The organism is Arthrobacter oryzae (genome assembly GCF_030812315.1).
Classification (GTDB): Bacteria; Actinomycetota; Actinomycetes; order Actinomycetales; family Micrococcaceae; genus Arthrobacter; species Arthrobacter oryzae_B.
The window spans coordinates 56498-287183 of sequence record NZ_JAUSSM010000004.1; the positions used below are offsets into that span (position 1 = coordinate 56498).

Genomic DNA, 230686 nt, shown 5'->3' on the forward strand with positions numbered 1-230686 from the left:
CGTTCCGCGCCCTTCGTGTACTTGGGCAGCTCATTCGTGTCTCGGGGCGTCACCTCATGGCGATCTTCGGTCTTCATGCATCCACTATACCGTTCTGTATACTAGTTAGCATGAGTAAACAGAACGGTATACCTCAGCGCATTATCCTGATCGGAGCTTCCGTCGCGTTCGTTCTCAGTTGGAGTTCCGGTTTTCTCGTAGCCAAGATCGGCACCGCCGGCGCCCCGGCGCTCACGGTCGTCTTCTGGCGATTCCTCATTGTCGTGGTGATCCTGGCACTCGCCTTCGCCGGAACCGCCCTCCGAGTCAACTTCATCCGTCGTCGGCCGGACGGCATCGGTTCGAAAAACCGTCCGGGGACACCCTCCCGCGGCTCAGTCCTTCCCCGCGCGGACCTGCCAGCCTGGTGCGACATCCGCCCCCATCTCGTCATCGGCTTCTTCGCCCAATTCGGCTACGTCATCCCTATCTACCTGGCCATCGCCGCCGGCGTCTCATCCGGGACCACCGCGCTCATCGATGCCATCCAGCCCCTTGTCGTCGCCACCCTCGTCGGCCCGCTCCTCGGGCTCCGCGTGCGTGCCCTCCAATGGCTCGGACTCGTGTTCGGCGCCGGTGGCGTCGCCTTGATCGTGGCTTCGGACGCGTCCGCGGCCGCGTCTCCAGGCCCCGCCTATCTGCTCCCGCTCGTCGCCCTCGCGAGCCTTGTCACGGCCACATTCCTGGAACGCCGCACCTCGGCATGCCTCGGCGTCTTTGCCACCCTGTCCACACATGCCGCCGTCACTCTCGTCGCGGTCGCCCTGCTGGCGTTCCTCGCCGGAGCCCTGGTCCCGCCGGCCACTGCTGACTTCTGGATCTCCACCCTGGTGATCGCGATCGTTCCCACCCTCTTCGCCTACGGCCTGTACTGGTTCCTCCTCCGCCGGATCGGCATCACCAGGCTCAATGCCCTCCTCTTCCTGGTCGCCCCGACCACCGCCGTCGCCGGGGCTTTCCTGTTCGCGGAACCGTTCACTCCCGCCACCCTTGCCGGTTTGATCCTGGGGTCCGCCGCCGTCGCCCTGGTCTTGTGGCCCGGGCGTTCCTCGACGCATTCCCCCCGCGGTTCTTCCTCAGGTACGGTGGACGCTGATTTCCGGGCAGGCGAAGCGCCCCTTCACCAGCGCCAGGAAGAGGCGACGCCGCACTCGTTCTAGCACTCTGATCCCGCGCCACACTGACAGCCAGACGAAATGTTCGTTTAACAGCACGACGTAACAGCGTCTAGGTGGCTGCGGTCGGTGGAAAAGCGACCTATGACTAGCCGTTGAGACTGCTGGCCGTGACTTCGAATTCTTCCACGTCCACGATCTGCGTCTTTTCCTCTTCGCTGGTGTCCTTGCGGATCCTGTTTGCTTCCTCCCGGCTTGCGGCCATCGCTTCCTCGCTATCCCACAGCGTGATGGCGATAGCCTTGTCCGTTTCCTTCCCGTTCAAGTAGTAGACTCCCTTGCATCCTGGAATCTGGAGCACCCTGCTGACGATGTCTTCCGAAGGAGCGTCTGAGAGCGTCTCGGGGCCGGTTTTGAACGTGCTGACTCTAGCGAACATCGATTTTCCTCCGTAGCCACTGTTGGAACCGCCAGCCGGCTCCGTTGCGACACAGGGAACCAGTCCGTGCGGCAGGAACGCGTGTTGCCAGGCGGCACCTTCTCCCGGGTGGCTTGTTCCTTCCATCAGTAGGAACCGGTCAGCGTCCAAAAGCAAGACCCCAGGCAATCCCCAAAGCCCAAGCCCGAAGCCACCGCCGCCTCACTCCTACCTGCCGTCCAGGATCGGGCTGTACGCGGTGAATCGTTCCTGAGCCGCGCGGACTTCCCGCCGATCATGGCGATGTCCTCCCACCGCATCAGGAATGATCCGCGGTGCCGCCACCTGAGCATCCGGGCCAGCGGCCATGGCTGGCTGACGCCGGTCCGTTCGTAGCCGAGGAACGACGAAACGCTGTGCGGGCTGACCACCAGCCCCAGCAGGGCTGCTGCGGTGCGCCGTCCACCACGAACCGAGCGTCGGCCACCTGGCCCAGCCGGACGCCGTCGCTGTCGTATACGGGCGCGCCCAGGAGGTCGCCGAGGATCATGCCGGCCTGCCGCCGTTTCCGGGTAGGGTCCGCTCAGTCGTACCCGACGTCCAGGCTGTCTGAATCAGGGCGTGGGCAGCGCTACCCCGCGGCCCTTCTGGAACGGGCTGCCTCCTGCCCGTTCCGGCCATATGTCGAAAACCGGCAGGGCCTCACCCCCACACGATGCGGTTTCTGTGGTCAGCTGCCCCTTAACCAGCGGGCGCGTATCAAGGTCCGCCATGTAGATGAAGCCCCATTCGTTGAGAATGACCGCTTTGTTGGCCAGCGTGGTGCCAAAGTAGGAGACGTGGCCTTCCGCGTCAACCATCAGAGGCGTGACCTTCGCGGTGAACCCCGCCGGCCAGCGCAGGTAGACCTTTTTGGTGCTGTTCTCAAAGGTGAAGCAGGCCTCGGACGGAGAAACGTAGCCGCGCACCTGACCGTCCCTGGCACCCTCTGCAGCCTGGGTGCCCCAGACGGTGTTCGGCGCGGATGCAGCCCAGGAACCGCCGGGGTGGGTGGCCACGGGCACGTCCCCAACCGGCGCCACGTTGATGCGGGACTGCAGGTCTTCACCAATCTCCACCGGTTCATCAGTGACGGGATCCACGGTGGCCGCCGTCCTGATGTTCTGGATCTGCAGCAGCGAATGGGGCGCCTCCATCAGATGCAGCCCGCCATCGGCGTCCTTGGCGAAGAACCCAAGGTAGGTGAAGGGCGCTTCCTCCTGGCTGTCCCGCCAATGGAGCGAACCGTTGATCGCGCGCTCTGCTGACGCACGTCAACAGCGGTTTCGCCCGGGGTCAGGTCGCCCTTCAGCACCTGCCGCACGTTGACGGGTTCGACGCCGAGCCCTGCCCCGAGGTTCCGGGCAGCATTGGGCAGTGCCTCCAGCACAAGCACTTCATCTGCCGAGACGAAGAGGCTGTGGAACGGCCCGGCGGGAGGGGTTGGCTCCGGAGTGGTGGTGGCAGCCGGCGAGGGTGGAGGGACCGTTTCGGTGGCGGCCGGTGTTTCCACCGGGGCCGCCTGCAGGAAGCTGGCGGTGAGGACGGCTGCGGCAACGGCGGCTGCCGCCAGGAAGGCTCCGGCCGCCCGCCAACGCTTTGCGGGGGGCCTTCTCTGACTTTCAGCGTCGCCGGGGAAGATGTGGGTCACGTCGGATTCCAGGAACGCCAGGCTTCGGGAGCGGCTGCGGGCCAGCTCGCCATCGGTGACGTCCGCTGCGGGGTCAGCGGAGAGGATGCGCTGCTCGTCGGCAGCGGAAAGGTCCTTCATCGTACGTACTCCCCTGACTCTCGTTCAGTCTGAAGCAGGCGGCCGAGTGCTTTGCGGACCCGGTGGAGGCGCATCCTGATGGCTGTGGCGGTGGTGTTGAGCAGGTCTGACAGCTCGCTGGAGCTGAATCCGTCCCAGTACGTGAGTAACAGGACCTCCCGCTCATCGGGCTTGAGCCGGGCCAGCGCGTCACGGACGGAACCGTCGGCGTCGAGGGCCTGCTCGGGTTCGTTCCAGCTGGAGCGAACCGAGCTGCTCGGTTCGTTCCAGCTGGAGCGACAGCATGAGATTGGCCGACCGGGCGGCGGACCTCAGGTGGTTGCGCAGAACGTTCTGTGCCACCCCGAAGAGGAACATGGCTGAGAGTTCCTCCCCCGCGCCTGACTTCTCCCAGGCGATCCGGAAGACTTCCGCGCAGAGATCCTCAGCGGTGGCGGGGCTCTCCGTGCGGCGGCGGAAGTAGCGGTAGATGCGGTCGTGGCAGGCCGCGTGGGCCGCCATGAACCGCTTTTGTCTGTCCCGTTCCACGCGCTCCCCCACATGCGTTCCAAGCTCATACCCGGTTAATGTCCGGCAGCCCGGCAAGTGTAACGGTGGTCCGGGATTTCCTCGCCCCGGAGCCAGTTGTGCCGCCTCGGTCACGCAAAACTGGCCTGACTGCTACGGCCTTGAATCCGATCGGCTATACGAGGACCCCGACGCGGTCCTTTCCAGCAGGCCGAAGTCCACCAGGTGGAGCGACACCGCCCGCGCCGCCTAAGTGGGGGAAGTGCTGGGGAACTTCGACAAGTTGCTCCACATCCACCACGAGGGCGAGGACGAGCTCATGTACCCGCAACTGGCGGAGCAGGCCCCGGCGTGCGCTTTGCACGTGGAACAGATGCTTGAGCAGCACCGACAGGTCACACGTCGGCTGGAGGTCATCGAGCCGCTTCGCCTGCGCTGGATGGAGACGGCTGACGCGGAGGCAGGCCAGGAACTGGCCGGGCTCTATGCGGATTTATCGGCGGTCCTCAACGTGCACCTGCGGCGGGAGGTCACTGAGGTGATGCCCGCCGTCGACCGCGTGGTGACCCAGCAGGAACTGAAGAAAGCCGCGGAGCACGGCAGCAGCCAGGTCAGCAACAAGTTCCTGGTGGGCTACCTCGGGATGGTGCTGGCCACGAATCCGCCCGCGGACCGGAAGGAACTGTTCAAGGAGATCCCCGCACCGGTCCGCCTCGCCTACCGCCTCATCGGGCGCAGGATGTACCGGAAACAGTATTCGACGCTCTTCCCGGGGCGACCGATACCCGAGACGCTGTAGTCGCCACCGTTGGCGAGCTCAACTTCCGGATGCTGGCGGTGGACCGGCATCTCATGGCGGCGGCGGGACGCGGTGGTCCGCGGTGTGGACAAAGCCCGCCCCTGCCCGGCATAGGGACCACCCTGTAATGCACGACGGCGGCACGCGCCGATAGTGCGCTGCCCGCCACTGCACCGGAAATTTTTGGCGAACAAATCCATCCGTCATGCGATGGCGCCCGAATAGCTGGCATAACCCCTTGGGTTGGCATTCAAAACGGGCCGACCGAGGACCACATCGCATTCAGGAGATCACCATGGCAACACACACCAGCACCGGCATCGCGGCCCGCAGCAACGTCCAGAAGGCATCGTTGGCTGTGGGTGCCGTGTTCCTACTGGTCGGGGTCCTGGGCTTCGTCCCGGGCATCACGGCCAACTTCGACCAGCTGCACCTCGCCGGCCACCACTCCGAGGCCATGCTGCTGGGCCTTTTCCAGGTCTCGGCCCTGCACAACATCGTCCACCTGCTGTTCGGCGCGGCCGGCGTCGTCCTGGCCAAGACCGCCGGCGGCGCCCGCTCGTTCCTGCTCTACGGCGGCATCATCTATCTGGTTCTGTTCGTCTATGGCCTGGTGGTTCCCCAGGATTCAGCCGGGAACTTCGTGCCGCTGAACGGCTTCGACAACGGCCTGCACCTGCTGCTCGGCGTCGGCATGGTGGCCTTGGCATTGGTCCTCACCAAGGGTCGCGCTAAGGCACGGGCTTAGTCAGTCCGCCGCGGTAGACCCAGCAACACGCAAAAGGGCCATGGCCCCGATCGCAGCTTCGGCTGTTATCGGGGCCATTGCCTTTCCAGCTCTAACGCGTGCCAGGCGCTTAGCTCTCGCCTCAGGCGCGGTCCACCGGCAGCCACAACTCCGTGGTTGCGGTGCTGAAGTCGGCGGCGCGGTCGCGAATGGCCATGACCGACGGGCCGGGTCGAAGCCGCCAGTCTGAAAACGACAGGGTGGCGCGAAGGCCGATCGTGCGACCGGCTACCGCCGCTTCCGTCCGAGCCCAAGCAGTGCCATGGCACCGGACAGCGCAAGCCCCGAAGCTATCAGCGGGGTGGTCTCCCGGTCTGGGTGCCGGAATGACTCCCGCGTGATCCGCTCCCACGAGATGCCCAGGATGTAGAGGGCACCCAGCAAGCCGACCGCCCGCCTCACCCACGTCCGCGGCCTGGCAATCAGCAGAGCGGTCCCTGCCGCATGGACGGCCAGCGTATGCCACGGCGCTGACAGCCCGCTGCCCATGGCCCACATGTCGCGCGCCACGTCTTCGGGCTTGCCCCGGCCAATGGGCGCTTCGTAAGGGATCCCGTCGCGGATGGCCTTTCGCGCCCCGATCAGCTGGAGTATCAGCTCTGCCAGCGAGACTGCCGCCAGGACTTTCATGATTGATCCTTCCAAGGGCACGGCCGGGACGAAGAGCGTACCGCCACCCGAGGAAACTGGGCAATGGTTTCCCACTGACGACGGCGGCACGCACGCAGGTGCGCGCACCGTCGTCGTCGTCGCCGTTCCCTCAGATCAACGACGCCGTACTCATCCGTGGTGTTCGGACCAGAACGCCAGGACGCGCTCGGGGCCCATCGGCCCCTTTGGATTGGCTGCCTGACGTGCACCGATCGCAACTGCAGCGGCTCGCCCAGAGAAGCGATGCCGCCGTTGCACCGTAAGGCCGGAGCATGTTTAGCAAACGGCTACTTACCTCGTCATCAGGCACGTTCCACCGGCAGCCACAAACTCGGTGGTTGCGGTGCTGAGGCTTTGGACATAAACCGATTACCAATAGTGGGTTCGTCCAACAGCGCATTATGCAACTGTTATCAGCTTGGCGACCCAGCAATGCTTGACGCTGCGTTGGCTGCCACGTCTTCGAGGCCACTCAGGAGATCCCGCAAACCGGGCTCTTCGAGGGGGAAGTGGCCGCAACCACGCAAGAGTTGGCTGGTGGTGGGGCCGTGCAACGTCCGCAGAGTGCCCTCGCTGAGCTCCACCGGGGTCCACTTGTCGAGCTCAGGGTGCATGAGGTGGACTGGGAAGAGTGCTGTGCGGGCTTCGGAATGTGAATGCTGCATATAGCTGGCGAGGAACCCAAGGGGAACCCATCCACCGCCTCCACGTGCATCTTTCGCGCAGAGCCGCCCCAGGCTGGGGTCGCGTCCCATGCTCCTGAGATCGGCAACCCAGGTGACCTTAACGGGGAACCTGGCGATCGGCCCGCGGACCAGCTTGAGCAGTGGCATGAAAACCAGTGCGAAAGAGCCGAAGCGAGTCATCGCTGCGCGGGCGGAGCTCTCGCGTGGGTCGAGCAGGCAGGTAGCAACCACGGCCCCGACGCGGCGTGAACGAGCCGCTGCCTCCACCGTGAGCAAACCACCGATGCTGGCCCCGAGGAGGATGACAGGACGGCCGTCGTCTTCAGCTGAAATGAGATCGACCAGTAAGTCGACCCAGTCCTCGTAGGTCACCGTTCCGCGTGATGTTGTCATCGTCCGGCCGTAGAGAGGCAAGTCCACGGCAGTCAGATCGACGCCCGGCCTGCCAAGAGGGACGCAACAGGCCAGAGCGCCGCCGCATGTGCTCCCGCGCCGTGGACCACGAGTATCCGAACCGGGGCCTTGGCGTCCGTAGCCGGAGGAGGTGGACCCGATGATTCCTCCAGGGCCACCACTCCGAGGCTGGGGGCACAAGCGGCTTCCTTCGGGAAGGGGGCAAGAACCTCGCGTAGTCCTCCAGAGTGATCTCCGCCGGTTGACGAGGCAGCATCGGGTTCGCCTTTCCTCGGTCCCCAGCAGTTCACGTTTTACACGGTCTCGGGATCCGCCAACTCGCGTCTTCGTATATCTTGTGTGCCTCAAGATTTCGTTTGCGATGAGGGATTATCCGAGGCTCTCGAACACTAGAGTTGCCTGGATGCGGTCACCGCCGCCGATCATTCCCTTGCTCCCCACTACTCGCGGTGGTGATGGTGTGGAGTCGGTAGCCTTTCGCAGCCTGATCGTTTGATGACCTTCTCCAAAGCGGTCAGGTTGCCCGAACCGGTTCCCCACAGTTTCTCTTTGAGGATTACTTGTAGGACGACATACTGCAGGGCACGACTTCCTTCCGTTGCTGGCCAATTGGGAGCAATGCTACTCGATGCGGCAGGACGCTCCTCCGGGGCGCGAGCCGGCGTCTCGAGGGTTCCGACGATGCGCTGTGTCAACGCCAAGCGGCGTGCGTCATTCCGGTTCCCGGGTCTGCCGACTCGGCACAAACGCCCGCACGACGGCATTAATGGGTGCGAGCACGTCTGCCTCCGGGTCTACAGTTACCCGGTGGATGATCATGCCGTCGCCCACTGCGGTGATGGCAGTCGCCGCTGCCACGGGATCAGTCGCTCCGAGGCGCTCTGTTGTGGTTTCGACGAAGGACCGGAAGAACGTGCGTCCGGCGAGCAGGGGGCGGCGGACGTCTTCGTTGTGTGTGCCTTCGAGGAAGAGGACATACCGGGCAATGGTCCGGGTCCGGGATGCTGTGGTGGCGGATTCAACGGCGTGTGCCAGCAGGGCGACGAAGGCGTCAACGTCAGCCGGCGGGCTTGGCGGGCTGACCAGTTCAGCCAGGTCCAGTTCCGCAAGCCTCTCGACCACCCCGGTCAGGAGCGCGGCACGGGTGCGGAAATAGTTCGACGTCGAACCCTTCGGAACCCCGGCCACCATATCGACCCTGAGATGTGTGAGAGCCTTCAGGCCCTGCGTGCCAAGCAGCTCTACGGCAGCATCCAGAATCCGCGCACGAGTGGACATGTTCCCTACTATAAAGGTAGTGACGATTCCACTACATAAGTAGTACCCTATTTCCATGGCAAGCGTAGCTGTCATCCTGCCGCCCATAGCGCTCCTTCGTGAAGCGCCACGCACTTCCCGCGGGGTCATAGCCTGCCCGTCCGGCTAGATCCCGCGGCGCATACCGGCGTCCTCGCTACGCCGGACAAAAACCAAAAATGGACCCGGGCCCACTCAGGAACACGGTGCCGAGCGCCGGCGTAGGACAGTGGCTGATCCGCCGCCTGGCACAGCTTCGTGGCATGCTCCCGGAGGGGAGTGGGGCGAGGTCCCGCCTGATTCTGAAATGGAGGTCACCCAAATGACCGACTTCTTCACCATGCATCCCGGTGAAACCGCAGCTCCTGTGCCACCGGGACCGGTCCTCTCTGCAGGCTCGACTGGCATTCGGCGGGTTCACCGCTTCCTCCTCTGGGCATACGGGGAGGCGCCCGACTTGGTGCGTTCTGCCGCGCCCGGAGACACTTCCCGCGCCGCTTACGTGGGGGAAGTGCTCGGGAACTTCGACAAGGTGCTCCTGATCCATCAGGAAGGCCAGGACCTGTTTATGTACCCGCAGCTGGCCGAGCGGGCACCGGCAAGTGCGTCACACGTAGAGCAGATGCTTGACCACCACAAGCGAATTCGGCAACTCATCCAGGGTATCGAGCCCGTCCGTAAGCGTTGGATGCAGACTGCGGACGCAGAGAACCGGGAAGTACTCGCAAAGGGCTACGAAGGTGTGCAGGCTGTTCTCAAAGAGCATCTGCGCCGCGAGGTCACCGAGGTGATGCCCGCCGTTGACCGGGTCATCACGGAGGAGGAACTGAAAGCGATGGTGCAGCACGGGGTTAGGCAGCACGACAAGAAGTTCCTCGTCACCTACCTCGGCATGGTTCTGGCCACGAACCCGCCCGAAGATCGACGGGAGATATTTTCTGAGGAGATTCCTGCCCCAGCCCGTCTCGGCTACCGTCTCATCGGGCGCAGGATGTACCGCAAGCAATACGCCACCCTCTTCCCCGGACGCGCGATTCCCGAAACGCTTTAGGCTCGACGGCGGGCCGCCGGGGTTGGGTGCAGCAGTGTCGGCTGCGCCCACCTGGCCCTGCAGCTTAAGGCCCGGAGGGAAGGCTAGAGACTCCCGTGTGCGAACTGCAGGACAGCCACCACACCCGCTGACCCGGGCTGCCGGTGGTTGGGACTGTCGGTAGTTGAGACTGCGGCGGTTGCTGACCGACGATTCGAGCACCGGCCGGCACCTTCTGGTGCTGACCGACGCCCGCGGCGAGATCCTGTGGCGGGTGGGCAGCCCGGACCTGCTGCGGCGGGCGGACCGGCTGCCGAAGGGGCGGACCGGTCCGAGGCCGGCATCCGCACCAACGCCATCAGCCAGGCTCTGGTCACCGGCGCGCCGGTGCAGCTGTTCTCCGCCGAGCACCGGTTCCGGACCCACCACGAGTGGGCCTGCACGGATGCGCCCATCACCGACCCCGTGACCAGCATGCTGCTGGGCGTGCTCGACGTGGCGGGACCGCTGGACATCCTCAGCGCGGACACACTGCGGATGGTACGGTGCGCGGTCCGGGTGGCGGAGTCGCTGCTGGGAATGCCCGTCGGCGGTGCTTCCTTGCGTGCCTCTTCTTCCGTGCGTGCGTCACGGCGGGATGGGCGCCGGCCGGTTGCGGCCGTCGAGCGGCCGGAGTTGCTGGGCGACAGGCCAGCCGCGGTGTTTGCTGACGGGAGCCGGGCGCCGCTAACGCTTCGCCGTGCGGAGATCCTAGCGCTGCTGGATTCCCGCGCCCAGGACCGGACGGCCGAGGAGCTGGCATATGAGCTCTACGGCGATGCGGGCACGACCGCGGCCATCGGCACCGAGATGTTCCGGGCCCGCTCCATGCTGGGCGATGCCGTGGAGTCGAACCCTTATCGGTTTCTCGCCGGTCTGGCTGGGTGTTCGGATTCGGGGCGGGTGCTGCGGCCGCTGCGCGAACCGCCGGCGTCTGAGCCTGTCACCGCAACAAACACTCACACGAAGCGCTCCCTCACTCCCTGCAGGCTTTTTCGGTAACGCTCTCTCATTCGGCCGCAAGTTGCACCGCGGTCCCACAGGATGTGAGAGAGGGTCCGGGGGAAAGGTGCAGAAAGTGAGAGAGGGTCCGGGGGGAACGGTGCCACAAGTGAGAGAGCGTTGTGGTTAGAGGGAGGCGCCTCCGCAGATGACGTAATTCTGCCCGGTGATGGACTTTCCGTGGGGCCCCAGCAGGAACGCGGCCAGCGCGGCCACATCCTCGGGGGCCACCAGCGCGCCCAAGGCGGGCATCCGCACCGGGGTGGCTGCCCGGCCGGGGTCGTTCAGCATCGGGGTATCCGTCGGGCCCGGGGACAGCACGTTGACGGTGATCCCCCGCGGCGCGAGTTCCTGCGCCCACGTGCGTCCCAGCCCCATCAAGGCGGCTTTGGTGGCGGCGTAGTGGCTCTTGCCCGGGGACCCGGTGGAGGTGCGGCTGCCCAGCAGCAGCACCCTCCCGCCGTCGGGCATTGACGGCACCAGGGCGTTGGCCAGCACGCTGGCGGCTGCGACGTGAACAGAAAACATCCCCGCCAAAGCTGAAGGATCAAGGGCCCCCAGCGCCGCGGTGCGCTGGAACCCGGCGGCGTGGACCAGCGCATTGGCCGGGCGCAGTCCCGCCACCGACTCGGCGAGCGACTCCGGCTCGGCGAGGTCCGCCTGCAGCCACTCGAACTTCCCGTCCAGCGAGGTTGAGCTCCGGCTCAGCCCGGTCACGGCCCACCCGTCGGCCAGCAGCCGGCGGGCGATCGCGTTGCCGATGCCCGAGCTGCAGCCCGTTACCACCGCATGCTGCTCAGCCGGCATTGGCGCGGCTCGCTTCGGCTTCCCCCGGGGTCTCGGTGCCTTCGTACGCCCACTGCGGGTCCACCCGGACAAACTTGATGGCCTGCCGGAAGTACGTGTACGCGATATTCAGGGAACCGTCCGGGCCCTGGTGGATGGACGGGTAGGAGTACTCGCGGTTAAGCCCGTCGCGGGAGTTGTTGGACAGGCAGTACCCGTCCCCAACGTCCAGGTTCCGGCGGATCGGCCACGAACGGCCCGAATCCTCGGAAATCGCCAGGGTCATGGGAGATCGCGGCGTCCCCCAGAACGCCCGGCGAGCGCCGTCGTCGGACGGAGAAGCAGCGCCGGGAACCGGCTCGGCGAGCTGGCCCTGCTCCTCGGCCAGGCCGTCGTCGTCGATCTCGTCGTAGAGGGACAGCCTGCGCTCGGTGTTTTCCTCGGCCCGGCTGTGGTTGTACACCAGGGCCAGGCGGCCGTCGGCGAGCGCGGTGAACTGAATGGAGGAGTTGTTGTTGGGCAGCTCGGTGGGGACCGGTTCACTCCAGGTGGTGCCGTCGTCCGTGGACCGGGATTCGTAGATCGAGTCGGCCCAGCGGCTGCGGAACAGGGCCAGCAACCCACCGTCGGCCACCGGCTGGATGTTCATGTGGACGCAGCCCAGGCTCCCCGGCAGCACACGCTCGGTCCAGGTGGCGCCGGCGTCGTCGGAGATCATCACGGCACTGTCGTCGCTGTTGCCCACCCACTTTTCCCCCGGCGTGGTGATGCAGCGGAAGATCGGCACGATCAGACGGCCCGACGGCAGCACCACCGGGAGCTGGCGGACGAACACGCCGCCGGTTTCATTCGCGGGGAACAGCGTTTCCACCTCGCCCCAGGTGCGGCCGCTGTCCGTGGACGTACGACGGCGGACCTCGGCGGTGTCCTGGTTGCCCGCCTTCTGCGCGGTGTACAGCAGCCACAACGCGCCGTTTGGCGCCGCGAACAGGATCGGGTTCTGCTCGGAGCGGGCAGGGTCGTCGGAGAGCTGCTGCGGTTCGGACCACTGGCTGCTGCCGGCGTCCAGGGCGGAGAACCAGATGGAGATGTCCGGCACGCCTTCCTGGGTGCCGCCGAACCAGACGCAGCCCAGCCGGCCGTCCGGCAGGGTGAGGAGGTTGGCGGCGTGGCTCTGCACGGTGGGCGCCGGGAGGTAGGCGAAGTCCGCGCCGTCCGCCCGCTTCACCGCCCCGTCCGGCGTGATGGTGCTGTAGGCGTTGCTGATGGTGTTCTGCATGGTTCAGCTCTCCTTGGTTCCGGCATCGGAGCGGGCGGCGTCGAGGTGGGCGGCGTCGAGGTGGGATTTCGCGATCTGTTCCAGGTGGGTGAGGTCCGAGGCGATGGTGGCGAAGGTGTAGCCCTGGGCCAGCCGGCGCGCGGCCACCTCCCCGGCGGGGGTGTGGATGCCGGCGGCGATGCCCGCGGAGGCTGCGGCTTCGGCAATGGTCTCCAGCGCGGCGTTGAATTCAGTTTCGACGGCGGGGTCCCCCGGGAATGCCCCGCCCACGGCGATGGCCAGGTCCGACGGTCCCACGTAGATGCCGTCCAGGCCCGGAGTGGCGCAGATTTCCTTCACGTTGGCCAGGCCGTCGGGCGTCTCGATCATGGCAAACACCAGGGTAGTGGCGTTGGCATCGGCGGGCACCGGCCCGATCCGCAGGGCCGAGCGCATGGGCCCGTACGAGCGGCCGCCCATGGGCGGGTACTTGGCGGCGGCAACCGCGGCGGCGGCGTCCCCGGCCGTGTTGACCAGCGGAACGATGACGCCCACGGCGCCGGCGTCCAGCGCCTTGCCGATGGCCGTCAGGTTGTTGTCCTCCACCCGGACCATGCCGACGGCGGTGTGCCCGGCGTCGATGGCCATGAGCCCGTTCAGCACGCCCGAGTAGCCGAGCAGTCCGTGCTGGGCGTCCAGGGCCACGTAGTCATAACCCAGCCGGCTGATGCGTTCGGTGGCCACGGGCGCGTCCAGCACGGCCCAGTAGCCCACCGCCTGTTCCCGGGCGCGGATCTTGCGGGCAAATTCGAGGGCCAGTTCGGATGTCATAGGAATCTTCTACCTTCAGTCAGGGTCTGTGGTCAGCGGTTGTAGGCGGGCATGGGGCCGCGGAGTCCGGCGCCCACGGCGTCGCAGGCTTCCACGACGGCGGCGGGCAGCGGCCCGTTGGCGACGGCGGCGATGTTGGCGCGGAGCTGTTCCACCTTGGAGCCGCCCAGCAGCATGGAGCCCACGCCGTCCCGGTAGGCCAGCCAGCGCAGCGACAGCTCGGCCAGCGTGATGCCAAGCTCCTGCGCAATAAGGGAGAGTTCATTTATGGCCTCGAACAGCTGCCGGTCCCAGTAGCGCGAGGTGTACATGGCGGCGAGCTTGGAGTCGCCGTAGCGGCCCTCGGTGGGCTTGGCGTCGAAGCTGTGCTTTCCGGTGAGCAGCCCGCCGCCCAGCGGGTTATAGACCATGGTGTGGACGTTGTGGGTGGCGGCGAATTCGAGGTATTCCTCCTCCACCCGGCGTGCCACCAGGTTGTACAGCTGCTGTGCGACGACGGGCTGCGGCGCCCCGACTTCACGCGCTACGTGGATGACGTCGGCGATCTGCCAGGCGGCGAAGTTGGAGACGCCCAGGGCGCCGATCTTACCTTCGGCGAACAGCTCGGCCACCGTCTTCAACGTGGAGTGCAGGGGCGTGGCGCGGTCCGGCTGGTGGAGGTAGAAGAGGTCGATGCTGTCCACCCCGAGCCGTCGGAGGCTCCCCTCCACGCTGGCACGAAGACCCGCCGGGGACAGCGGCGAGTTGTCGCCGTGGTCCGGGTGCGGCATGCCGGCCTTGGAGGCGAGGATGACGTCGCCGCGCCGTCCCTTGAGGAGGCGGGAGAGTATTTCCTCGGTGGTTCCCCCGACGTAAGCGTTGGCGGTGTCGATGGTGGTGATGCCGGCGTCGAGCGCTTCCTCCACCATCCGCCCCGCGGTGGCCTCGTCGACCGTGTCGCCGAACGTCATGGTCCCCAGGACCAGCCGGGAGATGGGAAGTTTGAGGCCGTCCACCTGGGCGCCTTTGGGCTGCTTGCTCATGCGTTGATTCCTTGCGGTTGCAGTATTTGTAAGTGAAAGGGCTAGCTTGCCTGGGCTCAGTTCGATTGCCCGCTGAGCGCCAGGGAGCGGACCAGGTGCCGCGGCTTCAGGCCCGTCATGGTGGAGGGGTCCAGCGCTGCGCGGCGGAGTTTCCGGGTGTAGTCCTCCTTGGGGGCGGTCAGGACGGACGCGGTGGAGCCGTGTTCAACCAGCTTGCCGCGCTGCATCACCATGACGCTATCGCTGATTTCCTGCACCACGCCAAGGTTGTGCGAGATGAACACGTACGTGATTCCCGTTTCATCCTGGATGGATTTGAGCAGCCGCAGCACCTGCGCCTGTACGGACACGTCCAGCGCGCTGGTGGCTTCGTCGCAGACCAGCAGTTCGGGCTTGGACGCCAGGGCCCGGGCAATGCCGATGCGCTGGCGCTGGCCGCCGGAGAACTCGGACGGGTGCTTGTCCAGGGACGCAACGGGCAGGCCCACCTGGTCGATCAGCTCGGCAGCCGCCTTGTGCCGCTCCGCCTTGGACCGGACACCCTGCAGCTTCAGCGGCTCGGCCACGATCTCCTGCGCCGTCATGTGCGGGTCCAGGGAACCGTACGGGTCCTGGAACACCATCTGGAACTTGGAGCGCAGCGGCCGGAGCTTCGCCTCGCTCATGGCCGCGATGTCCGTTCCGTCCAGGTCGATGCGCCCGCTGGTGGGGGTGACCAGCCGCATCAGCGCTTTGGCGATGGTGGACTTTCCGCAGCCGGATTCACCCACGACGGCGATCGTCTTGCCTTTGTCCACGGAAAAGGACACGTCGTCAACGGCCCGGAAAGTGCCGCCCGGCACGTGGTAATCCACCACGAGGTTTTCAACGGCGAGGAACGGCTTAGTCATGGCTTGCTCCGGTCTGGGTCAGGGCGGAATCGGTGGCTGGGTCAGTGGTGATCTCGGACGCGTGGGCACCGGGTGCACCCCGGGATTCGCCGGTGGAGGCAGTGGGAGTTTCGTCCCAGGGACCCAGGACGGGCACGGCTGCTAGCAGGGCCCGGGTGTATTCGGTGGCGGGATGGTCCACGATCTGCTGGACGTCGCCGGACTCCACGAACCGGCCGTCCTTCATCACGTGGATGCGGTCCGAGATCAGCCGGGCCACGCCGAGGTCGTGCGTGATCATGAGGATGCCGATGCCGCGCTGCTCCTGCAGTTCCAGGAGCAGGTCCAGGATGCCGCCCTGCACCGTGACGTCCAGTGCCGAGGTGGGTTCGTCCGCCACCAGCAGCTGGGGTTCGCTGGCCAGGGCGATGGCGATCAGCACGCGCTGCAGCATGCCGCCGGAGAGCTGGTGCGGGTACTTCTTCAGCTGCTTCTCCGGGGTGGGGATGTGCACCTGCTCCAGCAGCCGGATGGCCCGGGCCTGGACGGCGTCTTTGTCCTTGGCGGACGCTGCGCCGGCGATCCGGATGGCCTCGAAGAGCTGGCGCCCGATCGAGTGGACCGGGCTGAGCGCCGTCATGGGGTCCTGCGGGATCAGCGCCAGGGTCTTGCCGCGCACCTTGTCGATGGCCTTGGGGTCGGCGGTGACGTCCACGCCGTCGATCAGCACCGTGCCGGAAAGCACCGCCAGGTCCTCGGGCAGCAGGCGGAGGATGCCCATCGCCGTCGTGGATTTACCGGAACCGGACTCACCGATGATGGTGACGGTCTCGCCCCGGTGGATGCTGAAGCTGACGGAGTCAACGGCCCGGATGATGCCGGCGTCGGTGATCAGTTCCACCTGGAAGTCGCGGACCTCAAGGAGCGGCTGTTCCCGGTGGCCGGTGGTCTGGGGTTGTGCAGTCATGTCAGGCATCCTTCTTCTTGCGGCGGGGACGGTCGCGCAGGCCGTCGCCCAGCAGGTTCACGCCCACCACCATGAGCACGATCACCAGGCCGGGCAGGGTGACCATCCACCAGGACGTGGTGATGTAGTCCTGGCCGTCGGAGATGATGCGGCCCCAGGTGGCGAAGGGTCGCTGCGGGCCGGCGCCGAGGAAGCTGAGCGCGCTTTCCAGCAGCACGGCCTGGGCCAGCAGGAGCAGCACCACCAGCGTTGCCTGCTTGATGACGTTGGGGATGATGTGCTGGATCAGGATCTGGATCCGGTGCAGGCCCAGGATGCGGGCCGCGGAGACGTAGGGCTTTTCGCGTTCCACCAGCACCATGGAGCGGGTGAGGCGGGCTACTTCGGGCCATTGGGCGATGGCGATCACGAAGGTGATCACCGGGATGGAGGGTCCGAAGAGGGCCACCACCAGCAGCAGCATCATGAGCAGCGGCAGGGACATCTGCGCTTCGAGGAGGCGGGAGATGATGGTGTCCACCCAGCCGCCGAAGTAGCCGGCGGCTGCGCCGAGGATGATGCCGATGGCACCGGAGACCAGGACTGCCAGAACACCGATGGTCAGCGAGACCTGGCCGCCGTGCAGCACCCGGGAGAGGAGGTCGCGGCCCAGCTGGTCGGTGCCGAACAGGTGGCCGTCAGTGAACGGCGGCAGGCGCCGGGCGGCGAGGTCCTGGAAGTTGGCGTCAGGCAGCGGCAGCACCTGGGCCAGGATGATCGGGATGATCACCAGCAGGGTGCAGACGGTGCCCACGATCAGCTTCCACTTGGCGGCCTTCCGACGGCGGGTGGCGCCGGCTGTGGCAATGTCCGCTTTGGTGACGGCGCTGGGGCTCGGCTGCCGGGTTGGCGTTGCGGTGTCGCTGAGGCTCATGCTGTTGCCGCCTTTCCAAGACGAACGCGGGGATCAAGTAGCGGGTAGGCGAGGTCGATGAGCAGCTGGACACCCACTGCCAGCAGCGCGGTGAGGAGGACCGTTGCCTGGATGAGGGGGTAGTCGCGGGTTTCCAGTGCCCGCACAATCAGGGAGCCGACGCCCGGCCAGGCGAACACCACTTCCACCACCACCACGCCGTTGAGCATGGCGGCGAACCGGGTGCCGAGGGCGGTGAACACCGGGATGGCCGAGTTGCCCATGGCGTAGCGCCAGGTCAGCACCGAGTTCCGGACGCCGCGGGAACGGGCCACCGTCAGGTACGGGGCTGCGAAGTTGGCGGTCATTTCCCGCCGGACCATCCGGGAGATCAGAGCGATCTGCAGGATTGCGATGGTGATGGTGGGCAGCACCAGACCGCCCCAGGTGGCGAACCCGGAGGCCGGGAAGATCGGTATCAAAACGGCGAAACCCGTGAGGAGCATGATGCCGGTCCAGAAATCGGGCATGGACTGCCCGGCGATGGTCAGCACGTTCACGCCGAGTTCCTTGCCCGTGTCCGGGCGGCGGGACATCCACACGCCCAGCGGGATGGCCACCACGGCGGTAAGCAGGATGGCGGCCGTGGCGAGGGTCAGCGTGTACGGCATCCGCTCGGCCACCACCTGCATGGCCGGGGCCTGGAACGAATAGGACGTTCCAAGGTTGCCGGTGAACAGCTGCTGCAGGAAGATCCAGTACTGCTCCAGCACCGGCCGGTCCAGGCCGAACTGTTCCCGGACGGCGGCCAGCTGTTCGTTGGTGGCCAGCGGGCCGGCGTAGGAGACGGCGGGATCGCCCGGGGCCATGCGGATCAGGATGAACACGGTGGACACCGTGAGGAACACGGTCAGCAGGCCCTGTCCGAGGCGCTTCAGGATGTAGTTCGTCATGGCTCAGGCCTCCAGCCGGACATCAACGAGGGGGTAGGAGTTGGTGGGTGCCAGGCTGATGCCGGACACCCGCTCCCGGTGGGCGAGGACGGACTTGGGCACGAACGCCCAGGCGCAGGGCCAGGTGTCCCAGACCGCCTGCTGGGCATCTTCCAGCAGTTCCTGCCGGCGGACCGGATCCGCCTCGGTGGATGCGGCCTGGATCTTGGCGGTGACCTCCGGGATGACGTAGCCCTGGTAGGTATCGCGGGTCTGTTCCTTCTCCGGCGTGCCGGAGTACATGCCCTGCAGCATGGTGATGGCCAGGCCGGTGGGGCTGGGGTAGCCGTTGCCCAGCAGGTCCCAGTCCCCCTGTTTGCCCTGGCGCCAGGCCAGGATGTTGCCGCCGGGTTCGAACTGCTGCAGCTCGGCCTTCACTCCGATGGCGCCGAACATTTCCACCAGGGCCTCCATCACGGAGGTGTCGGACGCGAACTCGCCCGTTTCCCAGATGATCTTCAGGGTAAGGTCCTTGACGCCCAGCTCGGCCAGGGTGGCCTTGGCCTTCTCCGGATCGTAGGTGTAGGTGCCGGTCTTGTGGTAGCCGGTGAGGCTGGAGGGTGTGACGCCTTCGGCCTGGGAGACGGAGTCCACCAGGACGTCCCGCACCAGGGACTCACCGTCGATGGCCATGCTGAGCGCCTGGCGCACCCGGGGATCGGCCAGGGGGTGGCCGGCAGGCTTGCGGAAGTTGTAGAAAATCTGGTTCAGCCGGAGGCTGGAGGCTTCTTCAAGCACGACGCCGGGAAGTCCCGCGAGCTGTTCGCGGGAGTCGGGCGTGATGGAGTCGATGACGTCCACCTCGCCGCTGCGCAGCGCGATGACGCGGCTGGATTCCTCGGGGAGGAACCGGACCTCCACGTTGTCCACCTGGGGTGCGGGGCCCCAGTAGTTCGGGTTGCGCTCAAGGCTGTAGGTGCCGGCGCCGCGGTTGAACTTGGTGACCACGTACGGGCCGGTGCCCAGGCCTTCCTGCAGTTCCTCCGGCTTGTTCTGCGCGGCCGGGGTAATCAGGATCATGCTCATCAGCGAGTCCAGGATGGGGACGGGCTTTTTGGACACCATCCGGAAAGTGCGGTCATCCACGGGCACCACCGTGGGGAATTCGGGGAAGAAGCCTGCCACGAAGGAACCCTGCACCTGCTGGTACATCTTCAGGGCAGTGGCCACGTCCTCCACCTGGACCGGGCTGCCGTCTGAGTAGCGGATGCCTTCACGGAGCCGGACGGTCCACTCGGTGGGACCGGTCATCTCGAAGCGGTCCGCGAGGACCAGCACGGGCGCGGTTTCGGGGCCGATGGCGGTGAGGCCCTGGCGGACGGCTCGCTGCACGGTGACGGCTGCGTCGAACTGGTTGAGCTTGTTGTCCAGGCTGACCAGTGACCGGTTGAGGGCCAGGGTCAGGGTGCTGGGTCCCGGCAGGCCGGTGGGGCCAGCGCAGCCGGCGAGGCCACCTGTGCCCAGCAGAAACCCGGCCGCGGCGCCGAACTGCAGCAGGCGGCGGCGGGACATCTCACTTCCTTGAGGAAGAACGGTCATCGTTGACCTCTCGGTTTGAACGGGGACGGCCTGCCGGTTTGGCTGCGCCGAATGTTGTCTCCATCACTTTGCCATCAATGCGCGAATTGCGCAACCCTACTAGCGCGATTCGCGCAACCGTGTCATGATGTTGGAAAGCATCCCGCTCTATATGGACTTCAAAACCCCATATAAAACGACAAACCCCATATAGAACTTCAGCCGACTATCGATCGAGAGGAGCAACGTGGCTTCCGTGTATGTGCAGGCCGACGATTTCTCCGGCGCCGCCGAAGTCGGCTACTGCTTTGTGGAGCATGGGCTGTCCGCGCAGGTCCTGCTTGGAACGAGCAATAGTGCAACCTACGACGGCGACGCCTCCTCACCGGGGCACGTCACCGACGTTGTGGTTACGGATACCCATTCACGCGGACTTCCCGAAGCCGTTGCCGAGTCGCTGGTGACTGAGGCCTTCTCCAGCCCTGTGGCTGCGGGTGCGCAGGTTTTCTTCAAGAAGGTCGACTCGCTGTGGCGCGGGAACGTCCGCGCCGAACTTGCCGCGCTGACCGGGCTGGGCTTCCACGCCGTTGTTGCCGGGGCACTCCCCCAGCTGCAGCGTTCGGTCCGGAACGGGCAGCCGTTCGTTGCCGGGACCCCGTTGGCGCAGACGGATCTCTGGCACGCCGAACTGGCTGCGGCGCCTGCCGACATTCCTACGCTCCTCCGGCCGGAGGACCCGGCCTCGGTGCGGAACCTGGACCTGGCCGAGGTCCGGTCCGGCTCGCTCACCGCGAAGCTCGCCGGGCTGCTGCAATCCGAGCAGCCCGCGCTGGTGGTGGCTGACGGCGAGACCGTCCAGGACCTGGAAAAAGTGGTGGACGCCCTGTTGGATCTTGGCTTCACGGCCGGCGGCCGCCGCGTAGTTCTGGTGGGTACCGGCGGAACGGCTGATGTGCTTGCGCAGCGGCTCGCCGCAGAACCTGCGCGAAATGCGCAATCCGGGGCACAGATTGAAGTGGCCACTGCGGAACCGCAGAAGGCCCCCAGACCGGTGCTCGCCGTTGTCGGCTCTGCCTCCGGAGCGGCACAGGCGCAACTGGCACAGCTGGAAGCGCAGGGCTTCACGGTGGTCCGGCTGCACCCGCTCTACGCCGGCGCCACCGGAGCCTACGAACCGCAGCTCGACGAGGTCCGGCAGTCGCTGGCAGCCGGCACCAACGTGGCCGTCACCCTCGCCGCCGGAAAAGTGAACCCGGCGCGCGCCGCCGGCATCGTCCAGGCGCTGTCCCGCTTCGCCGCGGAGGCAGCAAAAGACTCAGACGCGGACCTCATCCTCACCGGCGGTGAGACGGCCCGGGAAGTCCTGGACGCCGTCGGCCTCCAGAGACTGGTGCCGCTCGCGGCCGTGCAGCACGGGGCGGTGCTGAGCCGCGCCGGTGACGGAACCCTGGTGGGCACCAAGCCCGGCAGCTTCGGCGATGACCTGGCCCTCCTACAGCTTTACGACATGATCCGGGAGCGCCGCGGCCAGTCCGCGCACGCTCCCGCCAACACCCTTCCCAGCAAGACTTCCGAAAGATCTGGAGCAGAAATGACAACCGCCGCAACGAGCAAGACCGAGCAGAACGCCCTCCCCTACGTGGCCGTCACCATGGGCGACGGCGCCGGGGTGGGGCCGGAAGTGGTGGTGGCCGCCGTCCTGGATCCGCAGAGCAATGCCGAGTGCCGGCCCGTGGTGATCGGCGATGCGCTGCGCCTGCGCCAGGCCGCTGAGGTGCTGGGCATCGAGGCGGACATCCAGGTGATCGAGAACGTGGAGGATGCGGTGTTCACGCCGGGCCGGGTGAACGTGATCGACCTGGCGCTGCTGCCGGAGGACCTCCCGTGGGGGAAGCTCTCCCCCGTGGCCGGCCATGCCGCGTACGAGTACATCCGGGTGGCCAGCGAGCTGGCCATGGCCGGGAGGGTGCAGGCCATCTGCACCGCGCCGCTGAACAAGGAGGCGCTGCACGCCGCCGGGCACATCTTCCCCGGACACACCGAGCTGCTGGCGCAGCTGACGGGCACGGAGGAGGTGTCCATGATGCTCTCCACGCCCAAGATCCGGGTGATCCACGTGACCACGCACATCGGGCTGATGGACGCCATCCGCAAGATCAACCCGGACCTGGTGGAGCGCACCATCCGCCGCGGGCATGAGGCCTTGGTCCGTGCGGGCATCCCCAATCCGAAGATCGGCGTCTGCGCCATCAACCCGCACGCGGGTGAGAACGGGCTGTTCGGCCAGGGCGAGGAAGCCGAAAAGATCGAACCGGGTGTGAAGGCCGCGCAGGCTGCCGGCATCGACGTCACGGGCCCGCTGCCGGCGGACACGCTGTTCTTCCTGGCCGGCCGCGGCGATTACGACCTGGTGGTGGCCATGTACCACGACCAGGGGCACGGTCCGGTGAAGGTGCTGGGCATCGAGGCCGGCGTCAACATCACGGTGGGCCTGCCGGTGATCCGGACATCAGTGGACCACGGCACCGCCTTTGACATCGCCGGTAAGGCGATCGCGGACCCGCGCAGCATGGTGGAGGCGCTGCACCAGGCGGCGGAGATGGCCACCCGGCCTTCCGTGGCCGTGTAGCAGCACTGATTTATTGGGGGCCGGAACTAGCATGGTAACCACGCCCACGCGAAGGAGACCGGGAATGCTGAGCGCAAATGCCAGGCGCGAGGAGATCTACCACCTCGCCGTCACCACCGGCCTGGCCTCCGTGGAGGAACTTTCCGCCCGGTTCGAGGTGACGGCCTCCACCATCCGCCGCGACCTGGCGCTCCTGAACGGGCAGGGCCGGCTGGCCCGCACCTATGGCGGCGCCATGGCCCTGGGTGCCCACCCGGAGGCGTCGCTGCGGCAGCGCACCGGCGAGGCGTTCGAGCAGAAGCACGCCATCGCCCGCTGGGCGGCGTCCGTGATCCGGCCCGGGGAAAACATCCTGCTCGACGCCGGCTCGACCGTGGGTGCGTTGGCCCACGAGCTGCGCGGCTTCGAAAAGCTGTCCGTGACCACGCCGGGCATCAACACCATGCAGGAGCTCGCCGAATCGGAGGGCATCGAGGTGGACTGCCTGGGCGGCCGGCTGCGGAGCCTGAGCCAGAGCTTCGTGGGCCCCCTTGCCGAGGCAGCCCTGGAGCGGATGAGCTTTGACCGCGTGTTCCTGGGCGCCGACGCCGTCACCGCCGAGGACGGCATCTGCGAGGCCGACCACGCCCAGACCCGGCTCAAGGAACTCATGGCCCGGCGGGGGCGCGAGGTGTACGTGCTGGCGGACTCGTCGAAGCTTGGCCTGCGGCCGTTCCACGCGTGGGCGCGGCTTGCATTGCCTTGGACTTTGGTGACGGACGACGGCGCGGATGCGGGGCAGGTGCGGAAGTTTAGGGACGCGGGGGTACAGGTTGAGGTGGCTTCGGTCAGTCGTTGAGTCGTGGTGAAAACGTCACCACGCCGTCCCGGGCCAGCGTCGCACCGATGGGGATGCCGCCTTCGGCCAGGCTCTTCTGGGCGGCCTGATAGGCGGCTTCGAATGCCGGGTGTGCCGTGCGGTCCAGCTCCGGCGCGGCGGATTCGCGCTGCTCGTGGGTTATGGCGTCATTGTTGCACGCGCTTACGTCAAAGATCCCGGAGCACCGGACGCCTGGAGAACCTGCTGCAGACCGGTGACGGGGATGTCCGGAAACTCTGCGCGCGCAGGGCCAAACTCGAAAGAAGCGGCCCCCGATTCCTCCCAGACACCGGCCCCCGCCACCCGGGCAAGGAACGGTGAAAACGGCCTGGCCGCCAAGGACAACAGCCGCACGGCGGCTGCCGGAACCCGCTGAACCGATCCATGGCCGGCCCGGGCAAACAGAGCCTCGGCCACCTCATTTGCCGTGAGCGTCTGCGAGCCCCATTCGATGACGCGGTTCCGCAGCACGAGGTCGCGGAGGGCACGGACCACGACGGCGGCCGTGTCCTGGACCGAGGTATAGGTCACCGGGGCGGACCCCGAGCCGAACACGGGCACCTTGCCCTTCGCCTCAAGCGGCGTCCCCATGATCTCAAGCCGCTGTTCCAGGAGCGCCCCGATCCGGACAATCGTCCAGTCCATGCCGGACGAGCGGACAGCGTCCTCGGCGGCGGCCTTACAGCGCAGGTAATCAATGGGCCCGTCCGGGGCGGCGCCGTGCATGGACATCATCACCACGTGCCGGACTCCGGCCGCGGCCGCCGCACGGACCAACCGGATGGCCCCATCGCGGTCAACCTCGCGTGGACTGGAGTCCTTGATCCCAAACCCCGAGGCCGCGAACACCACCTCAGTGCAGCCCGCCACCGCTTTTCGGCAGTCAGCTTCGGAGGCGAGGTCCCCGTGGAGCAGTTCGACGCCGTCGCCCATCTTTTGCGGGAACGGCTGGGACTTGCCGCGGGCCATGATGCGGACCTTGTGCCCGGCGGCAACAAGCAGGGAATCCACGGCGCGGCCCAAGCGGCCCGTACCGCCGACCACCAGGATCATGACCGGTCACCTCCCGCTGCCCCATGGACTGCCTCCCGGACGGCTTCGTTCACGTCGCCGGAGTCCTGGTCCACGGGTTCAAGGTAGAACTGGGCCGCGGCGATTTTGTCGTCGCGGAGGGTGAAGATGGCCACCCCTGCGGCCCGCTGCACGGATCCGTCCGGCCGGGTGCCGCGGTTGCTCCATTCCATCCAGAGTTTGCCGTCCGCTCCGGTGGCCGCGTCGTGGACGGTGAGGGTGAGGTCCGGCATGCCGGCAAAGAGCGCCGTCCAGTTCTTCCGGACCTGGGCGGAGCCGGTGAAGCTGCGGGCCGGGTGGACGGGAGTGGTGTTCCGGTAGTCATCTGCGAACTGCGACACCATGGCCTCAAGGTCGTGGCGGGCGGCCGCGGCCAGCATGCGCCGGACCGGGCTTTCTGGGACGCGCTCGATTCCCGAAGCGTCCATGATCTGCTCCTTAGGTTCAGTCGCGGGAGGCGGAGAGGCTGGTACGCTGAATTTGATACAGTCAGCTGTATTTAACTGACACAAGGAGTTTAAGCCCGATGGGACCCGCGGTCAACGGTGTGCCACCCCGCTCCCGCAGCTACGACGCCCGGCGCCGGCAGGAGGCCGCCGAGGAGTCCAGGAAGCGGGTGCTGGCCCAATCCCGGGCGCTGTTCCTGGCCCACGGGTACGGCCGGACCACCATTGCCGCCATCGCCCACGCCGCCGGCGTCTCCAAGGAGTCCGTGTACAAGGGGTTCGGCGGAAAGCCGGGGCTGGTGCGGGCCATCTACGAGCAGAGCCTGCTGGGCGCCGGCGGGCCGCCGGCGGAAGAGCGCTCGGACCGCGCGCAGGCCACGGTCACCGATCCCAGCGAGCTCATGGAGCAGTTCGGTCGGTTCATATCCGAGGTGAGCCCCCTGGGCTCCCCCGTCTACCTCCTCATCCGGGACGCCGCGGCGAGCGGGGACCAGGACATGGCCGCGCTCCTTCGTGACGTGGACGACGAGCGGTACCAGCGCATGCTGCACAACGCGCGGCAGGTGCTCGGAAGGGGATTCCTGCGGCCGGGCCTGACGGCGGAGGAGGTGGCCGACGTCTTCTTCATGAGCACCTCGGCCGAGCTCTACGAGACCCTGGTCCTCAAGCGCGGCTGGAGCGCGGAGCGCTTCGGGAGGTTCATGGCCAGGACCTTGGCGGCCAGCCTCCTGCCGGACGGCTGAAGCAGGCAGGGAGGAAGGCCGACGGCGGCGGCCCCGCCAGGCGCAGAAATTCCGGACACGGAGGTCCGGGCCGGGGTGGTTGCCGTTTCCGGCCTAGTCCCGCTGGGTACGCTACTTCTACAACGAGTGAAAACCCTCAACGAAATGGACGGATTCCCATGCACGCCGTGCTCGAATACACCTACGCGGACGACTACCTTCAGACCCGCGAGCAATACCGCTCAGACCACCTCAGGTTGGGCTGGGAAGCCGTGGAACGGGGCGAGCTCCTGCTGGGCGGAGCCGTTGGTGACGGCCCCTTCACCGGGTTGCTGATCTTCACCGGCGACAACGCGCTCGAGGCCGCAAGGGCCTTTGCAGCCGCCGATCCCTACGTCACCGGCGGCGTGGTGAATTCATGGACCGCCCGCCCCTGGACAACGGTGCTAGGAGAAGAGGCGGCCACACCCGTTCGCCCCTGAGACCAGGCTGGGAGGCCTCCCGCCTGCCGGGATATGCAAAAGCCGTGCACGGAGAGTCAAGTAACCAGTAGCACGGCAATTTAGTGTTGTGATCCAAAGCACCTTTAGGAACTGGGATTATGGATAACACAGCTGACCTTCTTCTGATCAACGGCGTCATCGACACCCTGCACGACGAACGCCCCCGCGTCACGTCACTTGCCGTGAAGGCCGGGAAGGTCCACGCCGTCGGATCATTGGCCGAGGCTGCGGCGGGACCGGGCACTGAGATCATAGACCTCGGCGGCGCCTACGCAATGCCCGGGCTGCTTGACGTCCACAACCACCACATACTGGCAGGGCAGATGGACTTGTTTGAACTCAACGAGGTGCCCACCCAATCGCTCGATGATCTCCTCACCGCCGTCGCGGAGTATTCAGGGAGCCTGGGCCCCGACGAGTGGGTGGTCGGCGGTAGCTGGGGTTCCGGTCTCCTGGCCGAACTCAACTCCGTGGAAACGCTCGCCCGTTTTGATGCCGCAACCGGCGGACGGCCCGCCATCCTGAAAGACGACAGCAAGCACAACAGGTGGGTGAATTCACGGGGCCTGGAGCTGGCAGGGATCGGCAAGCACACTCCGGATCCCGAGGGTGGCCAGATCATGCGGGATGCTACGGGGCGTGCCACCGGTGTCCTCATCGAGGCAGGAGGTGTCCTGGTAGAACAGACGCTGGCGCGGTTGCAGCCACGGTCCACCCAGGACCTGGCCCGGGCCGCAGCACGCGGCATCGACATTCTGCACTCCTACGGCGTTACGGGCTTCCAGGATGCGGCCTCCTCCCTCCAGCTGCTGCAGGCCCTGAAAGAGCTCGACGACTCCGGTGAACTCGCTGCCTGGGTGGTGACGTCCATGCAGGCCAATGATTTCATTTTCGGCACCACGCCGCTCGGCGAGGGCATCATCGCCCACCGCGAGGAGTCGCGGTCGGAGCACCACCGGCCGGACTTCATCAAGATCTTCCTTGACGGGGTGCCTCCGGCAGGGACTGCGGCGTTCATCGAACCCTATTTGCCGGATGCCGGCTTCCCGGAGTGCCACTGCGGCGGCACCACCATGCCTGCAGCGGAGCTGGAGCGCTGGCTGATGGGCACGGCGGAGCGTGGTATTTCCGCCAAGATCCACTGCACGGGCGACGCGTCCGTCCGGGTAGTGCTCGACACCGTGGCCAAGGTCCGCGCAGCCGGACACACCACGCCGAAGTACCACATCGCCCACGGCCAGTTCGTCCAGGAACAGGACATCCCCCGGTTTGCCGAACTCGATGTCACCGCCGACATCTCCCCGTCGTTGTGGTTCCCGGGCGTCATCTCCGAAGCCATTGCCACGGTGCTACCGGCGGAAAGAGCGTCGAAGATGCAGCCCAACCGCTCCCTGCTGGACGTCGGGGCCCGTGTGGCCGGCGGCTCGGACTGGCCGGTCAGCGTGTCGCCCAACTCGTGGGAAGGGATTTACGGCTTGGTAACCCGGCAGGATCCCACAGGAGAATTCCCTGGCACGCTCTGGCCCGAACAGGCCATTTCACTCCCGGAAGCCATCCGGGTTTACACCACCAACTCGGCCCAGGCGATGGGCCTGGATGATGTCACCGGCTCCCTGGCCCCGGGAAAGTCGGCGGATTTCATCGTCCTGAGTGCTAATCCATACGAGATCGATACCGAACAAATCGCGCACATCACAACCCGCCAGACCTGGTTCGCTGGCCGCAAGGTCTTCGATGCAGGATCAGCGGACGCCACAGCGACTCCGGCTGAAGGACGCCCAACGCAGCGCGCCTGACGGCTTCCGCATAACCCCCTGCTCCTTACGTGCCTTGCAGGGGCGCACCACCCCTATTTCCCGCCGACGGCGGCCTTCGCCGTTTCGTCCTGCCCGAAAGACAAAACCATGGCCACTACCGCACACGCTGCTCCGGCAGGTGTCTCCTCAGACAAGGGGACGTACACCTATATCGCTGTTTTCAGCGCAGTCCTTTACACCGTCCTGCTGATTGCCCCTGTCATCGCAGGCAAACTTGTCGAGCAGTTCGGCCTGACACCGGTCCAGGTGGGGACGCTCTTTTCCCTTGAGCTCGGCGCCTTCAGCCTGGCCACCGTACCGGCCTATCTTTGGCTCCGGCGGATGAACCTGAGGACGGCGAGCTATATCTTCACCGCGGTGGTCATCGCCGGCAACGTGGTCTCCGGCTTTGTGGACGATTTCGGCCTGTTGATGGTCGCCCGGGTGGTGACCAGCCTCGCGGCCGGCTCCATCACCGTGATCATCCTGACCCTGAGCGGCAAAACCGCCAACCCCAGCAGGGCCTTCGGAATATTCGTCGTTTTCCAGCTGGCCATGGGAGCACTGATTCTGGCAGTCTTCCCCTCCCTGTTCGCAGGAGCGCCAGTTTCAGCGATCTACTGGACACTCGCCGGACTTGCAGTGCTGTGCCTCCTGGTGGTCAACCGCATCGACGGGGAAGTGCTGCGGACCGCCGCCGCACCCGTCCCAGGGCATGCTGCGAACCGCGTCCCGGTGTTCAAAGCGGCCGCGGGAATGGCCGCGGTGCTCCTGTTCTACATCGCGCTCAGCGGTGTTTGGTCGTTCATTGCCCAGATCTCGGCGGCCTCGGGAATCGACCTTTCCGCCAGCAGCCTGGTCCTATCCCTCGCTACCGTCGGCGGCATCCTGTCCGCCCTTGTTGCCACCGCACTTGGTGAGACGCCGCGCCGGAAGCTTTACCTGGCGGCGGGTTACGCAGGCATGGCCCTTAGCATCGTGCTTCTTTTCGGTTCACCGGCCCTGATCCAATTCGCCGTCGCGGCCGTGATCTTCAAGTTCGCCTGGACCTTCATCCTGCCGTACCTGCTGTCCACTTTGTCCTCGCTTTCCAGCGGGGCACACCTGATGAACACCACCAACCTGATGATCGGCACCGGGTTCTCCATCGGTCCGATTGTCAGCGGGGCATTGATCCAGTCAGGCGATGGTTCGTTCACGGGCATGCTCGTCTTCGCCCTCGCCGGCGTGCTGGCGTCGTGCGCCCTCGTCCTGATGGCCCAGCGCCGCTAGTCCCCGAGGGGCGGGCCGGAGCGCCCTGGGGCACTGCGTCGAGGGGCCTTGCAATCAGGCCGACCTAACCCTTCGCCAGCGTGAAGATCCCGTACCGCATCGCACCGGTGCGGTAGGCCAGAATCAGGCGGGGAATGCCCAGAAACGAGTTGCGGTTGCGTGCACCAATAGCCAGTCGGCGCATCTCGCTGTCGACGAGCAAGGCCTTCACGAGCCGGCGAGCGCAGATTGGCCAGGTGCGGGCGACGCGGCGGCTGACGTCCTCGTAGCCGGTGACCGTAAAGCCGGCCTGCCTTGCCATCTCCTCATAGTCCTCGCGCGTGCCCATCGAGGGCAGGCGCCCTTCGCGGCAGATCGGCTCGAGCAGGTGGCGGACTTTCCACCCGCTGGCGCCGGTCTCGGCGAGCCACGCGCAGATGACGAAGCGGCCGCCGGGCGCCAGCACGCGGTGCGCCTCGGCGAAGAACCTGGGCTTGTCCACCATGTGCTCGCTCGACTCGATGGCCCAGGCGGCATCGGCCGAGGCATCGGCCAGCCCGTTGTCGAGCCAGTCGCGGACCTGGATGTCCACGCCTGGTACGGGATGCCCGGCTGCATAGTTGGCCTGCTCGGCCGAAAGGGTGAAGCCGGTGACGCTGACCCCGCGCGTCACAGCGAGCCGCCGTGCGGTGGAGCCGTAGCCGCAGCCGATGTCGGCGCACGCCTGGCCGGGCAGAAGGCCCAGCCTGTCGCCGACTGTGTCCACGAGCGTCTCGACGGCTTCGCCGGGTGTCTCGCGGCCCGTCGTCCACAGCCCGTGATGGACATGGTCGCCCCACACAAGACGGTATATGGGATCGAGTTCGTCGTAGTGATCTGCGACCGCCACGGCGTTCTGGGAAATTTCGGGGACGATCACGGCACGACCCTACATCGGCGCTCCACAGCGAAGGAAGAGGAAGGACGACGACGGCACTTGCATAACTGCGTCTTCCCCTCTTGGCGTGCGCCCGCCAGCAGCCCTACGGAAGCTCAACCACCGCCGCTTCAACCCGCCGGCCGTCAGCGGGTGTTGCGCCGCACGTAGATCCTGGCGCTGCTGGATTCGCTGACCCAGGGGTGTTCCGCTGAGGAACTGGCGTATGAGCTGCACGGTGATGCGGGCATCGCGGCATCCATCCGGACCGAAATGTTCAGGGTGCGCTCCTGTTGGGCCCTGCCGTGGCGTCGAACCCTTAGCGTCTTGTTGAGGGGCTCGCCGGGTGTTCCGATGCCGGGCGCGTGCTACCGCTGCTTCGCGTCTAAGACTTAATCTCTGAAGCGGCCTAACTACCGCGGCTTTGCCATCGGCTTTCGCAACTTCATCGCCACTTCAAGCTGAAACGCGCCGACTCAGGCCCCCGACTGCACCCTCGACGGAAGTAGTCCCAAATAGAAGTAAGGGGTAAGTAAAAAAGCGATTGACTTAAGTAAATAGATACTCAATACTTATTCCATAAGGAGGTAATCACCTCCGATGACAGAAGGAGAATACGATGCCCGACATCACTGTTCCAGTCCCTGACGACCGGACTGCAGAGTTCTACCAGTTCTTCGGACTTTGGCTTGCAGGATCTCTGACCCTCTCCGATGGAGGTTCTCAGAGTCTCCCAGAGGCTTCCGGAGACTCGGGAAAGCGCCGGAACTGGACTGGCTCGGACGATGACCGGGAGGACGCTAGGAACCTCTGGTCCAAGATGACCAGCCGCGCGAAAGGCTTCTACAACCTCCTGATCGACGCCCCGGGAACCAAGTTCACGGGGAATCAGATCGCGAAGGAACTGAGCATCTCCAACGGTGCGAATGGCGTCGCCGGTGTGCTCGCCTGGCCGGGTCGGTACTGCCTTAACATGAACCGTAACCTTCCCCAGCATTGGAAGGACGGCGAGGTTGGTGCTCCGTCCGTTTACTGGATGGACGCTGACGTCGCGGCGCTGTTTGCAGCCGTGCGGTCGGACCTCGACGGCTGAGGCTGGCTAATCACGCTGTTGCCTCTCCGATAATACTGAAGTCGGCAAGACCAACCACATCGCCAAGACCCGGCGAATTCAGCCCAGGCCACACCCCTGATTGAAGCCGCTAATCTTGGTGGACGATCTACTGACATTACGGAGAAAACTATGTCTGCAAAACTGGACAAGGCGGCTGCCTTGCTGAAGAACGGCGGAGCCAAGGCCAAAGCCAGTGGCGCAAAGCTGCACTCGCTCGCCACGGATCCAGAAATGCAGGCAAAAGTAAGAAATTTTGCCGGCGAAGGCATGCGGGTATACAGGGCAGTTACGAGTCCAGAAGCCAAGCAAGCGTACCGACAGGCAGCGCAATTCCTTGACAAAGCCCGGAGGAAAAGTCCCCGACGCTAGCCGGCAGGCGCCTTGCTTGGCATGCGAGGAAGCATGGGCGCAGCAGCAGTTGTCTAACTAGAGATTCGGGCAGGCGCCTCCACGTTCATTTACCCTCAGACTCTTTGGCCGCCGCGCAGGACTTCCAAGCGTTTTGCTGAGCCACCTTGTGACAGAATGCCGATGTGATCGAATCATCTAAGGAAATCGGAATCCATGTCTCCGGAGGCGCAGCTGTCGTCGCAGGAGACCCCGATCTGATCGGAGCCCTCCTCGCCCGCTTGGACGTAGACGTAACGCAGATACAGTCGGCCGGCAGGGGAACTCTAGACCTAGTCGCTCAAGCCTCCGGGCTCGGGGCGGTCTTGACCTCGATGGACGGAAGCTGGGTGCAACTCACACCCGAGTCGCATCAACGTCTCCTTGAGTTAGCGGAATTCAATCTTCCTCAGGGCGACGTGTTCAGCGGGGTGCTCCGCGGAGCGAAGGGTCAAATCGATTCTTTTGCGCAGTTCACATCCGGCGGAATGAACCCGCTTATGATGTCCAACCTGGCGACACTGACCGCGACAATGGCACTTCGCAGCGCTGTCGCGCAGCTTGAGGAGCTGGCACAGGCCATGGACGTGAAACTGGATCGCCTCCTTGACGACAATAGGGCCCGGGCCCTAGGCGATGTTCAGGGCCTCGCTCAGGTACTCCTTCGCGCATTCGAGTTGTACGAGGAGACCGGCAAGATCACTGACACTGCGTGGTCTCAAGTCGCAGGCCATGCCACGGCACTTGCACAGGCCAGTTCGCACGCCTTGGCACAGATCGAGCTTCTGACACGATCCCTGGATGTTCGTTCCCTTGCTGAGAAGGCCACCGCGGCTGAGGCAATTGCCAGCAAAGAACTGCGTTCATGGCTTGTTATTCTGGCCGCGTGCCAAGCGAACCAGCAGCGCCTCGAAACGCTTGAGCTGGTTCATTTGCGTCAACGTGATCCAGAAGCTGTCGAGGCACATGCCACGTCAATCCAAGGATCCGTTGCCAGACGAGAGGAAGCAGCGGCAAGCCGCTTGCAGTCGTTGCAGGATGCGTTGACGTCCGCGGCCAACATCAGCGATTTTAATCGTGTTCGAAGCCCCCAGAAGAGTCGTTCACTTCTGGACTCCGCTGAAACCGCTGTCCGCCTCATCGGCCTGTTCGCACAAATATACGGGTTGGAAGGGCTGCTTGAAGGAAAGGTGGAACGCGAGACCTGGCGCAAATCGCTCTCCGATTTCGCCAAGACATCAACAACGGCCGTTTCGTCCGTCGCCAAGGCAGTCCCCGTTGGGATCGCAAAGGTGGGCGGTGATGCGGTGATCCGTGCAGCGAGCCAAATCGAATCGAAGCGATCGCCGAGGGAAACTACGCCCGAACTTTCTGAGAAAAAGTCGGAAGAGAGCACTGCAGAGAGTTCCCTCTGAGGCGGGCTCGTCCTACTTTGGCCTGAATGCAGGCATTTGCGGTTGGACGGCATTGTAAGAGCTACATACGGACCGGGCCGTCGGACTGAAGCGGGCCCTCACTCAAAGCGGCCCGGTCCGTGGCGAAGCCGCTACATCTAAGGAACCCCGGCTGCCAATTCCGCCGCGGCCAAGGCCTGAGAAAACCTGTCCACCGCGAGCTTGTATTCCACCGGATTACCCGTGGTTCTCTCGTGGTCGGCTGCGCGCATGGCCCGGACCATGGCCGCGGTTGTCGGGAGGGAAGTGTCGGACATCGCGGGGTAATCGAACTGCAACTGCGGATCAACCTCGTAGGTGAGCCACCGCCGCTTCAGCAGTGCGTGACGGTCAACGGTTCTCCCGTGTTCCTTCACATCCGCCAGGGAAAGCTGCGCCAGCGGCGCGGCGTCCATGCCTGTGGCCAAGGACACCGTCCTGACTGCCTCACGCTGGCGGCCAAGAGCTTCTTCAGTCCCCAGCGCCAAAGGGGTGACACCCTTCTGAACGAACTCGACGTTGAACTGGTAGGCACGGATCTCCGCCGGCGTCATGAAGTCCAGATCCCCGGGAGATTTCCTCGCCAGCTCTCTGAAACCGTATGGGCTCGCCACGCTGCTCCGAGGGACCGGGTAGAAGTACTTTCCGCCGACAAACCCGCCAACGGATGCAACCCAGAACAGCCAGTCAGGAGAATCCACGGACACTGCCCCAAAGGCTGCACCCAGCGTGCACGCTATATGGCCACGTGTCAGGAGGATCTTCGTGCGGCCAAGCCGGTAAACACGGCGGGGACGATCCAGTTGCTTCTCGTGGAATGCCTTGAGCCTGACAGTCCAATCACTGGCGTTGCTCACCAGTCACGCTCCTCAGTCATGATGACGGCGACACTGCCGTCCGTGCGGACGCCGGCGAAATGCTGCTGCTCGGCCTGGCCGCGCACAACCCGAACACCGGTGTAGGACATGAGCGGTCCCGCTCCCCTCACCAAAGATACCTTTCGGCGGGGCGGACTCGTCTCCCCTGGGGTTTAGTGACGGACGACAGCGTCGCGGCGGGTCACGTGCAGACGTTTCGTGACGCCGGGGTTGAGGTGGCAGAGACCGCCGTCGGCGCTCACGTCCGGCAGTAAGCTCAACCGCTCCTCACGGCACCGCAGATCTATGAGTCCTCTCCGGAACAGCACGTGAAGCGCTCGGCTCGCATGTGATGGCCAGGTCGTTGGCCGTCACGGACTGCACTGGCCTATCGCGTGGCAGCCGGTCACCCGTGAGTGTTTGATGTCTGACTTGAACGATCTATTGCGACGTGTCGTCCGGAAAGGTGACCTCATATCCGAGCGAACCAAACAGGCCTGTCAGTGTGGCCCTAGTATTCTTGGCAGCTCTGTCCTTCAGCTCGGACTGCTCCGCAGCCGTGGCCATTTGGGTTTCAGCGAGCTGATAGAGCTTCGCCTGCTGCGGCGCCTCGAATACATCCACAATGCGGTCGGCCAGGCCACGTTCTTGGCTGTATTCACGGGATTGGTCATGGTCGATATTGGGCTTGTCGAGTTGCGGCTCGGGAAGCCGCAACTCTACCGCCTTGCCGTCCGGGGACAGCGTCAGGTCCTGCTCGGTCAAGCCTGTGAGATCGACAAATGCATTTACGGTGCCAACCGCGACAAACAGCGTCCGCCGTCCAGCGATGAAATCGGGAATACCCCCAACATTTTCTTCGTCTTCGATAACCAGCTCAAAGGTGCCGACCACGGAGTGGAGCTGGCTCATGTCCTTGACCGACTTCAGAAGAACGGTCTGGCTACTGCTGGCCTGGCTAAAGGGGTTATACCCCATCATGTTGGTTGCGACGAGCGCAACCAACGCCACGACCACCACTATCCAAGCGACGCGCCCTAAGAATTTTGGTGCGGACATCGGACCCCTTTTGCCTTGAAACGGCTTGGGTTCCGTTCCTGTCAGTTTGCGTGTCCGGCGGGTGCCGGTGTGCTAATTCAGCTCTAGTGTAGCGGGAGCGCTCGACTCGGCTGGCGCATCCGCACACCGAGTTCGCAGCCCTTTCTCCAGCTTCGGGTGGACATCGAACCTCCCGCGCCCGCAACAGAGTGTCAGATTCACGTGACCCGATCTCGAACCTCGGAGATGACTGCTTTCTCGAGCGAGTTGACGGTACCATCCACAGCGGCCACCCGATTGGCCACGCCGAGGATATCGCCTAACTAACGTTGCTCGGCGTCCATCCGAGCCCCGCCGCGAGCAACGTCGTGTAGCGATTCAACAACATCGCGAGAGGAATGCCTACGAGGGGGATACCAATCTTGATGACGTTGATTTGCAAGAGGTACCTTCCCACGACCGGAAGCCCTTCCCGCAGCCAAGACCCTCTGGAATAGAAACGCTTGATTACAGGCAGCATGATGGCCGGGACAGCCGTGACCACGCCCTCACTCACGCACAAATGCCCCGCTCTTGATCGTGAAAGCCACCCGAATGAGCTTCCACATGTCATCGGCGTCCGATGGGTCGAGTGGCATCCGGTACAGGACCGGTACGTCGCAGGCGAGGCGTAGCTGCAGCCGGGTAATGAACACGACGTCCAGCATGACAGTGGCGACGACGGGCGGGACAGTGGCCGGGCTTGCACCGGTCATGCACGAATCAGATTGAAGGATCGGAGCGGATGGTCCCTCGCAGGTTCGCCGGGACGATGGGCACATGGAGGCTCAATAGCTTCCACCCAACTCCGAGCTGCGTTCGCTCGACCTCATTTGCGATGAAGCGGAGCCTGAGACCGCTCTTATGGAGATCTTCGAGTTTGCGGACTTCGTCCGCGTCGTATTTCTTGCCGTGCCGGGGACAGCCGGCGTCATCTTCGATATCCCCCGAAGGGGACAACAGCAATCGAATAAGCCGAATGGCTACTTCTCGTTGATCTATCTGCATCTCTGCGGCAATCCCGGGTATGTCGCGTCCCCACTCATAGTGATCCAGAAGCTGCACCTGCTCACTCCGAGTCCATCGGCGCTCAGTTCCGGCATATGGGTCGAGGAGTCTGGCGTCAGAGTTATTGGTCGAGGTTCTCGTCACGATAGCCGGGGCGCTCGGGCTTGTTGGACCTTCCGAGGAACGCGGCGGCACTAAAGGTTCCGGCTTGTCCAACGGCCGCTGAGGCGCGAGAAAGTCGACGGCCTTAGGAGCCTCGACGCTTGTTGACCGTGCCGTCGGCACAGTCCTTGGCGTCGATACTGGGCGGGGCGTGGCTGGCGAGGGCTGCGCTCTTCCCAGCCGTTGGACATCCTCTGGGGCGGCTCGTTGAGCCGTAGATACCTTCTGCTCTCGCCCGCGACCAAAGAGCCAACCGGCCAAACATGCCAAGGCAACGGCTAGCAGAGGTTGCTGAAAGGCAATACTGAACGCAATCCAGGCAATTACAACGCCGGACACCCGCCAGCCCATCGTCTTCTACTTTCGTCCACGGTGAGAAAGCCAGTGCGGCTTCCTTGAGCTACCCGGCAAGGTGCACCAGCTCACCACGTAATTCCAGACGGTCTGTGTCCACACCGTACTGAAGGCCTTCGTTCAGCCGCGCGGTGACGCCAGCCGTCAACCGTTTACCTCCGAAGACCCGAATAGTGTCCCTATGCAGCTCGTCCACTGCGATGCCGCCGGACAGCCGGACAATTTCAACCATGGCGTTGCGGATCTCCACGACGCTGACATATTCGGGCTTGCGCACCACGTCGGGCCCGTTGGGCCGGAACTCTTCCCACGCAGCTCTGTCGATTGTCGCGTCCCAGACGAAACCGTCCGCGTCCCGCTGATGCGCGTTCCGGTCGAGCAGTCGAAGTACCGAGTTCATCCGCTGCGCATTCACCTTGTTGAGATTGAAGGCGGCGCAGGTGAGCTTTGCGAGACGATCAACATGGACTGGCCCTTCGGCCTCGACAATGGACTCCATGGCCTCCCGAACGGCAGCAACCGCTCTACGGGACTGCAGGTTGTCCAACACGTCGATCGTTCCGAAGTTTTCGATCGCCCAGGGCTTGTAGCCTGCTCTAGAAACTTCCGCAGCCACATCATCCTGCTGCCGGAGCCCCTGTGCCGCCTTCAGAAGCAGTCCTTCGCTAACCGGCCTGTAGTCGACGGCGGACCGTTCAGAATTCGACGGAACCGGGACGACCGGAGCCTCTTCAGTCGAACGTACGTCGTCCCCACCAGCCTCAGACCCGAATGCGTTGCTAGTCGAGCTGTCGGCTGCCTTAGTAAAGGCCGCCTCCAGCTTGTCCAGCACGGCCTCCCGGTCGCTGATCCACGCTGGCAACCACACCCGCTCAACAGCGGGCCAGCGCATCATCCGTGTCAGTACATCGCCGGGAAGCCCGTCGCGGTCTCCGGCCGTTCGCCGCGCCGCCCAGGCAGGGCTGTCCAGCAGAACTGCCATGAACTGGCGGCCAGGCGCGTCCTGTGTCGCAACACTGATATCCACTTTGAAATCCGACAATCCAACGTCGGTGGCCACCACAAAGCCACGGTCCCTCAGTGCGTCCGCGATCTCTTCCCGGTGCAGGTCCACCGCAGGGCTCCGGCGTCCGTCATAAGGCAAGGCTCCCGTCCCCTGCTCGGCCAGATCAAGATAGGAACGCAGGTGCTTGATACCAACGGAACTCGTCTCCTCGGCCCGCAGCTCTGAAGGGCTGAAACTGGAGAACACAATGACCTGCCGGCGTGCACGTGTCACGGCCACGTTGAGTCGGCGCTCTCCCCCGGCACGGTTCAGCGGTCCGAAGTTCAGCGGAAGGTAGCCCTTGTCGTTCTTGCTGAAGCCCGTCGAGAAGAGGATGACGTCGCGCTCGTCGCCTTGGACATTTTCCAGGTTTTTGACGAACAGTCCCTCGGGATCTTCATCGAGAGCTTTGATAATCCCTGCGTCGTCCGTGTCGCGGAGCAGGCCCTCAATCAACGCCCGCTGCTGCAGGTTGAACGTGACTACGCCAACCGACGGCGATTCGCTAGCACCGTTGAAATGCTTCCGCACTTCCTCCACAACGGCGGCCGCCTCCACAGGGTTAGTCCGAAGCACTTTGGAGGGACCTGAGCGATGGAACTGGCCGTTGACCCGCACGAAGTTCACGCCGTGACCATGGAGCCCCGGGTTGGGAGCCCCATGCGACGGGCCAGGGAACGAGGAGAGCTTGCTGTCGTAGTACTGCTGATTACTGAACGCGATCAGGGATTCATCCTGGCTGCGATAGTGCCAGGAGAGCCACTGCCGCGGGACCCTGGCCTCGACGCATTCGGAGAGAATCGATTCCATATCTTCGACGGCGGTAATCCCGCTCTCCACATCATCCAAGGAATCGCTGGACGATTCCGCAAACGACGTAGGCGGCATCTGCTTGCTGTCGCCAACCACTACCACTGACGCGCCGCGCCCCATGGCACCGACGGCATCTGCCACACGGATCTGGGAGGCCTCGTCGAAGACCACGATGTCGAAGAGATCCGATCGCGCCGGGAAGAACCGCGCCACCGAATCAGGGCTGACGAGCGTGCAAGGCATGATCTGTGTGATCAGGTCCGCATAGCCTTCCATCAGCTTGCGGACGGTGAGACCACCGCGCTGTCTGGTCAGCTGGCGCTGCAGCTCCCCCATGCGGCCGGACGTCGAGGACGAGGAGACGCGTCGGGAATTTACGACGCCGGCTGCCAGGTTGCGCTTCAGGAGGTCACGTACCAGCGTGGCTCGCGTCGTGAAACGGTCGATAGTGCGTTCGTGGGAACTCGCGTCGAAATCCTGCAGTCCGGTTGCCAGCTTCCGTTCTTCAAGTGAGCTCTCGGCGAGTCCGCGCTCAAAGGCCGTTGCCGCGTCGTCGGCTTCGAGTTCGCCATTGAGGATCGACGTGCGGACGTCAGGGAGGCCGACGGAGCTCAGCGGTTCCACGTGGCGCAGCAGCTCAAGCCACCGGTCCAGGCTGCGGGATCCTGTGGCGTCGAGGGCACGTGCACCACGAGTACTCGCCCAGACTTCCAGGAATGGAGTGGCTCCTGTCCACCGCTCCAGCTCCGTAGCGTCCACAGCCGGAATTTCGGTGAGCGCATCCCACGAAGCGGCCAGCTCGTACAGCCACGCGATCACGTTTTCATGGACCGGTCGGCCGCTTTCGAGGAACGCACGCAGTAGGGTCTGAAACGGAGCCTCGTTGCCAAAGCTAGGCTGGACCGCCTGCGCCGCCCACCGCAACCAGCCGAGCCTGCGGTTGAGCGCCTCCTTGGCAGACTCAGTCAGAGGGTTCCAGCCCTCCGGGACAGCCACCCCGGGGATGCCCTGTGCCTCGGTTTGGAGACCCCGGATCTGATGCTGCGTGTTTGCGAGATTCTGCAGCAGCGGTACCAGCTCCTTGGGCCGGATCTCGGCACCCGGGTGCATGACGGCGTCGAGCTCTGCGGCCACCGCAAGCAGCCTTTTCTTGCGCCCGAAGAAGCCGCTGGCCGCGGCCTGATCGGCGCGTCCGAGAATCTCCGGCAGAGGCAGATCCATGGCTTCCGGCCGGACTTTGTCTAAACCGGGATGATTCACAGCGGCGAACGCTGCCACCAAGTTTTCAAGGTGCTGCGCCCCGGCTGACCACTGACCGGACCTAACGTCGTCCAGTGTCCCAACCGGGACACTGCGGTCTTCAAGGAGGGGAGCAAGGACGCGAAGCTCCGAGGAGGACGTCGCCGACGCCGCAACTGAAAGCAAGTCATCAACTGAACGGACGGCGTCGAGCGCTGCATCGATGCGAAGGCCTGCATCCGTAATCCGAAGGGCGTCAACCCCACCCAATGCAGTCGCAACGAAGCGCCACGGGTGGTTCTTGGCAGGACGGGCCCGGTCGGTGAATTCGGGCAGCTCACGGAGCAGCGCACGCACCGGCTCGAGGACGGTGCCATTGGCCGTGGACGTGAACTGCGTAGTCAGCGGGAGCACTGGGTCGCTGGGTTCGAAAGTCAGGGCTTTGGTGCGGGCGCTGTAGAGCGACAGTTGGGCGCCGTTCTCCTCGTGGAGGTGGCCGGCGTAGCGGACGAGTCCCCTGCGTGCAGCCGCCAGGTCCGTGGAGGCAGTGTCCAGCCGCTGCTGATCAGAACTGAGGCTGAGTTCCAGCGCATGCTTGATCTGGGCACGGACCATGGCCGGTTTGCTTCCCTTGTCGTGCAGGTCAAGGGAGAAGGGCCCCATGCCCACCTCTTCGAGACGCTTCTGGACGACATCAAGTGCTGCCCGTTTTTCAGCAACGAAGAGGACTCGTTTGCCTTCGACGATGGCTCGCGTCAGCAGGTTGGTGATGGTCTGGGACTTGCCTGTTCCTGGAGGTCCCTCCAGCACAAACGTCTGGCCCGCGACGGCGGAGGCGACGGCCTGCAGCTGGGATGAGTCCGCGGGGATCGGGCATGTCGCGGCAAGGGCGTCGAGGTCAGGCTCCTCAGCTGCTTTCAAGGGATCCTGAAAGAGCTCGGTAGGGCTGCTGATGAGGTGGTGAACGAGACGGTTTTTCCCGAACTGCTCCCAGCTCTCGTCCAGGTCTTTCCAGAGCCGGAACTTTGCGAACTGCAGCATGGACAGATCAGCTGTGTTCTCCACCCGGAAAGCGAGGCCCTTGGCGGAGACGGCTTCCCTGACGGCATGGAAGGCGGCGTCGAGGTCAATACCGGAACCGTCTTCTGCCGGTTCGGACAGCCCGGGAATCTTGAGCCCGTGCGCTTGGGACAGCTTCTCCAGCAGGCAGTAATTCGGCGTTGACTGACCCGTCTCGTCAAGGGTAACCCGATAGAGGCCCTGCCTGCCGGCGGAGGTCAGGTTTACGGGTACCAGCACCAGCGGCGAGCGCAGTGTGCGGCCATCGAGTTCCCAGAGGAGGCTGCCGAGGGCCAGGTAAAGGTTGTTGGCACCGGTCTCCTCCAGCTGGGTTTTGGCTTTGTACGCCAGGCCACGCATTTTGGAGTTGTAAGCGTCCTCGGATACCTCGGCGAAGACTGCCTTCTTTGAACTCAGCAGGCCAATCAGCTCGTCCTGAGGAAGGTCCCTGCCGAAGCGGATACCCCGTTCTTGGTGGATGGCGCTCAACTGGTTCGACGGAAGCAGGCTGATGGGGGTGCCGTTGTTCACGAGATCTTCAAACGAGCCGATCCACGTACTGGGAACAGCCAGCGGGAAGCGGGCCGTGTCCGTGAAGTTGATCAGCCGGTTGCGGAGGCTGAGATCCAGGAGCGCATTCTTCCATTGGGTAATCCGCGGAGGGATGCTCGTCGTAGAGCTGCCGGCCGCCGCTCCTCGTCCATGTTTTTCGGGCGCTATGGGCGCTAGTTTCGCTTCCGGCACGTAGTTGGTAACTACAGGTGACCCGGACTCGTTGGTGGTCCGCGCGGGTAGAGGGTAGATGCCGTCCAATCGCGCACGCCGGACGTCGGTGACGGCTTGGATTTTCTCATGACCCGTTTCGATGTACTCGGCTTCAAGGCTGCTCCGCAGCAGTGCCGGCGTGATCGGGTGGCTGCCGCTGAGCATCGTGGTCTCGACCAAGCCAATGAAGCCGCGCTGGACGAGGCTCACGAGTTCAAGGACGTCCTCTGATGCTGCCGTCGGCAACGTCATGTCTTCGCGCCAGTATCCGAGGAAGGCGTGACCGTCCACGACCCATAGGACCGGAGCGATTCCGCAGAACTCCAGCGCTGCCGCCATCACCACGGTGGTGTCGAGACAGGTGCCTAAACGGCCTTCAAGAACTTGGGCCGGTGTGCGCACCTGCTGGCCTTGCAAGCCCCAGCTGGCGGGCGGCATGCTGTATCGGATGTCGCGGTTGCTGGCTGCCTTGGCCAAAGCGAAGACGATCTCGTCCACGCGCTCTGGGCCTTCTGTGTAGCCGTCCAGGCTGCTCCTGCCGGTGGTTCCTAGGACGTCGGCCGCTTCGGAGACAAGTTGAGCTATCGCCGGGTGATGTGGCTGGACGAAGGCTGCCAAGAATTCATAGGAGACGAGTCCTTTGCCTGTGATCCAGAGCTGGGCAGGGAGGAGTTGCAGGCTCGCTTCGGCCTTGCCGATACCGGCGGCTTCCGCACCGGCGGCCGCGGACTCGATCGTCACCAGTACGCGCCCTGGCCGTTTCTCGTTGAGCTCGTACATGGTCGTTGCGGACACGTGCACGTCGACGTCGTCTAGGACCATGGCCTGGCCTGCCGCAAGATCGACATATTGCTGGAAGTCTTCTGAAATCTTTCCCGCGCTGGAATGGACCTCCACGCGGACGACGGCGCCGCGGATCTCAACACCCGGGTTGGTGATCTTGATCTGCCGCACGAACTTGAAGCCGTTGTGCACCATGGCATAGCTCAGTGACTCCGCTGCCGTGATCTCGACGCTCACCGCATGCTGCAGGAGTTTGTGGTTTTCTGCGTCAGGTTGGCCGATAGGCTGACCAGCTTCGCTTCCAACGGTCGCCTCTGTGGCTTCGGGGACTAAGATGACTTCTCCGCGCATCTTGAATTCGTCTAGGAGAACGATAATTTCTTGTGCTGCGCCGGTTAGTTCCAAGTGCTTGGCTAGCCGCCCAGCAGTATCTAGCGCGCGGTAGGCGTCTGCGTCGTCGAATGCCTCGTTATGGGCCCAGAGATTACGGGTCTGGCGGAGCTCGGACGCGTAGCTCCGAGCGTCGTAAGCGAGGTTGAAAGGGTAACCAAGAGATCCCAAGGATTCCGTCATGACGCGTAGTTGCGCGCTCAGATCCGTCGGCGAGTAAGCTGTCGCTGTTCGGCCGGCGCTGGCGTCTTTGTGCTCCAGCAGCTTGGGCCAGGCGATGCCCTTTGCAACCTCCTCCAGTACTGAAGCGATGTACGTGCCCAGACTGGTTGCCAAGATGTCCAGAGCGCGGCCGACGTACTCGCGGTTGGAAAGCCCCATCGTGTTCCCCTCAATACGCGCCAGGCAGAGTGACAGCTGACTCAGTTCAGATTAGTGGGTATTGAAGGCATTTCCGCCTCCGAGCGACTACCCACACCCATCAGCGGCGTCGCGAGGCGATGCCCCTCCGCTCAGTACCTCGCGGTTTCCAGGTGCTCCCCAAGATAGCCGACATAAACACGCCCATTTGAGGCGACGTTGTCGTAGATATACATTCTTGGGGCGCCAGCTCGTCCATTCAAAAGTGCCACATGAGCCGTCATGATGAGCTGACCGCTGGGATGCACATCCGCTGGGACGACTACAGTCCGCTGAGCCAACATCCTCGAGTTGTTCAGCACAGTTTCGCTCTCGGTCGGGCGGAAGCCCAAAAGCCTGCGGCGGCCGGTGTGACCGCCATCGTTGATATAGCTGTAAATGCCACCCCCGCTCCAGCTGCCATCTAACGTCAACGCGGCGTAGTCCTGCAGCGACGCCAGCGCGTCCCAGGCTTTGTGTACGGCGACAGTCATATTGGGGTGATCGTCCAAAGACCGGGCGGTTTCAGCATCACCCAAAAAGCACAGTTGGCCGAATTCGTGTACACGGTCGACGAGGTCATCGAAGCTGTCGGGGTAGACGGTTCTCTCATCATCTCCTAAGGGCGCATATGCATCAGAAACGGCTTTGAGGCCTATCAGTCTGCGGCGAAGGGCCTCAACAGTGTCTTGTGACTCATCTGCCCGGGAAGCGACCTCTGCCGTCTCCATCTCCATCAGTTCGATGGTCTCTTTGAGATCATCGAGTTGGGTCATTAGCCCAATAGCCTCCTCGAGCGCATCGAGGGCTTCCTTTTTCTGCCGTTCGAGTTCCGCTGCTAAGCGCTCGTTAAGCTTCAGCGCGCGTTCGATGTCGCGCTCTCCAGCGACGGACTCCGTTTCAGCCTTGAGATCTTCAATTCTCTGAAGCGGCTGATGGCGCTGGGACCGAAGCAGTCCATAGTCCACGTCTCGCAAAATGGTCGGAAGACGTAGCTCAGCCAGCCGCCTGACCTCCGCAGCGCGAAGCATCCGGGCAATCCTCTTGAGCGGAGTCTCTCTGATCTTGCGGGCACTCAAAACACGGTGCCGGAAAGCGTCGGACGGCGTACCAAGCTTTGCCGCAGGCTGAAAAGTCCTGAGGCTGCCTGCGCCAATGGACAAGCCCGCACCGACAAGTGCGTTAAACTCCGTGAGGCGCTCCGGGTCCACAACATATGCGGTGGCCATGCCTTCGATGCCGCGAGTCATGCCGGCGACTATCTTGACCCACTGATCGGTCGCGAGCCCTTGCGGTGGCGAAGAGACCAAGCACGAGCCAATCCTTTGGTCATCGGCGAGAATCCCGGCCAGCTCCTGGACATGATTCGACGTTCGAATGACCAGAGGGTCCGTAAACGGGTGGGCCGCACCATCGTTAATCTCAAACGCTGCGATTAGCGCCTTCATGACACGCGGCGTGCCGGATTCTTGAGCTTCGGAGATTTCTTCGCCGAGCCGGTTGGTGTAGCGCAGCAGGGGTGCGTCTATGTCCACCCAGATGCGTGCCTGATCCCGCCCTTGAACGACGGTGATGGAGGTTACAGCAATCCGCTCAGGCCGGCGTTCCCCGCTGAACCAGTTGGGTTCATCCCAGTGTTCGCGTAACTGCCAGCGCCGGCTGGCTACGACGGCGTTGGACCAATCGATCCGCGAGACTTCCTGGCCTTCATTGATCGATGTCCCAGGCTGGACAGGAGGCGCCAGCCGCTTGCTCTCGAGCCAGACGGCGACGACCTTATCAACGTCATCAATCAGGGACGACGACGGGGAAACGCTCAGGATCGAACGGTAGGAGATGGGCATCTTGCTTCCTCAGCTAATTATCGGTGTTGCTTAATCTGTACATACTTCATCATCTTGTGTAATTTTTTGCAGCGTTTCTCGCATCCCTTGACGAAAATTCGAGAGGCATCCCACCGTCGCGTGTGGTCAGTGGTCAGAGGACGCAAGCCCGCACTGAGCATGCGCCAGAACCTTAGCCTCGGTCGCTATGAAGTCGCTACACCTTCAACCAGGCCCACCTGCCGCACGAGTGGGGTAGGACGCCGGGAGCACCACTGAGTTAGCTGGACGCTTGTCTAGCCCTTTCATCGCTCTCGATTGAGCGGCTGCGATCCTTTTTGCGCACTGAATCAACAAGCCCCCGTCTCCGCGTGCAAACATCACGACGAGCGTGTGGCCTGCCTGTAGCGGGAAGATGAGAGGCATTCTTCCGGCGTTGGGGGCTGCGCCGCGGCATCCTTCCTGATGGCACCTCTACGCACATAGTGCATTTCCAGCCTTCTCTTTTTGAGGCCTTGGTGGCTGCCCCCTGTTCATACGAACGTCCGCTGAGTCGTGAAAGTTGTCGGCGTTGGGGGATCTTAAGGAGTGCCCGCTCCGGTGCATCAAGCCTGCTCCTGAATCCGCTGTTAGTCGGTCATCTTGCCGCGCTGCGTGCTGTCTCCTCCCAAGGGCTAGAGGCTGCTACGGTAAGGACAAATATGTAGCAACGATAGAAAGAACGTGACAAGCGGCGTGACGGAACAGCTTTTTTCCATTCTCCGGGTTGGTGGAACCGTCACCGGCCTCGCTGGTCCGGCTCCTGTGAAGATACTTTCCGTTGACCGGCTCACTGACGACTCCGCGGCCGTTGCCTACCGGAATCAAGACGGCGGTCTCGCGGAAAGGATCGTTTTCGCCGACACGATTCCGCACGTCAAGACCGTACAGCCGGGTGGAGCCTTCACCTTCGACGCTTCACCGGGCGCGTTCCTCCTGGCCGCGGAAGCACGGCGAATGAAGCTAGCGCATTTGTTCGACCCACTCGCCGCCCTCGGTACCTCGAACGTAGACCCGTTGCCACACCAGTTGCGTGCTGTGTACGGCGAGATGCTGCTCCGTCAGCCCCTGCGTTATGTCCTCGCTGACGACCCCGGCGCGGGCAAGACCGTCATGGCCGGCCTCCTCATCAAGGAACTGCTCCTGCGGGGCGATGCCGCGAATGTCATGGTCATCTCGCCTGGCGTCCTCGTGGACCAGTGGGACGAGGAAATGCGGGAGAAGTTTGGGCTTGAGTTCGAGATGCTCACCCGCGACAAGATCCTCCACGAAGGGAACCCGTTCGCCCGGGGTGGCCTGTGGCTGGCTCGGCTCGACATGGTCGCCCGAAACAGCGAAGGCATCCTTGACAAGGCGTGCAACGTCGACTGGGACCTCATCATCGTCGATGAGGCCCACAAGTTGTCCGCGTCCGTTTTCGGGGCCGAGGTCAAGAAGACCAAGCGCTACCAGATGGGCGAGGAGATAGGGAAGCACACGCGCAACCTCCTCCTGATGACAGCTACCCCGCACTCTGGCAAGGAAGAGCAGTTCCAGTTGTTCATGGCACTGCTTGACTCGGACAGGTTCGAAGGTGTCGCCCGCGAAGGCGCCCGCAAAGTGGACGTTTCCGACCTCATGCGTCGCCTCGTGAAGGAAGAACTCCTTACCTTCGATGGCACCCGCCTGTTCCCTGAACGGTTCGCCTACACCGTCCAGTACGAATTGAGCCAGCATGAGAAGGACCTCTACGCGGCGGTCACCGACTACGTACGCGATCAAATGAACCTCGCTGACCGCATGTCCGGCGACAAGAGCAGGAAGGTCGCCGTCGGGTTCGCCCTCACGACGCTGCAGCGACGCCTCGCCTCGTCGCCGGCCGCGATCCACCGGTCGCTAGAACGTCGCAGGAAGCGCCTGGAAAGCGAACTGCACGAGGCGCGCATCCTGGCGTCAGCGATCAGCGACTACGTTGACGTCCCTGAGGACGAAGACGACCTCGAAGACCTCACCGACGCCGAACGAGAAGCACTCGAAGACCGGGCAGTTTCCGGTGCTACAGCGGCCCGCAACCCTGAGGAACTGGACGCCGAAATTGGCATCCTAGACCGGCTGCTCGTGAAGTCGCTCGCGGTGCGCACCAGCCCCACGTATGCAAAATGGGATGCCCTGCGCGACACTCTCGACGACGCCGACGAGATGCGCGACTCCACTGGCGCACGCCGCAAGGTCATCATCTTCACTGAACACAAGGACACCCTGAACGACCTCGTGGAGCGGCTCACCCAGCATCTGGGTCGCGAGGACGCAGTCATCACCATCCACGGTGGCACGAAGCGCGAAGACCGTAAGAAGGCGAAAGAGACGTTCGAGCAGGACGAAAAGTGCGTTTTCCTCGTCGCCACCGACGCCGCCGGGGAAGGTGTAAACCTCCACAAGAACGCCCACCTGCTCATCAACTACGACCTGCCGTGGAACCCCAACCGAATCGAGCAACGGTTCGGGCGGATCCACCGCATCGGCCAGCCAAATGTCTGTCACATGTGGTCCATCCTTGCAAAGGACACCCGCGAAGGCGACGTGTATACCCGACTCCTGGAGAAATTGGACGAGCAGCGCGCCGCACTCGGCGGGCGTGTCTACGACGTACTGGGCCAACTGTTCGAAGGCAACAGCCTGCGCGACCTGATGATCAAAGCCATCAGGGAAGGCGACCGACCCGAACGACACAAGTACCTCACGGAGATCGTTGACTCGAAGGTCGGCGAAGGTATCGGAGAACTTCTCGAAGCGAACCAACTCGTCCCCTCACACCTCGACGACAGCGAAGTAGACGAAGTGCGCATGCAAATGGAGAGGGCTGAAGCCGCACGTCTCCAGCCGCACCACGTCGAAGCGTTCTTCCACAAGGCCTTCCGCGACCTCGGTGGGAGCCTACGTATCCGCGAGAATCATCGCTTTGAGATCAAGAAGGTTCCCGCCGACATCAAGGAACACGACCGGGTCACCGGATTCGGCGTACCCGTCGTTGACACGTACCACCGCATCACGTTCGACCCAAAGTTCGTGCGCACCCCAGGTAACAACCCCATCGCCACCCTCATGCACCCCGGACATCCTCTTATGTCCGCGACAATGGGCGTTATCACGGACCGCCATCACGATGCCCTTCGACGTGGGGCCATACTGGTGGACCGTGCTGACATGGCCATCGATCCATACGTCATCTGCCTCATCGAACACGATGTGACTGACGGCAGGGCCGGACGCGATGGACAGCCCCAGATCATCTCCAGGCGCGCTCAGTACGTTCGCGCAAACCGGGACGGCGCCATCACCGCGCTCACCCAGAGCCCTATCCCGAACCTTGATGCAGTCTCCTACGACGAGCTCACCGCTGCCCAAGTGATCCTGAACGAGGAGTGGTGCCGAGCCGTCGACCTCGACATACGCGTAGCTCGGCATGCCTCCGTCACGGTGGCCCGCGACCACGCGGACACGGTCACAGCTCGGACCCTCGAACGGGTCACAAAGACCGAACGGCTCGTCCGTGAACGCCTCACCAAAGAGGTCAACTACTGGGACCAGCGCGCGTTTGATCTCGGTGAACAGGAACGAGCCGGAAAGAACACCCGCCTCCCCGCCTCCCAGTTGCGCCAGCGCGCCGAAGCGCTTTCCCGACGGCTCGACCGGCGGCTCAAGGAACTGGAAAAGGAACGGGACATATCTGCCCGCCCTCCACGGGTCACCGGCGCGTGCTTGGTCATCACCCAAGGCTGGCTTGACGCCTTAACCGATCCCGAAGGCGCAGCCGTCCGCGCGAGGGAAACCGCGCGCATCGAACGGCTCGCTGTCGACGCGGTGCTCCGGGTCGAGAAGGCGCTCAAACACCGCGCCAAAGAAATGGCCCACAACAATCCCGGCTACGACGTCGAAACCGAAACCCCAGCCGGACTCGACTTCATTGAGGTCAAAGGACGCGTCGAAGGTGGAGATACCTTCGTATTGACACGCCAGGAAGCCGTCACCGCCCTAAACAAAGGGGAACGCAGCGTGCTTGCACTGGTGCGGGTCCACGCCGATAACAGAACCACCGTCAGATATCTACGCCAGCCGATAACCACGCCAATAGACCCTAGAGCAGCCCGGGTCGACTTCGATTGGGACCCGTTCTGGAAAGACGCCACCGAGATGGAGCAGCAGTGACCGCCACCAACCGCAAGCGCAAGCTAATCGAAGTCGCCCTTCCGCTGGAAGAGATCAACGCCGCCTGCAAAGCCGACAAGGACCGCAAGACCGGCACCATCCGCAACCTCCATAAGTGGTTCGCCCCCATGCCGCTTCCTGCGTGGCGCGCCCTCCTGTTCGCAGCATTGGTCGATGACCCGGTCGATGACAACAAGCGGGTATACCTACTCGACGTAATCAAGCGACTGGTGGCGAACGGTGCCGATCTTCCCGACCGCGATGCGCTCGAAGAGGCACAGGAGATCCTTGGAAAACAATTCCCGGGTGGGCTGCCTGTTGTCATGGACCCATTCTGCGGTGGGGGATCGACGCTCGTTGAAGGTCAACGGCTTGGGATGTCCACGTATGGTTCAGATCTAAATCCCGTACCTGTACTCATTACACGAACGCTCACCGAGCTCCTCCCCGGATTGCATGATGGTGAGCCGCTTCACCCGGAATCGGCTAGTGAGGGTCGACTTTCATTTGCGATGACTCACAACGACGTCAGCAACAACTTTCAGGGCCTAAAGCAAGACGTTTCCTACTACGCTCACCAAATCGAGAAGCAGGTGAGGCGTCGGTTAGCTGGACTCTACCCTGAACATGAAGGAGAGGTCCCGATTGCCTGGATATGGGCCAGAACGGCCGCATGCCCGAATCCAACCTGCGGCATTCAAACTGTGCTGACTGCTTCATGGTGGCTGTCGAAGAAGCGGGGAGATCCTGTCTGGGTCGACTATTCGATTGAGGACGGCGAAGTAAAGCTGCACGTTGTCTCAGGCCAGGCAGAAGGTGAGCCTCCAAGTTCGCCCAAAGTTCGCAATGGAGTTTTTGAATGCCTTTCATGTCGGTCCGTCCTCGAAGCAACGTATATCCGTAAGGAAGGTCGGGCCAAGCGTCTTGGCGTACGGATGATCGCCGTCATCGCAGAAGGATCACGGGGCCGAATCCATCGTGACCCCACGAGCGCTGAAATCGCAGCGGCAGAGAACTGCAACCTCGGTGACGAAATGCGCATTTCACCACCGCTGGTGGGACGAGCAACTACGAATTTGGCTCTTTATGGACTCGAAACATGGGACCAACTCCACACCGATCGGCAGCTGCTCACGCTTTCGACGTTTGCGGACCTAGTAGCGGATACACACGCGGCAGTAATTTCGGACGGAGGATCCCGGGAGTGGGCCGATGCGGTCGTCACCATCCTGGGGCTTGCAGTCGGTCGGTTGGCGATGAGCAATTCAAGTCAGTCTCGGCTGACCGTCAGAAATGATGGAACAACAACACGTTTCAATGCAGCCTTTGGCCGCAACGATCTTCCAATGACATGGGATTTTCCGGAAATGAATCCGCTGGGTCCCTCTGGAACTTGGTTGGGATCTCTACCAACAGTCCTCGAAGCCCTGGCGTTTGCGCCCACGGGGACGGGTGTGGTGCGACGAGCTGACGCTAGAGTCACGCGGGCACCTAAACCCGGACTTGTCGCGACAGATCCGCCATACTTTGAGGCGATTGGCTACGCAGACTTGTCAGACTACTTCTACATTTGGCACCGTCGCGCCCTGGGAAAAGTTCATCCGGATTTGTACGCAACGATGGCCACGCCCAAATCTGGCGAACTGACGGCAATCCACCTTCACCACGGAAACGATAGGGAGGCGGCACGCCGTTACTTCATCGACGGTTTTACGGAGACCTTCCGCAATCTCCAGGGCTCGCTAGCAGACGATCTCCCGATGCTCGTTGTCTATGCGTCTAAGGAGCAGAAGGGTGGGAAGGATGAGGAAACCCGCTGGTCGTCCATTCTGACCGCAATGGTGGACGCAGATCTCGAAATTACGGGCACCTGGCCAATCCATGGCACCGGATCGACCCGAATGAACGGTCAAGGAACCAACGCGGTTGCTTCGTACATCGTGATGGTCTGCCGTCCCCGTCTGGCGGCGGCATCGTCGTGCAGTCTCTCTGAGTTCAACCGCGCTCTTCGCCATGAACTGGGAGGAGCCGTGAGAGATCTACAGGCAGCATCGATTCTGCCGGTCGACCTCGCACAGGCAGCGATGGGGCCGGGCATGCAGATCTACTCCCGCTATCGCGCCGTACTGGACCAGTCGGGACAGCGAGTTCCGGTGGAGCACGCCCTCCGCCTCATTAATGCAGCTCGTGAGGCTGTGCTCGATGAGCAGGAAGGCGAATTGGACCCAGAATCGCGGTTTGCCGTCCGCTGGTGGGAAGCCTATGGCTGGAATCCCTCCGTCTTCGACGACGCCGCCAAGACCGCTCGGCCCCTGGGCATCAGCGTGGACGATGTTGCTCGCGCTCAAGTGGTTACGAGCAAGGGCAACAAGGTCCAACTTCTGGGCTCGGGAGACCTCGACCAGAAGTGGGTCCCGTCTGCCGACATCCGTCCTACTGCGTGGGAGGCGGTACACCACCTCGCACACCGGTTGATTGACCGGGGTGGCGAATTGGAGGCGGCGCGGCTGATGGCGGCGCTCGGTAACTTACAGGACCCTGCAATGGCCCTGGTGTATCGCCTACATGATATTGCTGCCAAGAAGGGTCGTGCGGGAGATCAGGAGCGCTACAACGCATTGATCAACTCCTGGGCTGAACTGGTAAAGCTGAGTGCCGACAATTCGACGATGACTGAGGGGCTGTTCTGAGATGGCATTGACGAACAAGGAAAGCGTAGGACGTGTCCTTGATCTGGTGGCGGTTGGCCTCGGTCCGTGGATGGTCAAGCGGCTGGAGGCCAAATACGGGTCAGATTGGGCGGATCAGGTAGTCCGGTTAGCCGGCGTGGCGCCGCGCGGAGACGCGCGCGACATCACAGACGTTTCCTATCTGTTTTGGGTGTTTGACAAGCAGTGGCACGGTCTCTTCAAGGAGCACCTAAGTTTCGAGGACAAGCGGGCAGTGTCGGCCCTGTGGGATGCACGCAACGAGTGGGCGCACAATCCGAAGGTCTCGTCCGAACGCATGGAACGCGTCCTTATGGATGGCGAGCATCTGCTGCGGTCTATCGGCGCTGTTGTACAGGCCGACGCTGCGGATGAGATGCGCCGTGACTTCCGCCGTGTCATGTTCGAAGAGGACCAAAAGCGGCTGCAGCGCGCCACCGAGAAGTCGTTGTCCGTGCAGGTCGACTCTACCGGCCTTCCGGCATGGCGTGACGTGGTCGAACCTCACGACGATGTGGCTCGTGGGTCGTTCCAGTTGGCTCAGTTCGCTGCCGACCTCCGACAGGTCCACCAAGGAGTTGCCGGACCGGAATACGGTGACCCCACCGAGTTCTTTGGGCGCACCTACCTGACGCGTGGCCTTCGGTACCTGTTGGAGCAGGCGGTTCAGCGCCTCAACGGTGTCGGCGGCGAGCCGGTCGTCGACCTGATGACGACGTTCGGTGGCGGCAAGACCCACTCACTGCTGGCGGTCTACCATGCCGCATCGGGAACATCTGCGGACAAGTTGCCCGGCATGCGCGAGATCCTCGACGGCCTCGGGCTCACGGAACTGCCGGCTAAGGTCAACCGTGCGGTCCTCGTCGGCAATGACCTGTCCGTGCTCGGCTCCACAAAGCCGGACGGCACCGTCGTGAACACGATGTGGGGTGAACTCGCCTGGCAGTTGGGCGGACCCCAGGGTTTCGCCATGGTTGCCCGTTACGACGCGAAGTCCGCACCACCACCGACCACCGAACTCGCTGCCCTGCTGGAGAAGTACAGTCCCTGTATCATCCTCATCGACGAGTGGGTCGCTTACCTGCGGCAGTTGTGGTCGCGCGATGAGACAACTCCCGCTGGCACGTTCGACACGCACATGACATTCGTCCAGTCCCTCACCGAAGCAACCAAGGCCGTCAAGAACGCCCTGCTGGTCGTGTCGCTGCCGGCTTCCGACGTGGTGCGCGACATGAACATGGCAGAAGCACCCATCGAGAACGAACACGAAATCGGTGGCACAGCCGGCCTCGAAGCGCTCCGCCACCTCCGGTCGGTCATCCACCGCCTGGAAACGGCATGGCAACCCGCGTCGGTTGAGGAGGCCTTCGAGATCGTGCGGCGACGCATCTTCAAGCCCTTCGGTAGCCATGAATCAGCCAACCGTGACTTGGTGGTCGGGAAGTTCTTGGAGCACTACCAGAAGCACGCCGCCGACCTGCCCAACGAAGTCATGCAGCCCAGCTACCGATCGTCTATGAAGGCCGCATACCCGATTCACCCCGAGTTGTTCGACCGGCTCTACCAGGACTGGTCCACGCTGGAACGGTTCCAGCGCACCCGTGGTGTCCTGCGACTCATGGCCACCGTCGTACACGCGCTGTGGACCAGCGGCGACAGGGCACCGCTCATCCTTCCGGCCTCCATCCCCTTGGACAACCAGAAGGTGTTCGAGGAGATCACTAACCACCTTGACGACACGTGGAAGCCGATAGTGGACGCCGACATCTCCGGTGACTCTTCAGCGGCGTCAACCATCGACAACGAGATCAAGATTCTCGGCAGGTCGATGGCCGCGAAACGCGCCGCCCGCTGTGTGTTCCTCGGCACCGCTCCGATGGCGAACCGTCGTGAGCGTGACGGTTCCGTGTCCACGATTCGTGGCCTAGAACAGAAGCGAGTCGTACTCGCCTCCACTTACCCGGGCGACAACCCCTCCCATGTCGCAGATGCGCTGCGACGGTTGGGCGACCAGGGCAAGTACATGAACCGCGATCAGGACCGGTACTGGCTCAGCCTTCAGCAAACGGTCTCGCAGATCGTCCAGGAACGCGCCGACGCCTACCACGACGAGCAGGTCTTCGATGAACTCGCCGCGACGGTTCGCAGTGAGACCGACAAGGGCCTGTTCGAAAGGGTCCATCGGTTCCCGCCCAGCAGCATCGACGTTGAAGACGTCCCCTCCATCGGATTGGTCGTCTTCGGCCCCGACCGAGCGTTTTCGAGGAAGGCCAAGTCCACTGCCGAAGCCGCCGCGCGGGAGTTCTTGAACAAGCGGGGCACGAACGCCCGTATCCACAAGAACAGTCTTGTGTTCCTCGCCCCCGAGGTCGACCGGACCGATCTCCTGGTCAACGCGGTCCGTAACCGAATGGCCTGGGAGTACATCCTCGAAAACAAGGACTCCCTCAACCTCGACCAACACAACATCAAGCTGGCGACGTCGCGCGTCAAACAGGCCGTTCAGAACGTCTCTGACTCGATCCGCGAAGCCTACAAGTGGATTCTTGTGCCACACCAAGCACCAGGTTCCGCGGACATCGAACTTGAAGCGATCCTGATGAATGGCGATGGCACCTTGGCCTCACGCGTCACGAAGAAAGCAGACGCAGGTGAGTTCGTCGTCCGTAATTACTCAGCCGCCCTCCTGCGAATGGAGATAAACCGGCTGAACTTATGGAAGGACAGGGCGCACGTTCCTGTCGATGTGACGACCGGGTACTTCACCCAGTATGTGTACATGCCTAAGGTCACCACCCCTAGGGTTGTTATGGAAGCGATTAGGCGGCTCGACGAGGTGCTCCACATCGACATCGACGGGTTCGCCTATGCAGAGGCCTATGAGAATGACCGCTACGTCGGCCTCACCTTGACAGCGCCATTCGAAGTTCGGCCCAGCGGTCTCATCGTCGATCCGCTCGTCGCACGCGAACAGATCACCAAGGACGAGGCCGCCGCTCAAGAAGCCACCGCCACCAGCGGCAGCTCAGCAACGGCGGCCTCCTCAGGTGGAGGCTTGTCCAGCAGCACCGCGACCAGTAGCAACGCTGGGAAGGGCACGAGCACCGCCGGCGGAACCACCGGCACCCCAACGCCGACTAAAACGGTCACCAGATTCCACGCTACCAAGGAACTTACCTCAGCCCGCGTAGTCCGCGACGCGAGCCAGATCTATGAAGAAATCATTTCCCACTTCGTCAGCGCCGGAGTAAGCGTCAAAGTCACCATCGACGTTGAGTCCGACCAGTTGGATAAACTCTCCAATGACCAGCGGTCAGCTATTCGTGAAAACCTCAAGACACTTGGGTTCCGCGACGACGACTGGTCGATGGATTAAACAGAAGTGGGCCCTCGTCCAGATAACGTTACGAGGGCCTACCACTGGGTAGGCTCAGGGAACTGTCCGCTTGTCTTCAAACTAGGAAGGATGCCAGCTTATTGTCATCAGAACCAAGGTTGACTGACAGAGCAAGACGACACGACGCCGCCCCAAATGAGGAATGGGTCCTCATGTACCGAAAAGGTCTCCCTTCCACGGACATCGCCAGGCTCGTGGGAGTACCGCACAGCACCCTGCGCTACCATCTCCTTGTTGCCAAGTCAATGAACCCGGAGCTTGCCGATGAACACCGGGCAAACGTCCGGCGCCGCGTCTCCCCGCGCTCCCTACGACTCATGGAGGCGCTGATCGCCAGGATCAAGGACACAGGCCGATACCCATCGTCCAAGGATCCGGACCACAAGGGACGCAGCCTTTTCGTGTGGCTGAACCGTCGGCGGATGGAGGACGCCGCGGGTACCCTTCACGTCGAAATCCGCGAGGGGCTTGACGCAGCCCTCCCCGGCTGGCGTGGAACCCGAAGGGTGGTCGCTGACGAAGCCCTCTGGCAGAAGAACTTGGCAGAGCTGGCTACCTACCGTGCCGGCGGAAACGACTGGCCGCGAAGGAGAAACGCCGGCAACGAAGAGGAACGTAAGCTCGGCGCCTGGCTTTCCAAACAACGGCGCCACAGAATCCGCGAAACGCTGGACTCTGCCCGGTCCAAAGCCCTCGACGAAAAAGTCCCCGGCTGGACGCAGCGACGGAAACGAAGCCCGCCGAAAGTTTGATTTTTTGAACCTTGACAGCCTTTCCAATTTTTTTCAGCCGCAGCCCGTGGTTGCTCAGTAGCGCTCAGATCGAAGCGGAACTCAAGGTGCTGCTGTCACTCTGCGTCCGCTGGAGCACCGGGCCGGAATTAGAGCAGGTCAGGATTGTGCCGTTGGCACGCGTCCTAAACAAAGAATTTGCTCAATATGACGTCGCCTCGCTGGCAGTACTCTACTTGTGCCATATGGTGCACGTGGGGGGACAATTCGTGGTCGCGAAGGGCCCTCCGACGCCAATCGTTCGCCAACCAAACAGAAGCGAGTCCAGGCTCCCTATGGCTTCCCTCATCTCCTGGCTCGACGCGTCAACCGAGGAAAACTCGAAGATGCGCGAACTCGTCAAGCTCTTCGGCACGCCGGAAACGACGGACGACCTTGGCATGGGCCAGCTCCGCGACGCGATCAGCAACAGCCTGTTCCCTGGTACATCCGTCCTGCACCTCGGCGCGCGCTATATGCTCCTGGTCCCATGGGCCTACCTCACTGCGCAACGCGGCACCAGCCGTCCAGACGATCTGCGGAAGCGGTCCGAGGAATCAGAACGGCAGCTCATCGGCCGGCTGAAGGAGCTAGGCGAAGACAGCTACATCGGACGCGATGCCGGCCGGAACGTGCGACAGCTTCCCTCGGCGGCATACTGGTCGGCGCTTCGCCGCTACGGGATCGTGAACCCCGAGACAGACCGTTCCGCCGTCGCCCAGCTCATGTGCGCAGACACTCCTACCCCCGAGGAAGGCGAGAACGCCTACCACATCTGGAACCAGAGCCTCCCGAAGCCGCCGGAAGGCTTCCCGCAGTCCGAAGAAAACGGGCTGGCGTTGTCCCACGACGAGGCGCGCTGGCTCCAGGAGCGCATCCTCACCACCTGCCCGGGAACGATGCTGGCGCACGTTGTCGGGTCCGAGGCCAGCCCCGAGCGCAGGCTCTGGGCTCCCTGGCTGGACCCGGCCTGCCGCAGCGCGGAGGGCGACCCTGCGCAGTGGCTCAAAGATGCGGAATCGTTCTCCTTCATCCACAACGGCGCCACCATCCTGTACCAACACCTCGTCGCCGAGCTTTCCAGAGAGACATTTACCTCCAGCGGTGACACCCTCGAGCCAACGGAGAAGCTCCTGAAAGCGTGGGAGGACCAGCGCGGCAGCAAACGCGACCTTCTCGCCGGCTGGGACGTGGACGATTACCTCAGCCGTGCCAAAGTACTGAACCACAGCATCAACAACAACACCGCCGACTTCGCGCGGGCCATGCTGGCAGCGGCATTGAGCCCAAGCAAACTGATCGACAACACAGACTTCCGTGCCGCCGTCGAAATCCGGGAGAAGCTGATGAAGAAGTCCAACTCGCGGTTCCGCAACGAACGCCGGCTCCGTGCCTGGCAACCGCCAACGCAGGTCGCGTCCCTGTCCTTCCGCTGGGCACAGGTCCGCAGGAACGTCCTGGACATCCACGCAGGACTCGCACTGGAAGGTCAGTCACATGCTTGAGGCAGCAAACAGGCAGGCACTCACCCAGCAGCTGCGCCCGCCGGCCGGATTCCGGCTCGCCCATGCCGTCGGCACCACGTTCACACTCGACATGACCAGCGCGCTGTCGGTTCCGCTGAGCTTCGTGGCCGGCTCCGGTGAGGAATTCACCAATCCGGTCGCGGTCCTCAGCGCCCTCCACAAGGTCTCCGACCGTGTGGACATCTTCTGCCAGGCCGGCCACATCAAGGCACCCTCGGACGCCTCCGATCTGCTCGCGCTGCTGGAACCGATGGTCCACCAGGTCAGCGTCAGGCGCGGGCTGTTCCACCCCAAGGTCTGGCTCCTTGAATTCGAGAACGACACCGAGCGCCGCTACCGCTTCCTGTGCAGCAGCCGCAACCTCACTACCGACGCCAGCTGGGACCTCCTCGTCCGGCTGGACGGCGAACCCGTGCAGGGCGCAGAAGATGCCGGCCCGGACAGCGGGCCCCTGGCGCGCTTCATCGAGAGGCTCCCTGACCTCTGTACCGTAAAGCCCGACGCCGAGAGGTCGGCCAGGGTGCACGGCCTCGCCTCGCGTCTGGCGGACGTCCGCTGGGACCTTCCTGAGGACATCCAGCGCCTGGCCTTCCGGCCGATGGGCATGGGCGACGAGTTTGAACAGGGCTCGATCGTGGCTCACCTTCGGGACCCGGAGAACTTCGTCGCGCTCAACAACAAGACCGGAGACGCCGCCTTCCTTGGCCGGGAGAAGCTGGTCATCTCGCCTTTCCTCGATGACAAGCTGATCGGCCGGTTGCAGGACAGGTGGACGGAAAACCTCTACGTCTACTCGCGAGGCGACCAACTGGACCTCCTAAACGAGACAATAGTGGCCGATACCCGTACGTCGTTCAAAGCCTTTGACGAGCTCGGTATCCCCGAGTCGGCCGACTCAGGAATGAGCGATACGGACGAATCCGGGATTCAACGCGTCGCCGACGACCTGACCGGACTGCACGCCAAGGCCTACTTCTGCGACTACGACCACTTCACCTACGCCCTCCTTGGGTCAGCCAACGCCACCGAAGCAGGGTTCACTAAGAACGTGGAGTTCCTGCTGGAAATGCGCGGAGCCAAGAAGCGCCTCGGGGTGCAGCGCATCAGGGAGAGCCTGAAGGACGTTCCCTTCGCGGTCTATGACGGCACCGGCGGCCAAGACCGAACCAAAGAGGATGAGGCTGCCTTCCGGCTGGAGAATGCCCTGCGGGACGCTGCCGCACAGCGATTCCTCCTCGACGCCGTCCCCGACGACGGAGTCAAGAACACGTTCACGGTGACCGTCTCGCATGACTGGTCGCCGAAGCCCGAGTTCGCTGCAAAGCTGCGGCTCCTCTCGCTCCCCCAGCCGAGCGCCGTCGTCGAGTCTTCCGGCGGTCAGCACGAACATGCCTTCCATGCCATACCGCTCGCAGACGTGACCCCGTACCTGGTGCTGACGCTGGAGGACCCGGCAGCCGGGCTGTCCAAGAGTACTGTGATCCAGGGCAGCCTCCGCACCGATCCTGCCGGCCGGCTGGACGAGATCATTGCCCGCCAGCTGGACGATCCGGAGAAGCTCCGTCGGTTTCTCCTGCTGTTCCTCACTCCGGAGGATGCGCTGCCCGGGTCCGGAACCGGCACTGGTTGGTTCGCCGGTTCCGGGTTCGGCGACGGCTCCGCCGCCGGACTATATGAGGCGATGGTGGGCGCCATGGCCGGTCCGGACGCCAGCTCAGTGTTCCCGGACCTGAAAGTAGTGATGGACCGGCTGCTCGGCCTTCGCGGCGATGATCCGGAGATTCAGCAGCTGCACGCACTGTGGACAGCAGCCACCGAGGCACTCGACATGGGGGAACTTCATGGGATTTGACGCAACGTCCGCGCTGGAGGGCCTACGGGGCTTTCAGCGCCGGACCGTGGACCACGTCTTCAAGCGCCTCTATCTGGATGATCAGCCGGCGGATCGTTTCCTCGTCGCGGATGAGACCGGGCTGGGCAAGAGCATGGTGGCTCGCGGCGTCATTGCGAAAGCGATTGAGCGGCTCGACCAGCGGAACTCCGGCGTTGACCGGATCGACGTGGTTTACGTCTGCTCGAATGCAGACCTGGCCAAGCAGAACCTCGGCCGGCTGAACGTCACGGGCCAGAAGGACATTATCGAGTCCGGCCGGCTGACACTGCTGCCCACGGAGCTGGACAAGCTCAACGCCAAGGCAGCGCCGGGCACCCGGAAGCGCGTCAACTTTATTTCGCTGACTCCGGGGACGTCGTTCAATGTTGGAGGGGCCACCGGCCAGGCGAAAGAGCGAGCCGTGCTCTTCCGCATCCTCACGCAGCTTGGCGTCATCGACGACGAGCAGCGTCCCGACGCCATCGAACTGCTCCGCGCGGGCGCCTCCCCCCAGCGTTTTGAGCGCCGCGTCCAGTACATGCATGAGCAGTTCCCAAACGGCTTCGCCGTTCCTGTGCGGAACCGGTTCCGCACGCTGGCCCATCAAAGCGGTAACTTGCCGGCGTTTCGCAAGGCCCTGCGCGAAGCTGTCCGCGACGGAGCAGACTCGGTCCGGCCACGCATGAGCGTCCTCATCGGCGGGCTGCGGGGAGACCTCGCTCAGGCGGGTTTGGATTGCCTGGAACCTGACCTCATCATCCTGGATGAGTTCCAGCGCTTCCGGGATCTGCTGTACTCCCCCGGGACGGTGCCCGACGACGAGGACCCCGCAGCAGAGCTCGCCCGGCAGTTCCTGAACTACAAAGGCGCCAAGCTCATTCTGCTCTCAGCTACGCCATACAAGGCGCACACCGGAGCGAATGAGACCGACGGCGACGACCACGCCGCAGACTTCCGGCAGCTGCTGCGCTTCCTCAGCAGCGAGCGTCCCGGGTATATGGAAGACCTGGAAGCTGATCTGGATGACCGCCGGACGCAGCTGCTCAAGCAGGTTCCCGATGACGCGCTGACGCACCGCATCGAGGACGGGCTGAAGCTGTTCATGAGCCGCACGGAGCGGCCGCAGCTCGGCGAGGACGACATGCTGATCAAGATCCCGATGCTGCCCACGGATGTCAGAGCCGGGGACCTTACCAGTTACCGGTCCCTGTCCGCTCTGTTCCGCGCCGCCCGCACGGGCAACCCGATGGAGTACTGGAAGTCCGTGCCGATGTTCGCTCACTTCCTCACCGACTACAAGGTGGGGAGGATGCTGGACGGCCGCATCCACTGCGACCGCGAAGCCGTGGACCCGGTGCTTCCGGCACTGTCCACGATCGACGCCGAAGCGTACCGCCGCTACGGCGCCGTGGAGACCGACAACGCCAAGTTCCGGGCCGTTCGGGACCACACTGTGGGGCAGGGCTGGTGGAAGCTGTTGTGGATGCCGCCGTCGCTCCCCTACGTGGAGCCTTCCGGGGCATTCGCAGAAGTGGGACAGAACGTCACTAAGCAGCTGGTCTTCTCGGCATGGAACGCTGCCCCGACGGCGATCACCACGATGCTCTCCTACGAAGCCGAGCGGCAGATTATGGAAGGCTCTGCGCTCCACGGTGAGAACTCGGCAGAGGCCCGCAAGCGCTTCCGTGGCCGCTTGAGGTTCCGTGTCCGTGACGGTGAACCTCAGGCCATGTCTACCTTGGCACTGTTCATCCCCCACGCAGCCCTGGCCCTTGCGGGCGATCCTTTGCAGAGCGCGTCCATGAGTGGTTCCGTGGTCCCTGCCGATGTTGTGCGGGATGCCGCGGCCACGACGGGCAACACTATGGTGGGCGGTACCGCCGTCGACCCTGCAAGCCGTCTCGGCGCGTGGGCTTCCTATTTCGCAGTTCCCGGCGCTCTGCCGGCAGAGTGGAAGAACGATGCCAAGCTGGCGACGCGAGAGCTGCGGCAGCTGGACGAGTTCACCCAGCAGCAAGGCAAGGCCACCGAAGGCGGGGAGGCTGATCAGGAAGGCGGCGCCGAGGCCGGGCTCTACCTTGCCCACATTGAGCGCATGTTGGAGGCATCCGGCGGTGCGCCTGCCGGCTGGGAAGACGGAATGGAAGACTTGGCCGTCAATTCCCCGGCCAACTGCCTCTACTGCGCCTTGCTGCGCGTGGTTCCGGAGGAGTTCAATGGTGCTGAGCTGTGGAAGGCTGCGGTGTTCGCGTCCACCGGCCTGCGCACGCTGTTCAACCGGCTCGACGCCACCGAGCTGCTGGACAAGCTCTATCCCGAAGGAGATTACTGGCAGAAAGTCCTTCGCTACTGCGAGGCCGGGAACCTGCAGGCTGTCCTGGACGAGTATGTGTTCCAGCTCCGCAGCCAGCAGGCACCCGGGGAGATCACGAACGAGCAGCTGTGGGCGCTGGCAGACGACATCCGCCGCTCGCTGTCCCTGAAGCCTGCGCAGATGCTCGCCAAGTACCCCGATGGGTCCCACGAGGACCTCCGAATGGGCGTCCGCTTCGCCGTCCGGTACAGCAACGCCAAAACGGACGACGGCGACAGCAACCGTATGCCCGACGTCCGCAGGGCCTTCAACAGCCCGTTCTGGCCGTTCGTTCTGGCCTCGACGTCCGTGGGCCAGGAGGGCATCGACTTTCACTGGTGGGCGCACTCGGTCATCCACTGGAACGTGCCGGGCAACCCCGTCGATTTTGAGCAGCGAGAGGGTCGGGTGCACCGGTATCTCGGGCATGCGGTGCGGAAGAACGTAGCTGAAGCCCATGGTGCTGCGGTGATGAAGCCTGGGGTGACGGATCCGTGGGGGACGCTGTTCTCGGTTGCCGCCTCTGAGATCGCTGCACGGCCAGAGGATTCCAGCACGGAGTTCGCCCCGCACTGGATTCACCCGGGAGAGCACAAGATCGAGCGGCGACTACTGGACCATCCGCTGAGCCGCGATGTGCCGAGGACGAAGCACATGCTGGCTGGGCTGGCGAAGTACAGGCTGACATTGGGTCAGGCTCGGCAGGACGATTTGTTGCGGTTGATCAAGGATGGCGCGGAGATCAGGCCGTTGAATTTGCGGCCCTAGAAAGTCGCAACTTCCGTTCGGGAAGAAACCCTAATCATTCAGGACTAGAAACAGAGGAAAGATGCCCGAGGACGCTTACGGATATTGGGATTCCGGTCCGGCGCGAGGCGGCGGCAGCGGATATCTGAGCACCCTCACTGCAACGAACGAGCAGCTGCGCAAGTTGACCGACGTGTTGCATAACGTCGGCATCATCCGCGAAGACGAAAAATTGCTTACGATCTCGGCACTTCTTGGGCGTGAGATAAACAATATGCGATGCATCCATCATGACGAGGCTGAAGAACTGCTTCAACAGTTCGGGGTAGTTTGAAATTGCTGGCGGCTCGAAGTGTTTCCCACAGACTGCGCCTAAGGGGATACCGCCCACAAACTTATTGATCACGTGAATCTCGGGAACGAGAGTCTTTGCAAGCTGCTCGCAAGCCGCACGAACTAAAGTCGACGGCCGAGACCGTGAAGTGGGACCTGGGCAATGAAATGGTTCAGGTGCCGTGCAGTAAGCCGGTTGGAACGGAGAGGCTATTGTCGGAGCGACACTCGTCCGTGGCAGACCCATCAATGTCGGTGCCATTCGATAGCCTTTCTCGAAACACAGCATTTGCACAATGGGGGGACAATGAGCGCGCTCGACGAAGAGCAGCAGGCGGCACTGCGGAAGTTCAAGCAAGACGTGTTGGGAGTAAGGCCGGACATATCGGAACGGCCGGTTGTACGACGGGAGCCTGTGGCCCAAGTCCGAAATGTCAGCCGGTCCCGGAGTAGTGGATCCCAGCGACCTCTTGGTCCTGGAACGAATAGCCCAGCTGTTCTGCTTAGCGATATCGCCCAAGAGACCGGGCTGAAGGTTCAGGACCTCATTCGCGAGTCGCGTCGAGCCGGGATCCAACTCAATTCAAAGCCGAGACAGACACCGTTGTTCCCGGAAGAGGCAGACCATCTCCGACGGTTCGCTGCGGGTCCTGCAAAACCGCAGCTACTGACCGGCGCGACTTATAGGCCCGACCCAGGAGGCCGCATAAGCCGTAAGGTTTATGACCGTCTAGAGCCGGACTATCTGGCCAGCCTCTTGGCTTCTGGTTTCCTGCCGAGCCGGCGCGATGTCAATCGGTTTCCAAGCCGCTCGTGGCCCGGGATAATTCGACACCATCGACGGGTTGAGGTTCTCGTGTCGGAACAAGCACCGGCACCAGGTGCAATAGCGCAAGAGTATGAAAGTGCTGCCAGCGCACGACCCAAATCCGACCTCGCACAGACGACGGCTCAGGTTGCTCGGCAGGAGATACCGATTGCACGCACTTCGGCGTTATCCAACCCGTTGGCGGCTGAGATCAAACGCCAAATCGACGCGCGTCGGCATAGGCGAGAAATCGACCCTGAGTCCAAACCAGAACCGGCAGGCATCCAGGTCGTCGCGCCACGCATAGACCCTCGACCAACGGAAATAGGCCCCGGCAGCCCAGCCTTGGAGGAACTGCAGCTGACGCTTAGCGGATTCGCACCGAAGGATCACCCCGTCTTGTTTAGCAGCCTTGCTGCGGCACTAGAGCTGGACGAACGCAATGTCAGGTCGTTGGCTGCCACGGATCCACGTAGCCTCACAGAGCCACCCCTCCGAAACCTGATCAGTCTTATTTGCCAGGGAAAGTTCGGTCTATTCGCTTACCACGAGGTCAGCAATACTCTCCGATCCGCAGCTCGGAGGAACAGTCCGAACGTGTCTTCGATTGCAATGAAGAATGCCCTCACGAACCTGCGTCCTATGTACACCGGCGTCCTGACCGACGCCGGCAAGAGCCGCTTCATTTTCTGGCATGTCGAGCAGGACGGAACCCAGCTGGCGGTCGTGACCTTCGGTGCCATGTCGGATTGGGTCCGAGGAATGTACCACGGCCAGTACGTCCCACTGCGCGGACGACTGATCACGGTGTCACGCCATGTGAATTTGACCGCGATGGATCGAGAAGACGCCCAGTTCATGGTTGAAGCCGCTCTCAAGCTCCGAAAGGGTATTCACATTCGCCATAGTGCTCCCTTGGCTCCCGAACCACGTGGTCGCAACTACGTTTACGGTGCCACGAGCGAACCCCGACGTGGTCTCAAGTACAAACCGCACAGCGACTGGTTGATTCCTGTGGTCGTAGAGGACGGCCTTGCCACCGCAGGTTTGGAAGAAGGTTTCTTCTCAAACTACGGTGGCAAGATCGCCCACGAAGTTCGTCCATTCATGCGCCGTGCTCCGGGAACATCGTGGAACGCTCCGAAGACAGTCGCTGTCAGCGCCCACACGCGCGGTGGCTACGCCGTCGGTGACATCGGTTATATGCCTACGGTGACGATCATGCGGGAGATGAACGCCCCCTAGGACTACTGCGCCACGGCAGCGGCCGTGGCATACACGTCAGCCGGCATCGGCCGGTGCAACTTCCAGGTAATCGCAATCGGCTTCTCCCCCGCGTGCTGCACGTAGTCAACCTGTCCCAGGCACGTGTACGGAACGGTCAGGCCCGTCTCGTCGTCCGCCGTATCCCTAGTGAAGATCAAGATCTTCGAACCATGCGAAGCCCGGTCTAGGTACCGGCGTCCAGTCGGGCTCCCCGGCGAGGTCGCGTTCTGCGACTCCCAGTGGAACAGTTCTGGGCTGATGGCGTAGTCCTTGTACATTGTGGTCGCCGAGTGCTTCTTGTCATCCTTGTTGAGGGTGACAAAGAAGGCATCGGTGGATGTTGCCGAACACCAGGCCACGCCCTCACGGTGCTGCACGTTTTTACCGAGCTCCAGCGAGCCGTATTGCAGCGCCGCCAAGACCTCTTCACGCCGGTATGTCGCGTGCGAAAGCAGTGGAACCTGCTGCAGCCCCGCTCCGAGCCCCTTCGCGGCGTGCTTGGACGCGGCCACTCCCAGCTTCACGATCTGGCGGATCTCGCTGCACACAAACTGGTAGCCGCGCAGGTAGTCCAGTCCGGCGTCGTACGATTTGAACCCGCCGCCGTCATCCCAGAGCGTATAAAACAGCATCCGGGCGAACGTCTGCTCGCGCATTCCGAGCTCCGCGTAGCGGGGCGCAGCGGGGCCAACCAACATCGAGTACGCCTCGGCGCGTTCCGGATCGTCCACGTGGATGAGCGCTGCCATGCGGCCGAGGAGCTTCTTCTCGTCGGCATCCGAGAGCTCCTGGATCCTCCCGCTGAGGGCCGCCTCCAACGGGGATAACCTCTCGATCAGCCCCGCCTGTCGAAGGTAACCCGTCCAGGAATCCCTGGTCGAACGGTAGATCGACTTCACGTCGTTCCCGGAGTGCTCCAGATACGCCTCCAGCTCGGTCTCCGCATACGAGGCAATGTCCCGGACCAGCTGGGCCTGGTTAAACCGGAGCTGTGCCTTGATGTTGTCCAGCACCACCTTCTGCGCCACCCGGTCCAGCACGATCTGCGAACCAGACGGCAGGTATGGGAACTCGTCCTCGACGGCCCTCTCCAGCTCCTTGCGCCCGTAGCCGGTCAACGCGCGGTAGCGCAGATCGAAGCGGAACTCACGCCGTTGCTGGCCAATGAAGTCCATGACCGTCAGCACGGCCTTACCCTCGGCACGGCGCAGGCCACGTCCCAGCTGCTGGAGGAAGATCGTGGCGCTCTGCGTGGGCCTGAGCAGCAGGATTGTGTCCACCTGCGGCAGGTCCAGGCCTTCGTTGAAGAGGTCGACGGCGAAGATGCAGTTGATCTCCCGCCGACGGAGGCGCTCCAGCGCCGCTGCACGGGTGGCGTCGTCGGTGCTGCCGTCGACGGCAACGGAGGCGATGCCGGCGCGGTTGAACACTTCGGCCATGTAGTGGGCGTGCTGGACCGAGACGCAGAAGCCGATGGCCCGCATCTGGTCCGTGCTCGTGGCTTTGTCGCGGAGTTCGCGGATCACCTTGGCGGCGCGGGCGTCGTTGCCGGTGTAGAGGTTGTTCAGCTGCGCGGTGTCGTAGTTGCCGCGCTTCCATTCCACCTGGCTCAGGTCGACGTCGTCCGAGACGCCGAAGTAGTGGAAGGGCACCAGCAAGTCGGCGTCCAGGGCATCCCAGAGCCGCAGTTCGCTGGCGGTTCGGCCGTCAAAGAACTGTTTGGCGACGTCGACGCCGTCGCCGCGTTCCGGTGTCGCGGTCAGTCCAAGGAGCTGCTGCGGCTGCAAGTGGTCGAGCAGGCGCCGGTAGGTGGGCGCCATGGCGTGGTCCGAAAGATCGTGCCGGACCGTCAGAAGCAGACATGAAAAATTTCCGCACCTCCATGCTGTCGGTCCCACATGTCCTGCCTTTCCTCCGGTCGAAGAAAATGCTTGACTTCCTACATTTGGGATATATAGTCGATATATGTTCGACAAATTGCCAGGAAATGATGTCTAACGAATCGCGCAACGAAAGGTTCAGACGCCTCGGGGCAACACGGGGCGACAGACTGATTCGCGAAATTTCCTTGTTAGGGAATTTAGCGAACCGAAAGAACTACGAGTACACCCCGGAAGAGGTGGACGCACTTTTTCGCCCCATCGAGGCCGAACTCAAAGAGGTGAGGGCGCTCTTCGATCCCGCCAGTCCTTCCAGTAGAAAGGTGTCGTTTGAATGAATAATGCGAATTTTGGATTTTACTTTGAGAGGTCCGGAAGAAGCGCATCGCAGGGCGCAGTCTCCCCGGCCGAGCAGTTCTTCGAAGGTTCCCTCGCGGAGTCCTCGCTCGTGCGGGAGACAGCGCAGAACTCTATTGATGCCCGCGTCGGACTAGGTCCCGTCACTATGGTGTTCGAGCTGGCGGAGATGGCGACTGAGCTCATTCCGGGGATAACCCGACTGCGTACGCACTTGGAGCAGGTTGAGCGTCAGACGAGGGGGACCCAGGGACACGAGGCCATGGCCACGGCGCTCCGGACCTCACAGCAGGAGATGATTTCCGTATTAAGGATCAGCGACTACGGAACCAAGGGGTTGACGGGCTCCGAATCAATGCACGATCCGACTTCACCCCTGAGCGCCCTGACGAGGGGGGCGGGAATCTCCGCGGACGACGGCACCCGTGGCGGGTCCTTCGGTATCGGATCCGCCGTCGGCCCCATGGCCTCGAATATGAGCACCGTCCTATACACCTCGTTGCCCATCGAGGAAGAAGAGACGGTCCTCGCCGGCTACAGCTGCCTTGCCAGCCACCGCGACGCGGACGATGTATGGCGTGGCGGAGATGGCTTTTACACCGACCTGACCGATGAGACGGATTTCCGCTACCTGCGCAACCCGCAAGCCCTTGGACCTTTCCCCATGCGCACCGAGCCGGGCACGGACGTTTTCATCCTCGGATACCGGAAATCGGGAGCGGACCCGGATCTGCAGCACATCAAGGTCGCGTTCATGCGTAACTTTCTGATGGCGATTGACCGTGGAGGACTGATCGTCAAGGGGCTCACGCCCACGCATACCTGGGAGCTGGATCAGGTCAGCTTGGAAAAGTACGTTGTCGAGGACGCGGAGGCTCAGGCCTTCTACCGCGCCATTAAGGACCCCGAACCGATCCGGCATACCAGCAAGCGGCTCGGCAAGTTGGCTCTCTACATCAACATCGACGACGACAGCCTTGAAAAGACCCTGCACACCATAACCATGCGGAAACCGTTGATGAGAATCGACATCTTTCGCCACACCTCCATTCCGGTCAAGTATGCGGCCGTCTTGGAGTGCTCGGATGACCACGGAAACAAGCTACTGCGCACCTTGGAGCCCCCGCAGCATCACAAGTGGGATCCTGGCCGAGCTGCCTATGGTGAGTCGTTGCTGCGTGAACTCAAGAACTTCGTCCGAGACGGTCTCAAGAGCAGAGTCAAACAGCAAATCGGCGACCAGGTCGTCATCAAGGGACTGGCCCGGTACTTGCCCACCGAGTTGTTCGAGGAAAAGTCCGGGACTCTGCGCAGCGCCGGAACACCGCAGGACGGTCCCGGCACTGACCAAGAGTCAAGCACCGTGCAGGGCTCGGACGGCGAACTGACACAGGTCGCAACGCGAGAGCGTCAGACAGTCCGTGTCGGTGTACGGACTTCGGCCGGCGCCGAAGGCACCTCCCCCACGGATAAGGGCAAGGATCAAGGCGGTGAAGGCACCCGGAATAAGAAAGGGGGCACTCTGTCCGCGGACGGCGAGCAGGGAAAAGGCGCCGGACGGATCACGGCGGGAGAGGTGCGCTTCCGCAGCTGGTCAGATGCCACGACCGGCGACTTGTGCCTGGCGATAACGCCTCTGGAGGACGTCGCCGGCGACCTCGAACTTGTGCCCCTTGGGCCTGGAGGCAGCATGGAGGACGACTACATGCTGCCCATTTCCGAAGGCGTGCTGACCATTGGAGGCGCCAGCGAGCCCTTGAAGCATCAGGGCAACGTCCTATCGCAGCTGCAGCTGAAGGCCGGCATTACTTCTCACGTCCGGCTCAAGCTCTCATCAAATCACCGCTACCGTCTGGGGGTTAAGTGAATACATTTACGAAGAGGGGCTCCTACCCGCATCCGGTGCTCGACGCATCGGACGACGTGGGTTCCTCCATTGAAGTTGTCAACGTCACTATCGCGCCGAGCGTGGATGATGTGGAGATCAAGTTTCAAGTGCGGATGAGCGATCCGGACATCCAGTCGCTCATGGATGACGGCACCGCCCGGTATAGTTTCCGCTGGACCTGCAGCTCCACCATCGCCAGCGGTGAGCTCAGCGCCTCGGTCCACCAGCAGCATGTCGACGGCAGCACATACATCGGATGGATCGATCAGCAGGACATCCGCGGCACAGTTAAGGTTGAAATCAGGATCATTGCGACCAGCCAAGTCGATCCATACAGCCTCCAAAACCAACACGGTGACTATGCGGGCGCATCCTTCAGCATCCTCCCGGGAGATGTACTCGCCGACGGTGGCTTTTTCGAATTCGAGCCGGAGAAGCGCTACGATCCGCTCTCGCCACCAGTAGGGTCATGCTTCCGATTTATCGCGGACCCGAAGCTCAAGAAGGGCCTGAAGGTTAAATTCTTTGACGACGAACATGTGCTCGTGGCCTTCCCCGAAAAGACGCTTCCCGGGTTTGGCCTGCTACAGGGGCGGCCGGACCTGCAGATCAGTCTCGTAGTCCTGCCTGCGCTCATGCAGACGATTTCCTTCATCAAGGAGAACTTGGCGGCTGAGAGCGAGGGGGAAGACCTTTCCGGCAAGAAATGGTACACGGCGGTGAACCGGCTTGTGCAAGAGTCAGGATCCTATGAGGACAATTCTTTTGAACTGGCACAAAAAATTCTGGGCCATCCGTTGGATGCCTCACTGATGAAACCATTCGACGGCTTGGGGGACGAATGATGGAAAACAACCATGCCCGCGCACTGACCAACCAGGCGGTGTTCGAGCTCAAGTCCGCTCTCGAAGTCGCTCAGACGCCGGACGATTTTCTGGCTGATGCTGACATCATCATCGGCAGGCCAGAGAACCAGCTGGAACTTCACCTGAACTTGGGAGTTCCGGACTCTTTAGATGCCGGATCGAAAGGAAGCACCGGACGTGATGTTGAAAACGCCCCTGTAGTTTACGACTACCTTGGCGTCCTCGATCGGGCCAACGCATCCGACCGGCGGCTCTGGACGTATCTTGCGTTCTCTACGTACCGGGACTACATGGAGAAACGATGGCCCCTCACTGAGGTGAGGAACTGGAAAGGCCGCGTGCAAGACCGCTGGCTGATGCTAAATTCCTCTCGCGACCCGCTCGTCAGGCACGGTATCTCCCGGCTGTGGTGGGTGGCGGCTATGACGTATGACCCGAAGCTGCAATACCCACTCTCCAAAGCTGTCGGGGATCCCTTCGCTTACACTCGAGAGGCCTTTCGGAACGAGGACCGCATTAATTCCCTGTTTCACAGAGAAGCCGGGGCCTTTCCCGACGTGGTCAGGTGCGTTCTTGAACATGCCTCTCAAGGAGGCGGGTACGCGACTGACAAACACGTCGCCGCGCTGATGATGGAGCTAACGCTGGTCTACGGGTACCGCGACCTCGGTTTCTTGGACCACAGCGCCCTCAGCGCTCTCGTCATCGAATCAGCTCCCGCTGTGAAGGATGCAGGATGAAATAGCCGTAGTGCGCCTCCACTCCGAGCTGATGAGCAAATTGTCAGCCGGGCCTGGTATCCTGGAGTTCGGATATCAAGGGGTGCATGTGTTTCCAGTTATTGATCTCTTCGCCGGGCCCGGAGGCCTGAATGAAGGATTCTCAAGCGTCAGAGACGAGCAAGGCGGCTTCGTCTTCAATACGTTGGCATCTTTTGAGATGGATACCCTTGCGTGCCAAACGCTCAGGTTACGAGCGACGTACAGGGAGCTCGTCCGATCAGGCGCAGATCTGCAACCTTACTTCGACTACATCAAGGGCAAGAAGTCGTGGCACTCCGTTCTCACAGGTGATTTTAGAGAGGCGTATCTAGCTGCGAAAGCTCACGTCTACCAGGTGGAGCTTGGAGAGGTCAACCGCCCTGAGGTGGACACCTTCATAGAAAAGCAGCTCGGCCCGGAGAGTGAGCGAGGACATTGGGCACTCATCGGCGGGCCCCCGTGCCAGGCGTATTCCCTAGCCGGGCGGTCCCGTAGGACTGGAGATCATTCGTTCGCTTCAGACCACAAGCACTTCCTCTACCGTGAGTATCTCCACATCCTAGGAAAGTTCAAGCCGACGATTTTTGTTATGGAGAACGTCAAGGGGCTTCTCTCGTCGAAAAATGGCGACAGCAGCATGTTCCAAACGATCTTGGGTGACCTCAAACGTCTCCCCAGTGGTGTGAGCTACGAAATCCGTTCACTAGTAGTGGACGCTGAACCACAAGACTTGAACCCGTCCGATTTCATCATCCGCTCAGAAGAATACGGAGTGCCGCAGAAGAGGCACCGCGTGATTCTGCTCGGGGTTCGAAGTGATGTCGCCGCCAATATTCCTCGACGGATTATCGAGAAGGCTGACGGGGCAGTCACGGTCCGGGCAGCCGTCCAGACGATGCCCAGCATTCGAGCACAGACTTCCGGCAGGAAGCCGAAGATCGATCAAGACTGGGTCTCGGTCCAAGCTGAGGCACTAAGCCAGATACGCGGCATAGACGTAGCGTCGAAGCCGGAACCGGTAAAGGCCGGCGTGCTGGCAGTAGATGCGTACGAATCCTGGGTGCTGGATGACAGGCTAACGCTACCGGTGCAGCACGAGCCCCGCGCACACATGGTTTCGGATCTTGCGCGGTATCGCGTGATGGCGGAGCTGGCAGAACGCTTGGGAAAGAGCCCGAAGTACACCGACCTGCCGGCGACTCTCCATCCCGAACACAGGAACGTCGGCAGAGCGGGGACTCCTTTCACGGACCGCTTTAGAGTGCAGGTTTGGGACGCACCAGCCACGACGGTGGTTTCACACATTTCCAAAGACGGGCACTACTACATTCACCCGGATCCGGAGCAGACGCGCAGCTTCACGGTACGCGAAGCCGCACGCCTTCAGTCCTTCCCCGACAATTACTTCTTCGAAGGTGCCAGGACGCAGCAATTTCACCAAGTGGGGAACGCCGTCCCACCACTGCTTTCTAAGCAGATCGGCGACGTTGTTGCCGACATGCTGGCAGCTCTCAGGGACTAAACGTTCGGAATCCCTTTGCATTTGCGGAGGAGACAAGGTTGAGCAGCCTGGCGGACTGCCGCTCGGTCGGCAGTCCTGACTTCCTGCCCGTCACAAGGTCGAGAATACTTAGGTCCGTGGGGCTGGCGACGCCGTTTCCCAGCGAGAATTCGCGCAGCTCCAGCCAGTGCTCCCTGGGTATTTCAAAGACACGAGTCTGTTGGTTGATTCCGTTGTCGATCTTCTGCGTTTCCTTCCCAGTCCGTCCCCTTTGCGCCACAGTGGCCGGGTCAGCAAGCCCCGCGAGGAAAGCTTCAGGAAGCCGGATCGGTACCGCGCGGACCAGGTCCCAGCAGGCGGCCTTTTTGGCCCATTCGGTAACGTTTTGTGTCGGCCGATGTTCACTCGTCAGTGCAGCTTGCACGGACTGAGCAATTTCAACAGCCACGTCCAAGATGTTCTGGGGGGCTGCTTGAGAACGCCAAATCAAGTCGAAGTCCATCAAACGGCCACGCCCTTGAGTCTCAACAAGGCTTGCCATTTTTGCCACCGTGTAGGTAACGATATTGGCAAGGTAGGCGCGGTCCCGCTGATACCACTCGGTATTCCTCACAGCCGAATGGATACCCGAGAACAGAATTGCCTTGCCAATCGCGTCTTTGAAATAGATCTCATTGATCGAGGATTCGTCTTTATCCCATGCCTTTGCCACCATTTCCGCAAAAGCAACAAAGTTCTTCTGGGCACCTGCGCTGACGATGTGAGGGCGCTGCTCCCACGACATTATGAATTTGGCCAAAGCCGGTTTGTCGAACTTCTGGTGCTTTGGATAGAGCTTGTCGAATCGTGAAGCTTCAGCTCTAGGCAGCTTATTCTTCTCATTCTCGTACTGACCGCGTGTCCGCTCGTAGTACCACTTTGTGTTGTAGGTGGCGCCCGCGACGGTCGGGGCCAGCACCCGTCGTGACAGCTCCTCGATGCGGACGTGATAGGGGCTGTTCGAAAAGAAGTCCGCTGCGCTTACGGCGTTTTGGCTATTGGCGAACCTTGAGATGCTGGGCACGAGTTCGCTGGCCACGGCGGGCGCTACAACAACCAGCTTCATGGGGACAAAGACATTCTGCAGAACGGCCTTATCTTTTGCCTCCTTGTCAACGAAGAACAACGACGCCGTTGTCTGTCCGCCGTTGACGATCTGGAGGTCCTCAATAGTCAGGATGGTTGACTTCTCACCATCCGTCTGCACCGAGGTGGCCGTCGCGGTGACTCCGTTGTTGAAGGCCATGAAATTTTGGGGAGCAGAGTAGATAGTCTCACGGATGCCCTTATTGACCTTGCCCCTGTTGGTCAAGTAGGAGCGCACGTTGCTCTCCAGGAGCCGGCTGCCATAGCGTCCGTAGAGTCCTGCGAGTACGTTTCCAGGCACGGATGCCAGGTAGGTCGCAAACTCCGGGGTTGACTCGACCTTCAGCGCGGGGAGGCCTGCCTCCTGCCACTCTCGTAGGTCGATCTGCAACGCTTCCCGGCCGCTCTGCGATTCATGGAGTTGATGCAGTCGGCCAACGTCCCAGAGCTGGTAATCGACGGGGATGCCGTTCAGTGCCTCGCTTGGAAGCTCACGCAGCCGGTTGCTCAGCTGCCCATCCGTCAAGAGATAGAGACGGTACCGTGAGACATTGCTCCCGCGATTGCGGAGGTCGTACGCGAGCTGATAAGCCGGCGAGCTCTCCTCCCGGCCCTCCAAGAAACTTCCGTCGAGCGAATCGGCCAGAAAATACTGAAGTGCTTTCAGAGCGCCTTTGGCGTCCGTGGAGGAAACGACTTGAATTTCAGGCGAGCCGACATAGATCGTCGCGACTAGCGCAACACTGTTATCGGCATTGTCGAGGTCGTAGCCGTTTACCTTCAGCCTGCGCCGCCGCGTCCCCGTCCCGTCAAAGTCAAGGGTGACAACATCGTCAAACTCTCCGGCTTCTGTGAGCAACTCCGCGCAATGTCGCGCGAACGCCGTAGCCGTAAACTCACCGTCGGCGTCGGCCAAGGACCCGACCGAAGCTAGCAAGTTCTCGTGGTAGCTCTGAACGTTCACTTTAGATGACCCCGTAATTCTTCATTCGGCTGAGTGCCATATCTGCATCGATTGCGAATTGATCGAGCGCTGTTAGCTCCAGGCGGTACTTCACCCCGGCCACTCCTGTCGCTAGGTCTCGGGGAGTGATGCGGGGGAAATCGTCGGAGACGATGTAGTAGTCATAACTGCGGCTGCTGAAGTACATCCGACCGTAGACCTCATCGTTTGGGTCAAACCCCAGCTCATCCAGTGCACTGTCAAACGCTTCAAGATCTCCGTCGTCAAGAGCGACGGAGTCCTTCGCGAGGACGACCTTGTCGCCGAGCGACGTGAACCCAGGAAGGGGCTTCGCGCTATCGGCAACCTCAACCGTCACAAGAACAATATTGTCGCCGTCGAGCTGATATTCAGAAGCGATCCTCAACGCGTGAGTGCTGGCATGCCGACTCTTCACTTCATAGTGAACATCAACGAACTGGAAGTCTTGGTCGGATCCATAAGGTCCCTGCCAGCCTTCAACGACCACAGAGGAGCCGACAGTTGGCCCAAGGACGTCGAATCCGAATTCCAACTCTGCAAACAGGCCCCTGCACTCCTCCATGCTCAGCACTCGTTTTTTCGAGGCTTGGAAGAGCTGGCGCCACTCCGCAAAGCACTCCATGGCCGTGGAAAGCCCGGCGCTTTCAGTTGCGGCCTCGGAAACCTTTTCGTGCACATGACCACACAGCTGCATGAAGACTTCGCTGAACTTGGCGTCCTCCAAAGTGAGTAGAAGTATCCACGTCCCGTCGTGCTCGCGCTCCGCCCGAACGATAGATACTGCATCAGATAGTTGCGGAAAGCCTGGCGGTTGGCGGGTGATCAGGCCGAAGCTCAATCGACCGACTTCGTCCGCGCCATAAACCATCCGCGTAGCCAGCATTGGGTCGAGCTCCCGGAGAGTGACCAGTCCCGCGCGGACTTCTTCGTTCCAGCGCTCCGATGTCCATGTCGAAGCTGTCACGATAGCTCCTCGTAGTCCGCCATCCAGTACTTTTGGGCCACTCTATTCAGAACGTACTTGACCCGGCCGTTCTTGCTGTTGTACTCAGAATCCGAGGTGGGCAGGGCAATCTTGAGGGCGATGAAGGCAGAGCTAGGTTCCCTCGCCGCCTTGGATAGCTCCTCCATCAGATCGGAGATCTCCGGTGTGACAGCTAGGTTTTCGGCGGCATATACGCCCTCACCGCTTGCTTCGACGGCATAGATCATAAGCTGGGGGCGCGGGAGATGTCTGTAAACCGCACGCTCCGGAACGGTGCTGGCAGACTCTGAACCAGATTCCTCGGACGTTTCGGCTTTCTTGTTATCTGAATAGGCAGAAGTAATATTTGCTTCCAAATCGGGATCCAAGACTTTACGCAGATCGTCGCTTCCGGCGAGCCTGGTTTTCTTTCCGCTCACCCAGAGCGATGACCCGGTCAAAGTACCGTCCTTGGCCGTCAGATGCCGAAGCATCAAAGCGCGGCCAACTTTGAAAACTGGTTTTCCAGGCACGAGGTCGGCCAAGCTTGGCAACTCAGTGTCTCCCTTCTTCTTTGGGCCGTTCATGAAGGTCACGTCCCATGTTTGGAACTGCTCCCCAGGGCTAGCCCGGACCATCCTTTCCAGCCCGCTTCCAGTGAAGAAGATGTCGTCGTCAGCTGCCTTGTAGCGGTGCAACAAGTCCGCGACGAGCCCCTTCGAGACGTTTCTGAAGCGTGTATAGCCGCGGACGGTTTCGTCGGTTGAGCAGCCGGCAGCCAGTGCAGCTTTTGCCAGATCCTGAGCGGCCACGAAGTTCACCGCTTGGACTGTCGGGTCTGCCGACAGTTTTCGAGTCTCCAAGTTCCGGCCGAGAAGGTTGACCTCCTTCTCGTACTGAACGGTGTGCTTCATTTTGTTCCTGGCCGTGATGAGCAGTGATTCCGGGTGTTGCTGAACCGCCAGGCCAAAATCGCGCGGAGTCATATTGTTCCGGTGCATGTGTGCGAGGTCGTCCCGAAGTTCTTGGATCGCTCCACCCACGAACCGATAATCCGCTGCAGACTTTTCGCTGATCCACAACCTACATACATCTTGGAAACCGTCACGGTAGCCAAACCATCGCGCCATCTGCATCATGGTGTCGGCAGCGCCCACGCTGCGGTGGAAGTAGCTGACGAGCAGGCCGTCCAGCGTAAGTCCTCGACTGAGCAGGTCACCGCCGACGGCGATCTGCCTCGTGGGAACCTCCTCGCGATAGTCCTCGTCCTCCGCCTTGTCCACACTTGAGTTGTAGACCTTGACTCGGACATCGGCGACGGACTTGTGAAGCTCGCCAAGAATCGCGGTCCAAGCCGGACCCGTTGAAACGAACTGCTTCTCGAACGTGGATTTCAGCTCGTCGAGGACGGCGTTACTTTTCCCCTCAGCGTAGGGGAGCGCGTGGAGTTCGATAGCTGATTTGTACCGGTACAGCTCCTCGGTCAACAGGTCTCCGACAACATCCTGAACATTAGTAAAACGAGATACGTTGACCAACATTGACCGCTTGGATGGCGCCTTAACCCGAAGATCCAAGATTGCATTTGCAAGGAGGTAGCTCCTGATTGCTTCCTTCAGGCTCTCCGGGAGGGGACCAACCGGTTGGGCTTTTCGGTGTTTCACCGGGATCCATTGCTGAGCGTCGGTGAGGTACTGCACCGACTGCGGACGGTCCTCTTCGTCGGTACCAAATGTTGCCCGTATTCCAACGTAGTTGTTCGGGGCCTCGAGCGGATAGATGTAGTCCTCAGGGAAGAGGTCGTCCACGGCTTCACCGTCGACTTCGACGCTTCCGGAGGCTTCGTAATCAATGAAGATGTTGGCGAAAGGCGTCGCCGTAATTGCCACGTAGGATGACCGTGTAAAGCTCGACAAGATCTTTCGGATTGAACCGTTGATCGCGGTTGGGTCCTCCGCCTCATTCGTGTTCACCGACGCATAGTCTGATTCATCGTCGAGCAGCAGGATGGGAAGGTCTATGTTTCCGTTGCTGCCTGCTTTGCCCCGCGCCCAACCGTTGACCGCGTCCAGGACAAACTTGTTCTTCTTTAGAACGAACACAAGTGGTCCTGACGACTGCGACGGAAGAGGAACGTCAATCCCGTTCTTCGTGGCCTGCAAGTAATCCATGAGGACTGTGGTCAGGCTGGTGGCGTTGGCGACTTCTTGGTCAATCTTCCCAACACCGATATGCACGTCCTTGAGGACCGCCCCTTTCGGCATGCCGACCCGGCGCGTATCCCGGCCAATAAAACCCTCGTCCACTCGCTCGTGGGTTTGACGCCTGAGGTACTCGGTGTTACCTGAGAGAATAACAATAAGCCTGTACCCAGCATCCGCCGCCTTATTGATCAGTGCTAGGTAATTCTGCGTCTTGCCGGACTGCACGTCACCGATGATCAGGCCCCGCCGGTTCCAGCGGCCTGGCTTTTGCGGGTTGCCGGCGAGGTCCAAAACGTCATCCGTAAACTTGTCGAGCCGATCTAGAACGCGTCCCGAACGCCCCTGCTTCGACAGCATCTTCCGGTATGCGCGCCACCGGCGCCAGTTGATCTCAGACTTGAGGTCTTTGAGCCAAGGTTCGTGGTCCTGCTTCGTTACGGGGCCACCCCCGGGCCCCTCAATGTCCGCGCTGACGGCCGCCAACACGTGCCGGATAAGCTGTTCCAGCTCGTCATCGCTGGCATTGATTGGCATAATCGGTGCGAACGTGGCGAAAGCGGCTCTCACGTCCGTTTCATTGAGTCCAATACGCGTTTCGCCCGTTTCAGGGTCGGTAAGGTAGCCAAGAACGGCCCCTTCAAGCACGGACAATGGAAACATCACTGTGGGAATAGTCATCAGATCTTTGTCGCATTCTCAAGGATTCCGCGTGCGTGCGGATGGTTATTGAAAGGCTCGGAATTAAGCATCGAGTCAACAAACAACTCCGGGCCAAGATTGCCATTTAGCGATTGCCACAGGGATTCCGCCAATAGGGTCAATTCATCGTCCTCCGCCGTTTGTGGGGAGTGAACTGCATCCTGCCCGAGCCGGTTGTAAACATCTTCCACTGGAAAAGATTGCTCCAGCATTGTGATCAGGGTCGCCAACAAGGCTGAGTCATTTGATCGCATGCCCGCCGCAAGCGCAACGACCGCTGGGTGGTTTCGATTTATTTCATAGCGGAACGATGTCCGGTCATCAACTACGTCCCACAAGTGGCTGACCGGTCCCCCGCCCGCTCGACGTCCCCTGTATTCGTGAACGCGACGACTAGGTCCGACAATGTTGTCTGCAACTTGGCGCAGCCGGTTTCTAATGGCAGGCGGAGGGACGGCTTGGGCCTTCTTGATGTCCAAAGCCCACAAGTGATCCAGAGTATTCGGGATGTCCACCCGCACGCGCGCCAGTTTTCCGAGCTCCTGTTTTGGAGCAATCCGGAACCATGTGCCCCAGATAACGAGCCGCTTTTCCCGGTAAATGTAAAACCCTTGGCTGTCCCTCAGCGACCCATCGACCTGGGCCTTCTGCCTGTCTGCGCTGCTAAGTTTATTTAGATGCGGAAGGGTGAAGGGCCGAAGCTCGATGACTTCTCCCTCGACGAATATCTTCTCGACTGGACCAGGCTGAGTCGCTTTGTGGTTCTGCAGGAGTGGGTCGGCGCCTTCAATTTCGCGATAATTGATCGCGATATCAAACTTGCCGCCGTGCTCGCCCGCCAAGTACCGGTGGAATACAAGCCCCAAGTGCTTACGCACGCGCACCATGTTCTCGTCGAGCCCACTCCCCAAGTTTCCGGTCGTGGCTTCCAGCTGGTCGAGCTTGCGCCACAGAACCAACGTCCCAGTCGAGTGCTTTTCCAGTTCCGAGAACTCTGGAAGAGTACGGCATTCGTCTTCTGAAAGCCGTAGCAGGCTCCAAGTGCCGGTTTGTATCAAGTAGTCCAGATCCCACCGGTAGCCGTGGAGCTCACCCTCTTTTTTTGATATGACAGTCAAATCGCGGCACTGCGAAATGGACGCCGTCTTCAGGCCCAGCCCAAACCGTCCCAGGTCGTTCGCTGCTCTGCCTGACAGCGAACTCTTTCCTGCCAGCCGCATTGCGTTCTGAGCCTCGGACGAAGTCATACCCGCGCCATCGTCAATGATGGCAACGTAGCTGTCCCCCTCGCCATGGTAGAGAAGATCAACGCGAGATGCGCCTGCCGTTATCGAGTTGTCAATCAAATCCGCGATGGCGGTTTCGAGGGTATAGCCCACGGCCCGCATCGACTCCATGAGGTGCGGATCGGGCACCATGGTTATCGCTTCAGTCAATCTTTCCCCCACATCCATCCACCTGCCAAGATCGCTCGATGGTGAGATAACAATAACCGCAGGGAGCGACATTTCTCGGCGGCACGATGCCAAGTGTCGCCAACGCGCGCTTGCCACGGGCTGGCGCCTCGGCGGCTCTTCGGCCGCCAGAGTCTCTTTTCCGCGGGTGAACGTCGTAGCTGGCGAGTTGCATCTGATAAACAGAATCCATGACCAACCCGCACGTGTACGTTGCAATGGCCGACATCCTGAATCTCAGATGCGATGCGTGGCTACTGCCAACTGACTCAAGCCTTCATATCGAGCAGCATTGGCTGACGGCGCATCCCAACCTGCGCAGATTGGCAACTGCGTCTGCTTCCAGGGAGTTCCGAGACGGACGAACGTTAGCAGAGCCGATTTCCCCTTGGGATTCGGCCGAACCCCTGCCCATTATGACGGCCGTCCCCGACGATGGCAGGTGGGGGCATTCCGCAGTCGCCGATCGGCTCGAGGCGTTCGTGCGCAGTGCTGTGTCTGCTCTTCCAGATCCAGATGACAGGCCGTACCGGCTCCTGGCCTTGCCATTTTTCGGTACAGCCGGAGGAGGAGCCGGGGACCACCTCGGCGCTGCGCTGCGCGCGATTCTCGACGCCTGCAATGAACTCTCTTCCCGCTACGGCGTCGACATAGTCCTGGTGCTTCGAGACAGAGCTGCCTTTGCCCTGGCCCAAAAGCTGCGCCGCGAAGCCTCCGATTCCTCGATTTGGCCCTCCCTCAGTGATCAACTGCATGAAAGGGCCAAGCACCTTGGTGGCATAGCCAGGGCTGGCCACTTGGTCCCCTTCCTGGGCGCCGGCGTCAGCGTCAGCGCTGGAGCACCGAGCTGGAAACAACTCCTCGATAAGTTGAGGACTGGCGTCCGTCTGGAGGCAGCTGAAGAGGCCGCATTCGACGGCATTGGTGTACTGGACCAAGCCGGCGTGCTCGAGCAGCTTTATTCAGATCAGTGTGGCTCGGGAAGTGCCTTCGGCGAGGCCGTAGCTGAGGCTGTAGATCTTCCCCGCTACGGGCTGGCGCCAGCATTGCTTGCCACCCTGCCCTCTGTTGGCGCCATCACACTCAACTACGACAAACTTTTCGAAACTGCCTGCAGTGACGCGCAGAGGCCGCGAACCGTCTTGCCGGAGAATGTTCCCGCCGTCGGCAACAGCTGGTTGCTAAAGCTGCACGGATCAGTCAGCCAGCCTGGAAGCATCGTGCTCACCCGCGATGACTATCTTGGCTACAACAGCAACAGAGATGCCCTGTCTGCCTTGGTCAAAGCCCACCTACTCACGCATCATCTGCTATTTGTTGGCTTCGGCCTCGCCGACGATCATTTCCACGAAATCGTCCACGACGTCAGGCGTGCGCTGCCGGCCGAGGTCTCCAAGAAGCACCAGATGGGCACAGTGCTGTCACTCTTTCACGAGCCGCTTCAGAAACTCGTCTGGGAAGGGAAGCTAGAAATCCTGCCGATGGCGGGGAACCCTCCTGCACCAGGTTCCGGGGAGGAGGACACGCAGGCCGCTGTGGCTGCGGCCGGAAGGGAACTCGAAATCTTCCTCGACATGATGATGGCCTACGCGACGGACAGTCACTCCTATCTGCTGGCTCCCGCATACACTCGCGGACTCTCCAGGGAGGAAAACCAACTCCGACAGCAGCTTTTGACACTCGCGAAACAATCTAGGTCTGAGGCTACCGCCGAGGTATGGGAGGTACTCCACACAGCGCTCCTGACGTTGGGCTACAGCCCAGGCAACGACTACGAACGGAATGAAGTGCTGTGAAAATTGATGTTCGGGTCCTGACACAGGTCGCCGAGTACCTCGGCAATTACGTCTATCTCCTGATTGACCCACGCACAATGGCGCCCTTCTACGTGGGCAAGGGAACAGGAACCCGACTTGCAGCTCACGGGCTTGAGGCGGAGACCCTCTCTGCCAGCGACGATGAGACGCCGGTGGAGCGATCGCGAAAGATCGCGGTCATCCACGACATTCGAAGCGCGGGACTGGAGCCAGAGGTGTGGATTCTTCGGCATGGCATGGGAAGCGAATACACCCACGTCGAAGCCGCCGCCATCGATCTCCTGTCGTCGTTCCTGACTCAATCGAGCCCACGCATGACACCGCTTTCTCATCTCGCTGCGCTGACGAATGAACGCCGAGAGTCGGCCCGTGGCCATGGCATCGAAACGTTGTCCAACATTGTCGCTGAGTTCGGAGCTCCCGACCTTCAGCCGAACATTCCCCAGATTCTTCTCATTACGCTCAAACCGTGGGTGGAACTTGAAGAAGTCTCGCCGGGCGGTACGGTACGTAGTGGATACGGATTCCGTACGGAATGGCTCAACTCGACTGACCGGGCAGCCTATGCAAATGAACTGGGCGATTCCGTCCGTTGCTGGTGGAAGCTGAGCCAGTCCAGGGTCGAAGAGCACGGCATTGACCATGTCGTGGCGGTCCACCGAGGGGTCACCCGCGGTCTTTTCCGCATCATTCCGGACAGCTGGGAGCACGATGCCGGCTCCGGCCGGCGAGGATTTATGGTCGATCCTGTCTTAGAAGGTCCGCTGTTCGACCAAGTAATTGGCAAGTACGGCTACCGTACGCCGCCGAAAAAACGTGGAGATATCAGCACGCTCAATTACTGGCCGCGACCCGTATGACCAGTCCTCAGTCATCGGGTTCACGCCAGAAATCCCAATTAAACCACGGCCCTACCCCTGCATTGCGACACCGTTTTGGTCTTCTCCCACTAGGGAAGGATGCTGCCGAATACGTCTCCTATCATGGCCGACAGTTTGCGTGAATGGGCGTTATACCGTTCCAGCAAATTTACTGTCCCCGTTGTCATCACGACATCTCCATTTGGAAGGAACGTTGCCACGGATTCACCGCCGCAAAGCAACTCCCAGACTGACCCGTTGGAAACACTTTCGACTGCAGTGATGTCCCATCGCATCTTTTCACCCGCGACGAGAGCAAGGATTTGGGCTAATACGCGGTAGACAATTGTTCGCTCGGTCGTGGGGCTAGACCCGCTCTTGACGGACAACCCGAGGTTCTTTTCGATCGCCCGGATCAACTCTCGCTTGTCGTGCGCCTCGACTAAGTCGATTGCCTCTCGGACGCTTCCTTCCACTCCGGCAGTTCCTACCCGGGAGATCCGGATTGCCGGTCCTGACGAGCTCACCAACCGCAATTCACCGCCAGTGTCCGGTCCGTCACCGTGCAAAACGTAACTCGGGTGCCGACGGCAGATCTCACTGGCCAGCCAGAAGGCTGAAGCAGTTTTGTGAATCGATGGCTTGACGTGATCCGTCGCCTTGGCCGGAACGCTCTTGCTTGGGCGGAGGGTTGCTGCGCTAGCCTGACTAAACCCCAAGAGGTGAACTTCATGCGACCCCGAATACCATCTTCCCGTCTGAGACGACCGACGATATGTGCCTAGCAACCCAACGGGCCGGGCGATGACGGTTACGGACACGTCTGGGCTGATTCCCCCAGGAAACTCTCGGCCGTCCAATTGCGTCAGAGTCCGGTACCATCCCTGAAATTGGTCCAGAATCACAACGAATTCGGGAGAGTCATTATCGGGGTGCCGTTCAAACATCCGCCAAGATCCGAGTTCAGGAGATTCAACCGAAAAGAACTGCCGCCAAAAATGGTCGCACATATGGAGGGATCGAGCCCCTTCAAGAACACTTGCACGATACGACTTAGAAATTATCTGTGCCGCCGGTTGACTGGAGCACTCCAATCGCAAAGTGTCGTCGTTGCCTTGCATCCAATCTGACTGCGAGAAATAGATAAGCGCATCGAGTCCCCATCTGCTCGCAATCAAGGCCAACTCAGGGGTCGATGTGGGCATTCCGAGGAGAATCCATCGAGCGATTCCGAGTGCAGGGTCTTTCCATCCGAGCGGACCAAGCGCCACATGCGGCAACGAGGACCAGTAACGGTGACGCTCGTTGAACTCCGATGAGGGGTCAAGCGGCGGCATGGACCAGGCCGAGTCCCAACCATTTATTGTTTGGAACGCTGCTCCAAGCCCAGAGGGACCATGGATGTAATAGTCACCAACTAGCTTCGGGTCATGGGCTTTCCACAATTCACTCTGCTCCACGAAATTTGGAGCCATTGCAGCGCGCGATTCTTCTACGGCTACAGAATCATTGAGCTCCTGGAGGAATTGATCCATGCTGTGCCAAGCTCGTTCGATCGTTCTCGCGATGCTTGAGGACATCGGTTCGTCGGCACACTCGCCTTGGGAATAGAAATTGAGAACAGCGAGGCTGACGTGAGGCGGTGCACTTCCCGCGGAGGACCTATTTATGATGTCTGCACACTCCGCCGCGGCGCGTCGAGCGTCCACTGAAAGGGTGCCCTTTAACACGGACGGGAGCCGCAGCCCTGCCTCATTTAGCTGGTCCTGCAGAATGCGGGCTGATGGCATTCCTTCCGCGCCGCACCCGCCGGTCAGATTCCCAGAAATCAGCGTCCATTCGACCAATGAGCTCTGAACGGCACTGACGCCATTTGGTACGACCAACGACAATATTGCTGCCGATTCCAAGACCAAGAGGTTTTCATCGACGCACTTCAGTGAGTTCCAAATTTGATCAAACATGCACCGACAGTACAGCTATCGACTGCGACGATTCGTCGAAGCCATGCATGACGGTCATAACAACCACCATCCGGTTGAGAGCCTTACTGCGACGAGCCATGACCTCCCCGCACCCACAACCGCGAGGGCCTCCCACGCGCCCCGTCCGACATCTGCCCGGTTGCCACCAGCTTCGGCTCCATGAACCGCCGGAACGTGTCCCGCATCAGCGTCTGCCCAGCCACCGCCTCATGCAGCTCCCTCAGATCCTTCAACGTGAAGGGCTCATCCAGCAGCGTCCCAGGATCCGGCGCCTCGGCATAAGCGGCCCGCAGCCACTCCACCGCCTTAGCCACGATGTCCGCGTGCCCATAGGGCAGTCCGGCGATCAGCTCCGGTTCCCCGGTCACGGAAGACAGCCTGACGCCGTCGGACTTCAATGCCTCCTCCAGAGCCGCCAGCGGCACCACGTCCACGTGCGCCACTGACAACACCCAGCCGCGGTCATCGCGCCCCGGTTCGTCAAACACCTGCAGCTGGCGCGGCACCCGCCCGGAGATCCCTGCCTTCTCCCGCAGGCAGCGCAGCACCGCATCCGCCAGGGTCTCACGTTCACGGAGGAACGTTCCCGGCAGGGCCCACTTTCCGTGCTGATGGTCCTCCGCACGGCGCACCAGCAGCACGCACACGCCCCTCTCCGCAACGGTCAGCACCGCCGTATCCACCGCCACCGACGGCCGCGGGTAGTCCAGCAGGGACGGGGCAGCGCTGTTCCTAGAATCCTTCACACCACTATTTATCGCAGTATTGCGCTAAAGACGCAAGCGGTGCATACTTAGATCAATTAGCGCAGAAATGCATTAAATCAACCGGAGGTCACCATGAAAGTCCCGCAGCTCCACGTCGGCGCCGGCAGCCGGCTCGGCCCCCTGAGCATCTTCCCCGTCTGGACCTCAGGCTCCGGCAGCCTCGGCATCAGCACCGGCACCCACGCCGACGTCGCCGTCACCGAACTCGCCAGCGGCGCCCAGGTGGCCCGCCTCACCGTCACCAACAACGGCACCCACCCCGCGCTGCTGCTGGAAGGCGAGCTCCTCGAAGGCGGACAGCAGCACCGGACCTGCGCCCGCGACGTCGTCCTCGGCCCGGGCGAGACCCGCGACATCGACACCTTCTGCGTCGAAGCCGGCCGCTGGGAAGCCGGCCAAACCACCCACCGCCGGCAGGCCCGGCGCGCCCCGCTCAACGTCTGGTCCGAGCTGGCCAACGGCCCCGGCGGGCAGCGCGGCGGCAACCGCCAGGGCCGCATCTGGGAGCGGGTCGGCCGCTTCGACAACGCCCGGGGCGCCTCCGTGACCAGCTCCCTGCTCGACCACATGGACCGGTTCAAGGACGACAAGGAGGAACGGAACCGCTACAGCGCCGCGGAGGCACCGCAACCGCTGGAGGGTCAGCGCGGCGTGGTGATCGGGCTCGGCCAGCAGCCGCTGCTCCTGGAGGTCTTCGGCACCAGCACGCTCTTCCTCCGCCACTACCGCCAGCTGATCGAGGCCGCGCTGCTGGACCTCGAGCTCCTGCCACCCCAGGCGCTGGCATCCGGCCCGATGCCCGGCCAGCGCGCCCGCGACTTGGCCGCCCACGTCCAGGCGATGGACTTCGGAACGTTCGACGACGGCACCGCGGCCGTGGAGGTCCGTGACCACGGCGCACTCCGCAGCCGCAATATCGCCCGTGCCGCCGGAGCGGTCACCGCCTCCGGCATCGCCGTCGCGCTCCCCCAGCGCCGCCCCCAGCTGGCGCACCTGACCGGCTGGAACACCCAACACCCCCTGATGGAGATGGCATGAAACTGAACCCCCTGCAGAATGACCGCGCCGCCGGCGTCCTCGTCGCCCTGGCCGCGGGCGACGCCCTCGGAGCTGGCTACGAGTTCGGCCCGCCGCTGCCGGACGGCGCTGACGTCATCATGAAGGGCGGCGGCCCGTTCGGGTTCGCGCCGGCCGAGTGGACCGACGACACGTCAATGGCCGTCCCGATCGCCCAGGCGCTGCTGACGTCCGCCTCCGGCGACGGATCCTCCTCCCCCGCTGCGCTGACCATGGTAGTCCGGGCATGGACGTCCTGGGCTACGGAAGCCAAAGACGTCGGGGCGCAGACCAGCTCCGTCATCGCGGCTGCCCGCCGGCTGGCTGCCGCTGCCGGACGGAGCAAGGTCCACGCGGCCGACTTCAGCGCCGCCGCCGCGGACTTCCACGCCCGCACCGGCCGCAGCGCCGGCAACGGCTCGCTGATGCGCACGGCCCCGCTGGCCCTCGCGTACCTGGACCGGGAGCCGGGCGAACTCATGGCTGCCGCCGGCGTGATGAGCGCGCTGACCCACGCCGACCCCGACGCGCAGGAGGCCTGCGGCCTTTGGTGCGTTGCGATCCGCAACGCGGTGCTCACCGGGCGGCTCGACTTCCGGGCGGGTCTGACGCTGCTGCCCGCCGAGCGTGCTTCGGTGTGGCTGGAGCGGATCGAGACGGCCGAGCGTTCCCGTCCCCGCGACTTCACCCGCAACGGCTGGGTGGTCGAGGCGTTCCAGGGCGCGTGGAGCGCCATCCACTATGCGGGCCTGTCGGCGTCCGGCCCCGCCCGACTGCGGGCGGCCTTGGAGGAGGCCGTGCGCGGCGGCCGGGACACCGACACGGTGGCCGCGATCGCCGGCGGACTGGTTGGCGCCGCCTACGGCTACACCGCGGTGCCGTTCGAATGGCGGCGGCGCCTGCACGGCTGGCCCTGTATGCGTACTCGCGACCTGATGACCCTCGGCATGGAGCTGGGCCGCGGCGAGGGCCGCCGGTCCACGTCCTGGCCGCGCGCCGGGCGCCACGACTACAGCATGTGGAGCCGCACCGATGCGCTGGTCCAGCACCCGCACGACGACGGCGTGTGGCTGGGCGGCGTCGGTTCACTCGGGCGGGTGGCCGAGTTGGGGATCGACGCTGTGGTGTCGTTGTGCCGGCTGGGGACTCTGGATGTTCCTGCTGTGGCAGCGGAAGACCACGCCACGTTCTGGGTGGTTGATTCTCATGTAGTGGGTGACAACGCTCATGCCGGGTTCGTGTTGCGGGAGGCGGCGGCCGCCGTCGAACGTTTCCGATCGGAAGGCAAGACCGTGCTGCTGCACTGCGTGCGGGCGGAGTCCCGGACGCCGACGGTGGCCGCGCTTTATGGGGCTTCGGTTGCCGGGGTGTCTCCGTTGGAGGCGCTGGAGGATGTGCGGCGGGTGCTGCCTAACGCGCGGCCAAATCGTCTCTTCATGCAGGTGCTAGCAGAAGCCGTAACCACTACCGATCCGGCGGCCGGCGGTGCCACGCGCGCAGGTGCCCAATAATGTCCGAGGCTGCTGATAGGAATATGCCATGACAACAACTCCTGAACTCAGCCGGGAGCAGCGTGACGCTGCGATGGTTGAGCGCTACGCCGACGGTGAGACGCTGGACGCTATCGGCCAGAGCTTCGGCATTACCCGTGAGCGGGTCCGGCAGATTATCGCCAAGGTGGGCGGCACGAACGCCGAGGAATCCCGGAAGAACCGGATGGCGGCACGAGAAGCGGCTACAAGGGCCGCTCATGAAGCCTTCCTTGCTGAGTACGGGGACCTCGCGCACGAGATGGCCAAACGCGGCGTGACCCGGCCCGATGCCGTGCTGAAACTTCAGGCACTGTACCCGGCGATCGACGTCGATCTGGCCGAGGAAGCTCTGAAGGGTTCGCCCATTCTCTTCTCCAAGGCACAGGTAGACGACATCTTCTCCCAGGAGGCGTTGGCTGCCGGGATCTGGTTCCTGCTGGGATCCGACCGGAGTCTTGCGCCTGACCGTGAGTGGGCGGCGGTGAATTTGGACATGTCCCTCATGAGTGAGCTGCGGGCGGCCTTGGAATCCGCCGAAGCGTCGCCCGATGACGTGGCAACCATCCTGGGCGTGATTGGTGCCGCCCGGAAGCATGTAGTGGAAAACCCGTCGGCCAGCATCCCCGGCGCCCGCTACCAGGCGCTCCGCGACGAGCTTGTCGGGGCTCTTGGCTTGGTGTCCCGGCAGGGAGCTTTCCCCTGGCCGCCTACCCGGCAAACCGTGATGAAGCGGTTTGGCGGCTGGAACGAGGCATTGGAAGCGATGGGAATCGGGACCACAAAGCAGGGGCGCTCAAAAGGACTGCTGAAATTCACCCGGGAAGATTACGACGACACTGTGCGTGATTACTGCTTCCACGCGTCGGCAGCGGAAACGAAGGCAACTTATTCGGGCTACGACCATTGGGTTAAGCAGGAAATAGCCGCCGGCCGCGAAAGGCCGTCCGGAGCTTCGGTCCGGAACATCTACGGCACTTGGGCGGATGCCCTGCGTTCGGTACAGGAGTAGGCGCGGATATGGGGGACGCAATGGGCGAACAATCGGGGACGCTAGGGATCAGAATGCCGCCCGCCTACATGCTTGAGCCGGAGGCAATAATAGAGTCCTACCGCAGGGGTGATCCGCTTCAGGCAATAGCGGAGAATTTCCAGGGCACCGTAGACGATATCTGTCAGGTGCTCGTCGCGGGGTCCGAGTCCGGTGACGAGCTTAGCCGGTACCGGTCAGTTCGGCGAAGGACTCAGGCAACCATGGACGCGATGTGGGCTAACCGGGAACTGATTACCAGGTTGAACGACTCGGGCATTGAGCCCTCCAAGATACCGGTGATTCTCGACGCCCTCGGAATCAGTATCGATGTTCAGGCGGCAGCTGAACTTTTGCATCTTCCAGGCATTCCCTGTGAGGAGCCCGGTCTGGAGAATCCTCCGCAGCGACTCGGTGATAAATTGAGCCTGCTCTACGTGATCGGGAAGCATCACGGAATCGCACCGGACTATCCATTGGCTTTGGGAAAGATGTCGCTTGAGGCTGTCGGCGAGCTGCGCGAGCTATTTCACCCAACTGTCCCCTACCGCCACGCGGCGGAAGCTCTGGCGGTTATCGAGGCCACGGCACTGGCTATCCGAACGGGAAGGATCACTACCTTGTCCTGTGCTGCCTATGAAGGCGCGGCGGAGGAAGCCCGCCGCACCTTGGGGCATGTCACCCGCGAAAGGAGTAACCCGTGGCCGGTACCGGCGCCCCAGCTCATTCGGCGGTATGGTCAGGGGTATTGGGAGGACGCTCTGAGTTCCCTGGGCTTGAAGTTACTCTCCGCCAGCCAAAGATTAAGCGAAAACGACTATTTCCAAGCTCTCGACGACTTCACCGAAGAGTGCATCGACGCCGAGTATCCGATGGACATCAACGTTTACGACCGTTGGGTTTTTGCTGAGACGTCGATCCACCAGGATCGCCCCTCCGCTATGGAGTTAATTGCGCACTACGGCAGCTGGGAAGAAGCGATCGGAAATGTACTGCCACAGGGACAAGAATCCGACGAAGAGCCGGACACCCACCATTTCCACTGGGGCTTTCCATTTGGATTTGAGGATGAAAGCCTGGCCATCAATGACGCGAATTCCCAACGTGAGGATGAGGAGTGGCACCAAGCAGGCGAACTCATCGGTCAACTCTTGACAAAGATGCCGTGGAACAGCTTTCTCCGCGTCGAATACGACGGGAATGAGGAGATCACGACTCGGCCCTACGCGCAGGCGACGCCGAGCGCCGACGGTGTGTGGTGCGAAATTGTGTCTGAGCAATACCTGCCCGCAGCTGAGTGGCCCATCAACAGGCGCTATTTTGCGAACAATGACTGGGCAGCGCCGAACAACGACGCGCCTAACTGGTGGAAGGCGAGGGTGCCGTTGACCGAGGCCGGCCATCAGGTTGTGCTTGGGCTCAGACTCGGTCGGGGTTGCCGGGACGCACACAGACTCCGCTGGAGCACAGGTGAGTTTCCCTCCGGCCCAGGCCCGGACGGCGGCGTGACGATAGACCGAGCGCTGGAGGGCGAAGTCCAAACGTTGCGCAATGCGAGCTGACCTCGAAGAAAACCGGCGAACCATCGCCGGGCCGACTATTACACCTCGGCCTTCTCGAGCGTCACGGCAGGAAGGCCAGGTGCCGGAAAAAACAACGGCGCCTCATCGGAACTGGGAACAGGAGCGGACGGGGCGAGCTGTAGCTGTGCGGCCCTGTTCCACAGCGCTCGATGGGCAGAAATTGCTGCCAATGCACCTGTACTGCCGACGACCAGGGTGACGTTAGTTTGACTGGCGGTCTTAGCAAGGAAATCGATCAAGGTTTCCACCGCCATGGCTGCCTCCACAACTTCCGGCGGGTTTGTACTGTCTCCGGTGAGGGCATCAAGGTCGTCAATGAAGATCGCCAGGGGAATTGCCAAGTCGACCGGTATTCGTACATCTCTTACATCCGTGGTGTTCAACGTGCGGCAGGCATCGATGCGAGGAAACACCCGATCGCACACGAGCCGCAGGAGTTCACGCGCCTGCACCACTCCGGTAGCGAGCCTTCCTCGGTGGTGTCGCCAATTGGCACTGAGAGCGGAATCTGGGACCGCCGTAGCAACCCAAGTATGCACTCCAGACTCCTGCGCAACCTGAGCCATTCCTGCAATTACTCGTGATCTGGCGGACTGTGAACCGCCGCAAACCACCAGGTTTTGTGCCCAGGCTGTCGAGAAGTTGGCGCCTTCAATCCCGATCGGCAGCTCCAAAAGCCCCTCTTCCAAGGATCTGCCATCCGGGCCTATAAAGGGGCTGAAATAGGTTGACTGGGATCCCACAGGGCTTTCATAAATGGCCGTTCCCTCAGGAATGACTGCATCCTGCAGGTCACCGAGGAGGTATTGACCGCTATTCGTCTGGTCGCGACTGCCGAACTGAATGCGATGGGCACCATTCGGTCCGCCCACCAAAAGCTTGTCTACATCCAAGTCGCGGCCGGCCAGCACCAAGGACGCTCCCCCTCGTGGGGGTCGAGCGATTAGCCGGTCGAGCTTTTCGGCAAGCAGTGATGAGTATTGATGGGCCTCAGCATGGAGAAACTCAGCGCCGTTGACGATGACCGTTGTACCTCGCGGATCCTCATGCATCCCCCCAAAGATTTCCCCGACCTTCATACAGGCTTCCCCCATCGATCTGGAAAGTGTTCTCATGCCTTCCAGCATCCAGCTGTAGTCACCTTCGACGAGGTCGATGACGTGTGTCGCACTCGTACGGCAAAACTGACTGACGAGCTCGTCGAGGTACGTCTTCCCTCTCGTAACTGGCCCACCCCCGCGGATCAGTAGAACACCTCCGACTGCTGGCCAACGTCCAGCCGCATCGCCGAGGTGGAGAGGACGGCCGTCAGGCAGCGTCCCGAGCACTATCGGACGGTCATTCATGGGGAGGGCTCCGATCGGTGGTGAGGACTGGAAGAAAGTGTATTGCCAGGAACCGACACTGTGTCACAACGTTTGTCAGACCCGTTATTCACGATGTTTCCGCGGCCTCGCGAAGATCCCTCGGATTGCTCTGAGAGGAACCAAAATGGCAGATGGGTATGAAGTCTTTGATACCGGGCACAACAAACTGTTCTTTCAGCACCACCGGTTGAATGCAAAACAAGTCGAACAAGTCATGGCCGGGCTTCGTTCGCTCCATTTGAGTGGTGCCGAGGAGGCAAGAATGGTGCTTTTGAAGGCATGCGGCCGACGCGACACGCTGGTTACGGAATTGTATGAGCTTCACAAAGTGCTGGCCTTCATTGCCCGAGAAAAGCGCCGTTGACTACTTGCAGGGCGCTGACCTCATGGGTCGAACAAAGCCCCTGTTCTTGTCGCATCGACCAGACAGACAGCAAGTCGCCCGCCGAGCTTGTGCGTCAGGCCATCGAAACGAAGGCGGAGGTGCCGCCTCGCTGGCCCCGGCCTTCCTGCAGCGGATCCTCCACAAGCTGGGCGTAAACCTGGACATCGGCGTCGTACCTGCCACCACCTCCAAGGAGGACGAAGGAGCCCTGGACTGCCTCACGGAGCGCCTGTCCGTCCTGCTGCAGGCAACTCGCTTACTCCACCGAACCCGCTTCGCCGGTGGGGTATCCGCTTAAGGCGCCCGAACCCTTTCAGACGACATCGGATCCGTAATTCCGGGATGTGCTTCGGGCCTCTGGGGAAGCACCAGTCCAGGACACTTTTGGAGCCGAGAAACAGTCAATCGAATAATGGCGGTCCGCGCTGATACAAATATGATCTGAAACAACTTCTGAACTCCGTGGGAATCAATACCACGCTGCGGTGTCCAGAGCTTAGGAACCGTGCGCGTTCAAATGTGCAGCAGTGGAAAGATTGATACCCCGTGATGGAATTGCTCAGCGGAGCCAGCGTAGGCACGTTCAAGAATCTTGTTTGGATCATTGCTGCCGTGATCGGCCTACTGTTCCTCGTTGGAAGCCGCGTTTCCGCTCCGCTGAAAATTGCAGCGAGGGTGGTCACCGCCCTGACGGCGGGCACGGCGGCTTTTGCCGCAGCCAACCTTGCGGTGGTCTTTTACATCCTTGCCCACCTTATGGATCCGCGCTGGTCTGTCGGGAGGGACGCAACGGTTGAGAGCCCTGAAGTGTCTGCGGGACCGTTCTTCCAGCCAATAACCGACACGCTGAATGACATCCTGGACGGCCTGACGGGCAGCGTTAACAACGTCATCGCACTGAAGAACGCCTTCCTCACCATGCCGGACTTTATTGTCGCCGCGGGCTGGGCGTCCTTTGTGCTGGTGGGTCTCGCGATCGCGAATCGCATCCTTTCCTCGATTATCGAAAAGGACCAAATGAGGCAGATCGACCGGAATACGCGGGATCTGGCTGACATTCGTGTTCAATTCGGGCTGGCCCCCTTCCAGGACACCAAGGTCGGGGCACGATGAGGTGCATACCGGAGGAGCCGGAGTTCGGCGAGGGACAGCTGGCGGAAAAGGCCGTCTGGGACGCACTGAAGAGAAGCCTTCCGGACGACGTTGTCCTGGCCCACTCCGTGCACATCCGCGACGGCCGGAATGAATACGAGATAGATCTGCTCGTCCTCTGGCCCGGAGTTGGCATGGCGGCCATCGAAGTCAAAGGCGGCCAAGTCAGCATCGCCGGCGGACAGTGGTATCAGTCGGACCGCAGCAACAAACGCAAGATACAGAGCCCGGTGGCGCAGTCACAAAGCTCACTTCATGCTCTCAAGAGCTGGCTCGAGAATCAGCTCGGTTCACGCCTGAGCAGCCGCTGCGTCTACATGGTCAGCATGCCGTACACGGAGGTGCCCAACGATTGGGCCATGGCTGGCTGCCCCCGCTCACTCATCCTGGGCCAGACCGACAGCCAGGCCCCCGCCGAGCTTGTCCGCCGGGCGATAGAAAACGAAGGTGGCGGGGCCTCCCCGCTGGCTCCGGCCTTCCTTGAGCGAATCGTCCGCAAGCTGAGCGGAAACCTGGACGCCGCCGTCGGGCATTCCGGCAATCCGCAGGAGGATGAAGACGCCCAGGACCACCTCACCGAGCGCCAGGCCGTCCTGCTGCAAGCAACCCGGTCACTCCCCCGGATCCGGTTCACCGGCGGTGCCGGCAGCGGGAAGACCTGGCTGGCCGTGGAGAAGGCCCGCCTGCTCAGCAGGCAGGGCAAACGCGTCGGCCTCTTCTGCTACAACAAGGGGCTCGGGCAGTATCTGCAGGACCGTGTTTCCGCCTGGCGGCAGGCCAAGCCCGTGTTCACCGGCGAGTTCCACGAATACGTGCGCGGGCTGGGGGTTCCGGACGGATCAGGGCAGGATTATTTCGATGTGGAGATGCCCCGCCTGCTGAAGGAACTGGCGGCAACCATGGAGCCGCACGAGCGGCTGGATGCCGTCGTCGTCGACGAAGCCCAGGACTTCGCCCCGCTGTGGTGGGACGCGCTGCTCGCCTGCACGAAGGACCCCGACGGCGGCGAGGTTTACGCCTTCATGGACGACCGCCAGGACGTCTACCGCCGGTGGGGCGGCGCGACGGCGGATCTCACCTCCGGCCCTATGGCCACCTTCGTGCCCATCCACATTGATGAGAACCTCCGCAACACCCGCAAAATTGCCGAAACGTTCAGACCCTTTGCCGGCGAGCACTTCACTCCCCGCGGCAGCACGGGATTGCCGGTCCGGGTGGTGGATTGCCCCACCGACGAGGCCCTCAGCCTCGCGGACGACTGCATAGAGGCCCTCATCGCCGAAGGCTGGGCCAACAACCAGATTGCCCTCCTGACCACCAAGGAGCGGCACCCGGTGCATCTGGACTTCTACGAGCGAGGTGCCACGGAAGACTACTGGCGCGAATTCCACGCGGGCGAAGCAGAGTTCTACGGCCACGTCCTGGGCTTCAAGGGGCTGGAACGGTCCGTGGTGGTGCTGTGCGTCAACGGCTTCAAGGACATGGACCGTGCTGCCGAGCAGCTCTACGTCGGGTTGTCCCGGGCACGGAGCCTTCTGGTCGTTGTTGGTGATTCGGGGTTGCTGGAGGAAGCCGGCGGCCGGGAGCTGAAGGTGGCGTTGTCACGGACGCAGGCGTGGAATCCGGTGCTGCAAGAGCATTAGGTGATGGTGCTCACGTTAATTGTCAGAGCCACCGCATAGTCTGCAGTCACTAGATTCAGAACCGTCCAATGGGGGATGAAATGCCAGAACTGGTCGACGCCGGGACAAGCCCGGTCATGTCGCTTCCGCAGGTGCCGGCCCAGGCTGCGCCCGCGTCAGTGCCGGCTTCTTATGACTACGCCTTTCTGTATGCGTGGCAGCAGGAGGCATTGAAGGCGTGGCACGGGAATGCCCGCCGCGGCGTAGTGGAAGCTGTCACCGGTTCCGGCAAGACACGCGTCGGCATCGCCGCCGCGTTCGAGGCAGTCCGCCAAGGCATCAAGGTACTCATCCTCGTGCCGACGGCCGAACTCCAGCGCCAATGGCTGGCGTCACTGCAGCGCGACCTGCCGAAAGCACGGCTCGGAGCACTCGGCGACGGCCGGCTCGACTCCCTCGACCACGTCGACATCCTAGTGGCGATTGTCCATTCGGCGTCCAACCGCGAGACCCTTCGCAGCCACAAGGCCGGCCTGATCATCGCTGACGAGTGCCACCGCTACGCCGCACCGATGTTCACCGGCGCACTGCAGGAAGGGTACGCCTGGCGTCTCGGGCTGACGGCTACTTACGAAAGGTCCGACGGTGAGCACGAGAACCTCCTGACGCCCTACTTCGGTGGAGTCATCTACTCGCTCTGGTATAACCGTGCTTTGAAGGATGAGGTCATCGCGCCGTTCGACATCGCGCTGGTCGGGGTTGACCTGACGCCCTCCGAACAGGTCAACTACGAGGAATTTTCCAACACGATGTCCGACGCGGCCCGAAACCTGGAGTCCTACGCCGGAATCCCCCGGAAGCCCTTTCACCAGTTCATCGCCGCGGTGGCCACCCTCGCGGGGTCGGATTCACCGAGCAGGGAGGCAACGATTGCCCGCAAGTACATGCGGGCAATGTCATCGCGGCTCGCCCTCCTGGCCGAGGCAAAGACCAAGTATCACGCTCTCGCGGCTCTGAAGCAGACGGTTGATGAGTCCCACGGCACCCTCGTCTTCACCCAGACCCAGGAGTCCGCCCGCCGGGCACAGGAGCTGTACACAGCCATGGGCTCCAAGGCCTCGGCGCTGTTCAGCGGGATGGCTAAGGACGACCGCAAGCAGGGCATGGAGGATTTCCGCAGCGGCGCCTCCCAGATACTTGCGGCGCCCCGGCTCCTCGATGAAGGCATCGACGTTCCGGAAGCCGACCTCGGAATCATCGTGGCGGCCAACCGGAGCCAGCGCCAGATGGTGCAGCGGCTTGGCCGAGTCATCCGCAAGAAGGCGGACGGCCGCGCCGGACGGCTCGTGGTCCTCTACTCCACCGGCACCGTTGAGGACCCCAACGTCCAGGGCGAGGATTTCCTCGGCAAGGTGCTGCCGTTCGCGCGCAACGTAGAGTTCTTCGACATCAAGACCGACCTGGACCGGCTGCAGGAGTTCCTCCTCAGCGAGGCAGATGTTGAGGACCTGCTGGGTGGCGAGGGCGTACCTGTGCCCCCGGGTTCGGGAGAGACCGGAGCGCCGTCCGGGGACGATGTCCCAACTGGTCCGGGGGATCAGGCTGACGAGGATATTCTGCATGCCCCGGAACCGGACGTCTTCATGCCGGCGTCCGGCGGGGACGAACTGGACGACACCGAGCCCACGCACTTTGATCTGGAAGATCCGGACTGGCCGGAAGAACTTGCCGGTCTGGAAGGCTTCAGCGAGGACGCCGTGCAGGACTACCTGCGTCGAGCAGGCCGCGCTGACCTTCTGACGGCGGAGCAGGAAGTGGAGCTCGCTCAGGAGATTGAAGCCGGCCTGTACGCTTCGCACCTTCTGGCGGACGGTGCTCCCCGCGGCCGTCGGGAATCCCGGGAACTCCGCGAGATGGCACTCTTGGGTGACCGCGCAGCCCACGCACTTCTCGAGGCAAACCTTCGGCTCGTGGTGTCCATCGCCAAGCGTTACATGAACCAGGGCATGGATTTCCTGGACCTGATTCAGGAGGGCAACATCGGCCTTCACCGGGCGGTGTGCAAGTTCGATTACACCCTCGGCTACAAGTTTTCGACGTATGCGACCTGGTGGATTCGCCAAGCCGTCACGCGGGGCCTGGCCGATCAAGGGCGCATGATCCGACTGCCTGTTCACATGGTGGAGCAGGTGCAAAAAGTCCTGGCCGCTCAGCGCGGAGCGGCTGTGCAGGGAATTACGCCGACGTATGCGGAGCTCGGACAGCTCACTAGCCAGTCAGCAGACAAGGTGGAGTATCTCCTGAGTCTTGACCGGCCGGCTCATTCTCTGGACTATTTGGTTCCCGACGGCAAGGGCGGACTGGAGCCGCTGGCAGACCAGCTAGTGGACCCGATGGATGTGGACGTCGTGGACCGCATTGAGAAGCAACAGCTTAAGGCCCAGCTCTACGCAATACTTGACACGCTCGCCGAGCGGGAAGTAGCGGTCATTGCGATGCGTTTCGGGCTCAAAGACGGCGAAGAAAAGACGCTGGATGCGATTGGAAGGGTCTACGGCGTCACCCGCGAACGTATCCGCCAGATCGAATCCAAGACGATGAAGAAGCTGCGTCATCCCTCGAGGTCTCAGGTACTGAGGGAATACCTGTCCCTTCGCGACCACAGCGAGGGCAGCGTGGCCGGGAACGATGGCGCCGAGTCGGGCTCAGACTGATGTCGGTGCCCAGGAAGCCAGCGTGGTCAGCCAAGAATACAGCAAAAGTGGACAACTATAAGGAGTTCATCGGACGCCTCGATGCCGCCAGCGCCAAACTCATGGTGCGACGCAACGGCCTGGACAAAACCTTTGAGATCCTGACTCTGCTGTTTCGGCAGAACAACACCGGCCTTCAGCTTTGGGAGGACCGGCTCAGCCGCTGTGCGGGCCTCTTGGCGGACTTTGCCGGGCGCCCCGAGCGAGAGGCTGCCGTAATGGAGCTCCACGAGATTGCGCTGAAGATGGAACCTCTCTTCAGGAACCGCACACAGCGGGTCGGCAACCGGTTAGCTGTGGTCCGCACCCGCCGCGACGAGATCAACAAATCCCTGGCCGGCCTCGAGAAGAGCAAAATGAAGCTGACGTCGTCGCGGATGCTCACGCAGGAGCGCGAAAACCTCAGCAGGGCGATCGGAGAACTTGCAGGGACGGCGGACGCAGCTGCAGTGGCAACCCCGGACCCGAGTCTGCGCAACGACCTCCAGGATGCACGGCACGCAATCATCTTGGCCGAGGCCTTACTCGAAGCGAAACGAGAGCAATGATGCCTAATGCCCAGCCGGAGCGGCGCGACATCAGCAGCTTCACCTCCGACCAGTGGAGCGGCCGGCCGGCTCAGGACGGCGGAAACATGTTCATCGGCTTCGCCCTGATCGGTGCGGTGCTGTGCCTCATCCTCATGATCTTCTTGCCCGGACTCAGAAGTTTCGGAGCATTGACTCTGTTTACCGCCGTCTTCGCCATCGTATTCACGGCTCTGTCCATCAAGGGAAAAGCCTCCGCCGAACGAAAATTCCTGGACGGCATCACCGCAAGAGTGAACGACATAGTCGTGGGGCTGACGGGAAATACTTCTCACCGGCTATCGTCTCAACAGTTCAGGGCACTTATCGAAAACGGCAAGCCCCTCCCGCTGCTCGTCAACGGTGTTCCCGGGCTGGAGCTCCAGGCAATCGGTGAGCAACCGCCAGTGCCGGCCCGGAATCCAGTGGTGAAGCGTGCGGACAACGTGGTCCGGACAACGCGCGTCGTCGTCACCGTCACGCCTCCTGATTACGGAATAACCAGCTTCGACCGTCTGCTTGCAGCCGCCGCAGAGGCAGGCAGGGACAGCGGCGCGGCACCGTCGTAGCAGTTTTGTCGGTACCCGTTGCTATGTTGTGTGAAATGTCAGGATGAGGGGGACAGCATGACCTGCAGTACTTTTCCGTCGGTGAGCGATGCTCTTGCCGAGCTTGCAGTAGTGATCAGCCGGGCCCAAACCGCGAATCCGCTCGCTCCTGTCACCGTTTTGGTCCCGTCCCATGCTTCCGGGCGGGACGTGACCCGTTTCCTAGGCAGGAGTCTCAACGAGGGTGCAGGAAGTGCGGGCATCAAGGCACTCACGCTGAAGGATCTGGCAACTGAACTCATCGCCGACGACAACGCAATTGATGGAAAACGCCCGCTCCAGCCGGTCGTCAGACTTGGAGCCGTCAGCAAGATCTTGTTTGACAATCCAGGTCTCTTCAAAGACGTTGCCGAACAGCCCGCCACAGCCCGCGCCATCGCCAAGACGGCGGAGCTGCTGGACGCCGTACCTAACCCGTCCGACCCAGCACTCCCAGAGCTCACGCATGAAGTGCTTCGGGTCCACTGGAAGGCTAAGGAAGCGCTGGGCTCGCATTGGTACACAGACCATGAAGCCTTCACTCTCGCTGGCCGCAAACTTGGAACCACAGCGGCGATGCGACGGCTTGGCACCGTCATAGGCTTCATGCTGGGCACAGAAATGCGTCCCTTCGAGTCTTCCTTCAGAAGGAACCTCGAAGAGGCCGGAATGCTAGGCATCACTGCGTCAACTACCGGGGATGACCGCACAACCCTCATGACGGCCTCCGACGCTGACGACGAAGTCCGCGCCGTCGTCCGCCTTGTCGTCGAGAGGCTGGCCGCAGGCACACCCGGCCACCGTATCGGGATATTCCACTCAGCCTCAGAGCCGTACGCCTCTTTGTTGACCCAGCGCCTCGAGCAGACGGGTATTACCTTCGTCGGTCCGGCGGCCCACCGTCTCGCGGACTCGCCGCTCGCGCGCGGCCTCCTTCAACTGCTTAAACTCGACCCGCAGGATCCGGACATGCGGGCCGTCCTGAACATCCATGCCGAAGGAACATTCGTCTGGCAGGGAGGGAAGCTACCCAGCAGCGCCGTCTGCGAAAGGCTTCATGCCAGTCCCCCGGCCGAAGACGACGCCGGTAAAGGCACCGGTGAAAAGGGATCCACCACCCGGGCCACTCAACGGGAGCAGCTCGGAACGTTGCGAGCTTTTGTGGCAGAACTTGCGGCCCGGCTTGGTCAGATCCACACTTCTGGGACCTGGGGCGAGGCGTCAGCCGGGCTAGTCCTACTCCTTGAAAGCTTCATGGGCCCCCGAACAACCACCGAACGGCCAGAAAAGGCTGCTGCCCGTGAAGCCTTGATTCAGGCCGCCTTGGAGCTCCGGCACCTCGACCGCGTCGGACCGCCACCTCACCCTTCGCTCGTCCGGAGTGCAATAGAAGACGCTATAGCCTCGCAAGGCGGCTGGACCGGGAAAAGCGGCACCGGCGTCGTCATCGGCAGCTACGCAGACGCCATAGCCAGGGACGTGGACTACCTGTTCCTGCTTGGCGCGGCGGAAGGGCTGGCGCCGGCAAGGATCAGGGAGAACCCCCTTCTTCCGGACAGCGTCCGGGCCATTCTTGGCGGCAACTTGCCCACTGTGGAGCAGCGTGCAGAAGCCAGCAGGGAACAGTTCTTCGCTGCCCTCGCTGCCGGATCCGAGCGGATTATCACCAGCCCTCGAGGCGATCTGCGCGGATCTGGCAGTTACCAGATTTCCCGGTGGATCACCGCGAAGCCTAATGTACAACTTCAGTCTTTCGCCCATGGCATCGAGAACGGCGCCCCGACATCGGCCGCGCTCCCGCCGACTGCCCAGGAGTGGAGGATGCGCCACATTCTCACAGCTGCTGACCGCGCAGCGGCGTTTAGCGAAGATGCTTCGTTGCAGCGCGCACTCGCCGCCACCCGGGACCGGCGCGATGGCATTTTCTCCAGGTTCAACGGCAACCTCGGCGCCCACGCCGGAACCATCGTTGACTCCGGCAAGGCGTTGTCCCCGACCCGTCTCGAGGACTGGGTGACAAGTCCGTTCAGCTACTTCCTGAAGCATGTTCTTAAGGTGAGCATTTTGGAGGACGTCGAACTGGAGGTTCAGATTTCGCCACAGCAGCGGGGCATCCTCGTTCACCAGGTGCTGGAAGACTACGTCCGCAGCATCACACAAGAAGGGCTTCCGCCATCCTCGAGCCGCCTCAGGGAAATGGCCGACACCGCCTTTGCGGAATTCGCCAACCCGGCGTGGCTCAGTCACGTCTGGGAACGTAACCAGGCCATGATCCGCCAAGACCTGGAGCGGGTCTTGGCTGAGGATGATGCAAGGTCCGCCGAAGGCTGGAGCTACCTCGCGGAAGAGGCCAGCTTCGGGCCGGAGGACACCGACAGCTATCCGCCGGTCGAGCTGACCCTTAACGATGGCACTGTGGTCCGGTTCCGGGGAAAGGTGGACCGGATCGACTGGAATGTCGACGGCACCGTCAAGGTCATCGATTACAAGACTGGCAAGGCCGACAAATTCAAGCCGCTCAGAAACCATCCCACCGCAGAGGGCACCCGGTACCAGCTTCCGGTCTACGGCCTGTTTGCACGGACGCTCGAGGACCCTCAGTCGCCTGTCGCGGCCGAGTACTGGTTCATCTCCAAGGCCGGCGACTTCGCCAAAATCGGCTACGACGTGACTGACGACGTCATTGAGCAGCTGCGCACGGACGCGGGCCTCATCATGTCGGCACTGCGGAACGGGATATTTCCCCCTCGGCCCGAGTCTGACCGCTATGTCAACTTCACCACCATGATGGGGGCCCAGGAGCTTGGCCAGCAGTGGCTAAAGCTTCAAAACGCCCACGAACTTCAGCCCTATGCCCAGCTTCTGAAGGCGGAGAAATGAAAACCGAAGTCCTGGAACTCGTAGACCAGACCGACCGCACGCTGATCGAGCAAGAGCTCGAAGCTAATATTTTCGTCGAAGCGGGCGCGGGCAGCGGCAAGACTCACGAACTTGTGGAGCGCATCTGCGCAATGGTGGACGCCGGAGTGGAACTGAAGAGCGTCGCCGCCATCACCTTCACGGAGAAAGCGGCGGGTGAGCTGCGGGAACGGGTCCGCCGGCAGCTGAACGAAGCAAGCCCCACGGAGCTGCGCCGGCGGGCACTGGACCAGCTGGACACTGCTCCCATCGGCACCATCCACTCTTTTGCGGCGCGGATCATCAGCGAACACCCGATAGAGGCCGGGGTTCCGCCCCTGATCACAGTGGTGGACGAGCTGCGGTCCCAGATTGCGTTCACACGACGATGGGAAGCGGCCCGGCAGAAACTCTTCACCGACCCGTCCATCGACGACGCCCTCCGCATCCTCCTCGCCGTCGGCGTTTCCTTGGACCACCTGCAGAACGTGGCGGCCGACCTGGACGCCAACTGGGACCGGTTGGAGAGCCACCCTCCCCGGAAGCGCCATATCCCCGCGGTGAACCTGGGCCCGCTCCTGCGCCAGACTTCCGAAGTCCTCGCACACGCTGACCACTGCACGGACCCCGCCGACAAGCTACTCACCGCATTCGAACACATCAAGAGCTGGCACGGCCGCCTGGCCGAGGCCGAAACCGGCGAGCTCGGCCTCGTCCTAGAGCTCCTGCATTCTGTTCCGCAGAAGGGCCTCAGCGGCGGACAAAAAGGCAACTGGTCCGTCAACGTCGCCGACGTAAGGAGCTCCTGCAAGGACCTGGCCGAACAGGCGACAGCCCTGCGCAACAGCTTCGTCCAACCTGCCGTCGAAACGGTCACGGCCGCCATGGCTGAAGTACTCGTTCAGGCTGCACGCGAACGCCAGCACAGCGGTGAACTCGAGTATCATGACCTCCTCATCCATGCCCGCGACCTCCTCGTCGGCGATGACAAACAAGCCGTCCATGCGGCCCTCCACAATCGCTACCGCTGCATCATGCTGGACGAGTTCCAGGACACGGACCCGATCCAGGCCGAGCTGGCAACCCGGATTACAGCCGAAGAAGTCTGCGGACCCGATGGCTGGGAGCAGCTAAGCATCCCTCCGGGCCGGCTGTTCACCGTCGGCGATCCGAAGCAGTCCATCTACCGTTTCCGCCGGGCCGACATCGCCACCTACTTGGGTGCCCAGCAGCGCTTCTCCGACGACCAAAATTCGAAAATCGCGTCGCTCCAGACCAACTTCCGGTCAACCGGAAGCCTCCTCGAGTGGATCAATGCCACGTTCGGGCAGCTCATTACGCCGAGCGGCACCATTCAGCCTGAGTACCGCCCGCTGACGCCCGATCCCCTGCGCCCGGAGTGGAGCGACGAACACGGCCCGGCTGTCTCAGTCATCGGCCGCGCGGGCGCTCAGCCCAGCGAATCGGGAAAGGTCTCCGCTGACGACATGCGCCGGCAGGAGGCAGCCGATGTTGCTGCCGCGATTAGAATCGCGACCGGCACCGCAGGGTTGCCGGCCTGGCAAAAACAAAGCAAACGGTCCGGCGGTTTCGACTCCTCCCCGATTCAGCTGAAGGACATTTGCGTCCTGATCCCCACCCGCACGTCCCTTGCCGCCCTGGAGGATGCGCTGGACGACGCCGGCATTGAGTACCGGGCCGAAGCATCGTCCCTGGTCTACTCGACACAGGAGGTCACCGACCTGCTGCTCGCGTTGCGGGCAATCGCAAATACGGCGGACGAAGCTGCGCTTGTGCTGACCCTTCGGTCGGCGGTGTTCGGCTGCGGCGATGATGAACTGTTCGAATGGAAGCAGGCCGGAGGCCGATGGAACATCTTCTCCCCCGCGCCGGACGCGGCCAACGACTCACCCGTCGCGCACTCCCTTCAGTACCTTGCGGCCCTGTGCCGTGACATCGAGGTGCTGACGCCCGCTGAACTTATGGAACGGCTTGTTACCGACCGGCGCATGCTGGAGGCGGCAATTGACGCCCCCCGCTACCGCGACGTCTGGCGCAGGCTCCGCTTCGTCATAGACCAGGCCCGGGCTTGGACGGAAGCCACGCATGGCGGCCTGCGCGACTACCTCGTGTGGGCCGGCGTGCAGCAGGAGGAGAATTCGCGGGTCAAGGAAGCTGTGGTGCCTGAAACCGACGTCCAGGCCGTACGGATCATGACCATCCATGCCTCCAAGGGCCTGGAATTCCCCATGGTGATTCTGGCCGGCACCGGATCAGGCCCTAACAACCAGAAGGCCGCAGCTCTTTGGGATCAAAGCGCACAACTCCAAGTGCACTTCATTAGTGACATCCGGTCGGCTGGATATGGCACGGCGGAGGAAGTCGAGAAGCAGTTCGACGACGCCGAGCGCCGCCGCCTGCTCTACGTCGCCTGCACGCGTGCGGAAAGCCACCTCGTGGTCTCCCACTACGTGAACGCCAAGAACAGCCTGGGCCAGTTCCTCAAGGATGCAGCCGAGGCAAGTTCAGCACCGGATCTGGAAATTCCGGAGGACATGCCAGGACAGGCGAAAGTAACCCGAGACGTCCGGCCAGTAGAAACGTTCTCCGCCTGGCAGCAGGAACGCGAGACGTGGCATAGGGCCTCCGCAATGGCGTCGTCCACTTCTGTCACCGCGATTGCAAAGGGCACGGAAAACGGACTGGCAGGAATAGAAACGGATGGGGCAGCACGGTTTGTGAGCCTGGAAGAGGCCGGAAAGATGCCGTCGTTCGCTGAGCCTGGCGGGGAGCATGGCACGGACTTCGGCACCGCCCTGCACCGGCTGTTGGAACTGAGCGACCTGCAGGAGACCGAGAACTTCGGTTCGCTGGCCGGGAGTATCGGCGGCGCAGCCGGCCTCGAAGATCCCGCCGGCCTCGCAGACCGGGCCCGCTCAGCCCTGAGGAGCACGCCTGTTCAGCGCGCGGCTGGCAGGGAGCATTGGCTGGAGCTGCCCGTTGTCACGTCCGTCGACGGCATGACATTGGAGGGCATCATCGACCTGATGTACCGCGAGGACAATGGGACGTTCGTGATCGCCGATTTCAAGACAGACATCAGCGTCACGCAGGAGAGGTTGAGCTCATACTGGCGCCAGCTTTCTACCTACGCCCGCATGGTGGAGCGCATCACGGGACAGACTGTAAGCGAACTCGTGTTGATTTTCTGCCGGGCAGGGGAAGCCGAGGTCCTGCGTCAGTCTCGGCAGAGTAAAGCCGACGACGACTTATAGATTGCCGGGTGCCGTCTACCACCAGCGGTGCCGGCACTCGGCACTCTGGCAAGCCCACTTCGGCAAGCCCCACTCAACGTGGCCAGTCGCGGGATAGATACGCTGTTCATCCATCATGACGCAACCAGCAAATTCCGCCTTCGGGTTTTGCTCGACTGTGTCACGCATGACCATGCCGTAGATGATGCGCCAGGATTCGTGCCCGCAAATCGGGCAACTTCTTGTCGCAGTAGCTTTCCTTGTCTTTCCTGATTCAGCCATACCGACAAAGTAGCCGCCACCGCGGACAATTCAGACAATTACAAAAAGTTCTCAGCGCTGAGCGCTTTTTGTAAAAAGAGCTTCCCTTAGGCCGTCAGCAGCTCAGTGGCGTATTTGTTCAGCGGCACTCCGTGATTGGCGGCCTCAATCGCCAGCCTCCGGTGAAGCTCGGGGGGTACCCGGAGGTTAAGCCTGCCGCTAAACGTTTGGGTCGCTATTGGTTGCGGCACGGGTTCGCCGGACTGTTTAAGTTCCTTGATGACATCGGAAACCAATCGTTCAACACCGCGGAGAGCCTCGAACTGATCCTCGTCCAGCCACGACAGCGAAGGGAACTCAAAAACAGTGGCAACGAACTCCTGGTCCTCCGGCGACCACTGCACCGAGTATCGGTACTGCGCAACCGGGGATGGAACAGTTGCTTTTCGAGTGGACATCTACTTCTCCTTACTGCGATCGATAGCGGCTATGGCTTGCTTCACCTGGTACGGCTTGGCCTTGCCATGCTTGTTCTGCAGATTGATTCTGGGATCCCCGGCCCAGGGCATCCTGAATACTGCATTGTGGCTCCCAGAACCTGACCTAGGTTCGCCAAAATAGTGAGTGCAAAGTTTGAGCATGTCGCTGTAGGAGACGTTCTCAGGTGAGTTTCTAGCTTGCTTTTCGATCTTGTCGATGCTTGCCACACAACCCATGGTGCCACTTTTGGCACCAGATTTTCAAGGTGCCCTTGGCCGATTGGTGGATGATGCCCGCGCCGCCTCCCATAGGGCTGACGGCAGTTACTTACAGCCGCCTTTGCCGGAACATCGGGAACAGCCCCCGCACCCGTGACACCGTCTCAAGAGAGACATCCACCGCCCGCACTCCAGGCTCCAGTCCGAGATCGGCTTCCACAACTCCCATAGGATCAACCAGCACGCTCCGCCCCACCGAGACCGGCGGAGCCTGGCACACCCCTGCCACATAAACGCTGTTCTCGATGGCGCGCGCCGCGTTCAGCGCCAGCCACTGCTCGGTCTTGTGGGTGCCCGGCACCCACGACGAGCAGACCAGCAGCACCTGGGCGCCGGCGTCGGCCAGTGACCTGGCCAGCTCCGGGAACCGCAGGTCGTAGCAGGTCATCAGGCCGAAGCGCGCTCCCCCGTGCTCGAACACCACCGGGCTGGTCGACGGACCCGGCTTGATGAACGTCGACTCCCCGAAGCCCTGCGCGTCGAAGAGGTGGATCTTCCGGTAGACGGCCAGCCGGTCGCCGTCGGGCCCGAATGCCACCAACGTGTTGTAGGCCTTGCCCGACTCCTCCGAGGTTTCCACCACGCCCGCCACCAGCGCGATGCCGTGGCGGCGGGCGATACCGGCGAGTTCCTGGCAGACGGGACCGTCCAACGGCTCGGCCATCTCCGGGAATGTGGCGTCCACCTTCTTCTTCTCATAGGTGGCGTACTCCGGGAAGGCGACCAGCGTGGCGCCGTCGAGCGCGGCCTCGGCGGCGAACCGGTCGATCGCGGCGAGGTTGGCCTGGATGTCGGTGCCCGACTCCAGCTGCCCGAGCGCTATCCTCACAGTTGTTCCTTCCCTTCCGTCAGCCCTGCCCGGGTCAGGCCCCGGCCCGAGACACCGGCTCAGGCGGCCGCCTCAACCGTCGCCTTTTCCGTCGCCGTCATTTCCGGCGGCGCCGCCTTGAAACCGCGCGTGATCAGGGCCAGGACCACCACGCCCAGCACCAGCCAGGACACTCCCAGCGTAATCGCGTTGCTGTCCAGCTGGGAGAGCAGGTAGGCGCAGATGATGGCCCCCACCACCGGGACCACCACGTAGGACACGGGGTTCAGCTGGTGCCCCGCACGGCGCTGGCGAACGTAGTGGAACACCACCGATGCATTGACCAGGGTGAAGGCGGTGAAGGCGCCGAAGTTGATGAACGAGGTGGAGGTGGCCACATCCAGGAAGATCGCGATCAGTCCGATGATGCCGGTGACGATCAGGTTCACCACCGGGGTGTGGAACTTGGCGCTGAGCCGGCCGAACACCGCCTTGGGCAAGACCGAGTCCCGGCCCATCGCGTACAGCAGGCGGGAGGCGCTGGCCTGCGCCGCGAGGCCGGAGGCGAACTGCGCCACCACCAGTCCGGCGAGGAACACGGCCCCGAACAGCTGCCCGCCGATCTGCAGGGCGATGGAGCTGGCCGCGGAGGCCGAGTCCTCGAACACTCCGCCCGGGTGGACCAGCTGAGTCACGTAGGACACGGCCACGAAGATGCCGCCGCCGATCAGGGCGATGAGCATGATGGCGCGGGGCATGTTCTTGCGCGGGTTGATGGTCTCCTCGGTGAGGGTGGTGACGGCGTCGAACCCCAGGAACGAGTAGGCGGCAATGGCGGCGCCGGCGGAGATGGTGGCGAGGCTGGAGGTGTCGTTGAAGAACGGCTGGGTGCTGGCCAGGCCGCCGGCGCCGGAGGTGGACACCACGTTGCCGATGGAGAGCACCACAAAGAACACGATGACCAGCAGCTGGAATGCCATCAGCACGTAGTTGGCCTTGTCCGCCACCTTGATGCCCAGGATGTTCAGCAGTGTGGTGATGAGGATGAAGCCCACGATCCAGAGTCCGATGGGAATCCCGGGGAACTGTGCCGTCAGGTAGGAGCCGCCGATGAGCCAGATGACCATGGGCAGGAAGAGGTAGTCCAGCAGGATGGCCCAGCCCACCAGGAACCCCACCCTTGGATCGATGGACCGGCGGACGTAGGTGTAGGCGGAACCGGCCACGGGGTACGCGATGGCCATCCGGCCATAGCTGTGGGCCGTGAACAGCATGGCGACCATGGCCACCAGGTAGGCGGCCGGCGATGCCCCGCCGGTGGTTTCGGCGATGATGCCGAAGATCCCCAGGACGATCAGCGGGGTCAGGTACGCCAGGCCGAACAGGACCAGGCTGGGCAGTTTCAGCGTGCGGGTGAGCGTGGGTGAAGTTGTCACGGGTGGTTCCTTAGGCGTTGAAGGACTGGGGAGCCCAGGTGGCGGGGCTGATCCGGCCCTGGTACACGGGCAGTTCGACGGTGTCCTCGCCGTCGCGGAACTGGGACCAGGGGCGGTTGAGGTTCTCGGTGCCGTGCGTACGGACGTGCTCGACGGCGGCGAGGTCCAGTTCCGCGGTGAGCAGCACCGGCGCGGCGTCGGGGGCCTCGGCGAGGGTGTTTCCCTCCGGGTCCACGATGATGCTCAGGCCCTTGCCGGTGGGACCGGCGCAGTTGACGCTGACCACAAAGACCTGGTTCACGATGGCGTTGGCCTTGGCGAGCACCAGCTCCTGCCGGCGGTCCGGCGTCGTGGTTTTCACGACGTTGAGGATGACTTCGGCGCCCATCCAGGCGAGCTGGCGGGAGACCTCCGGGAACCACGCGTCGTAGCAGATGTTCAGGCCTACCCTGCCGACGCCGGCCAGGTCCACGGTGGTGAACCGGTCGCCGGGGTCGTAGGGCTCGAACGGGCGCCAGGGGAAGACCTTGCGGTAGTAGCCGGCCAGTTCTCCCTGCGGGGACAGGACCAGCTGCGTGTTGAACAGCTGCCCTTCCGGGCCGCGCTCGCAGACGCTGCCCGGGACCAGCCAGATGCCAAGGTCCGCGGCGAGCTGCTGAAGCTCCTTGACCCGGGGGCCGTCCAGAGGCTCCGCGGAAGCCTGCAGCATTTCGGTGCGCTGCTGGTCCGGCTCGGCGTCCGCGAACAGATGCAGCTCGGGGAAGACCACCAGTTTGCTGTGCGGCTGGACGGCGAGGGTGGCTTTGACCTCGTCCGCGAAGGCCGAGACGGGTTCACCGATGAGCCGCGGCCGGGCCTGGGCCGCGATGAGGGGAAGGATGCGTTGCATGGTGTTCTCCACGTTGGGGATGTGATCTGAGCTATATTAGATCAGAATGATCCAATTATGGGAAGGGGTGGGTTTGGGCCGTAAAGTAGCGGATATGACCCGTCAGTTGGAGGACACCGCCGACTCATCACCCATCGGCGCCGCCAGGCTGGCCGGAATCGACCGGCGCAGCGCCATTGATGCCGTGCGGCTGCGGATCGGCATGGCGATTTCGCTGGGGCTGCTGAAACCGGGCGAGCGTCTGCCCGACCAGGAGGATGTGGCCCTGGGCCTGTCGGTCAGCCCGATCACTGCCCGCCGCGCGCTCGCGAGCCTGGCGGAGCAGGGCGTGGTGGTACGACGCCGCGGCCGGGCCGGCGGAACCTTCGTGGCGGACGAGCCTCCGCGGGACGTGCTGGCCGAACTCGTGGCTTCGCCAGCGGAGTCGCAGGCTGTGAACCGCCTGGTGGACCGGAGGCTGCTGTTCGAATGCGCGGTGACGCACTACGCGACGCTCAACGCCACGGCGGAGCAGCTTGATGAGCTCGACCGGCTGACCCGCGACATGGCAGAGTCCGCGGACTGGTCGGACTACCACCAGGCAGACGAGCAGTTCCACCAACTGGTGGGCACCGCATCAGGGATGGGCACCGCCGTCGAGATTTACCACGAGGCGCTGGCCGAGCTCTACGAGTACTTCATCCCCTACCCCATCGAACTGCTGCACAAGTCGAACTGCGACCACGTGGCCCTGGTGGCGGCGCTGCGTGCTGGCGATGTCCAGGAGGCGGTGGAGGTCTCGCGGAAGCACGTGGACGTGCTGCACCGGACGATGTTTATGGGTCTGACGGAGGGTGGGTTAGACCGCTAGGAATGTGCATATTAGGCACTATTACCTGGCCATACGCGGCATGTCGTTTTTAGAGGTCGTGGGGACAAATTTCAGTGCCCGCCAGCTCAGGCCTTCCCTGTCCGTATGAGCGGTCGTCGTCGCTGCCGGCCCAGACCACACCGCCTCCGGGGCAGGGCGTCACATCGAACGCCCGGCCATCACGCTGCGCCCGCAGGTGGCGCCCGTCATCCTCGACCACTTCCCAGCCTGCTGCCGGCAGCGCTGCCCGATAGTGCTGCAACACATCGACGTCTTCCGGGAGCACAAACCAGCGGGTACAGCCGGCGACGCCACTCATGCCGCCGCCACCCTTAAAGTGGCCGATGTGCTCGATGGAATCGAACACCTGCTGGGACTCACGGTCTGCGGAGGCCATGGGCTCGTCGGTGCCCTCGGTCACGCATTGCGGAGCGGAAACAAATTGTTTCTCCATCTTCTGACCCAGCGCCGCAGGGGTGACCGCGAACATCCCGATCAGCATGAGGACCGGGATTGCCACGGCCGTCAGCCGCATCCACCGTCTTGTCGAGAGCATGAAACCGATCAGCGCAACCACCACGACCAGACCGAGCGCCAATCCGGAGGGACCAGACGTCAACCCCCACGTGAACCCCTCGAACGCCGTATCGGTGACACCGCCGTACATTGCCATGAAACCGTAATGGACCAGCACAGCCAGCAGAGCCAGTCCTGCCCCAATGACGAGCAGCACCGCGGCAGAGACGGCTCGGCCAGTCACGGGCATGGCTCATTGTAGGCCCGCTTCGCCACATGTCAACAGGGAAGGTGCCGACTACTTTAGTTGCGGGTCAGCCGGCCTGCTACACGTTCTAAGTGTCGGCCGATGTCGATTGCGGCCCGGTCCTCGAGATAGGCGCGAAGACCTGAAAGCCTGCCGGCAGACCGGCCGAGTGCGCTCCGGTCCGGCAGCCTTCAGTTTCCTCTGAGCAACGCAATGATCTCGTCGTGAAGCCTTTGGTCGGCGGGTCCGAGGCCGTCAAGGACGTCCTGGATACTCAGGGTCGACTGACGGACCTCCTTGACGCTGGACAGCGTAAGGAACAACCGCGAATAGTCCGCCTGGCCAGATTCGACCGTTCGGGTCCAGCTCGGATCCCGTTCGTTGGCAAACCACGCGGACGGCCCGAACTTGAGTTGGAGCCTCGACTGGCCCGAGTCGTTCGATTCTTCTTCCACGTCGATGTTGACGGTCCACTGGTATATCCCCGCCAATCTCGCGTCGATTCGGCGCACAAACCCCTCGCGCCGAGTCGCGTTGAGTTGGCGTCTGAGCGGTCCTTCGCTGAAGGCGCTGAGTCGCCCCTTGACTCGCTGGAGGAGGTCGCGGCCCTCGCCAAACCGTTCCCTCGCTTGCACCGCAAGATCATCAGCAAAGCGCTCGGCGGCTACTTCTTGCGGCTGCTCCTGATATCTGCGCACCTCCCCGGTATCACACATGGCAACAACGAAGTTGAGCACTTCCTGATCACCCACGCGACCCCTTTTCCTAACGAACTTACGGTGCAACTGCTCGATGAACGCGTAGGCATCAGGATTCTTCCGCTGGTAGGCTCTGTCGCCACCGACGTGTTCCAGCAGTCGCTTAGCCAACTTGCCATACGTGAGGACCGCGGCGTTCTCCCACCCCATGGTCTGCAAGGACACATCCTCATCGCGAGACAAGAGCACGACGGCACCATGCTTGCCGTCCCGGACGCTGAATGCCAGGTAACCGCTGTAACTGTGACCGTGGCCGTCAGAGGTGAAATAGTTCTCGACGACGACGACCGCAGCTTCGCTCTCAAGGACAAGGTCGGCGATGTCCGCTCCCGACCCGCCCACCGAGGTGTTCACCTCCTGACGCACCAAGTAGCTGCCATGCGGAAGCGGTTCACTCCCCACCGAAACCCGGTTCAACTCGTCGATAAAGATCCGCAGGAAACGGTCACCCAGGTTGTGCGTCTGCTCGGGGTCCAACAACCACCTGAATACATTCGAGATCTGCTTCTCGTGGAGTCCGTGGTGCATGACGTCAAACACGTTGAAACCCAGATCGAGGGACCTGCCAAGCACTGGCAGGAGCCCAGTTACCAAGTCATCTGACACGACATCATCCCCCGAGCATAGACGTGAAGGTTAGATGGAGGACGGCGACGCTGCGAAACCCCCACATGGCTATAGCTGGGAACTTTACATGGAATTTAGATTCAACCACGTCAGGTAGCAGATTAACGTGTTGTTTCCGTTACCCACCCTCGCCTCATGGTTCGTTGTGTCGCTGCTTCGGCGAGCGACGTTGTCACCAATCATGATGCTCAAAGTTTCTGTGGCCAGACCCCGGCCCGGTGGAGCTCCGTCACAGCACGCGAGTGATGGTCGTTGACGCGATGCGGCGGTACGTAGCTCGCCAGGGTCGGCCAACTACATAGCGTCCCAGATGGGAAAAGACTGGGAGCACGTAACGGGGCCAGAGGTTGGCCGCCTACGTAGCCACATCGCCGCTGAACACCCTCTGCTGTGCAGGGTTACTTCTCGACCACTTCCTCGTCGCCGGTCTCAGACCCGTCCGCCGTCTGTTCGCCACGCTTCTTCCGTTTGAACAACCCTGCGACGCTCCCTCCGACCGAGCCCGCCGTACCGGCGATGGCGCCACCGACGCCCTTGACAGCACTGAGGGCCTGGGGCTCATCCGGGATCCCGTCCCCGTCAATATCCACGCTCCGGAACACGCGCGATACCGTGTCGGCAGCGGTGGCCACTCCGGCGCCCACTGCCACGGCGCCCGTTGCGACGCCGCCTCCGACCGTGCTGGCAGTGCCAGCAATCCAGTTTCCCGTCACTTTTGCGGCATCTTCCATGGCTGCGATCGCTCGGTTCTGTTCGACGTCGCGGTCTTCGTCGCCTGCCTCTACACGAACTGCCAGATGTTCGGGGAACGTGTCGGGGGCATCGGCAAATGCTGCCCGCGCTGCGACGATGACGTCGCGACCGAACACGAAGCGCGTGACCCCTCCCGCCAAGGCTCCAACGCCGTACTCAATCGTTGCCTGCTGCTTTCCACTCAAATTTTCGCGCACGGCGTCCAGCTGACCTGTTTCCATGGTCCGAACCAAACTCTGCGCGGCGCCTCCAGGGAGGGTGTCCGCGAGCGTGTTCGCCCAGTGCGACCAGTCCGTGCGGCCAGCAGCGATCCTATTGCCGACGCCGACGACGCCGTCAGACGACGCGCTCGATAGGTCTGTCGCCATCGTCGCGATTTGCTTCTGGCTCACGCGTTCGTTCGAGAGTCCGTAGACAAGGGCGAGGGCCTGGTCTTTGTCGAGGTCCATTCCGTGAATGTCGGCAATAGCGAGCGCGAAGACCGCGGTGATCTCGAACTGCAGCTGCTCATCGCCTGCGGGAAGGAGAGCAGCGGCCCGCTGTGCACCGTTCTTCGCAGTACCCAGGGCTATGTTCTTTGCGGCCTGTTTCGCAGCGCTTTTTGCGGCAAATTTGACGGCTTCCTTGCCGGTCTTCTTGGCGGCCTGTTGTCCCGCACTCTTCATGCCGGCTGCTGCCGCCCCGACTCCTGGAATCATCGCGATACCAATATCAGCCGCGATCGCGCCGGCGCTGATGAGGGCACCCGCAGTGGTGATCGAGGTTCCGTAGTGACGCTCCAGCATCTGGATCACTTCAGCGGGCGTTGCGTCCGGATGCCGCCGGCGCAGCCTCATGACGTACTTGCGAGCGATCGAGTGACGGGCGCTGACCGCCTTTGCAATATCACGCGTGGCCTCCTCGCCGACGAGCTCCGCCTCCAGCGTGATGCTCTCGATATTGGTCATCGCATACTCCTCTGTGGTTGCACCTCTCCAGGAGGTGTGAATGCGGCTGATAGGTGAGAAACCGCCGGTGCCGCCTGGATCTCTCGTGATTGTATTCATGGATCCTGGCTTGGCAGGTCGCGGCGCGTTCAAACTCCTCGACCAAGTGTCTCCCACCTGCGTCGTCGGACTGTTCCGACTAGCACCCGGCAGACGAGCAGTTCCACCAACTGGTGGGCACGGCGTCAGGACCGGGGACCGCCGTCGAGGACTACCACGAGACGTTGGCGGAGCTCTACGCCTGCTTCATCCCCTACCCCATCGAGCTGCTGCACAAATCAAGCTGCGACCATGTGGCGCTGGTAGCGGCTTTGCGTGCCGGCGGTGTATGGGAGGCTGTGGAGGTCTCGCCTAAGCACCTGGACATCCTGCACCGGACGATGTTCATGGGGTTGGCGGAGGGCGGAGCTCAAACCTCTGACTAAGAAATGTCGATGGACGCCTGCATTCATGGTACCGAACCGCGCGCCGGGCTATGCTCCGCATTGTTGCAGATTTGTGGCCGACGCAAAGGACGTCCCGGCGCTTTGTTCGAACCTAGAACTGACATGATTCTCGACGACAAGACTGGCCATTCAGAGGCATTCCGAAAATGGGGAAATGAAGAAAGTACAGGCCCTAGGGCAAACAATGAGAAAAGCAACATTCGCAGTCGTGTTGGCAGCGCCCTTAGTCCTGAGCGGTTGCGGAGGTCCAGCAACTCCAGATGCGACGCCCTCAACAGCGGTCTCGCCGGCTTCATCGTCCGCCACGGCGACTACGACGCCAACCACACTCACCGTGTCAGAGAAGGCAACATGCACATTACTGGTCGGCCCCGATGAGGACGGACCGCTAATTCAGTACGTCAACGGAGTCACTAGCATCGATCCATCTGACCAGGCAGCAGTTGCAAAGCTTGTCGCCACACGGGATGAAGTTAAGGCGATCGCAAAAAGCGCGAATCCGGAGATGAAGGAGTTGCTGACCGCACTCTTTTCGGAGGATATAAATGACTTCAAGGCTGCGGGCACCGACCTCTTGACGCGTTGCGGCTAATCGCGAGATCAGCACGCTTGGGCGGCGAGTGCACCTAGCATCTGGCTGCTCTTCACCGAGGTCCTGCGGTCAAGGACCTCAGGACCTCAGTGAAGGACGAGCAAGCTACTGTTTCGACCAAGTTCCGCAGCGTGAGCTTTTGAAGTCTTGGCCAGCTGACAAGGTGACTGATGGACGGCCACCGGTCACGATGTCGTTGTCGACAATGTCAGATCCGTTGGAGCCGGTCCGGTATATCCCCCAATAGCATCCAGACGTCACGTCGGAGTTCGTCCGGTAGGTTCCCGGTTCGAGATCAACGCCGACCGTCCAGGTGCCTTCCTTGATGGTGTTTGCCGCCTTCGTTTTCTCCGCGGACGTCACTGCTTCCTCGCGCTTCTTGACGGCTGCATCTGCAGATTTGACGAGGGCGTCTGCCTTAGCCACCGCGTCTTCACGAGCCTGGACCTTGGCTTCCCGGCCTTTGATGCCAGCGTCGAGAGTGTCGAAGCGCCCTTGGAGTTTGTTGAGGTCTGACTGCAAGCCCTGTTTGTCCGACGTCAGTGCAACGTATTCCTTGCTGTTCGTCGGATCGGGCAGGGTGAAACCAATGCCAATTCCGGACGCCAGAAGGAGGCATGCAATGCCTGCCACCCAATACCAAGCAAGCTTGCGCCGGGTTCGAACGGGCCGGCTTTCAGCACCGACTGTCTGCTCAAAAGCGGGCGGCAGTGTGGCACCAGCCAGTTTGGGCGAGTCGGCGACTTTCTTTCGCTTTGACCACCAACGGCGATTGGACGAGGCGGTTCCGTTGATGTCCGAGTCCAGACTGAGGTTAGTGTCAGCGCCGTGCTCTTCATGAAGCGCAGGCGGCTGCAACGGCTTATCCGGGATACCCGAATCGGAGTTATTTTCGGTCATGATGCAATTCCCCATTTAGTGATGACGAGATGATGTATGGGCTCCAGCACCCATGCCGATTGCAAAGCGACGCGCCGTAGGATACTGGACCATAGATTGAACTTACAACCAAGAATGCGAAACTGGTAACTGAAAAGCCAAATAATTCGATCGATTACTTTGCCGCGACTGCACTGGCTCCACGTTCTTGAAATTTTGTCCGCATCGCCATATATGCTTCAGTTTGGACCACCGAATGCTGCTGTTATCCGCACCCATAAACGTAGAAGTTGATGGCAAGGACGCCGCTTCCATCTTTGTGTGGGTCCGTTCTATCCTGCGGACAGAAACTGTTGGGGGAACTTACAGTCTCGATCTGCAAGGGTCTCACTTGGACCAATTAATAGGGGAAAATCATGTCCGACATCAAGAACGACACAACACCTTCGGCATTGCCCGACCAGCCGATTCATCACGTGCGACTTGTCGAGGAAAAACGCAAAAACGGCCTCGGAGTAGCAGCACTCGTCGTTGGCATCGTCGCCGCGGCATTCAGCATCATCCCTCTGGTAGGAATGGTCGCATTCTTCCTCGGCCCGGTCGCCATCATCCTGGGCATCATCGCTTTCTTCCTGAAGAATCGGAAGAAGGGAATGGCAATCACCGGATTCATCCTGGGTGTCGTCAGCCTAATTGTCGCTGGAATGGTGACTGCAGGCGTGAGCGCTGCTGCTAAGTCCATAGACGAAAGCATCAACGCCGAGCATACGGTGGAATACGTCGTCACTACGTCAGGACCGGCCCACATTTCGTACTGGACACCCGGCGGGAGCTCGACGGAAGACATCACCGCGGACTGGAAGAAGTCCATCACCTCGAAGGAATTCAATATCACGAGCATCTCGGTCACCGGAAGCTATACCGACGCTTCTGCGGCTGTCACCTGCGAAATCCTGATTGACGGAAAGAGCGCAGGAAAGAACACAGGCAACGGCACAGGCGCCCACGCTAGCTGCTCAGGAAACACCTGGCAGAAGTAGAGTCGCTGAAGGGCTGGCACCAGGCAGTGATCTTTCTGCTGGTGCCAGCCCTGCCTTGTCTGCCGCGAGGCGTCGGTCTCGGTACTGGGGTGGGGCTGTCTTTATAGAGCGTTCGGCTCATGCGAGCACCTGCGAGTAGTTCACGACAGCCTACGGTACGGCGCCGCAGCAGCAGAGGGCGTGCCTCATGAGCCCGTCTTGGGGAAGCAGTGCTTCCAAGTGAACACTTACAAACATTCAAAGGATTCAATATGAAACACGCTATGTCACTTCTAGCGGCTCTAGCTCTCGGGGCTACCGCGCTCAGCGGTTGCTCGGGAGGTGCGACTGCAAGCCAGTCGCAGCAGGTGTCTGCCAAGGCTACGCCTTCGCCTTCTCCCACCAAGACCGTGCCCGTCAACGGTGAGCACTACAGTTCAGTTCAATCGTTAAAGGAAGCATTCGTACTCGCCGGTGGCGTTTGCTCGGGGTACACGCAGACAGACAATGTGACACTTGCCGCGCAGTCGGGAACGTGCGGCAAGGGAGCAGTTCTGACGATTTATTCCTCAGTGTCGGACAGGGATGGCGTCGTTGCGAACATGAAGCAGTTTGCCGACATAGTTGGAATGAACTTGCTTGTCGGAGAAAACTGGATCATTAACGATGCCAGCGTAGCAACTGTGCAGCCAAAGCTCGGTGGAACGTTGTTCACCAGGCAACCGAAGAAATCGTGAAATTTTCCCTGGCCTGAGATTGGTTTGTTTGTCGAAGAGTTGGGCGCGTCCGGCAATAGCCGGACGCGCCCTCCGCGTGCAGCGAACCAACGAAGTGGTTCGCCACGCCTGGTTCAGTCGATGAGCACCGGCTCCTTGGCACCGTCCGAAGCTTCGACAATGGGCGCAACTTTGCCCGAACGGTGATTCACCCAGTTCGCCACGGCCAGAAGCGCCACGAGTGCGAAAGTGCTCAGGAGCTGGGGACGGGAATCCTCGCCGATGAAGCCCACCGTGAAGATCGCGGCGAGGATGACCAGACCAAACACCGTGAGCCCCGGGAAGCCGGGCATCCGCAGCGGAAGCTCCGTCCCCTCCCGGTCGGCGCGGAGGCGCAGCGCCAGCTGGGCCAGGAGCGCGGACGTCCACACCAGCAGGCACGTCGAGCCCACAATGTTGAGCAGGACCGGAAGGACCTTCTCGGGGAAGGCCAGCTCCAGCACAACGGTGACAACACCGAAGGCGACGCTGGCCAGGACCGCGACCACCGGAACCCGGGCCTTCGATACGGAGGCCAGCAGGCGCGGAGCCTCACCGCGCTCCGCGAGGGAGTACGCCATCCGTGACGCACCGTAGAGGTTGGCGTTGAGGGCGGACAACAGTGCCGCCACAGCCACCAGGGTGATGGCGGTAGCCGCACCGGGCATGCCGGCCGCATCCAGCACCGCGGCGAACGGGCTCTTCAGCCCCGCCGAACCCACGGGAACCACTGCCGCGATCACGAAGATCGCACCGATGTAGAACACCAGGATGCGCCACAGTACCGTCCGGACTGCCTTCTTCACGCTGCGGGCAGGCTCGGCGGTCTCAGCTGCCGCCACGGACACAATCTCGGTGCCGCCGAACGCGAAGGCCACCACGAAGAGTGCCGTGGCGATCCCTGCGAAACCGCTGGGTGCGAATCCGGCACCGGTGAAGTTGGACAGGCCCGGCGACTGCACACCCGGCAGCCAGCCGAAGAGCAGGGCAGCGCCCACCAGGAGGAACCCGACGATTGCCGCCACCTTGAGCAGGGCGAACCAGAACTCGAACTCGCCGAAGTTCTTCACACTGGTGAGGTTCACAGCGGTGAGCACCACAATGAACACGAAGGCCATCAGCCACACCGGCAGGGCGGGGAAGATGGTGGACAGCAGGCCTGCCGCACCGAGCGCTTCGGCCGCGATGACCACCACAAGCTGCAGCCACCAGAGCCAGCCCACCGTGGCACCGGCCACCGGCCCGTAGGCCTTGGCGGTATAAACGGAGAAGGCACCGCTGTCCGGATTGGCGGCGGCCATCTCGCCGAGGGCCCACATCACCAGGATGATGAGCGTGCCCGCCACGAGGTAGGAGATCAGCACGGCCGGGCCGGCAGCCTGGATGCCGGCACCGGAGCCGATGAAGAGACCAGCACCGATGGCGCTTCCCAGGCCCATCATGGTGAGTTGGCGGGGTTTGAGGGCCGCGCCGAGGGCGCGGGCAGACGTCTTTGTCTGTTGTTCCATGGGGATTCCTCTGGTTGTAGGTGGAACGGGTTGGTAAAAGGTCAGTCGGTTATCAGGCTGAGTGGGCTTCCAAAAGCCCGAGCACGCGGTCGTTGGAGGCGGGATCGGCAACGGTGATCCGCACGCCGTCGCCCTGGTACGCCCGGACCAGGATGGCGGCGGCGTCAAACGCGTCCACCAGCCTCGCTCGGAGGCTGTCATCGGCACGGATCCACAGGAAATTTCCCTGGCTCGGCTGCAGTTTCCAGCCCTGGGCTTCCAGCTGCGCGGCCATCCGGGTGCGCTCCTGCCTGACGGCGGCCACCCGGGTTTCCATCTCCTGCCCGGCATCCAGCGACGCGATGGCCGCCTTCTGGGCCAGCGCGCTCACGGAGAAGGGAAGGGCTGTCCGGCGCAGTCCCTCTGCGATGTCCGGCGCCGCCACGGCGTATCCCACGCGCAGGCCGGCGAGCCCGTAGGCCTTGGAGAAGGTGCGCAGGATGCAGACATTCGGGTACCGGCGGTAGAGCGCCAGGGAATCGGGGCCGCTGCCCGCTTCGGCGTATTCCACGTAGGCCTCGTCGATCACCACGAGGATGTCGGAGCGGACGGATTGCAGGAAGGCCTCGATGCGTTCGTGGCTGATCGGCACGCCGGTGGGGTTGTTGGGGCTGCAGAGCAGGATGACCTTGGTGCGGTCAGTGACGGCCGCGGCCATGCCATGAAGGTCGTGGCCCTCGGCGTCGTCCAGCGGGATGCGCACCGGCCGGGCGCCTGCCAGCTCAACCAGGATGGGGTAGGCCTCGAAGGAACGCCAGGCGAAGATCACGTCATCTCCGGCGTCGCACAGTCCGGTGATGATCTGCTGGAGGACGCCCACGCTGCCGGGTCCCACCGCGACCTCCCCGGCAGTGACGCCCAGGTGCCCGGCGAGCCGTTCGCGGAGTTCGACGGCGGCACTGTCCGGGTAGCGGTTCATGGTGCCGGCCGCTTCAGCCACCGCAGCGGCGGCGGCGGGCAGCGGTTCGTAGTGGCTTTCGTTGCTGGCGAGGGCTGCGATGTCCGTACCGGCGCCGCGCCGGCCGGGGACGTAGGTCGGAAGTCCGGCCACAGCGCCGCGAAGGGTGGGGAGTGCGGTGTCCTGCAGTGCAGAGGCAGAGGCGGTCAGGAGTTGATCGGGGGTCATGAGCACCGATCATGTTGTGACCCGGCCCACAATGCAAGATACCCTCAACCCATTGGGACTTCTGCTCAACTTCTACTGACTGTGGTGAAAATATGACCATCCCGAACCCGCGCACCCTGGATTCCCTCGACGGCAGGATCATCCTGGCCCTCGACAAGGATCCCGAAGCCAGCGCCCTGGCACTCTCGCGGACGCTCGGCGTCGCACGCAACACCGTCCACGCCCGGCTGGCACGGCTGGAGCGCAGCGGCGCCCTCCGCTCCTTCAGCCGCAGGCTGGATCCCGCCGCGCTGGGCTATGACCTGATGGCCTTCCTCTCCCTGTCCATCAGCCAGACGAGGACAGGTGCGGTGGAAGACGGGCTCGCCGCCATTCCGGAAGTCATCGAGGTGCACGCCACCACCGGGGACGCGGACCTCATGGCCAAGGTGGTGGCACGCAGTACGGCCGATCTCTACCGCATCACCAACGAGATCCTGGAAATCGAGGGGATCCAGCGGACCAGTACCGCCATTTCCGTGCTGGAACTCATGCCGCCCCGCTACGACGGCCTCCTGAGCCGGCTGTCCGAGCACGAATCCCGCACTTCCCACTAAGCGCGGGTGATGCGCGCCACAGGTGCGCATATTTTCACTTCTTCCCGCCTTCTCCTGCCAAATATCCCAACCAAAATTCACTCTCTTGCCTATCTGTGAACCAGCCCACAAGATTCCTGCATGACTACTCTTACCGTCTCCGGCCGCGTGGCACATGTTCTCAGCAGCTACCTCAGCGACGTGTTCGGCGTCATGGGCAACGGGAATGTCTACTTCCTGGACGCCGCGGAAAAGCTGGGCCTCCGCTTCTCCGCCGTCCGGCATGAGGGCGCCGCTATCGCCGCGGCCGACGCCTACTACCGGACGTCGGGACGCCTCGCAGCAGGCACCACCACCTACGGCCCGGGCTACACCAACGCACTCACGGCACTGGCCGAGGCGGTCCAGGCCCAGATCCCCGTGGTGCTGGTCACCGGGGACGCGCCGAGCAGCGGCGCCCGGCCGCAGGACGTGGACCAAACGGCAATCGCCGCGGGCCTCGGCGCGGCCACCTTCACCGTCACCCGCGACGCCGCAGGCTCCATCACGCAGCAGGCGGTGGAATACGCGCTCACAAAGCGCACCGCCGTCGTGATTGCCATTCCGTACGACCTCGCGGCACTCGAGGCTGCGGACGAGGAACTTCCGGTGCCATTGGCACCCAAGGTGACGGACGACGTCGACGGCGGCCTCGGGCAGGTGGCCCGGCTGCTCGCCGGGGCGAAGCGGCCGCTGATCCTCGCTGGCCGCGGTGCGCATCTTGCCGGTGCCGGCCCGGATCTCCGGGAGCTCGCCGACCGGCTGGGCGCGCTGACCGCCGGAACCACGCTGGCGCTCAACCTGCTCCAGGGTGAGGGATACCTCGGCGTCGCCGGCGGCTTCGGCACGGACATCGCGGCCGGGCTCATGGGTGAGGCCGATGTGGTTCTCGTAGCCGGGGCAAGCCTGAGCCCCTTCACCATGCGGTTCGGGCACCTGCTCGGCCCGGACAGCACCGTCATCCAGATCGACGCCGCCCTGCAGCCGACGCACCCCCGGGTGGATACGTTCGTCACCGCGGACGTGAAGTCTGCCGCGGGACGCATCCTGGGGATCCTGGATGGCCCGGCCTCACCGACCGCCAGCCGCCCAGAAGCCTGGCGCGCTGAAGCCCGCAGGCGCCTGGCCGAAGGACCGGGGCACCACCCCGGCTCCGCCGAGACGCCGGACGGACGGCTGGACCCGCGCCTCCTCGCCAGGGCACTGGATGACATGCTGCCGGAGCGCCGCACGGTGGTCCAGGACGGAGGGCACTTCCTCGGCTGGGCACCCATGTATTGGCGCATCCCGCGGCCACAGGACCTGGTCATGGTGGGGACCGCCTACCAGACCATCGGGCTGGGCCTTGCCAGCGCCGTCGGGGCAGCCCGCGCCGTGGAGGACGGCCGCACCCTGGTGCTGGCCTCCGGCGACGGCGGTTTCCTGATGGGCCTGTCCGACCTCGAATCGCTCATTGGTGCGGCGAGCAGCGCCGTCGTTGTCATCTACAACGATGCCGCCTATGGAGCCGAGATCCACCAGTACGGCTCCCAGGGCCTGACCGAAAAGCCCATGCTGATCCCCGAGGTGGACTTCAGCGGCGTCGCCCGCGCGCTCGGTGCCGAGTCGGCGATCATCCGCTCGCTGGCGGACCTTTCCGCCCTCAAGGACTGGCTCGACGCCGGCGCCAAAGGCACCTTCGTGGCCGACTGCCGGATCACGTCGAGCGTCCGGGCCCCGTGGCTGAGCGAATGGATGCAGGCCAAGCAGGAGGCGACGGCGGCGGTGGCGGGGTAGTTGCCCGGCTGGCACGAAAAAGGAGGCCGACGGCGACACTGGGTGTCGCCGTCGGCCTCCTTTTAAGCCCGCGGTGGTGCTATCCCGTGCAGGGCGCTGGGGCTCTATGCCGCCCTTGGAAGCGATACGTAGCTGCCCTCGATGACGCTGGCGGCAACAACGGGAGTGCCGTCTACTGTGACATAGCTGCCACGGGTGACGGGAGCCAGGTTTCGGGCGCCAGCGACGGTGACGTAGCTGCCCTCGACGCCGGCGGGGACGCTGCCGGCGGGGAGAGTCACGTAGCTGCCGCCACGCACTGCGGTGTCAGCGGCAGTGCTAGCGGTAGCGGCCGTAAGGGTGGATTCGGCGGTGGATGAGGAGGCTTCGGGGCGTTTGGTCAGCAAAGTCATGGGTTCTCCGTGGGGTTTCGGGATGAGGGCTATACAGGTTCTTGTGCCGCTCAAGCAGGAGGGCGGTTACGCGTTGTGTCGCTTGCCCCGCTGGCCCGGGTGTCTTCACCGGTGCGGTACTCAAGGGCTACGGCGGCCTGTGCTTAACTTTACAGGCTTATCGTGAGCTACTCAAAATAACATGGGAAGACTCACGTCATAAGCCAGGCGTTTGACCAGAACGGGGTGAGGGAAAGATCAGCGCAGAATTGCCTCAAGAACGAATCTTTCAATCCCCCTGAGGTCCGGCGTCTTGTTCGCTCCGATCGTGCCGCCGAATCGTGGGGATGGCTACCTCATCTTCACCGACACTTCCGGGGGGAGGCATTGGTACGGGCAGCGACGCCATCACCGCCTCCTACTTTCCGACGCCGACAACTGCGACTAGCCCTTGGCTGGGCCTCCCATAACCGTGGAGGAGCCGCTCGCCTAGTATTCGCTGGTGCCTGTGCTGGGCTGGCCGCCACCCTGTGGCCGCTTCCGCGGACCGTCTGGCTGCTCATCTCAGCCCTGCGCCATGGCTCACCCGGCGTACCCTGAAATCATGGCAGCCGACGGCAGGTCTCCACGCATCTTGGCGGAACGCGTGAAGGCGGCTTACGAAAACCTTCCCCTGCCGCCGCCCGTTGTGGCCGCGATGGCCCTTGATCTCCTCCTTGCCCGGCTCCGGCCCATGCCGCTTCCCGGCCCCCGATCCGTTCACAGGATGGCGGGTGCGGGACTGGTGGTGGCCGGCGCCGGCCTGAATGTCTGGGCCCTGGCTGAACGTCGACGGCGCTCGTCGGATCCCTTTGAGCTGGAGCGGCCGGAGGATGTGGTGGACACCGGACCCTATGCGATCACCCGCCATCCCATGTACGTGGGCTGGTGGCTCATGCAACTCGGTGCGGGCACCTTGGCCAGCTCCTCCTGGGCTCTCGCGCTGCTGCCGGCCGAGCTGCTGATGGAGCACCGGTTTGTCCTCGAGGAAGAGGCCGCGCTCGCGCAGCTGTTTCCGCAGTCCTATCCGGACTACGCGAAAAAAGTGCCACGCTACCTTTGGCTCCCCCGCATGTAGGTTCGTTCGGCTGGGACTCACCGCGCCGCCGTCGTACGCCTCCAGACAAGGCCCGGCCCTGGTTGGCGGGTCTGCACTGGGGCTTGGAGAATTCACAGGTCCGCCGCCTAACATGGCCAACATGAAAGCTGCCCGGGACGCCCGCTCTGCCGCTGTGGTGATTAATGCCGGATCACGCCGAGGGGCGGCACACGAACTTGCGGTGGACACAATGCGAAAGGCAGGCGTGCCCATCTCCTCCGTGCACCACGTGCTGTCCGGGGGCGAGCTGGCCGCGACCCTTGACCGGGTGCTTGCGGACGGGCACGACCTGGTGGTTGTCGGCGGCGGCGACGGGACCGTGTCCTACGCCGCCGGTCGCGTTGCCGGCACCAACGTTGCGCTCGGCGTTCTTCCGCTGGGCACCGCCAACGACTTCGCCCGCACGCTGGAGATACCGAACAATCTGGCCGAGGCGTGCGGCACCGTCGCCGACGGAAAGGTGGTGGACATCGACCTCGGCCGGGCCAACGGCGAGCCATTTCTCAACGTCGCGTCCGTGGGCCTGTCGGTGGCTGTGACGGAGGCTCTGAGCCCCCGCTTGAAGCGGTACATCGGGCCGTTGGCGTACAGCATCGCCACGCTGCGGGCCTATGCCCGGCACAAGCCGTTCCGGGCCCGTCTCGAGTTCCCCGAGGGCGACCACGAGCCGATGGAACTGGAAACCCTGCTTCAGGTAGCGGTCGGCAACGGCCGGCACTACGGCGGCGGCAACACGGTCTCCCCCACCGCAGGGATCGATGACCACATCCTTGACATCTACGCCATCCTGGCCGGCCCGCTCCGGGAGCACGTGAGTATCGCGCGGTTACTCAAAGACGGAAGCTTCATCGAACACGACAAGGTGTACCACCTGACCAGCCGGCATGTCCGGCTGGTCACTGAGCCGCCGCTGCCGGTAAACCTCGACGGCGAGATCGCGACGGTCACGCCCACCGACTTCACCATCCAGCGCAACGCCGTCCACGTTGTGGTGCCCCAGAGCAGCACCAGCGCGTTGTTCGACGGACCTGGCGCCGCGGACTGGCCGCCGTCGTGATTCCCGACGGTGGAAGGTTGTGATTAGCGGCGAACGAGCCGCCACAGCGACGTGACCTCGGCCGTGCGCGCCTCGAACAGGGGATCGTCGCGGTCCGATGCCTTCGGATGCGTTGGCTTGGTGTCCAGCCGTTCCACCACCTTCAGCCCGGCCGCCGTGATGACGGTCAGCAGATCCTCACGCGTCCGCAGGCCAAGGTGCTCGGCCAGGTCGGAGAGGACAAGCCAGGCCTCACCGCCCGGTTCCAGATGGTCGGTGAGCCCGTTCAGGAAGCGGAACAGCATCCTGCTCCCGGGGTCGTAGACGGCGTTGTCCAGGGTGGAGTGCGGCGTGGCCGGAATCCAGGGCGGGTTGCACACGATGAGGGGTGCCCGCCCGGGCGGGAACATGTCGGTCAGGACGGCCTCAGCACGGTCCTGGACGCCGAGGTTCCGGAAATTCTCAGCGGCGCAGGCAATGGCACGCGGTTCATTGTCCGTCGCCACCACGCGCTGGACGCCACGGCGGGCGAGGACGGCAGCGAGCACCCCGGTGCCGGTGCCGACGTCGAACGCCAGCGTGTCAGAGGGCAGCGCAGCGGCGGCCACGAGATCCACATACTCGCTCCGGGTGGGGAAGAACGTGCCATAGTGCGGGTGGATGCGGCCCTGCAGGGCATCGACGTGGACGCCATTCCGCCGCCACTCGTGGGCGCCAACGGCCCCGACAAGCTCATGCAGGGACACAATGGAAGGTTCACCGATATCGCCGTACGCTTCAGCGGCGGCCTGGGCGATGTCCGGTGCGCGGCGCAGCGGCACCACCGGGCCCGGATCAAGGGGAATCAGCAGCAGGCCGAGAACGCGTGCACGATGCGAGCGGGACTGACGGTGCCGATAGAACTTATCGGCCGGAGTTGCTGCGGTCTCTTTCTTTCCGGCGCCTATCCGCCGGTCCATGGCGTTGAGGATCTGCCGTGCGTTGTGGAAGTCACCGTGCCAGAGCATCGCGATCCCCTGTGACGCCATCCGGTTCGCATCATCGGCCGTGAGGGAGTCGGAGACCACTTCGACGCGCGTCGGCGCCGGCCTGCCGTTCGCCGAACGCCATCGCGCGGTCATGTTCTCACCAGCCTCGGCCCAGGTCACGACCGCGGGATCATCCACCGCAACTCCGCGTGAGGGCTTGAGGACCGACGTCGGGATTCCCACGGGAGCTGGCGTGTCGGTAGTGATAAAGATCCATTCCAAGCGTCAGAGGAGCCGATCGGCGACTGACGATTGCGGCGGTGATTCGACAACGTGGATGGCGACGGCCCAGGATTCCGGACCGTCATCCGGCCGCGAACCGAGCTTGGTTGATGGCCGCTGTAGCCATTCAACCTGCATTGTCAGGATACAGGTGTGCCGTCGGAGTACCGAAGGTCACCGCCGCGCATGGAGGCGGCGCGGGCGTTCCAGCGGGAGGGGCGGGAGGCGTAGCCGCCGCACCCAAGCCGCTGGCCGCCGTCGTACTTCCCACTGTTGTCACGGCGCGTCATTCGTCGGCCTTCACCCAACAGGCGATCCGACCCGGAGAACTCCGGCTACGTGCCGCGGGAACTGGTCCAGGGCCTCCCCCGCCTCCCGGTACCACTGCGTCACGACCGCCGGGGGCTGGCCCAGGGCCATCGCGTTGCTGAACGACTCGAGCCACGACCCGGACCGTGCCAGGTGCTCGCTGATCACGGCCATGTGGTTGGCCATGGATTCCGCGTCGGCATGGACCTGAAGGCACGTGATCTGCCGGCCCGGTTCATCGGCGAAGAACTGGAACACAAGCATCCTGGGCTCACGGCTCTCCACCAGGCGCGCCACCTCGCGGCAAGCCTCAAGAGCTTCATCGAGGTGCCCGTCGCGCACGGTATAAGTGCTCAAGTAGACAAACGGCTCGTACATGATGTCCTCCTGAATTGAGTGATCCGCACCGTGCGGACCACTTTCAGGATCCCGCCGACGCGTCACCCAAACATCGGCAGTTCGCGCCAGCTCCGACATCCGCCACTGGGTAGTTATGCCCAGTCCAACGATGCATAGTGGTGATCAGGAGGTTGACGTGGCCGACGACGCAAATCACATCACGCGGGCCCGGGCGTTCCACAAAGCGTCCGCCTGGCATCAGGCATGCGACGAGTACCGCGCCGCCGGCGGGCTCGCGGGGCTGGATATCGAAGATGTTGAATGCTTCGCAGAGTGCGCACAAATCGCAGGGCTCCGCGACGACGCGCTTGCCGCGCTGGTGCATTCCTTCGAGGCGCGGGCCGCGAACGGCCAGGTCCGTCCCGCGCTCGCCTCCGCTTTCTGGCTGTGGGAGGCTTACAACCTCAACGGCGAGTTCGCCCAGGCCAACGGCTGGATGGCACGGGCCCGTGAACTCGGCCCGGACGACCCCGGCGAAGAGTCCGGCTGGCTGCTCATCACCACGGCATACGGCCGGATCGCCGCGGGTGCCCATGACGAGGCCCTGAAGCTCCTCGCCCGTGCCCGCGAAGGGGCCGCAAAAGTGCACGACGGCGACCAGCTCGCCTTCGCGACGCTCCTCACCGGCCGCGCCCTGGTCCGGTCCGGCCGCCTCACGGAAGGACTGGACTGGCTCGACGATGCGATGCTCCGCGTACTGGCAGGAGAGACAACGCCACGGACCACAAGCCTGCTCTTCTGCGCAGCGATCGGCACCTGCCAAGTGGAGGCCCGCGACCTCTCGCGGGTCCGGGAATGGAGCGCTGCCCTCGGATCGTGGCTCGATACGGTACCTCCATTCGGCGGGCCCTTCTACGGCAACTGCCTGACCTACCGGGCCGCGCACCTCCGCCTGGCAGGCCATTGGGCGGCTGCCATCACCCAACTGGAGGAGGCATGCCGGAGCCTGGCCGAGGGAGCAGGTGCCCGCCTGGTTGGCCATCCGCGCTACGAGCTCGGTGAATCGCACCGTCTGCTCGGCAACTTCCCCGAAGCAGAGGCAGCCTACCGGGCTGCGGCATTCGCCGGAGGTCCGACGCAGCCAGGGCTAGCCCTGCTCAGGCTCAGCCTGGGAGACGTACCCGCGGCGGCAGCGGGCATACGGCGCGCGCTCGGCGAGTCTCTGGGGCCGAGTGCGCGGGTGGAGCTGCTTCCTGCGGCAGTGACCGTCCTCCTCGCGGCAGGGGCAGGCGGGGAAGCCGCGGCCGCCGCAGCCGAGCTGGGCAGCCTCGCCGAACATTTCGCTTCCGACAGCGTGCGTGCCGCCCACGCGCGGGCCCTTGGCGAACAGGCTCTTGCCAATCATGAATGGCCGAAGGCGCTTCCCGAACTCCGACGGGCCGCCGGACTGTGGCGGAGTCTTGACGTCCCTTACGAGACGGCGCGTTGCTCGGTGCTCCTGGCCACCGCGTACCGGAGTGTGGGGGACGAAGAGGCGGCGGACCTTGAGCTCGAATCGGCGCGCGCGGTTTTCACGCGCCTCGGCGCCCATCCCGACCAGCAGGTGGTCGACGGAATGCTCCTTCACCCCAGCGTTCCGTTGCAGCATGGTCTGTCCCCCCGTGAGGTCCAGGTGCTCCGGTTGATCGTCCGGGGCCTGACCAACCGGGCAATTGGGGCGGAGCTGTTCCTCAGCGAGCGAACCGTCCAGCGCCACGTGAGCAATATCTTCGACAAGCTCGGCGTGAACTCCCGGACGCAGGCGGCAACGCATGCCATCGACCGCGGAATCATCAGCATCGCCCAGCCCTGAAGGCCAGTCCCGGGATCCGTGTCGTTTCTCCTAAGTCTCGCCGGTCACAGCCCCCATTGGTCGGAAAAGGCGCAAAAATCGGGGGAAATTGTGAAGGGACGAGGATCCTCCCGGGACTCTGGATCAGGGCCGCTGCCGGGCCTATATTGCTTAATACCCGGTTGCACGTCCGGTACAACCGGCCCGACGTGTCAAGGAGGACATGATGAGCCCGCCACCCAAGCAGCCTATGACCGACGACAGCATCAAGGTCCGGCAGGTCAGCCATTACCAGTTCTCCTGGGTGGCCGATGGCGCCGGGAAGCCAGGAACCTGGACCCTGCAGCTGGTTCTGGATCAGGGGGCGTGGGAAGAGGTCCTGACCCTGGACGGGCAGGATGCCGAGAACCTCCAGAGTCTTCTTTCAGCCGCTGCCACCGTGTTCTACGACGTACCCCGGCGGACGCTGATGTTCGGGACCACAGCAGCAGGGCAGCGCTAGATTTCGCGGTGCCGGGGCTTGGACGGCCCGGCGGCGGTGGCCGGGCAGCTAGTGGTGCCTGCGCACACAACCGGCGGGCCGCCGTCGTAATTTGCGACGGCGGCCCGCAGGCAGGGTGCCGAACTCCCCTGGTGTCCCGGGGCTTTACTGTCCAGCGGCCCTACTGTCCCGGGGGCCGGTAGGACGGCGTCTTCTTGGCGGCCTCGTCGAGGTCTTCCACCTACCGGAGCGGCTTCAGGCGGACGTTGACGCTACCCGTCGAATTGATCAGCAGCGACAGTGCTGCGGCACTGGCATCGTCCGGCGCCTCAAAAACGCCGAGGACGTCGTAGTAGCCCAAAGCGTAGTAGAAGCTCTCCAGCGTTCCTCCCACCGAGCCGAGGGCCTCCACCCAGGGCATCGCGCCGCTTGGTGCCGCCTTCCTGCATGAGCCCCTTGATTCCCTGGCCCACGTACGTCGCTTCAAACAGATACTTCGGCATGGTCTTTCCTTCCTGGATTCCTATCCCATCGGCCGCTCATCGCCAGGTAATTGTGGTGCAGGAGGACGTCCACACAGACTCCTCCTCACCTGGCTCCATCGCCGTGCAGGAGCGGCCCAGATCCGGCCCAGTCCAATGAAATCTGCGCCAACACCAAAGTCCGGCCACAACGGTAAGACGTCGGCGGCAGTAGTTACGGGCGCAGGCAAAAGGCCGTTCGGCCCTATCAACCTGCGGCAACCCGGCCCAAAGCTTAAATCAGATAGGCGCTGGGGCGGACGCCCGCGGGCTCCTGCATCGAGCTGCCAGACCGCGGGCGCTCTGAGGACAGCCGGACATGTCAATCGACAAGCGTCAGCCACCGCAGCGCGGGCGGGCCGCGACGCAGGGAAGCCAGCGCCGTGACGTGACTCGCAGGGCCCTTCTGGCGGCAGGAGCGCTGTCTTCGCTGCTCTACGTGGTTGCCACAGACGTCGTGGCGGCGTCCATGTGGGACGGGTACCGGCGCACCGAACAGATGGTGAGCGAACTGTTCGCCGTCGGCTCCCCCGGTCGGGACGTACTGCTCCCCTTCACATGGGTCTACACCGTGCTATTTACCGCGTTCGGGGTGGGCGTCTGGAACTCCGTGCGGGGCAACCGCGCCCTGCGCATCGGCGGCGGCCTGCTCATCGGGTACGGGCTGTGGAACATCATGGGAGCCCTTTTCCCGCTGACGCTGGGGGACGATGCTTCCATTCCCATGCATATCCTCGCCACCAACATCCAACTCGCCCTCATGGTCGCAGCAATGTGTTTCGTGGCTGCAGGGTTCCACAGCCGGATGCGGGTGTATTCGATCGTCTCGCTTGCTGCTTCCGCGGTGATGGGCATGGTGGCGTTCATGGCAGCCCCGGGCCCCAACCTCGTGCTGGGCATCAGCGGGCGGATCAGCATCGGGGCGTTCCTGCTCTGGGTAGCGGTCCTCGCAGTTGCGCTGTGGAAGAGACCGGGGCTGAAATAGGGCCATAGCACGGTACGTTGACACCCGTCCGGAGCCCGACGCGGAAAAGCGCTGAACCAAATGAAAGGCCGTGGATGCCCCGAAATCTGAAGGTACCCACGGCCTTTCTACGGCATCTTTGCGACTACTTATCGCACCCGATGCCGTCGCCATCCCTGTCGAGGTGTTTCCCGTACCCTGGCGTACCGGCATAAACCGGCGCGGCTCCGGCTGCACGCGCCGCAGTGCAGTTGGCGTAGGACGCGGCGGGAGCAACCGGTGCCTGCGGGACAGCCTGCTGCACCGGAGGCTGAGGGACGGCCTGCTGCGCCGCCGCTTGTTCGGCCGCCAACTTCGCGGCAGCCGCATCCGCTGCAGCCTTGTCAGCCGCAGCCTTGTCAGCTGCCGCCTTATCCGCAGCCGCTTGTTCAGCTGCAGCTTTCTCGGCTGCTGCCTTGTCTGCGGCAGCCTTTTCCGCCGCAACCTTGTCAAGGCTCTTGACGCCGAGGTGAACGGTGGAACCCTTTGCCGCTTGGGCACCTTCGGCGCGGTCCTGGGACGTTACCTGCCAGTTCTTCTTTGAAATGATCATCTTGCCGTCCACGGTATCCACCGACTCAACCTCGAGCCCGAGATCCTTCAGTTGATCCGTGGCTTTATCCAGGGTCAGGCCCGTCACGCCTGGAACCGCGACGGTATCAGTAACCGCTGCAACAGCCGAGGCTGATTCTGTCGGCGCTGCCTCCTGCTTGCCGCCGCATCCGGTCAGCAGGAGCCCGGTTAGCACAACTAGTGCCAGTGTCTTCTTCATTTTTCCCCCTTGGAAAGTTTTGAAACTGTGGAGTGATGGAATCGGTCTAGCCTTCGCAGGCAACCCCGTCGGAATCACGGTCCAGCGCAGGCCGGTAACCCGCTGACCCCGCGTACAGCGGCGCAGCACCGGCGGCCTTCGCCGCAGTCCAGTTGGCGTAGTAGGCTGCTGCCGGCGCCGGCGCAACGGGAACCTGTACTGCAGGTGCGGGAGCAACAGGGGCAGGCGCAACAGCAGCCGGAGCAGGCGCGGCCGGAGCAGGCACCGCCGCCGCAGGTGCAGGCTGAACGGCAGCGGGTGCAGGTGCCGGCGCCGCAGCGGCGGGCGCCTGCTCGTTTGTGGGTGCGAGCTGGCTGGAGCAGTCGGCCAGGATCCTGGCCATCGCGTCGTGTTCCGCCTGGGTGACCCACAGGCTGTACGTCGCCTTCACCGAAATCTGCCGGGCAACGTATTCGCACCGGAAGCCCTTGTTCGGCGGCAGCCAGGTGGCGGCGTCGCCGTCGCCCTTTTTCATGTTGGTCGGGCCGTCCGTCGACTGGAGGTTCAGGGGGTCATTCGCGAAAGCTGTCCGCTGTTCCGTGGTCAGCTGCTGTGCACCCTTCTGCCAGGCGTCGCTGAGGGCAACCACGTGGTCGATCTGGACCGCGCTGCTGGTGGCGGTCCCCCGCAGGAAGTTGATGGACGTGCCCGTATACGGGTCCGCCAGCGTGCCGGACTGCACCTTGCAGGGGACGCTGTTGGTGTATGTGATGCCGGTCAGGTCGCGTTTGAGGGTGTCATTCCGTGTGTCGCAACCGTTGCGGTCCACGTCCGCCCACGCCTGCCCGAACAGCGCGCGGTCATATCCCGTCTTCGGTGCCCTGCCCTTGATGGGAAGGGTGGCCAGCAGGTCCACCGCCTTGGTGGCGAAGGCAGGCTGCGTCTTCGGAGCCGTGACGCTGGCCCCTTGCGCCAGGAGGTAGGGGCTGTCCGGATCCAGCGGGGCGCCCGTCTCCTGGACAGTTGGGGCGGACGACGGCGTCGGCGTGGCTTTGGCACTCGCGCTCGCTGTTGCGGTGGCTGGCGAGGCAGCGCCCTCCGACGAGGCCGCCTCCAGCTCCGGCGTCGCAGTGCGCGGCATCGCCAAGCCGCCCGTGATGAGCAGGGCAAAGGAGGCGGCAAGGGCGATGGCCCCCGCCTTCCGCTTGGCCGGGAGCCAAGCCCATGACCGGCGTCCGGTCGCCAGGACATAGAGGCCGGTCAGGCCGGCCGCGATGGCAAGGAAGACCAGCGCACCCCCAAGACCGCCACTGAACGCCCCCAGGATCACGAACAGCGCTGTTATGCCCCCGACAATGAAGGTGGACGCCCGTGGCCTTCGCGGTGGCCTCGGGCCCGGTCGCGCACCCGTTGCTCCTGACCCCAGGAGTGTCTCGTAGTTGGACATTCTTTCCCCCATAAAAAAGACCCGGCAAATTGAACTGGTCCCCGAAAGTTGGACTCTCAAATTTGTGAGGTCTCCACTTTAGCGGCCAGCGACCGGCTCTTCTGAGAAGGCTCCGTCCCCACGTGGGACGGAGCCTTCTTCGCGTGGCGGTAATGCCCGTCGTCAACGGGTGCTGTCGGCGGGCGTGTTGGCTGGCATATGCCTCTCTATGTGCTCAGGTCGACACGGTCCGCACCGGGTTGGCCTCACGCTGCAGCGTCGGCGATATCCAGACTTTTCATCTGCACGCCCGCGCTGTTGGTCCTCATCTTGGCGAGCAACCGGCCGGCGATCGGCAGCCGGGCGAGGCGGATGATCGCGGACCGAAGCAGCAACTCGGCGCGGTTGCCTGGGGTGAAGAAGCTGCGCATGTTCACACCGCTGCCGAGGTGGTGGGCGACGAACGGGCGCAGGTGGTCCTCCCAGTCCTGCAGCGCTCGTGGCACGTCGTGCGGGTGGCGTTCGAGCATGGTGCCGAGCAGGTCGGCCCCGGCCAGGCCGGTGGATGCCCCCATGCCGGAGTAAACGGTCAGGCACCACGCGGCATCGCCAACGAGGACGACTCGGCCACGGTGCCAATGGTCGAGGTGAACCTGCTCGGCGGAGTCGAACAGGTGGTCCGGGGCCTTCTCGAACTGATCGAGCAGCCAACCGAGCGTGGAGCCGGTGGGCTCGGGGCCGTAGGCGGCGCGCAGCGAGTCGATGGCCGGCCGGGTGAACTCGGCGTCCACGTCGTCGGTTCGGTAGGAGAGCAGCACCGTCGGCGGGCGGTCAGCGAACGGGAACACCCAGGCTGATCGGCCCTCCTCGGCCAGGATGAGCCCGTCCTGCGGGCGGTAGCCAGGTACCGCCCCGGGCAGGCTGTACGCGGCGATCATGTAGTTCATTGGACGGATTGGGCTCTGCTCGGGTTCGAACGCAAGCCGGCGCACTGTTGAGCGCAGTCCGTCTGCCCCGACCACCAGGTCGAACCGTTCGACGGTGGCCGTCTCCGTCGTCAGGTCTCGGATTTCTACGTCCACCCCGTCGAGGTACTGCTCCAGCGCGATCGGCACGGTCGAGTACCGGATCTCCACTTCGTCGGGCAGGGCGTTGAAGGCTGCGTCTTCGATGTCGCCCCGCAAGACGAGGCGAGACCCGCCAAACACGTCGGCGTAGCTTAGACCGGGCCGGCGCCGGCCCGTGCGGTCGACTTCGTAGCTCAAGGCTTCCGGAGCGACGCGATTCGGTACGGCATCGGCGATGCCCAGTCGTTCGGCGGCGGCGACCCCGGTCCCGAACAGGGCGATGAAGTATCCGCCGCGGCGCCGCTCGGGGGCCTTCTCCAGCACTACCACGTCCCAGCCCGCGCGATGCAGTCGCAGCGCGGAGGCGGTCCCGCTGATCCCGAGGCCGACCACCAGGGCCCGCTGTCGCAATGTCATGTTCTTGTCCATGGGATTGGGCGCGTCGAACGTGTCTTCAGCAGCAATCATGGGATCTCGTACCTTTCGGGAGTGGTGGTTTCGACGCCGGCGCGTTCAGACATGGGGTGTCGGACTCGGTCCAGCCGCGTGCAGGGCCGCGTCGGTGTCCGCTATGGCCAGCATCCTGTTGATGTCGGCCCCGGCCAGTGCGCCGGCCGCTGCGGAGGCCCCGACCTGGGCGGTCAGATCAGTGGCGTTGCCGGCCACCCACACCCCTGGCACGTCGGTGATGCCGGCCGTGCCGGAGGCGAAACTGCGGCCCTTGTTCGGCAGGTCCTGCACGGGCAGGTGTAGACCTTCCAGGCCCTGGGCGCGGATCTGCAGTTGCGCAAGGACCGCGAGGATGCGGCGGGCCACAACCTGACCGTCGGCCAGGCGCACCCCGGCGAGAGCGCCCTCCTCGCCGTTGACGACCTCGGTGACCGGGGTGTCGATGACACGGATGCCGCGGGCGGCGAAGCGGGCGCGGTTGTCCTCGTCCAGCTCGGTGCCGTGCGTGAAGTAGGTCAGGTCCTCGGTCAGCTGACGGTACAGATACGCGTGGGCGATGGAGACCGGACCGGTGGCGAGGATACCGATGGGTTCGTCGCGGACCTCCCAGCCGTGGCAGTAAGGGCAGTGCACCACGCTGTGCCCCCAGTGCTCGGCGAGACCGGGCACGTCCGGCAGAACGTCGGTGAGGCCGGTGGCCACGAGGATGCGGCGGGCGGTGATGCTGCGGCCGTCGGCGAGGGTGATGGTGAACCGCAAATCCCCGTCAGCTGAGGGGGCGGCAGGCTCAGCCGTGACTACCTCGCCGAGGACGATGCGTCCGCCGTAGTGGCGCACGTGCTCCCGTCCTCGTCGAAGGATCTCGGACGGCGGAGTGCCGTCTAGGGCGAGGAGGCCGTGCACGGCTTCCGCTGGCGCGTTGCGGGGGTAGCCGCTGTCGATCACGACGACCGAGCGGCGGGAGCGGGCGAGGATCAGAGCGCCGTTCAGTCCTGCGGCGCCGCCTCCGATCACCACCGTGTCGATAGTGCCTTCGGCCAGTTCGTCGCTCGTGAATGGAGGAGTCGTCTCAGTCATGGTTTGGTCAGCCTTTCGGGTTCTGGACGGCCATTGGGTTGGTTTCGCCGCGAGGGTCAGGTGAGCCACTCGCCACCCATGTCGCGATCCGTTCCGCGATCGCTTCGGGGGCTTCGATGTGCAGGAAGTGGCCGAGGTTGGGGACGATCGCGCGCACATGCGGAGCGGCGTATCGATGCCGGTCGTCGACGTTCGGGGGGAGGATGCAGTCGTCGTCTGCGCCGTGGATGTGCAGCAGGGGCACCGTGATGGGGTGGGAGAGTCGGCGTGCAGCCTTCAGCATGCCCAGGCGAGTCATCGCCCGGTAGTACTTGAGGGGCGCGGGAAAGCTCGCTCCGAGGTGCTCGTGTAGCTCCACTTGGAGAGCCGGGTCGAGCGTCAGGCTTGGTGACCATTGACGCCAGAGGCGGTCGATGAGGGCGAAGTCGCGGGCTCGGGCGATCATGCCGCTTCCGGGAAGCTGGAAGAAGGCCATGTACCAGCTCCGGCGGAGCTGGGCGGGGCGAGGCCGGCCGATGAATGTGAGGGGGTGGGGGATAGCGAGCGTGACTGCGCGTTTGATGCGCTCCGGCGCGGTGACGGTGGCGTCGTACGTGATGAAGGCGCCCCAGTCGTGGCCAATGAGGTCCACCTGGCGCCGGGGAGACCACTGGTCGATCAGTGCGACCACGTCGCCGGTCAAGGATGCGAAATCGAATGGACCCGCGGTCGGGGACGGGGCGTAACCGCGAAGCCAGGGCGCGAGGACGTAGCGACCCTGGCGGCCGAGTTCGGCGAGGAACGCCTTCGCCGTCGGCGGGTGGTCCGGGAACCCGTGCAGGAAGATCGTCGGTTGACCTGTGGGGTCACCGCCCTGCAGAGCGTGAAAAGTGCCATGCGGCAAGTCGAAAGTGACGTGTTCGAAGTCCATATGTGTTGCGCCTGTTTCGAGGTTGGGCGGACGAGAGATGCTGGTGCTGGCTTCGGTGTCAGCCGGCCAGTTGGTTGAGCTTCCGGATCTGTTTGTCGAAGGCGCGCGAGGGCACGAACCGGCGCAGGACGCTCACGCGTCCGGCCATCGAACCGGCGGTGTACCTGGGTGCGGGCTTGGAATCGGTGGAGGCCGCGACGATCACCTTTGCGACAACGTCAGGGTCGTCGGCGGTACGTAAAGCGGTGGCCAGTACGTCTCGGGAGATCTTCCGCTGTGCTGCGTAGACCGGCAGGGGTGAGTCCGGTGCAAGGCTGCTCGCCTCGAAACTCGTGCTTGTAAAGGCCGGCTCGACCAGCAGCACCCGGACGCCGTGTTCGCGAAGCTCGTGGTCGATGGACTCCGAGTAGCCCTCGACTGCGTGTTTGGTGGCGGCGTAGCTGGCCATGAAGGGGGCTGGGATCAGACCGAGTACCGAGGAGACGTTGACCACACGGCCACTGCCCTGGGCGCGCATGTGGGGCAGCACTGCCTTTGTCATCCGCATCAAGCCGAAGACGTTGATGTCGAAGACCTCCTTGGTCTGATTGATCGAGCTTTCCTCTCCGGCACCGACTGCGCCCACGCCTGCGTTGTTGACCAGGACGTCGATCCGACCAAACCGCTCGATCACCTCCTCGACCAGGGAATGGACCGATTCGTCGCTGGCTACATCGAGATCGAGGAACGACACCCCGGCAATCGGGCTGGCGTTCGCGGCGTTGCGGCTCGTACCGACCACCGCGAAGCCGGCGTCCACGAAGGCTCGCGCTGCCGCCCGTCCGATCCCAGAGGAAGCGCCCGTCACGAGGGCTACCGGGGAAGCTGTCTGCATGTTGATTCCTTCGTCTATAGGCGTGACTTCGCCTCGCCAGATGTGGGGGAGACGTTTGTGTACTGAACAGTCAATAACGCTAGAGGGTTCTGTACTGATTTGTCAATTACGACCGTTTGGTTCTACCTTGTATGTATGGCGAGACCACGAACCTTCGACCGCGACCACGTTCTCCATGCCGCCGAGCGGCAATTTCGTGAGTCGGGCTACAACGGCACGAGCGTCGACGACATCAGCGCAGCCACGGGCCTGGGCCGTGGCAGTCTCTATGCCGCTTTCGACGGTAAACACGGTGTGCTGGTGCAAGCGATGGCCGGATACTTCGACCGGCTGGGAAACGTTGCGCCGAAGGTGCTTGCCGGCCCGGACGAGGGCGCACTCGAACGCCTCCACGGCTATCTGCTCCGCGCCGTCCACGGGGTGCCTCTTGCCGACGATGTGTCCCCAGCTTCCGACCGGGCGGCGGCTGCTTGCTTCGCGGGCAAGATGGCTCTGGAGATCGGCGCCTCCGACGCCGAGGTGCAGCGCCTTGCTGCCGAGTGTTTCGCTGTGCTCGTGATGGCGGTGGCCGAGTGTGTGCGCGCGGCGCAGCGCAACGGAGACATCGACCCGGACGCGGATGCTGAAGATCTTGCATACCTCTTGCTGACCGTTATCCGCGGGACCGACGTCGTCGGTGCGTACGGCCACGGTCCTGCCCGCTTGACCCAGATTGCCGAGAGCGCGTTCGCGTTGCTGCCACGCGTGAGCCGCCACTGAGGAGGGCGCAGCTGAGCGGCTGAACGCAACCCGGCGTTATACCAGCGGATGTATTCGTGCAGCGCTGCTGCCAGTGCCTCCGTGCCGAGGATTTGGACACGGTGGAAGAGCTCTTCCCTGAGGTGTCCAAGGAAGTTCTCTACGACGGTTTGTGAGATCTTCACTTTAGGGGGCAGTGGATCGGCTCTTCACGGAAAGGCTCCGTCCCCAGACACACCGGAATGAGGCGACATGCTCTAGGCCACCAGGGCCTTAACGCGGTATTGAACGGGGCTTAGGCCGTTGAGCTTGGTGGAGATTCTTTCGGTGTTGTACCAGTGGATGTAGTCGTGCAGCGCGGCCGTCAGTGCGTCGGCGTTGAGGAATCGGACGCGGTTGAAGAGCTCTTCTTTGAGGTGCCCGAAGAAGTTCTCTATGACGGCGTTGTCGTAGCAGTTGGCTTTGCGGGACATCGATTGGACCGCGCCGGCGTTCTGCAGGAGTAGGCGCCAGAGCCTGTGCTGGTATTGGAATCCCTGATCGGAGTGCACGAGTGGTTTCTGCCCGTCCTTCAAGGTGGCTAAAGCCTCGCGCAGCGAGGCATTAGCCAGCTCCAGATTGGGAGAGCTTCCAATGGCGTAGGAGATGATCTGCCGGTCGAAGAGGTCCATGACCGGCGAAAGGTAGAGCTTCTGGTCACCCACGCTGAACTCGGTCACATCGGTAACCCACTTCTTATTCGGGGCATCCGCGTCGAATTGGCGTTTCAGCAGATTCGGCGCAACAACGCCCTGCTCGCCTTGGTAAGAGCTATAGCGCTTTTTCCTCCGGACCTTGCAGACCAGCCGCAGCGAACGCATCAGCTTCAGCACGGTCTTCTTCGCGATCTTCCAGCCTTGCTTGGTCAGCTCGGCGTGGACGCGGCGGTGCCCGTACCGGGCCCGGCTCTTCTCGAAAATTTCTGTGACAGCGGCCTTCAGGGAGGCCCTCGGATCGGGGCCTTGGAGGCGGGACTGGTGGTAGAAGAACGTGGACCGGGGTAATCCCGCGACGTCCAGGAGAATTTCCAAGCGGTGTTCAGCCTTGAGAGCGATGACAGCGCGGACCTTTAGCGCTGTTCCTCGTCCCTCAAGGCGTTTACTTTTCCCAGGAAGGCCACCTCTGCGCGAAGGCGTTCATTCTCTCGGCGCAGTCGCTCTACCTCAGGCTCAGGTTTCCTTGCTGTCCCGGGATTCGTCTTCGGGCGGCCTTTCGGCTTGGGCCGCAGCCCGTCCTCGCCTTCGGTTCGGTATTGTCGCGCCCACTTCTCGAGCAACAGTGGAGAGGACAGCCCAAGGTCTTTCGCCAAGGCGACTTTGGGCTCACCTGCACGGTATCGCTGGACAGCATCAAGTTTGAACTCAAACGAGAACACCGGTCGTGTTGGCTTCGCCACCAGCGTCGTACCTCCGCGCGTCCGCCATCGACCATACAAACGTTTGATGGCAGCTCTACCTACTCCGAGTCGGGTCGCTACCGCCCAAGCACCCCAACCCGTTTCAAACAACGCTACCGCGGCCTCGCGCTGCTCCTCGGACAACGAACTTCTTCCATGCATAAAGCTGCTCCCTAAAAGTTAGAACTGATTTCTCAGTCCAACTTTCGGGGAGCAGTTCAAATAGCCGGGCCTTTTGCTCAAGCCGAAATGTTGCTCATGAAAGCCTATTTCTCGCCGTGCTGGGAAAACGGAAAGTGCGTGGATCCTTGCACAACGCTGATTCAGTCTTGAGCCAGCCTTGAGGGTTCGTGTCACACTGTGAATTCAATGGACAACTGCCACGCATCTTGTGCGTGAGACGCACACACCGGTGGCTCGCCTCGATCCCTCAGCGCTGGTGAGATGCGTGGTCTCGTAAGGCATGCGGGGTAGCCATGCCACCGCACCGCGATCGCAGCAAGGTTGGTCCGGGACCCTCGGGGAAAGACACCCGCCATGGATCCCATCCCACGGAGTGCTGCCATCATGGCCAAGGCTCCTACCCCGCAGCGGTGACCCATACGCCGGCGTCCGCCAACTGTCGATGGGTCCCATTGACTCCCTCTTCCGCGATTAGCCGGCTCGCCGGCTGAGCGCCCTCACCTTAGCCCGGGCCGTTCTCGCACTCGACGCCAAGGGATTGGCCACGAAAACCCTCGTAGTTCTCCTTGAACGGAGTGACCTCATCGAACGTCGCCTGGTCGTAGCCAACCGCGGCGGGGTCGGAGGTGACACGGAGGATTCGGTCCCTGAATGACACGTCCGTTATGGTCGCGGAGAACACCACGCCCGCCGCGACACGTTTGTCTATGTGGGCCTGGACGAAGGCAACGACCTCGGCGTCGGTCTCGTCGATGACCTGAGTGATCGACTGATGTTCAGCACAGACAACGGAGCTAAGAGTCTCTGGTTTCGCACCGGCTGGGAGCTGCTGAACGACCACAGCGTCTCCAACAGTCTCAACGTTGTGAATCTGTCCTCCGGCGCCATCCTTGCCACGGATCCGACGCGTACGAATGACGACATCTACGCCCGGTGCCCCCGGTTGGTCGGCGGGCGACGAACGGCCGACCTGCCAGCGAGCAGAGTCAGACCCCAAGCGGATCGGAAAGCGGAGTGAACTTAGTGGACGCATTGCAGTTCATTCGCAGGCCTGAACCAAATTGAACTTCCGCCAAGACCGTAACCAATCAATCATTCCTCAAGATTCTCACAGTTTTTGCTGAAGAATCAAATGATTTGTAGTCGACGGCCCACTTTCTGGTGAAGAATAAGTCCACCAGTCGAGTAATGGATTATCACGGCTAATTGAGACTCCTAGTAACGACCCATCTCAACTGGATTTAAAGCTCGAAAGTTATTATTGGGGGAAGCTGAATTTGAAAATTACGAGCAAGTTGGCCGCCAGTGCATTTCTGTGCGTAGTGCTCGCCGGTTGCGCCGGGGGCACACCGCAGACAGCTCCGACCGTGACGCATACTGTGACGCCGACGGCTACGGCGACCGTGACAGCGGTAGCAACCGTGACAGCTACAGCCGCTGTCACCGCAGCAGCTGCACCCTCGGCTGTCGCCGCTCCGGCACCTGCTCCCGCCACTCCTGCAACGGCCGTAATTCCCGCCAATGCAGCGGGGATGAACGCAGAAGCACTCGATGACGAGCTGTCTGCGCTAGGTTTCAAAAAGGTCATATATAACGCCGATACAGGCAAAACCGTCCTATTGCTCAGCAATTGGACCGTAACGAGCATAGATAACGCCGGAATCGAGCAATCTACCGACGAAGCAGTTGTCGTCCATGTGACCAAATAGGCATTGTTGAAATGATTTTAGGATTTGGGACCCGACGCCACTTCTCATGGTTTGCGCTGCTCGACCTGTCTCCTGACCTGGTTCTGGAGCTCGCCAAAGAGGGATTGGTGCGGTGCGCTTCTCCACCGTGGCTGTCCCACATGACTGCACACCTTGCCGACACCACCAGAATTTACGAATAACCGGTATAGCGCGGATCAGCCTCAGTCATTCGGGCTCCACCGAATCAGAACGCAATGAAATGAACGCATTGAAAAGGGGAAAAAATGTCAGAGAACCAAACAATTCCTATTGCTAGTCAGCCACAGATCCATCACGTCAAATTGGTCGAGGATAGGCGCAAGAACGGCCTGGGAGTCGCGGCCCTCGTCGTCGGCATCGTCGCTGCAGCATTCAGCATCATTCCGCTGGTAGGAATGATTGCCTTTTTCCTCGGCCCGGTCGCCATCATCCTTGGCGTCATCGCCGTCTTCCTCAAGAATCGGAAAAAGGGAACGGCAGTCGCTGGATTCATCCTGGGCGCCGTCAGCCTCATCGTCGCCGGCATGGTGACCGCCGGCGTGAGCGCAGCTGCAAAGTCCATTGACGAAAGCATCAATGCCGAGCACACCGTGGAGTATGTCGTCACTACGTCAGGTCCGGCGAGCATTTCGTACTGGACACCGGGCGGCACCTCCACGGAAGACATCACGGCTGAATGGAAGAAGTCCATCACCTCGAACGAATTCAACATCGCGAGCCTCTCTGTCACCGGGAGCTACTCCGACGCTTCCGCCGCTGTCACTTGCGAGATCCTGATCGACGGCAAGAGCGCAGGGAAGAACACGGGCAACGGCACCGGTGCTCACGCTTCCTGCTCCGGAAACACCTGGCAGAAGTAGAGTCGCTGAAGGGCTGGTACTGGGCACTGAGTTCTCTGCCCGTGCCAGCCCTTGGCGTCGAATGAATCAGTGGGTAGCCAGGGGTTCGGCTGCGCTCTCGAGAACGTCCTGGCACGAGGCGGGCGATCAAGTGAGTGTGTCGAGTATCTGGCCATGTTCGGACGGCCATATTTTGTCCCCACCCGTCGGGGACCCAGAAACGAAGACAAGCCCTGCTGCATGCCCAACGGATGGATGCGGTGCCGGACGTTCGCTGCCGCCGGCCCTGCAGCGCGAACCGTTTGCCGCGACGGAGAACTAGCTACGAGGTGTCAGCCCTACGCTCCGACAACGGCTGATGCTCGTCACACCTGCGGGAACCACGCGTCGCTGACACATGCCCGCCCAGCAGCCTGCGCCAGTAACTGCCGCGGAACGCCCGGGAGCGACTGGGATAGGCTCGCTTGGCACCGGAACAAGCATTTGACTCCAAATCTCAGGGCAGGGAATTCATTGGATCTATTGGGCGGCGTGAGCCGCGACGAACTCCGCATCTTTTCTTGGATTGCCGCCGCCGTCTTCGCGCTGGTGGCCGGCCTCTGGCGTCCGCACCGGCTTCATTGGACTGCCCTTGGTTCCGTCCTGCTCTTCGCGGCCCTCAACGCGGGTGCCGGAATCTACGTCCTGAACCATTTCAGTGACTCGCGCTGGTCTACGGGCGGAGAACCGCCGCTGAGCGTCCCGTCGTTTTCCGGGACCCCTGTCGTCGGACAGTTTCTGGAACCCCTCGACTCCGCTTTGAACGGAGTGGTCGGCGGGGTGAATGAGTTCCTGGCGTTCAAGCAGGCACTTCCCGTCGCGCTGGACTTCCTTGCCGCTTCCGGCTGGGCCCTGCTGGCGGCGTTCCCGCTTGCCATTGTCGCCGCCAGCATCAGTTACGCCGAGGCCAGGCGCCGAGCGGCGGACTTCGCAAAATACCGTGCCACCGTTGACCTGCTCCAAGAGGAGCTTGAGGAGGTCAAGCGGCAGATCTCCGAAGGGAATTCCGCCCGGTGAACACTGCCCTCGTCGCTGATGAATCATGACTGTGCGTCGAAACCGTATGTGGAATGGCAATAATCACCATTAACCACCGGAACGCCACGAGCCCTGTATATAGACTGCTGAGGTACGTGTACCTCGACTATTAGGAGAAGTTCATGAGCTACAGCGGAAGTCAGTCCGAGAAGCCGGTAACAGCCGGCGATCTAGACCGCAGCCATATCGGTCAGACTGTGAGCTTTGAATCGAACGACTTCACGGTTGTCTTCGGAACACTCTCCGGCATTGCCCGGACCGAAGCGATGGTGTACCTGTCGCTTCAGGGAGTGGGCGGCGGCACCCATCTGAAGGACGAGTACGACTTGCCTGTCGGCCACAACGTCTACGTTCAGATGGATCCCCTGAGCACCGCCGGGAAAACCCTCGCGGAGGCGGAACGGGTCATCAAGGAGAAGTTCGACGAGATCAAGAAGAACCTCCGGGATCGGGAACAGAAACCGGATTCCGAGTAACCGGCATTCAGTCCGCGAGGAACCCCGCAGTGCCCAGCACTGCGGGGTTCCTCTGTTTGTCACTGTGGGCTGGTTCTGCTGACGCCCTGCCGCTACCCGTGGGTGACTGCAGCACCCACCAGACCGAACAACGTCCCGGCCGCCAAGGCAATGAGAGCACGTTTCCGGGTGGGATACAGCCAGCGCACTGCAAACACGGCTACTGCCAGAATGACGCCGTTGACGACGCTCAGGATGATTGCGACCCACTCGGTCCCGGTGGCCACCCCGAAGCCTCCGCCGCTGCAACCGCTGATCCCGCACCAGAAAAAACCGGCCACCATCCACTGCGGAAGGCTCAGAAGAACTGCCAGCGGCACGGCCCACCAGAGCTTTCTGACGTCCGGGGTGACCCCGCGCAGCGTCACCCGCGGATACTGGGCTGCTGCGCCGGGCATGCCGGCGCCCGGAACCGATGTGCCCTTCCGGACACTGAGGACAATCGATCGGAAGACACCCGCGTTGACCGCCGCAAGGAGGACGTATCCCAAATAGTAGACGACCGCAGCCAGGCTCAATCCGCCCAAACTGATTTCGTCCGGTGAGGGCGGACGGCCTGAGCTAAAAATGCCGATGATGAAATACGCAGCCGAGACGGGCAGCGTCAGAAACACCATGGCGAGCAGCAGGCCCTCCTTGGTCCGGGCATCCACGTCCAGCTCCAAGCCATTGGTAAGTAGCGCCGCTACAACAAAGGCGACCGTCACCGACAGATAGACGACGACGGCGGCTATGGCCCAGCGCGGCAGGGCCGTTTCATTCGGCCGAGATCCACTGCTCACAACGCTCCCCCTTGACGTCATTCCGGTCCACTCTGCGCAAGACAGCCGATGCTGCCGGCACACGCCCCGGCTACCGGTACGTTGATGGTCGCACGCCGGGCGCCCAAAGTGCTGGGGGCAGCCTCAAACCAGCAGCTTCGCCACCAGCTCACCGCGGCTTCCGACCCCCACTTTTCCGTAGAGCGCCTTCAGGTGGTCGTGCACCGTGTGCGGGGAGATGAACAGGTTCCGGGCGATGTCCGCCGTCGGATTTCCGGACAGGACCTCCAGGCAGACATCCCGCTCACGGGCGGAGACCCCGTAGGCGGCAAGCAGGAGGCTGAGCACGTCGTGCGAGGTGGCCGGCTCCACGGTGACCACCATCTGCTCGGGGTCGTCGCCGGTAATGAGGCGGCTGGCCTGCAGCACCACCCAGTTGCCGCCGGCGTCGCGCAGTCTGGCTCGGGCAGTGCCCGAGGCGGAGGCGTGGGCCTGCGCTACAACCGAGTGCAGCGTCATGGTGAAACCTCCCGGCGACGCATCCTCCACCTCGGCCAACCACAGGACCGCGGCGGGAGTGGCCGCCCGGAGTTCGCCGTGAATCCCGGCGATAACGATCACCGGGCCGCCCGCAACGGGGCGTTGCCCGCGCTGCACCCGCACTGCCACCCGGGTGGCAGCTGCCAACGTGGCGGTGACGGCGTCCAGGAATTCCATCTCACGGTCCGAGAAGTCCTGCCCGCCCTCCCGGAAGATGCTGCCCACACCCCAGCACGCCTCGTCCACGCGGAACGCCGCGCGCAGCTCGTGATGCAGCCCCAGGGGTCCCAGCAGGTCATTGATCCGGACGCTGCGGACCACGTCCCGGTGCGGGGCATCGGAAATCCTGGCCACCGGCCGCGGCCTCCGCAAAAGCTCCTTGAACGTGTTCGGTTCGGCACCGGTGTACTCGGACTCGGCGAAGCGGGCGGCATATTCGTCCGTCACGGGCCACGGCCGCCAGTTGGTCACGGACGTCATCCCCAGAGTGTCCGGGTCCACCCCGGCCCAGCAGCCCTGATCAAACGGAACCGCCTGCCGCACCACGGCCAGCGCCGCGGTATAGAGCTCAGCCAGGTCCAGGCCGCCCGCGGCGAAGTCCGCAATCTCGCGGCGGGCACGCTGAGCGCGCTCCTCCCACATACCTCCAGTATCCAGCCGCCGGGCCGGACCGCAATCCCCCAAATCGGGGATTGAGCGGGCCTCCCGGAACCCCCCGGTGAGGGGATCGCGGCCCGCGCGCCGCCGTCGTACTCTTCCCTCATGAACGCCGTATCGCAGCTCTTCGCGGTGCTTGCCGCACTAATCTACATCGTGGTGTTCCCGCTGGAAAGCTTCTTCCTGCGGCACCCGGCAGCGCAGAAATTCCTCAGCACACCGGCTCAGAACGTGCCCGCCGTGATGATGTGGGCCATCCCCACCGGGTTCCGCAACCTCCTGATCGGGCTGGGGAACATCGCCGGGGTGGTCGCGGTGAACACCGGCTACGTGGTGGTGGGCTACACCCTGGTGGTCTACTGCTGCGCGAACATGGTGCTCAGCGGCGCCACCATGGGGCTGGCGGACTGGCTGGGCCACTACCCACGGAAGGGAGACAGCATCCCCGGCACCCTAGGCTCGACCATCCCGCCCCTTATTGCGCTGGTGGCACTGCCGTTCTGAGCAAGCCGGTTCTGAGCGACCTGGCGCCGTCGCCCTGTCCCGTGATGTCCGGCGCTGGTTCCAAACAGTGCCGCCCTAAGATGAGGCATGGACTTCGAGGACACGCTCTGGACGCTTTTGGGGGCCGGGCTGGTTCTGCTGATGCTCGTTGACGTCTTTCGTACGCTCCTTTATCCGCACGGTTCCGGTCCGGTGGGCCGGGCGATCATGCGCGGATTCTGGCTGGTGTCGAGAAAACTGCGGGGCCGCGGCTCCTTCATCGCGGCACCTTTGGCCATGGCCGCTGTCATTTGTGCCTGGGCTGGCTTGGCGGCCATCGGCTGGGCCCTGCTCTATCTGCCCCACCTTCCGGACGGTTTTGTTCACGGGGCCGGGATTCCACAGCGGGGCGACTTCGCCGAAGCGCTCTACGTCTCCCTTGTCACTCTTTCCACTGTGGGGTTCGGCGAAATCGTGCCGGCGCATTCGCTGCTCAGGCTGGTGGTGGCCCTCCAGGCCGTCACCGGTTTCGGGTTGCTGACGGCAACGGTCACCTGGATCCTGCAGATGTACCCGGCCCTGAACCGCCGCCGGGCCCTTGCCCACCAGCTGAACCTGTTCCGGGAGGCTGTGGGTCCGGGTGGTGTCTTGTCCCTGGATCCCAGGCATGCTGCCGGGCTGCTGGAATCAATGGCCGGAAACGTGGCTTCGGTGAGCATAGACCTGCTTGCGTTCCATGAAACCTACTACTTCCGTGAAGTCGAGCAGCGCGGCTCCTTGCCGGCCACAGTGGCCTACGCCCAGGAGCTGGCATCCGAGGCCCAGCGCAGCGAGAGCCCTGAACTCCAGTTCGCGGGACGAATGCTCCACGCGGCGCTGGACGGACTAGCGGGGGTCCTTCGCGGCAAGTTCGGCCACTCCGGAACCACCTCATCCGATGTGTTCGACAGCTACGAGCTGCACCACCGGCACCGGCAGCGCGGGGAACCGGACACAAACTAGCGTCACGGCCGTCGGCGGCGCGTTCGACAGCGACACGGCACCCGGCATGCTGCCGTTGCGCACCGCCTCGCCGGCGTGATAATTTTCCGGTGATCGTGATCTATCGGCAGGAGGTGAGTCCCATGAACGCAGTATCCGCAATGGGTGCTCCCCCGCAGTCCACGATCGCGCGACAGAGGTAGTCGCCACCGGGAGCGCCCGACACGCAACTCGCGAAAGGCGACTCCCATGAACACAAAACCTTCTTCACCTCTGCACTCCATTTCGACGACGGCCTCCGACCTGCCGAGGTCCGACCAGGATCAGCCGCAGGCCGACGCCACAAAGCAGGCGCCCGCCGCGGACGAGCGAGCGCTGGTCCTCGGTGGCGGCGGATCGACAGGCAACGCGTGGCTGATCGGCGTCGTCGCCGGCCTGTTCGATGCCGGGCTGGACGTGACCACAGCCGACCTGACCATCGGGACGTCAGCCGGCTCGACGGCCGCGGCCCAGATAGCTGGTGCGACCCCACCCGAGCTGTTTACCGCCGTCCTTGCCGCTGACCCCCAGCAACGGAGCGGTCCGGTCGGATCCGACCGAGGACGCGTTCCGAACAGGCCAGTGGCGGACCACCTGGAGAGGATAACCAAGATCATCGCCTCCGCCGAGGATGCGGCTGACATGCGCCGCAGAATGGGCGCCGCGGCACTCGACATGGATGCGGCGTCGGACGGCTCCTGGCAGACACAGTGGCGCGCCACCGTCGCCTCGCGGCTGCCCAGTCAGCGCTGGCCGCAACGAACAGTGCTCATCACGGCGGTCGATGCCCGTACCGGTGAACCGGTCGTGTTCGACCGCCACAGCGGAATCGACCTGGCGGACGCCGTCGCTGCCAGCTGTGCCAGTGGCATTCCCTACAGGATCGGGGACAACCGATACATCGACGGCGGCTACCGATCCAACGCCGAGAATGCCGATCTGGCAGCCGGATACGCACGGGTGCTGGTGCTGTCACCCTTCGGCGGCAGGTCACTGGCGCCGCTGGAGTGGGGCGTGCATCTCGCAACACAGGTCGACAAGCTACGCGCACGCGGCAGCAGAGTCGCGACGATCTTCCCGGACAGCGACTCCGAGCACATGTTCGGCGCCAATGCGATGGATCTGTCGCTGCGTCCGGCCGCGGCCCGGGCCGGACACGACCAGGGCAGAGCCCTTGCCGAGCAGCTCGCCGAGTTCTGGCGCTGACGCCCACGAAACCAGTCGACTCGGTAGGCGTGACGACACGTGGAAGTATTCACCTATGACTATCGATGGCGACACCGCCAAACTCCTGGCCTTCATTGACTCCCACGGCATCGACGCCTCGACTGAGGTTAGCCGTGGTTGGGCTTCCATCGGAGCGATCATTGTCGATGCCTCCTTGCAGCGACGCCAAAATTACGAGGCAACCGTGAAGCCGCGCGTTGACGCCTTGATCGCCGCATGGCCAGATGCACAAACCACCACTGGGTTCCGGAAACGTCTTGCTACCGGAACCCTCTCGGAGGTCATCGATTGGCCATCGCCTGGCCGGCTTGCGCAGATAGACGACCTAACTTGTGTGTTTGAGGATCAGGGCGTCGAAACCGTGGAGGAACTCCGAGCCAGACTCACTGACCCGGCAGAAAGGCCGGTTTTTCGTGACGCCCTCGCAGCCGTACGCCATGTGAGCCCCAAGACCCTGGACTACATCGACACCCTGAGCGGACTCTCCACGGGGGATGCTACTGATGCGCGGATACGGCGAGTTGCCGGGGCCGCCGGCATCGAGGACACCTCTTACGCCAACATGTCGGCCGTGATCCGCGCTGCTGCAGACTCACGTGGGTGGCGCGCCGAAGACCTGGACGCTGCACTGTGGCACCTCGGCGTTGAGAGCGCCCCCGAATCAGCGACGTAGGGCCGGTACAACTGTGAGGGGACCGCAGCGGAGAGCGCCGGGGTCGTTCTTTTCCTTCTGAACGCCGCGCCGGAGCTTCTTGTGGCGCCCGCCGCATTGATCCGCTCAGGCGTTTGTTGCTATGGCCGCTGCGAGATGTTGAGGATGTTCCCTTCGCTGTCCAGGAACCAGGCGGCCTTCCCCCACTCGTTGGTGGCAATGCCGTTCTCCGTCTTCAGCCCGGGCTGGTCGTACTCTTCAAAGACGACGCCGCGGCCCCGCAGCTCCTCCATCTCGCGTTCGAGGTTGTCCACCTCCCAGCCCATCTGGGTGTTCTTGGCTGTCCCTGCGTTCTCGGTCTGGTAAATCAGGAAACCCGTTCCGTGGCCGCCGCGGTACGTCAGGCTGTCGTCCTCCATGGACTCGGAGGGTTCCAGCCCGAGCTTGTCCCGATAGAAATCCTTCGCCCTGTTGATGTCCTTCGCGGGAAGGACAGCCATGATGTCTGAATCCGTGAGCATGATGATTTCCTTTGTGCATTGTTCTCTCGCTGATGGCGATGCTCTCCCCCGGTAGCGGCCCCGGAACGTTTCGTCCCGTGGCCGCGTGGCCGCCCGTTCCGCCAAGTACCGGGCCGGCCACCTGGGACTCTCCTACGCCCCGCCAGCCATCATCGGCGTGAGGGGTGAGGGTCCCCGAAGCTTATGGGGCCATTATGGAACCGAATCTTGGCTACGGAAATAGTGCCGATGCTCAGAAGCCGACGTTGTCACGGCCCTTGAGCTGCAGCATCTGCCGGGCCTCGTCGGGGGTGGCGATCTCGAAGTTGAGCGCTTCGAGGATGGTCCGGATGCGGGTGACCTGCTCGGCGTTGGACGTGGCGAGCTGTCCCGGTCCGATCCAGAGCGAGTCTTCCAGGCCCACCCTGACGTGGGAGCCCATGGCCGCGCCGATCGTGGCGAGCGGCATCTGGTTCTTTCCGGCGCCCAGGATGGACCATTCGTAGTCCTCCCCCAGCAGCCGGTCTGCGGTGCGGCGCATGTGCATCAGGTCCTCCGGGTGGGCGCCGATCCCGCCGAGCAGCCCGAAGACCGACTGGACGAAGAGCGGGCCCCTGGCGAGGTCGCGGGCGTGGAAGTGGGCCAGGTTGTTCAGGTGCGAGATGTCGTAGCACTCGAACTCAAAGCGGGTGCCGTTCTCCTTGCCGATCCCCAAGATGGTCTCGATGTCCTGGAAGGTGTTCTTGAAGACCAGGTCGCGGCTCTTTTCCAGTCCTTCCCGCTCCCACTCGTGGCCGAACTCGGTGAAGCGGTCCAGCATCGGGTACAGCCCGAAGTTCATGGAGCCCATGTTGAGCGACGCCAGCTCGGGCTTGAACAGGGCCGCGGGCCGCATGCGCTCCTCGACGGTCATGTGCGGCGAGCCGCCGGTGGTGATGTTGATGACCGCGTCCGTGTTGCGCTTGAGCTTGTCCAGGATCGGGGCGAAGTGCTCCGGATCCTGTGAGGGCCGCCCGTCCCGGGGATCACGGGCATGCATGTGCACGATGGCGGCGCCGGCCTCCGCGGCGCCGATGGCGGCGTCGGCGATTTCATCAGGTGAGACCGGCAGGTACTTGGACATGGAAGGGGTGTGGATGGCGCCGGTGACGGCGCTGGTGATGATGACTTTGCGTGCAGCAGCCATGGGGGTCGCTCCTTGAGTGTTAGTAGAGTTTTTCGGTGTTGCCGTCGACCGCCAGCGCCTGGCCGTTGACGTTGCGCGCCATATCGCTGGCGGCAAATACGGCCATGTTGGCGATGTCCTCGGCCTCGATCAGCCGTCCCAGCGAGGACTGGTTGTGGTAAAGCTCGGAGACCTGGTCCGCCGGCAGGCCGAGCATTTCGGCCTTGGCGTTGATGACCGCGTCGATCCTGGGGCCGTTGACTGCGCCGGGGCAGATGGCGTTGACCCGGATCCGGTCCGGTCCGAGTTCGATGGCGAGGGTCTTGGTCAGCCCGACGACGGCCCACTTCGACGCCGAATAGGCGCTGCGTCCGGCCATGCCCAGCCGCCCGGCGGCGGAGGAGAGGTTGACGATGGACGCGTCCCGCCCCTGCCGCAGCATCGGGAGGGCGTGCTTGATGCAGTAGAACTGGCCGTGGATGTTGACGTCGAATGTCGCTTTCCAGGCCGCCGTGTCCAGCGTCTCGAGCGGGCCGGTGGGCCCGGCGATGCCGGCATTGTTGACGAGGATGTCCAGGCCGCCCAGTTCTGCCTTGACCGTGGCCATGAGGGCGCTGACCTGCTCTTCGTCGGAGACATCGCTGACCGCCGCGGCGAGGCCGCTGACGCGGGCCTTTTCGACGGCGTCGGGATCAATGTCCGTGACGAAGACAGTGGCGCCGAGTTCCTGGAATTTGTTGGCGATGGCCAGTCCGATGCCGTTGGCTCCGGCGGTGACCAGGACCCTTTTTGAGCTGAAATCCATGAGTTTTCCTTGCAGTGGTGGTTCGGTGCTGGTTTCGGGGTCAGTGCGCGGCCGGAGCACCCACGGGCTTTTCCGTGCCCCGCTTGAGCAACAGGGACAGGAGCGCGCCGATGGTGCACATGCCGACGATGAACCAGAGGCCCGAGAGCTTGGAACCCGTGACGTCCTGCATCAGGCCCATGACGTACGGGCCGAGGAAGCCGCCGCAGAGGCCGATGGTGTTGACGAACGCGATTCCCCCGGCCAGGGCGGCGCCGGTGAGCCGGGTGGCCGGGTAGGTGAAGAGGATCGGCTGCAGGGCGAAGAAGTTGAATGCGGCCAGGCAGAAGCCGATCATGCCGAGCACGGGGCCGCCGACGGCACCGAGGGCGAAGCCGGCGATGATGCCGATCATCGTCCCCGTCACGAGGAGCCGGGAGCGCCGGCCATCGGTGGCGAAGCGGGGCACCAGCAGGGCGCCGGCGGCGGAGAAGATCCACGGGATGGCCGTCAGCAGGCCGATCTGCAGCGGGTTGAGCTTGCCGTAGGTGCCAATGATGGAAGGCAGGAAGTAGGACAGCGCGTAGACGGCGATCTGGTGCGTGAAGTAGATGCCCACCACGAGGAGGATCTGCTTGTCCTTGAGGACGTCGCGGAGCCGGTGGTTGCCTGAGGCTTCCGCCCCGGCCTTCTCCTCGGCGGCAATGCGGGCCTCGAGGTCGGTGGCTTCTTCGGCGGTGAGGAACGTGGACTGGGTGGGGCGGTCCGGGAGTTTCTTCCAGACGACGTAGGCCAGGAGGCATGCCGGCAGGCCTTCGATGATGAACATCCACTGCCAGCCGTGCAGGCCAGCGAATCCGTCGAGGGTCAGCAGCAGCCCGCCGAGCGGGGCGCCGACGATGTTGGCGATGGAGACGCCCAGCAGGAACATGCCGTTGGCCTTGGCGCGGTCCTTGACCACAAACCACTGCGTCAGGAAATACATGACCCCCGGGAAGAGGCCGGCTTCGGCGACGCCGAGCAGCATCCGCATGATGTAGAAGGACCATTCGCCCTGCACAAACGCCATGCAGGCGGAGATGATGCCCCAGGTGATCATGATCCGCATGATCCAGAACCGGGCGCCCACCTTATGCATGATCAGGTTGGACGGGATCTCGGACATGGCGTAGGTCAGGAAGAACAGCCCGGCTCCGATGCCGTAGGCGGTGGCGGAGATTCCCAGGTCGATTTCGAGGCGGTCCTTGGCCATGCCGATATTGGTGCGGTCCAGGAATGCCATGATGTAGGCGCCGATGAGCAGGGGCATGACTCGGTGGAGAATCACGCGGTTTATTTCCTGCGGTGTGCGCATCTTCGTTGGTGCGGAGACAGCTGACATGGGTCTTGTCCTTGAATCGGGGCCATGCGCGGAATGTCGTGTGCCGACTGTGCTGCGCGGTGGGCCTTTGGGCATGGCGGGATCGGGCGATGAGGTACTGGAACCTGCAGTGCGGAACGGGCCGCAGGTTATGAGGAGGAACCGGCCTCGGGTGCGGGGATCAGGTGTCCGGCGGGTTGCAGCCGCACGTCTTCCCGAGATGAAGCCGGTGAGGGCAGATCAGGGAGCTGTAGGTGTTGGTCGGTGCATCGATCCGCTTCAGCAGCATGGCGAAGGCTTCCTGGGCCATCTCCTGCTGCGGCTGGACGATGCTGGTCAGGTTAATGAGGCCGGACCTGCTGTGCGGAAGGCCGTCACATCCGGCCACTGCAACGTCGTCCGGAATGCGAAGGCCCCGGGCCAAGGCATATTCCATGACTCCGATCGCCAGTTCGTCGCTGCCGCAGACGACTGCCCTCGGAGGCCGCTCCGATGAGAAGAGCCGCTCGGCGGCGAGCTGGCCGCCTTCATTGTTGACCCGGGTACTGATCCTGCGTTCGCCGCTGATGGTGATGCCGGCAGCGGCGGCGGTGCGCACGAATGCCTGTTCCCGCGCGAGGGAGGCGGTGGAAAACCGCGGTCCGATCACCGTGGCGATGTCCGTGTAGCCGTGTTCCAGCATGTGCTGCATGAGAAGTGTCGCAGCGGCGTCATCGTCGATTCCCACGAAGTCGCTCTGCAGGAATTCGGCGCGCCGGGAGAGGCAGACGTACGGAATCCGCGCCGAGCGAAGGGTGCGCAGTGCGGTTGAGTCTTCCCGGAGCGCCGCCGCGAGGATGATTCCGTCCACGTTGCGGCTGGCCAGGGTGGCTGTTACTTGGGCGAGGACGGTGGGATCGTCCTGCGTGGTGGCGACGAAAACGTCGTATCCGCCGTCCGCCGCGGCAGTGATGATGCTCTGGGCCCACCGCGGAAACATCGGGTTGATGATATTCGGGAGGATCAGGCCGATGACGCGCGTCCGCTGGGGGTCCGTTGTCTGGGTGGACTTACGGGGCCTGAAGCCCAGCTCGTTGGCGACGCCGATGATGTGGCGCCTGGTTTCGGTGGAGACGCCGCTCTTGCCGTTGAGGACGTAGGACACGGCCGCAGCAGAAACGCCTGCTGCCCGGGCGACTTCCGCCGCCGACACAGGGGACGGACGGTTCACCACAGCTTCATTGCTGCCGGGCTGCTTCATGACCGTTCCTTCCTGCGTGCCGGGTTGATGTGACCTCAATTACGTTAGTTTGGCGTCAAAGTCTTAAGCAACGTTAAGTTGGCCCACAGCCGCCGGGGCGATTCTCGCAGCAACAAACGTTGGGCGCTATGCTGAACCCCTCGGCTGAAGACACCCGGCCACCGGATCGCACCACCACGGAGCTGCCATCATGACCGAGGCCCCTGCCCCCGCAGTCCCCACCGCCGCAGTCGCGGACCCGGACAGTCAGGATCCCGACGCCGGCCTCCGCCAGCTCGCGGCCAGCACCTTCGGACTCCCCCAGCTACGCACCGGCCAGCTCGCCGGGATGCGCGCCATTGCGGCCGGCCGGGACGTACTGGCCGTGATGCCCACTGGCTACGGCAAGTCGGCCATCTACCAGGTGGCCGCGCTGCAGCTGCACCGAAACCAGGACCAGGACAAAGTGGCCCCGAACCCCGACGAGGCGGGCAGCGCAGGGCGCGGTCCCGCCGTCGTCGTCTCACCGCTGATCGCGCTGCAGGAGGACCAGCTGGACGGCCTGCTGGAGACGCTGGGCGGGGAGGCCGCCGTCGCCATCAACTCCGGGCGCAGCGATGCCGAGGTGAACGGCGCCTGGGAAGCCGCCGAGCGCGGCGACGCCGTGTTCGTCTTCCTGGCGCCCGAGCAGCTGGCCAAGGCCGAAACCGTGGAACGGCTCGCGGCCCTGGACGTCTCGCTGTTCGTGGTGGACGAGGCACACTGTGTCTCCTCGTGGGGCCACGATTTCCGGCCCGACTACCTGCGCCTCGGCGAGGTTCGCGGGCAGCTGGGCAACCCGCCCGTCGTCGGTCTCACCGCCACCGCCTCTCCCCCGGTCCGCGACGAAATCCAGCAGCGCCTTCACATGTTGGACCCACTGGTCCTGGTGCACGGCTTCGACCGCCCCAACATCCGGCTGGAGGTGGTGCGCCACCTCACGGACCGGGACAAGCGCCGTGCCGTGACGGAGCAGGTGGCCGCGCTCAAGGGTCCCGGGCTGGTCTACGCCGCCACCCGCAAGGACACCGAGGCCTACGCCGCCGAGCTCACCGAACTGGGCCTGCGCGCCGAGGCGTACCACGCCGGCCGGAAGCAGGGCGAGCGGGACCGCGTCCACGAGCAGTTCCTGGACGACCGCCTCGACATCGTCGTGGCCACCACCGCTTTCGGCATGGGCATCGACAAACCCAACGTCCGCTTCGTCATCCACGCCGACATCCCCGAATCGCTGGACAGCTACTACCAGGAGATCGGCCGCTCCGGGCGCGACGGCGGACCTGCCGCCGCCGTCCTCCACTACCGGCCCGAGGACCTGGGACTCCGCAAGTTCTTCGGGACCCATTCTCCCGACGAGGAATCTCTCCTGGCCGTCCTGCAGGTGCTGCGCGCCGCCGACGGGCCGGTGAAGCAGAAGGCCCTCGCCGAGCAGACCGGCCTCTCCCCGCGGAAGCTCACCGGACTGCTGAACCAGCTGCAAGAGACCCGCGCCGTCAAGGCCGGCAAGCGCGGCATCCGGCTGAAGACCGGCGCGAAGCTGCCCACGGTGGTGGAGCGCGCCGTCGAGCACGCCGAAGCACGCCAGCGCGTGGACCGCTCCCGCATCGAGATGATGCGCGGCTACGCCGAGACGGACGGCTGCCGGCGCCAGTTCCTGCTGGGCTACTTCGGCGAGGACCTCCCCGAGCCCTGCGGCAACTGCGATACCTGCGCCGACGGCTCCGCCTACGAGGAGGATTACGACGGCGCCGCGGCCGCCGCGGGCGGGGAACCTTTCCCGCTCCAGGCCTCAGTTGTGCACAAGGAATGGGGGCCGGGCCTGGTGATGCGGCACGAGGAGGACGTGATCACCGTGCTGTTCGAGCAGGAAGGCTACAAGACGCTGTCCCGCCAGGCCGTCACCGAAAACGGGCTGCTGACGCTGGCGAAGTGAAGGGGGTCGACTGATGACCGACGCAACCGGGGCGCTGGTCCTGAACCTGGAGTGCACCCTCCCCGCTCCTCCGGAAGAAATCTTCAGGATGCTCACGGAGCCGTCCCAGCTGGTGACCTGGTGGGGCCCGCACGGCTTCACCATTCCCGCCGTCGACCTCAACCTCGTGGCGGGCGGGCGCTACCGGTTCCGGATGGCACCGCCGGAGGGCGAGCCGTTCCACCTATCCGGCCAGTTCCTGGAGATCGATCCGCCCTGGCGCCTCGTATTCACCTTCCGCTGGGAGGAACCCACGCCGGACGACCGCGAGACCGTCGCGGACCTGTCGCTCCAAAGCGAGGGCAAGGGCACGCGCCTGGCGCTCTCGCAGGGACCGTTCCTGACGGAGGAGCGGGTGGCCCTGCACCGCGGCGGCTGGACGGAGTCGTTCGAAAAACTGCAGGCGGTGTTGGAGGACCGGGGCTGAGCCGCGCGCTGGCGGGGCGCTGTTAACTGCCGGGCGCTTTCCCGGCGGGTCCCACGTGCGATGCCCGCGCGGCCTCGTAGCTGCTGTCGAACGGCAGCGTGTCCATGTCCAGCAGCGGGTTCGCATCCTGGGTAGCCACCAGTTCGCGGGCCGCTTCCTCCGAGTCAACGCTGGGCATGGAGCCGGGCAGGTGCCGGCCGGCAGATTCGGGGAGGAAGTAGATCGCCACTGCCGCGATGGCCGACGTCGCCATGAGGTAGAACGCCGGCATCAGGTCGTTGCCTGTCGCCTGGATGAGCGCGGCGATAATGAACGGGGCCGTGCCGCCGAAGATCGCCACGGCGAAGTTGTAGGCGATGCCCATGGCTGAGTAGCGGTGGGCCGTGGGAAACAGCGCCGGCAGCGCCGACGCGAGAATGGCAACGAAGAACGCCACGGGGAACGCCACCAGGGCCAGGCCGGCGAGGGTGGCGGGAACGGTTCCGATCGAGATCAGCAGGAACGCGGGGAGGGACAGCACCACCGTGCTGACGGCCCCGATCCAGAGCACGGGGCGGCGGCCGATCCTGTCTGAGAGCCGTCCGGTCAGCGGGATGCACAGGGACATGACCACCAGCACCGGAACGGTCAGCAGCGTTCCGTGGATCTCGTCGTACCCCTTGTTGGTGGTCAGGTAGGTGGGCATGTAGGACGTGAGCGCGTAGCCGACGGTGTTGCCGGCGGCCACGAGGATCATGGCCAGCACGATGCTGCGCCAGTGGTCCTTGAAGATCCCCACGGGGCCCACCGGGCGGAGCTCGTCTCCGGTCTCGTGGTGGGCGGCGGCCACGGCTTCGGCCTCCTGGGTGGCCTTGAAGGCGGGCGACTCCTCGATCTTCATCCGGAAGTAGATGGCGACGACGCCCAGCGGACCGGCGACCAGGAACGGAATGCGCCAGCCCCAGGCCTCCATCTGGTCCTGGCCCAAGGTCAGCTGAAGGGCGGAAACCACGGCCGCCCCCATCGCGAATCCCAGGTAGCTGCCCATATCCAGGAAGCTGACGAAGAAGCCCCGGCGCCTGTCCGGCGAATGCTCACAGACGAACGTGGTGGCACCGGCGTACTCGCCGCCGGCGGAAAAGCCCTGGACCACCTTGGTGACCACCAGCAGCACCGCGGCCCAGATGCCCAGCACCGCGTACCCGGGGAGCAGGCCGACGGCGAGAGTCGCCGCCGCCATCAGCATCAGGGTCATGGCCAGCACCTTCTGTCGGCCGATCTTGTCACCGAGCCAGCCGAAGAACACGCCGCCCAGTGGACGGGCGATGAACGTGGCTCCGAAGGTTCCCAGCAGGAACAGGTTCTGCACGGCCCTGTCAGCTTCGGGCAGGAACACCGGTCCCATGGTGGTGATCAGGTAACCGAACACGCCGACGTCGTACCATTCCATGGTGTTGCCGGCGATGGTGCCGCCCAGCGCCTTCTTCAGCGTGCGGTGATCGACGACGTTGATGTCCGAGATGCGGAGGCGGCGGATTTTCGAAGGCTGCATTTCATTCCTCCATGGGAGGTCACGCGTCATCCCCAAATGGCGCCAGCTTGGGCGTTGGACTTCCGGTGCTCCGACCATTTTCGCACCGCTGTCCGAGCGCATCAATGAAAATTCGGCGCTTCGTCCGGTCTTGGTGGCCGGGTGCTTGGCACGCTAAAAGACCTCTAGACATGTGACTAATTGGTCACCTATTCTGGAGCTGTGGACGCCGTATTCAAGGCCCTCGCCGACCCCACCCGCCGTGATCTCCTGGACGAGCTCTTCCGGGAAGACGGACAGACCCTCCATGCGCTCGAGGCCCGCTTCGACATGACCCGCTACGGCGTGATGAAGCACCTCAAGCTGCTGGAGGAAGCCGGCCTGGTGGTCACCCGCCGCCGGGGACGCGAGAAACTCCACTTCCTGAATCCGGTGCCCATCCGGCTGGTCCACGACCGCTGGGTCAGCAAATATGCAGAACCATGGGCCGCTGCCCTCAGCGACCTCAAAACCCGATTGGAAAGTCCCATGGAAAAGATCTTCGAAATCTACATCAAGACCTCCCCGGAACGTCTTTGGGAGGCCATCACGGACAGCGAGATCCGCAGCAAGTACCAGTTCGGGATGAACATCAGCTCGGACTGGACCCCCGGATCCCGGTTCGAGATGGCTCCCAACGGCGGGGAACCCCTGGGCGAAGGCGAAAACATCGAGGTGGATCCGCCCCGGAAGCTCGTCCAGTCCATGCGGGCGCTGTGGGGCGAGGACGTCAAAGCAGAAGGTACATCGCGCATCACGTGGGAGATCGAGCCGGTGGGAGACGATTCCTGCCACCTCACCGTCACGCATGACCAGCTCCGCGAAGGCGCCAACGAACAGCTCTACGGCGGCTGGCCGATGATCCTCTCCGGCCTGAAGACCTGGTTGGAAACCGGCGAGCTCCTCACCACGCCCGGCTCCCTCATGTACACCTGAAGCAGCCGGCTCGTGCGGGCCCTACCTGCGCTTCCTACCTTCGCCCGGGATTCAAGCCTCTGGCGTACGCGGCCTGCCCCACGTGCTGGAGGCAGTCTGCAATGGTGCTGACGAGCCGCACGCCGAGGGTGACGGGCGGGTCCCAGCGGGTGTCGACGATGCGGTCCAGGTCTTCGTCGCCGAGGGTCTGCAGGAAGTCCGCGGTCTGCCGGTGTACGGCGTCGTAGTACTCAAGCAGTAGCGCCGGCGGAGCCTTCACCGAATCGACCTGCACGCTCGAATGGCCGTACCCGGTGTCGCGCTTCTGGAGCGGCAGGTCGAAACGGCCCACAAACCCCTGCGAGGTCCAGACCTGTTCCAACCCGGCGGCGGAGGCCACCTGCGCATCCTCCACGCGGCCAAGGTGCCAGATCAGCCACGCAATCGAGTTGCCGGTGCCTGCCGGACGGCGGACAAGGGACTCGCCGTCGACCCCTTCAAGGGTTGCCTCCACGGTCTCCCGGATCCGGCCAAAGGCGTCCAGCAGCAGTTCGTTGGATTTCATGGCGTCCCCTTACTAAGCATTTCGGTGAGCCCATGCTCGCATGAGGGCTGCGGCGCCGGATAGTTCTGCCCATCGTTTGCAATCCCCAAGGGGGCTACCACCGCGTAGAGTCAGGCTCGGCTGTCAGACGAAACCAGGGGGACAACGGATGCAACCACCTCAGGGCTACGGCCCACCGCCGATGCCTTCTCATCAGCCTCAAGGACCTCCGTACCCGCAGTATGGGCCACCCCAGATGCCTGTTCATCGGGCCCATGGACATCCGTACCCGCAATACGGACCACCGCAGCAGCAATTTCAGCCGCCGCCGAAGAAGAGCAAACTCAAATGGATTCCGGGTGCGGTCGGTGTGGCATCCGTCTTGTTTGTTCTCCTCCTCTTCGCCGGATGCACCGCCGTGGTCAATGGCATCAACGAAGGAGGCAACCATCAGGAAAAGGCCCGCACGATGATGGCCATGGCGGACAACCTGCCGGAAGAGGATTGGGAACTCCGTGGACGATTCGATCCAAAAGTGGAGCAGGGTTGCCTCTCGATCGACATCGAGTGCGTACGACTGAGTGCCACATGGCGGGTGCCCCATGAGGTGACGATGAAAGACGCTGTCTCTCGTCTGGGACTGGATTGCAGTGATTCCGCAAGGACCTACAAGGGTTGCCCACGGAAAAACTCGACAGACGGCATCACTGCAGACCTTCGCATTTATCCGGCCGAGGATGCGCCAGGCACGTGGCAGGTCACCATTGACCTCAGGGCAAGGTAGGGATGCAAGGGATGGAACCACCTCAGGGCCACGGCCCGCCGCCTATGCCTGCGCAGCAGCATCACGCTCCGCAGAAGAAGAACAGGCTCGGATGGATTCTCGGTGGCGCCGGCGCTGCAACCGCACTGATCGTGGTCCTCCTCTTCGCCGGTTGCGCCGCCTTGGCTGACGCCGTCAAGAACGGCGGCAGCAATGAGGAGAAAGCCCAGGCGATGATCGCCAAGGCGGACAACTTGCCGCAGAACGACTGGCAACTGGTGGAACGTTCAGATCCGGACACCGGCTGCCTTGCGACAGATACCGCCTGCGTCCGGCTGAACGCAACATGGTCGGTGAACCACAAAGTGGGCCTTGAAGACACCGCCGGCCGGCTGGGAGTGGACATCAGCGGACCACCAATGGGCAGGTACACCGGTTGCCTCAAGTCCGAAATGGAGGACGGAGGCATCGTAAGGGTTTGCATCGACCCCGCCCCGGCTCTGGACGACAACTGGCTTGTCAGCATTGAGCTCACCACAGAGTAGCGGCTCACGGGCGACGCTATTCGTGGCTGGCCTGTGGCGGCACGACGAGGTGGTTCGCCCGTGGCCGTCAGGACGCGGCGTACGCTGAGGCTATGGAATCCGACGTCCGGGATCTCAGGCTCCACACAGGCATCACGGTGCCGTGCGTCGTCCAGGGCGACGCCGGTGCGAAGCCGGTGCTGCTGCTGCATGCGTGGGGCGAATCCCGCGGCAGCTTCGACCGCCTCATACCTCTGCTGACCGGCTACAGGATTTACGCCCCGGACCTCCGCGGGCAGGGCGAGGCGGACAAACCGGAGGACGGTTACTCCCTGGCGGAACAGGCCGAGGACGCCGCAGCAATCCTGGCAGCCCTCAACGTGCCGCAGGCCTTCGTCGTCGGCTCCTCGAGCGGCGGCTACGTCGCCCAACAGCTGGCCGTTACCCACCCCGAGCAGGTCGCGGCGCTGGCGCTGGTGGGCGCTCCCCTAAGCCTCCGCGGGCGCCCAGCTTTCGCCGACGAAGTGTACGCCCTGACCGACCCCCTCGACCAGGACTGGGTCCGGGAGTCGCTGACCTGGTTCACCCTGCTGCACGAGGTTCCGCAGTGGTTCCTTGACGACCGGGTGCGCGACGGCCTCAGGATGCCTGCCCACGCGTGGAAAGCCATCCTGAACGGCCTGATCACGGCCACGCCGCCCACGGAATCGGGAACCATCCAGGCGCCCACGCTGATTCTGTGGGGCGCCCAGGACAACCTGCTGCCACGCAGCGACCAGGAAACCCTGGCCGCCCGGATCCCCGGCTCAGCACTGAAGGTGTACCCCGATGTGGCGCACGTGGTCCTGTGGGAGTGCCCGGAGCGTGTCGCCGAGGATGCGGCTGCGTTCTTCCGGTCCCTTGAGTGACCGGGAAGAACGCAGCTGCTGCTCAGGCGTCAGCCAATGGTTCCACCTGCTCCCCCGTTTACGAAACGTACAGCAATCCCGTTCCCCTCCGTTTAGTGTTGGTGGAGCAGATCACGAAACCGATTACGTAAACCGTTTGCGTAACGCCGTGGTGAAGCAGCATTCAGCCCCCGCAGCACCCGCAAGGAGAAACAGTGGTAACCATCAGGGACGTCGCCAAGCACGCCGGCGTATCTCCCGCCACCGTTTCGCGGGTGGTCAACGGACTGGTGGGCTACTCCACCGAGACCCGCGAGCGCGTGGAGGACGCGGTCCGGAGCCTCAGCTACGAAACGGACTACCTGGCCCGCGGCCTGAAAACCCGGCAGACCTCCGTGATCGGGCTCCTCGCGCCGATGGTCTCGGACGCCCTCGCCTCGCAGGTCATGCTGGGCGTCGAGCAGGAAGCCCAGGAGCGCGGCTACGCCGTGATGCTCGGCCGCACCGGGGCCAAGTCGGCGTTCATCGCCGGCTACCTGCGGACGCTCCGCACCTACCGGGCAGCCGGCGTCATCCTCATCTCCGCCGTCATCACCCCCGAAACACGGCAGCTGCTGGGGCCGAACATCCCCATCATCTCCGTGGCCATCAGCGACAAATCCGGCTCACCCAGTGTGGCCATCGACGACGAACAGGCAGCCTACGACGCAACCCGTCACCTGCTGAAGCTCGGCCACCGCCGCATCGGCCTGCTCGCCGGCGACCCCGCCTCCATCTACGTGGCCCAGCCGCGCCAACGCGGTTACCTCCGCGCCATGTCCGAGGCGAAATGCACCCCCGTCACCGCCACCGGCAGCTTCTTCTACGAAAGCGGCGCCCCCGGCCTGGACGAACTCCTCCACCAGGAACCGGACCTCACCGCCATCTTCGCCATGAGCGACGAGATGGGGGCCGCCGTGGTGAACGAACTGCAGAAACGGGGCCGCCGGGTTCCGGAAGACGTCTCCGTCCTTGGGTTCGACAACACCTCCACCGCCCTGCACGTTCACCCGCCCCTGAGCACCATGGCCCAGCCGCTCGAGGACATGGGCCGGATGGCGGTCAAGAAACTCCTCCGCTCCCGCGACTTGGGGCCCAAGATCATGCCGCACCAGCTCATCGAACGCGGCTCCACCGCGCCACCCTGTACCTCTACCTAGACCAAACTCCCCAACCCAGCCACACCACACCCAACCCAAAACCCAACGGCAACAGCCGGCACTGACGCGTGCCGTCGTCGTCGTTCTCCCCCATGCCCAAAACCCCCTGAAGGAGCAACACATGAGGCAGCGCCGCCGGACCTGGCAGACTCTTCTCACCACCACCGCCCTCGTGACGGCAGCCGCCGTCTCGCTCACGGCCTGCGGCGGATCCGCGCAGGAACCCAAGGCCGCCGCCAACGCCGCCGCGGCGTTCGAAGGCAAGGGCCCCATCAACTACGTCTCTTCCCGCGACGCCTCGGGCGCTGCGCAGAAGAGCATCGACGAGTGGAACGCCGCCCACCCGGACGAGAAAGTCACCTTCATCGAGCTGCCGGATTCCGCCGACCAGCAGCGCCAGCAGCTCATCCAGAACGCGCAGATCAAGTCGGACACGTTCAGCGTGCTCAACCTGGACGTCGTCTGGAACTCCGAATTCGCGGCCAACAAGTGGGTCCTGCCGCTCCCCGAGGACGCGATCCCCGCCGCGGACATGATCCCCGCCACCGTCAACGCCGCGAAGTACCGCGACACCCTCTACGGCGCCCCCTACTACACCGACGGCGCGCTCTTCTACTACCGCACCGACCTGCTCAAAGCCGCCGGCGTGGCCGCCCCGCCCAAAACCTGGGACGAGATGAAGTCCGCTTGCGAAAAGGTGCTGGCACTCCCCGAGGCCAAGGGCATGTCCTGCTACGCCGGCCAGTTCGACAAGAACGAGGGCCTCACCGTCAACTTCTCCGAGGCCGTGGCCTCCGCCGGCGGCAGCATTGTGGACGCCGAGGGCAAGCCCACCGTCAACACCGCCGAAGCCAGGCAAGGCCTCTCCCAGCTGGTGGACGGCTTCAAGGACGGCCTCTTCCCGTCCGACGCCATCACCTACCTGGAGGAGCAGGGCCGTCGCGCATTCCAGGACGGCAAGGTGGTTTTCCTGCGCAACTGGCCGTTCCTCTACTCGTCCCTGAGCGCCACGGACGGCTCCAGCTCCGTGGCCGGCAAGTTCGACATCACCTCCATCCCGGGCACCAACGGCCCCGGCGTCTCCACCCTGGGCGGCCGCAACCTGGCCGTCTCCCCCTTCACCCAGAACAAGGCCACGGCCCTGGAGTTCATCAAGTTCTTCACCGGCCAGGAACAGGCCCAGAAGCGCCTGGCCCTCAGCTCCCGCGCCCCGGCCTACGCCGCGCTCTATGAGGACCCCGCCGTCGTGGCCAAGCGTCCGTTCTTCCCCACCCTGCTCGAATCCCTGACCAACGCCCAGCCCCGCCCCAAGGTGGTCCAGTACGGCGCCACCACCAAGGCCATCCAGGAAGAGGCCTACGCCGCCCTCACCGGCGCCAAGGACACGGACACGGCGCTGAAGGACATGCAGGCCAAGCTCGAAGAGATCACCGCGAAATGACAACCACAGTTACTCCTTCGGCGCCTCCTTCGGCGCCTCCTTCGGCGCCTCAGGATCTGAAGAACCCAAGAAACCGCAGCCGCAAGAACCGCAGTTCCGGCGAAGGCCGCATGGCAGCGATGCTGCTCTCTCCCACGCTCCTGGTCCTGGCCCTGGTGATCGTGTACCCGCTCATCTCGGCCGTCCACCAGTCACTCTTCAGCGCCGAGTCCGGCCTGGACGCGGACGGGTTCGTCACCGAGGGCGAGGCCTTCGTGGGCCTGGCCAACTACGCGGACCTGTTCGTGGGCGAATCCGGCCGGCGCTTCCTCAACGCTTTCAGCAACACCACGTTCTTCACCGTCACCACCGTCCTGCTGGAAACCGTCCTGGGCCTGTGCCTTGCGCTGGCCATGAACCGGGCGTTCCGCGGCCGGGCCTTCCTCCGCGCCAGCATCCTGGTCCCGTGGGCCGTGCCCACCGCAGTCTCCGGCCTGCTGTGGCGCTGGATCTTCCAGTCGGACGGCATCGCCAACAGCCTGCTGGGCAGCGAGATCCTCTGGACCGCCGAAGGCACCGCGTCCAAGCTGGCCGTGATCATCGCCGAGGTGTGGAAGACGGCACCGTTCATCGGCCTGCTGGTCCTGGCCGGCATGCAGATCATCCCCGAGGAAGTGTACGAGGCCGCGAAGATCGACGGCGCCGGCTGGTGGCGCCAGCTGGGCTCCATCACACTCCCCCTGGTCAAGCCCACGCTCCTGGTGGCAGTGCTGTTCCGCATGCTCGACGCCCTGCGGATGTTTGACCTTCCGTTCGTCCTCATCGGGCCCGGCAAGGAATCCGTGGAAACCCTCTCCATGCTCGCCTGGGATGAATCCAACCAGCTCCGCTACGGCTCCGCCTCCGCGTTCGCCGTCGTGCTGTTCCTGTACGTCGCCGTCGTCGCGATTGTATTTGTGAAGGTACTGGGCGCGGACGTCACGGGCACAAAAAAGCTGGGTATCAAGCGCAAGGCAAACCGTTCACAGAAGGCCGAGGCCACCCGATGACCATCACCGAACTCCGCAGCCTCGCCACTGACGGTAACCGGCGCGCCGGCCAGCGGAACGCCGACAATCCCGTCCCAGCGAGGAAAAAGCGCACCTGGCGCTCCTACTCCGTGTACGCCGGGCTGGTGCTGATCTTCGCCTACTGCCTGGCGCCGTTCTACTGGATGATCGTCTCCAGCCTCCGCCGCACCGCGGACATCTTCGACAACACCCTGCTGCCAGCGCCGTTCTCCCTCGAAAACTACGTGAAGGTGTTCGACGGCTCCACCATGTTCGGTCAGGCCCTGCTCAACAGCCTGATCGTGGCGGGCACCACCACGGTGTTCGCCCTGGTCCTGGGTGTCTTCGCCGCCTACGCGATCTCCCGGCTCAACTTCAGGTTCAAGTCCGTGATCCTCGGCGTTATTATTGCGACGTCGATGTTCCCCGGCATCTCGGTGGTGGTCCCGCTGCTGAGGTTCTTCACGGACCTCGGCTGGATCAACACCTACCAAGCGATGATCATCCCCAACCTGTCCTTCGCCATCCCGCTCGCCGTCTGGAACCTGACCACGTTCATGAAACAGCTGCCGTTCGACCTCGAAGAAGCGGCGATGATCGACGGCTGCACCAAGTGGCAGGCCTTCCGGAAGGTGCTGCTCCCGCTGGCCGCGCCCGGAGTGTTCACCACCGCCATCCTGACGTTCATCCACAGCTGGAACGAGTTCATCATCGCCCTCTCGATGATCAACGACCCCAAGATCCAGACCGCCACCGTGGCCATCTCCAAGTTCACCGGCGCCACCGAATTCCAGGCCCCGTTCGGCGAGCAGATGGCCGCCGGCGTGATCGTCACTGTCCCGCTGGTGATCATGGTGCTGATCTTCCAGCGCCGGATCGTGGAAGGCCTCACCGCCGGGGCCGGCAAATGAGCGCTGTCTCTGTTTCGGGGGCCGCGTCACCGGAAGCGGCGCACGACGCCGGCTGGTGGGAGTCCGCGGTCATCTACCAGGTGTATCCGCGCTCCTTCGCGGACGGGAACGGCGACGGCGTGGGCGACCTCGCCGGACTTATCGCCCGGCTCCCGTACATCGCCTCGCTCGGCGTGGACGGCATCTGGATGACCCCGTTCCAACCCTCCCCCCAGGTGGACCAGGGCTACGACGTCAGCGACTACTGCGGCGTGGACCCGCTCTTCGGCACCATGGACGAGTTCGACCGGCTGCTGGAACTGGCCCACTCGCTGGGCCTGCGCATCCTGCTCGACGTCGTTCCGAACCACTGTTCCTCGGCCCACCCGCTGTTCCAGCAGGCACTCGCTGCCGGGCGGGGCTCACCGGAGCGGGAGCTGTTTCACTTCGTCGAAGGCCGCAGTTCCGGCCCGGACTCCCCCAGCGACCTGCCGCCCAACAACTGGCAGAGCGTATTCGGTGGGCAGGCCTGGAGCCGCGCCAACCCGGACCCGGACAGCGGCAGCTCACCAACGGACACCGAGTGGTACCTGCACCTTTTCTCCGCCGGACAGCCCGACTGGAACTGGCGGAATCCGGCCGTCGGCGACTACTTCGAAGGCGTGCTCCGCTTCTGGTTCGACAAAGGCGTGGACGGCCTCCGGATCGACGTCGCCCATGCCCTCTTCAAGGCCGACGGCCTGCCGGACGCGCCGTCCGCCACCGCCGTCGTGGACGGGCTCCGGTCCAATCCCTTGGTCTCGGACCAGGAGGAGGTCCACGAGGTGTACCGCCGCTGGCGAACCCTCGCCGAGAAGTACCAGCCGCACCGGCTGCTGGTGGGCGAGGTCAACCTGGAGCCTGCCCGCGCAGCCCGCTACACCCGCGCGGACGAAATGCACCAGGCCTTCGCCTTCGCCTTCGTGAAGCTCGGCTGGGATCCCGCGGCGTGGGCTTCTGTAGGGGCGGAGCTGGAGGCCGCGCGGCAGCTCCATGGCGCCGCGCCAAGCTGGGCGCTGGAGAACCACGACATCGTCCGCTCGGTGACGCGGTTCGCCGGCAGCGGAGCGGGCGGCGGCGAACTGGGTGTCCGCCGGGCGCGGGCCGGCCTGCTGGCTCTGCTCGGATTGCCGGGTGCCGCCTACATTTACCAGGGCCAGGAGCTCGGCCTGCCCGAGGTGGACGTCCCGGTGGACGCCCGGGTGGACCCGATGTGGGCCCGCGGCGGCATCACCCGCGACGGCGCCCGCGTCCCGCTGCCCTGGACCGAAGACGCGGCGCTGAACCACGGATTCTCGCTGGGTCCTGTTGGTGAGCCGGCGGCGAGCCAGGCATCAGCGCCGTGGCTGCCGCAGCCCAGGGGCTGGGGCCGGCACGCGGTCGAAACCCAGCAGCAGGATCCCGGTTCCACGCTCGCGCTGGTGACTGCCGCCGTCGGACTCCGCCGCAAGCTGTGGGAGCAGGGCGTGTTCACCGCGGACGACGGCGGCAGCTGGCGTGTGGAGGACGGGAACCTGCTGATCTGCGAGCGCAGCCCGAAGTTCCTGGTGGCCGTCGCGATGGGAACCGGGCCGGTGCGGTTGCCGGCCGGGACCGTGATCGCCAGCGCGGTCCCACTGGAAACCGACGGCTGGCTGCAGCCGGACAACGCCGCGTGGGTGCTTCGGGACTGAGTTTTTCGGGAGAGGTGCTGCCTGGGTTCAGCCTTGCTTGGCGGCCCAGTCGGCGACGCGCTGAGTGCTTTCCTCTTCCGAGAGGTCCTCGACGCGGGTCATGATGGACCAGCGCACACCGTAGGGGTCCCGGATGCTGGCGAACCGGTCTCCTGAGACAAAGGTGGACAGCGGCTCCCGAACGGTTGCCCCTGCCAGCTCGGCCCGCGCCACGAGGGCGTCCGCATCGGCGCAGTAGAAGCCGACGGAGTAGCAGTCATCGTCGCCGTTCGGGGCAGGGACGAGGTGATAGTCGGGGTTGGGCTCGCCGATTTGGAGCCTCCCCTGGCCGAAGTCGAGTTCGGCGTGGACCACGGTTCCGCCGATCTCGGTGACATTAACGGGGCGTGCGCCGAAGACATCCTGATAGAAGGTGATCGCCTCCTTGGCAGAGGTGATCGCAAGGAACGGCGTGAGGCACGTGAAGCCGTGCGGGATACCGGACGTGGTGTGCTTGCCGTCAGCGGCCGTGGTCAGTGCGGGGCTTGTAGTATCAGTCATAAATCTCACGGTACGCAGCGGTCCGCCCGGCGGCTTGGAGAATTGCGACAGCCTGGATAAGGAGTGCCCTCCGATGGTGGATTCGTTCAAGGGAATCCTCTACCCGGCCCGGCTTCCCACGTTTCACCGCGTACCCGCGCCTGCCTCCGTCACGGACCTGGTGCAGTGGTTTTGGATCCCCGAATGGGACATTGAGCCGGGGCACACGTCACGCCAGCACGTGATCGCGTTTCCGGCGTCCAACCTGGTGGTTCAGCAGGATGCCGTTGAGTTCGCCGGCCCAACAACGCGCCGGTCACATCGCGATCTCACGGGCCGGGGCTGGGCGGTTGGGGCGCTCCTCCGTCCCGCGCTGGTGCCGCGTTTCACGGATGATCCGGGGAGCCTGCGGGATGCCCAGGTGCGGCTTCCGTTCCCGGATCTTCAGGCCTCCGTGTCGGCGGCGATGAGCGGGACCGATCCAGCGGAACGTCGGCAGCGCGCGGTGGAGGCTTTCACTGGCTGGCTGGCAACGGAGGGGCCGGAGGTGTCCGAGGAGGGCCTTCTTGCCAACGCGATGATGGACCTGGTCGGAACAGGCACCGACGTGACCCGCCTTGAAGACGTCGCGGCGCGTCTGTTCGTTTCGTCGAGGACCCTTCAACGGGTGGCGAAGAAGTACATCGGCCTGAGCCCGTCGGCGCTCATCCGAAGGCGCCGCCTGCAGGAGGCCGCTGACCGGTCCCGGACCGACCCGGCGGCAGACCTCGCGGCGATAGCTGCCGAGCTCGGCTACACCGATCATGCCCATCTGACGAACGACTTCCAAAAGACCCTGGGCTTCACGCCGAGCACGTACCGCCGGTCAGTCGTCCAGGACCAAGCCGGGGGCACGTCGTAGCGTTAGGATCCCAACACGTCCTTATCAGGAGGCTGCATGCCGTACACCGTTGACTTCGAGAACGTCTCTACTGTCGGCTTGGACTCGTCTCCGGTGCCCGAGGCCCTCGCCGGGTTGCGCGCCAACGAGGCCCGCTATTACCGGAACAAGTACCACCACGTCTTCTCAGTGAGCCCCGCAAGCGAGGTTCCGGAAGTGGTGGACCGGGTGAGCCGGATCCTCCGGGACGAGCGGGACATCGTCATCGGATCCCGCCCGCTGGAAGCGACAGCCTTCGAAGTCGACGGTTTGCGGATGGCCTACGTCTTCTACGAGTCGGGGCTGTCGGTCAACGTCATGTACAGCATCGAGGACGGCGGAAAGCGGGCAGTCGGGTTCAAACTTGCCGATGGCATGGAAATTCCGGACGAATTGGCTGAGCGGTTCAAGTTCGCCCGGCAAAAATCGAAGCTGGCGGGCGTTATTCGCGGTTCCTATTTTGTAATCAAGGGCGAGTACTGACCAGACACCGGTGGGTTATCCATGGCTGGAACGGTGCGCAGACCCCACGAAGTCCCGGGCTTCCCGCGCCAGGGCCAGCCATGACTCCTCGTCGTCGGCCGTGACGGTAAGCCACTCCTTCATCGCACGGCCCTTGCCGGCGTCGAACGGTGCCCCGGCCCCGGACCCGATCAGCGCGGTGACACGATCATGCGGCAGCTTCACTACAAGCCGGCCTCCGGCAAGCATCGCAAAAATCGAGCCGTTGACCCTCAGTGCGGACGATCCGAACCCGTGCTGCCCCGGTTCGCCCGGCACAATGACCCCTGGACTGGCCCTGAATTCGTCGACCAGCGCGTTGAACCGCTCCTCGGGAAGCATGCAATCATCCTCCCTCCCCGGACATCGGGGAACAACCCCGGGCCAGGCCGGCCGTGCCGGTGCCAAGTTGACGGGCGGGGGGCCGGACGCCGTGCGAGGATACCGGAATGGAAATGACCTCCCAAGTACTGCGTTATGCCGCCTTCACCACCACCCCCGACGGGGGAAACCCTGCGGGAGTAGTCCTGGACGCAACCCGGCTCGACGACGCCCGGATGCAGGCCATCGCAGCCGACATCGGATATGCGGAAACGGTCTTCGTCACCGAAGCGAGGGTTGACGGCGACTTCCGCCGAAACCGTGTCCGGTACTTCTCCCCGATTGCCGAGGTGCCGTTTTGCGGCCATGCCACGATTGCTTTGGCCGTCGCGCTGTCAGGGCGTGATGGTACGGGGACCTTTGTCTTCGACACGGCCGTGGGTCCTGTCGCGATCGAGACTGCAGGCCAGGGTGCAGCGGTGACGGCGTGCTTCACCAGTGTTGAGCCGCGGGTGGCCGAGTTCCCCGACGGTGTTCTGGCGACGCTGCTCGGGTTGCTCGGCGCGGACCGGGACGACCTGCACCCCGACTACCCTCCGATGGTCGCGTTTGCCGGAAACTGGCATCCCATTCTCGTATTCGCGGAACGAAGGATCTTCGACTCATTCGTTTTCGACCCGGACTCCATGCGCACTCTGATGGATGCCCAGAACTGGGCCGGCACCGTCACGACGCTCTGCGAGATTGGACCGGGCGTATACGACTCGCGCAACCTCTTCCCGGTTGGCACCATCACTGAAGATCCGGCGACCGGCTCGGCAGCCGCTGCCTTCGGCGGATACCTCCGCCTGCTTTCACTCGTGGAGCCGCCAAGCCGCGTAGTTGTCCACCAAGGCAGCCATGTGGGCCGCCCGAGCGTGCTCACAGTCGATACTCCTCCGTCCGGCGGGATTGCGGTAAGCGGTGAAGCAGTCGAGATCTCATGACGGAACTACGGCGGCGGCGTTGTCGGCATCGGGATCCCGGGTGGTGAGTGAGCGGGCGGTGGCCCCGCCCAAGACTGACGATGTGGAAGCAAAGCTGCGCGACTTCAGCCTCCAGACGGGCTTTCCATGAGCGAACTGCTGGCGCGGACTGATCCGCCCGACCCGCGGGAGCCGGCATCATCAGCGCGAATCCGTGAAGGTGGGTCTGACAGACCCTGCCTCGGGTCGAATAAATCAGGTAATTTGAGTTAAGGACCCGGCAACCGGCGCCGCGGTCCTCCCCCTCTCCCTGAAAAGGACTCTGCACCCGTGTCTCCCGCGACCTCCGCTTCCGCGCGCACCCGTATGCCTTTCGGTGCCCTGCTGGTGCTGTCGATGATCGGCTTCACTGCCATCACCACCGAACTGCTGCCATCCGGCCTGCTCCCCCAGATCAGCGCCGGCCTCAATGTCTCCGAACCCGTGGCCGGCTACCTCACGGCCGGGTACGCCGCCGTCATCGTGGCCACGGTGATCCCGGCCGCCATGCTGCTTTCCCGCGTCCCCCGGCACACCCTTCTGGTGGCGCTCGTCCTGACCTTCGCCATCAGCAACGCCCTGGTGGGTTTGGTGTCCGATTTTGGCGCCGCCCTCGCTGCCCGGCTGGTTGGCGGCATCGCCCACGGCCTGCTCTGGACCACCATGGCCCCCTTCGTGGCGCGCATTGTTCCGGCCCACAAGGTGGGCAAGGCCATGGCTATCGTCTTCAGCGGCAACAGCCTGGGCCTGGCCATCGGCGCCCCGCTGGGTACTGCCCTGGGCGGGCTGATCGGCTGGCGGGCGTCCTTCCTGCTGCTGGCGGGCACCAGCGTGGTCCTCGCGGCCCTGGCCATGTGGCTGCTGCCCGCCGTCCGCCGGATCCCGGACGCTCCGCGCCCGTCACTGCGCAAGGCGGCCACCCAGCCGGGCGTGATGTCCGTGGCCATCGCCTGGCCGCTGATGCTGATGGCGCACTTCGCGCTGTTCACCTTCATCGCCCCGTTCCTCCGCGAGGCCGGGCTGCCCGACTACAGCATCACCCTCTCCCTCACCGTCCTGGGAGTCTCCGGGCTGGTAGGCATCTGGATCGCCGGCGTCACCGTGGACATGCGGCCCCGCCGTTCACTGCTGATCACGACGGCGGTGGTCGCCGTCGTGTTCCTCCTCCTGCCGCTGGGCGGGGTCACCGTCCCCGGCGCCCTGGTGCTGATGGCTGTCTGGGGAGCGGCCTTCGGCGCGATCGGCATCTACAACCAGTCCGCCATCCTTCGTGCCGGCAAGGAGTACCGCGAAGCCGCCAACGGCCTCACCGTCCTGACCATCCAGCTGGGAATCACCATCGGCGCGCTCTACGGCGCGGCCGCCCTCACCACGGCAGGCCCGCTGCTGGTGCCGGTCGCCGCAGCGCTGCCCGTCGCCGTCGCCCTCGTCATTGTGGTGACCGGGCGGAAGCACGCCTACCCGCCCGGGCCGAAAGAGGCGGGCTATCTGGCAGCGGAACAAAAAACAGCTCTGGAGCACACGCCTGACGCACCCGGTGCGGACGTGGTTGCCGCAGACGCAGCTGACGGCCCTGCGGCGGACGTGTCCGCCCGCGCGTAGGGCATAGGGGTGCGGCACCGCCACGGGACGGTGCCGCACGCTGTGCCTCCCGCCGTCGGCTAGGAGCGGCGGCGGGAAACTCTGTTGGCCCGATTTGCGGACGTCCGAGCCTAGGTAGGGACTGCACCAAGCTGCTGCATGAGGGTCAAGTTGTCCGTGGTTCCCCAATGCTCGGCCACCTTGCCGTCCTCGACGCGGATAATGTCGGTCGTGCCGAATTCGACGCTCTTGCCCGTTGCGGGCATACCGGCCATTTCCCCGCGATGAGTGCCCGTGAGAATTACGTGGCAGGCCTCCAGGTTTCCGTCGGCCAATGATGCTCCGATCGCCTTGACCTTAATATCCGGGAACGCCGTCCGGATCGCATTCACGAAGTAGCGAACACCATCCTTGCCGGGCGGCTGCCCCGGTAGAGCCTCCTCATGATCGACGTAGTCATCCGTCGACAACTCGTCAATAAGGGACAGATTTCCGCCCTCGATTATTTCCTTATAGAACCGCTCGATCAGTCCAGCCCCGTCAGCCATTGTCTGCTCCTTTGTTGGATGAGACCTGTCAGAATTCCCCCGTTTCCACGGCCGCCGCGCGCCGCCGCGCGCTGTGCAGCTTTTGCAGGGCGGCCGGTTACATCCCCATGCCCCCCGTCGCCGCGGGTATGAGGGCCACACCAAGTGCAATCACGGCGAGCGCCACCGCGACGGAGCGGTTGGCCAGCCGTTTCCAGGGCAGCATCTTCTCCCCCGCGATGAAGGCCCCTATCAGCGCCATCCAGCCAAGGCTCATCACCCCGAGTGCGAACAGGGCAACCATCAGCGCCCAGCAGCAGGCGACACACCAGGCCCCGTGCTCGATCCCCATGCGCAACGCACCGCTGTAGCCCGGGCGCAGGCCGTGCAGGAGGAAGTCCATGGGGTTCCGGCATTTCATCAGGCTGACGTTCTTGGCGGGCGTCAGCTGGTAGGCCGCCGCCACCAAAATCACTGCGACGGCCAGGTAGCGGCCGCCCTGGTCCGAGCCGAAGAAGCCGGGAAGCAGCGACGCCACTGCGTTGTAGAGCCCGTAGGCCAGCACCCCGAACACCGTCCAGGCGATGAGATACCCTGCCACGAACACCGCAGTGGAGCCGGCCGGGGCATACCGCCCCTGCCTGCGCCGGTGGTTCTGGATCCTGGAGTAGGCCACCACCATAGGCGCCACGGACGGGAACATCATGGCCGCCAGCATCACTACCCAGGTAGTGACGAAGAATCCTAGCGGTCCCGGATCCGTCCACCGGCCCATGTCCATTCCGCTCAGCTGGGTGGACGTGACCACCCAGCTCACTGCAGCCAAAATCAGCAACGTGGCGATCAGGCCGACCTCCCGCGGGTCGATCCGGGCTCCTGCCGGGACCGAAGCCGCCGCTGACGGGCTTGGCGCCGTTGGCGTCGGGCTGACGGGGGAAGTGGCGGCGAGCCCGGACGGGGCAGTAGAACCGGAGAGGGCGGCGCGCGCAAAGATGCGCCCGCGGCCCCTCCTCAACAGTTTCCGGTGATACATCGGCCGGCCGCGCTTAGCCCCGGCCCTTCGGGGCGCCCTCTGCCATTTCGCTGGCGAAGGTAAAGTCGGACGTCTCGCCGTAGACGCCGTCGAACTCGAGGCCAAAGAGGTCCGAGTGTCCCTGTGCTTTGCCGATCCGGAATTCCGGGGCGAAGCCGAACATCGCGTTCTTCTCGGTGGTGAACCCGCCGCCCGGCCCCGGCAGCGGCTCGAATCTGACGTCAGCGCGCCCGGCCACCGAACCCGAGGGGCTGTCGCCATCAGAGAATGAGACGCTTGCACGCTCGACGCCTAGCCATTCTCCGTACAACCCCGCAAAATCCGCGAACGGGCCGCCGGCCTCACCATGAAGGATGGTTTCCAAAGCGGTGGCCTGAGCATCCGATGCGCCGTCGTCGACGACCACTCCTACCTTCCAGCCACCTGCGCTGAGGTTCGAAGGGAACCAGTTGGAGAACGCGAAGTCGACGCCGGCCAGGTCCGTCTCGTCCATGTTTCCCTTGGCGATATGGAAGATATTCAGGCCGCGGCATTCGCCGTCCGGGCCTGTGGGCGCCCCGTCAATCGGGCAGGGGCAAATCAACTGGCAATTGCAGTTTCCAACGTACGTTCCTGATATTTCCCAAGACACAGGACCCTCCTCGCTGGCGCTGTCGCCAAGCAGAACCGGCCCAGGGTCAGCGCCGAGATACACAGGGCAGAGCACCCTGTTAAGGCGCACGCTATTCCTGCGCGAATCGCCTGTCAAGATGCCGTTGGTCCCGGCTTATCCCTAGAAAGCGGCGCACCCCTTTCGGTGTGTTCAGCCCTGCTTCGGCAGCTTATTTCCGCTCCCGCCACAGCAGCGTGACGCCGAACGCGACGCCGCCCAGCACCAACATGGCGATCACCATCAGGCCCCAGTTGGCCTGGTTCACGCCGCTCCCGTAGAAAATGCCGATCATCACCGTCGCCGTGATGGCGCCGAGGTAGCGGCAAGTCTGGAAGATGCCCGCGGCCACCCCGCGTTCTTGCGGCTGGGTGGAGACGTACATGCCCTGGCTGGAGGCGATGCTCACCACGCTCCACGGAATCCCCATCAGCGCGGTGAGCACCAGCACCAGCGGGATGGCGAATGAAGCAGTCAGCAGCCACATGGTCCCCGCGGCGGCCACCAGGAACAGCACCCCGGCAATCAGCACCCGCCGCACCCCGAATCGTTCGATCGCGCGGACCGCGAACGGCGTCGCGATCACGGACATCGCTGCCAGCGGCAACATCAGCAGACCCACGACGCCGGGATCGTAGCCGGCCGCTTCCTGCAGCAGCTGCGGCAGGCCGAAGAACGCGAAGTAGTAGATGCCGTTGAACACGGCGAAGCCCAGGTAGACCAGCAGCAGCGGCCGGTTCCGGCCGAGCAGCCGCAGGTCCAGGAACGGCGGGCTGAACTTCAGCTCCCGCCAGACGAACAGTCCCGCCAACACAGTTCCGCCGGCGAGCAGCCACCAGCGCGCGTCCGGCAGCACGTTCAGCAGCGCCATCATGGTGAGCATCAGGGATCCGACGAAGCCCAAGATGCCGGGGATGTCCGAATCGCGCAGCAGCTCGACGGCCCTCCCGCGCTCGCGGTCCTCGTCCATGGGGGCGAACTTCCAGACGACGAGCATTGCTCCAAGGGACAACGGCACGTTGATCAGGAACAACGCCTGCCATCCCACCAGGCTCACGAGCAAGCCGCCCACCACCGGGCCCACTGCCGCCGCGGACGTATTGGCCATCTGGATCCGGCCGAGCGGCCGGGTGGACTTCACGTTGGCCGTCTTGGCCAGTGCTCCGACGATGACGACGGCGCTCGGGTACGCGGTGGCCGTGCCGAGCGCCATGAATGCCCGGGCGACACACAGCAGGGCGAAGTTCGGCGCGAACGGAGCCAGCGCGCAGGTCACCGCCACCAGCACCATCCCGAACGTGAACAGGCGCCGTGGACCGAAGCGGTCCGCCAGCCGGCCCATCAGCGGCTGGCCCGCCGCGGAGGTGAGGTAGAAGGCGGTGATCACCCAGGTGACCGTGGCGACGTCGAGCCCGAAATCCGTCCGCAGCACCACCAGGGCGACGGCGATCATTGACGAGTTCAGCGGGTTCAGCGACGTGCCCAGGCTGAGGCCTGCGACGGCGAGGGCTGTCCGGGGTTTGTTGCTCACGGAAACAGTCTTGCGCACTGGGGTGCAGGAGGCCGAACTTGGTTACAGTGCTGGCGTGGCACGGCCGAGCTTCGTCCCCAACTGACTCGCAGTTAACGTCGTCAAAAGCGCTTTTGGCGACGTTAACTGCGAGTCAGTTGGGCCCGAACTGCGAGTCAGTTGGGCCCGCGGAAAGGTTAAGGAGGCCTCAGCCCTATTTCGCGGCCTTCGCCACCGTGAACAGGAACGCCGAGTCCTCTTCGGCCTCCAGGCTGTGCAGCCCCTCCGGGACGATCAGCAGGTCACCGGGCTTCCCGTCCCAGGAGTTCTCGCCGGCCCGCAGCCGGAGGCTCCCTTGAAGGACAAAGACTGTGGCGTCACCGGGGTTCTGGTGCTCGCTCAGCTGCGTGCCGGCCTTGAGCGCCATGACGGTCTGGCGGAGCACCTTCTCGTGTCCGCCGTAGACGGTGTCGGCAGCCCGTCCGTTGCTCGCGGCCAGGGCAGCCGCAAGCTGCTGCCGGGCCAGGGCGTCGATCGAAATTTTCTGCATGAGGCCACCGTACTCAGAAGCACAGCCAGCACAAGCTCTGGACAGCACGATCCGCCGTCAGTAAATTCGAAGAAAGATCCCACCTCCCTCCGGGACCTACTTCGGGGATGAGGTTTCCTTCCGGACCCTGTGCACAGCCCGGAAGGGACGAGCTGCTGAAGCCACGCGGCGGCACTGGATGCACGACGGGAAAGAGCCGGTCATGGCCACTTATGATTACGTCTCCGGAACTGCGGCGCACACCGCCCACCCCCAGGTGGTGCCGAAGCGCAAGGGACGCATCGTCGTCAACTGGATCACCACAACCGACCATAAGACCATCGGGTATTTGTACCTGATCGCGTCCTTTGTGTTCTTCTGCCTGGGCGGCGTCATGGCCCTGCTGATCCGCGCCGAGCTCTTCGAGCCGGGCATGCAGGTTCTGCAGACCAAGGAGCAGTACAACCAGCTGTTCACCATGCACGGCACGGTGATGCTGCTGATGTTCGCAACGCCGCTGTTCGCGGGCTTCGCCAACGTCATCATGCCGCTGCAGATCGGCGCCCCCGACGTCGCCTTCCCGCGACTGAACGCACTGGCCTTCTGGTTCTTCCTCTTTGGTTCCACGATCGCGGTCTCCGGCTTCATCACCCCGCAGGGTGCTGCCGCTTTTGGATGGTTTGCCTATGCGCCGCTGAATAACACGACGTTCACGCCTGGCGTCGGCGGTGACCTCTGGGTCTTTGGCCTCGCGCTCTCGGGCTTCGGCACCATCCTCGGTGCGGTCAACTTCATCACCACCATCATCTGCATGCGTGCCCCGGGCATGACCATGTGGCGCATGCCGATCTTCACCTGGAACACGCTGGTGACGGCCATCCTGGTGATCATGGCCTTCCCGCCGCTGGCAGCAGCCCTGTTCGCCCTTGGCGCCGACCGCAAGTTTGGTGCGCACATCTACGACCCGGAGAACGGCGGCGCCGTCCTCTGGCAGCACCTGTTCTGGTTCTTCGGCCACCCCGAGGTGTACATCATCGCCCTGCCGTTCTTCGGCATTGTCTCCGAGGTCTTCCCGGTCTTCAGCCGCAAGCCGATCTTCGGCTACAAGGGCCTCGTCTACGCGACCATCGCCATCGCGGCGCTGTCCGTGACCGTGTGGGCGCATCACATGTACGTGACCGGCTCGGTCATGCTGCCGTTCTTCGCTTTCATGACGATGCTGATCGCCGTACCGACCGGTGTGAAGTTCTTCAACTGGATCGGCACCATGTGGGGCGGCTCCCTCACCTTTGAGACACCCATGCTGTGGAGCATCGGCTTCCTGGCGACCTTCCTCTTCGGCGGGCTGACCGGCATCATCCTGGCTTCGCCGCCGCTGGACTTCCACGTTTCGGACTCCTACTTCGTGGTGGCACACTTCCACTACGTGGTGTTCGGCACCGTGGTGTTCGCCATGTTCGCCGGTTTCTACTTCTGGTGGCCGAAGTGGACCGGCAAGATGCTCAACGAACGCCTGGGCAAGATCCACTTCTGGATGCTGTTCCTCGGGTTCCACGGAACCTTCCTGATCCAGCACTGGCTCGGTGTCGAGGGCATGCCCCGCCGCTACGCCGACTACATGCCGCAGGACAACTTCATCTGGATGAACCAGTTCTCCACCATCTCCTCCTACCTGCTGGGCGCCTCGCTGATTCCGTTCTTCTGGAACGTCTACATCACCTGGCGCAGCACCGAAAAGGTTGAGGTGGACGATCCCTGGGGCTTCGGTGCCTCGCTGGAGTGGGCCACGTCATGCCCGCCGCCGCGACACAACTTCACCTCCCTGCCGCGCATCCGTTCGGAGCGTCCTGCCCTGGACCTCCACCACCCGGAGCTCCGGGTGCGCGAACACGAAACCACGCATTCGCCAGCGGCCGACGTCCTCGGGGCGGCGGATATCGGTGAGAAGGACGTTCGGAGTCCTGACCCGGACGAGTAACTGCTTGGCTGAGGAACCTCGCCCTTAGCGCTGCCCCATTGGCTTACCTCCGCGACTGCTGCCTAGGCGCTTGCCCGACCTGTCGTTTATCGATACTATCTCACTGATAAACGACATATAAGGAGACTCCGATGGGAAAGCTGACCGTCGTCGCGCTGCGGATTGTCCTCGCGCTGGCACTCGCCGGCTCGGTGTTCGTGCAGGCTGTGATGGTGCCCCTGCTGGCCCGTGACCTGAACGAGGACTTCAGCCCGGACATTGCCGCCGTCAGCACCCCGGTCATCGTGATCGTTCTGCTGGGCATCGTGACCATCCAGGTCACCATGGTCTGCGTCTGGCGCCTCCTGACGATGGTGCGGCGCGGAACCGTGTTCTCGCACGCAGCGTTCCGCTACGTCGATGTGGTGGCCGGCGCCGTCGCGGCGGCTTCCTTGCTCACCTTCGGGCTCGGCGTCGTCCTCGCTCCGGGCGAAAGCGTGGCCCCCGGCGTCGTCCTCCTGATCGGCGGGGCGGGCGTGCTGGTCGCCGGCGTGGCCCTGGTCGTCGTCGTGCTGCGCATGCTGCTGGCGCAGGCAGTTGCCCGCGATGCCGAAGCCAAACACCTCCAGGACGAACTGGATGAGGTGATCTGATGCCGATCATCGTGGACATTGACGTGATGCTGGCCAAGCGTAAGATGCCCGTGGGTACGCTCGCGGACCGTGTGGGGATCACCCCTGCCAACCTGGCGGTGCTCAAGAACGGCCGGGCAAAAGCTGTGCGCTTCACAACGCTCGAGGCCCTGTGCGAGGTGCTTGGGTGCCAGCCCGGGGACCTGCTGCGGTGGGAACCCGAGGATGTGGAGGACCTGGCGTCCGCCGCCAACGACGGCGGACAGGAGCCTGATTCGCGGGATAATTGAGTTATGGCCAACCAGGATCAGGACAGGGACCTCTGGGACGAGTTCGACAGTCTCAAGCCCGGAGCTCCGGACCGCGTCGAGGGCTACCCCGGCGGTGAGCCCATGGGCTTTGGCTTCCGGACCGGAGTCCGCAGCGCAAGGGTGGCCCTCGGATTCGCCGTGTACACCCTGGTCCTCGGAACCGTGCTGGTCCTCCTGGGCGCCGTCTTCTTCGTCAGCCAGGGCGAGTGGCTGATGCTCGCGCTGATGGTGCTGATTGAGGCGGCCTTCCTCTATGCCTTCACCCGGCTCGTGAACCAGGCGCGCAACCGGCGCTCCGCCCACTAGCCCAGCTACTTCACCCAGCCGACCTTTCGGAGCCAGCCAGTCAGGATGGGCAACACCACTGAACTGTTCATCGCCGCCAGGTGGTCCAGGCCCGGAAGTATCTCGACGTCCCATCCGGCCTTGATGAGTGCCTCCTTGTGCGCGGCCAGGGGCTCACCGATCAGCACCTGGACGCCGCCCCACCTAGGCGCATAGTCGATCCGGTCGGCCGCGCCGGCGAAGGCGAGCCGCGGCAAGCCAGGGGGCAGGACGGCGGCAGAATCGTCGAAGTCCTGCAGCGCTTCGTAGAGAGTCACGAACTGGCGGGTTTGCGCAACGCTGGTTTGGATCGCGGCCGAATCCCAGTCACCCGGCTCGGGTGCAACGGCCGGCAAGTCAGGATCAGCCGGTTGGGCTGCCGCCGCATGCGCAGCCCTGGTCACCGCCAGCATGCTCGTGTACGGCCCGTCGAGGGGCGGGAATCCGCCTATGGCGAGCGCCCGGAGACGGTCGGTGCGGATCGCGAGCTGCAGGCCGCTCAACGCCAGCCAGGAATAGCCGTAGTACGCGAAGCCCTCGGCGCCGGCGGCATCGGCGATGGCCAGGAAATCGGCGGCCACATTCTCCGGGGTGAGCGTGTCCGGTGCAGGGTGCGCCATTCGGTGACCTTCGTAGTCCGCCACGATGACCCGGTTTGAACTCTCCAAACCGTTCACCAGGTTGGGTCCGAGGTCCGGGTCGCCGCCCCACTGCCGAAGTGTTTCGGCTTCCGCCGGCGGGTGTGTTGCAAGGCTGGCGGGTAACAGGAGCGGGGGTCCGTCTCCGTGAATGGAGACGGCAATGGTCGTTCCATCGTGCAGGACGGCATCAGCAGTTTCGGCCATGGCTTCATCCCTCAGCTTGAGGCAACGCGGACGCCTTAAGCATGGCACTGAGTTGCGCCGGGCTGGAGGAAAGCGTTGCGGTCGCTTCTTGGAACGCAGACGTCGACTGGACTCTGGAATACCAAACGCGGTTCCTATCCATCGCCTTGGCGCGGCAAACAGATGAGAAACTGATATGGCCACTGGTATTTCAGACATCATTGGGCCTCAGCGCCGTAACTTCCACGGAGACTGTGGCCGTAGTTTGGAATACCAAGTACCGTTTAAGTACCCCGTGTTCGCCCCCAAGGGCGGCTTCCCCCAAGGAGACAATGATGTGCCTTCACGACCACACCTCTGCCCCGCAGGTCCCGGCCGAAGTCCCGCGCCGCGGCATCCTGGCCGGCGCCGCTGCCCTCGCCGGAATTTCCGTTGCGAGCATCGCCGCCCAGCTCGGCGGGGCCCCGGCTGCACACGCCGCAGAGCGCCCGTCCGGGACCAACTACCCGGGCAGCCCCATCGCGCACCCGCCCTTGATCATCGAGGGCGGCACCATCGTGGATCCCAAGACGGGTGACGCCGTCGCAGACGGCGTGCTGGTGCTCGACGGCGGCAGGGTCGCCGCCGTCGGAAGCCGGGACGCCACGCGAAAGGCTGTGGCTGCCGTCGCCGGCCGCGCCCGCGTCCTCAACGCCTCAGGCCGCTGGGTGCTCCCCGGACTCATCGACGTGCATGTCCACGCGAACGCGTTCGCCGATGCCCGCGCCATCCTGCAGGGCGGCGCGACCAGCGTCAGGAGCGGTTCGAGCAGCTACTACCAGGACGTCGCGCTGGCGGCGCTTCCGGACTGGGCGCCCGGCGTCTCACCGCGTATGCTGCCCGCCGGATTGTTCATCTCTCCGGAATTGGGTGACTCCCTCCTCGCGGACCCCGACCTAGCGCCGCTGGCCACCCTCTCCGGGGGAGTCAAGGAGACAGCGGACCTCGCCTACCTGACCCGGGTCAACCTCAAGCGCGGAGCCGAGGTCATCAAGACCCGCGCCAACCCCCGCGCCGGGCTGCCGGAGCAGGACCCGCGCGAACTGGTCTACAACTACGAGCAGCTTTCCGCCGTGGTCAAGGCGGCCAAGGGCGCCGGCGTCCTGTGCCACGCCTACAGCGCCGAGGGGATCGACGGCGCCGTCCAGGCCGGGGTGCGAAGCATCGAGCACGGCGTCTTCGTCACCGAGCAGACAATCGCCGAGATGGCCCGCCGCGGAACGTACTTCACGCCCACCATGGATGCCATCACCAGCATGGCCGCCTCCCCCAACCCGGTCCTGGCCGCGCGCGGCAAGGAGTACACGCCGATTCTCCAGGCAGCCGTCCGTGCCGCGCAGGACGCCGGCGTGACGATCGTGGCCGGCACCGACTCCTTCGGGACCGACGTGACGCCGATCGGAACCGAAGCGCGCCTCCTCGCCGAGGCTGGGCTCTCCCCGCTGGAGGCCTTGCGGTCCGCGACGGTCCACGCCGCCAGGCTGCTCGGCTGGAGCGACACTGCCGGCCGGCTGGTGCGCGGTTCCTTCGCCGACGCCATCGTGGTGGACGCCGATCCCTTGGCGGACGCTGCTGCCCTGGAGAAAGTCAGCGTCGTCGTGGCCCAGGGAGCCTTGGTCCGCAACGGACTCTGAGCGGAGGCGTTGTCTTCCAGGAGGCGTTGTCTTCCACCTGGCCAGGCCCTACCGTGAAAGGACGGTAGCCGAGTTGCAGGTACGGGCATGGGAAGTACGACGTGGTCAGCGCGCTGGTTCCTGTCGTGCCTCCTCACGGCCGGCATAGCTGCCGGCGTTCTTGCCGGCACAGTCAGCCTGACGGCAGTCCCGACCCGGGCGTCGGCAACCACACCTGCTGCGCCTGCGGCACCTGACGCACCCGCGCCAGCGACGCCTGCATCGCCGGACCCGAAATATGACGCGGTTGATGCCTTCCTCCGGGAGCAGCTGGACGTCCTCGGGATTCCGGGTGCGGCCATCGCCGTCATCAAGGACGGCGTGCAGGTGCACTCTGCGGCTTTTGGCCGGGCCGATGACTCCGGCCGCGCGATGACCGCGCAGACTCCGGTGCTGCTGGCGTCCACCAGCAAGTCACTGACAGCCATTGCCGTGATGCAGCAGGTTGAGGCGGGCCGGCTGCTGTTGGACGAGCCGGTGCGGACCTACCTTCCGTGGTTTACCCTGAAGGACAGCCGATCCGCGTCAATCACGGTTCGCCATTTGCTCCACCAGTCCAGCGGCATGGCTTCGGGGGACACCGCCTTCGAAGCCTCCGATGCCCAGGGGCCGGAGGCCATCGAGGAAGGTGTCCGCGCCCTGTCCGGTTCCCCGCTGGCCGGAGCGCCGGGTGAAGGGTTCCGGTACGCCAGTGCCAACTTCAATGTCCTGGGCCTCCTGGTCCAGACGGTCACCGGCCAGCCGTTCGGGGACTATATGGAGCAGCACGTTTTTGGGCCCCTGGGCATGGCTCACAGCCATACCACCCGGGAGGCTGCCCGCGCTGACAATGCGGCCGCCGGCTATTCGCTCTGGTTCAGCGCATTCTGGCGCCAGACCGACGTTCCCGCTCCCTCCGCCGGCATGCCATCCACCACCATGTACGCGTCAGCCGAGGACATCGGCCATGAGCTTGCCGCACTCCTGAGCGAGGGACGGTACGGCGGCCGCAGCATCCTCCAGCCGGAAAGCGTGGCTGCGCTGCTCACCCCGCGCGCCCGCGTAGACGGGTCCAAAGAGTACGCCATGGGGTGGTTCACCCGGCCACTCCTGGAACCAGCCGATAGCGGGGGCGACGTGCCACTGGTCCTTGAGCATCAGGGGGAATGGGGAAACACCCATACCTTCAAGGCCATTGTTCCGGCTTCGGGCATAGGCGTCGCCCTGATGGTCAACGCCAACGACACCTCGGCCCCCTCACGGCTCAAGGCCCTGGACAGCAACGTCCTGCGGATTCTGCACGGGCACCCCCCGACGCCGACGGTGGTCCAGGAGGACTGGCTTCAGCGCTACAGCTGGATGGTATCGCTGGCCCTGCTGCTGGCCGAACTGCTGAGCCTGGCCCTGGCGCTCACTGTCGTGTTCCGGACAGGCACGTTCCGAAAACTGGCCCCGGCCCGAAAGCGGTGGTCCCTGCTGGCTTATGCCGTCACGGCGCTCGCCCTCGACGTGTTTGCACTGTGGCTGTGCTTCATCTACGCGCCCAGCCGGTTCGAAACGCATCTGGCCGTTATCGTCCGCCAGTTCCCCGACGTCGGAATCTCGCTGGTGCCGGTGCTGGCGCTGGCCATTATCTGGCCGCTCCCCCGAACTGTCCTCCTGCTCGCCAGGGTGTTTACCTCCGGTCCAGCTCCCGGCAGGCCGCAGTCCACCTCGCCTGCCTAGCGTGGACGGGTCACCGGCGCACGGCCGGGGACCTGTCATCCAGGAGGAACCACATGCGCACAATCCTGACTGCCGCGGCCGCTGCCGCGCTCATCGGTTCGCTGGCGAGTCCCGCCGTCGCCGCACCTGCTGCGGAGGCCGCCGCGCCGACGTCGAACGCCGCCCTCAAGACCAACGAACGTAACGGCTCCTTCGACCTGCAGTCCCACCGCGGCGGCCGTGGTGAGTGGACGGAGGAATCCCTGGCAGCGTTCGGCAACTCGCTCAGGTTGGGCGTGACCACGCTGGAACTGGACACGCACCTGACCGAGGACGGCAAGGTCATCGTGTGGCATGACGACACCATCCAGGCCAGCAAGTGCCTGGACAGTGCACCGGCCACCCCGGGCGACGCCGAATACCCCTACGTGGGCGACCCCGTGGCGGAACTGACCCTGGCACAGGTCAAGACGCTCAACTGCGGCCACGCCCAGTTGCCCGGCTACCCGGAGCAGGACGTGATCGAAGGCAACCGGATCGCCGAGCTCAAGGACGTCTTCCAGCTGGCCAGGGACTACGGAGCCGCGAAGGTCCGCTTCAACGTGGAGACCAAGGTGGAATCCAGCATGGTCGGCGGCGCGGGGATGGAAGCGCTCACCAAGGCCGCGGTCATCGAGATCTACAAGGCCGGCGTGTCGGAGCGCACCAGCGTGCAGTCGTTCGACTGGTCCTCGCTGAACCTGACCAGGAAGATCGCCCCGCAGCTCCCGCTTGTGGCCCTGTCCAGCGGTGATGCCTGGCTGCAGGTGGGCCAGCCGGGCGCCAGCCCCAACCTAGGCGGCATCGACATTGACGACTACGACGGTTCGCTCGCCAAAGCGGCGGCAGCCCAGGGGTACGACGTCGTCTCCCCCACGTTCCGCTCCGTCACCCCGGAGCTGATCGCCGAGGCCCATCAGCTGGGCCTGCCGGTCATTCCGTGGACCGTGAACACCACGGCGGACATGGCGCAGCTCATGGACCTGGGCGTGGACGGCATCATCACCGACTACCCCACCCGCCTGCGCACGCTCATGGAACAGCGTGGGCTGAAGCTGCCGAAGGCCTACGGGCCTCAGGTTTAGCAAGAAAGCACGCGCAGCAGGAAGGCACGGGGAGCAGGAAAGCACGACGGCGGGCGGCCCGGTAAGGCGGCAGGGCCGCCGCCGCGGCACCGCGGGCCGTCATCTAGGTGTCCGCGGTAACCCTAAAAATGTCAGACCCTCGAGCCAAACTTGTGTGTATGGAAAGCACCGCAGCAGTTGACGAGCTAAACGCCGAAGCGGCGTCCGTTGCTGCGCTGTACCGCCTGTGCGATGGTCCACAGCCAACCGGAGCATCGGGCTCCGATCCTTTGCGGCAGCTGGCCGACGACTGCCTGGACGGGCTGGCTGAGGTGGCCCGCAGGGATGCCCGGAGTGCGGCCCTCAAAGTCCGGCTGACTGCCACGTTTGTCGAGGCGACCAGGGCCATGGCGTCCCCGGCGGTGTCGCCCCAGGAGCAGTCCGCCGCTGAGATGGGCATGGTTGCCGAACTGGCCTGCGTTCTGACCGTCAGCGAAAGGACCGCGGGAGCTTTCCTGGAGGAAGCCCGGCAACTCACCACGGCCCTGCCGCTGACGCTCGCTGCCCTGCAGGCCGGGTCCATTTCATGGCAGCATGCACGGATCCTGGTGGACGAAACCACTGATGTCCACCCGGCCGCTGCCGCTGCACTGGAGGCGCATTTCCTGGATCCTGACGCCGTGAACCCGGCGCGGGGGTGCCCGGCCGGCGACCTGGTGCCCTCGCGTTTCCGAGCCAAAGCACGCAGTTGGCGGGAGCGCCATCATCCTGTCAGCATCGAACAGCGCCACCGCACCAGCGCACTGGACCGGCGGCTGGAATACACCCCGGACCGGGACGGCATGGCCTGGCTCTCCGCCTACCTGCCTGCCGACGCCGCTGCTTCCATCTGGCAGCGTTCCACCGCCGCAGCCAGGGCCCTCCAAGGCCCGGCAGAGCAGCGGAACCTCTCGCAGCTCCGTGCAGACACCGCCGCCGCGTGGCTACTCGCCGGCGTCGCTGAAGGTGTCCCGTCGCCGAATGCGCAGGTCCTGGTCACGGTACCCGCGCTTTCGCTCCTGGGCGCCACCGAAGAACCCGCCGTTCTGGATGGTTACGGCCCGATTCCGCCCAGTATGGCCCGCCGGCTGGTCGCAGATGGCGCCGCTTCGTTCCACCGCGTCCTCACCGAACCTGGCACCGGCGCGCCGCTGGAGATCGGACGCACCAGCTACCGCATCACGGCGGCTATGCGCCAATGGCTGCGCCTCCGTGACGGCAAATGCCCTTTCCCTGGCTGCAACAACCAATCCCTCGATACTGAGGCGGATCACGTCCTGGCCTGGCACAAAGGTGGCGCTACGGGGATCTCCAACCTCGGCCAGCCGTGCCGGAAGCACCACCGGCTCAGGCACACCACCGGTTGGAAACCCATCGGGGCAAGTCGCGACGCGCCGCCCGGCTGGGTGGCGCCTTCGGGGCGACGCTACTCCAGCGAAAGGCACGACTGGGAACCACCCTGGATGCCCGCCGCCGCAGGGCCACCCGGCATTGCCCATCATGCCGACGGGACTGAACACGCCCAGGGGACAGACCCACCCCAAAGGACGGACCACGTCACCGGCGCAGACTTGCCCGTTGACACGCTGCCGGATTGGGAAACGTGGATCGCAGCCTAGCGGCACCGCACGTCGTCGCTTAGGGCGCGCGTCGCTTTCAACGCCCAACACGGTTGCCTTGCCAGCCTGCCCGTGCGCGGAAGCCCCCGGGCGCCGGCTAAGCCCGGGCGCCGGCTAAGCTCGGGCGCGCGCTAAGCCCGGGCGCGCGCCGCCAAGGCCTCGCTGAGGAACTCGAGGTGCGCCGGCGTGGTGGCTGTGGTGCTGCCGGCGTACTCGGGGTGCTTGGTGAGGAACTTTTTGATGTACGGGCACACCGGCACAATGTTGATCCCGGCGGCGACCGTTTCGTCCAGTGCCACGGTGGCCAAACGGCCAGCGAGCCCCTGGCCGCCGTATTCCTCATTAATCACGGTGTGGTAGAAAATCCGCTGTGGTGAGTCACCGGCGCCGTACGTTTTGTACACGGCCTTGCCGATCACGTTGCCGGCAACGAGCACTTCAAAGCGCTCGCGGTCCGGGTTGTGGTGGATGGTGGCTTCAGTCATCGGGATCTCCTTGATCGGGCTTCTGCTACAGCCTAACCTCGGGGGACCTGCTGTTATTTCTGACAGCTGCCATTTCTGACTGAGGAGAGACCATGGCCGTCAACGACAACGAAGCACAGATCCTGGACCAATGGAGCCACCGGCTGGCCCAGGCGTTGCAGCTTCTGGACCTCGACTTTGACCGGGAACTCATCCTGGACCTCGCCGGGGAGTCCGCGCGTTCTGTGACCCACGCAGCGGCGCCAATCACTGCGCTGATGGTGGGCTACGCGGCCGGGCTCGCCGCCGGCACCGGAAGTGCCGGGTCCAAGGAATCATCGGCCGCGGCGGTCGCCCAGGCAGCGGGGGTCGCCTTGCAGCTGTGTGAAAACGGAGCCGACGGCGGCCCGGCCGGCAGCGGCTGGGCGGACACCGCCCAGTAACACCCGGCCGGTATGGTGATAACACCGCACCGACAGGAAGGCAGCAAGTATGCAGGTCCCCCTTTACGTTTGGATACTGACCGTTGTCGGAATTTTGGGCCTGCTGGCCTTCGACTTTTTCTTCCACGTCCGCAAGGCGCACTCCCCCAAGCTCAAGGAGTCGGCCACCTGGTCCGCCATCTACGTGGGCCTAGCCCTCCTCTTCGGTGTCGGCGTCCTGGTATTCGGCGGCACCACGATGGGCACCGAGTACTTTGCCGGCTATGTCACTGAGAAGGCCCTGTCCGTGGACAACCTTTTCGTCTTCCTGATCATCATGTCCAGCTTCAGGGTCCCGCGGGCGGACCAGCAGAAAGTGCTGCTATTCGGCATCGTGTTCTCGCTGATTGCCCGCACCGGCTTCATCTTCCTCGGCGCGGCCCTCATCAACAGCTTCGCCTGGGTGTTCTACATTTTCGGCCTCATCCTGCTCATCACCGCCGGCAACCTGCTCAGGCCCGATTCGCACGAGGAGGAACGCGAGGGCTTCGTGGTCAGGCTGGCCAGGAAGTTCCTCCCGGCGTCGGAGCACTACGACGGCGACAAGCTCTTCACCATGGAGAACGGCAAACGCGTCCTCACTCCCATGCTCCTGGTCATGGTGGCCATCGGCGGAACGGACATTCTCTTCGCCCTGGACTCCATCCCCGCGATCTTCGGCCTCACCCAGAACGTGTTCGTAGTGTTCACCGCCACGGCCTTCTCACTCATGGGCCTGCGGCAGCTGTTCTTCCTCATCGACGAACTGCTGGACCGCCTCATCTACCTGTCCTACGGCCTCGCCGCCATCCTCGGCTTCATTGGCGTCAAGCTCATCCTGCACGCGCTCCACGAGAACAACCTGCGGTTCATCAACGACGGCCAGCACGTGAACGTCCTGGAGATCAGTACCACCCTGTCGCTGACCGTGATCATCGGCGTCCTGGTGGTCACCATCCTGGCCTCGATCTACAGCCCCAAGGGCAAGGCCAAGAACATGGTCTCCCGCGCCAAGCGGCACGCCACCGAATACGTGGACCTCAACTACGAGACGGACATTGCCGAGCGCGAGGCGATCTTCAACAAGATGGTCCACGAAGAGAAAGAACTTCGAAAGCTGCCTGAGAAGTACAAGCGGCTCATCCGCAACCAGACCGAGTTCATGGACCTGATCAAGCAAGCCCACGCCGAGCACGACGAGGCCCTGAACCGGGAAGGCCGCACGTAGCCGGTTCGCGGCTTCGGCGGGCTTTGCGGTCGGGGCGGCGGGATCCGATCCAATAACCGGGATCCGGTCCAATAACCCGGATCTCGACCGACGGTGTCCCCTGTTCTACGCTTGAAGCATGCCCCGCTTGAGCGTCAACGGCATTGACCTCTACTACGAAGAGCACGGCGAAGGCGTACCCGTCCTGGGCATACACGGGACGCCCAGCTCAGCTCTCCTGTGGGAAGACGCCGCCGTGGGGCTCGCCACTATCTGCCGGTGCATCATCTACGACCGCCGGGGCTTCTACCGCAGCGGCCGCCCCGAGCCGTTCGACGCCGTCGACCTGGCCGAGCACGTGGACGACGCCGCCGCCCTCCTGGAGATCCTCCATGCGGCGCCCGCCGTGGTCATCGGCCGCAGCACGGGCGGCCAAATAGCCCTCTACCTCGCCCACCGGTTTCCCGACCTCGTACAAGCCCTCGTGCTGCTTGAGCCGGCGGTCTTCTGGATCGACCCCGAGGCCCTCGCGTGGGCCATGGAGCTGCGGAAGTCAGTGCTCGGCGCCGCCGCCAGGGATCCGTGGTTGGCCGCGGAAACGGTCATTCGTGCGGCACTTGGCGACCAGGCCTGGGACGGGCTGCCGGCCAGCTTCCGGGACATGTTCGCAGCCACCAGCCCCGCCGTCCTCGCGGAAATCAGGGGTGAAGGCCTGGACCTCAGCGATAAGCAGGCTGAGCTGGGCGCCGAGGAACTCGGGCAGCTGCGCCAGCCAACACTGATCGTTTCCGCGGAAGACTCGCCGGAAGTCCTGCGGCTGGTCAATTCGCGCCTGGCCGGGGCCCTGCCAAACTCGGAGAGCGTCCTGGTCGGCGGCGGCCACCTGATCAACCCCGCGCATCCGGCCGTGCTGGAGTTCGTCCGGCGCTTCGCGGCCGCGCACGACTAGGGCGTGCCTCCCGCATCGGGTATTACCTGACGGAATAGGGTCTGGGGTATGGCATTGCGACTTGTTCAGGTGAATTTCAAGGCTCGGGATGACTCGGCCCTCGGCCGGTTTTGGGCGGAGGCGCTCGGCTGGGGTGCGTCCAGCGAGGGACCCGGGGTGACCAATGTTGAACCTTTGGGCTTCGACTGGCCGGACCCCACCGCCGTATGCATCGACGTCGTCACCGTCCCGGACCCCGAGACAGTGAAGTACCGTGCGCACCTCGATCTGGCCACCGCCTCTGCGGCCCATCAGGCGGAGCTGGTTGCACGTCTGTTGGAGCTTGGTGCAACGCCAGCAGATGTGGGCCAGGGTGATGTGCCGTGGAAGGTCCTGGCCGACCCGGAGGGCAATGTGTTCTGTGTTCTGGAGCCGCGACCGATCTACCTGGACACCGGGCCAATCGCAACGGTGGTGGTCAACTGCTCGGATCCGCTGGCCATGGCCCGGTTCTGGGGCGAGGCCACGGACTGGACCCTGCACGAGGTGAACGACGATCATGCAAGGCTGCGTTCGGCCAAGGGTGTGGGGCCGTATCTGGAGTTCCTCCGCACGTCAGGCGTGGAGACCGTGTGGAACCGTGTGCATCTCGACCTGATGCCGTATCCCGATGACGATCAGGCGGCAGAGGTGGCCAGGCTGCGGGCCCTGGGCGCCACTGACGCCGACGTCGGCCAGGGCGATGTGCCCTGGGTGTGCCTGGCCGACCCGGAGGGCAACGAGTTCTGCGTCCTCGCGCCCCGCTGACGCAAAGCCTCGCTTTCTCCGCGAACTCAGTACACGACGTCGAAGCTGCTGAACTCCCCTGTTGCCGCCGACACCGACTCGTCAACGTGGTCCACTCGCCCCGGCGCGTCCTCGGACCTCAGCCAGCGGCGGAACTCCAGTACCACCGCTTGGGGACCTTCGACGACTACGGCGACCGTACCGTCGTCGTCGTTCCTTACCGTTCCGGTCAGCGAGAGTTCCTCAGCCTTCCGCACGGTCCAATACCGGAATCCGACCGCTTGGACGATGCCCTCCACGCGCGCCTGCAAGCGGACGTCCGGGCCAGAGTCCTGATCTGCAGCATGAGCCATGGTTCCAATGTAGTGCGGGGACCGCGGGTTTCGCTCCCCACCCGACCCCTTACGTCGCAAGCTAGGCCAGGGAACCCCGAGGGCGTGGCCCAGGCTCGGCCGCGGGCCTCATTTGTCCGGCGTTGTGTTGGCGGCGTGCTTGGCCTTCCGGCGCTTGGAGCGCGACCAGACGAGGATGGCACCGATGGCTCCGATGAGCACCGGAATCGTGACACCCAGCGGCTCTGCCCAGTCTTTCACGAGCGCATTCAGCATGTAGCCGAGTTCAATCTCCACCTGGATGTCCTCACGGAAGGTCTCCAGGCTCAGGTCCGGACCGTCCTCGGCCGTGGCAAACAGCTGCAGGGTCAGGGTTTTGCGTCCCGACTCCTTGGGTGTGATCCACCAGCGCCACTCCGCAACGCCCTTCACCGGAACCAGCATCTCACCGTCCGGATTGCCGGCTCGCTCAATGTCCATTCCCGGGCCGGACAGGTCCGCCCGCATCTCTTCGCACACGATGGGCGCGCGCGTTTGCACCGGGTTGCTGCCGGGGATCTTCTCTTCATGGCCTGCCCCGGGGTCGCCCATGGTGACGTGCAGGACGAACTCCCTCGTCTCGCCTTGGCGCATGGGCGACGGCGGCCTGAACGTCAGCTCGCCCTCGAGGCACGTGTCCAGGATTTCCTTGGCCCGCCGGGCCCGTTCGAAGGCAGTAGAGGTGGGGCCCGGCGGACGGCTTGCGGTCTCTTCGGGAAAGGGCCCGGTTTCGGTCACGTAGTACGTGGTGGGCTCGGCACCGTTGCTAGGCTCTCCGCCGTCGCCCGGCCCGGTGACTGTCGGGGTGGGGCGCGTTGTAGGGAAGGGTCCCGCGCCCGGCGTACTGCCGGGACCGTCGCCGGGCGTCGGCCGCGTGCTAGCTGCCGGCGTCGACGGCCCGGAATTCGGCGCCGCGTCGCAGGCGGCCAAACCCACCGCGGCGCACAGGGTTGCCAGGGCGAATGCAATTGCCTTCGCACCGCTCACGAGCCGCTGCTTCCCCAGTGCGTACATCAGAACTCCGACTTATCGGACTGCGTCCTGATTCGAGTCTGCGCGGGCGTTTAGGGCGAGTCAAGGAGCGCAGCAGCTACTCCGCGGGCCGCAGCGAGGTGATCATCCGACGGATATTCCGGTACTCGCCGGTCTCCGCGTACAGCTTCGCCTTTTCCAGGTACGGGAGCGACGGTTCCCCGGGGGTGGCGTTGTTTGCGGGGTCGTAGACCCCGCCGAACATGGCACCGCTGGGCGGCCACCTGAACAGCAGGAAGATGGGACACTCCAGCGTCCCTATCTTCTCCGGAATCATGGTGATGCCATAGGCGGCAATGGTTTCGTCAGTCCGGGCAGGAGCGGAGGCATCTCCCCTGGTCTCGAACATGAACCGCGGCGCATTTTCGTTCGGCACGCCCTTCTCGGCGAGGGCCGTCATGGGTTCGGAATCCAGCACCGTAAACGGGTACTGCTGCACGCACTCCAATCCGGTAACCACCTTGGTCTGCAGGACAGCCATAGGCTTCCCCGTGGCATTCAAAACCTCCAGGAACATGCCTCCGAGCGGTGAGGTGCCGGCGGGATCCTTGATGGTCCAGTCGCCCGGATAGTCGAACGTCAGGTCACGGTCCGACGTCGTAAACGTCTTCCAGCCGGACGCCGTCGGGGACGGCAACCGGGACGTCCCCGACGGCGCCGGTTCAGTCGGTGTTCCGCCCGCCGTCGCGCTTGGCGGGTCGGTCGTTGCGTTGGCCGTGCCAGTGGCCGTTCGGCTGGGGGTGCCGTTGGCTGTCCCGCTTGCCGATGCGCTCGGTGGGGTGGCGGTCGCGGATCCGGTGTCAGGCGGTGCGGCAGGCGGTCCGCAGGCCGCAAGAAGTACCACGAGGCAGGCCCCGGCGGCAGCTGCGGCCCCTGAACGTGCCGGTCCAGATGATTCATAGCCGGGCTTCATTGATCGGCGCATGCAATCCTCCTCATACAGCTGAGGGATTAATTGTGGCCCTGCCGCCCGCGCGTGGCGCGGGACCGGTCAAATTTGCCGCCAAAACGTTGCGCACCGCGGATTGCTCCTCGGTGCGCAACGGTTCCTGCCTGTCCGGGTTCTGCCTGTCCGGGTTCTGCCTGTCCGGGTTCCCCTTAGGAGGCGGGCCTCAACGAGGTGATCATCTTCTTGATGTTCTTGTACTCCTGGGTGCCCATGTAGACCTCAGGGGTATCCACATGCATCTCATTTCCGGGGGTGGTGTCGAAGGGGTCGTAGACGCCGCCGAACATCGCGCCGCTGGGCGGCCAGGTGAAGAAGTGGAAGATGGGGCACGCTTCTGTTCCGGTGGGTTCGGCCGCCGTGGTGATGCCGTAGGCGAACAGTGTCATCAGCTTCGGATCCGTCGCGGTGGTATCCGTCCGTGATTCGAAGGTGTAACGGGGCACCCTGCCGTCCTGCTCCAGTGCCGGGACGGGCTCGGATTCATACACTCCGAACGGCTGCTTCTCGGTGCACTCGGAGCCCGTGACCATGTTCGTCCGCAGCGTCGCCAAGTTCTTGCCGTTGGCGTTGGTGATGTTCACAAACACGCCTCCGGGAGCAGCTTCACCGGCAGGATCGGTAATCTTCCACTCGGCCGGGTAGTCGAAGATCAGGCCGTCCGCGGTTGTGTAGGACTTCCAGCCCGCTTCGGGATCAGAGGACGCCGAGGCGGAGGCGGTGGCGCTCGGGGAAGCAGAGGTGGCTGTGGGGGTCGCCGTAGTGGTGGAAGTGGCCGTGGCCGCCGGGGAGGTCGTCGCCGGTGACGATGCGGGCGGGCCGCAGGCTACGAGCAGGAACGCGAGGCACAGGGCCCCTGAGACTGCAATGGGCGGGGGTGCTGAGCGGTGCATCTGTTCTCCTGAATCTCATGAGACCGCGAGTAATGCCTCAATTCTGAACCTCCGCCAACGCAGGCCCTAGCAATAAATCCAAACGATGTCTAAATGTTATCGGTCCAGCCAACCGGACTCCGGTTGCCAAACCCGGGAAGGTGCCGCGCCGACGTCGTGAGCCGCGAATGCCCTTTCCTGCCCGACGGATCTGAACAATAATCGAACCGAGCCCCATCATCAGACCAGCCGCAAGCAACTGAGGAGACCAGGCCATGACCACCCACGCGGACCCCGCAACGGAACCACCTGTCAGAGATGAGGCGGACACCGACGACGAGGTGACCACGGATCCCGGCTGGTTCCGGAAGGCGGTGGTCTACCAGATCTATCCGCGCAGCTTCGCAGATTCCGACGGTGACGGCATCGGCGACCTGCCCGGCATCATCAGCAAGCTGGACTACCTGCAGAAGCTGGGTGTCGACGTCGTCTGGCTCTCCCCCATCTACACGTCACCGCAAGACGACAACGGTTACGACATCAGCAACTACCGCGATGTTGATCCCATCTTCGGCACCCTGGCCGACCTGAAGAAACTCACCGACGGGCTGCACTCGCGGGGCATGAAGCTGGTGATGGACCTCGTCGTCAACCACACTTCGGACGAGCACCCGTGGTTCATCGAATCCCGCTCCTCCAAGGACAACCCCAAGCGCGACTGGTACTGGTGGCGGCCGCCACGAAAGGATCCGGAAGGTGGCGCAGGGGCGGAACCGAACAACTGGGGTTCGGCGTTTTCCGGCCCGGCCTGGGAGTTCGACCAGGCCACCGGCGAGTACTACCTCCACCTGTTCTCCCGCAAGCAGCCGGACCTGAACTGGGAAAACCCCGAAGTCCGCGCCGCCGTCTACGACATGATGAATTGGTGGCTGGACCGTGGAGTGGACGGCTTCCGGATGGACGTCATCAACTTCATCTCCAAGGACACCTCGCTGCCGGACGGACCGCGGGCTGACGGCATGCTGTTCGGCGATGGCAGCCCGCACTTCATGTCCGGACCGCGGATTCACGAGTTCCTGCACGAGATGCATCTGGAGGTCTTCGCAGGGCGGGACAAGCCGCTGCTGACCGTGGGCGAGATGCCCGGCGTCACGGTGGGGGACGCCGTCCTGTTCACCGACCCGGCGCGGCGTGAAGTGGACATGGTGTTCCAGTTCGAGCACGTGGCGCTGGACCAGGAGGGCGGCAACAAGTGGCGGCCCAGGAAGCTGCGGCTCACTGACCTGAAGAAGTCCCTGGGCCGGTGGCAGGAAGGCTTGGCCGAGCGCGGCTGGAACAGCCTCTACTGGGGCAACCACGACCAGGCCCGGGCGGTGTCCCGATTCGGAGACGACGGGCCATACCGCGAGCTCTCCGCCAAGATGCTGGCCGGCATCCTGCACCTGCACCGGGGCACGCCCTACGTGTACCAGGGCGAGGAACTGGGCATGACCAACATGAGCTTCGGGGCCATCAGCGACTACCGCGACATCGAGGTGCTCAACCACCACCGCGAGGCCACCACGCACTTGGGCCACACCGACGCCGATGTCCTCGCCGCACTGGCACCCCTGAACCGGGACAACGCCCGCACCCCAGTGCAGTGGGACGCGAGCCGGCATGGCGGCTTCACCACCGGCGCACCGTGGATCGCCGTCAACCCGAACACCAGCCACATCAACGCCGCGGAGCAGGAGGACAACCCCGACTCGGTGTTCACCTTCTACCGCCAGGTCATCGCCCTGCGGCACTCTGAACCGGTGGTGGCGGATGGTGACTTCACCATGCTGCTTCCGGACGACGAACACGTGTACGCGTTCCGGCGGGCACTTCCAGCTCCGGCACCGGGGCCCGGTTCGGCAACTGCACCCGGCGTCCAGCTTCTGGTGCTGGGTAACTTCTCCGGGCAGGACCGGACTGTGGCGCTCGACGGCGGCGGCTGGGGTGACGCCGAAGCTGGCGCTGACGAGCCGGAACTGGGCCATTACCCGGCTGAACTGATCCTGGGCAACTACCCGCTGGAGGCCACGGGGACCCACGCGGAGATCGCGCTCCGTCCCTGGGAACTGAAGGTCTTCCGTCGGCAACACAACACCTGAGCAACTCACCAGCCAGGCCACCAAACCAGCGAAGCAAGGAGTTCATGATGACCATTCCACCGCTGCCCGAGCCGGATCCGTTCCCGCCGGAGCCGGGCCCCACCGGTCCGCCGGACCCGGACAATCCGTTCCCGCCCAACAGGCCGGATCCAACGGAACCGCGTCCGCCCGGCCCCGGACCCGAGCCTGCGCCTTCGCCGGGCCCGCTGCCGATTCCCGACCCCGGACCCGTCCCGCCGACACCTCCGCCGCCCCACCCGGACCCCACGCGGTTCTGACCCGGGAACTTTGGCTGGGTCACTCCCGGCGCGACCAGTCACGGGCGCGGCCAGTCACGGGCGCGGCCAGTCACGGGCGCGATCAGTCCCGGGAGCGATCAGTCACGGGAGCGGCGGCTTAATCGCCAATGCTGTGCACGAAGCGGCGGACTTCAGCGTTGAACGCCTCCGGCGTTTCAGCGGCGACCAAGTGCCCGACGTCGGGAATCACCACGAGTTGTGAATCCGGAATCTGGCGGTGCATCTCGCGGGCGACTGTCAGCGGCGACCTGACGTCTTCTGCGCCGTAGAGCAGCAGCGTAGGCACGCTGATGCCGGGCAGCACGTCACGATAATCGGCGCGCCCGTTCGCGCTCAGCAGCGCACGCATGCCGGCAGGGTGGAAGTCCGCCATGATGGCGCTGACCTCTTCGACAGTCGCGGAATCGGCCCGCGGAGTAAAAAGCGTCGGCAGCCACACGGGGATGAATCGTTCGGGCGGCTGGTCGAGTTCCGCCAGAATTTGCGCGTAGCGCCGTTCCACCTCTTCGGGCGGCAGCGAGCCGGCCCAGCCCGCATAGGCGGAGGCCAGCACTAAGGACGCAACCATGTGAGGGTGGCCCCGGTACAGCTCCAGCGCGACACCTGAGCCCCAGGACAGCCCGACGATGTGGGGTTTCCGCGGCGCTACTTCCCGGAGGAACCCTGCCAGGACGTCGCCAAGCTCCGGACCGGAAAAGTCCGGAGGGGGATCGTCGGAACGGCCGCAGCCCGGGGCATCCCAGGCTATTACGGTGAAGTCGTTGGACAGCCCCTCAAGCTGCGGACGCCAAACGCGGCTGTCCTCATAGGCACCGTGGAGCAGGACCAGCGGAGGCCCTTGGCCCGCGCGCTGATAACCGATGCGCAGCCCTGAAATCTCTACGGTGTCCATGCCGCACCGGTCCTTTGGGGAGCTGACCCTGATTGCTCTGATTCTAGGCCGATCAGGGTCAGCTTCCTACAGGCACAAGCCGTCCGCGAGTATTGCCCGCCCGGCTTAGGCCAGGCCGGCTAGACCAGGGTGATGTCCCGGGTCCGGTGATCGTAGTTGAACGTGATCCGGCCGCCGGGGTGGTGGAGTTCGTGGTTGGCGCCATCAAACGCACCGAACGCACCGTAGTTCTCATCCCAGGAACGGTTGAGGGCGATCTTGAAGCTGTAGTGCCCGGCGGGAAGGTCTGTGGTGAGCTTCCACAGCTGGTCCACTGAATCGAGCTGCATCTGGGACTCGTCGTACTGCGGAGCCCAGTTCGCCGGGGCGCCAAGCAGCACGTTGAAGTCGCCGGCGATTGCCACGGCTTCCGGCTGGTCGATCGTCTCGACGCTGGAGGCTTCGGCCTGCTTCTCCTCGCTGGCCTTGGCCGGCTTGGCGGGGGTCTTGCGCGTGCGCACGGCCTTCGCTACGGGTGCCACGGCATCCTCGATCAGCTCGGCAGCCTTTTCGACCACCTTGGCCGCCTTGGACGGCGCCTTCTTCTTCGGGGCGGCCTTGGGGGCCTTCGCGGCAGCCGCCTTCGCAGCGGCGGCCTTGGCGGGGAGCTCCGTGGGAACAGGCACGTCAGCCGGCACTGGAGTGCCTTCGGCGAGCGCTGTTGCAAACGTGTCCGCGTCCGGGAACGCCACCGTGGCACGGAGGCCGTCGTCGGTGATGCTCCAGCCGCTTCGTCCCTTGACGAGCCAGCCGGCCTTGACCAGCTTGCTCGTGGCAGTGGTCAGGGCCTTGTGTCCCCGGGGGATGCCTCCGCTGAGCAGTTCACTTTCCTTCTCGTTCAGCGGGACACGAACCGTGGCCTGGGCCAGGACGGCGCCGGCGCCGAGGGTCTCACCTGACAGGACGCTTTCCGCGAGAATGTCGAGCACTGACTTGAGTCGAACCGTGGTGGTGTCTGCAATAGCCGTGGGCATGTTTGTCCTTTCGAGCATGTGATCACTCAGCATTTTGCCAGTGAACTGTAAATAGAGGCGACTATGCGCGTTAACAATGTGTGTCGTGACCGACTATGACGCGGAATGGGACGCAAGTGATCTTACAGTCTCAGCTAAGTGGCGGATATATCGGGACTTTCGGCCCGTTGACAGTCGGGCGGGGTTTAGGCGTCGGTCATGCGGCGGGACCTTGGCCGGTCATTCAGGTATCCGCAACCCGAGCGAACCCTGCGTGGCGGTTGTGGATAATCACGGTGCCGCCCAGCAGTTGCGTCTTTGCCTCGAGCAGTTTGACCAGCTCCTCGTTGACCGCACCGAAGACTTCGATGGTCCGAAGCTGGACGAGGGGCGCAACCGGTGGGAAGCGCGGGCCGGCTACCTTCAGGTGAAAGTCCAGCGACGGCAGGTCCTGGTGCACGTGGAGGACGCTCATGCGGGTGCCGTCTGCCGAAAAGTAGACGTTATAGGCGATGATCCGTGGTTCATTGGCTTCGACAAAGTGGGCAAGGTCCTCCATCGCCGCCTCCAGTTCGCCCAGCTTCCCGGGCCGAACATCGGACGTATCAAGATAAACAACGAAATCACTCATGATCACCTCCAAGGGGCAGTCCGCTCACGCCGTACTCGGCTCCAACCTCACGATCACAGCCTTGGACACCGGCGTGTGGCTACCCTCGGCTACGGTCTCCAGGGGCACCAGAACGTTGGCCTCCGGGTAATAGGCCGCTGCACATCCCCTGGCCGTGGGGTAGGACACGACGCGGAAGTTCCTGATCACCCGCTCGGCACCGTCCCCATACACCCCGTGGATGTCCACGTGCTGCCCGTCGGCGAGCCCAAGTTCGGCGATGTCCTCGGCGCTGACAAAAACAACGTCCCTGCCCTTCTTGACCCCGCGGTAGCGGTCGTTATGCCCGTAGATGGTGGTGTTGAACTGGTCATGCGAACGCATCGTTTGCAGGATCAGGGTCCCTGCCGGCCGCTCCACATACTCCAGCTCGTTGACGGTGAGCATGGCCTTCCCCGTGGGTGTGCGGAACGTCCGCGAATCCCTCGGACCGTTGGGCAGCACGAATCCGCCCCATTCCCGGATCCGCCGGTTGTAGTCCTCACAGCCGGCCACCACATGCGCGATGTGGTCCCGGATGAGGTCGTAGTTCCGCTCGAATCCCGCCCAGTCCGCGTCGATCCGGCTGCCCACGGTTGCCCGGGCAAGCCGGCTGACAATCGCCACCTCGGACAACAGCCCGGACGCCACCGGCTGGACCTTCCCCTCGGAGGCGTGCACGGCGGAAACTGTGTCCTCCACGGACACGAACTGCGGACCGGATTCCTGCAGGTCGATTTCCGTGCGTCCCAGGGTTGGCAGGATCAGCGCTTCCGTGCCGGTGACGGTGTGCGAGCGGTTGAGCTTGGTGGAGATCTGCACCGTCATCTCGGTGTTCTCCACGGCAGCCTCGGCCGCGTGGGTGTCCGAAATGGCGGCCACGAAGTTTCCTCCCATTGCAACGAACACCCTGATCCCGCCGTCGCGCATTTTGCGGATGGTTTCCACGGCGTCAGCGCCGGGTTCCCGCGGCGGTTCAAAACTGAACTCCCTGCCGAGCGCGTCCAGGAAGGCCGGCGGCATCTGCTCCCAGATGCCCATGGTCCGGTCGCCCTGGACGTTGCTGTGACCGCGGATCGGGGACGCCCCGGCGCCGGGTTTGCCGATGTTTCCGCGCAGCAGCAGGAGGTTGATGATCTCCTTGATGGTGGGCACGGCCTTCTTGTGCTGCGTGATGCCCATGGCCCAGGTGATGATCACCTTTCCGGCCCGCAAATACCGCTCGGCGAGTTCGTCGATTTCCATGCTGCTCAACCCGGTGGCGCGCAGCACCGCTTCTTCCCGCAGCCCTGCCAGGTGGGCCTTCAATTCATCGAGGCCCTGGCAGTGCTCCCGGAGGAACTCATGGTCAAGGACTTTGCCGGGCCGCTTCGACTCGGCGTCGAGGACCCGTTTGGACAGCGCCTGCATCAGGGCCATGTCCCCGCCAAGCCGGATCTGCAGGTACTGGTCCGCCAGCTCCGTCCCGCGCCCCAGAATCCCGTTGACCTTCTGCGGGTTCTTGTACCGCATGAGCCCGGCTTCCGGGAGCGGGTTGATGGCCACGATCTCACAGCCGGCCTCCTTGGCCTCCTCCAGGGCGGTGAGCATGCGGGGGTGGTTGCTGCCAGGGTTCTGCCCCATGATGATGATCAGGTCCGCCTTCGCGAAGTCGTCATAGGAGATGGTGGCCTTGCCGACGCCGATGGTCTGGCCCATGGCCCAGCCCGAGGATTCGTGGCACATGTTGGAGCAGTCCGGCAGGTTGTTGGTGCCATACGCCCGCACGAAGAGCTGGTACAGGAAGGCGGCCTCGTTCGAGGTCCGCCCGCTGGTGTAGAAGGCGGCGTGGTCGGGGCTGTCCAGGCCCTGCAGCTTGCTCCCGACAATGGAGAATGCTTCGTCCCAGCTGACCGGCCGGTAGTGGTCCTCCCCCGCCGGTTTGTACACCGGCTCGGTGAGGCGGCCCTGCATCCCGAGCCAGTATTCGGACTTTCCCCGCAGTTCGCTGACCGGATTCCCGGCCCAGAACTGGGACGGGACCACCACGGGCGTTGCCTCCCAGGTGACTGCCTTGGCGCCCTGTTCACAGAACTCGAAAGTCTTGCGGTGCCCGGGATCCGGCCAGGCGCAGCTCATGCAGTCGAAGCCGTCCTTCTGGTTCAGGCCCAGCAGCGTCTTCCCTGCCCGTCCCACGCCCATGTGCTTCAGGGCGGGCTGCATGGAGTGATAGACCCCGGGGATGCCCGCGGCCCAGTCCTTGGGCTTCGCCACTTCGAGGTTGTTCTCGTCGGCTTCTTCGACATGCGGGTTCTTGCGCGGCATGCTGCACCCTCCTTGATTCACAACTGCCAGTTCAGAACTGCCAGCTCAGTGCTGCCCTTTCATCAGGATTAGCAGTTATGGAGGTCCCCGGCAAGCACTTGGCCCGGCTTCCCCGGCTATCCCCCCCGGGGTGTTGCTCAGGTGCCGATGGGCGGACAATGGGACCCACCGTCCTGATTGTCCGGAGCCGTCATGCCGCGCTTCCACAACTGGCTTCAGCATCAGCGCCTCGCTGCCTTCTTTGTCCTCGCCTATGCGATTTCCTGGTCGTCCTGGCCGGTGTATGCGCTCGGAATGATGCCGAGGATGGAGTTCCTGCCGATCGGTCCTCTGGCAGCCGCAGTCATTGTGATCGGCCTCGCGGAAGGCCGCGCCGGCTACAGGGTGTGGGGCCGGCGGATCATCCGCTGGCGGGTGGGCTGGGCCTGGTACGCCGTGGCCCTGCTTCTCCCGGCCGTTCTGGTGCTGGTCACGGGCACAGTCAACATGCTGCTGGGGGCTGCCGCGCCGGGACTCTCCCAGATGACCTGGACCGGGCTGCTGACGGTGTTCGCAGTGCGATTCGTGAATCCCCTGGACGGGCCGCTGGGTGAGGAACCCGGGTTCCGCGGCTACGCCGTTCCCCTGCTCCAGTCAACCCGCACGCCGCTGCAGTCGGCGGCGATCCTCGGGGTGCTGGTGGCATTCTGGCACCTGCCGCTCATCGTCTTCGGGGGCCTCAGCGTGATCGGGCTTCCGATTACCTTCGTCATCACCTTCCTGTACGTCTGGCTGTTTAACCGCACCGGCGGCAGCGTCCTGCTCACCTTCCTTTTCCACAACAGCCAGGGCACGTTCACGATGGGCTCCTATGGATTCACGGGTTCCGACATGGCCCGCGCGGAACTGATCTACCTTCTGGCGGTCACCGCCGCAGTCCTCGTCACCATCCTGTTCGACCGGCAGTCGTGGCGCTCCGCACCTCCGGAGGCGTCCGACGGAGGTCCTCTCACCGTGCGTTCCAACCGCACCGCATCCGGGCCACCGGCCTGACGTCATCCCAGCACCGACCTTGTTAGGAGGAGTCATGTCCTCACCACTCGCTTCAGCCGCCGGACCGATCGCCCTGGTTGCAGGCATCACCTTCGCCGCCGTCGACCTCTCACGGCTGGTCGCGGCCGACACCAGCAAGGAGCGGATCGCGATGATGCGCGAAACCCCGTTCCAGGTGACCAACGCGCTCTACTTTGTGGTCTTCATCGGGCTGCTCCTGGCACTGGTCTCCGTCTACCTGAGGCACCACGCTGACGCCGGGACGCTGGGCGCGGTCGCCTTCTGTTTCGCCTTGGTGGGCACCATGGACATGGCCGGCAACATGTGGTTCGACGGCTTCGCCGGCCCCTGGATTGCCGACGTCGCGCCGGAGGCTATCCTGGCGGGCGGCTCGGGAATGCTGGCCGTGGGCGGGCTCTCAAGCTACGTTCTCTTTGCCCTCGGCTGGATGGTTTTCGGGATTGCGGGATGGCGGGCACGCATGTTTCCCGCCTGGCTGGGTGCGGTCTTCGTGGTGGCCGGCGTCCTCGGCTACAACGCTGGCCTCCCGCCGTACGGGATTCCCATCGGCCTGGCCATGGCGGCACTCGGGTGGTGGATCACCCGCAGCACGAGCCGCCGCGTCGCAGTTGTTGAAGGTAGCGCAGCTGAGCGGTAGCGCAGCTGAGCGGTAGCGCAGCTGAGCGGTAGCGCAGCTGAGCGGTAGCGCGGTTGAGGGGCAGCTGCTCTCTAAGGCTGGCCGCTCAGGAGTGGCCCAGCTCCGCGAGCAGCTCGGCCTTGCGATCTTCGTCCGCAAACGAGGACCGGATGGAGTTGGAAGCCAGCCGCACCCGGTCGAACTCGGACAAGCCCAGCACGGTCTCGAGCTGCACGAAGTTGTCGTCCACATATCCGCCGAAATAGGCGGGGTCGTCCGAATTGACGCTGACGTTCAGTCCTGCCGCGAGCATGGCCGGCAGCGGATGGTCGGCCAGCGTGTCCACCGTGCGCAGCCGGACATTGGACAGCGGGCAAACAGTCAGCGGCACCCGCTCCTCCACAAGGTGTTCCACGAGCTCCGGGTCCTCCATGCAGCGGATACCGTGGTCGATCCGCTCCACGTCCAGCAGTTCCAGCGCATCAATAATGTACGACGGAGGGCCCTCCTCGCCGGCGTGCGCAATCCGGCGCAAGCCCGCCTCCTTGGCCCGGGCAAACAGCCGTTCGAACTTGGCCGGCGGGTTGCCCACCTCGGCCGAGTCCAGACCGATGCCGGCGATCGGTGCGTTCATGGCCAGCAGCTGCTCCAGGACTTCGAGAGCTGATTCCTCGGACAGGTCCCGCAGGAACGCGGCGATGAGCAGTGTGGAGATCCCGAACTCCTCCAAGGAGTTGGCCAGCACCGAGGCGACGCCGTTCACGCAGGTTTCCAGCGGCACGCCGCGGGACACGTGGGCCTGTGGATCCACCATGATTTCCGCGTGTCGGACTCCCGCGACAGCAGCACGCACAAGGTAGGCGCGGGTCATGTCCGCGAAGTCCTGCTCGGTCTGCAGCACGGCCATGTTGGCGTAGTACAGGTCCAGGAAGGACTGCAGGTCGGTGAACTCGTAGCGGGCGCGCAGCTCGTCCAGGTCCGCATAGGGAAGCTGGATTCCGTTCCGCTCCGCCAAGGCGAAAATCAGCTCCGGCTCCAGCGTCCCCTCGATGTGGAGGTGCAGCTCCGCCACCGGCAACAGTTTGCTGGGTTCTTCGGCAGCGGGTTCTTCGGCTGCGGGTTGTGCGGCGTCCGGCTGTTCAGCGTCGGGTTCAGTCGAGGGTTCGGGCGCGCCGTCGTAAGTTTCCATCCGGTAAGGATATGCCCGCATGGCTCCGGCACCGATAGAGTCGAATGAATGCACACTGAACAGCATGCTTCCGAATTGCCGTTCCTGGTTCCGGACCACACCACAGACGGATTTGTGCGGGTCCGCGGAGCCCGGGAAAACAACCTGCGCAACGTGGACGTGGACGTGCCCCGGGACGCCATCGTCGCGTTCACCGGTGTTTCCGGTTCCGGCAAGTCCTCCCTCGCGTTCGGCACCATTTACGCTGAGGCCCAGCGCCGCTACTTCGAGTCCGTGGCCCCGTACGCGCGTCGCCTCATCCAGCAGGGGCACAACCCGAAGGTGGAGATGATCACCGGGCTGCCTCCCGCCGTCGCGCTTCAACAACGGCGAGGTACGCCGAGCAGCCGCTCCACCGTGGGCACGGTGACCACGCTGTCCAACTCGCTGCGCATGTTGTTCTCCCGCGCCGGAACCTACCCGGCCGGCATGGCGCAGCTGGATTCGGACGCCTTCTCGCCGAACACGGCCGCCGGCGCATGCCCCGTGTGCCACGGCCTGGGCATTGCCCACACCGTCAGTGAATCATCGCTGGTTCCGGACACCTCGCTGAGCATCGCCGACGGCGCCGTCGCCGCCTGGCCCGGCGCCTGGCAGGGCAAGAACCTCCGCGACATCCTTAGCCACCTGGGCTATGACGTCAACACGCCGTGGCGGAAGCTCCCCAGGAAGGACCGCGACTGGATCCTTTTCACTGAGGAACAGCCTGTGGTGGAGGTGACGCCGAAGCGTGACCGCGTCGCCAAACCGTACAAGGGCCGCTTCTGGAGCGCCAAAAGCTACGTGCTGCACACCCTGGCCGACTCCAAGAGCGACGCGATGCGCCAGCGCGTCCTCCGCTTCATGGAGACGGGACCGTGCGAGCGTTGCAGCGGGAGCGGCCTGACGCCGGACGCGCTCGCCGTGACGTTCGCCGGCCGGACCATTGCAGAGCTCAACGCCGTGCCCATGGCCGAACTGGCCGGGATCATCCGGCCCACCAGCAAGCTCAGGGACGCCGGGACAGCCAGCCGGGCCGCCGCCTCGGGCGAGACCAACGAAGTGGCCGTCGCCATCACCCGCGACCTCCTGCTGCGGATCACGGTCCTGCTGGAGCTGGGCCTGGGCTACCTCGCCCTGGGCCGCGCCACTCCCACCCTCTCCCCCGGCGAAATGCAGCGGCTGCGGATCGCCACGCAACTGCGTTCCGGCCTGTTTGGCGTGGTGTACGTATTGGACGAGCCGTCCGCCGGGCTCCACCCGGCCGACGCCGAACCGCTGCAGGCCGTGCTCGAAGCGCTCAAATCCTCCGGCAACTCCGTGTTCGTGGTGGAACACAACATGGACGTGGTCCGCCGTGCCGACTGGCTGGTTGATGTGGGTCCCCGCGCCGGTGAAGGCGGCGGCGAGATCCTGTACAGCGGCCCCGTGGCCGGGCTCGCCGAGGTGGGGTCGTCCGTCACCCGGCCGTTCCTGTTCCCTGACGGGAACAACGGGAAGCGCGACGGCGGCACGCGCCGGGGCAGCGCTGCGCCCGGTGCGCCTGCGGTCAGGAAGCCTGCGGTGAGAGCGGCGGACGGCTGGCTGGGGCTGAAGGGCATCAGCCGGCACAACCTCCGGGACCTCGATGCAGAATTCCCGCTCGGCATCCTGACCGCGGTCACGGGTGTTTCGGGCTCGGGCAAGTCCACACTGGTGAGCCAGGTCCTGGCCGAGGCGGTGGGGGCACGGCTGCACCCGGAACAGGGCGCGGAGGCGGCTGCCGCACCCGAGGACCTGGGACCCGAGGACAATGAATCCGGCGGGCTGCTGAATGTCGCCGAGGCAGTGGGCGAAACCAGCGGAATGGACCGGATTGACCGGCTGGTGCGGGTGGACCAGAAACCCATCGGCCGCACGCCGCGGTCCAACCTGGCCACCTACACCGGGCTCTTTGACGCCGTGCGCAAGGAGTTCGCCGCCACGGAGGAGGCTCGCGCCCGCGGTTTCGGTGCCGGACGGTTCTCCTTCAACGTTGCCGGCGGCCGCTGCGAGACGTGCCTGGGTGAGGGTTTTGTGGCCGTGGAGCTCCTGTTCCTGCCGGGCAGTTACGGCCCTTGCCCCGAATGCCAGGGATCGCGCTACAACCCGGAAACCCTTGAGGTCGCGTACAGCGGCAAGAACGTGGCCGAGGTGCTGGCCATGACCGTGGACTCCGCCGCGGAATTCCTCAAGGACGTTCCGGCTGCCGCGCGCAGCCTGCAGACGCTGCGCGACGTGGGCCTGGGCTACCTTCGGCTGGGCCAGCCCGCCACCGAACTGTCCGGCGGCGAGGCGCAGCGGATCAAGCTGGCCACCGAACTCCAGCGGGCGCGCCGCGGACACACCCTGTACCTGCTGGACGAGCCCACCACGGGCCTGCACCCCGCGGACGTCCAGCTGCTCATGGCCCAGCTTCACGGTTTGGTGGACGCCGGCAACACGGTCATCGTGGTGGAACACGAGATGGACGTGGTGGCCGCAGCCGACTGGGTGATCGATCTCGGGCCTGCCGGCGGCGACGCCGGCGGTGAAATCGTGGCATCCGGGACACCCGCCGCCGTTGCGCGTTCCAAGAAGAGCCGGACGGCACCGTACCTGGCAACCGCGCTCCGCAAGTGATCAGCGGCCCGCGCAGGCCATCAACGCTACGCCCGGTAAGTATCTCGATTTGATAACGCGGCGCCACTGTTTTAGCGTGGAACGTGATCCCGCCGAGCGGGACAACGAATGCCCGGTGCTGCCACCACCAGTTACTGCCCGGCCGGCAGACACCGTAAATGACCTCTAGTTTGTCAGGGGCGGGCAGTGGCGCGACAACGTCCGGGGACGGACCGAGCGCAGGTGGCCCTTCGGAGCATCCACCCTCATGAACACTTCCACTCGCATGAACAAATCCAAATTGGGAACCGTTGCGCGCCGCGGAGTCACGCTTGCTGCCGTTTCGGCCGCGGGCCTCGCACTCTCCGCGACAGCTGCTAACGCGGCCATGCCCACAGCAACGAGCGCCAGCACCTGGGACGCCTTGGCCCAGTGTGAAAGCGGCGGCAACTGGAGCACCAACACGGGCAACGGCTTCAGCGGCGGGCTGCAGTTCACGGCCAGCACCTGGGCAGCCTACGGCGGCACTGGATCGGCCGCGGACGCCACCCGCGAGCAGCAGATCGCAGTCGCCGAGAACGTCCAGGCCAGCCAGGGCTGGGGCGCCTGGCCCGCCTGTGCAGCCAAGCTGGGACTGAGTGGCGGCGGCGGTGCACCTGCACCGAGCGTTCCGGTCGCCCCGGCCCCCGCCGAAGTTCCCGTGCAGGCCGCGCAGGCTCCCGTCCAGGCCGCTTCGGCTGCAGTAGCGCCCGCCCAGGCGCCCGTCCAGGCCGAACCGCGCCATGCCGCCGAGGTGCCGCTGAGCGGCGAAACCTACACGGTAGAGGCCGGCGACACCCTGAGCACCATCGCCGAAAAGCTGAACATCACCGGCGGCTGGCAGACCCTTGCCGACGCCAACGCTGACACCATCGTGGATCCCGACCTGGTGTTTGAAGGACAGGTGCTGCAGCTGCCTGCCTAAGGCAGCAGCCATCCTGAACCAGGGGCACTGATAGACAACGACGCCGGAGCGTCCCCTTTTCGGGGAGCTCCGGCGTCGTTGTTTGCTGGGTCGTTGTCTACTGGTCAGCACTAACTGGTCAGCGTCAGCTTTGCAGCACCTGCGGTTCCTGCCCGACGGGCGTCCCATTGACGCCCGAGCCGGCCTTGCCCAGGCTCCAATAGCCCCTGAACTCGGAGCGTTTGGGATCAAGGCCCGCTTCATTCACGAGGTATCGGCGCAGGATCTTCACTGTTGCTGCCTCCGCCGCCACCCAGGCGTAGGTGTCCCGGACCGGCGCTGTGGAAGAGCCGGCTTTCGGCACAGCCTTCCTGATTGCCGCGTCCAGCAGTCCTCCGCGCGGGCTGTCTGTGGGCTGCCTGGCCAGCCAGGTAACCCGAACTGAGGATCCGGTGCTGATGGTCCTAAAGTCCGCGGGATCCTGGACCTCCAGGAATGCATGCCCGCCGACGTTGGCCGGCAGGGTCTCCAGGATAGAGTTGATCGCGGGGACCGCCGTCTCGTCTCCCGCCAGAAGCACTTGGCTGGCTCCCTGCGGCTCCCAGCGGATTCCTGTTTCGCTGAGCCGCGTGGCACTGGTGATGGCACTGGCCTCGGGGCCGATGATGACGGCCCCCGTTCCGACTTCGGCAGCCGCGGCCCACTCCGAGGCCGGAGCGCCGTGACCCTCCGCTACACGGTGGATGACAAAATCAACGTCGATCTCCCGCCCCTGCGCGGTGGCCCGAATGGCGCCGACGGTGTAGCTGCGGATGAATCCCCGCCCTGGCTGTTCGGTCTTGAGCCAGTCCTGGTACCAGCCCGGGTACAACTGGCCGTCCGGTCCGCCGAGGGGCGCCAAGGGTTGGCCGGCAGCGGGAATAAGCAGCTTGATTCGAAGGTCCCTCGTCGGCCCGGGAACCCCAAACCGTTCCAGTACGGCGCCGGAGAATGTGATGCGGCGAAAGTGCGGACCCACGTCTTTGATGCGAAAGACTTCGACGTCGAAGGCACGGAGCGGGTAGGGCGGAGTGTCAACGGTTGTGCTCATGGCTCGGCTTTCATGACTCGTTGATCGACTTTCAAACTCGGGGACCAGACGGCGAAGGCGGCGGTAACAGGATTTCGTCCTGCCGGCCGCCGCCTCAGAGGCCGCTACGGCAGCTGCGGGTCCACGCCGTAGTGCTTCGCCAGGTCGGTGATGACTGCATGGGCGCCCTGGATGCTGACGGAGGCCAGGAAGGTCGCGTCAGCAACGTCGAGGACTTCGCCTTCCAGCCGTTCCCACAGCGGGTTCGACTGGAACTTTTCCTGCTGCGCCCGGGCCTTGTCGCCCTCGGCTCCGGCGGGTGTGAACGCGCTGACCATTACCAGTCCGGCGTCACCCTGGAGGATCTGTTCGGACGAGAGAGGCACGAAGATTTCCTTCTCGCTGTCCGGGGCGCCCTTGGGCCGCGGGATGCGCATGTCCGTCATGATTTCGCCGATGAAGGAGTTCGACGAGTAGAGGCGGGCGGTGTCGCCGCCGGTGAACCGGACCAGCGAGTAGGTGGCGTCCGGCTTCTTGGCCAGGATCTCGGCCCCGACTTTCTGGGCGCGGTCCTCGTAGGCCTTGACCAGTTCTTCGGCCTTGGCCTTCTTGCCCAGCGCCTCGCCCAGGAAGACGACGTTCTCTTTCCAAGTGGGGCCGGTGCTGACGGAGAAGATCGTCGGGGCAATCTTGGACAGCTGCGGGTAGAGGGCCTCGTGCCGGACTTTCGCCGAGACAATCAGGTCGGGCTGGAGCTCCAGGATTTTTTCCAGGTTGGGCTCGGCCAGCGTGCCCACATTGACGGAATCCTTGGTGGCCTCCGCGACGTCGCCGAGGTACGGCGCGAAGGGGGACTTCGGATCCTGCCGGTACTGGACATAGCCCACCAGGTCCGCGCCGAGCAGGAGGGCTGCGTCAATGTAGCTGGGGTCCAGCGCAACGACGCGCTTCGGGACGGTGTCGATGGTGGTGGAACCCATAGTGTGTTCCATGGTCAGGGGATATCCCGCGGTGTCAGCGGGTGCACTGGAAGTCTCGCTGGTGGCGGCCGGGGCGCCGCAGGCTGCAGTGGCCAGCAGGGCCAGGCCGGCGGCGGCAGCGCCGAAGTGCTTGAGGATGCGTGTTTTCACGGAGTCGCTTTCAAACGATGTGACGGGGAGATGACTCTTAGGCAAGGCTTACCTGCGTCTGGCGTAGACTGTAGCAGGATTTTTTGAAATACATCACGGATGAATGACGTAATAGATCGGAGCCGCGTGGTGACACTCGACCCGGCCGTGGCCCCGTCCCGGGTGCGGGGAGGAGCGCCCGTCCCCCTGCCGCGTCCGCGCAAGAGGGCCTCCGCTGCCCGCTGGCTCTGGGTATCCGTGGCGGCCCTTCTGGGCTCAGCCTTCCTGAGCATCTGCATCGGCGGGCAGCCCTCGTCCCTGCAGGATGTGTGGCACGCGGTGGCCACACCGGATGGGAGCGTCATGGACGTGACCATCCGTGAGCTGCGGTGGCCGCGCACGGTGCTGGCCGTCTGTGCCGGTGTCTGCCTGGGACTGGCGGGAACCCTGGTGCAGGGTCACACCCGGAACCCGGTTGCGGATCCGGGGCTGCTCGGCATCAACCAGGGCGCGGCACTGGCAATAGTCGCCGCCACGGCCCTTGCCGGGGAACTGACCGCGCTGCCGCAGGCCCTGCTGGCTTTCGCCGGCGCGCTGGCTGCAAGCGTGCTGGTCTTCATGATCGGCTCGGCCGCCCAGCGTGGCGCGACTCCGGTCACCCTGGTTCTGGCCGGAGCCGCCGTAACGGCCCTTTGCGCAGGACTCGTCTCCGGGATTGTGCTGCTCAACGATCAGGCGCTGGACACCCTGCGGTTCTGGCAGGTCGGGTCCTTGGCAGCCCGAAGCGACGTGGTCACTGTGATCTGGCCGTTCATCGTGGCCGGCGCCGTACTGGCGGTACTGAACATCAAGCCCCTCAATGCCCTGGCCCTTGGTGCGGACACCGCCGTCTCGCTGGGGATCTCCGTGTTCAAGGTACGGGCCGCGGGAATTGCCGCCGTGACGCTGCTGGCCGGTTCTGCCGTGACCATGGCGGGACCCATCGCCTTCGCCGGACTCCTGGTTCCCCACATTACGCGCGCCATGACCGGCCCGGACTACCGCTGGCTGGTTCCCGTTTCGGCAATAACGGGCGCCACCGTGCTCCTGCTGGCAGACACGGCAGGGCGGGTGATTGCCCGCCCCGGCGAGCTGTCCGTGGGAGTGGTCCTGGCCGTGGTCGGAGCTCCGTTCTTCGTTTACCTTGCCCGACGGCGGAGGCTGGCCACGGTATGACACTCCTGCAGAAGCAACCGCCGTCGCCCGCAACCACCATCCGTGTCCTCAGGGCAGGCCCGGTCTCGGTCCGGCTGAATCTACGCACGGTCCTCGTGGGGTGTGTGCTTGGCATCATCCTGGTCGGCGCCATGGCCCTGCACGTCGCTTTCGGCGGGACCCCGTTGCCGTACCCGGATGTGCTGGCGGCGCTCCTCGGTGATGACTCGAAAGCCCGCACCCACCTTGCCGTCACCGAATTCCGCGCACCGCGGATGGTGGCCGCCGTCGTCGTCGGCGCCGCGTTGGCGACAGCCGGGGCCATCACCCAAACCGTGGCCCGGAATCCGCTGGCGAGCCCCGACCTGCTCGGCGTCACCGCCGGCGCTTCGCTGGGCGCGGTCACCGTGCTGGTGGTCGCCGGCGGCGGGCACGCCGGACTCAGCGGCCTCGCAGCCACAGTGGGAATGCCGGTTGCGGCCTTCACAGCGGGCATCGTGAGCGGCGTGGCCGTCTACCTGCTCGCCTACCGGCGCGGGCTGGACAGCTACCGCCTGGTCCTGGCGGGCCTCGGCATCTCCGGACTGGCCGCCAGCCTGACCACCTGGATGCTGACATTGGGCGACGTGACCAGCGCGGCCCAGGCCCTGACCTGGATGACAGGCTCACTCAACGGCAAGGATTGGGCCACCGTTCAGCCCATGGCCGTCAGTGCGGCGGTGCTCATCGCCGCGGCCCTGTTCAGCAGCCGCTGGCTCCTGCTGACGAGCCTCGGCGAAGACACGGCCATCGGCCTCGGCGCACGGATCGGTGCCATCCGGCTCGTCGTGCTCACCATCGCCGTGCTGCTGGCCTCTGTTGCCACCGTGACGGCCGGTCCCGTGGCGTTCGTGGCCTTGGCCAGCCCGCAGATCGCCCGGTCCCTGACCTCCACCGTCATTCCTCCGGTGGGCGTATCAGCGCTGGTGGGGGCGGTCTTCGTCCTGCTGTCCGATACGGTGGCGGCCAACGCCCTCAGCGCCCCGCTGCCTGTCGGCGTCGCCACCGCCGTCGTTGGGGCGCCGTTCCTGATCCATCTGATCCTGAAGTACCAGCGGAGGCTGAGTTGACCACCCCCACATTGCTCGAACAAGGGCTCCGCGCCCAAAACCTCAGCCTCGGGTACGACGGCGCGGACATCATCAGCAACCTGTCCCTCACCATTCGGGATGCCCAGGTGACGTCCATCATCGGGCCCAACGGCTGCGGAAAGTCCACGCTGCTTCGCGGGCTCGGCCGGCTGCTCGCACCCCGTTCCGGCGAAGTGATCCTGGACGGCGTGCCGCTGGCCGGGCAGTCGACACGCCAGATCGCCACGAGAATTAGTGTGCTCCCGCAAAGTCCCGTTGCGCCGTCCGGGCTGACGGTGGCCGACCTCGTCTCCCGCGGCCGGCATCCCAGGCAGAAGTGGTACCAGCAGTTTTCCCCTGCGGACGAGTCGGTCGTGGAGGACGCCCTCCGCGCGACCGACATCCTGGAGCTCGCCGGCACGCCCATCGAGGACCTCTCCGGAGGCCAGCGGCAGCGGGCCTGGATCTCCATGACACTGGCTCAGGAAACGGGCATCCTGCTGCTGGATGAACCCACCACGTACCTCGACCTCGCGCACCAGGTCGACGTTTTGGAGCTCGTCCGCCGCCTCAACCGTGAGCACGGCCGGACGGTGGTGATGGTGCTCCACGACATTTCGCTCGCGGCCCGCTACTCGGAGCACATCGTGGCCATGAAGGACGGCCGCATCCTGGCCCAGGGCAGCCCGGCCGAAGTAGTCACGCCCGAGCGCCTCCTCGATGTCTTCGGCCTCGACGCGCAAGTGGTTAGCGAGCCGACGGACGGCCGGCCGCACGTCATTCCGCTGGGGCACCGCAGCTAGAACGGGCACCGCGGCCGGGACCCGCAAAACCACCGGTGCCCGGTCCAGCGGACGCAGATGACAACGACGCCGGAGCGTCCCCTTTGTGGGGAGCTCCGGCGTCGTTGTTTTAGGCCAATTCAGAAAGTCAGTTCAGGCTGGCGTGCGTGTACGTGGCCTGCGGCAGTTCCCGGACGATCCGGACCTTCCACGCGGAATCGTCGCTGGTGTCCAGGACAGCCACGGTGCCGATGTGCAGGTGCAGGGCGACGCGCTTGGCTGCCAGGAGTTCCAGGTAGAGGTGCTCGTTCATTCGCGCCGGCGAATCGATCACGAACTTCACGGCGTCGCGCACCTTGCGGTAATTGTCGCTGCGCTCGCGGTGCATGTGCAGCTCCAGCGAGTGGCGCTGGCGGACCTTCGGCTCATGCTTATTCAGCCACGAGACGCCTGCGTGCACACCGATCACAACGGCCAGTGATACGGCGTAGATCCACCAGCCGGTGGACAGCAGGAAGAGGGGGAGGTTGGCGATGGCCACGACTGCGATGAACAGGCGGAGGGCTACGATGCGCCGAAGAGTGAGGGCGACAGAGCCGATGGCGGCGCGGAAACCGTGCTGCTCCTTGCGGGCTGCTTCCGGGTCCAGGGTGAACTCATCAAGCACCAGGACGCCGTTGGCTTCCGGGCTCAGCATTTGTCCGAACTTCGGAGTGAACGGAACTGCTTGGGTAAGTGTCATGTCGTATCTTCCGGAGGGTGGCTGAGGCGGGATTTGCTTGCGGTCATCTTAGTCAAATTGTGACCGTGTTGTCGCCACCGTCTCACCATACGGTCCAGTAGACTACGCCGCATCCCCTGCCAGCCGCTGACAGCCTAGCAGTGTTTGCCGGTGCGCGGCGGCACCCGGCATTTGGTCTGGGACCCCGGCACCTCCACACTTGGAGGATGCAGACTTTCCTTCCCTATCCAGATTTCCAGCAGAGCGCCGCGGTCCTGGACCGCGTCCGGCTCGGCAAGCAGCGTGTCGAGGCGCTGCAGACCCTGCGTGCGCTGGTGATCCCGGAGTACGGCTGGCAGTCGCACCCGGCCGTCCGCATGTGGATGGGCCACGTCCCCGCCCTGACCATGTACGGCCTGGCCATGGCGGATGAATGGATCGCCCGCGGCGGCGAAGACACCACCCGCGCCAAGATCGTCGAATTCGCGCCGCAGGCAGATCACCCCGCTTACGCGGCCAAGATCCCCATGCCGCCGTGGCTCGGCGAGCCGGACCTCCACCTCAGCCACCGCTCCCGGCTGCTGCAGAAGGAACCGCGCTTCTATAGTGAACTGTTTCCGGGAACGCCGGCCGACCTGGAGTACGTCTGGCCCGAACCGCGGCACGAGTTCCTCCCCGAAGATCCGGTTGGCGACCGGCTCTGGATCCTGCGCGCCCAGGTGGGCGACACCGACCCGGAAAAGCTGGACACCATCAGCCTGCCGGAGGTTGGCCGCGCCGCGAAGGCCGCCGCCCAGTCCGACGAATACGAGTTCGTCTACGCCGACTCCGGCTCGCGCCGGCCTGCTAAGAACCCCAAGAAGCGGCCTCCCAAGCAGCTCGTCAAGAAGCCCACCCGGAAGCGTCAGCTGCAGGAAGAGGCCTTCCGCACCCTCCCCGGCAATTCGGCGATCGCCGTGCCGTTCGACGGCGGCGCCACGTTTGCGCTGGGCAAGGTGCAGGGCCGCCCCATCACGGTGGACGGGCGTTTCGCCCGGAACTTCCAGGTGACCGAGGTTGTGGAACGCTCATCGTTCGACTACCCGGCCCTGCTGCAGGACCCGCGGCTGTTCTTCCCGATTCCTGCGCCCTAGGCGTGCTTAGCGGCGCCTAACCGAGCCGTCGGGGCAGCTCTGGCAGACTGGCCCTTATGACTGTTCTTATGGCCGGCTGCGGCGATCTTGGTACCGAGGCCGGGCTGCGTTTCGCTGCCGCCGGCCACCGCGTGGTGGGCTGGCGCCGGTCGCCCGACAAGCTTCCGGCTGCCATCGAAGGTGTCGCGGCTGACCTGACCACGGCGGCGCTGCCGCCCATCCCGGCGGACACCACCGCCGTCGTCGTTGCCGTTGCCGCCGACTCGCCCACCGAGGACGCCTACCGGGCCGCCTACGTGGATGGGCTGGCGAACGTACTCGACGCACTTGAGCGCGCCCGCGGACACGACGCCGGGGCGTCACCTTCGCTGCTCCGGCGCGTGTTGTTCGTCTCCTCCACCGCCGTTTACGGTGACGCGGACGGCGGCTGGGTGGATGAAGGCACGACGCCGGCCCCCGGCGGATTCTCCGGCCGCATCATCCACGAGGCGGAGGAACTGCTGCACAGACGGCTCCTCGGCACCGGAATCGCTCCCGTGGTGCTCCGATTGGGCGGAATTTACGGCCCGGGGCGGACGCGGCTCATCGACCAGGTGCGTGGAGGCACGGCGGTGGCCCCGGCGGAACCCCGGTACACGAACCGGATCCACCGCGACGACGCCGCGGGGGCCATCGTGCACCTTTGCACTATGGCCGCAGAACCCGGTCCCGTGTACCTCGGCGTGGACGACGATCCCGCAGAGCTCGGCGAGGTCCAGCGCTTCCTGGCCGCCGAACTGGGACTCCCCCAGCCGGCGTCGGCCGTTGCTAGTGAACCCGGTGTTCCAGGGGGCGGGCCATCCCGCGGCGGCAACAAGAGGTGCAGCAACGCGCTGCTCCGCAGCACGGGGTTCGAGTTCACCTTCCCGACTTTCCGTGAGGGGTACCGCGCCATCCTGGCCGGCGAAGGCGTCCGGCACCCGTGATGTTCAGTCCGTAGCTGCCGTCATAGCCGAAGCCTTTGTAAGGGGAACTGTGGATTTTCAGCACATTATCGAGACCGTCGGCCGGTTCATGGACTTTGCCGGCGTCGCGGTTATGGTGATCGGCGCCGTCGTCTCCATCCCGATGGCCGTACGCGGATTCCAGCCGAGGCGCCTGCCGGAAGGCGCCGAACGGCTCTCCGTCTACCGCTCGTACCGGCAGCTGCTGGGGCGCTCCATCCTGCTGGGACTCGAGCTCCTGGTGGCGGCGGACATCATCCGGACGGTCGCGGTCACCCCGACGTACGAGAGCGTAGGCGTGCTGGCGATCATTGTGCTCATCCGGACCTTCCTGAGCTTCTCACTGGAACTGGAGATCACCGGCCGGTGGCCCTGGCAGAAAGAGCCCGCGGCCGAGGCGGCACCGGCCGGCTCCGCGGGCTCAGCAAGTGCCTGAGCCTGAACACACGGGCCTGCCTGACCCGTGGCCGGAGCCGCCCGAACTGCCCGGCCCGGTTCTCATGGAACAACGGTGGACGGACACCGTGTTCCTGCACTGGCGCATCCCTTATGAGGAGGCCGCGGCCTTCATGCCGTCCGGAGTGGTGCCCGACATTTTCGACGGGTCCGCCTGGGTGGGGCTGATCGGCTTCCGAATGCAGAAAGCGGGCTTTGGCCGCGGGCCCGCTGTGCCGTTTTTCGGGGACTTCAACGAGATCAACGTCCGCCTGTACTCGCGGGAACCGGACGGCACCCGGGGCGTTGTTTTCCTGAGCCTGGATGCTGACCGGCTGGCCGTTGTCCTGGCCGCCCGCGCGTCCGGGATCCCCTATGTGTGGTCGCACGCACGCTTCCGCCCGGCCCACTCCGGCAACCCTGCCACCGGCTATTCCGTGCGCAGGTTCCGGCACGGGGCTCGGAGCGATTTCGCGGTTGTGCCGGCGTTCGACGACGTCGCGGCGGATCCGCTGTCCGTCCACCTCACGGCCAGGTTCGGGCTGCACTCCCGCTTCCGCGGCCGCACGCTCTACATTCCGAACACGCATTCGGCCTGGCCGCTGTTCCGTGCCGAACTGACGGTACTGGACGACGGCTTGATCAGCGCCGCCGGCCTCAACGTGACGGGGCCGCCCGACTCCGTGCTGTACTCCCCCGGTGTCCGGACCCGGTTCGGGAAGCCGCGGGTGCTCGGGAGCTAGGCTGCAGTGAACTGGTGAAACCTAGTCCTCCGACGGCAACGACACCGGCTCGTACTCATCTGGCCGGGCGTCAGTCCAGCCTTGGCCTTTCGCAAACGTGGACACAAGGATTCCGATCCCCTCCCGGAGGGAATTTGAGGGGTCGTCATATAGAGCGGCTTCGCTGCACCTGCTGTGCAGGATGAGCTGCTCGGCCTCCAGTTTCGCTTCCGGAACCGTGGCACCAATAATCGAGGTGCGGGCCGGGAGCTCTGCCGCGTGAACGATTTCGGCTTTTGTCTCAGACAACGGAATGGTCGTGCCGCTACGAATCTCGTCATGCGGGAACGCAAACTCTGTCTCGTCCGGCGGCGTCGGGATTGTGTACTCAAGAAAGAAGGTCATGGGCCCAGCCTGACAAATAAATACTCCCGCCGAAAGCCGCATTATCTGGGAGGATTGAAAAATCAGCCCCCGGCCCAAGGAGAGTCGCCATGCTGAACCGCTTCCACGTGAATCCGATCCTTCCCGCGAAGGACGGTGCCCGGGCCCGGAAGTTCTACCGCGATGTCCTTGGCCTCGACCTTCTCACCGGCCCCGCGGACGATCCCATGGTGTTCGGCGCCGCGTCCGGTACGAGCATCGCGCTTACCGAGCTTCCGAACAGGGTTCCGCCGCCCTACCCAATGATCAGCTTCATGGTCGAAGACATCGAAGCCTTGGTGCAGGAACTGAAAGCGCGCGGCGCAACGTTCCAGCCCCCGAGCGCCGGGAGCTTCGCAGGCGTCGAGGGCAAAGCCGAGGGCGAGATCATTGACTTCGGTGCCGTGAAATCCGCGTTCCTCAAGGACACCGAAGGAAACATCATTGCACTGAACGAAATGATGGGCTGGCCACCGCACGAATAGGGTGGGCCCTAGCGGCCCGCCGCGTACCCCTGCGCTCCACGCGGATTGGCCGCGGCCTGCAGCACACCCGTCATTGGATCGCGCACGACGGCGGACAACCGTCCCAGCGTCCAGTCACCAGCCCGCGTGATTCGGTGGCCCCGACGCTCCAGGCCCGCAATGACGCCGTCGCCCAATCGGTCCTCAATCACGGCGCCGCCCGGCTCCCAGGTGCGGGGCCAGAATGATCCGGGCATCGACGTCGTGTGGAACGTCGGCGCATCGATGGCCTGCTGAGGCGAATAGCCGCCTACGATTGTCCGCAGCAGGTACGGCAACTGCCACTGGTCCTGCTGGTCCCCGCCGGGCGAGCCCAGCGCACTTACCGCGCTGCCGTTCCGAAGCACGAGCGTTGGCGTCAGCGTGGTGCGGGGGCGCTTCCCCGGGGTCAGCGTGGACGGCGTACCGGGTTCGAGCCAGGTCATCTGAAGCCGCGTGCCGAGGCAGAAACCCAGTTCGGGAATCGCCGGGGACGATTGCAGCCAGCCGCCTGAAGGAGTCGCAGAGATCATGTTTCCCCAGCGGTCCACCACGTCGATATGGCACGTATCGCCGCGGGTCTCACCAGTCCCCAGCACGGTCGGCTCACCCACGCCTGCTCCGGAACCGCTACCGCGCAGGACCGACCCGTCGTCGTCGTTCACGAGCGCGGGCGGCAAATACTCGGTCCGCAGCGGCGGGTGGAACGGTTCGCGTCCCCGAACCTTGCCGGGCCGGAATTCGAGCGACGCCCGCCCCGTGATCAACGCGCGGCGCGTAGCGGCGTACTCGGCGGACAGCAGATAATCGAGCTGAACATCCGCATCGCCGTAGTAGGCCTCCCGGTCCGCGAGCGCCAATTTCTGTGCCTCAAGGATGGTGTGCGCGCCAAGCTCGGTGGACGGATCAAGGTATTCGTCAGCGAACCCATCCAGGATCGCAAGGGCCTGCAACAGTGCCGGACCCTGACCCCACGGGCCGGTCTTCGCGATCGTGTGGCCCCGAAAGCGGAAGGTGGCGGCGGGTTCGTAGCCCGCCTCAAAGTCCGCCAGATCACTCATTTCCAGCACGCCGCGATGGTCCATGCCGGATGAGTGCCTGTGCGGCGCCTGGACGGACCTCACCATCGCCGTTGCGACGAAGCCCTGACGCCATTCACGGCGGGCCGCATCGATCCGCGCCTCCCGCGAGGACTCCGTCGCCCCCGCCTCCAGAAGCCGCTCGAGGGACCGCGCGTAGGCCGGATTGCGGAGCAGCTCCCCTTCGGCCGGGACCCTGCCTGCGGGCATCCACAGTTCGGCCGACGTGGTCCAGTGCTCCCGGAACAGCCCGGAAACGGCGGCGATCGTCGCGCCGACGCGGCCCAGCACCGGGTGGCCGTCGCGGGCGTACCCGATCGCAAACTCCAGCACCGCTTGCAGCTCCCACGTCCCATGGTCGCGCAGCAGCAGAAGCCAGGCGTCGACGGCGGCAGGCACCGCTGCAGCCAGGGCACCCGAGCCGGGGACCAATTCCAGGCCTTCCGAACGATAGTGTTCGGGCGTTGCTCCGGCGGGCGCGGGACCCTGCCCCATCAGGACCACCGGTCGGCCTGGGTCCTCGGCGGTGACGAACACACCGGTCATGTCCCCGCCCGGACCGTTCAGGTGCGGCTCGACAACGTGGAGCACAAACGCCCCGGCGGCAGCGGCGTCGAACGCGTTCCCGCCGCGTTCCAGCACCGCCTGCGCGGCCGCCGTCGCGATCCAGTGCGTTGAAGCGCTCATCCCAAAGGTGCCCTGCAGGGTGGGGCGCGTGGTGAACGGATCGGGCCGGGTGAAAGTCATGGGCTACTTTCCCAGGCCGGCCTTGCGCAGTGCCTCGGCCATGGCGGTGTTGACCGGGGCGGGCTTGGGCGGCGGCGTCCGCTTGGCGTCGGCACGGTCGTTCCTCGCGGGGCGGCCGTCGTTCCTCGCAGGCCGGGCGTCGCTCCCCGGCCGCGGTGCACTGTTGCCCTGCCGCGGCGCACTGCTCCCCTGCCGCCCGCCGGCAGCAGCCGGCCGGCCGTCGGAAGGTGCCGGTTCGTCGTCGAGCCTCAATGTGAGCGAGATGCGCTTCCGCTCAGGATCGGCCTCGAGGACCTTGACCCGCACCACCTGCCCGGACTTCACCACTTCGCGCGGATCGGACACGAAGCGGTTGGCCAGCGCAGACACGTGCACCAGCCCGTCCTGGTGCACGCCGACGTCCACGAACGCCCCGAACGCGGCCACGTTGGTGACGGTTCCCTCCAGAATCATTCCGGGCCGGAGGTCGGAGATCTTCTCGATCCCTTCCGAGAACTTGGCCGCTGCGAAGGCCGGCCGTGGATCCCGGCCGGGCTTCTCCAGCTCGGAAATAATGTCCTGCACGGTGGGCAGGCCGAATGCGCCCTCAACGAAGTCCTGCGGGTTGAGCGCCGCGAGGCTGCCGGCACCCGTCGCGCCAAAGGCTGCCTTGCCGGCAGTTGCCGTTCCGCCTGCGGCGGCGAGGATCTTGCGCGCCACCGGGTAGGCCTCCGGGTGCACACTGGACGCGTCCAGCGGCTCTGCTCCCCCGGTAATCCGCAGGAAGCCCGCGCACTGTTCGAACGCCTTGGCGCCCAGCCGCGGCACTTTCTTCAGCTCACTCCGCTTGGCAAAGGGCCCGTGCTCGTTCCGGTACGCCACGATGTTCTCGCTCAGCAGCGGTCCGACGCCGGCCACGCGGCTCAGCAATGCGGGCGACGCCGTGTTGACGTCCACCCCAACAGCGTTGACGCAGTCCTCCACCACGGCATCCAGGCTGCGGTCCAGCTTCGCGGCCGTGACATCGTGCTGGTACTGCCCGACGCCGATCGACTTGGGCTCGATCTTCACCAGTTCCGCCAGCGGATCCTGCAGGCGCCGGGCGATGGACACAGCCCCGCGCAGGGAAACATCCATACCGGGCAGCTCGGCAGCAGCCAGAGCCGACGCCGAGTACACGGACGCTCCAGCCTCGGACACCACGAGCTTTTCGGGCGCCCGGGTTCCGGGCGCTCCGGTCCCCGATTGCCCCGCAGTTTGCCCTGCCCCGGACTCCGCTGACAGCTTCTTGATCAGTTCGAGGGCAAGCTTGTCGGTCTCCCGTGATGCGGTCCCGTTGCCGATCGCCACGAGTTCGACGGCGTGCTGGCGCGCCAGCCGGACCAGCGTGGCCAGGGCTTCGTCCCATTTCCGTGCCGGGGCGTGCGGGTAGACAGTGTCTGTGGCCACCACCTTGCCCGTCCCGTCCACCACCGCCACCTTCACGCCGGTGCGCAGCCCGGGATCCAGTCCGAGGGTGGCCCTGTTCCCGGCCGGGGCAGCCAGCAGCACGTCGCGAAGGTTGGCGGCGAAAACCCGGACCGCTTCGTCTTCCGCCGCGGCGAACATCCGGCCGCGCAGGTCGGCCGTCAGCCGGGCCAGCACCCGCGAGCGCCACGCCACCTGCGCCGTCTGCAGGAGCCACTCGTCGGCGGGCCGGCCGCGGTCCGCAACCCCGAGGAACCTGGCCACGGCGGATTCGTACCGGCCGCGGGCGGCGGCCAGGGCGTCGTCGTCGGACGGTTCAGCTTCGGCGAGATCCAGCTCCAGCACCCCGTCCTTTTCCCCGCGGAGCAGCGCCAGGACACGGTGCGACGGCATCCCGGACGGCGCCTGAGAAAACTCGAAGTAGTCCTTGAACTTCTGGCCCTCGGTCTCCTGGCCCTTCTTTACCCGGGACACCATGCGGCCCTGGGTCCAGAGCCTTTCACGGAGGCTGGCGGCGAGGTCGGGGTCCTGCGCCACCCGCTCCACCAGGATGGACCGGGCGCCCGCCAGCGCCGCGGCGGCGTCGTCGATGGAGTGTTCAGCGTTCAGGTACTTGGCGGCCTCGCGCTCCGGATCCAGTTCCGGGCGCTTGAGCAGCGCATCGGCGAGCGGCTCCAGCCCCGCCTCGCGGGCGATCTGAGCCTTGGTCCGCCGCTTGGTCTTGAACGGGAGGTAAATGTCTTCGAGTCGGGACTTGGTATCGGCGTCGACGACGGCGGCCTGCAGTTCCGGTGTCAGCTTGCCCTGGGAGGCTATCGCCTCCAGGACGGTCCGACGGCGGTCCTCCAGTTCGCGGAGGTACCGTAGCCGCTCCTCGAGCTCGCGGAGCTGCGTGTCGTCCAGGGTCCCGGTGGCTTCCTTGCGGTACCGGGCGATGAAGGGAACCGTCGAGCCGCCGTCGAGCAGTTCCACCGCTGCCTTGACCTGCCAGGCCTTCACGCCCAGTTCGCGGGCGATCTGGGCCGCGATCTGTTCCGCCACGGCGTCGGCTGTCTTTCCGGCGGGCTTGCCGGTGGTCTTGCCGGCCGGCTGGTCGGCTGCCAGGGCGGCAGTTTTTCCGGGCATCGCGGCGCCCGGAGTTGCGGGGGACGGGGAAGGGCGCTGCGGGATGTGGTTCACCCAGAACATTTTGCCTTACCGGACCGACACTATGGCACGGGCTGCGCGAGATTGGGTCTACCGGGCCCGGGGCATAAGTGATGTAGTGGCAGTAGGAAGGCCAGCAACCAACGGAGGCGGTCCATTATGCAGGAGTTGCTCATTATCCTTCAGGACGGCTTTGAGGAGGACAATGTCACCGTCTTCGTTAATGGCAAGCAGGCCAGGCGCGACACCGATCTCTCCACCAATCCGCTCTTGGGCATAGCAGAGGAGGTCGCAATCGAGCTTCCGGCGCGCGGGGCCACCATCGGCGTCGAAGTCACCAGCCGGGGTCTGGCCGGCGGCGTCAAGCTCAGCGGACGGCCGAAGAGCCTCCTCGTGTCCATCGAGGAAGGCAAACTGGTGATTCGGGAAGGAACCGGACGCGAGGCCTTCCTGTAGCTTGCGGTCCACCGGAGACCCGGCGCAGGAGACCCGGCGCAAGTAAACACCGGCAGACAGGGACGAGCGCCAACTGACCGAGCGCCGCGAACGGTTCGCGGCGCTCGGTCAGTTGGCGCTGGGTCAGTTGCAGTCAGCCGGTGCTTTCATCCGGCCTTAGGCCATGTTCTCCATGGGCCTTTTTTCCGAAATGTGTTCCACCAGTTCGCCGACGCGCTCTTCCGAGTAGTTGCGTGCAATGTCGCCCTGGCTGATGATGCCCACCAGCTTGTGGTCGGAAATGACAGGCAGGCGCCTGATCTGGTACTGCTCCATCACTGCGATGGCTTCGTCGATGTTGGCGTCAGCATCGATCCAGCGCAGATTGCCCTGGGCCAGATCGATGGCCCTGACTTCCCTGGCGTCCAGGCCCTCGGCAACGCACCGGAGTACGATGTCGCGGTCGGTGATGAGTCCCTTGAGTTTGCCTTCGCTGCCGCAGATCGGCAGCGATCCACAGTCAAGGTCACGCATCATTACAGCTGCTTCCTGCAGCGTCTGATCCTCCTTGACGCACTGTGCGTTGGTGGTCATGAATTCACGTACGACGCTCATCAGTCCTCCTTCATCGGTTGGGGTTCGACGCAGGGGCCTCGGCTCCGGCGCCGATGCTGTCAGCCTACGCCCGGGCAAACGCCCTGACTAGGCTCAATCATGGTTCGTCGGACCGCGGATCAGGACGGCGCGCCCGGGCCGGTTTGGGGTCGATTTTTGCCTACAAACAGGGCCTGGACCATCTCGTTCCACTGCCGTCTTGCTTAAGTTGAAGATGCCCGCCTACTCGGCGATGTCCTCAGCCCACAGCGCCGGGTGGTCCTGCTGGAAGCTGAGCATCATGTCCTCGCAGCGCTGGTCGTCCAGCACCAGCACTTCCACCCCGCGCGAGCGCAGGAGCTCAAACTCGCCGGCGAACGTCCGGGCCTCCCCCACCACCACCCTGGGAATCTTGAACTGGATGATCGTCCCTGTGCACATCGCACACGGGGCCAGCGTGGTGTACAGCGTGGTGTCCCGGTAACTCTTTTGCCGGCCGGCTGCCCGGAGCGCGGCCATCTCGCCGTGGGCGATCGGATCGCCGTGCTGCACGCGTTCGTTGTGCCCGCTGGCGATCACTTCGCTCCCCCTCGCCAGCGCAGCCCCGATGGGTATGCCGCCTTCACTGAGGCTCTTTTGTGCTGCCCGGACGGCAGCTTCGAAAGCGGCTTCGTCGAATGCAGTAAAGGCAATCTGCTCAGTCATGTTCCCCAGTTCGGTCTCGGCGGTTCGGGTCGGCAATCCAGCGGGCCCTGGGTTGTTGGGCTTTCAGTGCCTGGTGCTTCTCAGACCATACGCCGGCGGTGCGAACCCCGACCAGACCCCACGGCCCTTGGGCGTGGCTCTCAGATCCGGTCCCGGGTGGTCACCGCGGCGGTGAATTTCCCGGCGGCCCAATAATGTCCGGGGGCTTTGGTAGCTTGGCTATAGGACATCAACGGCAACACGATATCGACGGCAACGAGGCGCAGTGTTTCTTCTTGAACCGCAAGCACCGGATCTGGATCAGGATCTGGTCTTCTCCGCGAGCGATCTCGTCATCGCGGCCACGTGCGAGTATCAGCTGCTGCGCAAGCTGGACGAAAAACTGGGCCGGTCCCCCAAAGCGGAGTTCGAGGCCGACGAAATGCTGGCGCGCACAGCGAAGCTTGGTGACATCCACGAGCACAAGGTCCTGGACAAGTTCCTGGAAGAGTTCGGCCCGTGGGATCCCGCCACCGGCCGAGGTGTGTACGACGTCGCGGCCGCCGGGGCCATGGACCGCACCACCCTGCAGGCCAAGCATGCCGAATCCGTTCATGCCCTGCGGGCAGGGGCGGACGTCGTCTTCCAGGCGGCTTTCTTCGACGGCCGCTTCCACGGCCGTTCCGACTTCCTGGTCAAGCAGGCCGACGGCAGCTACGCCGTGTACGACACCAAACTCGCCCGCCACGCCAAGGTGACGGCGTTGCTCCAGTTAGCCGCGTACGGCGACCAGCTTCTCCACGCAGGAATTGCGCCGGACCCTGCGGTCACGCTGATCCTGGGCGCCACGGTGGATATGCCCGAAGGCGGCTTCGACTACGTTCGGAGCAGCCACAAACTGGCGGACATCCTGCCGGTCTTCCGCGAAAGGAGGGACCGGTTCCTGGCGCTCACTGCCGGCCACCGCAACCAGTCCGACGTCGTCAGCTGGGGCGCGTCCGGCGTCGTGGCCTGCGGCCGTTGCGATTACTGCCAGGAACAAGTAAAAGCCACTGATGATCTCCTCCTGGTGGCACGGATGAACTCGTCCCAGCGGAAGAAACTTCACGCGCAAGGGATCTTCACGGTCAAGCAGCTGGCAGACGCCACGTTGCCCGGAGCCAACGCCTCGCTACTGCGTATGCAGGATCAGGCCAGGATGCAAAGCAATGCCGGAACGGCGGAGGGATCCGTCAGTTACGTCAAGGACGGTGAACAGCACTGCATTAGCTACCGTGTAATCCCGGAGAACACGCTGGCGGAGATTCCCCCGCCGAGCCCCGGAGACATCTTCTTCGACTTCGAAGGGGACCCGCTGTGGCAGGACAGCGCCACCGGGGTCTGGGGGCTTGAGTACCTTTTCGGGGTCATTGAAGCACCGCTGGAGCCTGGGGGCACTACCGTTTTCAAGCCGTTCTGGGCACACAGCCGAGCGGCGGAGAAGCAGGCGTTCCTGGATTTCCTGGACTACGTGGAGAACAGGCGGCGCAGGTATCCCGACATGCACGTCTACCACTACGCCGCCTATGAGAAGACCGCCCTCCGCAAACTGTCGGTCATGCACGTCGCAGGGGAGGACACCGTGGACAACTGGCTGCGGGACGGGCTCCTGGTGGACCTGTACCAGACCGTCCGGAACAGCATCCGCGTCTCCGAGAACTCCTACAGCATCAAAAAACTCGAGCCACTCTACATGGGCAACAACCTCCGCTCCGGGGATGTGAAGGACGCCGGCGCCTCGGTTGTGGCCTATGCCGACTATTGCGAAGCGCGCGACGCCGGGCTGGACGGGGATGCAGCAACAATCCTCGCCGGCATCTCCGACTACAACGAATACGATTGCCTCTCCACCCTGGAACTCCGCAATTGGCTACTGCGGCTGGCCGGCGAGCGCGGCATCGGCACCGCACCGGGGAGCAAAAAGACTGCAGGAAATTTAGGGCTAGCGGCACCTGACTCCGATGATGGTGCCGCGCCCAGGCGGTCTGAACTCGCCATCAGAGCCTTCCTGCACCGGGCAGCGGAGTTCCGCGCCGAAGGTGCAGCGGCTGGCACCCTCCGTGCCGCCGGTGGGCACGGCGGCACGGACCCCGACGTTCAAGCCGTGGCCATGGTGGACGCGGCCGTCAGCTACCACCGGCGTGAGCGCAAGGCCTTTTGGTGGGCACACTTCGACCGCTGCGAAAACGGACCCGACACCCATCAGCAGGACCGCAACGTCTTCCTCGTGGAGGAGGCCCGCATCCTCGATGACTGGCAAAAGGCCGGCACAAAGCTCCCGGAGCGCAGGGTGCAGCTGACCGGCACGGTGAGCGCCGGTTCGGACCTCCGCGAGGGCAGCCGGTGGTTCCGGATGTACGACCGACCGCTGCCGGCCGGGCTGGAGGGCGCGGGAAGCGACGGCTCCGGGCGCAATGGCCTGTTCGGGACAGAGGTCCTGGAGCTCGGCCACGAAGACGGCCGGGATACCGTGGTGATCCTGGACAGGCTGCCCCGGAAAATCGAACCTCACAACAGCCTGCCCGTCGCCCTCACCGAGGACCGGCCGATCCCCACCAAGAGCTTGGAGGAGGCGCTGGCGCTGCTGGCAGACCAGGTCGCAGCCGGGCTTCCCGACGGCACGGCAGCAGCCCTGGGGAAACCCGCGTTCCGGAATCATCCGGCCCTGGACCTCGTGCGCCGGGTTCCGCCGCGGCTGGTGACAGGAGGGTCGCTGCCAGCACCGGCCGGCGGCCCGGACCGCTTCATCGACGCCATCACGGCCGCCGTAGAAGCGCTCGACCATTCGTACCTGGCCGTCCAGGGTCCGCCGGGTACCGGCAAGACACACGTCGGTTCCCACGTCATTGCACGGCTGGTGGCCCGGGGCTGGAAGGTGGGAGTTGTTGCCCAGTCGCACGCTGTGGTGGAGAACCTTCTCTGCACGGCCGTGGAAAAGGCGGGAGTGGACCCGCTCAGGGTAGCCAAAGACGTGAAGCACGATGATTCCCTGCCGTGGGACCACCGGGCGGCCGCTGATGTGGACAGGTTGCTCAACACCCCGGGCGGGGCCCTGGTGGGCGGCACCGCCTGGACCATGACCGGCGCCACCGTGCCCGCGGGGTCTTTGGACCTGCTCGTGATCGATGAAGCCGGGCAGTTCTCGCTCGCCAACACCCTGGCTGTTGCGCAGGCCAGCCCGCGGCTGCTGCTGCTTGGCGATCCGCAGCAGCTCCCCCAGGTCAGCCAGGGCACGCATCCTGAGCCGGTCAACGAATCCGCCCTGGGCTGGATCTCTGCCGGCAATGCCACGCTTCCGCCGGAGTACGGCTACTTCCTGGCAGACACCTGGCGGATGGCATCTCCGCTGTGCGCTGCCGTGTCTGAGCTCTCGTACGAGGGCCGGCTGCAGTCTGCCAGCGCGGCGGACCTACGCTTCCTGGACGGCGTTCCCGCCGGAATCGAAACAGTCATGGTGCCGCACAGCGGAAACATCACGTCTTCGGCCGAGGAAGCTGCCGAAGTGGTGCGGCAGGTCGGCAGGCACCTGGGATTGACGTGGCTCGACGACGGCGGCAGGAGACCGCTGGGGCCCGAAGACCTCCTGGTGGTGGCGGCCTACAACGCCCAGGTGAACCTGATCAGGGATGCCCTGGATGCTGCCGGCCACCCGGCCGTCCGTGTCGGTACCGTGGACAGATTCCAGGGCCAGGAGGCGGCTGTGGTGATCGTTTCCATGGCCTGTTCAGCTGTGGCCGAGGCTCCGCGCGGCATGGAGTTCCTGCTCTCCCGGAACCGGATCAATGTCGCAGTCTCCCGCGGGAAATGGCGCGCTGTGGTGGTGCGGGCTCCGGAGCTGACCAACTACCTGCCCACTCATCCGGAGGGCCTCGAACAGTTGGGCGGTTTCATCGGGCTCTGTCAGAGGTCTGTTCCGGCCTAGAGGCGATCAGCAGGGCTTCATCCAGCACCCTGCCAAAGTTGGCGGCGTCGTGCGCGAAGCGGCCAAGGAACAGCCCGGACACGCCGCCGAGCCGGGGCAGCAGGCCGGGCTTTGCTGAACCGCCGTAGATGACCGGAAGTTCCTGGAGCCCGTGTACGGCAAGGAGGGCACGGAGGTGATTCACGACGTCGGACACGTACGCAGCGTCGGCCGGTTCGGCAGCGCCGATGGCCCACACGGGCTCGTAGGCAATGACGAGGCGCGAGGCCAGCGCCCAGTCACCGCCAACCGCAGCCTCGATCTGCCGGTGCACAAAGTCGGCGGCAGTCGCGCCGCCAGCTGAGCCGTCGCTAGCTGAGACTTCACCGGCTGAATCTTCTCCGACGCAGAGCAGCGGCGTCAGCCCGGCGTCGACCGCGGCCCGGACCTTGAGCGCCACCACGGCGTCGTCTTCGCCGAAGTGCGCCCGGCGTTCGGCGTGACCGATCTCCACGAGGCGGACGCCCAGTTCGGCGAGCATGGACGGTGCCACCTCGCCGGTCCACGGTCCGTCTGCCCAGCCGCAGTTCTGTGCGCCCAGGACCAGCGGCGACCCGTCCAACATCGAAGCAGCCGCCGGAAGCACCGGAAACGACGGAATGACGAACGGGACAACCCGCCCGGCCGCGAGGGCCGGACGGGAGTCCACTTCGTGCCGGAGCTGTTCCAACCAGTCCAGGGTTTCCCGGTATCCCAGGTACATCTTGGTGCTGACGCCCACGTAGGTGATCGGGGCGTGGGCACCGGACGCCGGGGATTGGCTGGCTGACGCAGGCTTCCGCAACCTACTTCTCCAACAGTTCGTCGGCCTTGTTCTGGAACCTCTTGGTGGCGTACATCATGATCGCGGCCACGAACGGCAGGACCCCGAGGGCATAGACGCCCATGGTTCCGGTGTCGGACGCAGTGACCTGGTTGACCGTGGTGCGCAGGATCGGCGCCACGAAACCGCCAAGGTTGCCCAGGGAGTTGATGAGGCCGATGCCCGCGGCCGCTGCCGTCCCGGTGAGGAACGCCGTCGGATAGGACCAGGCGATGGGGCCGATCGACAGGAAGCTGCAGACCGCCAGGGTGATGAAGAGGATGCCCAGCGCGGGAACGTGGTTGGCGCCGGCCCAGGCCGAACCGAAGATGCACAGGCCGGTGGAGAGGAAGAGCCCGGTGCCCCAGATCCGGCGGCGGACGATGGTGTTAGCCGCCTTGCCGATGAAGTAGCAGGCGAAGATACCGAAGAACCACGGGATGGCTGCCAGCAGGCCCACCATGATGCCCACCTTCTGGCCGGTCAGCTGGGCCACCTGCTGCGGCAGATAGAACGTCACGCCGTACACCGCCACCTGGAGGCAGAAGTAGATGACAGTGAAGTACCAGACCTTGCGGTTCTTCATGGCTGCCAGCACGCCGCGGGGACCGGTTTCCTCCTTGACGGTGTCCTCGAGCGCCATGACATCCAGCAGCGCCTTCTTTTCACCCGGGTTCAGGAACTTCGCGTCCTGCGGGCTGTTGATCAGGAAGAAATACGCTGCGATGCCGGCCACGACCGCCAGCATGCCTTCGACGAAGAACATGACCTGCCAGCCGGCCACACCGGGCACCTGGTCGCCGATGTTGATCAGCCAGCCGGACAGCGGGGCGCCCATCATCTGGGAGAACGGCTGGGCCAGGTAGAAAATGGCGAACATCTTCACGCGCACCTTGTTCGGGAACCAGGCCGCCAGGAACATGATGACGCCCGGGAACAGGCCGGCCTCAGTCACACCGAGCAGGAAGCGCAGGATGATGAAGGAGGTCTCACCCTGGACGAAGGCGAAGCACGCGGACACGACGCCCCAAGTGATGGCGATGCGTGCCAGCCACACCTTGGCGCCGAACTTGGTCAGGAGCAGGTTGCTGGGGATTTCGAACAGGGCATAGCCGATGAAGAAAATGCCTGCACCCAGGGCGTAGGCGCCGGCGGTGATCCCACGGTCCACTCCGAGCGCGGCTTCTGCGAAGCCCACGTTGGTGCGGTCCAGGAAGGCGACGACATACAGAATGACGAGCATCGGCATGAGCCGGAACGAGGCCTTGGATATCGCCGATTTGAGGATCGGCGAATCCAGGAGCTCCCTGGTGGAAGTTGCTGTTAGGGACATCAAAACTCCTCTTTGAGTAAATCCGTTGCGAACGAAGGTTGACCCGTGGGGTCCTAGCGGGAGAACGCGATGATGAGGACGCCGGCGATGCAGGCAAGGATGCCGACGGCGAGGTAGATCCGGCGTTCGCGGCTCCAGGACCTGAACCCCGTAGCGGCTGCGGGCTGTGCTGCTGTTCGTGTGGTGCCGCCGTGCTGTGCCATGACTGTCCGTTCCTAGTGCATGTAGAGCCCGCCATCCACATTCAGCGTCTGGCCGGAGATGTACCCGGCGTCCTCGCTGATGAGGAAGGCGATGGCTGCTGCGATGTCGCGGGTGGATCCGACGCGGTTGACCACGAGGTCCTTGGTGAGTTCGTCCTTGCGTTCCTGGCTGAGGGT

Annotated in this window: 203 protein-coding genes and 3 pseudogenes (2 of these 206 cut by a window edge); 104 read left to right on the plus strand and 102 right to left on the minus strand. The window is 64.2% G+C overall.

Features of this window, described 5'->3' with window-relative positions:
• Positions 1-77, minus strand: the start of a protein-coding gene (locus J2S97_RS09515) for a TetR/AcrR family transcriptional regulator (protein WP_307048716.1). Its footprint begins 535 nt before the window's first position; the window shows 77 of its 612 coding nt (coding positions 1-77); its start codon is at positions 75-77; the stop codon falls past the left edge of the window.
• A gap of 33 nt (positions 78-110) precedes the next feature.
• Between J2S97_RS09515 and J2S97_RS09520 the strand changes: the two genes are divergently transcribed.
• Positions 111-1199: a DMT family transporter gene (locus J2S97_RS09520; RefSeq protein WP_307048717.1), complete on the plus strand. Its 1089-nt coding sequence runs from the start codon at positions 111-113 to the stop codon at positions 1197-1199.
• Positions 1200-1302: 103 nt separating this feature from the next.
• Here J2S97_RS09520 and J2S97_RS09525 read toward each other — a convergent pair whose 3' ends face one another.
• From J2S97_RS09525 to J2S97_RS09545, 6 genes are all read right to left on the minus strand, one after another.
• Positions 1303-1593 (minus strand): hypothetical protein, encoded by a 291-nt coding sequence (locus J2S97_RS09525; RefSeq protein ID WP_307048719.1) that lies wholly within the window; start codon positions 1591-1593, stop codon positions 1303-1305.
• 298 nt (positions 1594-1891) lie between these two features.
• A complete protein-coding gene (locus J2S97_RS09530) occupies positions 1892-2122 on the minus strand; it encodes a PRC-barrel domain-containing protein (protein ID WP_307048720.1) in 231 nt (76 codons plus the stop codon).
• 64 nt (positions 2123-2186) lie between these two features.
• Complete coding sequence (locus tag J2S97_RS09535; protein WP_307048722.1) at positions 2187-2768, minus strand: hypothetical protein; 582 nt, start codon at positions 2766-2768, stop codon at positions 2187-2189.
• Positions 2768-3382: a hypothetical protein gene (locus tag J2S97_RS09540; protein WP_307048724.1), complete on the minus strand. Its 615-nt coding sequence runs from the start codon at positions 3380-3382 to the stop codon at positions 2768-2770. Before J2S97_RS09540 ends, J2S97_RS09535 begins: the two co-directional genes overlap by 1 nt.
• Positions 3379-3672 (minus strand): RNA polymerase sigma factor, encoded by a 294-nt coding sequence (locus J2S97_RS23980; protein ID WP_373460542.1) that lies wholly within the window; start codon positions 3670-3672, stop codon positions 3379-3381. Before J2S97_RS23980 ends, J2S97_RS09540 begins: the two co-directional genes overlap by 4 nt.
• Positions 3572-3883, minus strand: coding sequence for an RNA polymerase sigma factor (locus tag J2S97_RS09545; protein ID WP_307048726.1), 312 nt, complete (start codon positions 3881-3883; stop codon positions 3572-3574). The genes J2S97_RS23980 and J2S97_RS09545 overlap by 101 nt, the downstream gene beginning before the upstream one ends.
• A gap of 259 nt (positions 3884-4142) precedes the next feature.
• On the opposite strand from J2S97_RS09545, the gene J2S97_RS09550 reads away from it, so the two are divergent.
• Positions 4143-4688, plus strand: a complete 546-nt coding sequence (locus tag J2S97_RS09550; protein WP_307048728.1) for a hemerythrin domain-containing protein — start codon at positions 4143-4145, stop codon at positions 4686-4688.
• Between the two features lie 295 nt (positions 4689-4983).
• Positions 4984-5436, plus strand: coding sequence for a DUF4383 domain-containing protein (locus J2S97_RS09555; RefSeq protein WP_307048730.1), 453 nt, complete (start codon positions 4984-4986; stop codon positions 5434-5436).
• Between the two features lie 121 nt (positions 5437-5557).
• Here the strand turns inward: J2S97_RS09555 and J2S97_RS09560 are convergent.
• The 4 genes and pseudogenes from J2S97_RS09560 to J2S97_RS09575 all read right to left on the minus strand — a co-directional run.
• Positions 5558-5659 (minus strand): annotated as a pseudogene (locus tag J2S97_RS09560) (AraC family transcriptional regulator); the annotation flags it as partial.
• Between the two features lie 44 nt (positions 5660-5703).
• Positions 5704-6105 carry a hypothetical protein gene (locus J2S97_RS09565; RefSeq protein ID WP_307049381.1) on the minus strand — a complete coding sequence of 134 codons (402 nt, stop codon included), beginning with the start codon at positions 6103-6105 and terminating at the stop codon, positions 5704-5706.
• A 434-nt stretch (positions 6106-6539) separates the two neighbouring features.
• A complete protein-coding gene (locus J2S97_RS09570; RefSeq protein ID WP_307048732.1) occupies positions 6540-7232 on the minus strand; it encodes an alpha/beta fold hydrolase in 693 nt (230 codons plus the stop codon).
• 705 nt (positions 7233-7937) lie between these two features.
• Entirely contained in the window at positions 7938-8504 is a 567-nt protein-coding gene (locus J2S97_RS09575; protein WP_307048734.1) for a TetR/AcrR family transcriptional regulator, read from the minus strand.
• A gap of 340 nt (positions 8505-8844) precedes the next feature.
• On the opposite strand from J2S97_RS09575, the gene J2S97_RS09580 reads away from it, so the two are divergent.
• Both J2S97_RS09580 and J2S97_RS09585 read left to right on the plus strand, forming a co-directional pair.
• Complete coding sequence (locus J2S97_RS09580; RefSeq protein ID WP_307048736.1) at positions 8845-9573, plus strand: hemerythrin domain-containing protein; 729 nt, start codon at positions 8845-8847, stop codon at positions 9571-9573.
• A gap of 246 nt (positions 9574-9819) precedes the next feature.
• Positions 9820-10593 (plus strand): hypothetical protein, encoded by a 774-nt coding sequence (locus tag J2S97_RS09585; RefSeq protein WP_307048738.1) that lies wholly within the window; start codon positions 9820-9822, stop codon positions 10591-10593.
• A gap of 126 nt (positions 10594-10719) precedes the next feature.
• Here the strand turns inward: J2S97_RS09585 and J2S97_RS09590 are convergent, their stop codons facing one another.
• Genes J2S97_RS09590 through J2S97_RS09630 form a run of 9 tightly spaced genes read right to left on the minus strand, consistent with a single transcriptional unit; the run spans position 10720 to position 19722 of the window.
• Positions 10720-11400 (minus strand): SDR family NAD(P)-dependent oxidoreductase, encoded by a 681-nt coding sequence (locus J2S97_RS09590; protein WP_307048740.1) that lies wholly within the window; start codon positions 11398-11400, stop codon positions 10720-10722.
• Positions 11390-12658 (minus strand): sialidase family protein, encoded by a 1269-nt coding sequence (locus J2S97_RS09595; protein ID WP_307048742.1) that lies wholly within the window; start codon positions 12656-12658, stop codon positions 11390-11392. The genes J2S97_RS09590 and J2S97_RS09595 overlap by 11 nt, the downstream gene beginning before the upstream one ends.
• 3 nt (positions 12659-12661) lie before the next feature.
• Positions 12662-13468, minus strand: a complete 807-nt coding sequence (locus tag J2S97_RS09600; protein WP_307048744.1) for an HpcH/HpaI aldolase family protein — start codon at positions 13466-13468, stop codon at positions 12662-12664.
• 32 nt (positions 13469-13500) lie between these two features.
• Positions 13501-14490, minus strand: coding sequence for an aldo/keto reductase (locus J2S97_RS09605; RefSeq protein WP_307048746.1), 990 nt, complete (start codon positions 14488-14490; stop codon positions 13501-13503).
• Between the two features lie 56 nt (positions 14491-14546).
• Positions 14547-15380: an ATP-binding cassette domain-containing protein gene (locus tag J2S97_RS09610; RefSeq protein WP_307048748.1), complete on the minus strand. Its 834-nt coding sequence runs from the start codon at positions 15378-15380 to the stop codon at positions 14547-14549.
• Positions 15373-16326 carry an ABC transporter ATP-binding protein gene (locus J2S97_RS09615; protein ID WP_307048750.1) on the minus strand — a complete coding sequence of 318 codons (954 nt, stop codon included), beginning with the start codon at positions 16324-16326 and terminating at the stop codon, positions 15373-15375. The genes J2S97_RS09610 and J2S97_RS09615 overlap by 8 nt, the downstream gene beginning before the upstream one ends.
• Before the next feature lies 1 nt (position 16327).
• Complete coding sequence (locus J2S97_RS09620) at positions 16328-17239, minus strand: ABC transporter permease (protein ID WP_307048752.1); 912 nt, start codon at positions 17237-17239, stop codon at positions 16328-16330.
• The gene (locus tag J2S97_RS09625; protein WP_307048754.1) at positions 17236-18171 is read right to left on the minus strand and encodes an ABC transporter permease; all 936 of its coding nucleotides are present in this window, start codon (positions 18169-18171) and stop codon (positions 17236-17238) included. Before J2S97_RS09625 ends, J2S97_RS09620 begins: the two co-directional genes overlap by 4 nt.
• A 3-nt stretch (positions 18172-18174) precedes the next feature.
• Positions 18175-19722 carry an ABC transporter substrate-binding protein gene (locus J2S97_RS09630; protein WP_307048755.1) on the minus strand — a complete coding sequence of 516 codons (1548 nt, stop codon included), beginning with the start codon at positions 19720-19722 and terminating at the stop codon, positions 18175-18177.
• A 253-nt stretch (positions 19723-19975) separates the two neighbouring features.
• Here J2S97_RS09630 and pdxA point away from each other — a divergent pair, with 253 nt between their 5' ends.
• Together pdxA and J2S97_RS09640 are read left to right on the plus strand one after the other, a co-directional pair.
• Positions 19976-22357 (plus strand): 4-hydroxythreonine-4-phosphate dehydrogenase PdxA, encoded by a 2382-nt coding sequence (pdxA, locus tag J2S97_RS09635; RefSeq protein WP_307048757.1) that lies wholly within the window; start codon positions 19976-19978, stop codon positions 22355-22357.
• A 64-nt stretch (positions 22358-22421) separates the two neighbouring features.
• Positions 22422-23195 (plus strand): DeoR/GlpR family DNA-binding transcription regulator, encoded by a 774-nt coding sequence (locus J2S97_RS09640; RefSeq protein ID WP_307048759.1) that lies wholly within the window; start codon positions 22422-22424, stop codon positions 23193-23195.
• Positions 23196-23378: 183 nt separating this feature from the next.
• On the opposite strand, the gene J2S97_RS09650 is transcribed toward J2S97_RS09640, so the two are convergent.
• Both J2S97_RS09650 and J2S97_RS09655 read right to left on the minus strand, forming a co-directional pair.
• The gene (locus tag J2S97_RS09650; RefSeq protein WP_307048761.1) at positions 23379-24269 is read right to left on the minus strand and encodes an NAD(P)H-binding protein; all 891 of its coding nucleotides are present in this window, start codon (positions 24267-24269) and stop codon (positions 23379-23381) included.
• Complete coding sequence (locus J2S97_RS09655; protein ID WP_307048763.1) at positions 24266-24715, minus strand: nuclear transport factor 2 family protein; 450 nt, start codon at positions 24713-24715, stop codon at positions 24266-24268. The genes J2S97_RS09650 and J2S97_RS09655 overlap by 4 nt, the downstream gene beginning before the upstream one ends.
• Positions 24716-24813: 98 nt before the next feature.
• Between J2S97_RS09655 and J2S97_RS09660 the strand changes: the two genes are divergently transcribed.
• The 4 genes from J2S97_RS09660 to J2S97_RS09675 all read left to right on the plus strand — a co-directional run bounded on the left by J2S97_RS09660 (position 24814) and on the right by J2S97_RS09675 (position 29026).
• Positions 24814-25476 (plus strand): TetR/AcrR family transcriptional regulator, encoded by a 663-nt coding sequence (locus J2S97_RS09660; protein WP_307048765.1) that lies wholly within the window; start codon positions 24814-24816, stop codon positions 25474-25476.
• A 158-nt stretch (positions 25477-25634) separates the two neighbouring features.
• The gene (locus J2S97_RS09665; protein ID WP_307048767.1) at positions 25635-25937 is read left to right on the plus strand and encodes a YciI-like protein; all 303 of its coding nucleotides are present in this window, start codon (positions 25635-25637) and stop codon (positions 25935-25937) included.
• A 119-nt stretch (positions 25938-26056) separates the two neighbouring features.
• Positions 26057-27754: an amidohydrolase gene (locus J2S97_RS09670; RefSeq protein WP_307048769.1), complete on the plus strand. Its 1698-nt coding sequence runs from the start codon at positions 26057-26059 to the stop codon at positions 27752-27754.
• A 108-nt stretch (positions 27755-27862) separates the two neighbouring features.
• Complete coding sequence (locus J2S97_RS09675) at positions 27863-29026, plus strand: MFS transporter (RefSeq protein WP_307048772.1); 1164 nt, start codon at positions 27863-27865, stop codon at positions 29024-29026.
• Positions 29027-29090: 64 nt separating this feature from the next.
• Here the strand turns inward: J2S97_RS09675 and J2S97_RS09680 are convergent, their stop codons facing one another.
• Positions 29091-29924: a class I SAM-dependent methyltransferase gene (locus J2S97_RS09680; protein WP_307048774.1), complete on the minus strand. Its 834-nt coding sequence runs from the start codon at positions 29922-29924 to the stop codon at positions 29091-29093.
• A 616-nt stretch (positions 29925-30540) separates the two neighbouring features.
• Here J2S97_RS09680 and J2S97_RS09685 point away from each other — a divergent pair.
• From J2S97_RS09685 to J2S97_RS09695, 3 genes are all read left to right on the plus strand, one after another.
• Positions 30541-31014: a DUF6416 domain-containing protein gene (locus tag J2S97_RS09685; RefSeq protein WP_307048775.1), complete on the plus strand. Its 474-nt coding sequence runs from the start codon at positions 30541-30543 to the stop codon at positions 31012-31014.
• A 150-nt stretch (positions 31015-31164) separates the two neighbouring features.
• Positions 31165-31404 carry a hypothetical protein gene (locus J2S97_RS09690; RefSeq protein ID WP_307048777.1) on the plus strand — a complete coding sequence of 80 codons (240 nt, stop codon included), beginning with the start codon at positions 31165-31167 and terminating at the stop codon, positions 31402-31404.
• Between the two features lie 164 nt (positions 31405-31568).
• Positions 31569-32837, plus strand: a complete 1269-nt coding sequence (locus J2S97_RS09695; protein WP_307048779.1) for a hypothetical protein — start codon at positions 31569-31571, stop codon at positions 32835-32837.
• A gap of 137 nt (positions 32838-32974) precedes the next feature.
• On the opposite strand, the gene J2S97_RS09700 is transcribed toward J2S97_RS09695, so the two are convergent.
• From J2S97_RS09700 to J2S97_RS09725, 6 genes are all read right to left on the minus strand, one after another.
• The gene (locus J2S97_RS09700; protein WP_307048781.1) at positions 32975-33712 is read right to left on the minus strand and encodes a hypothetical protein; all 738 of its coding nucleotides are present in this window, start codon (positions 33710-33712) and stop codon (positions 32975-32977) included.
• 441 nt (positions 33713-34153) lie between these two features.
• Positions 34154-34771, minus strand: coding sequence for a DUF4230 domain-containing protein (locus J2S97_RS09705; RefSeq protein ID WP_307048783.1), 618 nt, complete (start codon positions 34769-34771; stop codon positions 34154-34156).
• Positions 34772-35298: 527 nt separating this feature from the next.
• On the minus strand, positions 35299-35505 hold the full coding sequence (locus J2S97_RS09710) for a hypothetical protein (protein WP_307048785.1): 207 nt from the start codon (positions 35503-35505) through the stop codon (positions 35299-35301).
• Positions 35506-35512: 7 nt separating this feature from the next.
• On the minus strand, positions 35513-35854 hold the full coding sequence (locus J2S97_RS09715; protein ID WP_307048787.1) for a hypothetical protein: 342 nt from the start codon (positions 35852-35854) through the stop codon (positions 35513-35515).
• A 505-nt stretch (positions 35855-36359) separates the two neighbouring features.
• Complete coding sequence (locus tag J2S97_RS09720; RefSeq protein WP_307048789.1) at positions 36360-42788, minus strand: DUF3320 domain-containing protein; 6429 nt, start codon at positions 42786-42788, stop codon at positions 36360-36362.
• Positions 42789-42919: 131 nt separating this feature from the next.
• Positions 42920-44650: a PspA/IM30 family protein gene (locus tag J2S97_RS09725; protein ID WP_307048791.1), complete on the minus strand. Its 1731-nt coding sequence runs from the start codon at positions 44648-44650 to the stop codon at positions 42920-42922.
• Positions 44651-45364: 714 nt separating this feature from the next.
• Here J2S97_RS09725 and J2S97_RS09730 point away from each other — a divergent pair.
• From J2S97_RS09730 to J2S97_RS09770, 9 genes are all read left to right on the plus strand, one after another.
• Positions 45365-48853, plus strand: a complete 3489-nt coding sequence (locus J2S97_RS09730; RefSeq protein ID WP_307048793.1) for a helicase-related protein — start codon at positions 45365-45367, stop codon at positions 48851-48853.
• Positions 48850-51543 (plus strand): DUF1156 domain-containing protein, encoded by a 2694-nt coding sequence (locus J2S97_RS09735; RefSeq protein ID WP_307048795.1) that lies wholly within the window; start codon positions 48850-48852, stop codon positions 51541-51543. Before J2S97_RS09730 ends, J2S97_RS09735 begins: the two co-directional genes overlap by 4 nt.
• 1 nt (position 51544) lies before the next feature.
• Complete coding sequence (locus J2S97_RS09740) at positions 51545-54937, plus strand: DUF499 domain-containing protein (RefSeq protein ID WP_307048797.1); 3393 nt, start codon at positions 51545-51547, stop codon at positions 54935-54937.
• A gap of 173 nt (positions 54938-55110) precedes the next feature.
• Positions 55111-55710 (plus strand): helicase associated domain-containing protein, encoded by a 600-nt coding sequence (locus J2S97_RS09745; RefSeq protein ID WP_307048799.1) that lies wholly within the window; start codon positions 55111-55113, stop codon positions 55708-55710.
• A gap of 314 nt (positions 55711-56024) precedes the next feature.
• The gene (locus J2S97_RS09750; RefSeq protein WP_307048801.1) at positions 56025-57233 is read left to right on the plus strand and encodes a DUF6361 family protein; all 1209 of its coding nucleotides are present in this window, start codon (positions 56025-56027) and stop codon (positions 57231-57233) included.
• Entirely contained in the window at positions 57226-59106 is a 1881-nt protein-coding gene (locus J2S97_RS09755; protein WP_307048803.1) for a phospholipase D family protein, read from the plus strand. The genes J2S97_RS09750 and J2S97_RS09755 overlap by 8 nt, the downstream gene beginning before the upstream one ends.
• Entirely contained in the window at positions 59096-62248 is a 3153-nt protein-coding gene (locus J2S97_RS09760; protein ID WP_307048805.1) for a DEAD/DEAH box helicase, read from the plus strand. Before J2S97_RS09755 ends, J2S97_RS09760 begins: the two co-directional genes overlap by 11 nt.
• 61 nt (positions 62249-62309) lie before the next feature.
• The gene (locus J2S97_RS09765) at positions 62310-62561 is read left to right on the plus strand and encodes a hypothetical protein (protein WP_307048807.1); all 252 of its coding nucleotides are present in this window, start codon (positions 62310-62312) and stop codon (positions 62559-62561) included.
• 1404 nt (positions 62562-63965) lie between these two features.
• On the plus strand, positions 63966-64613 hold the full coding sequence (locus J2S97_RS09770) for a hypothetical protein (RefSeq protein ID WP_307048809.1): 648 nt from the start codon (positions 63966-63968) through the stop codon (positions 64611-64613).
• Between the two features lie 2 nt (positions 64614-64615).
• On the opposite strand, the gene J2S97_RS09775 is transcribed toward J2S97_RS09770, so the two are convergent.
• Positions 64616-66454, minus strand: a complete 1839-nt coding sequence (locus J2S97_RS09775) for a DUF3427 domain-containing protein (RefSeq protein ID WP_307048811.1) — start codon at positions 66452-66454, stop codon at positions 64616-64618.
• Between the two features lie 892 nt (positions 66455-67346).
• On the opposite strand from J2S97_RS09775, the gene J2S97_RS09780 reads away from it, so the two are divergent.
• The 4 genes from J2S97_RS09780 to J2S97_RS09795 are packed head-to-tail and all read left to right on the plus strand — an operon-like array spanning position 67347 to position 71908.
• Entirely contained in the window at positions 67347-68738 is a 1392-nt protein-coding gene (locus J2S97_RS09780; protein ID WP_307048813.1) for a hypothetical protein, read from the plus strand.
• Positions 68735-69604, plus strand: coding sequence for a hypothetical protein (locus J2S97_RS09785; protein ID WP_307048815.1), 870 nt, complete (start codon positions 68735-68737; stop codon positions 69602-69604). Before J2S97_RS09780 ends, J2S97_RS09785 begins: the two co-directional genes overlap by 4 nt.
• Positions 69601-70365, plus strand: coding sequence for a DUF6339 family protein (locus J2S97_RS09790; RefSeq protein WP_307048817.1), 765 nt, complete (start codon positions 69601-69603; stop codon positions 70363-70365). The genes J2S97_RS09785 and J2S97_RS09790 overlap by 4 nt, the downstream gene beginning before the upstream one ends.
• A 31-nt stretch (positions 70366-70396) precedes the next feature.
• Positions 70397-71908 carry a DNA cytosine methyltransferase gene (locus J2S97_RS09795; RefSeq protein ID WP_307048819.1) on the plus strand — a complete coding sequence of 504 codons (1512 nt, stop codon included), beginning with the start codon at positions 70397-70399 and terminating at the stop codon, positions 71906-71908.
• Here J2S97_RS09795 and J2S97_RS09800 read toward each other — a convergent pair.
• From J2S97_RS09800 to J2S97_RS09815, 4 genes are read right to left on the minus strand one after another with little or no spacing between them, the layout of a single operon-like run.
• The gene (locus tag J2S97_RS09800; protein ID WP_307048821.1) at positions 71898-73928 is read right to left on the minus strand and encodes an AIPR family protein; all 2031 of its coding nucleotides are present in this window, start codon (positions 73926-73928) and stop codon (positions 71898-71900) included. The two genes, J2S97_RS09795 and J2S97_RS09800, sit on opposite strands and share 11 nt — an antisense overlap.
• Before the next feature lie 49 nt (positions 73929-73977).
• Positions 73978-74961, minus strand: a complete 984-nt coding sequence (locus tag J2S97_RS09805; protein ID WP_307048823.1) for a PD-(D/E)XK motif protein — start codon at positions 74959-74961, stop codon at positions 73978-73980.
• Positions 74958-77843 (minus strand): Z1 domain-containing protein, encoded by a 2886-nt coding sequence (locus J2S97_RS09810; protein WP_307048826.1) that lies wholly within the window; start codon positions 77841-77843, stop codon positions 74958-74960. Before J2S97_RS09810 ends, J2S97_RS09805 begins: the two co-directional genes overlap by 4 nt.
• Positions 77843-79300 (minus strand): ATP-binding protein, encoded by a 1458-nt coding sequence (locus J2S97_RS09815; protein WP_307048828.1) that lies wholly within the window; start codon positions 79298-79300, stop codon positions 77843-77845. Before J2S97_RS09815 ends, J2S97_RS09810 begins: the two co-directional genes overlap by 1 nt.
• Before the next feature lie 209 nt (positions 79301-79509).
• Between J2S97_RS09815 and J2S97_RS09820 the strand changes: the two genes are divergently transcribed.
• Entirely contained in the window at positions 79510-81114 is a 1605-nt protein-coding gene (locus J2S97_RS09820; protein WP_307048830.1) for an SIR2 family protein, read from the plus strand.
• A complete protein-coding gene (locus tag J2S97_RS09825; protein ID WP_307048832.1) occupies positions 81111-81995 on the plus strand; it encodes a hypothetical protein in 885 nt (294 codons plus the stop codon). Before J2S97_RS09820 ends, J2S97_RS09825 begins: the two co-directional genes overlap by 4 nt.
• Before the next feature lie 89 nt (positions 81996-82084).
• Here the strand turns inward: J2S97_RS09825 and J2S97_RS09830 are convergent, their stop codons facing one another.
• The gene (locus J2S97_RS09830) at positions 82085-83959 is read right to left on the minus strand and encodes a TY-Chap2 family putative peptide chaperone (protein ID WP_307048834.1); all 1875 of its coding nucleotides are present in this window, start codon (positions 83957-83959) and stop codon (positions 82085-82087) included.
• 83 nt (positions 83960-84042) lie between these two features.
• Entirely contained in the window at positions 84043-84726 is a 684-nt protein-coding gene (locus J2S97_RS09835; RefSeq protein ID WP_307048836.1) for an NUDIX hydrolase, read from the minus strand.
• 93 nt (positions 84727-84819) lie between these two features.
• On the opposite strand from J2S97_RS09835, the gene J2S97_RS09840 reads away from it, so the two are divergent.
• The 4 genes from J2S97_RS09840 (at position 84820) to J2S97_RS09855 (ending at position 89924) form a co-directional block, all read left to right on the plus strand.
• Complete coding sequence (locus J2S97_RS09840) at positions 84820-85785, plus strand: ARPP-1 family domain-containing protein (RefSeq protein ID WP_307048838.1); 966 nt, start codon at positions 84820-84822, stop codon at positions 85783-85785.
• Entirely contained in the window at positions 85782-87314 is a 1533-nt protein-coding gene (locus J2S97_RS09845) for an ADP-ribosylglycohydrolase family protein (RefSeq protein ID WP_307048840.1), read from the plus strand. Before J2S97_RS09840 ends, J2S97_RS09845 begins: the two co-directional genes overlap by 4 nt.
• Before the next feature lie 28 nt (positions 87315-87342).
• A complete protein-coding gene (locus J2S97_RS09850; protein ID WP_307048842.1) occupies positions 87343-88344 on the plus strand; it encodes a sigma factor-like helix-turn-helix DNA-binding protein in 1002 nt (333 codons plus the stop codon).
• A gap of 242 nt (positions 88345-88586) precedes the next feature.
• Positions 88587-89924, plus strand: a complete 1338-nt coding sequence (locus J2S97_RS09855) for a TY-Chap domain-containing protein (RefSeq protein ID WP_307048844.1) — start codon at positions 88587-88589, stop codon at positions 89922-89924.
• A gap of 38 nt (positions 89925-89962) precedes the next feature.
• On the opposite strand, the gene J2S97_RS09860 is transcribed toward J2S97_RS09855, so the two are convergent.
• Positions 89963-91072: a hypothetical protein gene (locus J2S97_RS09860; RefSeq protein ID WP_307048846.1), complete on the minus strand. Its 1110-nt coding sequence runs from the start codon at positions 91070-91072 to the stop codon at positions 89963-89965.
• A 364-nt stretch (positions 91073-91436) separates the two neighbouring features.
• On the opposite strand from J2S97_RS09860, the gene J2S97_RS09865 reads away from it, so the two are divergent.
• From J2S97_RS09865 to J2S97_RS09900, 8 genes are all read left to right on the plus strand, one after another.
• Positions 91437-91676 (plus strand): hypothetical protein, encoded by a 240-nt coding sequence (locus J2S97_RS09865; RefSeq protein WP_307048848.1) that lies wholly within the window; start codon positions 91437-91439, stop codon positions 91674-91676.
• A 567-nt stretch (positions 91677-92243) separates the two neighbouring features.
• Complete coding sequence (locus J2S97_RS09870) at positions 92244-92810, plus strand: hypothetical protein (RefSeq protein WP_307048850.1); 567 nt, start codon at positions 92244-92246, stop codon at positions 92808-92810.
• Entirely contained in the window at positions 92807-94492 is a 1686-nt protein-coding gene (locus J2S97_RS09875) for a nuclease-related domain-containing DEAD/DEAH box helicase (RefSeq protein WP_307048852.1), read from the plus strand. The genes J2S97_RS09870 and J2S97_RS09875 overlap by 4 nt, the downstream gene beginning before the upstream one ends.
• An 80-nt stretch (positions 94493-94572) precedes the next feature.
• The gene (locus J2S97_RS09880) at positions 94573-97185 is read left to right on the plus strand and encodes a sigma-70 family RNA polymerase sigma factor (RefSeq protein ID WP_307048854.1); all 2613 of its coding nucleotides are present in this window, start codon (positions 94573-94575) and stop codon (positions 97183-97185) included.
• A gap of 47 nt (positions 97186-97232) precedes the next feature.
• Complete coding sequence (locus tag J2S97_RS09885; protein WP_307048856.1) at positions 97233-97772, plus strand: hypothetical protein; 540 nt, start codon at positions 97233-97235, stop codon at positions 97770-97772.
• Positions 97772-98359, plus strand: a complete 588-nt coding sequence (locus J2S97_RS09890) for a hypothetical protein (RefSeq protein ID WP_307048858.1) — start codon at positions 97772-97774, stop codon at positions 98357-98359. The genes J2S97_RS09885 and J2S97_RS09890 overlap by 1 nt, the downstream gene beginning before the upstream one ends.
• A gap of 57 nt (positions 98360-98416) precedes the next feature.
• Positions 98417-101257: a PD-(D/E)XK nuclease family protein gene (locus J2S97_RS09895; RefSeq protein WP_307048860.1), complete on the plus strand. Its 2841-nt coding sequence runs from the start codon at positions 98417-98419 to the stop codon at positions 101255-101257.
• Positions 101254-104550 (plus strand): UvrD-helicase domain-containing protein, encoded by a 3297-nt coding sequence (locus tag J2S97_RS09900; RefSeq protein ID WP_307048861.1) that lies wholly within the window; start codon positions 101254-101256, stop codon positions 104548-104550. Before J2S97_RS09895 ends, J2S97_RS09900 begins: the two co-directional genes overlap by 4 nt.
• A gap of 347 nt (positions 104551-104897) precedes the next feature.
• Here the strand turns inward: J2S97_RS09900 and J2S97_RS09905 are convergent, their stop codons facing one another.
• The 5 genes from J2S97_RS09905 to J2S97_RS09925 all read right to left on the minus strand — a co-directional run bounded on the left by J2S97_RS09905 (position 104898) and on the right by J2S97_RS09925 (position 108681).
• On the minus strand, positions 104898-105248 hold the full coding sequence (locus J2S97_RS09905; RefSeq protein WP_307048864.1) for a type II toxin-antitoxin system HicB family antitoxin: 351 nt from the start codon (positions 105246-105248) through the stop codon (positions 104898-104900).
• Positions 105249-105497: a toxin HicA gene (locus J2S97_RS09910; RefSeq protein ID WP_307048867.1), complete on the minus strand. Its 249-nt coding sequence runs from the start codon at positions 105495-105497 to the stop codon at positions 105249-105251. It abuts the gene before it with no gap.
• A gap of 100 nt (positions 105498-105597) precedes the next feature.
• On the minus strand, positions 105598-106377 hold the full coding sequence (locus J2S97_RS09915; protein ID WP_307048869.1) for a carbon-nitrogen hydrolase family protein: 780 nt from the start codon (positions 106375-106377) through the stop codon (positions 105598-105600).
• Between the two features lie 59 nt (positions 106378-106436).
• Entirely contained in the window at positions 106437-107792 is a 1356-nt protein-coding gene (locus tag J2S97_RS09920; protein WP_307048871.1) for an APC family permease, read from the minus strand.
• Between the two features lie 10 nt (positions 107793-107802).
• A complete protein-coding gene (locus J2S97_RS09925) occupies positions 107803-108681 on the minus strand; it encodes a carbon-nitrogen hydrolase family protein (protein ID WP_307048872.1) in 879 nt (292 codons plus the stop codon).
• Positions 108682-108775: 94 nt separating this feature from the next.
• On the opposite strand from J2S97_RS09925, the gene J2S97_RS09930 reads away from it, so the two are divergent.
• Positions 108776-109531: a FadR/GntR family transcriptional regulator gene (locus J2S97_RS09930; protein ID WP_307048874.1), complete on the plus strand. Its 756-nt coding sequence runs from the start codon at positions 108776-108778 to the stop codon at positions 109529-109531.
• A 49-nt stretch (positions 109532-109580) separates the two neighbouring features.
• On the opposite strand, the gene J2S97_RS09935 is transcribed toward J2S97_RS09930, so the two are convergent.
• From J2S97_RS09935 to J2S97_RS09945, 3 genes are all read right to left on the minus strand, one after another.
• Positions 109581-110291, minus strand: a complete 711-nt coding sequence (locus J2S97_RS09935; protein ID WP_307048876.1) for a hypothetical protein — start codon at positions 110289-110291, stop codon at positions 109581-109583.
• A 194-nt stretch (positions 110292-110485) separates the two neighbouring features.
• Positions 110486-111658 (minus strand): PD-(D/E)XK nuclease family protein, encoded by a 1173-nt coding sequence (locus J2S97_RS09940; RefSeq protein WP_307048878.1) that lies wholly within the window; start codon positions 111656-111658, stop codon positions 110486-110488.
• Positions 111659-112077: 419 nt separating this feature from the next.
• Positions 112078-113379, minus strand: a complete 1302-nt coding sequence (locus tag J2S97_RS09945) for a hypothetical protein (RefSeq protein ID WP_307048880.1) — start codon at positions 113377-113379, stop codon at positions 112078-112080.
• Between the two features lie 212 nt (positions 113380-113591).
• Between J2S97_RS09945 and J2S97_RS09950 the strand changes: the two genes are divergently transcribed.
• A complete protein-coding gene (locus J2S97_RS09950) occupies positions 113592-113843 on the plus strand; it encodes a hypothetical protein (RefSeq protein ID WP_307048882.1) in 252 nt (83 codons plus the stop codon).
• Positions 113844-114018: 175 nt separating this feature from the next.
• On the plus strand, positions 114019-114456 hold the full coding sequence (locus tag J2S97_RS09955; protein ID WP_307048884.1) for a hypothetical protein: 438 nt from the start codon (positions 114019-114021) through the stop codon (positions 114454-114456).
• Positions 114457-114561: 105 nt separating this feature from the next.
• On the opposite strand, the gene J2S97_RS09960 is transcribed toward J2S97_RS09955, so the two are convergent.
• Complete coding sequence (locus tag J2S97_RS09960; RefSeq protein WP_307048887.1) at positions 114562-115356, minus strand: hypothetical protein; 795 nt, start codon at positions 115354-115356, stop codon at positions 114562-114564.
• A gap of 395 nt (positions 115357-115751) precedes the next feature.
• On the opposite strand from J2S97_RS09960, the gene J2S97_RS09965 reads away from it, so the two are divergent.
• Positions 115752-116375 carry a DUF4190 domain-containing protein gene (locus J2S97_RS09965; protein ID WP_307048889.1) on the plus strand — a complete coding sequence of 208 codons (624 nt, stop codon included), beginning with the start codon at positions 115752-115754 and terminating at the stop codon, positions 116373-116375.
• A gap of 251 nt (positions 116376-116626) precedes the next feature.
• The gene (locus J2S97_RS09970) at positions 116627-117091 is read left to right on the plus strand and encodes a hypothetical protein (RefSeq protein ID WP_307048891.1); all 465 of its coding nucleotides are present in this window, start codon (positions 116627-116629) and stop codon (positions 117089-117091) included.
• A gap of 113 nt (positions 117092-117204) precedes the next feature.
• Here J2S97_RS09970 and J2S97_RS09975 read toward each other — a convergent pair whose 3' ends face one another.
• Both J2S97_RS09975 and hisC read right to left on the minus strand, forming a co-directional pair.
• Positions 117205-118617, minus strand: coding sequence for an amino acid permease (locus J2S97_RS09975; protein WP_307048893.1), 1413 nt, complete (start codon positions 118615-118617; stop codon positions 117205-117207).
• 52 nt (positions 118618-118669) lie between these two features.
• Positions 118670-119782 (minus strand): histidinol-phosphate transaminase, encoded by a 1113-nt coding sequence (hisC, locus tag J2S97_RS09980; RefSeq protein WP_307048895.1) that lies wholly within the window; start codon positions 119780-119782, stop codon positions 118670-118672.
• A 92-nt stretch (positions 119783-119874) separates the two neighbouring features.
• On the opposite strand from hisC, the gene J2S97_RS09985 reads away from it, so the two are divergent.
• Entirely contained in the window at positions 119875-120378 is a 504-nt protein-coding gene (locus J2S97_RS09985) for an Lrp/AsnC family transcriptional regulator (protein WP_307048897.1), read from the plus strand.
• Positions 120379-120498: 120 nt separating this feature from the next.
• Positions 120499-122172, plus strand: a complete 1674-nt coding sequence (locus J2S97_RS09990; RefSeq protein WP_307048898.1) for a thiamine pyrophosphate-binding protein — start codon at positions 120499-120501, stop codon at positions 122170-122172.
• 104 nt (positions 122173-122276) lie between these two features.
• Here J2S97_RS09990 and J2S97_RS09995 read toward each other — a convergent pair whose 3' ends face one another.
• On the minus strand, positions 122277-122564 hold the full coding sequence (locus J2S97_RS09995) for a hypothetical protein (RefSeq protein WP_307048900.1): 288 nt from the start codon (positions 122562-122564) through the stop codon (positions 122277-122279).
• 583 nt (positions 122565-123147) lie between these two features.
• Here J2S97_RS09995 and J2S97_RS10000 point away from each other — a divergent pair.
• Together J2S97_RS10000 and J2S97_RS10005 are read left to right on the plus strand one after the other, a co-directional pair.
• Positions 123148-123660 carry a methyltransferase family protein gene (locus J2S97_RS10000; RefSeq protein WP_307048902.1) on the plus strand — a complete coding sequence of 171 codons (513 nt, stop codon included), beginning with the start codon at positions 123148-123150 and terminating at the stop codon, positions 123658-123660.
• A 121-nt stretch (positions 123661-123781) separates the two neighbouring features.
• Entirely contained in the window at positions 123782-124738 is a 957-nt protein-coding gene (locus tag J2S97_RS10005; RefSeq protein ID WP_307048904.1) for a lipid kinase, read from the plus strand.
• Positions 124739-124761: 23 nt separating this feature from the next.
• Here J2S97_RS10005 and J2S97_RS10010 read toward each other — a convergent pair whose 3' ends face one another.
• The 3 genes from J2S97_RS10010 to J2S97_RS10020 all read right to left on the minus strand — a co-directional run bounded on the left by J2S97_RS10010 (position 124762) and on the right by J2S97_RS10020 (position 126654).
• Complete coding sequence (locus J2S97_RS10010; RefSeq protein WP_444875932.1) at positions 124762-125838, minus strand: methyltransferase; 1077 nt, start codon at positions 125836-125838, stop codon at positions 124762-124764.
• A 269-nt stretch (positions 125839-126107) separates the two neighbouring features.
• Positions 126108-126257, minus strand: a complete 150-nt coding sequence (locus J2S97_RS10015; RefSeq protein ID WP_307048908.1) for a hypothetical protein — start codon at positions 126255-126257, stop codon at positions 126108-126110.
• A 10-nt stretch (positions 126258-126267) separates the two neighbouring features.
• Positions 126268-126654, minus strand: a complete 387-nt coding sequence (locus J2S97_RS10020; protein WP_307048910.1) for a hypothetical protein — start codon at positions 126652-126654, stop codon at positions 126268-126270.
• A 157-nt stretch (positions 126655-126811) separates the two neighbouring features.
• Between J2S97_RS10020 and J2S97_RS10025 the strand changes: the two genes are divergently transcribed.
• Both J2S97_RS10025 and J2S97_RS10030 read left to right on the plus strand, forming a co-directional pair.
• Positions 126812-128467: a response regulator transcription factor gene (locus tag J2S97_RS10025; protein ID WP_307048912.1), complete on the plus strand. Its 1656-nt coding sequence runs from the start codon at positions 126812-126814 to the stop codon at positions 128465-128467.
• A 205-nt stretch (positions 128468-128672) separates the two neighbouring features.
• Positions 128673-128948 (plus strand): hypothetical protein, encoded by a 276-nt coding sequence (locus tag J2S97_RS10030; protein ID WP_307048914.1) that lies wholly within the window; start codon positions 128673-128675, stop codon positions 128946-128948.
• Between the two features lie 220 nt (positions 128949-129168).
• Here the strand turns inward: J2S97_RS10030 and J2S97_RS10035 are convergent, their stop codons facing one another.
• On the minus strand, positions 129169-129348 hold the full coding sequence (locus tag J2S97_RS10035; protein WP_307048916.1) for a GYD domain-containing protein: 180 nt from the start codon (positions 129346-129348) through the stop codon (positions 129169-129171).
• Between the two features lie 419 nt (positions 129349-129767).
• Between J2S97_RS10035 and J2S97_RS10040 the strand changes: the two genes are divergently transcribed.
• Complete coding sequence (locus tag J2S97_RS10040; RefSeq protein WP_307048918.1) at positions 129768-130433, plus strand: DUF998 domain-containing protein; 666 nt, start codon at positions 129768-129770, stop codon at positions 130431-130433.
• 124 nt (positions 130434-130557) lie between these two features.
• Here the strand turns inward: J2S97_RS10040 and J2S97_RS10045 are convergent, their stop codons facing one another.
• The 6 genes from J2S97_RS10045 to J2S97_RS10070 all read right to left on the minus strand — a co-directional run bounded on the left by J2S97_RS10045 (position 130558) and on the right by J2S97_RS10070 (position 137006).
• Complete coding sequence (locus J2S97_RS10045) at positions 130558-131223, minus strand: excalibur calcium-binding domain-containing protein (RefSeq protein WP_307048920.1); 666 nt, start codon at positions 131221-131223, stop codon at positions 130558-130560.
• Positions 131224-131269: 46 nt separating this feature from the next.
• Positions 131270-132649: a GmrSD restriction endonuclease domain-containing protein gene (locus tag J2S97_RS10050; RefSeq protein WP_307048922.1), complete on the minus strand. Its 1380-nt coding sequence runs from the start codon at positions 132647-132649 to the stop codon at positions 131270-131272.
• 245 nt (positions 132650-132894) lie between these two features.
• The gene (locus J2S97_RS10055) at positions 132895-134163 is read right to left on the minus strand and encodes an FAD-dependent monooxygenase (RefSeq protein ID WP_307048925.1); all 1269 of its coding nucleotides are present in this window, start codon (positions 134161-134163) and stop codon (positions 132895-132897) included.
• 45 nt (positions 134164-134208) lie between these two features.
• Positions 134209-135222 carry an NAD(P)/FAD-dependent oxidoreductase gene (locus J2S97_RS10060; protein ID WP_307048927.1) on the minus strand — a complete coding sequence of 338 codons (1014 nt, stop codon included), beginning with the start codon at positions 135220-135222 and terminating at the stop codon, positions 134209-134211.
• 7 nt (positions 135223-135229) lie between these two features.
• Complete coding sequence (locus J2S97_RS10065) at positions 135230-136132, minus strand: alpha/beta fold hydrolase (protein WP_307048928.1); 903 nt, start codon at positions 136130-136132, stop codon at positions 135230-135232.
• A 58-nt stretch (positions 136133-136190) separates the two neighbouring features.
• Positions 136191-137006 carry an oxidoreductase gene (locus tag J2S97_RS10070; RefSeq protein ID WP_307048930.1) on the minus strand — a complete coding sequence of 272 codons (816 nt, stop codon included), beginning with the start codon at positions 137004-137006 and terminating at the stop codon, positions 136191-136193.
• Positions 137007-137141: 135 nt separating this feature from the next.
• Between J2S97_RS10070 and J2S97_RS10075 the strand changes: the two genes are divergently transcribed.
• Positions 137142-137765, plus strand: coding sequence for a TetR/AcrR family transcriptional regulator (locus tag J2S97_RS10075; RefSeq protein WP_307048932.1), 624 nt, complete (start codon positions 137142-137144; stop codon positions 137763-137765).
• Positions 137766-137809: 44 nt separating this feature from the next.
• On the opposite strand, the pseudogene J2S97_RS23985 reads toward J2S97_RS10075, so the two are convergent.
• The 4 genes and pseudogenes from J2S97_RS23985 to J2S97_RS10085 all read right to left on the minus strand — a co-directional run.
• Positions 137810-137929, minus strand: a pseudogene (locus J2S97_RS23985) (hypothetical protein); the annotation flags it as partial.
• Positions 137930-138001: 72 nt separating this feature from the next.
• Positions 138002-138859 (minus strand): annotated as a pseudogene (locus J2S97_RS10080) (IS3 family transposase); the annotation flags it as partial.
• Positions 138853-139341, minus strand: a complete 489-nt coding sequence (locus J2S97_RS23990) for a helix-turn-helix domain-containing protein (protein ID WP_373460537.1) — start codon at positions 139339-139341, stop codon at positions 138853-138855. The gene J2S97_RS23990 and the pseudogene J2S97_RS10080, both read right to left, overlap by 7 nt.
• A 523-nt stretch (positions 139342-139864) precedes the next feature.
• Positions 139865-140203, minus strand: a complete 339-nt coding sequence (locus tag J2S97_RS10085) for a hypothetical protein (protein ID WP_307048934.1) — start codon at positions 140201-140203, stop codon at positions 139865-139867.
• 1191 nt (positions 140204-141394) lie between these two features.
• Here J2S97_RS10085 and J2S97_RS10090 point away from each other — a divergent pair.
• The 3 genes from J2S97_RS10090 (at position 141395) to J2S97_RS10100 (ending at position 143484) form a co-directional block, all read left to right on the plus strand.
• Complete coding sequence (locus J2S97_RS10090; RefSeq protein WP_307048937.1) at positions 141395-141952, plus strand: hypothetical protein; 558 nt, start codon at positions 141395-141397, stop codon at positions 141950-141952.
• 510 nt (positions 141953-142462) lie between these two features.
• On the plus strand, positions 142463-142987 hold the full coding sequence (locus tag J2S97_RS10095; RefSeq protein ID WP_307048939.1) for a hypothetical protein: 525 nt from the start codon (positions 142463-142465) through the stop codon (positions 142985-142987).
• A 143-nt stretch (positions 142988-143130) separates the two neighbouring features.
• The gene (locus J2S97_RS10100) at positions 143131-143484 is read left to right on the plus strand and encodes a hypothetical protein (RefSeq protein WP_307048941.1); all 354 of its coding nucleotides are present in this window, start codon (positions 143131-143133) and stop codon (positions 143482-143484) included.
• 92 nt (positions 143485-143576) lie between these two features.
• Here the strand turns inward: J2S97_RS10100 and J2S97_RS10105 are convergent, their stop codons facing one another.
• Together J2S97_RS10105 and J2S97_RS10110 are read right to left on the minus strand one after the other, a co-directional pair.
• Complete coding sequence (locus J2S97_RS10105) at positions 143577-144305, minus strand: hypothetical protein (protein WP_307048943.1); 729 nt, start codon at positions 144303-144305, stop codon at positions 143577-143579.
• Positions 144306-144428: 123 nt separating this feature from the next.
• Complete coding sequence (locus J2S97_RS10110; RefSeq protein WP_307048945.1) at positions 144429-145466, minus strand: response regulator transcription factor; 1038 nt, start codon at positions 145464-145466, stop codon at positions 144429-144431.
• Positions 145467-145586: 120 nt separating this feature from the next.
• Between J2S97_RS10110 and J2S97_RS10115 the strand changes: the two genes are divergently transcribed.
• The 4 genes from J2S97_RS10115 (at position 145587) to J2S97_RS10130 (ending at position 148884) form a co-directional block, all read left to right on the plus strand.
• Positions 145587-145985, plus strand: coding sequence for a DUF1304 domain-containing protein (locus J2S97_RS10115; RefSeq protein ID WP_307048947.1), 399 nt, complete (start codon positions 145587-145589; stop codon positions 145983-145985).
• Positions 145986-146072: 87 nt separating this feature from the next.
• A complete protein-coding gene (locus J2S97_RS10120) occupies positions 146073-146966 on the plus strand; it encodes a potassium channel family protein (protein WP_307048949.1) in 894 nt (297 codons plus the stop codon).
• Between the two features lie 228 nt (positions 146967-147194).
• Positions 147195-148190, plus strand: a complete 996-nt coding sequence (locus tag J2S97_RS10125; RefSeq protein WP_307048951.1) for a patatin-like phospholipase family protein — start codon at positions 147195-147197, stop codon at positions 148188-148190.
• A gap of 55 nt (positions 148191-148245) precedes the next feature.
• Positions 148246-148884: a hypothetical protein gene (locus J2S97_RS10130; RefSeq protein ID WP_307048954.1), complete on the plus strand. Its 639-nt coding sequence runs from the start codon at positions 148246-148248 to the stop codon at positions 148882-148884.
• 119 nt (positions 148885-149003) lie between these two features.
• On the opposite strand, the gene J2S97_RS10135 is transcribed toward J2S97_RS10130, so the two are convergent.
• The 5 genes from J2S97_RS10135 to J2S97_RS10155 all read right to left on the minus strand — a co-directional run bounded on the left by J2S97_RS10135 (position 149004) and on the right by J2S97_RS10155 (position 153912).
• Positions 149004-149384 carry a VOC family protein gene (locus tag J2S97_RS10135; protein WP_307048955.1) on the minus strand — a complete coding sequence of 127 codons (381 nt, stop codon included), beginning with the start codon at positions 149382-149384 and terminating at the stop codon, positions 149004-149006.
• A 232-nt stretch (positions 149385-149616) separates the two neighbouring features.
• Positions 149617-150549 carry a 3-keto-5-aminohexanoate cleavage protein gene (locus tag J2S97_RS10140; RefSeq protein ID WP_307048957.1) on the minus strand — a complete coding sequence of 311 codons (933 nt, stop codon included), beginning with the start codon at positions 150547-150549 and terminating at the stop codon, positions 149617-149619.
• A gap of 19 nt (positions 150550-150568) precedes the next feature.
• The gene (locus tag J2S97_RS10145; RefSeq protein ID WP_307048959.1) at positions 150569-151333 is read right to left on the minus strand and encodes an SDR family oxidoreductase; all 765 of its coding nucleotides are present in this window, start codon (positions 151331-151333) and stop codon (positions 150569-150571) included.
• Between the two features lie 40 nt (positions 151334-151373).
• A complete protein-coding gene (locus tag J2S97_RS10150) occupies positions 151374-152693 on the minus strand; it encodes an MFS transporter (RefSeq protein ID WP_307048961.1) in 1320 nt (439 codons plus the stop codon).
• A 160-nt stretch (positions 152694-152853) separates the two neighbouring features.
• Positions 152854-153912 carry a LacI family DNA-binding transcriptional regulator gene (locus J2S97_RS10155; RefSeq protein ID WP_307048963.1) on the minus strand — a complete coding sequence of 353 codons (1059 nt, stop codon included), beginning with the start codon at positions 153910-153912 and terminating at the stop codon, positions 152854-152856.
• 190 nt (positions 153913-154102) lie between these two features.
• Between J2S97_RS10155 and J2S97_RS10160 the strand changes: the two genes are divergently transcribed.
• Both J2S97_RS10160 and J2S97_RS10165 read left to right on the plus strand, forming a co-directional pair.
• Positions 154103-155863, plus strand: coding sequence for a RecQ family ATP-dependent DNA helicase (locus J2S97_RS10160; RefSeq protein WP_307048965.1), 1761 nt, complete (start codon positions 154103-154105; stop codon positions 155861-155863).
• Between the two features lie 13 nt (positions 155864-155876).
• The gene (locus tag J2S97_RS10165; RefSeq protein WP_307048967.1) at positions 155877-156329 is read left to right on the plus strand and encodes an SRPBCC family protein; all 453 of its coding nucleotides are present in this window, start codon (positions 155877-155879) and stop codon (positions 156327-156329) included.
• Between the two features lie 22 nt (positions 156330-156351).
• Here J2S97_RS10165 and J2S97_RS10170 read toward each other — a convergent pair whose 3' ends face one another.
• Complete coding sequence (locus J2S97_RS10170) at positions 156352-157860, minus strand: MFS transporter (RefSeq protein ID WP_373460538.1); 1509 nt, start codon at positions 157858-157860, stop codon at positions 156352-156354.
• A gap of 201 nt (positions 157861-158061) precedes the next feature.
• Between J2S97_RS10170 and J2S97_RS10175 the strand changes: the two genes are divergently transcribed.
• On the plus strand, positions 158062-158814 hold the full coding sequence (locus J2S97_RS10175) for an ArsR/SmtB family transcription factor (RefSeq protein WP_307048970.1): 753 nt from the start codon (positions 158062-158064) through the stop codon (positions 158812-158814).
• Between the two features lie 34 nt (positions 158815-158848).
• On the opposite strand, the gene J2S97_RS10180 is transcribed toward J2S97_RS10175, so the two are convergent.
• On the minus strand, positions 158849-159358 hold the full coding sequence (locus tag J2S97_RS10180) for a mycothiol transferase (RefSeq protein WP_307048972.1): 510 nt from the start codon (positions 159356-159358) through the stop codon (positions 158849-158851).
• 235 nt (positions 159359-159593) lie between these two features.
• On the opposite strand from J2S97_RS10180, the gene J2S97_RS10185 reads away from it, so the two are divergent.
• The 8 genes from J2S97_RS10185 to J2S97_RS10220 all read left to right on the plus strand — a co-directional run bounded on the left by J2S97_RS10185 (position 159594) and on the right by J2S97_RS10220 (position 167781).
• Entirely contained in the window at positions 159594-160121 is a 528-nt protein-coding gene (locus tag J2S97_RS10185) for a hypothetical protein (protein WP_307048974.1), read from the plus strand.
• Positions 160122-160132: 11 nt separating this feature from the next.
• Positions 160133-160645 (plus strand): hypothetical protein, encoded by a 513-nt coding sequence (locus J2S97_RS10190; protein ID WP_307048976.1) that lies wholly within the window; start codon positions 160133-160135, stop codon positions 160643-160645.
• Between the two features lie 92 nt (positions 160646-160737).
• Positions 160738-161532 (plus strand): alpha/beta fold hydrolase, encoded by a 795-nt coding sequence (locus J2S97_RS10195; RefSeq protein ID WP_307048978.1) that lies wholly within the window; start codon positions 160738-160740, stop codon positions 161530-161532.
• Between the two features lie 194 nt (positions 161533-161726).
• On the plus strand, positions 161727-162710 hold the full coding sequence (locus J2S97_RS10200) for a LacI family DNA-binding transcriptional regulator (RefSeq protein WP_307048980.1): 984 nt from the start codon (positions 161727-161729) through the stop codon (positions 162708-162710).
• 121 nt (positions 162711-162831) lie between these two features.
• On the plus strand, positions 162832-164151 hold the full coding sequence (locus J2S97_RS10205; protein WP_307048982.1) for an ABC transporter substrate-binding protein: 1320 nt from the start codon (positions 162832-162834) through the stop codon (positions 164149-164151).
• A 110-nt stretch (positions 164152-164261) separates the two neighbouring features.
• Positions 164262-165179: a carbohydrate ABC transporter permease gene (locus J2S97_RS10210; protein WP_307048984.1), complete on the plus strand. Its 918-nt coding sequence runs from the start codon at positions 164262-164264 to the stop codon at positions 165177-165179.
• Complete coding sequence (locus J2S97_RS10215) at positions 165176-166090, plus strand: carbohydrate ABC transporter permease (RefSeq protein WP_307048986.1); 915 nt, start codon at positions 165176-165178, stop codon at positions 166088-166090. The genes J2S97_RS10210 and J2S97_RS10215 overlap by 4 nt, the downstream gene beginning before the upstream one ends.
• Complete coding sequence (locus J2S97_RS10220; RefSeq protein ID WP_307048988.1) at positions 166087-167781, plus strand: alpha-amylase family glycosyl hydrolase; 1695 nt, start codon at positions 166087-166089, stop codon at positions 167779-167781. The genes J2S97_RS10215 and J2S97_RS10220 overlap by 4 nt, the downstream gene beginning before the upstream one ends.
• A 27-nt stretch (positions 167782-167808) precedes the next feature.
• Here the strand turns inward: J2S97_RS10220 and J2S97_RS10225 are convergent, their stop codons facing one another.
• Positions 167809-168321, minus strand: coding sequence for a VOC family protein (locus tag J2S97_RS10225; protein WP_307048990.1), 513 nt, complete (start codon positions 168319-168321; stop codon positions 167809-167811).
• Between the two features lie 73 nt (positions 168322-168394).
• Here J2S97_RS10225 and J2S97_RS10230 point away from each other — a divergent pair, with 73 nt between their 5' ends.
• Positions 168395-169201: a helix-turn-helix transcriptional regulator gene (locus tag J2S97_RS10230; RefSeq protein ID WP_307048993.1), complete on the plus strand. Its 807-nt coding sequence runs from the start codon at positions 168395-168397 to the stop codon at positions 169199-169201.
• Positions 169202-169237: 36 nt separating this feature from the next.
• Positions 169238-169702, plus strand: a complete 465-nt coding sequence (locus J2S97_RS10235; protein ID WP_307048995.1) for a phage tail protein — start codon at positions 169238-169240, stop codon at positions 169700-169702.
• A 15-nt stretch (positions 169703-169717) separates the two neighbouring features.
• Here J2S97_RS10235 and J2S97_RS10240 read toward each other — a convergent pair whose 3' ends face one another.
• Positions 169718-170062 (minus strand): hypothetical protein, encoded by a 345-nt coding sequence (locus J2S97_RS10240; protein ID WP_307048997.1) that lies wholly within the window; start codon positions 170060-170062, stop codon positions 169718-169720.
• Positions 170063-170175: 113 nt separating this feature from the next.
• Here J2S97_RS10240 and J2S97_RS10245 point away from each other — a divergent pair, with 113 nt between their 5' ends.
• Positions 170176-171027: a PhzF family phenazine biosynthesis protein gene (locus tag J2S97_RS10245; RefSeq protein WP_307048999.1), complete on the plus strand. Its 852-nt coding sequence runs from the start codon at positions 170176-170178 to the stop codon at positions 171025-171027.
• A 309-nt stretch (positions 171028-171336) separates the two neighbouring features.
• Positions 171337-172647 (plus strand): MFS transporter, encoded by a 1311-nt coding sequence (locus J2S97_RS10250; RefSeq protein ID WP_307049001.1) that lies wholly within the window; start codon positions 171337-171339, stop codon positions 172645-172647.
• A gap of 110 nt (positions 172648-172757) precedes the next feature.
• On the opposite strand, the gene J2S97_RS10255 is transcribed toward J2S97_RS10250, so the two are convergent.
• The 5 genes from J2S97_RS10255 to J2S97_RS10275 form a co-directional block, all read right to left on the minus strand.
• Positions 172758-173174, minus strand: coding sequence for an ester cyclase (locus tag J2S97_RS10255; protein ID WP_307049003.1), 417 nt, complete (start codon positions 173172-173174; stop codon positions 172758-172760).
• 97 nt (positions 173175-173271) lie between these two features.
• Complete coding sequence (locus tag J2S97_RS10260) at positions 173272-174168, minus strand: DUF2182 domain-containing protein (RefSeq protein ID WP_307049005.1); 897 nt, start codon at positions 174166-174168, stop codon at positions 173272-173274.
• A gap of 31 nt (positions 174169-174199) precedes the next feature.
• Complete coding sequence (locus J2S97_RS10265) at positions 174200-174907, minus strand: DUF1326 domain-containing protein (protein WP_307049006.1); 708 nt, start codon at positions 174905-174907, stop codon at positions 174200-174202.
• A 100-nt stretch (positions 174908-175007) separates the two neighbouring features.
• Entirely contained in the window at positions 175008-176366 is a 1359-nt protein-coding gene (locus J2S97_RS10270) for an MFS transporter (RefSeq protein WP_307049008.1), read from the minus strand.
• A 193-nt stretch (positions 176367-176559) separates the two neighbouring features.
• On the minus strand, positions 176560-176895 hold the full coding sequence (locus J2S97_RS10275) for a cupin domain-containing protein (protein ID WP_307049011.1): 336 nt from the start codon (positions 176893-176895) through the stop codon (positions 176560-176562).
• A gap of 202 nt (positions 176896-177097) precedes the next feature.
• Here J2S97_RS10275 and ctaD point away from each other — a divergent pair, with 202 nt between their 5' ends.
• The 4 genes from ctaD to J2S97_RS10295 all read left to right on the plus strand — a co-directional run bounded on the left by ctaD (position 177098) and on the right by J2S97_RS10295 (position 180080).
• Positions 177098-178852 (plus strand): aa3-type cytochrome oxidase subunit I, encoded by a 1755-nt coding sequence (gene ctaD, locus J2S97_RS10280; RefSeq protein ID WP_307049013.1) that lies wholly within the window; start codon positions 177098-177100, stop codon positions 178850-178852.
• Positions 178853-178983: 131 nt separating this feature from the next.
• Positions 178984-179484 (plus strand): DUF2975 domain-containing protein, encoded by a 501-nt coding sequence (locus tag J2S97_RS10285; protein WP_307049014.1) that lies wholly within the window; start codon positions 178984-178986, stop codon positions 179482-179484.
• Complete coding sequence (locus tag J2S97_RS10290; protein WP_307049016.1) at positions 179484-179753, plus strand: helix-turn-helix domain-containing protein; 270 nt, start codon at positions 179484-179486, stop codon at positions 179751-179753. The genes J2S97_RS10285 and J2S97_RS10290 overlap by 1 nt, the downstream gene beginning before the upstream one ends.
• 3 nt (positions 179754-179756) lie before the next feature.
• The gene (locus tag J2S97_RS10295; RefSeq protein ID WP_307049018.1) at positions 179757-180080 is read left to right on the plus strand and encodes a hypothetical protein; all 324 of its coding nucleotides are present in this window, start codon (positions 179757-179759) and stop codon (positions 180078-180080) included.
• Positions 180081-180085: 5 nt separating this feature from the next.
• On the opposite strand, the gene J2S97_RS10300 is transcribed toward J2S97_RS10295, so the two are convergent.
• Positions 180086-180943: an alpha/beta fold hydrolase gene (locus J2S97_RS10300; RefSeq protein ID WP_307049020.1), complete on the minus strand. Its 858-nt coding sequence runs from the start codon at positions 180941-180943 to the stop codon at positions 180086-180088.
• A 311-nt stretch (positions 180944-181254) separates the two neighbouring features.
• Between J2S97_RS10300 and J2S97_RS10305 the strand changes: the two genes are divergently transcribed.
• From J2S97_RS10305 to J2S97_RS10320, 4 genes are all read left to right on the plus strand, one after another.
• Entirely contained in the window at positions 181255-182595 is a 1341-nt protein-coding gene (locus J2S97_RS10305; RefSeq protein ID WP_307049022.1) for an amidohydrolase family protein, read from the plus strand.
• Positions 182596-182682: 87 nt separating this feature from the next.
• Positions 182683-184338: a serine hydrolase domain-containing protein gene (locus J2S97_RS10310; RefSeq protein ID WP_307049024.1), complete on the plus strand. Its 1656-nt coding sequence runs from the start codon at positions 182683-182685 to the stop codon at positions 184336-184338.
• A gap of 53 nt (positions 184339-184391) precedes the next feature.
• Complete coding sequence (locus J2S97_RS10315) at positions 184392-185441, plus strand: glycerophosphodiester phosphodiesterase family protein (protein ID WP_307049027.1); 1050 nt, start codon at positions 184392-184394, stop codon at positions 185439-185441.
• Between the two features lie 158 nt (positions 185442-185599).
• A complete protein-coding gene (locus tag J2S97_RS10320; protein WP_307049028.1) occupies positions 185600-187078 on the plus strand; it encodes an HNH endonuclease signature motif containing protein in 1479 nt (492 codons plus the stop codon).
• Between the two features lie 131 nt (positions 187079-187209).
• On the opposite strand, the gene J2S97_RS10325 is transcribed toward J2S97_RS10320, so the two are convergent.
• Entirely contained in the window at positions 187210-187563 is a 354-nt protein-coding gene (locus tag J2S97_RS10325; RefSeq protein ID WP_307049031.1) for a GNAT family N-acetyltransferase, read from the minus strand.
• A gap of 92 nt (positions 187564-187655) precedes the next feature.
• Here J2S97_RS10325 and J2S97_RS10330 point away from each other — a divergent pair, with 92 nt between their 5' ends.
• From J2S97_RS10330 to J2S97_RS10345, 4 genes are all read left to right on the plus strand, one after another.
• Positions 187656-187985 (plus strand): DUF6457 domain-containing protein, encoded by a 330-nt coding sequence (locus J2S97_RS10330; protein WP_307049033.1) that lies wholly within the window; start codon positions 187656-187658, stop codon positions 187983-187985.
• A 49-nt stretch (positions 187986-188034) separates the two neighbouring features.
• Positions 188035-189231 (plus strand): TerC family protein, encoded by a 1197-nt coding sequence (locus tag J2S97_RS10335; protein WP_307049035.1) that lies wholly within the window; start codon positions 188035-188037, stop codon positions 189229-189231.
• A gap of 118 nt (positions 189232-189349) precedes the next feature.
• Complete coding sequence (locus J2S97_RS10340) at positions 189350-190159, plus strand: alpha/beta fold hydrolase (RefSeq protein ID WP_307049037.1); 810 nt, start codon at positions 189350-189352, stop codon at positions 190157-190159.
• A 48-nt stretch (positions 190160-190207) separates the two neighbouring features.
• Positions 190208-190945, plus strand: a complete 738-nt coding sequence (locus J2S97_RS10345) for a VOC family protein (protein ID WP_307049039.1) — start codon at positions 190208-190210, stop codon at positions 190943-190945.
• A gap of 26 nt (positions 190946-190971) precedes the next feature.
• Here J2S97_RS10345 and J2S97_RS10350 read toward each other — a convergent pair whose 3' ends face one another.
• From J2S97_RS10350 to J2S97_RS10365, 4 genes are all read right to left on the minus strand, one after another.
• A complete protein-coding gene (locus J2S97_RS10350; RefSeq protein WP_307049041.1) occupies positions 190972-191277 on the minus strand; it encodes an acylphosphatase in 306 nt (101 codons plus the stop codon).
• Between the two features lie 108 nt (positions 191278-191385).
• Entirely contained in the window at positions 191386-192309 is a 924-nt protein-coding gene (locus tag J2S97_RS10355) for a hypothetical protein (protein ID WP_307049042.1), read from the minus strand.
• 76 nt (positions 192310-192385) lie between these two features.
• A complete protein-coding gene (locus J2S97_RS10360) occupies positions 192386-193252 on the minus strand; it encodes a hypothetical protein (RefSeq protein WP_307049043.1) in 867 nt (288 codons plus the stop codon).
• A gap of 173 nt (positions 193253-193425) precedes the next feature.
• A complete protein-coding gene (locus J2S97_RS10365) occupies positions 193426-194166 on the minus strand; it encodes a hypothetical protein (protein ID WP_307049046.1) in 741 nt (246 codons plus the stop codon).
• A gap of 254 nt (positions 194167-194420) precedes the next feature.
• Between J2S97_RS10365 and J2S97_RS10370 the strand changes: the two genes are divergently transcribed.
• Together J2S97_RS10370 and J2S97_RS10375 are read left to right on the plus strand one after the other, a co-directional pair.
• Positions 194421-196283 (plus strand): glycoside hydrolase family 13 protein, encoded by a 1863-nt coding sequence (locus J2S97_RS10370; RefSeq protein ID WP_307049048.1) that lies wholly within the window; start codon positions 194421-194423, stop codon positions 196281-196283.
• 47 nt (positions 196284-196330) lie between these two features.
• Positions 196331-196561, plus strand: a complete 231-nt coding sequence (locus tag J2S97_RS10375) for a hypothetical protein (RefSeq protein WP_307049050.1) — start codon at positions 196331-196333, stop codon at positions 196559-196561.
• Between the two features lie 118 nt (positions 196562-196679).
• On the opposite strand, the gene J2S97_RS10380 is transcribed toward J2S97_RS10375, so the two are convergent.
• From J2S97_RS10380 to J2S97_RS10395, 4 genes are all read right to left on the minus strand, one after another.
• Positions 196680-197474, minus strand: coding sequence for an alpha/beta fold hydrolase (locus J2S97_RS10380; RefSeq protein WP_307049052.1), 795 nt, complete (start codon positions 197472-197474; stop codon positions 196680-196682).
• 119 nt (positions 197475-197593) lie between these two features.
• Complete coding sequence (locus J2S97_RS10385) at positions 197594-198487, minus strand: pullulanase X25 domain-containing protein (RefSeq protein ID WP_307049054.1); 894 nt, start codon at positions 198485-198487, stop codon at positions 197594-197596.
• A gap of 223 nt (positions 198488-198710) precedes the next feature.
• Positions 198711-199097: a hypothetical protein gene (locus J2S97_RS10390; protein WP_307049056.1), complete on the minus strand. Its 387-nt coding sequence runs from the start codon at positions 199095-199097 to the stop codon at positions 198711-198713.
• A 24-nt stretch (positions 199098-199121) separates the two neighbouring features.
• Entirely contained in the window at positions 199122-201419 is a 2298-nt protein-coding gene (locus tag J2S97_RS10395) for an FdhF/YdeP family oxidoreductase (protein WP_307049058.1), read from the minus strand.
• Positions 201420-201611: 192 nt separating this feature from the next.
• Between J2S97_RS10395 and J2S97_RS10400 the strand changes: the two genes are divergently transcribed.
• Positions 201612-202451, plus strand: coding sequence for a CPBP family intramembrane glutamic endopeptidase (locus tag J2S97_RS10400; protein WP_307049060.1), 840 nt, complete (start codon positions 201612-201614; stop codon positions 202449-202451).
• A gap of 34 nt (positions 202452-202485) precedes the next feature.
• Entirely contained in the window at positions 202486-203109 is a 624-nt protein-coding gene (locus J2S97_RS10405) for a hypothetical protein (protein ID WP_307049062.1), read from the plus strand.
• Between the two features lie 85 nt (positions 203110-203194).
• Here J2S97_RS10405 and J2S97_RS10410 read toward each other — a convergent pair whose 3' ends face one another.
• Positions 203195-204277 (minus strand): adenosine deaminase, encoded by a 1083-nt coding sequence (locus tag J2S97_RS10410; RefSeq protein WP_307049064.1) that lies wholly within the window; start codon positions 204275-204277, stop codon positions 203195-203197.
• Between the two features lie 48 nt (positions 204278-204325).
• Between J2S97_RS10410 and J2S97_RS10415 the strand changes: the two genes are divergently transcribed.
• Positions 204326-206935: an excinuclease ABC subunit UvrA gene (locus J2S97_RS10415; RefSeq protein WP_307049066.1), complete on the plus strand. Its 2610-nt coding sequence runs from the start codon at positions 204326-204328 to the stop codon at positions 206933-206935.
• Between the two features lie 265 nt (positions 206936-207200).
• On the plus strand, positions 207201-207878 hold the full coding sequence (locus J2S97_RS10420; protein ID WP_307049068.1) for a LysM peptidoglycan-binding domain-containing protein: 678 nt from the start codon (positions 207201-207203) through the stop codon (positions 207876-207878).
• Between the two features lie 124 nt (positions 207879-208002).
• Here J2S97_RS10420 and J2S97_RS10425 read toward each other — a convergent pair whose 3' ends face one another.
• Together J2S97_RS10425 and J2S97_RS10430 are read right to left on the minus strand one after the other, a co-directional pair.
• Positions 208003-208947: a siderophore-interacting protein gene (locus tag J2S97_RS10425; protein WP_307049070.1), complete on the minus strand. Its 945-nt coding sequence runs from the start codon at positions 208945-208947 to the stop codon at positions 208003-208005.
• A 104-nt stretch (positions 208948-209051) separates the two neighbouring features.
• The gene (locus J2S97_RS10430; protein ID WP_307049072.1) at positions 209052-210056 is read right to left on the minus strand and encodes an ABC transporter substrate-binding protein; all 1005 of its coding nucleotides are present in this window, start codon (positions 210054-210056) and stop codon (positions 209052-209054) included.
• 99 nt (positions 210057-210155) lie between these two features.
• Here J2S97_RS10430 and J2S97_RS10435 point away from each other — a divergent pair, with 99 nt between their 5' ends.
• The 3 genes from J2S97_RS10435 to J2S97_RS10445 are packed head-to-tail and all read left to right on the plus strand — an operon-like array spanning position 210156 to position 213141.
• The gene (locus J2S97_RS10435) at positions 210156-211250 is read left to right on the plus strand and encodes a FecCD family ABC transporter permease (protein WP_307049074.1); all 1095 of its coding nucleotides are present in this window, start codon (positions 210156-210158) and stop codon (positions 211248-211250) included.
• Positions 211247-212338, plus strand: a complete 1092-nt coding sequence (locus J2S97_RS10440; protein WP_307049076.1) for a FecCD family ABC transporter permease — start codon at positions 211247-211249, stop codon at positions 212336-212338. The genes J2S97_RS10435 and J2S97_RS10440 overlap by 4 nt, the downstream gene beginning before the upstream one ends.
• Positions 212335-213141, plus strand: a complete 807-nt coding sequence (locus J2S97_RS10445) for an ABC transporter ATP-binding protein (RefSeq protein WP_307049078.1) — start codon at positions 212335-212337, stop codon at positions 213139-213141. Before J2S97_RS10440 ends, J2S97_RS10445 begins: the two co-directional genes overlap by 4 nt.
• Before the next feature lie 127 nt (positions 213142-213268).
• On the opposite strand, the gene J2S97_RS10450 is transcribed toward J2S97_RS10445, so the two are convergent.
• Positions 213269-213862 carry a hypothetical protein gene (locus J2S97_RS10450; RefSeq protein WP_307049080.1) on the minus strand — a complete coding sequence of 198 codons (594 nt, stop codon included), beginning with the start codon at positions 213860-213862 and terminating at the stop codon, positions 213269-213271.
• A gap of 206 nt (positions 213863-214068) precedes the next feature.
• Between J2S97_RS10450 and J2S97_RS10455 the strand changes: the two genes are divergently transcribed.
• The 4 genes from J2S97_RS10455 (at position 214069) to J2S97_RS10470 (ending at position 217135) form a co-directional block, all read left to right on the plus strand.
• Positions 214069-214974, plus strand: a complete 906-nt coding sequence (locus tag J2S97_RS10455) for an MSMEG_6728 family protein (protein ID WP_307049082.1) — start codon at positions 214069-214071, stop codon at positions 214972-214974.
• A gap of 56 nt (positions 214975-215030) precedes the next feature.
• Positions 215031-215939: an NAD-dependent epimerase/dehydratase family protein gene (locus J2S97_RS10460; RefSeq protein ID WP_307049084.1), complete on the plus strand. Its 909-nt coding sequence runs from the start codon at positions 215031-215033 to the stop codon at positions 215937-215939.
• Between the two features lie 49 nt (positions 215940-215988).
• On the plus strand, positions 215989-216393 hold the full coding sequence (locus J2S97_RS10465) for a DUF1622 domain-containing protein (RefSeq protein ID WP_307049085.1): 405 nt from the start codon (positions 215989-215991) through the stop codon (positions 216391-216393).
• Between the two features lie 64 nt (positions 216394-216457).
• Positions 216458-217135, plus strand: a complete 678-nt coding sequence (locus J2S97_RS10470) for a YqjF family protein (RefSeq protein ID WP_307049365.1) — start codon at positions 216458-216460, stop codon at positions 217133-217135.
• Between the two features lie 21 nt (positions 217136-217156).
• On the opposite strand, the gene J2S97_RS10475 is transcribed toward J2S97_RS10470, so the two are convergent.
• Complete coding sequence (locus J2S97_RS10475) at positions 217157-217519, minus strand: hypothetical protein (RefSeq protein ID WP_307049087.1); 363 nt, start codon at positions 217517-217519, stop codon at positions 217157-217159.
• An 89-nt stretch (positions 217520-217608) separates the two neighbouring features.
• On the opposite strand from J2S97_RS10475, the gene J2S97_RS10480 reads away from it, so the two are divergent.
• Positions 217609-218022 (plus strand): VOC family protein, encoded by a 414-nt coding sequence (locus J2S97_RS10480; protein ID WP_307049089.1) that lies wholly within the window; start codon positions 217609-217611, stop codon positions 218020-218022.
• 8 nt (positions 218023-218030) lie between these two features.
• On the opposite strand, the gene J2S97_RS10485 is transcribed toward J2S97_RS10480, so the two are convergent.
• A complete protein-coding gene (locus tag J2S97_RS10485) occupies positions 218031-219866 on the minus strand; it encodes a gamma-glutamyltransferase family protein (RefSeq protein ID WP_307049090.1) in 1836 nt (611 codons plus the stop codon).
• Positions 219867-219869: 3 nt separating this feature from the next.
• On the minus strand, positions 219870-222500 hold the full coding sequence (locus tag J2S97_RS10490) for a Tex family protein (protein ID WP_307049091.1): 2631 nt from the start codon (positions 222498-222500) through the stop codon (positions 219870-219872).
• Between the two features lie 117 nt (positions 222501-222617).
• Here J2S97_RS10490 and J2S97_RS10495 point away from each other — a divergent pair, with 117 nt between their 5' ends.
• Positions 222618-222914 carry a hypothetical protein gene (locus J2S97_RS10495; RefSeq protein ID WP_307049092.1) on the plus strand — a complete coding sequence of 99 codons (297 nt, stop codon included), beginning with the start codon at positions 222618-222620 and terminating at the stop codon, positions 222912-222914.
• A gap of 156 nt (positions 222915-223070) precedes the next feature.
• Here the strand turns inward: J2S97_RS10495 and J2S97_RS10500 are convergent, their stop codons facing one another.
• Together J2S97_RS10500 and J2S97_RS10505 are read right to left on the minus strand one after the other, a co-directional pair.
• Positions 223071-223508 (minus strand): CBS domain-containing protein, encoded by a 438-nt coding sequence (locus tag J2S97_RS10500; protein ID WP_307049093.1) that lies wholly within the window; start codon positions 223506-223508, stop codon positions 223071-223073.
• Positions 223509-223730: 222 nt separating this feature from the next.
• The gene (locus tag J2S97_RS10505; RefSeq protein WP_307049094.1) at positions 223731-224192 is read right to left on the minus strand and encodes a nucleoside deaminase; all 462 of its coding nucleotides are present in this window, start codon (positions 224190-224192) and stop codon (positions 223731-223733) included.
• Between the two features lie 265 nt (positions 224193-224457).
• Between J2S97_RS10505 and J2S97_RS10510 the strand changes: the two genes are divergently transcribed.
• Positions 224458-228132 carry a TM0106 family RecB-like putative nuclease gene (locus tag J2S97_RS10510; protein ID WP_307049095.1) on the plus strand — a complete coding sequence of 1225 codons (3675 nt, stop codon included), beginning with the start codon at positions 224458-224460 and terminating at the stop codon, positions 228130-228132.
• Here the strand turns inward: J2S97_RS10510 and J2S97_RS10515 are convergent.
• The 4 genes in view from J2S97_RS10515 to J2S97_RS10530 are tightly spaced (at most 53 nt apart) and all read right to left on the minus strand, a layout consistent with a single transcriptional unit that may run on beyond the window.
• Positions 228098-228955, minus strand: coding sequence for a triose-phosphate isomerase family protein (locus tag J2S97_RS10515; RefSeq protein ID WP_307049097.1), 858 nt, complete (start codon positions 228953-228955; stop codon positions 228098-228100). The two genes, J2S97_RS10510 and J2S97_RS10515, sit on opposite strands and share 35 nt — an antisense overlap.
• Position 228956: 1 nt before the next feature.
• On the minus strand, positions 228957-230306 hold the full coding sequence (locus J2S97_RS10520) for an MFS transporter (RefSeq protein ID WP_307049099.1): 1350 nt from the start codon (positions 230304-230306) through the stop codon (positions 228957-228959).
• A gap of 53 nt (positions 230307-230359) precedes the next feature.
• On the minus strand, positions 230360-230509 hold the full coding sequence (locus tag J2S97_RS10525) for a hypothetical protein (RefSeq protein ID WP_307049101.1): 150 nt from the start codon (positions 230507-230509) through the stop codon (positions 230360-230362).
• A gap of 12 nt (positions 230510-230521) precedes the next feature.
• Positions 230522-230686, minus strand: partial view of an SDR family NAD(P)-dependent oxidoreductase gene (locus tag J2S97_RS10530; RefSeq protein WP_307049103.1) — the 3' portion only. The gene runs 603 nt beyond the window's last position; only the last 165 of its 768 coding nucleotides appear in the window; the start codon falls outside the window, past its right edge — the gene reads right to left on this strand; the stop codon is at positions 230522-230524.

Excerpts from the sequence above, each read along its gene's own strand:
- J2S97_RS09520 (WP_307048717.1), top strand. The coding sequence starts at position 111 with ATGAGTAAACAGAACGGTATACCTCAGCGCATTATCCTGATCGGAGCT.
- J2S97_RS09525 (WP_307048719.1), bottom strand. The coding sequence starts at position 1,593 with ATGTTCGCTAGAGTCAGCACGTTCAAAACCGGCCCCGAGACGCTCTCA.
- J2S97_RS09530 (WP_307048720.1), bottom strand. The coding sequence starts at position 2,122 with ATGATCCTCGGCGACCTCCTGGGCGCGCCCGTATACGACAGCGACGGC.
- J2S97_RS09535 (WP_307048722.1), bottom strand. The coding sequence starts at position 2,768 with ATGGAGGCGCCCCATTCGCTGCTGCAGATCCAGAACATCAGGACGGCG.
- J2S97_RS09540 (WP_307048724.1), bottom strand. The coding sequence starts at position 3,382 with ATGAAGGACCTTTCCGCTGCCGACGAGCAGCGCATCCTCTCCGCTGAC.
- J2S97_RS09545 (WP_307048726.1), bottom strand. The coding sequence starts at position 3,883 with ATGGCGGCCCACGCGGCCTGCCACGACCGCATCTACCGCTACTTCCGC.
- J2S97_RS09555 (WP_307048730.1), top strand. The coding sequence starts at position 4,984 with ATGGCAACACACACCAGCACCGGCATCGCGGCCCGCAGCAACGTCCAG.
- J2S97_RS09565 (WP_307049381.1), bottom strand. The coding sequence starts at position 6,105 with ATGAAAGTCCTGGCGGCAGTCTCGCTGGCAGAGCTGATACTCCAGCTG.
- J2S97_RS09575 (WP_307048734.1), bottom strand. The coding sequence starts at position 8,504 with ATGTCCACTCGTGCGCGGATTCTGGATGCTGCCGTAGAGCTGCTTGGC.
- J2S97_RS09580 (WP_307048736.1), top strand. The coding sequence starts at position 8,845 with ATGACCGACTTCTTCACCATGCATCCCGGTGAAACCGCAGCTCCTGTG.
- J2S97_RS09590 (WP_307048740.1), bottom strand. The coding sequence starts at position 11,400 with ATGCCGGCTGAGCAGCATGCGGTGGTAACGGGCTGCAGCTCGGGCATC.
- J2S97_RS09595 (WP_307048742.1), bottom strand. The coding sequence starts at position 12,658 with ATGCAGAACACCATCAGCAACGCCTACAGCACCATCACGCCGGACGGG.
- J2S97_RS09600 (WP_307048744.1), bottom strand. The coding sequence starts at position 13,468 with ATGACATCCGAACTGGCCCTCGAATTTGCCCGCAAGATCCGCGCCCGG.
- J2S97_RS09605 (WP_307048746.1), bottom strand. The coding sequence starts at position 14,490 with ATGAGCAAGCAGCCCAAAGGCGCCCAGGTGGACGGCCTCAAACTTCCC.
- J2S97_RS09610 (WP_307048748.1), bottom strand. The coding sequence starts at position 15,380 with ATGACTAAGCCGTTCCTCGCCGTTGAAAACCTCGTGGTGGATTACCAC.
- J2S97_RS09615 (WP_307048750.1), bottom strand. The coding sequence starts at position 16,326 with ATGACTGCACAACCCCAGACCACCGGCCACCGGGAACAGCCGCTCCTT.
- J2S97_RS09620 (WP_307048752.1), bottom strand. The coding sequence starts at position 17,239 with ATGAGCCTCAGCGACACCGCAACGCCAACCCGGCAGCCGAGCCCCAGC.
- J2S97_RS09625 (WP_307048754.1), bottom strand. The coding sequence starts at position 18,171 with ATGACGAACTACATCCTGAAGCGCCTCGGACAGGGCCTGCTGACCGTG.
- J2S97_RS09630 (WP_307048755.1), bottom strand. The coding sequence starts at position 19,722 with ATGTCCCGCCGCCGCCTGCTGCAGTTCGGCGCCGCGGCCGGGTTTCTG.
- J2S97_RS09640 (WP_307048759.1), top strand. The coding sequence starts at position 22,422 with ATGCTGAGCGCAAATGCCAGGCGCGAGGAGATCTACCACCTCGCCGTC.
- J2S97_RS09650 (WP_307048761.1), bottom strand. The coding sequence starts at position 24,269 with ATGATCCTGGTGGTCGGCGGTACGGGCCGCTTGGGCCGCGCCGTGGAT.
- J2S97_RS09655 (WP_307048763.1), bottom strand. The coding sequence starts at position 24,715 with ATGGACGCTTCGGGAATCGAGCGCGTCCCAGAAAGCCCGGTCCGGCGC.
- J2S97_RS09660 (WP_307048765.1), top strand. The coding sequence starts at position 24,814 with ATGGGACCCGCGGTCAACGGTGTGCCACCCCGCTCCCGCAGCTACGAC.
- J2S97_RS09665 (WP_307048767.1), top strand. The coding sequence starts at position 25,635 with ATGCACGCCGTGCTCGAATACACCTACGCGGACGACTACCTTCAGACC.
- J2S97_RS09670 (WP_307048769.1), top strand. The coding sequence starts at position 26,057 with ATGGATAACACAGCTGACCTTCTTCTGATCAACGGCGTCATCGACACC.
- J2S97_RS09675 (WP_307048772.1), top strand. The coding sequence starts at position 27,863 with ATGGCCACTACCGCACACGCTGCTCCGGCAGGTGTCTCCTCAGACAAG.
- J2S97_RS09685 (WP_307048775.1), top strand. The coding sequence starts at position 30,541 with ATGCCCGACATCACTGTTCCAGTCCCTGACGACCGGACTGCAGAGTTC.
- J2S97_RS09690 (WP_307048777.1), top strand. The coding sequence starts at position 31,165 with ATGTCTGCAAAACTGGACAAGGCGGCTGCCTTGCTGAAGAACGGCGGA.
- J2S97_RS09705 (WP_307048783.1), bottom strand. The coding sequence starts at position 34,771 with ATGTCCGCACCAAAATTCTTAGGGCGCGTCGCTTGGATAGTGGTGGTC.
- J2S97_RS09710 (WP_307048785.1), bottom strand. The coding sequence starts at position 35,505 with ATGACCGGTGCAAGCCCGGCCACTGTCCCGCCCGTCGTCGCCACTGTC.
- J2S97_RS09720 (WP_307048789.1), bottom strand. The coding sequence starts at position 42,788 with ATGGGGCTTTCCAACCGCGAGTACGTCGGCCGCGCTCTGGACATCTTG.
- J2S97_RS09725 (WP_307048791.1), bottom strand. The coding sequence starts at position 44,650 with ATGCCCATCTCCTACCGTTCGATCCTGAGCGTTTCCCCGTCGTCGTCC.
- J2S97_RS09740 (WP_307048797.1), top strand. The coding sequence starts at position 51,545 with ATGGCATTGACGAACAAGGAAAGCGTAGGACGTGTCCTTGATCTGGTG.
- J2S97_RS09745 (WP_307048799.1), top strand. The coding sequence starts at position 55,111 with ATGTACCGAAAAGGTCTCCCTTCCACGGACATCGCCAGGCTCGTGGGA.
- J2S97_RS09750 (WP_307048801.1), top strand. The coding sequence starts at position 56,025 with ATGGCTTCCCTCATCTCCTGGCTCGACGCGTCAACCGAGGAAAACTCG.
- J2S97_RS09755 (WP_307048803.1), top strand. The coding sequence starts at position 57,226 with ATGCTTGAGGCAGCAAACAGGCAGGCACTCACCCAGCAGCTGCGCCCG.
- J2S97_RS09760 (WP_307048805.1), top strand. The coding sequence starts at position 59,096 with ATGGGATTTGACGCAACGTCCGCGCTGGAGGGCCTACGGGGCTTTCAG.
- J2S97_RS09765 (WP_307048807.1), top strand. The coding sequence starts at position 62,310 with ATGCCCGAGGACGCTTACGGATATTGGGATTCCGGTCCGGCGCGAGGC.
- J2S97_RS09775 (WP_307048811.1), bottom strand. The coding sequence starts at position 66,454 with ATGGCGCCCACCTACCGGCGCCTGCTCGACCACTTGCAGCCGCAGCAG.
- J2S97_RS09780 (WP_307048813.1), top strand. The coding sequence starts at position 67,347 with ATGAGCACCGTCCTATACACCTCGTTGCCCATCGAGGAAGAAGAGACG.
- J2S97_RS09790 (WP_307048817.1), top strand. The coding sequence starts at position 69,601 with ATGATGGAAAACAACCATGCCCGCGCACTGACCAACCAGGCGGTGTTC.
- J2S97_RS09795 (WP_307048819.1), top strand. The coding sequence starts at position 70,397 with ATGAGCAAATTGTCAGCCGGGCCTGGTATCCTGGAGTTCGGATATCAA.
- J2S97_RS09810 (WP_307048826.1), bottom strand. The coding sequence starts at position 77,843 with ATGACTATTCCCACAGTGATGTTTCCATTGTCCGTGCTTGAAGGGGCC.
- J2S97_RS09820 (WP_307048830.1), top strand. The coding sequence starts at position 79,510 with ATGACCAACCCGCACGTGTACGTTGCAATGGCCGACATCCTGAATCTC.
- J2S97_RS09830 (WP_307048834.1), bottom strand. The coding sequence starts at position 83,959 with ATGTTTGATCAAATTTGGAACTCACTGAAGTGCGTCGATGAAAACCTC.
- J2S97_RS09840 (WP_307048838.1), top strand. The coding sequence starts at position 84,820 with ATGAAAGTCCCGCAGCTCCACGTCGGCGCCGGCAGCCGGCTCGGCCCC.
- J2S97_RS09845 (WP_307048840.1), top strand. The coding sequence starts at position 85,782 with ATGAAACTGAACCCCCTGCAGAATGACCGCGCCGCCGGCGTCCTCGTC.
- J2S97_RS09850 (WP_307048842.1), top strand. The coding sequence starts at position 87,343 with ATGACAACAACTCCTGAACTCAGCCGGGAGCAGCGTGACGCTGCGATG.
- J2S97_RS09855 (WP_307048844.1), top strand. The coding sequence starts at position 88,587 with ATGGACGCGATGTGGGCTAACCGGGAACTGATTACCAGGTTGAACGAC.
- J2S97_RS09860 (WP_307048846.1), bottom strand. The coding sequence starts at position 91,072 with ATGCTGGAAGGCATGAGAACACTTTCCAGATCGATGGGGGAAGCCTGT.
- J2S97_RS09865 (WP_307048848.1), top strand. The coding sequence starts at position 91,437 with ATGGCAGATGGGTATGAAGTCTTTGATACCGGGCACAACAAACTGTTC.
- J2S97_RS09875 (WP_307048852.1), top strand. The coding sequence starts at position 92,807 with ATGAGGTGCATACCGGAGGAGCCGGAGTTCGGCGAGGGACAGCTGGCG.
- J2S97_RS09880 (WP_307048854.1), top strand. The coding sequence starts at position 94,573 with ATGCCAGAACTGGTCGACGCCGGGACAAGCCCGGTCATGTCGCTTCCG.
- J2S97_RS09890 (WP_307048858.1), top strand. The coding sequence starts at position 97,772 with ATGCCTAATGCCCAGCCGGAGCGGCGCGACATCAGCAGCTTCACCTCC.
- J2S97_RS09895 (WP_307048860.1), top strand. The coding sequence starts at position 98,417 with ATGACCTGCAGTACTTTTCCGTCGGTGAGCGATGCTCTTGCCGAGCTT.
- J2S97_RS09900 (WP_307048861.1), top strand. The coding sequence starts at position 101,254 with ATGAAAACCGAAGTCCTGGAACTCGTAGACCAGACCGACCGCACGCTG.
- J2S97_RS09905 (WP_307048864.1), bottom strand. The coding sequence starts at position 105,248 with ATGTCCACTCGAAAAGCAACTGTTCCATCCCCGGTTGCGCAGTACCGA.
- J2S97_RS09925 (WP_307048872.1), bottom strand. The coding sequence starts at position 108,681 with ATGCAACGCATCCTTCCCCTCATCGCGGCCCAGGCCCGGCCGCGGCTC.
- J2S97_RS09930 (WP_307048874.1), top strand. The coding sequence starts at position 108,776 with ATGACCCGTCAGTTGGAGGACACCGCCGACTCATCACCCATCGGCGCC.
- J2S97_RS09945 (WP_307048880.1), bottom strand. The coding sequence starts at position 113,379 with ATGACCAATATCGAGAGCATCACGCTGGAGGCGGAGCTCGTCGGCGAG.
- J2S97_RS09955 (WP_307048884.1), top strand. The coding sequence starts at position 114,019 with ATGAAGAAAGTACAGGCCCTAGGGCAAACAATGAGAAAAGCAACATTC.
- J2S97_RS09960 (WP_307048887.1), bottom strand. The coding sequence starts at position 115,356 with ATGACCGAAAATAACTCCGATTCGGGTATCCCGGATAAGCCGTTGCAG.
- J2S97_RS09965 (WP_307048889.1), top strand. The coding sequence starts at position 115,752 with ATGTCCGACATCAAGAACGACACAACACCTTCGGCATTGCCCGACCAG.
- J2S97_RS09970 (WP_307048891.1), top strand. The coding sequence starts at position 116,627 with ATGAAACACGCTATGTCACTTCTAGCGGCTCTAGCTCTCGGGGCTACC.
- J2S97_RS09975 (WP_307048893.1), bottom strand. The coding sequence starts at position 118,617 with ATGGAACAACAGACAAAGACGTCTGCCCGCGCCCTCGGCGCGGCCCTC.
- hisC (WP_307048895.1), bottom strand. The coding sequence starts at position 119,782 with ATGACCCCCGATCAACTCCTGACCGCCTCTGCCTCTGCACTGCAGGAC.
- J2S97_RS09985 (WP_307048897.1), top strand. The coding sequence starts at position 119,875 with ATGACCATCCCGAACCCGCGCACCCTGGATTCCCTCGACGGCAGGATC.
- J2S97_RS09990 (WP_307048898.1), top strand. The coding sequence starts at position 120,499 with ATGACTACTCTTACCGTCTCCGGCCGCGTGGCACATGTTCTCAGCAGC.
- J2S97_RS09995 (WP_307048900.1), bottom strand. The coding sequence starts at position 122,564 with ATGACTTTGCTGACCAAACGCCCCGAAGCCTCCTCATCCACCGCCGAA.
- J2S97_RS10000 (WP_307048902.1), top strand. The coding sequence starts at position 123,148 with ATGGCAGCCGACGGCAGGTCTCCACGCATCTTGGCGGAACGCGTGAAG.
- J2S97_RS10005 (WP_307048904.1), top strand. The coding sequence starts at position 123,782 with ATGAAAGCTGCCCGGGACGCCCGCTCTGCCGCTGTGGTGATTAATGCC.
- J2S97_RS10010 (WP_444875932.1), bottom strand. The coding sequence starts at position 125,838 with ATGACCGCGCGATGGCGTTCGGCGAACGGCAGGCCGGCGCCGACGCGC.
- J2S97_RS10015 (WP_307048908.1), bottom strand. The coding sequence starts at position 126,257 with ATGACGCGCCGTGACAACAGTGGGAAGTACGACGGCGGCCAGCGGCTT.
- J2S97_RS10020 (WP_307048910.1), bottom strand. The coding sequence starts at position 126,654 with ATGTACGAGCCGTTTGTCTACTTGAGCACTTATACCGTGCGCGACGGG.
- J2S97_RS10030 (WP_307048914.1), top strand. The coding sequence starts at position 128,673 with ATGAGCCCGCCACCCAAGCAGCCTATGACCGACGACAGCATCAAGGTC.
- J2S97_RS10035 (WP_307048916.1), bottom strand. The coding sequence starts at position 129,348 with ATGCCCTGGGTGGAGGCCCTCGGCTCGGTGGGAGGAACGCTGGAGAGC.
- J2S97_RS10040 (WP_307048918.1), top strand. The coding sequence starts at position 129,768 with ATGTCAATCGACAAGCGTCAGCCACCGCAGCGCGGGCGGGCCGCGACG.
- J2S97_RS10045 (WP_307048920.1), bottom strand. The coding sequence starts at position 131,223 with ATGAAGAAGACACTGGCACTAGTTGTGCTAACCGGGCTCCTGCTGACC.
- J2S97_RS10050 (WP_307048922.1), bottom strand. The coding sequence starts at position 132,649 with ATGTCCAACTACGAGACACTCCTGGGGTCAGGAGCAACGGGTGCGCGA.
- J2S97_RS10055 (WP_307048925.1), bottom strand. The coding sequence starts at position 134,163 with ATGATTGCTGCTGAAGACACGTTCGACGCGCCCAATCCCATGGACAAG.
- J2S97_RS10060 (WP_307048927.1), bottom strand. The coding sequence starts at position 135,222 with ATGACTGAGACGACTCCTCCATTCACGAGCGACGAACTGGCCGAAGGC.
- J2S97_RS10065 (WP_307048928.1), bottom strand. The coding sequence starts at position 136,132 with ATGGACTTCGAACACGTCACTTTCGACTTGCCGCATGGCACTTTTCAC.
- J2S97_RS10070 (WP_307048930.1), bottom strand. The coding sequence starts at position 137,006 with ATGCAGACAGCTTCCCCGGTAGCCCTCGTGACGGGCGCTTCCTCTGGG.
- J2S97_RS10075 (WP_307048932.1), top strand. The coding sequence starts at position 137,142 with ATGGCGAGACCACGAACCTTCGACCGCGACCACGTTCTCCATGCCGCC.
- J2S97_RS23990 (WP_373460537.1), bottom strand. The coding sequence starts at position 139,341 with ATGCATGGAAGAAGTTCGTTGTCCGAGGAGCAGCGCGAGGCCGCGGTA.
- J2S97_RS10100 (WP_307048941.1), top strand. The coding sequence starts at position 143,131 with ATGAGCTACAGCGGAAGTCAGTCCGAGAAGCCGGTAACAGCCGGCGAT.
- J2S97_RS10110 (WP_307048945.1), bottom strand. The coding sequence starts at position 145,466 with ATGTGGGAGGAGCGCGCTCAGCGTGCCCGCCGCGAGATTGCGGACTTC.
- J2S97_RS10115 (WP_307048947.1), top strand. The coding sequence starts at position 145,587 with ATGAACGCCGTATCGCAGCTCTTCGCGGTGCTTGCCGCACTAATCTAC.
- J2S97_RS10120 (WP_307048949.1), top strand. The coding sequence starts at position 146,073 with ATGGACTTCGAGGACACGCTCTGGACGCTTTTGGGGGCCGGGCTGGTT.
- J2S97_RS10125 (WP_307048951.1), top strand. The coding sequence starts at position 147,195 with ATGAACACAAAACCTTCTTCACCTCTGCACTCCATTTCGACGACGGCC.
- J2S97_RS10130 (WP_307048954.1), top strand. The coding sequence starts at position 148,246 with ATGACTATCGATGGCGACACCGCCAAACTCCTGGCCTTCATTGACTCC.
- J2S97_RS10135 (WP_307048955.1), bottom strand. The coding sequence starts at position 149,384 with ATGCTCACGGATTCAGACATCATGGCTGTCCTTCCCGCGAAGGACATC.
- J2S97_RS10140 (WP_307048957.1), bottom strand. The coding sequence starts at position 150,549 with ATGGCTGCTGCACGCAAAGTCATCATCACCAGCGCCGTCACCGGCGCC.
- J2S97_RS10145 (WP_307048959.1), bottom strand. The coding sequence starts at position 151,333 with ATGGATTTCAGCTCAAAAAGGGTCCTGGTCACCGCCGGAGCCAACGGC.
- J2S97_RS10150 (WP_307048961.1), bottom strand. The coding sequence starts at position 152,693 with ATGTCAGCTGTCTCCGCACCAACGAAGATGCGCACACCGCAGGAAATA.
- J2S97_RS10155 (WP_307048963.1), bottom strand. The coding sequence starts at position 153,912 with ATGAAGCAGCCCGGCAGCAATGAAGCTGTGGTGAACCGTCCGTCCCCT.
- J2S97_RS10160 (WP_307048965.1), top strand. The coding sequence starts at position 154,103 with ATGACCGAGGCCCCTGCCCCCGCAGTCCCCACCGCCGCAGTCGCGGAC.
- J2S97_RS10165 (WP_307048967.1), top strand. The coding sequence starts at position 155,877 with ATGACCGACGCAACCGGGGCGCTGGTCCTGAACCTGGAGTGCACCCTC.
- J2S97_RS10170 (WP_373460538.1), bottom strand. The coding sequence starts at position 157,860 with ATGCAGCCTTCGAAAATCCGCCGCCTCCGCATCTCGGACATCAACGTC.
- J2S97_RS10180 (WP_307048972.1), bottom strand. The coding sequence starts at position 159,358 with ATGAAATCCAACGAACTGCTGCTGGACGCCTTTGGCCGGATCCGGGAG.
- J2S97_RS10185 (WP_307048974.1), top strand. The coding sequence starts at position 159,594 with ATGCCTGTTCATCGGGCCCATGGACATCCGTACCCGCAATACGGACCA.
- J2S97_RS10190 (WP_307048976.1), top strand. The coding sequence starts at position 160,133 with ATGGAACCACCTCAGGGCCACGGCCCGCCGCCTATGCCTGCGCAGCAG.
- J2S97_RS10195 (WP_307048978.1), top strand. The coding sequence starts at position 160,738 with ATGGAATCCGACGTCCGGGATCTCAGGCTCCACACAGGCATCACGGTG.
- J2S97_RS10205 (WP_307048982.1), top strand. The coding sequence starts at position 162,832 with ATGAGGCAGCGCCGCCGGACCTGGCAGACTCTTCTCACCACCACCGCC.
- J2S97_RS10210 (WP_307048984.1), top strand. The coding sequence starts at position 164,262 with ATGGCAGCGATGCTGCTCTCTCCCACGCTCCTGGTCCTGGCCCTGGTG.
- J2S97_RS10215 (WP_307048986.1), top strand. The coding sequence starts at position 165,176 with ATGACCATCACCGAACTCCGCAGCCTCGCCACTGACGGTAACCGGCGC.
- J2S97_RS10220 (WP_307048988.1), top strand. The coding sequence starts at position 166,087 with ATGAGCGCTGTCTCTGTTTCGGGGGCCGCGTCACCGGAAGCGGCGCAC.
- J2S97_RS10225 (WP_307048990.1), bottom strand. The coding sequence starts at position 168,321 with ATGACTGATACTACAAGCCCCGCACTGACCACGGCCGCTGACGGCAAG.
- J2S97_RS10230 (WP_307048993.1), top strand. The coding sequence starts at position 168,395 with ATGGTGGATTCGTTCAAGGGAATCCTCTACCCGGCCCGGCTTCCCACG.
- J2S97_RS10235 (WP_307048995.1), top strand. The coding sequence starts at position 169,238 with ATGCCGTACACCGTTGACTTCGAGAACGTCTCTACTGTCGGCTTGGAC.
- J2S97_RS10240 (WP_307048997.1), bottom strand. The coding sequence starts at position 170,062 with ATGCTTCCCGAGGAGCGGTTCAACGCGCTGGTCGACGAATTCAGGGCC.
- J2S97_RS10245 (WP_307048999.1), top strand. The coding sequence starts at position 170,176 with ATGACCTCCCAAGTACTGCGTTATGCCGCCTTCACCACCACCCCCGAC.
- J2S97_RS10255 (WP_307049003.1), bottom strand. The coding sequence starts at position 173,174 with ATGGCTGACGGGGCTGGACTGATCGAGCGGTTCTATAAGGAAATAATC.
- J2S97_RS10275 (WP_307049011.1), bottom strand. The coding sequence starts at position 176,895 with ATGCAGAAAATTTCGATCGACGCCCTGGCCCGGCAGCAGCTTGCGGCT.
- ctaD (WP_307049013.1), top strand. The coding sequence starts at position 177,098 with ATGGCCACTTATGATTACGTCTCCGGAACTGCGGCGCACACCGCCCAC.
- J2S97_RS10285 (WP_307049014.1), top strand. The coding sequence starts at position 178,984 with ATGGGAAAGCTGACCGTCGTCGCGCTGCGGATTGTCCTCGCGCTGGCA.
- J2S97_RS10290 (WP_307049016.1), top strand. The coding sequence starts at position 179,484 with ATGCCGATCATCGTGGACATTGACGTGATGCTGGCCAAGCGTAAGATG.
- J2S97_RS10295 (WP_307049018.1), top strand. The coding sequence starts at position 179,757 with ATGGCCAACCAGGATCAGGACAGGGACCTCTGGGACGAGTTCGACAGT.
- J2S97_RS10300 (WP_307049020.1), bottom strand. The coding sequence starts at position 180,943 with ATGGCCGAAACTGCTGATGCCGTCCTGCACGATGGAACGACCATTGCC.
- J2S97_RS10305 (WP_307049022.1), top strand. The coding sequence starts at position 181,255 with ATGATGTGCCTTCACGACCACACCTCTGCCCCGCAGGTCCCGGCCGAA.
- J2S97_RS10310 (WP_307049024.1), top strand. The coding sequence starts at position 182,683 with ATGGGAAGTACGACGTGGTCAGCGCGCTGGTTCCTGTCGTGCCTCCTC.
- J2S97_RS10315 (WP_307049027.1), top strand. The coding sequence starts at position 184,392 with ATGCGCACAATCCTGACTGCCGCGGCCGCTGCCGCGCTCATCGGTTCG.
- J2S97_RS10320 (WP_307049028.1), top strand. The coding sequence starts at position 185,600 with ATGGAAAGCACCGCAGCAGTTGACGAGCTAAACGCCGAAGCGGCGTCC.
- J2S97_RS10325 (WP_307049031.1), bottom strand. The coding sequence starts at position 187,563 with ATGACTGAAGCCACCATCCACCACAACCCGGACCGCGAGCGCTTTGAA.
- J2S97_RS10330 (WP_307049033.1), top strand. The coding sequence starts at position 187,656 with ATGGCCGTCAACGACAACGAAGCACAGATCCTGGACCAATGGAGCCAC.
- J2S97_RS10335 (WP_307049035.1), top strand. The coding sequence starts at position 188,035 with ATGCAGGTCCCCCTTTACGTTTGGATACTGACCGTTGTCGGAATTTTG.
- J2S97_RS10340 (WP_307049037.1), top strand. The coding sequence starts at position 189,350 with ATGCCCCGCTTGAGCGTCAACGGCATTGACCTCTACTACGAAGAGCAC.
- J2S97_RS10345 (WP_307049039.1), top strand. The coding sequence starts at position 190,208 with ATGGCATTGCGACTTGTTCAGGTGAATTTCAAGGCTCGGGATGACTCG.
- J2S97_RS10350 (WP_307049041.1), bottom strand. The coding sequence starts at position 191,277 with ATGGCTCATGCTGCAGATCAGGACTCTGGCCCGGACGTCCGCTTGCAG.
- J2S97_RS10355 (WP_307049042.1), bottom strand. The coding sequence starts at position 192,309 with ATGTACGCACTGGGGAAGCAGCGGCTCGTGAGCGGTGCGAAGGCAATT.
- J2S97_RS10360 (WP_307049043.1), bottom strand. The coding sequence starts at position 193,252 with ATGCGCCGATCAATGAAGCCCGGCTATGAATCATCTGGACCGGCACGT.
- J2S97_RS10365 (WP_307049046.1), bottom strand. The coding sequence starts at position 194,166 with ATGCACCGCTCAGCACCCCCGCCCATTGCAGTCTCAGGGGCCCTGTGC.
- J2S97_RS10370 (WP_307049048.1), top strand. The coding sequence starts at position 194,421 with ATGACCACCCACGCGGACCCCGCAACGGAACCACCTGTCAGAGATGAG.
- J2S97_RS10375 (WP_307049050.1), top strand. The coding sequence starts at position 196,331 with ATGACCATTCCACCGCTGCCCGAGCCGGATCCGTTCCCGCCGGAGCCG.
- J2S97_RS10380 (WP_307049052.1), bottom strand. The coding sequence starts at position 197,474 with ATGGACACCGTAGAGATTTCAGGGCTGCGCATCGGTTATCAGCGCGCG.
- J2S97_RS10385 (WP_307049054.1), bottom strand. The coding sequence starts at position 198,487 with ATGCCCACGGCTATTGCAGACACCACCACGGTTCGACTCAAGTCAGTG.
- J2S97_RS10390 (WP_307049056.1), bottom strand. The coding sequence starts at position 199,097 with ATGAGTGATTTCGTTGTTTATCTTGATACGTCCGATGTTCGGCCCGGG.
- J2S97_RS10395 (WP_307049058.1), bottom strand. The coding sequence starts at position 201,419 with ATGCCGCGCAAGAACCCGCATGTCGAAGAAGCCGACGAGAACAACCTC.
- J2S97_RS10400 (WP_307049060.1), top strand. The coding sequence starts at position 201,612 with ATGCCGCGCTTCCACAACTGGCTTCAGCATCAGCGCCTCGCTGCCTTC.
- J2S97_RS10405 (WP_307049062.1), top strand. The coding sequence starts at position 202,486 with ATGTCCTCACCACTCGCTTCAGCCGCCGGACCGATCGCCCTGGTTGCA.
- J2S97_RS10410 (WP_307049064.1), bottom strand. The coding sequence starts at position 204,277 with ATGGAAACTTACGACGGCGCGCCCGAACCCTCGACTGAACCCGACGCT.
- J2S97_RS10415 (WP_307049066.1), top strand. The coding sequence starts at position 204,326 with ATGCACACTGAACAGCATGCTTCCGAATTGCCGTTCCTGGTTCCGGAC.
- J2S97_RS10420 (WP_307049068.1), top strand. The coding sequence starts at position 207,201 with ATGAACAAATCCAAATTGGGAACCGTTGCGCGCCGCGGAGTCACGCTT.
- J2S97_RS10425 (WP_307049070.1), bottom strand. The coding sequence starts at position 208,947 with ATGAGCACAACCGTTGACACTCCGCCCTACCCGCTCCGTGCCTTCGAC.
- J2S97_RS10435 (WP_307049074.1), top strand. The coding sequence starts at position 210,156 with ATGAATGACGTAATAGATCGGAGCCGCGTGGTGACACTCGACCCGGCC.
- J2S97_RS10440 (WP_307049076.1), top strand. The coding sequence starts at position 211,247 with ATGACACTCCTGCAGAAGCAACCGCCGTCGCCCGCAACCACCATCCGT.
- J2S97_RS10450 (WP_307049080.1), bottom strand. The coding sequence starts at position 213,862 with ATGACACTTACCCAAGCAGTTCCGTTCACTCCGAAGTTCGGACAAATG.
- J2S97_RS10455 (WP_307049082.1), top strand. The coding sequence starts at position 214,069 with ATGCAGACTTTCCTTCCCTATCCAGATTTCCAGCAGAGCGCCGCGGTC.
- J2S97_RS10460 (WP_307049084.1), top strand. The coding sequence starts at position 215,031 with ATGACTGTTCTTATGGCCGGCTGCGGCGATCTTGGTACCGAGGCCGGG.
- J2S97_RS10470 (WP_307049365.1), top strand. The coding sequence starts at position 216,458 with ATGGAACAACGGTGGACGGACACCGTGTTCCTGCACTGGCGCATCCCT.
- J2S97_RS10475 (WP_307049087.1), bottom strand. The coding sequence starts at position 217,519 with ATGACCTTCTTTCTTGAGTACACAATCCCGACGCCGCCGGACGAGACA.
- J2S97_RS10480 (WP_307049089.1), top strand. The coding sequence starts at position 217,609 with ATGCTGAACCGCTTCCACGTGAATCCGATCCTTCCCGCGAAGGACGGT.
- J2S97_RS10485 (WP_307049090.1), bottom strand. The coding sequence starts at position 219,866 with ATGACTTTCACCCGGCCCGATCCGTTCACCACGCGCCCCACCCTGCAG.
- J2S97_RS10490 (WP_307049091.1), bottom strand. The coding sequence starts at position 222,500 with ATGTTCTGGGTGAACCACATCCCGCAGCGCCCTTCCCCGTCCCCCGCA.
- J2S97_RS10495 (WP_307049092.1), top strand. The coding sequence starts at position 222,618 with ATGCAGGAGTTGCTCATTATCCTTCAGGACGGCTTTGAGGAGGACAAT.
- J2S97_RS10500 (WP_307049093.1), bottom strand. The coding sequence starts at position 223,508 with ATGAGCGTCGTACGTGAATTCATGACCACCAACGCACAGTGCGTCAAG.
- J2S97_RS10505 (WP_307049094.1), bottom strand. The coding sequence starts at position 224,192 with ATGACTGAGCAGATTGCCTTTACTGCATTCGACGAAGCCGCTTTCGAA.
- J2S97_RS10520 (WP_307049099.1), bottom strand. The coding sequence starts at position 230,306 with ATGTCCCTAACAGCAACTTCCACCAGGGAGCTCCTGGATTCGCCGATC.
- J2S97_RS10525 (WP_307049101.1), bottom strand. The coding sequence starts at position 230,509 with ATGGCACAGCACGGCGGCACCACACGAACAGCAGCACAGCCCGCAGCC.